Below are 223573 nucleotides of genomic sequence, written 5' to 3'. Positions count from 1 at the left end.
CGGTCGACCGCGCGTTGCAGCGCCCGCCGCAACGGCTGGAAGAACGCGCCCGTGAGCAGCGCGGAGGCGAGCCCGGCGACCTGGTGGTACCCCGACACCAGCAGGCTCGACAGCGTGGCCACCCCGAAGTAGACCCCGCCGACCACGGCCAGCAGCCCGGCGGCGACGAACGTCCGGCTGACGACGGTGTCGATGCCGTAGAGCCGGTAGCGGGTCACCGAGATCACCATCGACACGGGGATGACCGCCGCCCACCCGATCGACAACCAGTACAGCTCCGGCACGACGACGCCGGCGAGCATGAAGACGATGTACCCGCCGAAGGAGAACAGCGGCCAGCCGATCTGCCGCCGCACGACCGGGTCGGCGCGGCGGAAGCGCAGCACCATCGACCACGCCGCCAGCGGCAGCGTCGAGAGGATCCCGGTCCAGGCCACCACCGTGACCACCGGCCAGATCGGCGCCAGCTCCGGGACCTGTAACGGGTTGGGGATGACCGCGGGCAGCGGATAGCCCTCGGCCGGCGGGTCGGGACGCAGGAACATGTGGGCCAGCTCCACCGCGGTCGACACCGCGCCGAGCAGCACCACCAGACGCCAGCGCCGCGACGGCAGCCTGCCGTCGGGGGAGTACAGCGGCAGCAACATCTCCAGCAGCAGCCCGGACACCGCCCAGCCGACCTGCGCGGGGAACCTCAGCAACCCCGCCAGCGGGAGATCCCCGCCCGCCGCGGCGGCCAGCATCGCCGACTGGCAGAACGTGTTGACCGCACCGCCGAGACCGCCCGCGCACATCAGCCACGCCAGCCTGAGCCGCGGCCGGTGCACGATGAGGAACGCGCTGAAGGCCGGAAACGTGACCCCAGCCGCGGCCAGCGGGCTGAAGATCTCCGGCAGCCGCCACTCCGGCGGCAGCGCCGCATACATCAGGACCGCCGCGAGCACCAGCACCGGCGAGACCACGGCCAGGACGACGGCGACCACCCGGGCTGCCCACGCCATCCGTCCCCGCCTTCCGGCTGCCGTTCCCGCCCGACCCTAGCGTGCCCGCGGAACGGTCCGCCATGAGCGGGCCGGCCGGCCGGATCGACCGGCGGGTCAGCGCAGCGACCGCAGCAGGGCTTCGCGGTCGAGGGCGTCCACGGGCCACGTGCGGGAGCGCAGGGTGCCCCGGTCGCGGTAGGCGCGCATGATGGCGACGTGTTCCGGCAACCGGACGAACCCCCGCAGGTCCTCCTCGCTCCGCCACACCGACAGCGAGCCGACCCGGCGGCCGGTGAGGTCCGCCCAGAGCCACATGCCCACCGCGCCCGGCAGGCCGGGCCAGTGGCGGCTCAGGGACCGGCCGTGCCGGGCGATGCCGGGCAGGTCGAGCAGCCGCCGCGGGCGGAAGTCCGTCAGGGCGGCGACCAGCGGCCCCGGCCGGTCGTTCTCGGGGCCGGGGATCCAGCGTGAGGTCAGCATGCGGCGCACCGGCCGGACTCGGAGGTCATGCCGTCAAACTATATTAACGACCGATCGTTTGCATATCTGAGGGGTGGCGGTCAGTCGCGGCCGGGCGAGAGAGCGGCGGCCAGCTCGCGCCAGTGGGGCATCGCCGTCCGGCCCGGCTCGATCCCGATCACCTGCACGGCGACGTGGTCGGCGCCGGCGTCCACGTGGGCGCGCAGCTTGCCGACGACGGTGTCCAGATCGCCCCAGAAGACGAAGTCGTCCACCAGGCGGTCGCTGCCGCCGCCGGTGATCTCGTCCTCCGCGTACCCGAGCCGCCGGAACTTCGCCACGTTGTACGGCGTGCTCAGGTAGGGGCGCAGGTGCTCGCGGGCGGCGGCGCGGGCCTTGGCGGGGTCGGTCTCGAACAGCACCGGATGCTCGACGGCCAGGAACGCGTCCGGGCCGAGGAGCTGCCGTGACTCGGCGGTGTGCGCGACGTTGACGTGGTAGGTCTGGGCGCCCGCCGCGCGGTCGCGGGCCAGTTCGAGCATCTTGGGCCCGTACGCGGCCAGCAGGCGGCGCACGCCTGACTTCGGAGCCGGGTTGACGGTCTCCAGCTCGTCCAGCTCGTCAAGGTAGGCCCGCATGGCGGTCAGCGGGGTCGTGCCGGGGCGGGGGGCGCCGCCGAAACCCAGGCCGAGGACGTGCCGGTCGGGGTAGGCGTCGGCCAGCAGCAGGGCGGCGCCGTACGTCCACCTGGCCTCGCGGGCCCAGATCTGGGCGATGCCGTTCACGATGTGCATCCGCCGCGTGCACGACAGCAGGAAGCCGGCGTGCGTGAGCGCCTCGCGCCCGAGCAGCTCGGGCATCCAGAACGCCCGCCACCCCTGCTCCTCCAGCTCCTGGATCGACTCGCGCATCTGCGCGGCCGGCACGTGCTCGAAGTCGAAGGTGTAGATCCCGAACGTGCCGAGATCCAGGCCGTCGATGCTGCCCATGGGACGTCCCCTCATCGTGTGTCGATCCTCAGGAACATAGACATATCGCAAAATGTCGATATATGGAAACCGGTCGACCTCTCGCGGGAGGTGCCGCCTCTGCGGCGTGCTGTCTCTACAGCGTGCGGCCGAGGGTGGCGACGAGCTGGGCGATGCGCCGCTCGTCGCGCTTGTAGTGCGTCCACTTGCCCACGCGCGTGGCGCGTACCAGCCCCGCGCGCTGCAGCTCGCTCAGGTACGCCGACACCGTGGACTGCGCCAGCCCGACCCTGGCCTGGATGTGCGTCACGCACACCCCCACCTCCACCGGGTCGGCGATCGCCCCCTCCAGCGAGAAGTGGCGCTCCGGCTCCCGCAACCAGGTCAGCAGTTGCAGCCGGGTCGGGTTCGCCAGCGCCCGCAACGCGTCGGACAGCTCGGAATCGGTCATCAGTGGAGCTTCCGCCATGGATGCCAGCATAGTGAGCCATCGTCGTATCCGGGTATTTCGATGCGTGCCAGCTCGGCGCCCGCGCGGGTCCCCAAGGGGAGGCAACGCCTCGGTAGATTTCTCCCACTCGAAGTAATCCATCCAGTCAAGACGATTGCCTCAAATAAGTCGATCGCCTTATATTCCGAAGTGTCGGGCTTTCAAGCTGGAGGACGCATGACCGCTGACGCGATCCCCGATTTCCCCTTCGACCGCCCCACGGCGCTGGAACCGCCGCCACAACTCGCCGACCTGCGGGAGAAATGCCCCGTGGCCCACGTGCGCCTGCCCAGCGGCGACGTGGCGGCCCTGGTGACCAGGTACGACGACGCCCGCGCCGTCATGGCCGACCCCCGCTTCAGCCGCAACCTCGCCCGCGAGGGCGCCGCCCGGCTGTCCACCACCGAGGACGGCGGCCTGTTCAACCGCCGCAAGGACGGCGCCGGCGACATCGGCGAGGGCGAGGGCCACATGCGGTGGCGACGCCTGCTGAGCCGCTGGTTCACGGCCCGCAAGATGGAGGTCTGGCGCCCCCGCGTCCAGGCCATGGCCGAGGAGCTCCTCGACTCCATGCTGGCCAAGGGCTCCCCGGGCAACCTGTCGTCCGGCCTGGCCCTGCCGCTGCCGGTACGGGTCATCTGCGCGCTGGTCGGCGCGCCGAGCTCGGACCAGGACAAGTTCGCGCACTGGTCGCGCACGATGCTGACCCTGACGCGCAACACGCAGGAGGAGGTGGACACGGCCTACCGGGAGTTCAACGCGTACGTGTCGGACCTGATCGACCGCAACCGCGCCGACCCCGGCGACGACCTGCTCAGCGAGCTGACCCAGATCACCGACGCCGAGGACGGCAGGCTCAGCCAGGACGAGCTCATCGCCACCGTGCGCGGGCTGCTGCTGGCCGGCCACGAGACCACGTCCAACATGATCGCCATTATGACGGCGATGCTGCTGTCCGACCGCCAGCGCTACGAGGCCGTGATCGACGACCCCGACCTGATCCCGGGCACCGTGGAGGAGGTCCTGCGGCTGGACAGCACGTTGTCGGCCATCGGCGGCGTGCCCCGGTTCATCACCGAGGACGTCGAGCTGAGCGAGATCACCGTGCCCGCCGGCAGCACGCTGATCCCCAACATCCCGGCGGCCAACCGCGACCCGGCCAAGTTCGCCGACCCCGACCGGTTCGACCCGCGCCGGGAGAACAGCGGCCAGCACCTCACCTTCGGCGCCGGCCGCCACTACTGCCTCGGCCAGCCGCTGGCCAGGGTGGAGCTGCAGGTCGTCCTGGGCCTGCTGGCACGGCGGCTGCCCGGCCTGCGGCTCCGCGACGACCCCCGCGAGCTGCGGCTGCGCACGGGCGGCCTGTCCGGCGGCCTCCAGGACGTGTGGGTCACCTGGTGACCCGCTGACCTCAGCCGGCGGCATGGGATAGCGTTCGGGGACGGTGGTGGAAACGAGATCGAGGACCGGTCATGGACGTCAGTACGGCGGTCGCCGCGCCGTCTCCCCGCTCGATCCGGGCCAAGGACAGGATCATGCAGACCGCGGAGCGGCTCTACGCCGAGCACGGCTTCGCGCACGTGTCGATCAGGATGATCCGCGAGGCCGCGGGCCAGCGGAACAAGTCCGCCGTCCAATACCACTTCAGCACCCGTGACGAGCTGATCCACGCGATCCTGTCCCGTCACGCGGCCGCCATCGACCGGCACCGCCTGCCGATGGTGGCCGCGCTGGAGACCTCGGGCGAGGTGTCGCTGCGCGACTGGATCACGTGCGCGATCGCGCCGAGCATCGAGCACCACATCGAGCTGGGCACCCCGTCCTGGTACGGGCGGTTCCTGGCCCAGGCCGTCGTGGAGCCGTCCCTGCGCGAGTACGCGGCGCGGGCGACGTTGAGCACGCCCTCGTTCCGCCGGCTGGAGCTGCTGCGCCCGCCGTCGATGCGCGACCGGGAGCACGAGCTGTCCGAGCGGCAGGCGGCGATGGTCCGGCTGCTCGTCGTGCACATGAGCGCCGAGCTGGAGGCCGACCTGGCGGCCGGCCACGCCGCCGCCGGTTCAGTCGAAGAATCCTGGCGGGCTCTGGGCGAACATCTTGTCACCGCCGTCTGCGGACTCAGCGGCGCCCTGCTGTCTTAGAGAGTCCCTGTCCGGTACGCGCACGATCTCCCCGCCGGTGCCGCGAGGGGCGCCGTAGTGGCGGACCGCCTGGTAGTACAGCTTGGCCAGCGCGTTGCAGCTCGGCTGACGGAAGAGCGAGTACTGGGTGCACACCTGCTTGAGGTCGAAGAAGAACGCCTTGTCGATGCGCTCCTTGTTCGCCGGGAAGTCGCCGACGGCCTGGTAGTTCCGGTAGCCGAAGTCGTGCCGCCGGCACGGGATCGAGAAGTCGAAGCCGAGCGGCTGGTCGGGGCTGCTCGTACAGCCGTCGCTCGACCAGTCGAAGTCGAAGTCGGACCACGACCCCCGGTCGGCCCAGGCGTCCCGCCAGGCCGCGGCGCTGGACGCGGTGGGTTGCGTGAACCCCGAGAGCGTGGCGAGCTTCTCCTCCAGCGTCACCGCCTGGGCCGGCGGCGCGACCGCGAGAACGGCGACCAGCGAGAGAGCGAGCGGGACCGGCGCCCCGAGAGCCCGTCTGACCATGGGAACCTGCCTGTTTCGACCGGGACGGGAACATGTCATGGTCAGGTTCGCCCGCCGGCCCGCCGCGACCTGGGAATTCCGGGAAAACCCGTGGCAAAGGTCGTGTCCGGTTTCCGACGGGAGACGCCGCCGGCGGCCCGTCCGGCGCTCAGGCGCGGGCGTCAGCCCAGGCCGTCGGCGTGGTTCATCTCCTCGGCCTGGGCCAGCGCCTCGGCCAGGGGCGGGACGTCCCAGACCGTGCGTTCGGCGTCCGTGGTGACGGGGTCGACGCGGTAGAGGGACCAGCGGCCGCCGATGTCGACGTACTGGGTGCCGTACCGCTGGGGCAGGCCCATCTGCAGCAGCCACCGGTCGAGGGCCGAGGCCGCCAGCCTGCGGGCGGGCCGGCAACCGGCGTCGGCCGCCCGCCGCGCCAGCTCGAAGGCCAGGTGGTAGTGCTCGGCCAGCCCGCCGTGCTGCATCACCGCGGCCAGGTGGTAGTAGTCGCCCGGCGAGCGCACCTCTCCGGCCGCGAACTTCTCCATGCAGCGCGCCCGCCGGGCCAGGCCGCGCTCGCCGCCGTCGCCGCGCTCGCCGCCGTCGCCGGGCACGCCGTCGCGCCGGTCGTCCTGGTCGCGGTCGAACAAGTCACGCAGCTCCGGATCGCCGGGCGCCTCGCGGTCGGGGTCGGCGAGCTTGGCGAGGATTTCCGGAAGGCTGAACATTTGGCTGCGCGGCGCGGCCGACCATCTGCGCGCCGCTCGCGCGCGGCCCTTTCCAGTACGGTTATCCGCCACGTCTGCCAGCGTGCCGGGACAACCCGGGGCGCGCAAGACGGCGCCACGCCGCAATATAGGGAAAATGTAGGGCCGCCGCCCGTTGACGCTTTATTGGGCCGGGGCGATGATGGCCGCGAAAGGGGCGCCCGCGCCTCCGCCGGAAATGAGGGAATGCGTGACCCTGCTTAAGGATGCGAATACTCGACACCCCGGGGCGCCTGCCGGCGTGCCCGCGGAGCGCCGGAACGCGGCCTTGAGCTGCGGGTTCTTGGCGGGTGATGGCAGGGGCTGAGCAGATGGAGCCCGCACCCGGCGCCATGGCGCTCCTGTGCGCCGGCCGGCCCGAGTTCGCCGCCGATTTCCGGGCGCATGAATTCATGCCCTTCGGCCCGGAGGTCCGGTCCATTGACTCGGGGTGGTGCAGAATTCTAGAACGGTCATCGCCGGGAAGCGTTTCCGACGCGGCCGGTGATAACGCGCGGCGGATGCGGATCGCGATATTACGCACAAGCCCCGAGTGCAAATGGCCCGGCCGCGCCGAGTGGGCGTACGAGGAAGCGCGTGGCATTCCGGGCCCGCCGCTCATCGGCGGCGCGGCATGAGCGATCTCGTCGCCTCCGCCGCGGACGCCCTGCGCGCGCTCGACGAGGCGCTGCTCGGCCTGCTGAAGGCGCTCCCGCCCGAGGACCCCGGCGCGCGGGCGGAGCTCCGGGCCGAACTCGAACGGGCGGGCGTCACGGACGAGGTCGCCGGCCGCTGCCTGCGCGTCCTGCGGATGGTGTTGTCCGGCGAGCACGCGCGCCCGAGCGACTGGATCGGGGTGACGGCGGTGTTCCAGTGCGGTTTCTGCGGCTCGGCGCCCGACCCCGCCGATCTCGTCGTCGGCAAGTCGGTCTCGATCTGCCTGGGATGCGCGCTGCTGGCGACGGCCGGGGCGGTGCGGGGCGAGCGGGAGCCGGTGGAGCGGCCGTGCGCGTTCTGCGGCGCGCGGGCCGTGCCCGCCCACCTGGGCGCCGACGGCGACAGGACGGTCTGCCGCGCCTGCGGCGAGCTGGTGCTCTACATCATCGCCAGCAAGAAGCGCGCCGATTGACGCCCGGGGCCGGCGGGACGGGCGTCAGCCGCCCTGGGTGTAGATCGTCCGCCACCGCGAGCACCGGCCGACGGGCCGCGCGCCGTTGCCGCGGCACACCTGCGCCCGGATCTGCAGCGCGCCGCCGACGTTCTTGCGGAAGGAGCCGGTGCCCGGCAGGCAGTTGTAGACGCCGTGCGTGCGCCAGCGGCCGTTGCTCGCGCTCTGGTACCTGATCAGGAGCCACGAGCAGCCCTTGCCGCGGTCGTCGTCGAGGGTGCCGGTCACGGCCAGCCCCGACTGGCCGGCCACGACCTTGCCGCGGGCGGTCGCCAGGCCGTCGGTCGAGTGCAGGGCGCCCCACCTCCAGCTCGCCGGGTCGGCGGCGGTGTCGGCGGCGGCCGCCGTGCTCAGCGCGGTCAGCGTGAGGACGGCGGCGCCCAGGGCGGTCAGGACGCGGGTCGGAAGATGGTTCGTCACCGGTCCAGGACTACCGGCCGGTACTTGTGGCCGACTTGGAAGCGGGCTGCGGCGTCAGAGTGCGGGGCAGCGGGCGGGGGCGGCGCCGTAGGCGTACCGGAGGAAGTCGACCAGGTAGGCCGACCAGGCGTTCCAGTCGTGGCCGCCCCTGCTGTAGCAGTAGCGGTGGCCGACGCCGAGGCCGGTCAGCGTGGCGTCGAACTCGCTCGCGTACGCCCCGAGGATCGGCTCGCTGACGCTCGCGGTGTCGTCGCTCGCCCTGGTGTCGTAGCCGCACGCGGCGGGGGCGGGCCCGGCGCCGTCCGGGACGCTCGGGAGGCTCGCGCAGCCGCCGGCGTACAGCGCCAGCCGTCCGTCATAGGGGGCGTACCTGCCCTGGGTGACCAGGTCGGCGGGGTTGGCGGCGGGCCAGTCGTCGACGGTGCGGCCGTGGAAGACCGTGGTGGTGTGCGGGCCGAACAGGGTGTCCAGGCGGTAGCGGCGCTGCACCTCCTGGTCGAGGACGGGCAGCGGGCTGCCGCTGTCGTACTTGTTGACCCGGAACTCGCCCAGATCGGTCAGCTCGATCGCCGCGCCCGACTGCCACATGGAGTCGGAGATCGTGCGCTGGGCGGGCCTGGCGCGCAGGTCGATGCCGGGCGAGAACGCGCCGATCACCGAGAAGACGCCGGGGTGCGCGGCCGCGTACCGCAGGGTGCCGTAGCCGCCCATGGACAGGCCCGCCAGACCGCGTCCTGACCGGTCGGCGACGGTGTTGAAGTTGCTGTCGATCCACGGGATGAGCTGCTCGATGTGGTACGTCTCCCACTTCGGTGCGAAATATCCGTCCGTACGGCCGGCCCAGTCCGCGTACCAGCCGGTCATCCCGCCGGTCGGCATCACCACGATGCCGTCGAAGGAGCCCGCGGTTCGGACGAGGGAGACGAGGTCGGCCTTGACGGTCCACGAGTCGTAGTTGTCGCCGCCGCCGTTGAGCAGGTAGAGCGCCCGATAGGGGGTGGCCCGCGAGGGGTCGTAGTCCTTCGGCAGGTAGACGCGGACGGTGATCGGGCGCGTCAGCGGGTCGATGACCGGGGCGCCGCCGGACGCCTGGAAGATCGCCGTCGAGGTCATCGTGACGTCCCGCAGCTCCGAGCCGTCGCTCTGCGGACGACGTCGTACGTCGACGCAGGTGATGCCATGACCGTCGGGGCGGGGCAGCACGGCCGCGCACCCGGACTCCTGTGTGGGCGCCGCCTGCGCCACCCCCGGGCCTGCGAACGTGCCTGCGACCATCAGTAATCCGGCAAGGGCTGAGGTGAACCGCATCGCTCTCCTTCGGTTCGGGCTCCCGACCGCCCCAACTTACGGGGGGACCGGCGGCCGGCGCGTCAACCGCCGGACCGAAGGAGGTCAACTTCTGCCGTACGCCTCGGCTTCTGCCGTATGCCTCCGCTTCTTCCGTACGAGTCAGTGCAGGTGCGCGGCCGTCCAGCAGTCGGGCGCGCCGGGCTTTCCGCACGTCGTCAGCTCGCGCAGCACCCCGGCCAGGGACGCCGTCCGGGCGTTGCCGGGGTCGTTGGACTCCTGGCGGGGGTCGGTGACGGTGTTGTAGTACTCGGGCTTCGGGTCGTTCTCGTACTCGACGTACAGCTCTCCCGCGGTCCGCACGGCGTTGTAGGTGGGCGGCTGCGCGTTGCCCTGCCTCAGCCGGTCGGCGTCGGGGTCGGGCCTGCCGGGCGTCCGCGGGTCGGGCTTGACGTGCTCGACCAGCGCCGCCTGCCGCCAGTCCGCGACCTGCCGGCCCTGGACGAGGGGGAGCAGGCTGCGGCCGTCCCGGCTGTCGCGGATCGCCGGGGCGACGCCGGCCATGTCGAGGAAGGTCGCGAACAGGTCCACGTTCTGGGCGATGGCGCCGGTCACCAGCCGGTCGCGCTCTCCGGTGACCGGCCGCCTGACCAGCAGCGGAACCCGGACGTCGTGGTCGTAGGCAGTGGACTTGCCGCGGACCAGGCGGTGCTGGCCGAGGTGGAAGCCGTTGTCGCTGGCGAACACCACGTAGGTGTTGCGGCGCTCCGGCTCGGTGAGCGTGGACAGCACCCGTCCCACCATGTCGTCGACCGACTGGACCATGCGGATCCGGTCACGGAAGTCCTCGCGCAGCTCCTCGGCGCGCTTCGCCTCGATCGGGGCCCGGCGCACCCAGGACGGCTTGTCGGCGGTGTCCTCGTCGTAGGAGGGCAGGGTGGTCACGTCGATGCCGGTGCAGTCGGGGCCGCCGCAGTCGCCGTGCGGGAACTCGCCGTCCGGGAAGCGGTCCTTCGGACGGTCGCGCGGCGCGGGCGGGAAACGCGGCTCGGTGTCGCCGGGCCGGACGTCCACCCGGTTGTGCGGGGAGAAGGGCGAGACCTGGAGGAAGAACGGCCGGCCGGGGGCGTGCTCGCGGGAGCGCTCGATGAAGCCGGTCGCCCGCTGGGCCAGCTCGTCCACCAGGTAGTCGCCCTTGGAGGGGGCGATCGGTCGCCGGTCGCCCGACTCCTCCCTGATGTAGCGGGTGAGCTGGTACCTGAACTCGTTGTAGCCGCCGCCCGCTGAGACGTGCCATTCGTCCCAGCCGTCCGGCACCTGGTAGCCGGGGCGGGCGGGGTACTCGTTGATGTATTTGCCCAGGTAGCCCGTGCGGTATCCGGCCTGGTGGAGCGGGACGGCGTAGGTGCGGCCCTCGTGCCGGGCGAACGCCTCGTAGCCGCCGCGGTCGTAGCCCTGGTTGGTCCGTACGCCGGTGTTGTGGGGGAACTGGCCGGTGAACATCGAGGCGCGGGAGGGGCAGCAGAGCGAGTCGGACACGTAGTAGTCGGTGAACGTGGTGCCGCCCTCGGCGAGCCCGCGGACCGTGTCCATGTAGGGCAGCAGGTCGGCGGACAGGTCGTCCACCAGGAAGAAGATGATGTTCGGCCGGGTGGGGGTGGCGGCGGACGCCGGGGGCGCGGGGGAGGCGATGAGCAGAGCGAGGATCGCGGCCACCGCCGCAGCCAAGCTTCTCCTGATATTTCGGGACAACGACATGACTGCCTCGTAAGCGGTGGTAGGGGAGCAACGGCGCTGCCCACTAATACCAGACAAACTACCCACAAAGCACAAAACCTCCCACACCCACCCCACCCATCACCGCAGCTCAGCAGCCTCGGGCCCGGAGAGCGAAGGGGTGGAGAGCGCCAAGGGCGCGAAGGGGTGAAGAGAGGAAGGCCCGAAGGGTGCGGAGGGCGGGAAGGGGCGAAAAGGGGAAGGCCGCAATGTGCGGGGAGGGTACGGAAGCCGAGGGTCGTCGAAAGCGAAGGGGCGCGTCTGTGGTCGCCGTTCCGGGGGTGGGGTGGGTCAGGGGGTGAGGACGCGGGTCAGGGTTTCCTGGACGGTGGCGCGGACGGTGGCCGGGTCGTCCAGGTCGAAGCCCACCACCAGGCCGTCCCTGATCAGGAGGAGGATGTCGGCGGTGCGTTCGGCGTCGGCGTGGCCGTCGGCGGCCAGCAGGTCGCGGTACAGGTCGCGGTGCCAGCGCCGGTGCTCGGCGATGGCCTGCCGTACGGGATGCGCCGGATCCGGGTACTCGGCCGCCGTGTTGACGAACGGGCAACCGCGGTAACCGGAGCCGGACCCGAACTCGCACATGAACGCGAAGACGGCCGCCAGCGTCTGCCGGGGTGAGTCCGCGCGCAGCGTGTCCACCATGGCCCGCTGCGCCGCGCCCTGCTCGGCGATGTACGCCCGGACCAGCTCGTCCTTGCTCGGGAAGTGGTGGTAGAAGGTCGCCTTCGCGACGCCCGCCGCCGTGATGATCCGGTCGATCCCCACCGAGTGCACGCCCTCGGCGTAGAACAGCCGCGCCGCCGTCTCCAGGATCCGGGTGCGGGCCGGGCTCGGGCGGGGCTCCTTCACCGTCTCTGCGCTCACCCCTTGACGCTACCAGACAGACCTGTCTAGTCTCAGGCTCAACGAACCAGACAGACAGGTCTGTCTGGTGAAGACGAACGAAGGGCAACCGGTCATGAGCATGTACACCGCCATCGCCACCTCGGCCGGCCGCGACGGGCGCGCGGTCTCCTCCGACGGCAGGCTGGACGTCAAGCTGGCCCTGCAGAAGGAGCTGGGCGGCGACGGCGAGGGCACCAACCCCGAGCAGCTCTTCGCCGCCGGCTACGCGGCCTGCTTCGCCTCGGCCATGCGGCTGGTGGCCGGGCAGAAGCAGATCGACGTCTCCGACGCCTCCGTCACGGCGGAGATCGGCCTGTCGCCCAATGGCGCGGGCGGCTTCCGGCTCGACGCCACGCTCCGCGTCGAGCTGCCCGACGAGATCGCCCCCGAGGTCGCCCGCGAGCTGGTCGAGGCCACCCACCAGGTCTGCCCCTACTCCAACGCCACCCGCGGCAACATCCCGGTCAACCTGATCGTCGAGTGACGGGATCCGCGTCCCGGAAGATCGGCCGGAGGTAGAGACGGGAGACTTGGAGTGTGACATGTTACATGCCATGCGAATCACTCTCTCCGCGGCGGCCGCCCTCCTGGCGATCGCCGCGCTCGGCGTCCCTTCCGTCTCCGCCGCGGCGGCGGAGACCGCGGCGCCGCCCGCGAAGAAGGTGAGCAGGGAGATCTCCCCGCTCAGCCCGCAGCAACGCGAGCAGGCGGCGCTGCGCAGGCAGGCCGTCGAAGGCGTCTTATCCCCGGACGCGGCGGCGGCCAAGGCGCGGCCCGGCCGCTCGGTCAAGGTCGGCCACCGCTACGTCGAGCTCGCCCAGGAGCGCAAGGACCAGGTCTTCGTCGTCCTGGCCGAGTTCGGCGACAAGGTGGACAACGAGACGAAGATCGACGGCCAGATCAAGTACGGCGGCCAGCCGGGCCCCCGCCACAACGCCATCCCCGACCCGCGCGGCACCGACGACAACCACACCCTCTGGCGCCCCGACTTCGACCGCGCCTCCTACGCGAAGTCCTACTTCGCGACCGGCGGCAACTCCCTGCGCGACTACTACCGCCTCCAGTCCTCCGGCCGCTACGACCTCGACGGCTACGTCAGCGACTGGGTACGCGTGCCGTACAACGAGGCCCGCTACGGCAGCGACCGGTGCGCCCCCGAGGAGGGCGGCATCTGCTGGAACAACTGGGACCTGGTGCGCGACTCGGCCAACGCCTGGTACGAGGCCGAGAAGGCCAAGGGCAGGACGGTGGAGCAGATCCGCGCCGAACTGGCCAAGTACGACGTCTGGGACCGCTACGACCACGACAACGACGGCGACTTCGACGAGCCCGACGGCTACCTGGACCACTACCAGGTCGTGCACGCCGGCGTGGACGAGACCTGGGGCGGCGGCGCGCAGGGCGCGGACGCCGTCTGGGCCCACCGCTACTTCGCCTACTGGCCCGAGCGCGGCCAGGCCGGTCCCGAGGGCAACCGCAACGGCGGCACCCAGATCGGCGACACCGGCATCTGGGTCAGCGACTACCTGACGGTCGGCGAGAACAGCGGCGTCGGCCTGACCGCCCACGAGTTCGGCCACGACCTCGGCCTGCCGGACCTGTACGCGGGCGGCGGGGACAACTCGGTCAACTTCTGGTCGCTGATGTCGTCCGGCTCCTACCTGAGCTCGCGGACCGGCCCGCTCGGCGAGTACGCCGGCGACCTGGACGCCTGGAGCAAGCTCCAGCTCGGCTGGCTGGCCTACGACCGGGCCCGCGCGGCCACCCCCTCCACGCACACCCTCGGCGTCGGCTCCTACAACACCCGCGATCCGCAGGCGCTCGTGGTGGATCTGCCGGCGCGCGAGATCAGCACTCCGCTGGGCAGGCCGTACCAGGGGGAGTGGCAGTGGTGGAGCGGCAAGGGCGACAACCTTGAGCAGACGCTCACCCGGCAGATCGACCTCTCCCGGGCCGCGGAGCCGACGCTCAAGGCGCACGCGGCCTACGCGATCGAGCAGGGCTACGACTTCCTGTACGCCGAGGTCTCCCGCGACGGCGCGGCCTGGACGCCGGTCGGGCAGCCGCTCACCGGAAGCTCGGACTGGCGGGAGATCGCCTACGACCTGAGCCCGTACGCGGGCGGCAGGATCTGGTTCCGCTTCCGCTACTCGACCGACTCCAACACCTCCGAGCCCGGCTTCCGGCTGGACGACGTCCAGGTGCCCGGCGTGTTCGCCGACGACGTCGAGCAGGGCGAGGGCGAGTGGACGGCGGTGGGCTTCGCCCGCAGCGGCGAGGTGGGCGTGCAGCGCTTCTCCCGGGCCTACCTCGCCGAGAACCGGCGCTACACCGGGTACAACGCCTACCTGCGGACCGGGCCGTACAACTTCGGGTGGACCGGCAGCCAGCGGGTCGAGCACTACCCGTACCAGCAGGGCGTGCTCATCTGGCTCTGGGACGCCTGGTACGGCGACAACACCACCCGCGACCACCCCGGCGAGGGCATGATCCTGCCCGTCGACGCCCGGCCCGAGCCGCTGCGCTGGGCCAGTGGGGCGGCGGCCGGGGCACGGCTGCAGGTGTTCGACGCGCCGTTCGGCAACGCGCGCACGGACCGGCTGCGGCTGCACTCGGCGGGCGTGCCCGCCGTGTTCCCGGCGCGTCCGGGCGTTCCGGTGTTCGACGACCACCGTGGCGTCTACTGGCACCCCGATCTGCCGCAGCTCGGCGTGAAGGTGCCGGACACCGGCACCCGGATCGCCGTCCTGCGTGACGGGGACCGCGCGCTGGTTCGCGTCTCCGCCTCCTAACGGCGGCTGCGGCCCGCGCGCGGGAGCGCGGGCCGCAGGTCGATGGGCGTTTACGACCGTTTTAGGTGGTTCTGGGCAGGGTTGTGGTGTTGTCTCCCATGGAGAGGAAAGATCATGACCTCTGGGCCTGACGGATTCGGCAAGGCGGAGACCCTGGAGAACGAACCGCCCAGGCGCCGATTCCCCCGCTCCGTACTGCTCGCCGCGACCACCGCGGTCGTCCTGGCCACCGGCGCCGGCGTGGCCGCCGCCTCGGCGCTCTCGCCGGCGCCGTCGCCCACCGGGACGCCCCCGTCCGCCGCGAGCCCGTCGGCCGTCCCGTCGGGCTCGCCGTCCGGCAAGCCGTCCGACAAGGGACGCGGCTGGGGGCGCGGGTTCGGTGGCCCGCCCGTCCACGGCGAGTTCGTCGTCCCCGACGGGCAGGGCGCGTACGTGACGGTGGCCACCCAGTACGGCGAGGTCACCGCCGTCGGCCAGGACTCCGTCACGGTCAAGAGCGAGGACGGCTACACCAAGCAGTACGCCGTCAACGCCGACACCCGGGTCAACCGCGACCAGGGCATCGACGCCATCAAGACCGGCCAGAAGGTCATGGTCAGCGCCAAGGTCACCGGCGGCACGGCCACCGCCGTCACCGTCCACGACGTGACCGCCCGCGACGGCCGCGGGCGGCACCCCCACGGCGACGACCACTGGGGCGACAGGAACGGCGACATGGGCGGCCCCCGACACGGGGGCCACCAGCCGACGCCGTCACCCAGCGCCACCTCCTGAGGGACGCCGGCCCAATTCACGCGGTTATGCCCCCCGTATATACCCTCGGTATATAGTGCGGGGGCATGAGCGTTCCTCTTGCGCTGCTCGGCCTCCTTGAGCGGGAGCCGAGCCACGGCTACGACCTGAAGCGCGACTACGACACCTACTTCGGCCGCGGCAAGTCGCTGCCCTTCGGCCAGGTGTACTCCACCCTCGGCCGGCTGGCCAGGGACGGCAAGGTCACCGCCGGGGAGAGCGAGCCCGGCGACGGCCCCGAGCGCAAGCGCTACGCCATCACCCCCGTCGGCGCGCGTGAGGTCGAGGCGTGGCTGAGCGAGCCGGTCGCGGCCGAGCCGTACCTGCAGACCGTGCTGTTCACCAAGGTCGTGCTGGCGCTGATGCTGGGCCGCGACGCGGCGGCCTACCTCGACCTCCAGCGCGCCACCCACCTGCGGCGCATGCGCGAGTTCGCGCAGATCAAGCGCGGGGACTCGCTGGCCGACGCGCTGCTGGCCGACCACGGCATGTTCCACCTGGAAGCCGACCTGCGCTGGATCGACGTCACCCAGGCGCGGCTGGACGCGCTGGCCGAGCTGGTGCGGGGGTCGTCGTGATCCTGGAGGCCCGCGGGGTCAGCCGCTCCTTCGGCCGCACCCCGGCGCTGCGCGAGGCGAGCCTGGAGGTGGCGGCCGGGGAGATCGTGGCGGTCATGGGCCCCAGCGGCTCGGGCAAGTCGACGCTGCTGCACTGCCTGGCCGGGATCTTCACCCCCGACAGCGGCGAGGTGTGGTTCGACGGCAGCCGCCTGGACACCATGAGCGACGACCGGCGCACCCGGCTGCGGCGCACCGCGTTCGGCTTCGTGTTCCAGTTCGGGCAGCTCGTGCCGGAGCTCACCGTCGCCGACAACGTCGCCCTGCCGCTGCTGCTCGCGCGTACCGGGCGCAAGGAGGCGTACCGGCGGGCGGCGGGCTGGCTGGAGCGGCTGGAGCTGGCCGAGCTGGGCGGGCGGCGCATCGGCGAGCTGTCCGGCGGGCAGGCGCAGCGGGTGGCGATCGCCAGGGCGCTGGTGACCGGGCCGCGGGTGCTGTTCGCCGACGAGCCGACCGGCTCGCTCGACTCGCTGACCGGCGAGCACGTCATGGAACTGCTGGTCGGCCTGGCGCGCGAGGAGGGCACGACCGTGCTCGTGGTGACCCACGACGCCCGCGTCGCCTCCTGCGCCGACCGGGAGGTCATCGTCCGCGACGGGCGGCTCACCGACCCCTTCGCCGGTCAGGTCGCCCGGTGATCGCCCTCGGCCTGCGGCTGTCGCTGGCCGGAGGCAGGGAGGCGGCCGCCCGGCTCGCGCTGATCGTCGCCGGCGTGGCGGTCGGCGTGGCGGTGCTGTTGGCCACGCTCTCCCTGTTCAACGCCTTCCAGACGGCCGGCGAGCGCACCTGCTGGGAGTGCACCCGCGGCACCGCCCCCAGCGGCTGGGCCCTCGACGCCACCGCCACCGCCACCGGCGCCCTGTGGAACTACCACGAGGACTACTACGCCGGACGCCCGATCAGGCGGCTCGACGCCGCCGCGCTCGGCGGCCGGGCTCCCGTCGTCCCCGGGCTGTCCCGCATGCCCGCGCCCGGCCAGTACTACGTCTCCCCGGCGCTGGCCGAACTGCTGGACTCGGCGCCGCGCGCGCAGCTCGCCGACCGTTTCCCCGGCACGAGGGCCGGGACGATCGGCCGCGCCGCGCTCACCGGCCCCGACGACCTGACCATCGTGATCGGCCGCACGCCCGAGCAGGTCGCCGCACTGCTCGGCACCCGGCAGGTCGACACGACGGCCGACGAGCCCGCCGTCGACGGCGACGCCGACATCTACCACTTCGGGTTCGCGATCGCGGCCGTCGGGCTGCTGCTGCCGCTGCTGGTGCTGGTCAACACCGCCACCCGGCTGGCCGCCGCCCGCCGCGAGGCCCGCTTCGCCGCGATCCGGCTGGTGGGCGGCACGTCCCGGCAGGTCAACCTGTTCGCCGCGGTGGACTCCGCGCTCGGCGCGCTGACCGGCACGCTCGCCGGGACCGTGCTCTTCCTCCTGGTACGTCCGGCCGTCGCCGCCGTCCGCGTCACCGGCTCCCGGTTCTTCCCCGACACGGTGACCCCGGCCGCCTGGCAGTACGCGGCCGTGCTCGCCGGCGTCCCGCTGCTGGCCGGGGCGAGCGCGCTGTGGTCGCTGCGCCGGGTCCGGATCTCGCCGCTGGGCGCGCTCAGGAAGGGCGCCCCACGGCCGCCGCGGGTCTGGCGGGCGATCCCGCTGCTGGCCGGGCTGGCGCTGTTCGCGGTGCCGATGTTCCAGACCGACGACCGCAAACCGAACGCCGGGCCGGCCTCGGCGGGCCTGGCGCTGATCATGATCGGGCTGATCCTGGCCGGCCCCTGGCTGACGATGCTGGCCGCCCGCCTGGCCGCCCGGCTGACCGGCGGAGCGGCGACGCTGCTGGCCGCCCGGCGGCTGGCCGCCGACCCGAAGGCCGCCTTCAGGTCGGTGAGCGGGCTCGTCCTCGCGGTGTTCATCGGGACGGCGATCGCCGGGATCGTGCCCGCCGTGGTGGACGGCCAGCGGGCGGTGGCCGGCGGCACGCTGTCCGGCGTGCTGCGCGCCCCGCTCGGCGACCTCGGCGGCGGCGGGTTGTCGCCGAGGGCCGGGGCCGAGCTGGTGGCCCGGCTGCGCGCCTACCCGGGCGTCGGCGTGCTGCCGATCCACGCCGCGAAGGAGGAGGAGAACCGGGTGATCGACCCCGAGCGGCCGCCGCCGCCCCGGGCGGTCGTCGAGTGCGCCGACCTGGCCCGCTTCCCGGCGCTCGGACAGTGCCCGCCGGGCGCGCGGGCGGTCGCCGGACGGTTCGACCGGGTGGTGGAGGCCGACAATCCGCTCACCATCGACAAGCTGATCCCCCTCGCCGGGCCGGACAGCGAACCCGTCTCCGCCGACGGGCTCAACCTGTCCTCCGTGCTGGTCACCATGGCCGACCCGGCGACCCTGGAGGAGATCCGCACCCTGCTGGCCGGACAGAGCACCGGCCCGCCGATGACGTTCGACGAGGTCGCCCAGGTCCGGGCGGCGCTCTACACGCAGGCCGAGAACATCGCGCTGGCCATGGTCGCGCTGACCCTGCTCGCCGGCGGCTGCAGCCTGCTGGTGGCGGTCGGCGGCGGGCTGGTGGAACGCCGGCAGCCGTTCACGCTGCTGCGGCTGGCCGGCACGCCCGGCCGCACCCTGGGCGCGGTCGTGCTGCTGGAGTCGGCGTTGCCGCTCGTCCTGGCGGCCGTCGTGGCGGCCGGGGCCGGGTTCGGGGTGGCGGCGCCGTTCATCGACGCCCTCGCCATGAAGGGGGCCTCCCTGGCGATGCCGGGGCCCGCCTGGTTCGCCGGCGTCGGTGGCGGGCTGGTCGCCTCCCTGCTGGTGATCTCGACCGTCCTGCCGCTGCTGCGGCGCATGACCTCGCCCGACAACGCGCGTTTCGAATAGGAGCCACATGAAGCTGCGAAAGCCCTGCGCGGCGATCGTGCTCGCGCTGGTCGCCGGCCTGCTCACGGCCCCGCCGGCCGTGGCCGCCGACGGCCGCTACTCGGCCGAGATCCGGCGCACCGAGTACGGCATCCCGCACGTGTCCGCCAAGGACCACGGCGGCCTCGGCTTCGGCTACGGGTACGCCTTCGCCCAGGACAACCTGTGCGTGCTGGCCTCGTGGGTGGTGACGTTGCGCGGCGAACGATCCCGCCACTTCGGCCCGCAGGCCCGGTCCGACGACCCGGTGCGCCCGGTCGCCAACCTCACCAGCGACCTCTACCACCGCAGCGTCGCCGACTCCGGCGTCGTCCGGCGGCTGCTGGCCCGGCCTGCCCCCATCGGGCCGAGCGCCGAGCTGCGCGAGCTGGTCGACGGGTACGTGGCCGGCTACAACCGCTACCTCGACGACACCGGCGTGGCCAACCTGCCCGACCCCACCTGCCGCGGCAAGTCGTGGGTCGGCCCGATCACCGCCGAGGACGTCTGGGCCAACCTCCTCGACCTCGGCCGCATGTCGGGCAGCTCCGCGCTCAAGGAGGCCATCGTCGGCGGCGACGACGGGGACGACGGCCCGCGCCGCGCCCCCGGCAGCAACGGCTGGGCGCTGGGCCGCGAGGCCACCCGCGACGGCCACGGCATGCTGCTGGCCGACCCACACTTCCCGTGGAACGGCGTCCGCCGCTTCTACCAGGTGCAGCTCACCATCCCCGGCGTGCTGGACGTCGCCGGCGGCAGCCTGTACGGCACCCCCGTCGTGCAGATCGGCCACAACAGGACCGTCGCCTGGACCCACACCGTCTCCCACGCCCAGCGGTTCACCCTCTACCGGCTCGAACTGGCCCAGGGGGACCCCACCACCTACCTGGTGGACGGCCAGCCCGAGCCGATGGGCCGCCAGGAGGTCGTGGTACCGCTCCAGGACGGCACCCTCGTCTCGCGCACCCTGTTCACCTCCCGCTACGGCCCGGTGCTGGCCGCCGGGCGCGGCGACGGGTACGCGTACGCGCTGGCCGACGTCAACGCCGCCAACCTGCGGGCGGCCGACGAGTGGCTGGCGATGGCCAAGGCCGGCGACCTGCGCGGGCTGCGCGCCGCCCAGGACGCCCACCAGGGCCTGCCGTTCGTCTACACGCTGGCCACGGACGTCGGAGGGACGGCGTCCTTCGCCGACGCCTCCGTCGTCCCGCACGTCACCGACGCCCAGGCCCGCCGGTGCGCCAAGCCGTCGCCCGACCCGTCGATCGACGCGTTCGTCCTGGACGGCTCGACCTCGGCGTGCCTGTGGGGCAAGGACGCCGACGCGGTCGTGCCGGGCATCTTCGGCCCCCGCAACCAGCCCCGCCTGACCCGCGCCGACTACGTCGCCAACTCCAACAACAGCCCGTGGATGACGAACCCGGCCGTGCCGCTGACCGGCTACGACCAGGTCTGGGGCGCCGTACGGACCGACGTGGAGCTGCGGCCCCGGGTCGGCCTGGACATGATCGACCGGCGGCTCAAGGGCGCCGACGGGCTCGGCGCACCCGGCTTCACCCTGGACACGCTCCAGGCCACCGCGCGGAGCAAGCGCAATCACGGCTTCGAGCTCATGCGTCCGGACCTGAAGGCGTTGTGCCGGGAGCATCGCGAGCTGCGGGCCTCCTCGGGGGAGCGGGTCGACGTACGGGACGCCTGCCGGACCCTGACCCGCTGGGACGGGCGCGCCACCCTGGACGGCGAGGGGGCCGTGCTGTGGCGGCGGTTCTTCGACGGGCTCCAGGCCCCGGTCAAGCCCGGGGAGCCGCCGCAGAGCTGGTGGCGGGTGCCGTTCGACCCGGCTCAGCCCCTCACCACGCCGCGCGGCCTCAGGCGGGACGACCCCGGCGTGCGGCGCGCCCTGGCCGACGCCGTGCTGTTCTTCCGCGACAACCGCCTGCCCCTGACCCTGACCACCGGCCAGGCCCAGCACTACGCGTCGGTCCCGATCCCCGGCTGTACCGAGGGGGAGGGCTGCTTCGACCGCGTCCGCAACTCCGGCCCGCTCGGCAAGGACGGGCGCTACCCCGACGTGAACACCGGCTCCAGCTTCATGATGGCCGTCGAGCTCACCCCGGACGGGCCGCGCACCCGCACCGTCCTGACCTACTCCCTGTCCGCCAACCCGAACTCCCCCCACCACACCGACCAGACCGCCCTGTTCTCCCGGGGAGGCTGGGTCACGGAACGCTTCACCGACGCCGAGATCCGCAGCGCCCCGCAACCGGACGTCACCACCGTGAGCGGCTGACGCCCAGCCCGCCGAGGCGCGTTGAGCCGTCTCCCGCAGTGCCCGTGACCAGGTGTCATGCCGGTGGCCCGGGGCATGACCTGGGCGAGGGCATCTCGGGGGGTGGGGTGGGCGGACAGCGGTCGGAGGGCGGCGCGTACGGCGGGGACCTGGGGCCGTTCGGCGCCGAGAAGCTCCGGCGGCTGCAGGCGAGCCTGACGCAGATCGAGGATCTGCACGGCCGGATGGCGCGCCTGCTGGAGGCGGTCCTCGCGATCAGTTCCGAGCTGGAGCTGAACGCCGCCCTCCGCACGATCGTGGAGGTCTCGGCCGACCTGGTGGACGCCCAGTACGGCGCCCTCGGCGTGCTCAACGACGAGGGCGAGTTCGCCGACCTGTTCACCTACGGCGTCTCGGAAGACGTGCACGAGGCCATCGGCCGACTGCCGACCAGCCACGGCCTGCTCCAGGAGCTGATGGCCCAGCCGAGGCCGCTGCGCGTGGACGACGTGCTCGCCCACCCCAGCTTCCGCGAATATCCTGCCGGCCATCCGGTGATGCGCACCCTGCTGGGCACGCCGATCCTGGTCCGCGGCACCGTGTACGGCAACCTGTACTTCGCCGACAAACGGTCGGGCCTGCCGTTCACCGGCGACGACGAGCGGATCGTCGCGGCGCTGGCCAGCGCGGCCGGCGTCGCCATCGAGAACGCCCGCCTCTACGAGCGCATCCGCCGCAACACCGAGGAGTTCCAGCGCAGCCTGCTCCCGTCGCTGCCCGACCTGAACGGCCTGTGGGCCTGCGCCCGCTACCTGCCCTCCAGCACCGTCCCGCGCATCGGCGGCGACTGGTACGACGCGATCGTCCTGCCCGACGGCGTGCCCTGCCTGATGGTCGGCGACGTGATGGGCCACGACCTGCGCTCGGCCACCGTCATGAGCCAGATCAGCAACATGCTGCGGGTGCTCGCCTACGAGCACTGCGAGCCGCCGTCCCGCATCCTGCGCCGCCTCGACGAGATCCTGCACGCCCTGCACGGCGGCCCGATGGCGACGGTGCTGCTGGCCCGCCTGGAGGAGTACGGCGGCACCGACTGGCGGCTGAGGTGGGCCACCGCCGGGCACCTGCCCCCGCTGCTGCTCCCCGTCGACGGCCCCGCCCGCTACCTGCGGGCCGAGGGCGGCCACCCGCTCGGCGTCACCCCCGACCTGCCCCGGCCCGACCACGAGCAGGTCATCCCGGCCGGGTCCACGCTGCTGCTCTACACCGACGGGCTCGTCGAGGACCCCGCGCACGGCCTCGACCGGGGCATGGAGAGCCTGATCCGCACCGCCTCCCGGCTGCGCCACCTGCCCCTGGAGGAGATGTGCGAGCTGCTGCTCGTCCACCGGGGGGACCGCTTCACCGACGACGTCGCGCTGCTGGCCCTGCGGCTCGGCGAACCGGCCGGCCTGCACGCCGGCTGACCGGCCCCGTCGCCTGCTCGATGGCCAGATGTGCCAGATAACTGTCGTTGCGGACATTCCGCCAGGTCGGTGAGAATCGGGTCATGCCCGCTGCCCACCGCGTCGTCATCGCGCTCTTCCCGGACGTCGACCTGCTCGACGTCACCGGCCCGGCCGAGGTGTTCGCCCTGGCCAACCGGGTCGCCGGTCGCGCCCTGTACGACGTGCGGCTGGCCGGGCCCCAGGGCGGCCAGGTCACCACGTCCGCCGGGGTGCGGCTGGTCGCCGATCTCACGTTCGACCAGGTCGGCGACCAGGTGGACACCCTGGTGGTGCCCGGCGCGGTGACCGTCACGCCCGACGGGCCCCGCGCCCTGACGGACGCCGAGGTGGTCGCCTGGGTACGGCGGACCGCTCCGGGCGCCCGCCGGGTGGCCTCGGTGTGCGTCGGCGCGCACATCCTGGCCGAGGCCGGCCTCCTGGACGGCCTGACCGCCACCACCCACTGGTCCACGGCCGGGCAACTGGCCGCAGACCACCCCAGGGTCACCGTCGACCCCGACCCGATCTTCCTGCGCTCCAGCGGCCGGATCTGGACGGGCGCGGGCATCAGCGCCTGCCTCGACCTGACCCTCGCGCTGGTGGCCGAGGACCACGGCGAGGAGACCGCCCTCGCGGTGGCCCGCGAACTGGTCGTCTACCTCAAGCGTCAGGGCGGCCAGAGCCAGTTCAGCGTCCCGCTGACCCGGGCCGCCTCGGGCCGCCGCGACATCGACGACCTGCGCCTGTGGATCGCCGAGCACCTCGCCGAGGAGCTGACCGCGGTCGAGCTGGCGGCGCGGATGGGGCTGAGTCAGCGTCAGTTCACCCGGGTGTTCCGGCAGCAGACCGGCTTCACCCCGGCCGCGTACGTCGAGTCGGCGCGCGTCGAGGTGGCGCGCCGGCTGCTGGAGACCACCGACCTGCCGCTGCCCCGGGTGGCCGCCGACAGCGGGCTCGGCTCGGTGGAGACCCTGCACCGGGCCTTCCGCCGCCGTCTGGGCACCGGCCCCGGCACCTACCGCCGCCGTTTCCGCACGGTGGCCTGATCCCCTCTCTCCGCGCGTACGCCGTCCGAGCCGGGCGGCGGCGCGAGCCTGCCCGAAAGGAAACCCCTGCCATGAGCAGCACCGTCTCGCCCACCCTGCGCCAGGTCGTCGGCCTGCCGGCCGAGCCCGCCCGGCTGGCCGACTCGACCCTCGTGCTGATCGACTACCAGAACACCTACAGCACCGGCGTCATGGCACTGCCGGACGCCGGACAGGCCCTCGCGGCCGGCGCCCGCCTGCTGGAGCGCGCCCGCGCCGCCGGGGCCCGCGTCGTGCACGTCGTCAACGACGGCGGCCCCGGCAGCCCGTACGACGTCCGCGCCGAGATCGGGGCGATCAGCGCGCCGGTCGCGCCGCGCGAGGGGGAGCCGGTGGTGGTCAAGACGTTCCCCGACGCCTTCCACCAGACCGAGCTCCAGGACGTCCTGGCGGGCATGGAGGCCGGGCCCGACCTGGTCCTGGCGGGGTTCATGACCCACATGTGCGTCACCTTCACCGCCCAGGGGGCCTTCCGGCTGGGCTACCGGCCCACGGTCGTCGCCGACGCCTGCGCCACCCGCGCACTGGCCGGCCCCGGCGGCGCGCCGCTGCCCGCCGACGTGCTGCACGAGGCCGCCCTGACGACCATCGGCGACCTGTTCGGCCTGGTGGTCCCCACGACCGACGCCCTGCCCGCCTGACCTGAGTCCAGCCGTCCGGGGCCGGGGGTCAGCCGGTGGCCGGGCGGCGGCGGCCGGCGACCAGGCGGTCGGCCGGCGTCCGGTGCCGCGCGGCGGGGGCGTCGGGCTGCCGGTCGGCGGTGCGCCCGGTGGCCACCAGACGGTCGGCGGGCCGGTCCGCCGTGCGGCGCTCGTCCTGGTCGGTGGTGGGCTGGTCGGTGGCGGGCTGGTCGTCGGTGCGCCCGGCCAGCAGGCGGCGCAGCTCGCGGCGGCGGGCCAGCCTGCGGCCCGTCCCGGCGGCGATCAGGAAGGCGCCGAAGATGAACGCGGCCGCGGTGGCGGCTCCCGCGGCGAACAGCTCCAGGTCACCCACCCGGAAGGTGACGCCCATCAGCGTCAGCGCGGCGGTGGCGGTGGTCGTCGTCTGGGTGAACAGGACGACCACGGCGGCCGACCCGGCGACCATGAGCAGCAGGCCGAGCAGGACCATGGTTCTCACTCTCCTCGAACGTCGGCGATCACGTTTCATTGCCGCTGCCCAGCATTTCTTTACTTATGTACGGGCATGCGCCCGGCGTCGAGGAAATGGCCGCGCATTCGCATCGGGAATGGCCGCGCTGAGCACCGCTAATTGCTTCGCGAAAAAATCCGCATTGAGCAGCGGCGCTGCGTCCGGCGGGCAGGTCACGGGGTTTGTCGGCCGATGACCAGGGGAGAGCGGAGCAAGGAGGGAAGTGATAGCAGTGAAAGTGGACACTTTCCGGCTCCTGGCCAACTCCGCAGGAGAAACGGTCGTGCTGCATCCGGCCGGGGACCTTGACCTGCACACCGCCGGCGCCATCGAGGATTGGGCGACCGGCTATCTCGACGGCACGCCGGCCGCCGTCACCTTGATCGACCTGTCCGACGTCGGCTTCATGGATTCGGCCGGACTCGGCGCGCTGATCGGCGCGTGGAAACGCATCACCGCCACGGGACGGACGGTGATGGTCGCCGCGCCGACCCCGCAACCGGCCAGACTGATGCGCATCACCGGCCTGGAAGGACGTCTCGGCGTACGCGCCACCGTCGCCGAGGCGCTGGAGGAGATCATTCCCAGACGGACGCACGCGCCCGCCTAGCGGCGCCCGTCCGGAGCGCGCGCGGCGTCAGCCGTTCCTCGCCTTGGCGTAGTCGGCGGCGCCGCCCGCGAAGTCGTACAGGACGACCTGTTCGTCCCCGACCACCCAGGCGTCGTGTCCGGGCGGGCAGACGAAGACCTCGCCCGGCCCCGCCTCGGCCTCGGTGCCGTCGTCCATGCGCAGGCGCATCCGGCCCGAGACCACGAACCCGTTGTGATGCACCTGGCAGGACGACGTGCCGGCGATCGGCCTGACGGACTCCGACCAACGCCATCCCGGCTCGAACGTGGCGACCCCGAAGGTCAGGCCGCTCAGCTCGCAGATCTCCAGGTGGCCCTTGGGAAAGTCGCGCCGTTCGTCGGGCTTGTCGATGCTCTTGACCTCAATCATGGCTCACCCCCTCGTCAGCTACCTTCTTACGCTGAATTGTCCATACCGAGGGGTTGGCCAGGGCAAATATCCCTTTGTGGGGACGGGTACGGCCCGCGGTGGGGCCGTACCCGTGCCGTGCGGACTATCCGGCCCAGGGCAGCGAGTCGGACGGCCACGCCCGCTTCGTCTGCTTCTTGAGCGTCTCCTCAGGCGTGCCCACCGCGCAGCGGGTGCCCTGCGGCGGCACCTTCAGGTCGATGAGGTACTGGTCGATGATGTCGGTCTGGCACTTGTCCTTGCCGTAGATGCGGTGACCCCAGCCCTCGTACGTGAGCAGCACGGCCTTCGGGCCGAGCTGACGGGTGGCGTTGGCCGCCCAGATCCACGGCGTGGCCGGGTCGTGGATCGAGTTGCCGAGCAGCAGCGGGGCCTGGCCGGTGTACCGCAGCGAGTGCGGCGGGTTGGCGGGGGCGCCCGAGTTGAGGCAGATGGGCAGGTCGTCGGTCGGGTACGGGTGGTACTTCGTGTCCGGCGCCAGGAGGCCGGCGGTACGCATGAGGTCGGCGTACTCGGCGTAGCTGTTCACCTTGAGGTTGTAGTCCTGGCAGAGGATCCGGGTCGGCAGTTCGGCGACGTCGCCCTCCACCGGGCCCCGGCCGGGCAGCGGCGGCACCCACTCGGGGGCCGGGCCGCCGTTCAGCCAGTTGATCACTTCGCTCAGCGTGCGCCAGTCGGGTCCCTCGTTGCCCAGCGCGGCGTTGTAGATGACCTGCAGCTCGGTCATCCGCTGACCGGTGCTGGGGTAGACCAGCTCGCCGCGGCGGGCCTTGTCCAGCAGGCTCTTCCAGATCGCGCGGATGTCGCGGCCGTTCAGCACGCAACTGGTGTCCTGCTCGCACCAGCCGACGAACTGGTCGAAGCCGTCCTCGACGGCCAGGGCCTCGGTGGCGAAGAAGCCCTTCACGCCGAGGCTGTGGTCCATGTTGCTGTCGAGGGCGAGCGCCCGGATGCGGCCGGGGAACAGCTCGGCGTACATCTGGCCGATCAGGGTGCCGTACGAGATGCCGTAGTAGGTGAGCTTCTCCTCGCCGAGGGCGGCGCGGAGGGCGTCCATGTCACGGGCCACGGAGACGGAGTCCACGTGGTCGTAGAGCGGGCCGGTACGAGCCCGGCAGTCCGGGTGCAGCTTCTTGGTGAAGGCGTTCCAGGCGTCGAAGTCGGCCTGGCTGCGCATGACGGTCGGCGGCATCTGGTTGTAGACCGACGCCGAGCAGATGACCGGGTGGCTGCGGCCCACGCCGCGCGGGTCGAAACCGACGATGTCGAACCGCTGCTGCAGTTCCTCGGTGTAGGACCCGGGAGCGCCGTAGACGGCCTCCACGCCGGACCCGCCCGGACCGCCGGGGTTGATCACCAGCGAGCCGACCCTGGCGGCCGGGTCGGTGGCCTTGCGCCGCGCGACCGCGAGGTCGATCGAGGGCCCGCTCGGCTGCGCCCAGTCGATGGGCACGGTCAGCTTGCCGCACTCGGCGCTGGGCTCCTCCTCGCAGGGCGCCCAGGTGATGGCGTTCGTCGTGGTGGTGGCGGGTGTCGCGGTCGTCGCCGCGTTCGCCGCCGGAACCGGGATCAACGCCGCCAGCGCCACGAAGGCGGTGGCGAACAGTGGGAGTCTTCTCCGCAAAATGGGGCTCCAATCAACGGCCGGTGCGCCCCCCGTGGGCATCCGGCCGACCTAGATCATCGCGGTTTGGGGTTGGAAATGACGGCAAAATCGGAAATTTCCCCAGAGTCACCCAAGCGCTCCACGCGCCCCGCGCCCTTCACCGGCCGGCGGGTCACCCGATCCGGTAGGCGCGGATCACCGTCTGCTCCACGGTGTTGCCTCCGGTGTCGGCGGCGCGGGCGCGCAGGGAGACGAAGCCCGCCCCGGCCGGATGGCGCAGCCGTACGGCGCCGCCCGCGACCTTCGCCGCCCGCCAGGTGCGGCCGTCGTCGTAGGAGACCTCCACGGCCGGCTCCCGCGCCGCCCCCGCCTGCCCGCGCACGGACACCGGCACCGCGAACGCCCGGCCGGCGGGCGCGCCGCTCGCCGGGTCCAGCGGGGGCGAGAAGACCACGACCGGCAGCGGCAGCGCGCCGTCCCGGCCACCGGCCGAGCGGAACGTCCAGGCGACCGCCGTACGGGTGGAGAGCAGCTCCGGGCCGCGCTCGGCCGTCACCTCCAGCCGGTAGGCCGCCTCCCCGGCCGGCACGCCGAACCGCGCCCCCGGAGCGGGCTCCTCCGCCACCAGCTCGCCGTCCCGGTAGAGGGCGATCCGCGCCCCGGACACGCTCGACATCCCCGGATGACCGGCCCCGTCGGCGTACAGCAAGGGGAACGCGGAGATCACGTCGCCCGCGCGGGAGACGGGAGGAGCGCCCTCCTCGGTGACCGGCGCGGGACCGAAGACGCCGCGGTTCCAGGTCTCGTCGTAGGCGTGTCCCGCCTCGTACCTGCGGGCGGTCGAGATCAGGTCGGCTCCCCAGGTCGGGCCCGTCTCCGTGTACATGTTCCGCCAGCGGAGACCGCCGCCGGTGTTGACGTACTCGGTGTGCGTGAAGGGGGGCCGGAAGTCGGTCACGAACATGACGCTGAAGAACCGTCCCTCCGCGGGCCAGGCGGCGCTCGCGGCGCTCGCGTCCGCGCCGGCCGCCGGCGCGCCGTAGTCCCTGCGGATCGTGGCCAGGTCCGCGCGCCCGACCCGGCGGCTGAAGCCGGTCGGCACCTGGCCCTGGACGAACCACGCCAGCCGGTACGCCTGAGCGCTGCCCGCCAGGTCGCCGTCCGGGCCCGGCACCGCCCACTGGCCGGCGACCTTGGTCAGCAGGTCGTACCGGCCGGCCCCGACCTGCGCGGTGCGGATGCCCGGCGCGGCGTCAAACATGGTGGCCTCCGCGCCCAGGTAGTAGGGGGAACCGTCCCGCGTGCGCCCGCTGTAGGTCACCTCGGTCATCAGGTGCCTGGCCGCCGGGTCGGGCGGCGCGATGGACACCGGCCGCGCCTGAGCCGGGTCCAGCCGCAGGGACTGATCCCGGTCCAGGCGCAGGCCGGGATGGACGAGCATGGTCAGACCCTCGCCGTCCGTGGACCGGCTGTCGACGACGTAGGTGCCCTTGGCCAGCCGCAGCGTGACCCTGCCGCCAGGCTGGACGGTGACCGGGTTCCAGTCCTTCCGGTCGACGTCGGTCCGGTAGAGGGTGGTCAGCGCGTCCGCGGCGCCCGGCCGGTCGAGGGTCAGGTCGTAGCTCTCGACCTCCTTGACCACGGCGAGCGGCGTGCTCACGGTCGTGCCGTCCTCGGCGGTGGCCTCCAGGTAGCCGCCGAGCGGCCCGTCGGCCACGTCGCCCCGGGTGTCGGCGGTGACGGTCGCCTCCGCCCGGCCGCCCGCGGGGACGGTCAGCGTGCCGGGCGACACCTCGAACACGTCCGCGCCGGCCCGCGCCGACAGGCGCAGCGTCACCGGCTCAGGACCGTCGTTGCGGTAGGCCAGCTTCCTGGTGACCGGCTCGTCGTCGTCGTGCGGCCAGGCGAGCACGCCGAAGCTGACCGACGCGGGGGAGGCGGTCACCGTCTGGCCGATCGCGCGGCCCACGTCGAGGCGGCCCGCGCCCTGGGCGTAGATCCCCGTGCCGGGCTGCGGCCGGGCAGTGGCCATGAGGGCGGCCTTGAGCTGCTCGGGCGTCCAGTCCGGGCGCAGCCCGGCCAGGATCGCGGCCGACCCGGCGGCGTGCGGGGCCGCCATGGAGGTGCCCGACATCTCGACGTACGGGCCGTCGCCGGGGGAGTCCTTGCCACGCGCGGCGCGGATGGCGACGCCCGGCGCGGTGATGTCGGGCTTCAACGCCGAGTCGCCCACGCGGGGACCGGCGCTGGAGAAGACGGCCAGGCGGTCGGCACGGTCCACCGCGCCGACCGACAGGGCCGCGTCCGCGGTGGAGGGCGAGGCGACGGTGCCCGGCTTGCCGTAGTTGCCGGCGGCCACGACGAACAGCACGCCGTACCGCTCGGTCAGCGTCCGGACGGCCTCCTCCAGCGGGTCCAGGCCGGGGGCGTCCGGCGAGCCGAGGCTGAGGTTGGCCACCTTGGCCCCCTGCTCGGCGGCCCACTGCATGCCGGCCAGGATCGCCGACTCCGCGCACCAGCGGTCGGCGCACACCTTGGCGTCCAGCAGGGCGGCGCCCGGCGCGACACCGCGGTAACGCTCGCCGGTCCCGGCGATGGTCGAGGCCACATGGGTGCCGTGCCCGGTGAGGTCGGCCGCGGTGTCCGTGCCGGTGAAGTTCCGGCGGGCCGCCACCTTGCCGGCCAGGTCGGGGTGGGTGTCGTCGATGCCGGAGTCCAGGACGGCGACCTTCACCCCGGCGCCCGTGTAGCCCTTCTCCCAGGCGGAGGGGGCGCCGATCTGCTTGGCGCTGGCGTCCAGCGACAGGGTCGCCCGGCCGTCGAGCCAGATCTTTCCCGTGCCGGAGGCGAGCGAGGCCCTGAGGTCCGGCCAGGAGCCGGCGGCGGCGTCGAACCGTACGGCGGCGCCGTTCACGGCGGGCAGGTCGCGGGTCACCGCCATGCCATGGGCGGCCAGGCCTGGCCGGCGGGCGGCGTCCGGGCCCGCGACGATGAGGGGCAGGGCGCCGGGGGCGTACTCCAGCAGGGTCGTCACGTCGAACAGGCGGGGGTCGAGCCGACCGGCGGCCAGCAGGGGGACGGCGTCGCCGGGCACGACGCGGAGCCGGTCGCCGATCTTCTCCGTGCTGAAGACGACGCCCGTACGGCCCTTGCCCGGCGCGACGCGCACGCCGTCGGCGACGAGACTCACCCGGTCTCCCGTGATCAGCGTCACGGTACGGGCGGGGCCGCCCGGCGGGGCCGGCAGGCCGGAAGGGACGGCTCCGAGGAGCGCGATGGTCACTGAGACCGCTGTCGTTCTGAGGATCACATGTCTTCTTGGCGGAATGCCCGCCCCCTCTTCACGGGCTGAGGGGGCGTGAAGAAGGACGGGCGCTCCCGCCAAGTAGGGGTGTGACACAAACCATGACGGTCGAGGACGAGCAGGCGATCGCCGAGTCCCTGCGCCTCCCCGAGCGGTTCGGGGTGCTCTACGACCGCTACTTTCCCGAGATCCACCGGTACGTCGCCGGCCGCCTCGGCACCCAGGCCGCCGACGACCTCACCGCGGAGATCTTCCTGGCCGCCTTCCACGGCCGGGCCGGTTTCGACTCCGGCCGTGGCGTGGTCCGCGGCTGGTTGTACGGCATCGCCACCAACGTCGTCGCCCAGCACCGCCGGAGCGAGCTGCGCCGGTTGCAGGCGATGCAACGGGCGCCGGAAGGGACGCTCACCGGCGAACAGGCCGAGGACGGGCACGAGGACCTGGTCGCCGGGCGGCTGGCGGCGGCGGGCGTCAAGGACGACCTGGTGGCGGCCCTGCAGGCGATGCCGGACGCCGACCGCGACGTCCTGCTGCTCCTGGCGCTGGCCGACCTCAGCTACCAGGAGATCGGCCAGGCCCTCGACATCCCGTCGGGAACGGTCGGTTCCCGGCTGAACCGCATCAGAAGGAAGCTTCGCGCCGCCCTGGGCGGCGTCAATCCCCTGCTTGGAGACTCTCGTGGATGACCTGAACCAGGACCTGACCCTGATCCGCGACCTTTACGCGGCCCCGCCCCCCACCCCCGAGGTGCTGGCCGACGGCCGCGCCCGCCTCGCCGACGCCTACGCCTCCCCCATGGACGCCGGCGTCCGCGGGGAGGAGCGGCGTCCGGCGCTGCGGGCGCTGCCGGACGGCGGGAGGGGCCGGCGGCGCTGGCCGCTCGTGGGGGCGAGCCTGGCCGGGGCGGCCGCCGTCACCGTGGCCGCCACCTTCCTCACCGCCCCCTCGACGCCTTCGACACCCGCGGCATCCGCGGCATCCGCGGCGCCCGCCCGGCTCTCGGCCGGTGACATCCTGCTGGCCGCCGCCGGCTCGGTCACCCCCGTCGCGGGCGACGGCGCGTACTGGAGGCGCGACGGCGTCGTCGGCCGGTACGAACGCGCGCCCGGCGGCCACTACACCCTCAAGACCACCCGCTCGATCGAGCTCTGGCTCCCCAAGGCGGCCGACCGCCCCACCTGGGTGATCCGCCAGGACCTCGGCGCCGAGCCGGCGACGCCCGAGGACGAGACGGCCTGGCGCGCCGCCGGCTCCCCCCGGACCTGGACCCTGAGCGGGGGCACGCCCCCGGTGAAGCTGCAGACCGGCCCCGGCGAGCGCGACGCCGTACGCGACGACAGCGGCAAGACGCTCACCCTGCTGGGCACACCCATGACGCCCGCCACCCTGAACGCCCTGCCGACCACCCCGGAAGGGCTGCGCGACACCCTCGAACGCGTCGTGTCCAAGGGGTACGGCAAGGAGCGGGTGGACATGAACGCCCAGCTCTTCGAGACCGGCGTGCGGCTCGTCATGAACTTCCCGACCTCGCCGGAGGTGCGGGCGGCGACGTACCGCATGCTGGCCGCGCTCCCGGGGGCGAGCGCGGAGAGCGAGGCCACCGACCCGCTCGGCCGCAAGGGCCAGGCGGTCAGCCGGCCGGCCGGGCCGGGTGAGCGATACCGGTTCGTCGTGGACACCGCCACCGGCCTGCCGCTGGCCCTGGAGTCGACGATCGGCCAGGACCGCTCGTACGAGGCGATCAGGACGGCCGCCTGGACCGACGACGAGCCCCGGCTCCCGGCCCTGCGCCGCGACATGAACCGCTGACCCACGTCGCGACGGGGGCGGCGGCACGTTCCCGAAGGGGGCGGGCTACCGTGGGCCCGGCTGGTCGCCGATCCAGTGCTGAGCCGGCGGTCCGCCTAGCCGGCGCGCGGGGCCGGTCAGCGGGTGCACAGGGCGGTGTCGAAGGCGGCGATCAGGAGATCGCGGGCCTTGCCGCCGTTGGCCGAGCCCGTGGCGTAGACGGTGACCGTGCGGCCGTCGCGGTCGCGGCCGCTGAAGGTGGACACGCCCGGGACGTCGCCGCCGTGCCCCCACAACTTGCCGCCGCAGCTCAGCGGGATCTCCATGACGCCGTAGCCGTAGCGGGCGCCCTTGGGCCAGCCGGGCCGGTCGACGTCGACGTACGAACCGGATTTGACGGACTGCGCCCGCCAGAACGCGCTCAGGTCGCGCGGCGTCGAGACCAGCCCGCCGCTGGCGCCGAACGCGTGGCCGGGCAGCCGGGTCACGTCGACGACGCCGTCCTTCGGGTGCAGCGGGTGCACGCCGTAGGTGTGCGCGTGCGGGCCGCGGATGCCGGTCTCGCCCTCGGCCGGCCAGTACGTGTCCCGCATGCCCAGCGGCTTCAGCACCAGGTCGCGGCTGACCACGCGGAAGTCGCGCCCGGTCACCGCCTGCGCGACCAGGCCGAGGACCATGTAGTTGGTGTTGGAGTAGGCGAACCGGCCGCGCGGCGTCGGTTCGAGGGAGAGGGCCAGCTTGAGCAGGTCCTGCTTGCCGATCTTCGACCAGTCGGCGACGGGGGTGAAGTCCGGCAGGCCGCTGGTCTGCTGCAGGAGCATCTTCACGGTGATGTCCCGTCCGTCGATGCCCTTGCCGCGGATGACCCCCGGCAGGTACGTCTCGACCGGCTCGTCCAGGTTCACCTTGCCCTGGTCGGCCAGCTTCAGCACAGTGGCCGCGATGATCGACTTGCTCACGCTGGCGATCCTGAACCGGCCGTCGGCGCCGGGCATGGGCTGCTTCGTGCCGCGCCGCGCGGTGCCGGAGACGACCGTCGTGGTCCGGCCGTCCGGGTGGCGGATGTAGGCCACGGCGCCGGGCACGTCGGGGGAGGCGGTGAGGGCGTCCAGCCGCGACTGCACCGACGGCGCCCGCTCGGCGGCGAACGCCGGAGCCATCGGTGCGAGCGCCAGCGGGACGATCACGAGCAGGGCGAGTGCGCGCCGGGCGGCGGAGGAAGGCATCGGGACTCCTTGTCGCGTCGATCAAGCCATGTCCCGACTGTGGCGAATCGGCGGCTTCGCCACAGTCACGGCACCACCCACCCTCATGCGGGGGCTGTCCCTACCGCCCGGCGCGCCGCCTTCTACCCGCCGGGGCGGGCGATGGCCAGGACGTGGCCGACGAGGGCGGCGTTGTCCTCGGCCGGGCCGCCGTCCGGGTCGAGCAGCGTGTCCTCCAGGCCGATCCGGGTGGCGAGGCCCCGCCGTACGGCCTCCGCCACGAGCGGCCACGTCGCCGGCCCCTCGCCGTGCAGCAGGCGGGGGGCGGGCGACCCGTCCAGGCGGTCCAGAATGGCCGCAGCCCGGGGGACGGCCTCCTCGGACGGCGCGTCGATCACCTCGACGAGGATGCGCGTCATGCGTCCGGCCAGGCCCGAGGCGGTCAGCGTCGCGGCGTCGGCCGGCGTCCACACCCCCGCCTCGACCCCGATCCCGGCCGCCAGCAACGTCCGCGCCAGCTCGCCGAACCCCGGCTCCGACAGGTTCACCGAGGCGAAGTCCGGACGGGCGCCGGCGGGCAGCTGCGCCCAGGCGGTCACCGCGTCCAGGCGGGCCGCGGCGTCGCCGCCCGTGATCCACAGGCCGGTGGACACGCCCACGGGCAGCCCAGGCGTCGCCGCCCTGACGGCCGACGTCGCCGCCCCGACGTCGGCGGCGGCCAGCGACTCGTGCCCCGCCGCGTCCCGCGGATGGACGTGCACCGCCCCCGCCCCCGCCCGCCGCACGGCCACGGCGTCGGCGGCCAGCTCGGCGGGCGTCAGGGGCAGCCGGGGGTGCTCGCCCGCCGCCCGGCTTCCGTTCAGACACGCTTTGATGAACATGAGCCCCATCCTTACCCGGGCGAATCGGGCTCAGGCGCGGCGTCCCGGCCGCTGCCCCGAGCCCTCCGCGGCATCGGGCGGGCGGGGTTTCAGTGGGCGGCGTCCAGGCGGGCGCGCTGGTCGTCGGTCAGCTCCAGGTCCACGGCGGCCAGGCTCTCCTCAAGCTGGGCCACCGACGACGCCCCGACCAGCGGGATCACCGGGAACGCCGAGCCGATCTGCCAGGCCAGCACCACCTGGTTCAGGCTCGCCCCGCACTCCTTCGCGACCTCGCGCAGCACCGCCATGCGGGCCGGGGTGCCGGGGTGGTCGTAGTCCGGCGGCACCTGCTTGTCCTGCCGGGTGTAGGCCCCGCCGAGCAGCGGCGAGTAGGCGACCAGGGTGAGGGCGGGCTCGGCGCGCAGGTAGCTCAGCAGCTCGGCTCCGGCGTGGCCGAGGCTGCCGTCCTGGAAGATCGACTCCGGCACGTCGAAGCGCGGGCGCAGCAGGCTGTGCTGGTACTGCAGCACCTCGTACCCGGCCACCCCCGAGGCGGCGGCCAGGGCGCGGGCCCGCTCCACCCGCCAGATCGCGTGGTTGCTCGCCCCGAGCAGGCCGACCGTGCCCTCGGCCACCAGGGCGCCGAAGCCCTCGACGGTCTCGGCCACCTCCACCGTGCGGTCCTCGATGTGGGCGTAGAGCAGGTCGATGCGGTCCACGCCGAGACGTTCGCGGCTGCGCTCGGCCGACTCCCTGATGATCCTGGCGGACAGACCCTCGGCGTTGTCGACGTAGCTGGTGCCCGGCGCGAGCGGCCGCGCACCCAGCTTGGTGGCGATCACGATCTCGTCCCCGGCGCCGCTGCTGCGCCGCCAGCGGCCGAGCAGCTCCTCGCTCTGCCCGCCCTGGCCGCCGTCCACCCAGAAGGCGTAGTTGTCGGACGTGTCGATGAACGTCCCGCCGGCCTCGGCGTAGCGGTCGAGGATGGCGAACGACGTCTTCTCGTCGGTCACCGAGCCGAACAACATCGCCCCGAGGGCGAGCGCGCTCACCTCGCGGCGGGTGTCCGGGTTCGTGCCGATCGTCCGGTACTTCATGCTGTCTCCCCAGTTCGTCACGTTCTGTACGAGGCCCCGGAACGGGAGTCTGGGGGCTGGAGCGAACTCCAGGTCAAGCCGGACCGGCCATCTTCTTGAAATTAGATCATTTCTCTAGAAAAATGCTCTGATATGTCGATCATGGTGGTGACCGGCGGCAACCGGGGCATCGGGTACGCGGTGTGCGAACGGCTGGCCGGCGACGGGCACACGGTGCTGCTGGTCGCGCGGGACGCGGATCGGGGCCGGCAGGCCGCCGCGCGGATCGGGGGCGACGTCCAGGCCGTGGCGGGCGACCTCACCACGGCCGAGTCGGTCCGGCGGCTGGCCGGCGACCTGCTGGACCGCTGCCCGCGCATTGACGTGCTCGTCCACAACGCCGGCCTCTGGCCCGCCCGCCGCGTCCTGACCGAGGACGGGCTGGAGGAGTCGTTCGCGGTCAACCACCTGGCGCCGTTCCTGCTCAACCACCTGCTGGAGGACCGGCTCGGACGCGTGGTGCAGGTCACCGCCGGCCTGTACGTCAAGGGCTGGGCCGAACCCGGACGCACGGCCGTGGGCGCCGCCTTCTCGCCGATGCGCACGTACGCCGACACCAAGCTGTGCAACCTGCTGACCGTGCCACTGTTCGCCGAACGCTGGCGGACGGCCGGGATCACGATCGACGCCGTGCACCCCGGCGTCATCCGCACCGGGCTCGGCGACCGCCGCGGCCCGCTCGGCTGGCTGCTCAAGGCCGCCAAGCGCAGCTGGGCCGCGCCCGAGGAAGGCGCGCGGCACGTCGTCTCCCTGGCCGAGGCCGCCGGCACCGGCCGGTACTTCGACCAGGACCGCCAGGTCCCGTTGCAGGGCCCGGCGCTGGACGCCGACCTGGCCCGGCGCGTCTGGGACGAGGCCGAGGCGCTGGCCGCGGTGCGATGACCCGGCACCGGCGCAGCGAGGAGACCGTGCGCAGGCTCCTGGACACCGCCCTGGAGGTCTACCCATCCGACTTCACCCTCCGGGCGGTGACCACGCGCAGCGGCGTCAGCATGGGCAGCGTCTACCACCACTTCGGCAGCCTGGAAGGGCTGGCCGCCGCGCTGTACAGCCGGTGCATGGACGAGCTGCTCGACACGCTGGTCGCCGTCACCGAGCAGACCGCCGACGCCCGTGACGGCGTGCGCCGCGCCGTGACGGCCTACCTCGGCTTCACCGCTTCGCACCCGGACAAGGCCCGCTTCATCCATGCGGCGCCGTACGCGCTGGACCTCGGCCCGTACGCCGAGCGCATCGCCGCGGCCAAGGCGTCCCGGCTGGGCAGGCTGAACGCCTGGATCGGCGCGCGCATGGCGGAGGGGACGGTGGCGCGGCTGCCGGCGGCGCAGGTGGAGATGCTGCTGATCGGGCCGGTGGCCGAGGTGAGCAGACGGTGGCTGGCGGGCGCGCCGGACATCGACCTGGACGAGGCGGCCCGCGTCCTGCCCGACCGCGTCTGGTTGTCGCTCAGCGGTTGACGCCGGGGGCGGGTTGCCCGTGGGGGACACCTCTCGGCGGTGGGGTGTGGGGTGGTCGCCGGTATGATGGGGGCGGCTTCCCGCGCCGGGAGCCGCGGCGGTGGGGCCCGCCGCCTCCCGCCCGTCCGGGGGTAACCGCGGTGTCGCCGCCAACGGTCCCTGCCAGAGATGTGCCACGCTCATGTGCTGGTAGGAGATGCCTCATGACCCAAGCTCGTCCCCCCGAACCCGAACCCGGCCGCGCGCACGCCGCCGCCGAAGGGGCCGAGACCGGATCCCCGCACGCCGCCGAAGGGGTGGAGGTCGGTGGCGCGCATGCCGCCGGAGGCGCCGGCGCGCAGGTCGATCCGCGGGCCGCGGTCGATCCCGACGTCGACCTCCACGTGCCCGCCCAGCGCGGCGAGCTGGCCCGCGCCCCGGTCGCCACGCTGGCCGTCATCGCGGCCGGCGGCGTGCTGGGCGCGCTCGCCCGCTACGCCGTCCTGACCGCCTTCCCGGTGCCGCCCGGCGGGTTCGCCTGGCCGACGCTGGCCGTCAACGTCACCGGCTGCCTGCTGATCGGGCTGCTGATGGTGGCCATCACCGAGGTCTGGCAGGCTCACCCGCTGACCCGGCCGTTCCTGGGGGTGGGGGTGCTGGGCGGGTTCACCACGTTCTCCACCTCCATCGCCGACGCCCACGGGGCGCTGGCCGCGGGGCAGCCGCGCACGGCGCTCGCCTACCTGGCGGTCACGCTGGTCATGGCGCTGGCCGCGGTCTTCCTGGGCCAGGTGCTCGGCCGCGGGCTGTTCGGCCGGTTCGCCACTCCCGCCGAGACCGGTCCCGTGGAAACCATTCCCGCCGAGACCGTGCCCGACCGGGCCGCGCGGGCTCCGCGCGGCGGGAGGCGTCCGTGACGTCGTTGCTGCTGGTGGTGCTGGGGGCCGCCGTGGGCGCGCCCGCCCGCTACCTGATCGACCGCGCCGTCCAGGCCCGGCACGACAGCCTGTTCCCGTGGGGCACCTTCACCGTGAACGTGACGGGCTCGGCGCTGCTCGGCTTCCTGCTGGCGCTGCCCGCCACCGGCGCGGCGCAGGCCCTGCTGGGCACGGGCCTGTGCGGGGCGCTGACCACGTACTCCACCTTCGGTTACGAGACCCTGCGGCTGCTGCAGAACGGCGCCCGCACCTACGCCGCGCTCAACGCCGTGGCCGGCATCGCGGCCGGCCTGGGAGCGGCCTGGTGCGGCATCGCCCTCGCCCAGGCCGTCATCCCGTGAGCCGTCCCGGGAGCTCGACGGCGAGCGGCCGGCGCGTTTGACGATCGCTCGACGGGAAAGCTGAAAGGGGCCGGCGTACCCCTTCCCGACCTCCGACAGACGAGACGATCATGCTTGTGGAGTTCGAGCTGCGCTGTCCCATCAGCGCCGATCTGGCGTTCATCCGCGACCTGGTGCGCATCCACGGCCACCACAGCGGACTGTCCGGCGAGCGGCTGGAGGACCTGGTGCTCGCGGTGAACGAGGCCGTCACCAACGTCCTCGACCACGGCGGCTCGGCCGGCCTGGTCACCGCGACCCGGGACCCGATCGGCGTCTGCGTGGAGATCCTGGACACCGCGGGCCGCCTGACCGCCGACCACCTCGACACCGCGGGCGTCGACCCGACCGCGTCCCACGGCTTCGGCCTGTGGGTGATCCAGCAGCTGTGCGACTCGGTCGCGCTGGAGCGGACCGGCCTCGGCTCGCGGCTGCGGCTGCGCATGCTGGTGCCCTCGGAGACCCCCGGCGCCGCCGATCGCCGCCTCAGCAGCACCATGGCCGGCGGCGCCTTCCCCTGGTCCTAGCCCGGCCGGCACCGGCCCGGCACGTTCCGGGGTACACGAGGTCGGCATGTCAGTAATCATCCGATAACGTAGTGTGATGATGGCTGATGGGGGCGACGCCGAACACCGGCCGGACGGCTCCGGTTCCGGCGCCCAGCCGGCGGAGTGGCTGCTGCGGGCGGCCTTCGACGGCACGGGCATGGGCATCTACCTCACCGATCTCGCCGGCCGCATCACGTGGGTCAACCCGGGGGCGACGGCCCTGCTCGGCTTTCCCGCCGACGAGCTGCGCGGCGCCGACGCGCACCAGAAGCTGCACCGCCGCCTCGACGGCAGCCTCCCGCCCCGCTCCGGCTGCGAGCTGGTGACGGTGTGCCGGCAGGACCGGTCCGTACGCAGCGAGTTCGCCACCTTCGCCACCGCCGGCGGCCGGCTGCTCCCGGTCGCCTGGCTGGCCTCGCCCATCCATCACGACGGCGAGCCGGCCGGCGTCGTCGTGGTCTTCATCGACGTCGTCGAACGCCTCGACGCGGCCGGCCGGCAGGCCGAAGAGCTCGTCCGCGCCCAGAAGCTGACCGAGCAGTTCCGCCTGCTGACCGAGATCAGCACCGTCCTCACCCAGACGCTGGACGTGCGCGAGGCGATGACGCGGCTCGGCCGGCTGCTGGTGCCGCGCCTGGCCGACTGGGCGGCGGTGGACATGTTCCTCGGGCCGCGCGAGCTGCGCCGCCTGGCCATGGCCTGCGCCGGGGTCACGCCGGTGGACCCCTCGTGGTTCGCCGAGCTGCCGTCGTTGCCGAAGGGCCCCTCGCGGTCGGCGCTGGTTCGGGTGCTGCGCGGGGAGCAGGCCCTGCTGCTGGGGCCCGAGCAGATCGCCGCGCCGCCCGACGGGCCGCTGGCCGCCGCCCACGACTCCCTGTTCAACGTGCTGGGCGGCTCGTCGGCGATCGTGGCGCCGCTGCGCACGCCGCGCCGCGTGCTGGGCGCGCTGACGGTGGCGCGCACCGACCCGGCGCGGCCGTACACGGAGGCCGACGTGGAGCTGGTGGCCGACATCGCCCGCACCGCGGCGCTGGCCGCCGACAACGCCTGCCTGTTCGGCCAGCAGCGCGACATCGTCGACACCATGCAGCGCCACCTGCTGACCGCGCTGCCCCAGGTCGATCACCTGCAGCTCGCCGCCCGCTACCTGGCGGCCCCGGCCGGCTCCCAGGTGGGCGGCGACTGGTACGACGCGTTCGTGCTCCCCGACGGCGTCACCGCGCTGGCCATCGGCGACGTCGCCGGCCACGACCTGGAGGCCGCCGGGCAGATGGCCCAGCTCCGCAACATGCTGCGCGCCCTGGCCTGCGACCACAAGGAGTCGCCCAGCCTGATCCTCGACCGGCTCAACAAGGTCATGGCCGTGGCCAGCGACGCCCACACGGCCTCGGCCATCCTGGCCAGGATCGAGCCGCCCCAGCCGGAGAGCGACCCCGACACGCGGATCCTGCGCTGGACCAGCGCCGGCCACCTGCCGCCGCTGCTGGTCACCGCGCACGGGCAGGCCCGCTACCTGGAGGAGGGCCAGTCGCTGCTGCTGGGCGTGCATCTCGACGACGTGACCCGCCACGACGCCCTGGCGCCGCTGCCGCCGGGCAGCACGCTGCTGCTCTACACCGACGGGCTGGTCGAGGTGCCCGGCGTCAACCTGGACAACAGCCTGGCCCGGCTGCGCCGGCACGCCGCGACGCTGGCCCGGCGCCCGCTCCAGGACTTCTGCGAGCAGGTGCTCGCGCTGGCGCCGTCGCCGCGTACCGACGACATCGCGCTGCTCGCCCTGCGCCTGCCGCCGCCCGGGCAGTAGGCGGACGCCGCCTCCGGGGCAGGGGCGGTCAGGGGGCGGTGAGCGCGGCGTCGATCGCCGGGCCGTGGCGCTCCAGCCACGCCTCGCGCCGCTTGATCAGGTCGCCGACGCCCTCCTCCCACATCCGGGCCCAGCCGCCGCCCTGCTCCTCGGCGATCTGCCGCATCGAGAACCACGACCGCCGGGTACGCAGCACGGCCACCTCGACCAGGCGCGAACGGTCGACGCCGGACATCCCGTACGCGTCGGCGAGCAGGCGGCAGCGGCGCGGCACGTCCAGCCCGCGCAGGGGCGGGTCGGCGTCGGCCGGGTCGGCCAGCGGCGCCCAGTACAACATCGCGCTCATCAGCTCCTCGACCCGGGTGGCCGGCCTGGCGATGTCGAAGTCGATCAGCCCGGCCGCCACGCCGTCGCGGAACACGATGTTGTCCGGCGTGTAGTCCAGGTGCCCGACCAGCTCCGTCGGGTACGGCGGTGCGGGCGGCATGCCCGGCGGCTCGGTGAACCCGAAGTCCGCCCGCACGCCGTCGGGCGGGACGAACCCCGCCACCGCCTCGTGGTAGGCCCGGATCAGCCGGCCCACGGAGGCCAGCCGCTCCTCGTCGGCCAGCCACGCGGGCCGCGGCTGGCCGGCGACCTCACCGGGCACGAAGGTCAGCACCTCGCGGCCGGCGGCGTCGATGCCGAGGAACCGCGGCGCGCCCGCGAACCCGGCCTCCTCCAGGTGCCCCAGCAGCGCGTGGACCAGCGGGGAGTTGGGCCCGACGGGGCGGCGTACGGTGTCGCCGACGCGTACGACGCCTTCGGTGACGTCGCCGCCGACGAGCGGGATCTCGGGTTGGGGCTCGGCGGGCTCGGTGTAGGTGACGGAGCTCATGATTCCCTGAGGTGGTGAGGAAGTGGGCCGGTCATGGTCTCAGGCGTGGACGGCGGAGGGCAATCGTCCACGACAGGCCGGAGGAGGACCTGGCGCACGATCTCCGCGACGGCGGCCGGGTGGGTGAGGTGCGGGTGGTGCCCGGCCCCCGGGATGACCGTCACTGGGACGGGGCTGTCGGTCAGCGGGTCCAGCTCGCCGGCCACGAGATGCACGGGGACGGGGCCGCCGAGCAGCCTGCGGAGGTCGGCGCGTTCGGCGGGGCGGTGCGCGGCGCGCAGTGCGCGGGCAGTGCGCCCGGCGACCCCGGGACGGCGGAGCCCCGCCGCGGCGCTGGTGACCGCCCGCCGCGCGTCCTCGGACGGGGACGCCGGGCCGAGGAGGGTGGACGCGAGCCGGTCGGGGCCCATCCTGCCGAGGGCAGGGGCCGCGAGCAGCAGGGTGAGCGCGGACGGCCGGCGCTGGAGGAAGTACGGCGACAGCAGGATCAGGGCGGCGATCCGGCCAGGATGGGCGGCGGCGTACCGGAGCGCCGGGGCGGCGGCGGCCGAGTGCGCGACGATCACCGGACGGGTGCGCACGGGCTCCAGCAACTCGGCCAGCCAGTCCGCCGCCGCGCCCCCGGCCGGCGAGGAACGCCCCAGCCCCGGCAGATCGGCGACAAGCGCGGGAAACCGGCCTGGAGCGGGGGAGTCGGTGGCAAGCGCGGGAAACCGGCCCGGAGCAGGGGAGTCGGTGGCAAGCGCGGGAAACCGGCCCGGAGCGGGGGAGTCGGTGGCAAGCGGGGCAAACCGGTCCGCGGCGGTTTCGGGGCGGGTCGCGGACGGGGTGCTGTCGAGATCGTCGAGCACGCCGTGCCAGGAGTCGCCGTCGAGCGGAAGCCCGTGCAGCAGGACCAGCCGCGGCGACGTACGCTCACCCGCCACGTACGTACGCGACCCCGCCACGCTGTGGAAACCACCGGGACGTGCGGCCGGAGCGGCCCCGAAGCGGTCGGCGACCAGCCGGTCGGCCCAGCGGCGCAACGCGTCCTCCACGGGTGGCCGCCGGAGCCCCGCGGACGCGGCGACCCGGTCGGCCGAGCCCGTGTCGTACCGGTCCTCGGTCAGGAAGCCCAGCGTCTCGGGCTCGGCGCCGGTCAGCGCGGACGGCAGGCGGCGGATCACGCCCGCCGGCACGCGAATGCGCGGCGCGGGTACGCCGAGGTGGTCCGCGAGCAGCCGGATCAGGTCGGGCAGGTCGGGCGTGGCGGGATCGAGCAACCAGTGCAGGCCGCCGGGCTCGGGGTCGTGCTCGGGCACGGCGGCCATGAACCGGGCGAAATGGTCCACCGTCACCACCGGGACGAACGTACGGGCGCCGCCCGGCAGTGCGGGCAGCCGCCCCGCCCACAGGTCGCGGACCAGCGAGGCCAGCCCGAGGTACTGGCCGGCCTCGCCGGTCAGCGAATGGCCGATGACGCTGCTCGGGTTCACCACGGTCAGCGGCACGCCGAGCCGCGCCGCGGCGACCCGTACGGCGGCGTCCCCCTCGGCCTTGGAGCCCTCGTACGCCCCTTTGTCCCGGTACAGAGCCGCCAGCTCGGCCTCGGGGAGCGGATGGCGCGGCCGCGGGTCCAGCCCGACGCGGTAGCCCGACACGTGCACCAGCCGGCGCAGCGCGGGACGGGCAGCGGCCCAGTTCAGCACGTTGAGCGCGCCTTCGACGTTGACCGCCCTGGCCTCCTCGCGTCCCATGCCGAAGCGGTAGACGCCGGCGGCGTTGAACACGTCCCGCACGCCCGCCGCCCCTTCGACGGCCGCGCTCAGCCCCAGGCCGGGCCCGGCGGTGACGTCGCCCTCGACGACCGTGAGCCGCGTGCCGGGCACGCCGCGCTCGCGCAGCCAGCGGCCCAGCCCGTCGTCCGCGCGGCGGACGACGGCCGTCACGGCGCGGCCCTGTTCCAGCAGGTGCAGGACCGTCCATCTGCCGATGAAGCCGGTCGCGCCGAACACCACGGCGTCTTCCATGACAATTCCTCTCTAGACCGATCTGCATATTTTGTGGGCACGAAAAACCGCCGGCTCAGGCCAGCAGCCTGACCACCTGGCGGCGGACCCGTTCGACCGGCAGCCGGGAACGGCTGGCGCGGGCCAGCAGCAGCGCGCCCTCGATCATCGCGAGCACGGTCGCCGCCAGCTCGTCGGCTGTGTCGTTGCCCGTGTCGTCGGCCGCGTCGTGGTTCTCTGCGTGCAGGACGTCGGCCGCGGCATGCCCGTCGGCGCGCAGGGCGTCGGCCAGCCTGCGCTGCCAGCCTTCGTAGATGCCGGCGCAGACGCGCCGCAGTTGCTCGTTGGAGGAGGCGACCTCCAGGGCCACGGTCGCCACCGGGCAGCCCTTGGCGTACCCGGCCGCCACCATCCTGTCGGCCAGCGCGTCGAGGACGGCCGGCACGAGGTCCCGGGCGGCCGGCAGCGTGCCGGCCAGATCGTCGATCATGGCGTCGACCTCGCGCCCGGCGGCGGCGAGCGCCTCGCCCACCAGTTGGTCCTTGCCGCCGGGGAAGTGGTGGTACAGCGACCCGCGAGGCGCGCCGGCCACCGCCAGCACCTCGTTGAGGCCGGTGCCGTGACTGCCCTGCGCCTCCACCAGCGCGCGGGCCGCCGCGATGATGCGCGCCCGCGTCTCGTCCCCCTTGACCGCCATGCGGCACACACTAGACCGGTCTGCATATTCCTGTCCACACGGCCGCCGGCGGTGGACCGGCCGCCCGACGTCGTGAGGGGCGGCCGGTCCCGGAGGTCAGGCGGCTTCGTGCTGGCGCTGGCAGTTGATGCAGAATCGGGCCAGCGGCCGGATCTTGAGCCGTTCGAACGGGATGCCCGCCTCGCAGTGCGCGCAGCGGCCGTACGAGCCGGCCGTCAGCCGGTCGCGGGCCTGGGTGAGCTCGGCGATGGCCCGGTCGGCGGTGGCGAGAGAGGCCAGCAGCTCCTGCCAGGTGTCGTCCGCGCCGTTGCCGTCCTGGGCCGCGGCCTGCAGGCCCAGCAGGTGGCGGCTGCGCCGCTCCAGCTGCTCGTCGATGTCCTGGCGCAGGGACTGGAGCTGCACGGTGCTGAGATGGTCGGTCATGATGGTTTCCTTTCCGCTGTGATTGCGGGGGTTCAGAGGGCGATGACGGGCGTCGCGGGGCGCAGGCACAGGCGCAGCAGGCCGCGGACGGTGGCGTGCTGCGGCTCCGGTGCGGCGTTGATCCGCGCGCGAAGGGCGGTGTGCAGGCGGTCCAGCAGCCGCGTCTGGAGCGCGCCCCCGCCGGTGACGGTCAGGCCGTTGTCGCGGACGGCCGGACGGAGGTGGGCCGGCTGGCGGCGCAGCAGGCCGGCGGTCATCTCCACGACGCCGTCCAGCGCGTCCGGCAGCAGGCCCGTGCTCGTCGTGGCGCTGAGCTGGAGCGCCGCCGCGTCGCTGACCGCGCCGCCGCTGACGACGACGGCCTCGACGATGCCCGCCCCCACGTCCAGCAGCAGGTACGGTCCCGGCCCCGCGACGTCCAGACCGGCGCCCGCGGCGGCGGCCAGCGGCGCCTCGACCAGCGTCACCTGGCAGCCGGCCGCCTCGGCGACGGCCGCGCGCACCGCCTGACGGTCGCTGCCCGTCGCGGCCCTCGGCACCGCGGCCATCACGTGCTCCAGCGGCCGGCCGCCGGCCAGCCAGGCGTCCTGCAGCACGAGATGCACCAGCCGCAGGCAGGCGCCCGGGTCGACGACCATGCCCCGGCGGATCGGGCGGACCGGGATCCCGGCCGCGCTCTCCGGCGACGGGACGACGACCGCCGAGGGACGGTCGGCGATGGCGAACCCGTCCAGGGACAGCGAACGGGTGCGTGAGGTGCCCAGGTCGAGCACCACGTGGGCGCGGTGCACCGCGGATGTTCGCGGTGAGTGTTGGTGGACTGATCCGGCGTCGGACATGACGATGATCGGCTCCTTGCTCTGACGCGGAGAACTCGTACGCGAAAGACGAGAGAAAAGGGCGCGTCCCGCACGCGGGCACGCCACGACGGCGACCTCCGGCCGTACGGAACGCGCGGAACCCGCGGGCGACCGGGCAACGCGTGGACCCGGCCGTGCGAAGGCCGGGCGCGACGACCGGCCCCGCGGCGCGCTCGGCGGGCCGGGAGGCGGCGACTCGTGAAGAGGGAGGGAGCTAGATCAGCGGCGGGCTGCGCGAGCCCGCGGTGCGGTGCCCGACCTGCTGCGGGTCGCGGATCGCGGCCGCGTCGGAACCGGGCGCCGGGAGCAGCGCGAGGTGGGCGGCCTCGGCGTGCCGCGCGCCGCGCAGCGGCGGCCACAACGACAGCACGTGGTGCTCACGGCCGCTGGACGCCTGGGGCGGCAGGCTGGGCATCCGGTCGCCGCTCTTGTCCGGGGTCCATTCGTGGCCGGCGGACAGGGGGCGCGGGGTCGTCTGGTCGTCGGCGTAGGAAGGGCCGGCGACCAGCAGGGACAGCAGAACCAGGCCCACCACGCAACACAGCGCGATGGGGCCTCGTGGCGCTCTGCACGGTCCCGTCATAAGGCCGACCATAGCCCAGCCGGTGAGAAAAGGCATTACCGTCCGGTTTCCCGTTCCGGCGGTATGGCGCGCGGTCGGCGGGGAGGCGGGGCAGGGGCGTCCGGAGGGGCTTCCGGTGCTGGTGGGGGCGGGGGCAGCAGGGCGGGGTTCGCCGGGACATGGGCGCGTGGCCGGTCGCCGGACCGGGAGCCGGTCTACGTCCGGACGGCCGGTGTGCGCATGTCGCCGGGAACCCCGCCGTTCAGCGTGCTGGTGTGTCAGCGGGAACTTCGCCGCGGGTCATTTAGAACCCGTCGAAGTTCTCGCCCCACTCGCCCCAGTCGTCGTCCTCGTTGTGGTCGTCGTCGTGGCCATGGTCCTCGCGGCCGTGGTCGTCGTCGTCGTGGCGGTCCGGCTTGTGGACCGACCGGCCGGGAAGGCCTTCCGGACCACGCGGGCCCTGGGGACCACGCGGGCCTACGCGGTGGTGGTGGTCATGGTCGTGGTCGTGGTGGTGACCGCCGCCCCACCAGCCGCCCCAGCGCGGGCCCCACCAGCGAGGACCGCAGTGACGCCAGCCGCAGCCGCCCCGGAGGACCGGCTTCTCATCGGCTGGGCTCTGATACGACGCCGTGCCGGCCGTGCTGGCCTGGGCGGCCGGCATCTGGCCGCCACCCAGCAGCAGGCACGCGCTCGTGGCGAGCACGGCCGCCGGCTTCTTCATCATTGATTTCATCGCGCTTTCCGTTCAGAAGTTTCCAGAACCGCCGCGGGACTTCTCGACTGCCGTCGGTCTCCGGCATGAGCAGTCTTACCCGCGCATTGAGTTCGGAGTTCTGACAAGACAGGCATGAGCTCCTAAAGGTTGACCAGATTTACCAGGCCCTTACAGCCGACTTGTCCAGTTTTATTGCGACAAGGAGCGGTGGTGTCGCTTTACTGTGACTCGATCATTCCCTAGCACTGTCGCCCCGAAAATGCGGCCCTGCCGGGAACATGCGCTCCGGGCGGCCGGCGCCGCGGGCGCGGGGGTGCCGGTTTGGCCGGACGTCCGCTATCGTCACTGTCGTACCACGACTAGACAGTGAGGTTGAGGGTGACGGAACGTACCGACGTCCGGCTGGAACTGCTCACCGGCGAGCAGGCGCTCGCGTGCCGGGCGGAGCTGATCGACCTCTATCGCGAGGTGTTCACCGGGCCGCCGTGGAACGAGGGGGAGGGCGAGGTCGCCGAGTTCGGCGTCCGGTTCGCCGCCGACGCGGCCCGGCCCGGCTTCCGCGTGGTGCTGGCCGTCGATGACGCGGGTCCGTGCGGGTTCGGGACGGCCTGGCCGACCGCGACCCCGCTGCCGCGCACCCGCAGCTACGGCAAGGTGCTCGCGGCGCTCGGCCCGGACGGGGTGTCCCGGATGCTGGCCGGCGCGCTCCAGGTGGACGAACTGGCGGTCGCTCCGCGCGCCCGCGGCCGGGGTCTGGCCGGGCGCATTCTGAACCTTCTGCGCGGCGAAAACCGAAGCTGGCTGCTGACCTCCGTGAACGCCCCCGACGCCATTCGCCTGTACGAACGCCTGGGGTGGCGACGCGCGGGCGAGAACGAGGGAATTGTAGTATTCATCAACCCCGAATAACCACGAACTTTCACGCAATCTCTAGACTAGTACCGATATCCAGAACAAAGCCCCACGAATATCGAATAAGCCAGACATTACCCCCAAGAAACCCCAGACAACTCCCCCAAACCAAAGACATAACCCCCAAACACCCCCGCGCCGCCGCCCCCGCGCTGCGTTTCCCGCGCTACGCCCAGCGTGCTGCACCCTGACCCCACGCCTCCGTCGCGCCGCCCCTTCCGTGTCCTCCGCGCCACGCTCTCGCGCTGCTCTCTCCGCGCCGCGCTGCGCCCCAGCGGGCTGGGCCCCCGCGCTGCGCTCCCGTGCTGCCCCTCATCGCGCTGCGCGCCCGCCCCTCGCTGCCCCGCCGTCGCGTCCGTCGGGGCGCGCGTCTCGTCGTCGCTGTGAGGGGGATTTGCGTTTGAGTGCGCTCGAAGTTCTACCGTTTCGGACATGACGAACATTGCTGAAGGATCCGACCGTGAACAGCGCTACGAGCATGGCCTGGAGGTGCTGCGGAAGGTCGACGGCGAGGCCGGGCAGCGGGTTGTGGACGCCCTTGCCGACATCTCGCCCGAACTGGCCCACCAGGTGGTCGCCTGGGCCTTCGGTGAGATCTACGACCGTCCCGGCCTGGCCCCCCGCGACCGCCAGTTGGTGACCCTGGGCGCGCTCACCGCGCTCGGCGGCTGCGAACCCCAGCTCGACGTGCACATCAACGCCGCCCTGAATGTCGGCCTGACGCCCGATGAGATCACGGAGTCCCTGTTGCACTCGGCCGTCTATTGCGGCATGCCACGTGCGCTCAACGCGACGTTCGTCGCCAAGAAGGTCTTCGCCGAACGCGGCCTGCTCCCCGTGCCGGACGGCACGGTCTGACCCCAGGCTCCCGCTCGCTCGGTCCGGCCCGATCCGGCCGTGGTAGGGGCTGCCTCCCGAGCGCTCGGTCTGTCATGATCGACGGGGATGAGCGTGCAGGCGTTACAGGCGACGGACCCACCCGAGATCGGCGGCCACCGGCTGCTCGGGCGCCTCGGCGCGGGCGGCATGGGCGTGGTGTACCTGGCCAGGAGCCGCCGCCTGGGCCTGGTGGCCATCAAGGTCATCAAGCACGACCCGGCCGACCCCGAGGCCATGGAACGCTTCCGCCGTGAGGCGGCCACCCTGCGCGGCCTGCGCACCCCGTACGTGGCGCCGCTGGTGGACGCCCGGGTGACGGCGCCGCCGTACTGGCTGGCGACGGCGTACGTGCGGGGACCGACGCTGTTGCGGGCGGTGGCGGAACGGGGGCAGTTGCCGCCGGAGCTGTGCCGGCGGCTGCTCGCCGGGCTGGCCGCCGCCCTGGCCGACGTGCACCGGCACGGCGTCCAGCACCGCGACCTCAAGCCGCACAACGTCATCCTGTCGCCGCAGGGCCCGCGGCTGATCGACTTCGGCATCGCGCGGGCCCCCGGCCAGAGCACGATCACGACGTCGGGGGAGATCGTCGGCACCCCCGGCTACATCGCCCCAGAAGCCGTACGTCAGGAGCCGGTCACGGCGGCGGCGGACGTCTTCGCGCTGGCCGGCACGATCGCCTACGCCGCCACCGGCCGTCCGCCGTTCGGGCGCGGCGAGCCGATGGCGGTGCTCTACAGCAGCCTGAACGCCGACATCGACGTGGACGGCGTCGAGCCCGCGCTCGCCGAGCTGATCCGCTCGTGCGCCGCGCGCGACCCGGCGGAGCGGATCACGTCCGACCGCGCGGCGGCCCTCGCCGAGAGCGCCGCCGGCCCGCTGTCCTGGGCCTCGGACGCGGAGTACCAGGCACTCATCGCCGAGACCGGCCCCACCGAGGGCGACCCGGTCGAAGGCAACCCCGCCGAGGGTGTCCCCGCCAAGGACGACCCAGCCGACGACGGTCCCACCGGGACGACCCGGCCCGCGCGGACGTCCTGGCCGGGCCGGGCGCTGGCGGCCGGAGCCGTCCTGCTGGCCCTGGGCGCGACGGCCGCCGTCCTGTTCCCCCGGCTCACCACGCCCACGACGGGCCCCGCGACGGGCCCCACGACGGGCCCCGCGACGGGCCCCACGACGGGCGGCCCGGTGGCCGTCCGGGCGACCGTGGCGGACGATCCCGGGATCGTGGTGGTCACCCAGCCGCCGCCCGGCCCCGCCCCCACGGGCCCCGTCCGGTGGCAGGCCGTGCACGGCCCCCGGTGCGCGGCCGAGTGGTTCTACGCCGACCCCGCCTGGCGTCCCATCACCGGCGGGGGCGGGTGGAAGGACGACGGCTGCGCGGGCGCGGCGCTGGCGCTGCGCGTCGGCAACGAGCCGGCCCACTTCAACCAGGCGGTCAACTGGTACTTCGACACCCGCGGCGGCGCACGCTGCACGATCGACGTGCACATCCCCGACGACCCCCGCTCGACCGGCCTCGCCTTCTACTACCTGGACGACAACGACACGAACCCGCCGCACCTCGGCCCGCCGGTGACCGTGGACCAGCGCGCCTTCCGGGGACGCTGGGCCCCGCTCGGCACCTGGCGGGTGCCCGCCCCGGGCCGGCTCACCGTCCTGGTCGGCAACCAGCCCGTCACGGCCGACGACACCCACGAGGTGACGGTCTCCGCCGCCCGCGCCCGTTGCCGCTGGTGACCCGGCGGCGCGGCCTGAGGGGTCAGCGCAGGGTTCTGCCCAGGGTGCCCTGCTCGGGGTAGGAGTACCGGACGCGCAGCACGAGCTTGGCCTTGCGCGGCTGGCTGCCGGCGTAGGCCAGCAGGCCCGAGAAGAAGTCGAGGCCGTCGGCGTTCACCCCGACCTCGACGCAGCCGTGGCTGTACCCCTTGTGCGAGTTGTGCAGGTAGAAGCCGCCACGCCCGTACATGTTCCCCTGGATCGGGGTGAGCCGGACGCGGAAGGTGCCCCAGTCGGGGAAGACCGGGCCGTTGCCGCCCACGGGGAGGAACTGGATGCCCTCCCCGGGGTTGGAGACGGCCTTGTCGCCCCGCTGGTTCGCCGCCTCGACGGAGTTCTGCCGGGGGTCGACGTGGGTGAGGAACGTGTACAGGCCCTCCGGCAGCGGGCCGTGGTCCTTGCTGTTCTGCATGGCGCCGATCTGGTGTCCCACCAGGCCGGACGTGGCCGCGTACAGCAGCGTGCCGGAGCCCTGGAGTGAGGCGGGCATGGATCTGCGCCAGTACAGGAACTTGCCGGTGTAGACCAGGTCGGCCTGGTCGTCGGTGGCGTCGCGGACGTCGAGGTCGAACCGGCCGAGCGTGCGCAGGGCGCCCGTCCGGGGTACCTCTATGGCCTCGAACCGGCCCGATCCGGGCGTCCTGCCGGTCAGCGCGAACACCCGGTAGGAGCCCTGCGGGCCGTAGGAGGCCCGGGTCTCCTCCAGGAACACCAGGCCGGCGGTGTGGTGGAAGAGCACGGCGTGCACGTTGTCGTCGGGCTGCTCGCCCTTCCACATCATCGGCTGGGTCTCCTCGCCGACGGTGAGGGAGATCCGGGAGACCCGGTCGTTCTGGCTTCTCTGGAAGCAGAAGTACGTCATCGGGCCGTCCGCCGCCTTACGAGATCGTCGCGAGGTTGGACGTGAGCGCGATGTCGGTGCCGGACGACGGCGTGTACTCGTGCCACTCGGCGATGAGCGCCCCCTTCTCGCCCGGTTGCAGGATCGGCACGGGAGCCTGCGTGCCGCGGTGGGCGAAGCTCAGGCGCTCGACCGTGAGGTGGGTGGCGTCCGGGACGGCGACGACGAGCTGGGCCTCCTGGACGCGGCGGTCGTCCTCGGCGTCCAGCACGACCGGCAGCCCGACGACGAACGCCGAGCTGTTGCCGACCTTGATGTTCACCGGGTTCGGGCTCGGCGCCAGGTCCGACGAGGACGTGGTGAAGGCGGCGTCCTGGAGCCGGGCGGCCGCCCGTTCGGGGTTGGCGGGCGGGATGCCGGGATAGTTGCGGTCGTCGTAGGCCGCGATCTCCTGCGCGATCGTCAGGTACGGCGCCGGGATCGGCGCGCCGACCGCGCCTCCCTCGGCGAAGCGCATCCACTCCTCCTCCCAGCCCTTGCGCACGGTCAGGACGATCCGCGCGCTGCCGGCCCGCAGGAACGCCTGCCTGGTCGGGTCCGGGTGCCGCAACTGCCGGATGAACGGCCAGCTCGGCGGGACGTCCCAGAAGTAGGAGTAGAGGAACGTCACCACGTTCTCCCACTCGATCGCCTGGTTGATGAAACGCACCAGGTCCTCGTGCCGGCGCAGCAGCGTCCACTGCTCGGCGCTGAGCCCGAGGCTGGGCCCGTCGAAGCCGATGCCGTGCTGGAGGTCGACGCGCGCGGCCAGGAAGGCGGCCAGGACGTCGGCGGGCATGAAGTCGAAGTCGGTGCCGAGGACGAACCGCAGGACGCACTTCATGATCTCGTCGCTCTCCTCCCGCCTCAGCGTCAGGGTGTCGACGTTCGCCAGCTTGTCCTCGATGGCCGCGATGCGCGCGGCGATGTCCTCCTGCTCGGCGAAGTACCTGGTCTGGGCGGCGTTGTACAGCGTGTTCCAGACGTCGGTGCGCCACTGCTCGACGGCCTCGTCCGTGAGGTCGAGCCGCACGCCGAGCCCGACGAACACCCGCTCGGAGTGGTGGAAGAAGAACGTGATCTTGTGGCGGCCGGTGAAGCCGCGCATGTAGGGCGTGGCGCCGTCGAAGGACATGATCCGGTGGTCGCGGATGATGAGCGCGTCCGACAGGTTGCGCCACGTCGGCTCCGAACGGGCCCCGATGACGTCGAAGTTCATCTTGTCGTCGGAGTCGTCCTTGCCGACCTGGGCGTCCAGCAAGATCTCCCGGATGTGCGTGCCGCCGGGCACGTCGAACTCCAGGTCCAGGAACCACCAGTTCCCGTCGGTGTTGACGTGCGAGCTGACGGTCAGCGGCGTCGGCTCCTCGGGGTGCGGCCGGACGGTCACGCCGTGCCGGTCGGCCAGCCACTGGTACTTCGGGACGCCGGTCGGCGACGGGTGGCCGTCCTGGTCGACCAGTTCCGTGGTGATGTCGGCGTGCTTGACCGGGAACTCGAAGGGGCCCTGCTGCGAGCGCAGCAGTTCCAGCTCCGCGTACGCCCGCCGCATCGACGCCCCCGGCTCGGGCACCGCGATGTCGTACGTCAGGCGCAGCCCGTACCGGTAGAGCCGGACCCGCCACTTGCGCATCAGGCTGAAGTAGTCGATCCGGACGGGGTCGTTGCCGGCGTTCCTCAGCACCCGGGTCGAGGTCTCCTCCGACCCGGTCACGGTGGTGGTGGAGATGGTCACCTTGTGCTCGCGGCGGGAGCGCGAGGACGCCTTCTGCGTGGTGGCGCGGGCGTGCTTGATGCTCTCGGCGGCCGAGGCCGACTCCGAGCCCTGCGCGGTGAACCCGGTCGTGCTCGAACCGGAGATGATCGGGATGCCGCCCTGGACCGTCCCGGTGATGTTGAACTGGTTGGAGTGCTGGCTCTGCGACGCCGTCGACTGCGACAGGTCGGTGTTGTCGGTCACGCCCGTCTCGCTGACCTCCTCCAGCGAGTCGGTGACGATGGTGGTGAACTCCTTCGAGGTGACCGACCACTCCTTGTGCGTGACCGCGGTCACCTCGCCGGGCGCGAGCGGGATGGTCGAGACGAGCTCGCCGCGCTGGATCCCGACCGGCACCATCTCGATGCGTTCCAGGTTCAGCATGCCGATGGGCGGCGCCGCGGTGTTGACCGCCAGGCCGCGCAGGGCCACCGCGGCGGTGTTGAGCGCCTGCGCGGCCCGGCCGGCCGCCTCCCGGGCGCCCGCGCCCTCCGCCTCGCGCAGCCGTTCGGCGCGCAGCTCGACGAGCGTCCCGGCGAACAGCGCCAGCTCGGCGGCCGGCACCCGCGCCAGCGCGGCGGGGTCGGGGCGCAGCGCCGCGACGGGCTGCTCCTCGAAGCGCCTGAGCAGGTCGAACGCCTCGCCGGAGACGCCTTCCGGGGCGTTCCCGGCCCGGAGGCGGTCACGGACCGCGTCGGTGTCGCCGGGGGCCAGCGCGAGCTGCCGGACCGCCCCCAGCTTGACGATGCCGCCGCCCGCGCCGTCGGGTGCGTCGTCGTGCGCGCTGGGCACCCGCAGCGGAACGAGCGTGCCCTTCAGCACCTCCCGCGCCGAGTTGTCCAGCACCGGCGCGGCCGGCGGGGACGGCGGCCCCGCGGCCGCCGCGCTGTGGATGTCTGCCATGGTCGTCCCCCCTCGTGGATGAGCAGCTGTGCCGCCATGGTGCGGGCGGGCGGTGGGGGAGGGCATGAGTAGGGGCTACTCAGAAAAAGGCGGCCCGCGCCTCCGCCGAGATGGCCGTCGGAGGCGCGGGCCGTGCACCGGATCTTGTCAGGTGCGGCGCGCGCGCAGCAGGCGAATGGTGATCGCCGCGCCGAGCAGGACCACGGCGCCCACGACCCAGGGCAAGGGGGTGCTCCCCGGGCCGGGGACGCCGTAGCCGCCCGCGTAGCCGTCCCTGGCGTAGGAGCTGCCGGGGAGCTTGGCGGCGTAGCGCTGTTGCGCCAGCCGCCGGTAGTCGGCCACGGGGACGCCCGCCCGGCCCACCGACTGCGCCGCCTCGTCGTTGAGCGGCACGACCGTGCCGTCGCGCAGGGCGTACCAGGCGTTGAGCTGCGGCTCGCGGAACACGGTGCCGGTCTGGCCCGCGTACCGCTGTTCGTCGCCGCCGCTGGCGATGTTGCTGACCACCCACGTCCCCCGGCGGTCGCGGGTGGTCCAGACGGAGGCGGTCTGCCCGTCCGGCGCGGTGGCGCCGGTGGCGAGGAAGGCGAAGCGGGCGATCTCCGCCGACCGTCCGGCGACGAAGTCGGGGTTCAGGTCGTTGACGGCGACCGTGGGGCCGTCGACCCGCGCCGCCACCGGCGCCAGGCTGGTCTTCCTGCCCTGGCCGGCGAAGAAGCGGCCGACCGTGTCGCCGGCGCCCGCGGCGGCGGCCCTGGCGGCGTCGACGTCGGCCTGGGTGGGCGCGCCGGGGTCGGCCAGCGCCGGGCTCGGGACCCACAGGAACAGCGCGGTCAGGGCCGCGACCGCTGCGAAGAGCTTCATGTCGATGGCCTCCTTCACGCGCCGATGTAGTCGAGCGAGTGGGTCCAGAAGAACGAGGAGTTCGAGACGTAGTAGTTGTAGGTGGACCAGTTGTAGCGGGTGCTGGACGGCCACGGGTTGCTCCAGTACACGTACGACGAGCTCTGGTCGTAGCCGTAGATGACCTCCATGTGGCCGCCGCCGCTGGTCCACTGGATGCGGGCCATGATCGGGCGGTTGGCGTCGATCTCGCGGACGATGGCGGCGTAGGTCAGGTAGTCGTAGACGTACACGCCGGGGTTGATGCCGATCTGGCGGAAGGCGGTCTGGTCGTTGCCGAGGGTGGCCTGGTTGTTCGGGCAGCTGGTGTTGACGCCGCGGTTGAAGGCCAGGTTGCAGAACTGGTTCTGGCTGTAGGAGTACCCGTAGTAGGCGGCGACGGAGTTGCCCGTCGCGGCCCAGCACCAGTTGGAGTACTGCTGCGACTGCTGGGTGAAGTTCAGCTTGTACCAGGTCGCGGCCTCGGCCGGGGGGCTGCTCGCGATCCAGGTGGCCGCCGCTAGGGCGAGGGCCACGGCCAGGCGGAACATAGGCGCTCCTTCTGCTGGGGGGTGCTGCGAAGGATGTTCGACCTGCGGAGATGGCCGTACAAGGGGGAGCGGATTTCCCTGACAGATCACTGTGGAAGGTGACATTTCATGACGTTCATGAAGTGATGACGAATCTGTGGAAATCTGTGAACATTCACAACGTGGCGGATGAGCTCCAGGCCGCGCTGCGCGCCGGCCCCTTTCACGTCGCCCTGCGGGCCGCGGTCGGAGCGCGGGGGCTGACCCTCGAACGGCTGCGCCACCGCCTGGCGCAGCGCGGCCTGCACGTCGGGGTGAGCACGCTGAGCTACTGGCAGCAGGGCCTGCGCCGGCCGGAGCGCGAGGAGTCGTTGCGGGCCGTGGGAGCCCTGGAGGAGATCCTCGACCTGCCGCCGCGCTCGCTGATCGGGCTGCTCGGGCCGCCGAGGCCGCGTGGCCGCGCGCCCGGGGTGGCGTACTCGACCCTGTTCCGGCCCGCCCAGGTGGTCTCCGCCATGCTGGACGAGCTGGACGCGGTGGCCGACGACCGCCGCCTGCACATCGCCGTGATGTACGAGTCGCTGCGCATCGGCCCCGACCGCAGCCTCACCAGCCGCGAGACCACGCAGGTGGTGCAGGCCCACGAGGAGGGCGCCGACCGCTACATCATGATCTACCGCGGCGACGCCGGCTGCGACGTGGACCGGGTCACCGTCGCCGCCCTGGAGGACTGCCGCGTCGGCCGCGTCACCAGGGACGGCGAGACCGCCACGGTGGTCGCCGAGCTGCTGTTCGACCGGTCGCTGCGGGTCGGCGACACCCACGTGCTGCGGTACGAGATCGCCGACCTCAGCGGCGCCGAGTCCTGCTTCTACGAGCGCGGCTTCCGCTTCCCGGCCGGCCAGTACGTGCTGCGCGTCGCCTTCGACCCGGTCGAGCTGCCGGTGCGCATCCACCGCTTCGCCCGCCGGGGTCCGGGCGGCGGCGAGCTGACCGCCTCGGAGCTGACGCTGAACGCCCAGCACGCCGTCCACCTGATGGCCGCCGCCCTCCAGCCGGGCCTGGTCGGCATCCGGTGGGCCTGGCCCTGACCGGCGCGTCGCTGTCACACTCCGGGCCGCCGTCCCGTCCTGTCGCCGACAATGACGATGAACGGAGAGGCGATGACCATGAGAGCGATACGCGTCCACCGGCCCGGCGGCGACCTGGTCCTGGAGGAGGTGCCCGTGCCGCGCCCGGCCACCGGCGACGTGGTGGTGCGCGTGCACGCGGCCGGTTTCGTCCCCGACGAGCTGGACTGGCCGGGCACCTGGACCGACCGGGCCGGACGGGACCGGGCGCCGTCCGTGCCCGCCCACGAGGTGGCCGGCGTGGTGTCCGAGGTCGCCTACGGCACCACCGGCCTGTCCGTGGGCGACCGCGTCTTCGGCCTGACCGACTGGCACCGCGACGGCGGCGCGGCGGAGTACGTCGCGGTCGAGGCGCGCGACCTGGCCCCGATCCCCGCGAACGTCACCTTCACCGAGGCGGCGGCGCTGCCCCTCGCCGGGCTGACCGCCTGGCAGGGGCTGTTCACGCACGGCGGCCTGGAGGCGGGCCGGACGGTCGTGATCCACGGCGCGGGCGGCGGCACGGGCACGCTCGCCGTCCAGCTCGCCCGCCGGGCCGGCGCGCACGTCATCGCCACCGGGCGGGGACGGGTCGCGGGCCTGGCGGTGGAGCTGGGGGCGCACGAGTTCGTCGACCTGGAGCGGCAGCCGTTCGAGGAGGCGGTCGAGCCGGTGGACCTGATCTTCGACACGATCGGCGGCGACCTGCTCGCCCGCTCGGCGGCCAAGGTCAGGCCGGGCGGCTCGCTGGTCTCGATCACCGCGCCGCCGCCGGTCGTGCCGGAGGGCGGGCGGGCGGTGTTCTTCATCGTCGAGCCCGACCGCGGCCAGCTCGCCGAGCTGGCCGCGCGGGCCGGGGCGGGGCTGCTGCGCGCCCACGTCGGCGCGGTGTACCCGCTGGCCGAGACCGGTCGGGCGTTCCGTGACAAGCGCGGCGGCGTGCCGGGGAAGGCCGTGATCGAGATCTGACGACCGGCGGCACATGTATGGATATTTCGGCCTATTGAGGAAAGCTTGACCGGCCTGCCGTATGACCGTCCGGGCCACGGGCACGCGCAGTTACGGAGCCAAGCGACCCGCTGACTCCGCGTATCGAAGAAAGGAACCGTCATGGCGCAGAGCAAGGCCCGCAAGACGAAGACGGGCGACAAGGACAAGGACAAGAGCCGGAGCTCCTCGACCCAGAGCCGCACCGGCGCCGACAAGAAGTCCTCCGGCAACAAGCCCCAGGACGGAAAGAACCTCCCGGGGCACCAGAGCTGAGCCTGACCGGCACGACGGCGTGACACCCGGCCTTCGGGCCGCGGGTCACGCCGTCTCTCTTGTCGGGGTTGTTCCTGTCTGTGGACAGATGACCAGAATGAGGAGACAGTTCCCCGCCCCTTCAGCCTCTCCATGCACAACGTTCACCCGTGCGCTCCAACGTGTCCGCTCGAAGGGCACGCCGCCTCATCGGCTGCCCCGTGAACGTCATGGAAGGACCCGATGCAGCCGATGGCAGCACGACAGTTATCAGGCGGTTCGAGGAGCAAGGGACGGCTCGCCGTCACCACCGCGCTCGCGGCGGTGCTGGTGGGCGGCTTCGTGACGGCGGCGTACGCCGACCCGGGTGAGCAGGGCCGCGGACGGCCGACCCCCACCCCCACGAGCACCCCCGTCCCGCCCGCCCTCACCCCCGCCACCGGCTCCTACCTGGAGGGCACCGCGAAGGTCGCCGCCGTCCCGGTCACGGCCGGCGACAGCGTCACGAAGCTCGACCTCGACGGCAACCCCGTCACCGCCACCGCGACGGTGGGCGTCTCCAAGCTGGCCTTCGACGTCGGCTCGAACTCCACCGAGGCGCAGTACCACAGCTACGTGCAGGTCAACGGCGCTTACAAGGCCGAGATCGGCAACTTCGCCAGCCAGCGGGCCATCATCGAGATCCCGAACGAGCACCTGGTCAAGGGCGAGAACACGGTCCAGATCGTGGTCGGCACGATCCAGTCGTCCTGCGGGCAGAACTACGACGACTTCGTGCTCTCGGACGTGGGCCTCGAACTGCTCGGCGAGGTGGCCGACGGCGAGGACAACCCGTACACGCTCAACTTCGGCGACGGCAACTGCGGCAGCAACAGCACGCTGCTCAAGCGCGCCACGCTCAAGTTCTTCACCCAGTCCGACCCGCGCGGCACGACCGGCCTCGCCGCCGACCTGGACACCACCGGGCTGGCCAACGGCGAGCACGTCCTCAGCGCCGCCACCGCGGCGGGGGCGACCGTCCGGAACACCGTGACGGTGAACAACGCCCCGGCCGGCGCGCCGCGGCTGCTGCCCACCGACGGCACCCTCGTGGCCGGCGTCAAGACGGTGAACGCGACCGTCCCGGAGGCCGGCGCGGGCGGCGTCGAGTCGCTGACCGTGGACGGCGGCAAGCCGGTCACCAGGGCCACGCTCGGCAACGGCGCCGCCATGCTCGCCTTCGACGTCGGCGCGGACTCGATCGACGACAAGTACGACGACTTCCTGCTGGTCAACGGCAAGCGCATCGACCTGGGCGGCACCTATGCGAGCCGGCGCGTGACCGTCGCGGTCCCGGCCAGGTTCCTGACGCCGGGCGAGAACACGATCAAGGTCGTCACCGGCGACTACAAGGACGCCTGCGGCGTCAACCGCGACGACTTCACGATCGCGAACCTCGCCCTGACCCTCGACGGCGCCACGGTGACCGGGACGGACGTCAAGCCCTCGTACGCGCTGGGCGACGGCGACTGCGGCAGCGACCAGGCCCTCCCGCGCGAGGCCGAGCTGCGCTACACGATCGACGCCCCCGCCGTGCACGTCGTCGAGACGCTCGGCGCGGGCCAGGCGACGCTCGGGTTCACCGTGGGCAGCAACTCGATCGAGGCCCGCTACCAGAACTTCGTGCTGGTCAACGGCCAGAAGGTGGTGCTCGACGGCGACTTCGCAAGCCGCCGGGTGGACCTGCCCATCCCGAACGAGTACCTCGTGCCCGGCTGGAACACGATCGACTTCGTGGCCGGCACGTATCCCACGTCCTGCGGCGCCAACCGGGACGACTTCGCGATCTCGAACATCGTCCTCACCCCGGCGCAGGGCACCGCGGCCGGTCAGATGATCAAGCCGTCCTACGGCATGGGCGACGGCAACTGCGGCGACACGGCGAACCCGCTGACCGAGATCGACCTGGAGTTCCTGGTGGACGCCCCGGCTCGCGGCCTGCGCGCCGACCTGGACACCACCGCGATCAAGGACGGCCGGCACACCCTGGCGGCCAGGTCCACCTCCGGCCAGACCGCCGAACGCGTCCTGATCACCGACAACTCCGCGCCGAAGGTCGCCCGGAGCGTGCCCGCCGCGGACGAGAAGATCACCGCGACGGTCGTCCTGGACGTCAAGCTCGAAGACGCCTCCGGCGTGGTGTCCGGGCCGGACGTCAAGCTCGACGGCCAGGCCGTGGAGCTGGGCGCCCGGATCGGCCCCGGGCTCAAGGCGGGCCGGCACACGCTGTCGGTCACCGGCGCCGACGGGCTCGGCAACACCGCGGCCCGGGAGATCGTCTTCGAGTCGGCCGGCATCCCGGACGCCCCCGCCGAGCTCACCCCGGCCTCCGGGACGGCCGACGTGACCGACCCCGTCACGCTGTCGGCCAAGGTCGGCGAGCCCGGCGGCGGCCCGGTGACGGCCACGTTCTCAGAGGCCAGGATCCTCACCCCGGACGAGGCGTACCAGGGCACGGCCACGACGCTGCCCACGACGCTCAAGGTGCGGGGCGAGCAGCGGATCACGGCTGACGGGCTCGAACCCGGCGACGGCCGCACGCTCGACGCCCCCACCGGCCGCGACCTCGTCTACCAGCGCTTCGACGTCAAGGTGCAGGGCCACGTGGACGCGCCCGTGCTGCGCTGGGAGGGCGTCGTCGACCCCGAGCGGCTGGCCTCGCTGCGGGCCTGGAACACCGAGGCCAAGGCGTGGGACCTGCTGACCAGCGCCCGCGGCGGGGCCGACGGCAGGACCGTCCTGACCGCCGTCGTCGGCCCCGAGTACGTGGACCGGCAGCAGGTGCACGTCATGGTGACCGGCGAGGACCCGTTCGCCGACGACATCGACCCCGGCGACCCGAACGGCTTCGCCGACCCCGCCACGTACGACTTCTCGATCGTGCACTTCACCGACACCCAGTACATCTCCGAGGGCGCGGTGGAGCAGGAGACCCCGCAGGAGCGCGCGGTGTGGGAGTCGGCCTACGCCGGCATCGTCAACTGGATCACCGCCAACAAGGACCAGCGCAAGATCTCCTACGTCGCCCACACCGGCGACATCATCGAGAACAACATCCGCAAGCCCGCCGACGAGGCCACGCAGCGCGAGGTCGTCGGCGAGTTCGAGGTGTCGTCGAAGCAGCAGCGCGTGCTGGACCAGGCGAACATCCCGAACGGCGTCATCGCCGGCAACCACGACAACCAGTCGGGCACCGAGGAGGGCCCCGGCGCGATCTACAACAAGTACTACGGCCCGTCCCGCTACCAGGACGCCTCCCAGGGCTGGCGGCACGCGAAGTACGGCGGCCCGTGGAAGGAGGGCGACAACCAGAACCACTACGACCTGTTCTCCGCGGGCGGCCTGGACTTCGTGGTCGTCGGTCTGTCGTACGGCGTGACCAGGGAGGAGGCCGAGTGGGCCGACTCGGTCTTCAAGAAGTTCCCGGGCCGCAACGGCATCCTGCTCTCGCACGACTACCTCGTGCCGAGCGCCAACCCCGACGGCCGCGGCGCCGCCTTCTCCGCCCCCGACGGCTCGATGCTCTACAAGACGGTGGTGGAGAAGAACCCGAACGTCTTCCTCATCCTGGCCGGTCACGAGCACGGCGTGGGCACCAACGTGAAGCCGAAGGTCGGCCAGGTCGGCAACGGCGTGGTCGAGCTGCTGGCCGACTACCAGTTCTACACGGTCTCGGCCGACCGGCTCGGGCTCACCGAGGTCGGCGGCTACAAGCCGGAGGACCAGCTCCAGTTCGGGGCCAGCTACTTCCGGCTGCTGCAGTTCGACGTCAAGCGGGCCGAGCTGAGCGTGGACACCTACTCGCCGCTGCTCGGCGACTTCGGCGCCGGCGAGTTCGACCCGCTGCGCCGCTACGACGGGCGCGAGGACAACATGGTCCTGCCCGTCGACCTCACCACCCGCACGACGAGCTTCAGGACCGACTCCCTGGCGCTCTACAAGCCGACGAAGATCATCGGCACGAGCACCGCGGCCTCCGGCCAGGTCGCCTCGGTGACGTGGCAGCACCTCAAGGACGACACGGCCTACGCCTGGTTCGTCACGGCCCGTTCCGCGGGCGGCGGCGTCACCGCGTCCGAGCCCAGTGTCTTCGTCACCAAGGACGAGCACGGCCGTCCCGGCAAGTGGGACAAGGACTCGCCCATGTACCGCTGGTTCACCCGCTGATCCGCCCCCCTCGCCGCCCCGGGCCCGCGCCCGGGGCGGCGCCCTTCCCCCTGACATGGAGACCCGAGACATGCCTCGCTGGCGCTGGCCGTACGCCGTCGTCCTGGCCGTCATCCTCTGCGCGGCGCTGGCCGACCTGCTGCATCCCGCCCCCGCGGCGGCGCACGACGCGACCACGAAGGCCCACGCCGAGGTGACCGGCACGGCCACCGACGTCAGGGTCGTGCTCGACCTGGAGTACGACCTGCTGATGAAGTCCGCCTGGCTCTACGCCGAGGCGTACGAGGCCAAGGAGCGGGCCGAGCAGTTGCGGCAGCTCGCGGTCAACCGCGACGCCGTGTTCGGCTACGTCACCCGCCGCTTCGCCGTCGCCCGCGCCGGCCGGCCGTGCGTCCCCCGGCAGGTGGGCGGGGCGGACGTGCACCCGCGCGGCAAGGCCGCCTTCGCGACGCTGACCCTCGCCTACGCCTGCCCGGCGGTGGACGGGGGCGAGCACACGATCTCCAGCGCCCTGTTCCCCGACGCCGAGACGTTCGTCCACAGCACCCAGACGCTCCTGCGCTACGACCTCGCCGGCGAGCGGGGCTCGGCCGTCCTGACCGCCGCGAGCCCGACCCTGCGCCTGGCCGAACGCGCGGCGGCCGGCCAGATCGGGGAGTTCTTCCTGCTCGGCGTCGAGCACCTCGTGCTCGGGCTGGACCACGTCTTCTTCCTGCTCACCCTGATCATCGGCGCCCGCGGCGCGCGTGACGTCGTGGTCACCGCCTCGGCCTTCACGGTCGCCCACAGCATCACGTTCCTGCTGGCCGCCATGGGCGTGGTGGCGGTGCCGGCGGCGGTGGTCGAGCCGGTGATCGCCGCCTCGATCGTCGTCGTCGCGCTGGCGAACCTGCTGGGCCGCGACCGGCCGGGCGCCTGGCGGCTGCCCGTCGTCTTCGCCTTCGGCCTGATGCACGGGCTGGGGTTCGCGGGCGCGCTCGACATCCGCGAGAGCGGGTCGTGGGAGCTGCTGCTGTCGCTGCTGAGCTTCAACGTCGGGATCGAGGTGACCCAGCTCGCGATCATCGCCGTGCTCTTCCCGCTGCTGGTGCTGCTGCGGCGGACGGCCGCGGCCCGCTGGACGGTGGCCGCGGTGTCGCTGTCCATCGTGGCGGTCAGCCTTTACTGGTTCCTCGACCGGATCCCGCTCCCGCTCTGAGCGCCCACAGGCGGCCGGCTCCCCAGGCGAGCAGGGCCAGCACGCCGACCAGCAGGTATTCGATGGCCGGGATCCTGATCGCCTCGTTCGTGCCGGCCAGGTCGCCGCGCAGGGCGTACACGGCGAGCAGGGCCGCCGCGTAGCAGCCGGTCAGCGCCCAGCGGGCGGCGCGGGACAGGCCCAGGCCGTGCATCTGGGTGATCACGAAGACGCCGAGGAAGCCGAACAGGAACATCGGCCACAATCCGTCCGGGCCCGAGGTCATGACGGCCACCAGGGTGCCGTGGACCACGACGGCCAGCTCCAGCGTCACCGTCCAGTAGCGGTTGGTGTGCGCCCTGGTGAGGAAGAGGCTGCCCTGGAGCAGCAGCAGGAACATGTAGAAGAAGCCGATCAGGTGGCCGGGCGTGGACTCGGCCGGGTGGTACCAGAAGGTGTAGACCGCCGCCCAGCTGAACAGGTAGCCGTGGTACCGGCGGGCGAAGTCGACGATCTCCCGCCTGATGGGCGCGGGCCGGCCGAGGAACAGGCCGCGCCGCCGGTTCTCCATGATCAGGACGACCACCAGCAGGAGGACGACCGAGCCCTGGGAGCTGTAGATCGACACGTCCTGGGCCAGGCCGTCGTAGAACAGGTGGGTCTGCACGGTGTGCAGGGCGACGAACCCGGCGTTCACCGCCAGCGCGACGACGTTGACCGGGTGGAGGCCGGCGGAGTAGCGGCGGACCCGGGTCTGGGCGTGGTGGATGAGCCACCAGAACACGAGCTGGTGGGCGGCGTATCCGGCCCAGGCCGACAGCCTGGTCCACGCGGTGGGCTCGGGCAGCTTCCAGTAGTACCAGGACGCGCCCTGGTCGGGCAGCAGCACGACGTCGTCCAGCCACCGGCCCAGGAACCAGATCAGCCCGGTCAGGACGGCGCTCGCGACCACCCCGGCGACGAGTACCGTCTCAGGACGGATCGCGGCTAACGTTTTCTTTCCACGATGGAATACTTCCACGATAGAAATATAAGGGGTGACATGACGGCCTATGACCTGATGGTCCTCATCCGCCGGCTCAACGTGGAGAGCGACCGGTTCGTGGAGGGCTTCGCGGTCGGGCACCGGCTGCACAGGACCGACATGAACGCCCTGGTGGTCATCCTCGACGCCCACCTCGCCGGCCGGCCGCTCTCGCCCGGCGGGCTGGGGGCCGCGCTGAACCTCTCCGCCCCCGCCACGACCGCCCTCCTCGGCCGGCTGGAGCAGGCCGGCCACGTCGTGCGGCGGCGCGACGAGGGCGACCGCCGCAAGGTCGAGGTCGTTCTGAACGAGCAGGCCGTCGAGCTGGCGGGCGCCTTCTTCGCGCCGCTGGTCCGGCGGCTCACCGCGGCGATCGACGCGTTCACGCCTGCGGAGCGCGAGGTCGTCGGCAGGTTCCTCGCGGACGCGATCGAGGCGACCGTGGCGGCCAGGAAGGAGCACGAGGCGTGAGCGCGTCCCGGTCGATCGTGATCACCGGCGGCACCCGCGGCCTCGGGTTCGGCCTCGCCCGCTCGCTGACGGCCCGCGGCCACCGGGTCACCGTGTGCGGCACCGACCCGGACCGCGTGGCCGCGGCGGGGGCCGAGCTCGGCGTGCCGGCCGTCGTGGCCGACGTCGCCGACCGCGCCCGCCTCCAGGAGCTGTGGGACGAGGCCGTGCGGCGGCACGGCCGGGTGGACATCTGGGTCAACAACGCCGGGATCTCCCATGACCGCCTCCCGCTGTGGCGGCTGCCGGCCGCCGAGGCCCGCGCGGTGACCGAGGTCAACCTGCTGGGCACGGTCAACGGCTGCGCGGTGGCCGTGGCGGGCATGGCGGCGCAGGACGGCGGCGGCCACGTCTGGAACATGGAGGGGCTGGGCGGCGACGGCCGGACGGTGCCCGGACTCGCCGTCTACGGCGCCACCAAGCGGGCTGTGACGTACCTGACCAGGGCGCTGGCCAAGGAGGCCCCCGGCGGGGTGACGGCGGGCCTGCTCAGCCCCGGCATGGTGGTCACCGACCTGCTGACGCACGGCTACTCGGCGGCCGAGCGGGAACGGTCGGCCCGCGTCTTCGCGATCCTGGCCGACCCGGTGGAGACGGTGGCGCCGTGGCTGGCCGAGCGGCTGGTCAGCCGGGCGCGGAACGGCGCCCACGTACGCTGGCTGACCCCCGCCAAGATCGCCTACCGCTTCGCCACCCGCCGCCCCTGACGCGGCCTCGGTTCAGCCGTCCTGCCTGCGGACGAGGAAGCCGCCGCGGCCGTCGAACTCCACCGCGTACACCGCGTCGAAGCCGTCGGAGGCGCGTGGCCGGCGCAGCCGTCTGAGGGTGGCGAAGACACCCACCTCGGGGACCCGGGCCCGGCCCGTGCGTTCGGCGTTGCGCTGGAGGGAGGCCTTGACGTTGGGCGGGAACCAGTAGGCCACCACCCGCGCGCCGTGCTCGCGGCCGGCCACGATGAGCGGCTGCCACTCCTCGGGCGAGGCGTTGGTGTCGTCCACGGCCACGTTCCGGTCCTCCTCCAGCGCCTCGCGGATCAGCCGGAGCTGGCGGTGCTGACGGCGGCGCGCGTTGGGGAAGTCGTCCTTGCTCACGTGCGCGTGCGTGGTGGCCAGGCAGCGCCGGTAGAAGGTGGACTTGCCGGAGGCCTGCAGGCCGATGAGCACGGCCACCTCCCGATCGATCATGGTTCCACCCTATTTGCTCCTGGACAGGCTAACGTCGTTAGCCTAGAGTTCTGGCTAACAGCGTTAGCTTCTGAGGAGGACATCATGACCGCGGTGACCGTCAGGCGGGTGGCCGGCCGTTCCGGGTGGGCCGTGCTCGCCGCCTTCTGCCTGGCGTTCCTCGTCTTCGAGGTGGTCAAGCACGGGGGCGCCACGCCGGTCAGCGCGGCGTTGTTCGTGCTGGCGCCCTATGCGACCAGGTTCGGCGGGCCTGCGGTGGTGCACGACCTCGCCCACCGTCCGTGGATCCCGCTGGCCGTGCTGGTCGGTTACTCGGTCTCGCCGCTGGGCTGGGTGCCGGTCTTCACGGCGGGGCTGGCCTGGCTGACGTACGTCGCCGTCGCCCGTCTCCTGGGCCACGGTCCGAGGAGCGCGCGTGGCTGAGCTGTCGCCGCGCGCGGGGCAGATCGTCGCGGCGGCGCGGGAGCTGGTCGAGGCGGGCGGGGCGGACGCGCTGACCATGCGCGCGCTGGCCGCGCGGCTGGGGATCCGCGCGCCGTCGCTCTACAAGCACTTTCCCGACAAGTCCGCCGTGGAGGCCGAACTCATCGCCATCGCCCTCGCCGAACTGGCCGCCGTCCTGGAACGCGCCGAGCACGACGGCGGCGGGGAGGGGCTGGCGGCGCTCGGGCGGGCCTACCGGGCGTACGCGCTGGGCCATCCGCATCTGTACCGGCTGATGAGCGCGGGGCCGCTGCCGCGTGACCTGCTGCCCGCCGGGGTGGAGGAGCGGGCGGCGCTGCCGCTGGTCCGGATCGTGCGGGGCGAGGCCGCCGCCCGCGCGGTCTGGGGGCTGGCCCACGGCCTGGTCATGCTCGAACTCGACGGCCGTTTCCCGCCCGGCGCCGACATCGAGGCCGCCTGGACCGCCGGGATGTCGGCGTTCACGACGGCGGCCCGCTGAGGGTCCGCATGGGGTTCAGGGGCGGGGGCGGAGGCCGTCCAGGGTGAGGGTGAGGAGGCGGTCGGCGCGGGCCGGGTCGGGGGTGGCCTGGGCGATGCCCGCCGCCAGCTCGACCAGGTCGGCGACCTCGACGTCCGCGCGCACGGCCCCCGCCTCCTGGGCGGGCAGCAGCAGCCGGGTGGCGGCGGCGCGCAACATCGCCCAGCAGTCGACCCCGGCCCCGTCCTGCGTGAGCATCATCCGCGCCCCGAGCCCCCGGTCGGTCATGGCGTGCGCGACCAGCGACCGCAGCCAGGCCACCAGGGCCTCGCCGGGCGGCAGCGTCTCGCCTGCCTCCTCCGCCCGCGCGCACAGCCGGGTCAGCCGCCCCTCGAACACGGCCGCGAGCAGCGCCTCGCGGGTGGGGAAGTGCCGGTAGAGCGTGCCCGCCCCGACGCCGGCCCGTCTGGCGATCTCGTTGAGCGAGGCGTCAGGCCCCTCCTCGGCGACCACGGCGATGGCCGACGCCACCAGTTGCTCGTAGTTGCGGCGCGCGTCGGCGCGCATGGCCCGTGCCGGCACTGGACACTCCCGCGGGTTGAATCGGAGAACGTCTCCGATTATAGTCCCCGACGTAACCGGAGAAGCTCTCCGCATAGATGGGACGGTGACCCATGACCGACGACGGACCCCGCCTGGGCAAGGTGGGCCTGTGGACGTTCGCCCTCGAGGCCCACCCCGCCGGGGTGGCGCAAGAGGCCGCCGCCGAGATCGAGGAGCTGGGGTACGGCGCCCTGTGGTTCGGCGAGGGGTTCGGCCGCGACTCGGTGAGCCAGTCGTGGCTGCTGCTCTCGGCGACCAGGCGGATCACGGTGGCCGCCGGCATCGCCAACATCGCCCTGCGCGACCCGATCGCCATGGCCGCCGCCGAACGGGCGCTCAACGAGGCCCACCCCGGCCGGTACCTCCTCGGCCTCGGCGGCCACCGCATCAGCGACGAGCCGATCCAGATGGACGGCTACAAGATCCCCAGCCTGGGCCGGGCGGTGACCACGATGGGCGGCTACCTCGACGCCATGGACGCCGTCCCGCTGGAATCGGCGGCCCCTGCGCACGCGCCGCGCCGCATGCTGGCCGCGCTCGGCCCGAAGATGCTGGGCCTGGCGGCCCGGCGTACGCTCGGCGCCCACACGTACTTCGTGCCCGTCGAGCACACCGCGCGGGCCAGGGAGGCGATGGGGCCCGGCGCGTTGCTGGCCGTCGAGCAGGCCGTCGTGCTGCACCGCGACCCGGCCAGGGCCCGCGAGGTGGCCGCGGAGCACGTCTCCTTCTACCGGACGGCGGCGCCCCACCAGGCCGCCAGCCTGCGCAGGCTCGGCTTCGGCGAGGACGAGATCGAGCACGGCAGCGACAGGCTGGTGGACGCGATCGTGGCCCACGGCGACGCGGCGGCGATCGAGAAGCGCGTACGGGCCCACCTCGACGCGGGCGCCGACCACGTGTGCCTCCAGGTCCTCACCGACCGCCCCGGCGACGTGCCCCTCCCGGAGTGGCGCGAACTCGCCGCCCTGACCTCCCTGTGACGACGTGACGACCATGCCCCGGCACGGGCGGCGGCCCGCCGTCGGTGCGGCGGGGACGGGTGCGTGGGCTGCGGCGAGCGCCGCGGGCCTCCGGCACGCATGACGGCGGCGGCCCGAGGGGGTTCCCGAAAAGACCGGACGGCGGGAGAGCCTGTTCAGACGGGGGCGGGCCGTGAGGTGATCAACGGGAAGTGATCGGACATCAAGCCGTGGATCGGTAGCGGATCCAGATGTCGCCTTGGCTGTGGCCGGAGAGGCGGAGCACGACCGCGTCGGCGGCGGGCGGTTCGACCGGTTTGTTGTGGACCCGGCCGAGCCCCGGGGAGACCACCTCGTCGGCGCGCACCCGCCAGCCGTGCGGCACCTTCAGATGCAGGTCGCCGAACCACGAGGTGATCGTCACCTGGACCAGCACCTCGGGGTGGGGACACTCGGCGGCGAGGAAGTCGAGCTTCGCGGTCCCCCAGACCCCCAGCCGGACGTCGATCCGCGGCGGCACCACCCACCGCCCGGCCCGGCTCACCCGCCAGTGCGCGGTGTGCATCCTCAGCACGTCGGAGGGAGAGGCGGGGACGGGGGAGAGGGCGGGCAGGTCGGCGACGAGGGCACTGAGCTCGCCTACGGTCCTCGCGGCGTACGTGCGGTCGATGCGTTCGCGTAACTCGTCGAGGCTGATGCGGCCTTCGGCGACCGCCTGCCGCAGCCTGTCGGCCACCTGGTCGCGGTCGTGGTCGCCGGCCCGGATGTCGGCGTCGTCCGTCATGGCGACCACTCTAAGGATCATCGGGCGCGCGGGCCATGCGCGGGCTCGGTCAGTCTGCGGCGGCCCGGTAGCCGGTGGCGCGGAACAGGAACGACGCCCACGACCGGTAGGGCCGCCACGACTCGGCGAGCTTGCGGTAGGCGCCCGCGGGGGCGTCCTCGGGCAGCCCGTACGCCTCGCGCAGGATGCCGAACAGCCGGGGTTCGTCGCCGGGGAACGCGTCGGGCGCGCCGGCTCCGCGGATCAGGATCAGCCCGGCCGAGAACGGCCCCACGCCGGGCAGCGCGCGCAGTTCGGCCAGGGCGTCCTCGGGGGTGAGCGAGCGCAGGTGCTCGGTGGTGAGCACGCCGTCGAGCGCCGCCCGCGCCAGGCCGCGCAGCCACTCCTCCTTCTGCGCGGGCAGGCCGAGACCGCCCGCGTCCACCAGGCTCACGGGCGGCGGGAACGCCTGGTACGCCTGCCCGTCCACGGTGACGTCGGCGCCGTACCGGTCGGCGATGCGCTGCTTGACGCGCGAGGCAATCAGCATCGACGAGCGCTGCACGATCACCGCCCAGCAGGCCGCCTCCCACGGGCTCCAGAAGCACACCGGGCGCAGCCCCGGGCGGTCCCGCTGCACGTCGCCGAGGACCGGGTCGGCCGCGCCGAGCTCGGCGAAGCCGGTGGCGTCCACGTCGAGGGAGAGGATGCGCGCGATCTCGCCGCGGATCGCCGGGCCGGGGGCGCGGGTGGTGGTGACGGCGACGCCGCCGGGGGCGGCGGTGACGCTCACCCCGATCGGCAGCCAGTCGGACTCGGCGCAGTAGGCGAAGCGCAGCGTCCGGCCGTCGGAGGGCAGCGCGCTGGTGGCCGGCCAGTCCTCGACGAAGCGCAGCGCGGCGCCGAAGTCGAACGGGCCCCTCGCGGTGAGCGTGAATCCGTGCGTGGTCATGGGCCGTATGGTAGGCGCCGCGGCGGCATGGTCCCTGGTGGGGCCGGGCCTGCGCATCACGGGGCCCGGCGCGGGCAGCGGGCGGGCATGAGGAAGTTCATGAAGATCTTCGTGGCGCGCTGGCTGGCCCGTACCCCCTGGGGGCTGGCGATCATGGCCGCCGCCTACCTGCTCGGCCGGCGGAGGAGGCAGGCAGGGCGGCCCGCCGGACGGCCGACCGGCCGCCGGCGGGCGCGCCGCGGGCCCGCCCACCACCGCCGCTAGTCCCGCACGGAGGCGGGACGCCGGCGGTCGCCCTCCGCGGCCGCCGGCCGTCTGTCCCAGGTGCGGTAGAGGACGGACCGCGCGGCCACCACCACGCAGAACACTCCGAGCAGCAGCCCCCACGTCACGTCCGAGAAGAAGTGCATGCCGCGGTAGAGCCGGGAGAAGGCGACGATCAGCGGGGCGGCGATCCCGATCGTCCAGATCACCACCTGCAGCGCCCGGTTGCGCACGTGCGTCGTCAGCACCAGCGCCAGCCCGCAGTAGAACGCGACGGCGGCGCTGACGTGCCCCGAGGGGAAGCTGGAGGTGGGCGGCGCGGGGTCGAGGTGGGGCACCGGCGGACGGCTGCGGCCGACGGGCTCGGTGGTGGCCAGGAAGACCAGCGACTGGCCCCAGACCGCCGCGATCATGAAGATCGACTCCCGCCAGCGCTTGTAGACCAGCCGGAACAGGATCACCGCCACCGCCGTGAACGCCACGACGTAGGGCGTGTCCGACAGGCTGGTGCCGTAGTCGGTGAGCGTGTTCCACAGCGACGTGCGGATGGAGGCGAAGTCCTTGCTCACCGCCACGTCGCCGGGCTGGGGGACGCCGACGATGAGCAGCCCCATGCCGTACGTGACGGCGCCCATCAGCACCAGAGGTAACACCAGCGACAGCGCGTAGTACCGGACATGCTCAGCTCTGCTCATCGGGCACCTTCACCGGTTCGGGTTCCATACCTTCGGTCAGCGGCGCGGTGGGCCGTCGGCCCGTGTCGCGCCGCCACGTCTCGAACGCCGCCGCGGTCGCGGCGATCACCGCCACGCCCAGCACGACCCCCGCCACGACGTCGCTCACCCAGTGCACGCCGAGGGCGATCCTGGTGAAGCCCACCGAGACCACCACGAAACAGGCCAGCACCCAGGCGAGCCGGCGCCCCCACCGGGGCAGCATCGGCAGCAGGAGCAGGGTGACGACCCCGGCCCCGAGCGTCACGTTGACCGCGTGGCCGGAGGGAAAGGAGTCGCCGGGCGCCAGCGCGACGGGGTCGGGCAGGTGCGGCCGCACCCGCGCGACGAGGATCTTCAGGCCGAGCCCGATCAGGCCGCCCGCGGTCACGGTCGTGATCGCCCACAGGGCCAGCCGGCGCCTGCCGTGCACCAGCAGCCAGACGGTGAACGCCGCCACCGCGACGCGCCACGGCCACGGCCCGAACAGGTCGGTCCAGACGATGAGCACCCGGGTCACGCCGGGATGGGCGAGCGCGTACTCGTGCAGTTCATGGGCCACCCCGGCGTCCAGCCGGTTGAGCGGCATCTTGGCCACGACGAGCAGCAGGGAGAACGGGATCATGATGAGCGCGACGGCGAACGCCGCGACCGTCATCCGTGGTCCCAGCCTGTCGAGCAGGAATGTCTTCATCAGAACCTCCGCGATCTCCGCAGCTCCGGCGGCCGGCCGTCGGGGTCGACGGCGAACCGGTAGAGCGGCATGGCCATCGCCCTGCGCACCCGGGACAGCGTGGGGGCCGGGTGCGGGCGTAACCGGCCGGCCGGGCGCGGGCCCCGGCAGCCGGCCGAGTGCCAACCCTCCAGCCGGGCCGCCGACTCGGCGAACGCGTCGAACGCGGCGACCGGATCGCACAGCTCGTCCCGGCCGGACTCCGACTCCTCGTCCAGGTGCTCGGCCATGAGCGCCAGCCGCAGGTCGCGGGCGAACCGCAGGGCGCCGTGCGGCGGCCTCGGGTCCTCCCGCTCGTCCAGGACGGCGCAGCTCAGCTCCGAGTCGTAGGTCCACGAGCGCAGGTTGACGTTGTCCGACCCGACCGACGCCCACACGTCGTCCACCACGCACACCTTGGCGTGCACGTAGACGGGGGTGCCCTGGTGGTTCTCCAGGTCGTAGATCGCGACCCGGTCGCCGCCGGCCCGCATCAGCCGGTCCAGCGCCTCGACCCGGCCGATCAGGCTCGCCGGGCCGGCCAGCCAGCCGTCCTGGTCGGGGTGGCGCGGCACCACGATGATCATGCGCAGCTCCGGCTCGCGCTCCAGCGCCTGGGCGAACGGCTCGATCACATCCGTGGACCACAGGTACTGGTCCTCCAGGTACACCAGCGACCGGGCCCTGCCGAGCACCTTGTGGTAGGCGTGCGCGATGCTGCGCTCGCCGTCCGGCGCGAACGGGTACGCGCTGTGCCGGGCGGGGTAGGTGCGCAGGAGCTGGACGTGGTGCGTGCCCGCGGGCGGGGGCGGCGGGCCCGGGTCGGGCAGCGGGGGAGCGTCGTCCAGCCTGCTGAAGTGGTCGCGCAGGCGGCGCAGCGGGTCCCTGGTCTCGGGGGCCGGGTCCTCCCAGCGTTCGCAGAAGGTCTTCTCCACCTCGGCGACCGCCGGTCCGTGGATGGCGAGCTGGATGTCGTGCCAGGGCGGGCGGGGGCCGTACACGTCGGGCATCGGGCAGGACTGCGGGTCGCCCAGGTGTTCGGCGTCGTCGCGGCGGCTGTGGCACAGGTCGATGCCGCCGACGAAGGCCACGTCCGCCGAGGGGTCGCGGTCGTGGCGGAGGATGACGAACTTCTGGTGGTGCGAGCCGCCCGGCTTGGTCCGGGTGTCCAGCAGCGCCTGCCCGTGCGCGTTCTCGATCTTCTCGCCCAGGTGGCGGTTCTCGGCCGCGCTGAACCGCAGGCGGTCCAGGTGGGAGCGCCAGATGAGGCCCCTGACGACGGCGCCGCGCTCGGCCGCTGCCCCGAGGGCGGCGCTCACCGTGGGGCCGTCGTCGGTCAGCCGCTCGTCGGGGTCGCCCCGCCAGTCGGCGAACAGCAGCAGGTCGTCCTTGCGCAGCGCTTCCAGACAGCTCTTCAGCTCGGCGAAGTACGTGGCGCCGTGGATCAGCGGCCGTACGTAGTTGCCGCTGGACCACGCGTCGAGGCCGGTCGCCCGGTTGTCGCGTTCCTCCTCGGTGAGGAACCAGTCCTGGATGCGCATTCGGCCACCGCTACCCGCACAAAAGCCATTAATAACCCGGCAAAGCCCGGGTAGTGCGGGAGGAGTGTCCCCCACTATCGCGGTTGTCGCACATCAGAAGAAGATCCTCGGGGCCGGCCTGGACCGGCTGCGCGTGCTGCTCACCGAGCGGGACGTCGGCGAGCTGATCTGGCACGAGGTGCCCAAGAGCAAGAAGGCGCCCAAGAAGGTGCGCAAGGCGCTCAAGGCGGGCGCGGAGCTGGTGTTCGTCTGGGGCGGTGACGGCATGGTGCAACGCTGCGCCGACGCCATGGCCGGCTCCGGCGTGCCGATGGCGATCCTGCCCGCCGGGACGGCCAACCTGTTCGCCGGCAACCTGGGCATCCCCACCGACCTGGAGGAGTCCGTACGGATCGGCTTCGAGGGCCGCCGTGCCGAGCTGGACCTCGGGGTGCTCAACGGCGAGCACTTCGCGGTCATGGCCGGGGCCGGGTTCGAGGCCGAGATGATCGCCGAGGCCGACGGCAAGGCCAAGCGGAAGTTCGGCAAGCTGAGCTACGTCAAGGCCGCCGTCCGGCACGTCGGCGGGCCCCTGGTGCCGATGACGGTCAAGGTCGACGGGTCCACCTGGTTCGAGGGGGAGGCGAGCTGCCTGCTGCTCGGCAACGTGGGCACGATCGCCGGCGGGGTCGAGGCGTTCGACGACGCCCGGCCCGACGACGGCTGGCTGGAGGTCGGGCTGTCCACGGCCAAGGGGCCGATCCAGTGGGCCCGGGTGATGGGCAAGATGGCCGCCGGACGGTCGGAGGACTCGCCGTTCGTGCGCATCACCCGGGCGCGCAAGGTGTCGGCCCGGTTCGGCTCGCCGATGACGTACGAGCTGGACGGCGGCGACCGCGAGGCCACCACCAAGATCAAGGCGAAGGTGGCCCCGGGCGCGCTGACCGTCTGCCTGCCGTCCTAGCCGGCGCGGGCGGCGTCCATGACCCGGCCGGCGTCGCGCTCGAAGGAGGCGCGGGCGCCGAGCGTCAGGAGGCCGCCCACGATCATGGGGACGACCAGCAGGTACATGCCGCCGATCAGCGAGCCGAACCGGTCGGAGGCGATGCCGACGACGAGCGAGCCGAACGCCCCGGCCGCCGTGATGAGCAGCTGCAGGACGGCGAAGCCGAGACCGCGCGCGGCGGCCGGGACGACGTCGGCCAGGCAGGCCGTCATGTTCGGGATCGCGATCGACATGAGCGAGCAGGCGAGCAGGACCAGCGCGGTCATCGGGCCGATCGAGTCCATGGCCAGCGCGCCGGCCAGGACGGCCGCGCCCGCCGTGATGCCGCCGCCGCCGGCCAGCAGCCTGCCGCCCTTGCGGGTGCCGTGCCACCTGCGGCCCAGCCAGGAGCCGACCAGCGTGCCGGCCAGCGTCCCGGCGATGGTGATCAGGCCGCTCAGCGAGCCGGCGGCGCCGACGCCGACGCCGTACTCGCGGACCATGAGCGTGGGCAGCCAGTAGAAGATCCCGGCCAGGCCGAGGGTCAGCAGGCCCAGCCCGACGCAGACGAACAGCAGCGTCGGGATGCGGATGACCTGCCCGAACTGCTGCCAGAAAGGCGCCTTGGGCGACGCGGTGCTCTCAGGCGATCCTGCGGTTTCCGCGGGGGCTCCGGCGACCATCCGGTCCAGGTCGCCGCGGCCCGGCTCGCGCAGGAACCACACGAGCACCGCCGTGAGCACGCCGGGCACCACCATCACCAGGAACGCGGTGCGCCAGGAGAACACCTCGGCCAGCACGCCGCCCAGCAGCGTGCCGATGCCGCCGAGGTAGGTCGTGACGCGGGTCAGCCCGTACGCCTTGGCCCGGCTGACCGGCGGGTAGTAGTCGGCGAGCAGGCTGCCGGCCGCCGGGTTGTCGATGTTCTCGGCCGCCGCCAGCAGCACCCGCATCAGGTAGAACATCACGAAGCCGGTGGCCAGGCCCGAGCCGAGCGTGGCGACGGCCCACAGCAGCACGACCACCGCGATGATCCGCGTCCGGCTGAACCGGTCGGCCAGGAAGCCCGCGGGCAGGGAGACGATCGCGGCGGCCAGCGCCGCGGCGGTCGGGATCGAGCCCGCGGCGGTGTCGCTGAAGCCCCACTCCTTCTGGACGAGCGGCAGCACCCCCGACAGCAGGTTGTACTCCATGCGGTCCACGAGCCCGACGATGAAGAGCACGACCAGCGGCGCCCAGCCGAACGGCGCCCTGGTCCGCGCGTCGATGACGCCGGCACGCGGCGAACCCAACGTCCTGACCATGCCCACCCTTCCCGTAGGAAAATCTAGAATGCTGTTCTAGGCGAACGTTCTAGCCAGAGTGGCAGAAGTCACACGATTCGTAAATGGGCGATTTCTGGGAAATTTCGCAGTTTGGGGCTCATGTACGGTGATCGCATGAATCCTGGGCAGGTCACGGGCGCGATGCTGGTCGCCGGCACCACCTCCGACGCGGGCAAGAGCGTGGTCACCGCCGGGATCTGCCGCTGGCTGGCCCGCCAGGGCGTGCGCGTGGCGCCCTTCAAGGCCCAGAACATGTCGCTCAACTCCTACGTCACCGCCGGCGGCGCCGAGATCGGCCGCGCCCAGGCCATGCAGGCCCAGGCCGCCGGGCTGGAACCGGTCGCCGACATGAACCCCGTCCTGCTCAAACCGGGCAGCGACCGCCGCAGCCAGGTCGTGCTCCTGGGCGAGCCCGTCGCGGACGTGGACGCCATGGAGTACGGCGCGCTCAAGGACCTCCTGCGGACCACCGCCCTGGCCTCCCTGGACCGGCTGCGCGCCCAGTACGACGTGGTGATCTGCGAGGGCGCCGGCAGCCCCGCGGAGATCAACCTGCGCCGCGGCGACATCGCGAACATGGGCCTGGCCAGGGCCGCCGGGCTGCCCGTCGTCGTGGTCGGCGACATCGACAGGGGCGGCGTGTTCGCCGCCTTCCACGGCACGGTCGCGCTCCTGGACGCGGCCGACCAGGCCCTCGTCTCAGGGTTCGTGGTGAACAAGTTCCGGGGCGCCCGCGAGCTGCTCGAACCCGGCCTCGACATGATCAGGAAGCTCACCGGCCGATCGGTGTACGGCGTGCTGCCCTGGCTCGACGGCCTCTGGCTGGACGTCGAGGACTCCCTCGCGCTGGACAACCGCCGGGTCGCGACCGGCCGGCCGCTGGGCAGGCAGACGTTGCGCGTGGCGGTCGTCCGGCTGCCCCGGATCTCCAACTTCACCGACCTGGACGCCCTGGCCGCCGAGCCCGGCGTGCTGGTGCGCTTCGTGACCGACCCGGTCGAGCTGGACGACGCCGACCTGGTGGTGCTGCCGGGCTCGCGGGCCACGGTCGAGGACCTGGCCTGGCTGCGGCGCACCGGCCTGGCCGACGCCCTGCTCGCCCGGCGCGGGCCCGTCCTCGGGATCTGCGGCGGGTTCCAGATGCTCGGCCGGGAGATCGTGGACGAGGTCGAGTCGCGGGCGGGCCTGGTGGACGGGCTCGGACTGCTGCCGGTGCGCGTCGAGTTCGCACCGGACAAGCGGCTCGCCCGGCCGGTCGGGCAGGCCTACGGGCAGCCGGTCAGCGCGTACGAGATCCACCACGGGCGGGCGACCGTCGAGGGCGGCGAGCCCTTCCTGGACGGCTGCCGCGCCGGCGACGTTTGGGGCACCACCTGGCACGGCGCCCTGGAGAACGACGCCTTCCGCCGGGCCTTCCTGGCCGACGTGGCCGAACGGGCCGGGCGCGCCTTCGTCCCCGCCCCGGACACCGACTTCGGCCGCCTGCGCGAGGCCCGCCTGGACGCCCTGGGCGACCTCGTCGAGCAGCACCTGGACACCGACGCCCTGCTCGGCCTGCTGCGCGACGGCCCGGCCCCCGTGCCCTACCTGCCGCCAGGCGCCCCCTCGGCCTGATCCCGCCGGGAACGCTCGCCCTGGGCGGTGATCCAGGCGTCGATCTCCTCCCAGTGGGAGTACAGCCAGCGGACCTGGCTCTCCCGGTCGTCCCTGGGCACCTCGGCCGCCGGCACCCGCCACCACCTGGCCGTGATCCGCGCCGCGTACGGCAGCCTGCGCCACACGTCGCCGATGGTGACGAGGTCGTCCAGGCCGGTGTGCGCGACGAAGACCACGTCGGCCTCCGGGCAGGCGGTGATCGCGGCGATGGCCCCGTTCGGCCGGGGCGGCAGCAGGTGGGTCATGCCGCGTGCCCGCTCCGCCTCCTCGGCCAGCCCCTTGTCCTCCAGCCGGCGGATCGCCAGCCGCCGCCGGCGCGGAGTGAAGTTGCCGCCCTCGGGGAAGATCACCAGGGCGTCGCGGTCGTCCATGGTCGCCGACAGCCGCCGGATCTCCTCGATCACCCGCTCGCGTCCGGACCGCCGCGGCACGAAGGCGTTCGGCAGGCGGTTGACCACGACGTCGAGCGACGGGTCGTACTGGAGTGCGGCCTTCATGACGATCCGCGGGTGCCGCCCGTACACCGCCAGCAGGTGATAGATCAGCAGAAAGGAGTCGCCCGGCCCGGCGTGCCGGGAGAGCACCACGACCGGGCGGCTCAGCCGGGCGGCGCGCTCCTGCGCGGTCGGCGCGGGCTCCTCGACGTCCACGGTCAGCCGGAAGATCCGCACCGCCGCCGCGTACACCTTGGCCAGGAACCAGCGGATCAGCGCGTAGTGCCGCTCCTGGCGCCGGGCCCGCCCGAACGCCCCCGACAGCCACAGCCCGAGGCACGCGATGAGCACCGCCGACTCCAGCGTCAGCCAGGCCGCGCCGAACCAGACGAACCGCAACCCCCTGCGCTGCGGCGGCGGCAGCCGCAAGGACGCCCCGAACGTGACCAGCAGCCACAGCGGCAACGTCACCAGCACCACCACGGTGACCACGATGACGAGCGGAGCCAGCACGATCCGGCGGACGATACGCGGTGGGATCAACGGCGCCTCCCTGAGGTCTGCCTGCCCTGAGGCCCTACCTTCATCCTCCTCTTGTCCGCAGATAGTGCGAAGAAGCCTGGTACGCCCGCTCGATGTAGGTGGAGATCTGGGACAGGTCGCGGTAGCGCAGGGTGGACAGCGGCGCGGCGACCCCGGCGGGCAGCACGTGCACCTCCACCCCCGGCGGCAACGAGGCCATCTCCTCGGCGAACCGGTAGCGCCGCGCGATCTCGAACGCCACCATCCCCACCTCCCAGAACCGCCGGGGCGCGGTCAGCGGGCGCTCGATCCGGCCGACGTGCAGCACGTAGACCCGCCTGGCCCCGAGCTGCACGGCCCGCCCGACGGGGATGCTGTGCACCAGCCCGCCGTCGAAGAAGTGCTCCCCGCCGATCTTCACAGGCGGCAGCAGCCCCGGCACCGCGCACGACGCCAGCACCGCCTCCACCAGCGGCCCGCTGGCGAACCAGTGGGCCGCGGCCCGCTCCACCGAGGCCGCCACGCACTGGAACGGCACCGCCAGCTCCTCGATCAGCTCCGTGCGCACCGTCCCGGCCAGCACCTCCCGGAGGGGACCGTTGGGATGCAGGTGGGTGCCGGTCCTGGCCAGCGTGGACAGCCGCGTCACCCACGACCCGGCGAACGCCGTGCGCACGACGTCGGACCGCCACAACGAGGTCAGCCGGTCGACCGCCCGCGCGGGGTCGGCGGCGATGAGCGCGCCGTTGAGCGCGCCCACCGACGTGCCGACGACCACGTCGGGCCGGATGCCGAAGTCGTCGAGCGCCTGGAGCATGCCCACCTCGTGAGCCCCCAGCACGCCACCGCCACCGAGCACGAACGCCGTCTCCACGCTCTTCACCCTGCCCATTCTTGTTGCCGTGTCCCGGAAGGGAACCGGCCGGGACGCTGCCGACTTCGGCCAGTGACCCCACCGCCGCCCCGGCGGGACGATTCCGGCATGACAGCAGTGGTACAGGCCGAAGGGCTGACCAAGTACTACGGCGGGCGGCGCGGCCTCGAAGACCTCACGCTGGAGATCCGGCCCGGCGAGATCTTCGGCTACCTCGGGCCCAACGGCGCCGGCAAGACCACCACGATCAGGTTGCTGCTCGACGTGATCAGGCCCACCCGCGGCACGGTCCGCGTGTTCGGCCACGACCCGCGCGCCGCCGCCACCCGCGCCCGCATCGGCTACCTGCCCGGCGAGCTGGCGCTCGAAGGCCGCGACCGGGCCCGCGACTACCTCGGCTTCCTCGGCCGCGTGCGCGGCGGGGTGCCGGGCAGCCGCATCGAGGAGCTGGCCGAACGGTTCGACGCCGACCTGTCGGTGCCGATGCGCAAGCTCTCCAAGGGCAACAGGCAGAAGGTCGGGCTGATCCAGGCGTTCATGCACGAGCCGGAGTTCCTCATCCTCGACGAGCCGACCAGCGGGCTGGACCCGCTCGTCCAGCAGGAGTTCCTGGCCATGGTCCGGGAGGTGCGGGCGGCCGGCCGGACCGTGCTCATGTCCTCGCACGTGCTGGCCGAGGTGGAGAGCGTCTCCGACCGGGTCGGCATCGTCCGCGCGGGCCGCCTGGTGACCGTGGAGAACGTGGCCGCGCTGCGCGAGAAGGCCGTCCGCCGGATGGAGCTGCACTTCGACGCCCCGGTGCCGGCGTCGGCGTTCGAGGGCCTGCCGGGGGTGCGCGACCTGCGGGTGGAGGGCGCCAGCGTCCGGTGCACGATCGACGGCCGCCCGGACGCCCTGGTCAAGGCCGCCGCCCGGTTCACCGTCGTCCACCTGGTCAGCGCCGAGCCCGACCTGGAAGAGATCTTCCTGACCTACTACAGCGAGGAGGACCGGCACCATGATCGCCAAGAGTCTGCGTGACCACCGCCGGGCCCTGATCTGGTGGACCGTCGGCATCAGCGCGTTCATGGCCCTCTACATCAGCATCTTCCGCAGCGTCAGCCAGGACCCGAGAACGTTCAACCAGCAGGCCCTGGCCAAGTACCCCGGCCCGCTCAGGGACCTCATGGGCGGCATGCCCGACCTGGCGCTCGGCGTCAACTTCCTGCAGACGGTCGTCTACCAGCTCTTCGTCCCGATGTTGTTCGTCGTGCTCGCCACCATGCTGGCCAACCGGGCGATCGCCCAGCCGGAGGAGGCCGGGACGCTGGAGCTCGTCGTCACGCTGCCGGTGGACCGCAAGCGGCTGGTGCTCCAGCGGTTCTGCGCGCTGGCGCTGGCGCTGCTGGCGGTGTTCGCCGTGACGCTGGCCGTGGCGTGGGCGGCCGGGGACGCCGCGGAGCTCGGGGTGCCGTTCGACCGCGTCCTGGCCGCGCACGTCGGGGTGCTGCTGCTCGCGCTGTTCTTCGGCACCGTGGCCCTGACCGTGGGCGCGGTGACCGGCCGCAGGATGATCGCCTCGTCCGTCGTCGGCGTGTGGGTGGCGGCCGGGTACATCGTCGTCACGCTCGGCCGCGGCGTGGCGGCCATCGCCTGGCTGAAGTGGCTCTCGCCGTTCCACTACTACGCCGAGGGCCGGCCGCTCTATGAGGGCCTGCCGGTCGGGGACTACCTTGTGCTGGCGGGAGCGACGGCAGTGCTCGCGCTCACCGCGATCCTGTCCTTCGACAGGCGTGACGTAGGAGTGTGATGGTGCTCTCCAGGATGCCCGCCGACCTGCTCGGCGGGCATCGCCAGGTGCTGGCCGGGGCGGCCGCCGGGCGTCCGCCCTCGCGGGCGGCGCTCGACGCCTGCCGCGCCGACGGCACGCGCGCCGCCGAGCAGGGCGTCCCGCTGCGGACGCTGGTCGACGGCGCGCTCGCCGCCGCCGAGGGGCTGCCGGACGTGCTGCCCGCGCTGCGCAGGGCCGTCTCGGCGCTCATGGAGGGGTACGAGCTGGCCCAGCTCGCCGCCCTCAGAGGCGAGGAGACGGCCCGCAGGGAGTTCGTGGACGACCTGCTCCAGGGACGGGCCGAGCGGCTGGCCGAGCGGGCCGAGCACTTCGGCCTCCGGCTGGCCGAGTCGTACGTGGTGGCCGCCGCCCGCGGGCTGCGCGACGGGGACCAGGACCGCATCGAGCGCGACCTGATCGCCCGGTTCGGCTCGCACAACGTGCTGGTGGCGGTGCGCGAAGGGCTGCTGGTGTGCGTCGTGCCCGCCACGCTGCCCGCCGCCGTGGGGGAGTTCACCCATCACGTACGCGCCCGCTTCCCGGCCGGATGGCGGGTCGGCGTCGGACGGCCGCACCGCGGGCCGGGCGGCGTCGTGACCTCCTTCAGGGAGGCGGCCGGGGCGCTGGAGCTGGCCGACGCGCTGCGGCTCACGCTCGACGTGGTCAAGGCCGCCGACCTGCTGGTCTTCCCCGTGCTGCTGCGCGACCGCGGCGCGATCGAGGACCTGGTGACCAGCGTGCTGAGCCCGCTGCTGCACGCCAGGGGCGGGCACGAGCCGCTGGTCGAGACGCTGGAGGCGGTCTTCGCCGCGCACGGCAACCAGGCGGCGGCCGCCCGCAGGCTGCGGATCAGTCCGCGGGCGGTGACGTACCGGCTGGAACGCATCCGCCGGCTGACCGGCTTCTCGCCCGACGACCCCACCCAGCGCTTCACCCTGGAGACCGCGGTCCTGGGCGCGCGGCTGCTGGACTGGCCGTGGGATCAGTCGTGAAGGGCGAGCCGGAGCCCGAACCCGACGATGACCACGCCGGTCACCCGGTCGAGGATCCGCCGTACGCGGGCCGACCGCAGGACGTCGCTCATCAGCGAGGCGAACCCGATCAGCACCGCGCTCCACGCCAGCCCCTCGGCCACGTGCACCCCGGCCAGCAGCAGCCCCATCGCCGCGTGCGGCGCGCCGGCCGGGATGAAGTGCGGCAACATCGCCACGTAGAACGCCCCCACCTTGGGGTTGAGCAGGTTCGTGAGCAGGCCGCGCCGGAACCCCTTGCCGAACCCGAACGCCCGCTGCCCGTCCTCCTCCTCGCCCGCCCGCGCCTTGGCGAGGAGCATGCGCACCCCCATCCACACCAGGTACGCCGCCCCCGCCCAGCGCAGGACGTCGTAGGCGAACCGCGAGGCCGCCAGCAGCGCCGACAGCCCCGCCGCGGTGAGCACGCCCCAGACCAGCGTGCCGAGCTGGATGCCCAGCACCACCCCCCAGGCCGCCCGCCTGCCGGTGAGCAGCGACGTGCGCAGGGTGAGAGCCGTGTCGAGCCCCGGCGTGATCGTCAGGAGCGCGACGACGGCAGCGAACGACCAGACTGCCGCATTGATGTCCACAAGGGGCGAGCGTAGCGCTAGGGAATCAACAGCAACTTTCCGGTCGTACGCCGGGCGGCCAGGTCCTCGTGGGCCCGTCGTGCCTCGGCCAGCGGGTAGCGCTCGGACACGTTGATCCTGAGCTGCCCCGAGGCGATCCAGCCGAACAGGTCGGCGGCCCGCCAGAGCAGCTCCTCGCGCTCGGCGACGTAATGGACGAGTGTGGGCCTGGTCAGGAAGAGCGAGCCGGCGCGGTTGAGCACCTGCGGATCGAGCGGCGGGACCGGGCCGCTGGCCGCGCCGTAGAGGGCCATGAGCCCGCGCGGGCGCAGCGCCTCCAGGCCGCCGTCGAACGTCGTCCTGCCGACGCCGTCGTAGACGACGTGGATCCGGCCGCGCAACGCGTCGGCGAACTCGTCGTAGCCCAGCACCTCGTCGGCCCCGGCCGCGCGGGCCAGCTTCTCCTTCTCCGGCGTGGAGACCGTGCTGTAGACCTTGGCGCCGCGCAGCTTGGCGACCTGGATCAGCAGCTGGCCCATGCCGCCGGCGCCGGCGTGCACCAGCACCTGGTCGCCCTCCTTGACGTCGTACGTCGAGTGGGTGAGGTAGTGGGCCGTCATGCCCTGGAGCATCGCCGCCGCGGCCAGCTCGGCGGACACGCCGTCGGGCACCGGCACCAGCCGGTCGGCCGGCACCACGGCCTTCTCCGCGTAGCTGCCCAGCACGCCGGCCCAGGCCACGGTGTCGCCGACGGCCGGCCCGTCGACCCCCGGCCCGACGGCCGAGACCACGCCGGCCCCCTCGGACCCGATCGGGGTCGGCACCGGGAGCGGGTAGGCGCCGGAACGGTGGTAGATGTCGATGAAGTTGACCCCGCTGGCCGCGACGTCGACCACGACCTCCCCGTCACCCGGCGCCGGATCGGGACGCTCGACGTATTCGAGAACCTCTGGACCGCCCTGGGCGGAGACGATGATGGCATGCATCCCCCCAGTCAACTCCGCCCCAGCCCCCCACCGCCACCCCAGCCCCAGCGCGCCGCCAAGGGGATCCGGAGGATTGTCAGCACCCGCCACGGTCGTCTGGGCCACGCCCCCCGCGGCTCACCGGTCGGGCGCAACCGTCACTGGTCGGGGGTGGGGGAGGGGGGCAGGATGCGGGCCAGGGCGCCGGCTTCCAGGGCTACCCAGATCGCTCCGTCGGCACCGACCGTCAGCCCGTGCGGCTCGCCGCTGCCGGCGGCGCCCGGCTCGCCCTGCCCGGCGGTCGCGGACGGCGGCACCGGCACCGTGGGCAGCGGGTGCTCCTCGATCGCGCCGTCGACCGTGATGCGGCCGAGACGCCCGGCGGCCCACTCGGTGAACCAGAGCGCGCCGTCGGGACCGGCCACGATGGCGTGCGGACGGCAGGCCCGATCGGGCAGCGGGAACTCGGTGATCTTCCCGGCCGGATCGATCCGGCCGACCTGCCCCGCGCCGATCTCCACGAACCACACGGCCCCGTCGGGCCCGAGCGTGATACCCACGGGGGCGGCGCCCTCGGTGGGCAGCGCATGCACGGTGACCTCCCCGGACAGCGAGATCCGGCCGACGGCGTGGCCCTGGTTGATCGAGAACCAGAGCGCGTCGTCGCCGCCCACCGTGATGAAGGCGGGCATGCCGCCCTCCACCGGCACGTCGAAGTCGGAGCGCTCGCCGTCGGCGCCGATGCGCCCGATGCGCCCGCTGCCCATCTGGGTGAACCACATCGCCCCGTCGGGCCCGGCGACGATCCCGTACGGCGAGTCGGCCGGGTATGCGGTGACCTGGCCGTCGCCGGTGATCCGGCAGACCCGGCCGCCCTTGCCCTCGGTGAACCACATCGCGCCGTCGTGGCCGGGCACGATCACGCCGGGCTGCCCGTCGGCCGGGTCGAGCTGATGGATCACCGGCTCGTGGCCCGGCACCAGCCTGCCGACACAGCCCTGGTGGACGAGCGTGAACCAGAGCGCGCCGTCGGCGGCGGTGGCCACGCCGTAGGGCGAGCCCGCGGAAATCATGGTCAACATATGTGTCCCCCTGTCAGTCGGATCTCGGTGCCCGTGAAACGGCGCCTCAGCGCCCGGTCGTGCGTGACCATGACCACCGCCCCCGGGTAGGCGGCGAGCGCGTGGTCGAGCTCGTCGGCCAGGACGGGCGACAGATGGTTGGTCGGTTCGTCGAGCAGCAGCAGGTCGTGCTCCCTGATGAGCAGCCTGGCCAGCGACAGCCGGCGCCGCTGGCCGACCGAGAGCTCGCCCACCCGCCGGTCGAGGGCGTGCGCGGGGAGGAGGCCGGTGTCCAGCAGGGCCGCGCGCCGCTCGTCGGCGTAGCCGTCGTGCCCGAACGCGGCGAGCACGGCCAGGCCGGGGTCGAGGTCGTCGTCCTGGGGGAGGTGGCCGGCCCGGCACCCGGCGCGCTCGGCCAGGACTCGCAGCAACGTGGACTTGCCCGCCCCGTTGGGCCCGCTCACCAGCACCCGCTCGCCCGGCCGGACGGTCAGCGACCCGACGTGGAGCCGGTCACCGACGTGCACGTCACGCAGCTCCACCAGGGGCGCGGCCGCGGCCGGACCCTTGCTCACCGGACCGTTGCCCGCCGGACCGTTGCCCGCCGGACCGTCGCTCACCGGAGCGTTGCCCGCTGGGGCGGGAGCGCGGAAGGCGGCCCGGAAGCGGAGCGGGGCCGGCGGGCGGGGGACCGGGTCGTCCTCCAGGCGGCGCAGCCGCTCGTGGGCGTTGCGCACGCGGGTGGCCACCGAGCTCTGGACGCGGCCCGCGTTGCGGTCGTAGGCCATTTTGTTGTTGTCCCTCATGGCCCGCCCGGCCGCCACGCGGTGGGCGGTGGTGGCGGCGTGTTCGCGCACCTGCCGGACCTCCTCGCACCAGGCCGCGTACGCCTGCTCCCACCGCGCCCGCGCCGCCGCCTTGGCCGCCAGGTAGCCGCTGTAGCCGCCGCCGAACCGGGTGACGGCCCCCTCCTCGACCTCCAGGACGGCGGTGGCCACCCGGTCGAGGAAGACCCGGTCGTGGGAGACCACGACCACGGGCCCCCGGTGACCGCGCAGCCGCTCTTCGAGCCAGGTCAGCGCCGGCTCGTCGAGGTGGTTGGTCGGCTCGTCGAGCAGCAGCGTGGCGGGGTCGGCGGCCAGCACGCAGGCCAGGCCCAGCCGGGCGCGCTCGCCGCCCGACAGGCTCGACAGCACCCGGTCACGGGCGACGTGCGCCAGGCCGAGGCCGTGGAGGGCCTTGTCGATGCGCGCGTCGGCCGTGTAGCCGCCGCGGGCCTCGTAGGCGGTCAGCAGCTCGCCGTACTCGTCCATGACGTCGTCGGTGAGCGCCGACTCCAGCTCGCGCAGCCTCCGCTCCATGGCCCGCAGACCGGCGAGCGCGTGGTCGACCGCCTGCTGGACGGTGTGACCGGGCGGCAGGCCGAGCGTCTGGCCGAGATGGCCGACATCGCCGGTGACTCCCGTGACGCCGGTGATGGTGATCTCGCCGTCGTCGGGCTGTTCGACGCCGGCCAGCAGCCGGAGCAGGGTGGACTTGCCTGAGCCGTTCTCGCCGACGACGGCCAGGCGCTCGCCGGGGCCCACGGACAGGGACACATCGGCGAGCACGACGCGGTCGCCGTACGACTTGCCGAGCCTTCGGACGTTGATCAGGATGGAACTCCAATCGCAACTGTTGTAGCTTTAGTTTGGCACAGGCGAAGCCGCAAACGCAACTGGAGTAGGTTTTGGAACCGAGCAGACGTCCTGGAGGGCGCAGCGCGCGAGTTCGCGACGCCGTGCGCCAGGCGACCCTGGCCGAGCTGGCGGCCCATGGCTTCCGCGGCCTGACGGTCGAGAACGTGGCCGAGCGGTCGGGCGTGCACAAGACCACCGTCTACCGGCGGTGGGGCAACGTGGAGGGCCTGATCTCCGACGCCCTGGAGCTGGCCAAGGACGAGCCGTGGCCGATCCCCGACACCGGCTGCGTCGAGGGCGACCTGCGGGCGGTCGTCCAGCTCGTCCGCGGCGGGTTCGCCGACCCGGAGCTGGGGCCGGTGTCGTCGGCGTTCGTGGCGGCGGCCGTCCAGAGCCCGGAGGCGGCGCGGGCCCTGCACGCGTTCTTCGCCGCCCGGCACGACCAGTCGGCCGAGGTGGTGCGGCGCGCGATCGCCCGTGGCGAGCTGCCCGACGTCGTCGACGTCCGGGAGGTGATCAGGGTGGCCGTCGCCCCGGTCTACTACCGGCTGTTCGTCGCGCACGAGCCGGTGAGCGAGCGGGACGCCGACCGCGCCGCCGACGCCGCCCTGGCCGCCGCCCGCGCCGGGATCCTCTGAGAACCCCGATCAGAGCGGCAGCCGCAAGAAGCGACCGACGGAAGCGACCGACGGAAGCGGCACCGCGAAGAGGCCGCCGCGAAGAGGCCGCCGCGAACAGGCAGCCGACGCAAGCGGCCGCGGAGAGGCCGCCCGTGCGGGCGGCCGCCCGGGAGAGGCGGCCGCGGGCTGGTCAGTGGCGGCGGGGGCGGAGCCGGTCGAGGAAACGCCGGGCCTTCTCCTGGTTCTGCGGGTCTCGGGCCATGCGCTTGGCCTTCTCGACGGTCTGCCTGCCTTCAGGGCTGCGCAGGTACGCGCGCACCCGGTCCATGAGCTTCGCCATGCACACCCCCTACCCCGATGGCCGCCGGGAACGCGGGCCGCCCGTCTAGGGCTCCTCCTTCTGCCCCCGCAGCTCGAAGTCGTCGAACGTCATCTTCAGCGACGACTCGCTGTCCTTGGGCGTACGCGCGAAGAGCCCGACGTACCCGTTGCCGAGCCCGTTGGGGTCGTCGGCCTGCTGCACCCGTTTGTCGTTCACCCACATCGTCAGCCGCACCCCGGTGCCGCGCTGCTCGCACGAGGCCACGATGCGCACCCGGCCCTCCGGCTTGGCCACCTTGGCGGGCTGGGTCAGCGTGCCGCCCGCGCCGTCGTACACGCGGCGGATCCGCGCGTTCCCCTCGGTGTCGAGGCCGAACTCGTAGTAGGTGTCGTCGTCGTCGGAGTTGTGGCAGTAGATGCCGTACTCGCCGCTGCCGGCGTACTCCCGGATCTCGGCGGTGACGCCGACGACCACCGACGACGGCAACATCGGCGTGGGCGTGGCGGAGGGGTCGGGGGTGTTCGTGGGCGTGGCGACGAGGAAGGGGATCGGGGCCTTCGCCCACTGCTCCTCGCGGCCGTCCTCCACGTCGAGGCCGTACGTGCCGTCCGTGCGGTAGCCCTTGCTGCCCGTGGTGTCGGGGTCGTAGGTGCCGAGCCAGCCGCCGGAGGTCTGCGTGAAGTCCTCGCGGTACAGGACGCCCAGGTCGTCGGGCGGCCCGCTCGGAGTGAGCACCGCCCAGGCCGTCGCCGCGGCGGCCACCAGCACCGCCGCGGCGGCCGCGCCGATCCCGAGCAGCCTGCCGCGCCGCTTCGCCGCCGTGTTGGCCGCCGTGTCGGCAGCAGTGGGCGCGGCCTCGGTGAACGGGGTGGTGGCGTGCTGCCAGGCCACCTGCACGGTGTGCGCCGCCTGCTCGGGCGCCGCCGAGCGGCCCACGAGGTGGTCGAGGAGCTGCTGCGCGGTGGGCCGCACGGCGGGGTCCTTGCGCAGCGCGGCCCCGACCAGCTCGCGCAGGCCGGGATCGACGTCGTCGAGGCGGGGCTCGGTGTTGAGCACCTGGTAGACGATGGAGGGCAGCGTGTCGCCGCCGAACGGCGCCCGTCCGCTCGCCGCGTACGCGATCAGGCAGCCCCACGAGAACACGTCGCAGGCGGGCGAGACCGGCTCGCCGCGCAGCACCTCGGGGGCCATGTACCGGGGCGTGCCGACCAGCTCGCCGGTGCCGGTGACGCCGCCCAGCGTGTCGAGCGCCCGCGCGATGCCGAAGTCGATCACGCGCGGCCCGACGGGGGACAGCAGCACGTTCGACGGCTTGAGGTCACGGTGGACCACCCCGGCGCCGTGGATGGCGGTCAGCGCCGTGGCCACGCTGACGGCCAGCGCGTCGAGGCTGGAGCCGCGCAGCGGCCCCGACTGGCGTACGGCCTCCTCCAGATTGGGGCCCGGCACGTACTCGGTGACCACGTAGAGCAGGTCGCCGTCGAGCGCGGCCTCGATCACCGCGGCGGTGCAGAACCTGCGGACGCGGCGAGCGGCGTCCGCCTCCCGGCGGAAGCGCATCCGGAACTGCTCGTGCTGACTGAGCTCCGGATTGATCACCTTGATGGCGACCCGCTGCCCAGTGGGATCCTCGGCGAGGTGGACCGTGCCCATGCCGCCCCGCCCGAGCACGCTCAGCAGCCGGTAGCGCCCGATCTGGGATATATCACCGCTCACGGCGGCCCAGCTTACCGATCGCGGCTATCCGCCGCAGGACGCGCACGCGATGCGCGTACGCCGCGCGTACGACCAGGCCGCCACGGCCATCCCGGCGCCCCACACCACGTACCCGGGCACGGCCACCCAGAAGAACGCCTCGGGCAGATCGCCCCCGGAGAACGGCACGCCCCCGCTGAGCCGTTCGGCGGCCATCTGCCCCAGCGCCACCCCGAAGTAGGCCAGCAGCCCGCCGGACACCCCCACCCCCGGCCACAACACCAGCCGGCGCGGCACCGGGCGCCCGGCCAGCCACGGCACCCATCCCGGCCACACCCGCCCGAACCGGTGGACGAGCGCCAGCGGCAGCAGCGTCCCGGCGAGCAGGAACTCGATCTCGAACGCCACCGCTCCGGCACGGTACGGCACGACGTCGAACCCGACGGCCGCCTGCGCCGCGATCCGCGCCAGGCAGCCGGCCACGGAGACGTAGGCCGCCGCGAAGGCCCACCCCGGCGTACGCGCGAGCACCCGGGACGAACGCCGCCCGCACGCCGCGCAGGCCCCCGCGGCCCGCCGCCGGTAGGCCGCGGCGGACCGCCAGAGCAGCACCCCCGAGCCCACGCAGCCCGCCTTGCTGAGCGCCCCCGCCCACGAGAACGGCATGCCGAGCCCCGGGACGACCACCGACACCACGTCGAGCAGCAGCAGCGCCCCCGACACGATGAGCGCGCCGCCCACCGCCCAGGCCAGCGCCGGCGGCGCCCATCCCAGCGGGCCGTCCGGGCGCGCGGCCATCAGGACGACCAGCGCCGCCGCGGCCGCCGCGCACAGGCCCACCGCGGCCCAGCCGGTGAACACGATCAGGTCGGACCCGATCGGCGACATCCGCTCCGGCATGTGGCCGAGCTCCCAGTAGACGCGCAGGCCGCCGTAGAGGACGACCAGCGCCAGCGCGACGGCGGGCGTCCTGACAATTCTCACCTCGGGGCTCATGCACGAGATCCTGCCGACGCCCGCGGGCCCGTCCCTCCCCTGCGGGAGGCGGGTTCATCCCCCGTGCGGGGGAGCGCCGCGCAGCCCGGCCCGCACCTGGGCCAGCCCGCGCGCGGGGTCCACCACCAGCACGCGGCAGCCCGCGGCGGTGGCCGCGGCCACGCCCGCCGGGCTGTCCTCGACGGCCACGCACCGCGCCGGGGCCACCCGCAGCCTGCGGGCCGCCTCCAGGTACGGGTCCGGGTGCGGCTTGCCCCGGGCGGTGTCCTCGTCGGCGATCACCAGGTCGAACGCGTGCCCGAGCCGGGGCAGCACCAGCTCCACGATGCTGCGGGGGGAGGCGGTCACCAGTGCGGTCGGGACGTCCGCCGCGGCCAGCTCGGCCAGCAGCTCCGGCGCCCCCGGCACGACCGTCAGCCCGGTCCTGACGCGCTCGGCGAACGCCTCGGTGAGCGCGCCCGCGACCCCCTCCACGCTCGCCCCGCCGCTCATCCCGCCGACCCCGGCCACCAGGTACGCGGCCGTGTCGCCCACCGTGCGGCCCGTCACGTGCGGCGCGTCGGCGGCCGTCAGCGCCCGGCCGAGCGACCGGGCCACCGACGCCGCGGCCTGCCACCAGAGCCCTTCGGTGTCCACCAGCGTGCCGTCCATGTCGAACAGGACCGCGTCCGGCATGCCGTCCAAGGAGGACGGGACCGCGTCCGGCATGCCGTCCGAAGAGGACGGGACCGCGCCGGACACGATCGCGTCGGCCGGCCTGTCAGGCATCGGCCGACAACACCGGCGCGGGCGCCGTCACCGTACGGGCGGCCACCAGCACCGGACGCTCCACCAGCCGGACCGTGACGCGGGCCCCCGCCCCCAGCCGGGCCGCCTCGTGCCCCGGCACGTCGGCCAGCACCTCGCCGCCCTCCAGCGACAGCCGCAGCCGCACCGAGGCCCCCCGGAAGGACGCGGCCAGCACCTCGGCGCGGCCGTCCGGGTCGGGCGTGACCCGGACGGCCTCGGGCCGGATCAGCACGTCCACGTCGGGCTCGGCGGGCGCCGGGCCGTCCACGGGAAGGAGCTGGCCGAGCACGGTGACGCCGTCCCCGGACAGCCGCCCGGCCAGGTGGTTCATGGCCCCGACGAACTCGGCGACGAACGGCGTGGCGGGCCGGTCGTAGACCTCGGCGGGCGGCCCGCACTGCTCCAGCCGTCCCTCGCGCAGCACCGCGACCCGGTCGGCGATCGACAGGGCCTCCTCCTGGTCGTGGGTGACGAAGACGGTGGTGATGCCGAGGTCGAGCTGCAACCGGCGGATCTCCTCGCGCAACGTCACCCGCACCTTGGCGTCGAGCGCCGACAGCGGCTCGTCGAGCAGCAGCACGCGCGGTTCGAGCGCGAGCGCGCGGGCCAGGGCGACGCGCTGCTGCTGGCCGCCGGAGAGCTGGTGCGGGAAACGGTCGGCGTGCGCGGGGAGACCGACGAGTTCGAGCAGCTCGGCGGCCCTGGCGTGCCGGACGGCCGCGGGCGCCTTGCGCACGCGCAGGCCGAAGGCCACGTTGTCGCGGGCGTTGAGGTTGGGGAAGAGCGAGTAGGACTGGAAGACCATCCCGGCGTCGCGCTTGTTGGCGGGCACGTTCGTGATGTCCTTGCCGTCCAGCAGCACCGCGCCGGAGTCGGGCCGCTCGAACCCGGCCACGCAGCGCAGCGCCGTCGTCTTGCCGCAGCCCGACGGCCCCAGCAGGGCGACGAACTCGCCGGGGGCGATGGTCAGGTCGAACCCGTCGAGCGCGACCGTCCTGCCGAACACCCGGCGCAGCCCGCGGAACTCCACCGCAGCGGTCATGATTTCTTCCTTCCACTGAAGACGGTGGAGACGGCGAGCAGCAACGCCCAGATCAGCAGCAGGCTGAGGATGGAGACCGCGACGGACAGCTGACCCTTGGAGCCGGAGACGGTCACGATCCAGACCGCGAACGGCTCGTAGCCGAGCAGGCTGGCCACCGTGTACTCGCCCAGCACCAGCGCGAGCGTCAGGAACGACGCGCTGGCCAGGGCCGAGCGCAGGTTCGGCACCACGACCCGCAGCAGCACGTGCGGCCAGGACGCGCCCAGGTTCCGGGCGGCCTCGACCAGCGTGCGCACGTCCATGGTGCGCAGCCCGGCGTCCAGCGAGCGGTAGACGAACGGCAGCACCAGCACGACGTAGGCGAGCACGAGCACGACGGGGAACCCCGGGTCCTGGATCGCGATCAGCGTGCCCCAGAACGGCGTCGGCGCCAGGATGTCGGCCCCGTCACGCAACGACGTCGTCAGCCCGGCCACGAACGTGATCGGCGGCACCACCAGCGGCAGCGTGCACAGCACCTCCATCACCGGCCGCAGCCGCGGCGCGAACAGCCGTACGGCCAGCATCGCGGGCAGCGCCAGCAGCAGGACCAGCACGATCGTCGCGGCGGCCAGCGACAGCGACAGCAGCAGCGAGCGCGCGAAGCCCTCGGCCGTCAGCAGCTCGCCGTAGGCGGAGAACGACACCCCGGTGGCCGGGTTGTGCACCGTGTACCAGAGCGAGGCGCCGAGCGGGATCAGGAAGTAGGCCGCGGCCAGGGCGAACACCAGGCCGCGCCACCAGCGGGGCCGGGCGGGCGGTTTCGCCGCCGCCGCGGCGACGGGCTCCAGCCCGGTCAGCGCAGCCATCGGGAGCTCCTCCTCTGCAGCGGCAGGTAGATCGCCATCACCAGCCCGGCCACCACGATCATGTCCAGGCTGAGCGCCAGCGCGATGTTCTCGTAGCCGACCAGCACGTCACCGGTCAGCGCGCTGGCGATCTTCAGGGTGACCAGCGGCACGACGGTGCCCACCATGGCGTTGGCGGTCGCGTACGCCGAGAACGCCGACCCGAACAGCAGCACCACCCCGCCCAGCATCGCGGGCGCGAGCACCGGCAGCGCGACGAAGCGCCAGTAGTGCCAGGCGGTCGCGCCGCTGCTGGCGGCGGCCTCGCGCCACTGGGGCTTCAGCCCGTCCAGCGCGGGCGCCATGACCAGCACCATCAGCGGGATCGCGAAGTACAGGTAGACGATCACCAGCCCCCAGAACGTGTACAACGACCCCGAGGGCAGCCCCACCAGGCCGCTGATCACGCCCGAGTTGCCCAGCGTGGCGATCCAGAAGAACGCCAGCGGCACCCCGCCGAAGTTGGCCAGCACGCCCGAAGCGGTCAGCACGGCCTCGCGCAGCAGCGTGAAGCGCGAGGTCACCACGGCGTAGGCGAGGAACGTGCCGAGGACGGCCCCGGCCAGCGCCACCACGGCCGACAGCTTGACGCTCCCGGCCATGGCGACGAGGTAACCGCCCTGCAGGCTCTGCGCGAGGTTGGCCAGGCTCGGCCGTCCCTGGACGGTGAAGGCCCCCGCGACCAGCGCGACCGCCGGGACCCCGAAGACGAGGGCGAAGAAGGCCAGCAGGGGCAGGGCGCCGGCCCAGCCCCTGGAACGCGGGCGGGTCATCCCGAGATCGCGGCGTCCCAGCCGCTGGCCAGCTTGGCCTTGGCCGCGTCGACCTGCTCGGGCGTGGGGAACTCGGGCGTGCCCTCGACCTGGGGCAGCTTCGCGGCCAGCGCCTTGTCCACCGTGCCGTCGGAGGTCATGGACGGCAGCAGCACCGGACGGGCGAAGCCCTTGAGGTAGAGGTTCTGGCCCTCGGCGCTGTAGAGGTACTCCTGCCACAGCCTGGCCGCCGCCGGGTGCGGGGCGTCCTTGTTGACGGCCTGGGCGTACATCTGGAAGTACTTGCCGTCGGTCGGCACGTTCACCTTCCAGTCGAGGCCCTTGGCGGCCATCTGGGGGGCGTAGGCGGCGTTGTTGTAGTCCCAGTCGATGCTGATCTGGGTCTCGCCCTTCTCGATGGTCGCCGGGGTCGTCTCGACCGGGTTGTAGTTGCCGGCGTCCTTGAGCTTCTTGAAGAAGTCGATGCCGGGCTGGATGTCGTCGAAGGAGCCGCCGCTGGCGATCGCGGCGGCGTACACGCCGGCGAAGGCCGAGCCGGACTTGGTCGGGTTGCCGTTCATCGCGACCTTGCCCTTGTACTCGGGCTTGAGCAGGTCGGCGTAGCTGGTCGGGCAGTTGGCGATCTTCTTGGCGTCGCAGCCGATCGAGACGTAGCCGCCGTAGTCGTTGGTCCAGAGCCCGGTCGGCTCCTTCTGACCCTCGGGGATCTTGTCGAACGACTGCACCTTGTACGGCGCGAACAGCCCTTCCTTGGCGCCGCTGATCGCGAACGACTGGCCGAGGTCGAGCACGTCGGGGGCGCGGTCCTGGCCCTTGCGGGTCTTGACGGCGTTGATCTCGTCCGCGCTGGCCGCGTCGGGCGTCTCGCTCTCGATCTTGATGCCGTACTTGGCCTCGAACGACTTGATGATCTCGCCGTAGTTGGCCCAGTCGGGCGGGAGCGCGATGACGTGGAGGTTGCCCTCCTTCTTGGCGGCCTCGACGAGCTTGTCGAAGCCGCCGAAGTCGGCGGCGGAGGCGGCGGTCGCCGCGTTCGCCCCGCCTTCGGCCGTCTTGGTGGTCTGCTGGCTGCTCGGGGCGGCGCCACACGCCGCGGTGACAACGGTAAGGGCCGCGATGACGCCGGCCGTACGGGCGCGAGGTGTGAACACGTCGCCTCCACTCTCCGGGGGGTGTGGAAAGAACCTAAGGGAACTTGTACAAACAAGCGAGCACCAGTAAGTCGCATAAACATTGCTCTTTCGTGAATGGAGAAGGTCGCGAATGGTTGCGCGCTATGAACGGATAGCCGCTGAGCTGCGAGATGACATCCTGGCGGGCGCGTACCCGGTCGGCTCCCAGCTCCCGAGCGAGGCCGAGCTGGCCACCCGGCACCGGGCGGCGCGCGGGACCGTGCGGCAGGCGGTGGCCGTGCTGGTCGCCGAGGGGCTGGTGGGGTCGAGGCAGGGCGCCAGGCGGATCGTGCTCGGCAACGCGCGCAGCCAGAGCTTCGCCGAGCTGCACAGCTTCGCCCAGTGGGCCAGGGCCAACGGCTACCGCATCGGCGGCCAGGTGATCTCCCAGCGCCGCCGGGCCGCCACCGCGCCCGAGTCCGCCAGGTTCGGCGGGGGCGAGGTGCTGGAGGTGCTGCGCCTGCGCTCGCTGGAGGGCGAGCCCGTCCTGGTCGAGCGGACCGTCTACGCCGAGTGGGTGGCCCCCGCCGTCGAGGCGCTGGCCGCCGACTGCGCGTCCGTCACCGAGGCCCTGTACGAGTCCGTCGGCCTGATCTTCGCCTACGGCGAGCACCTCATCGACGCCGTGCCCGCCGGCGCCGGGGACGCCCGGCTGCTGGGCGTGCGGCGTGGCAGCCCGCTCCTGCGCCAGCGCCGCGTCACCACCACGCACGAGGGCCGCCCGGTGGAGTCCTCCGACGACCGCTACCGGGCGGGCAGCGTCACCTTCAGCATCCGCAACTCGATCGGCGCCAACCCCCTGACGCGGCGGGCGGGCGACTTGCGCTTCGGGCCGTAAGAACATATGTTCGATACATAAGCGCCCGTCTTCCCCCGGGTGGCTCAGCAAAGGAACCAGAGCCGCGGGGAGAAGCGTCTTGAGCAGACTCTATGGCGATCCGATAGAGGTGTGGACCAGAGACGGCGAGCCGACCCAGTTCGTCTGGCGCGACCGGCTCTACCTCGTCCGCAACGTGCTCGACCACTGGGTCGTGGCGCGCGAGTGGTGGAAGACCGGCGAGGGCGACCCCGGCGAGCGCCGCTTCTGGCGGGTGGAGGCGAGCCCGGGGCGCGAGGTCGGCTCGTACGAGCTGCGCTACGACACCGCCGGCGACGGCTGGCTGCTGCTGCGGGCGTGGGACTGATGGCGCCCCCGTTCCCGCACCTCGACGTGGCCTCGGCCTACTCCATGAGGTACGGCACCGCCTTCCCGCACGCCCTGGTGGAACGGGCCGTCGAACACGGCATGGACATCCTCGCGCTGACCGACCGCGACGGGCTCTACGGCGTGGTCAAGCACGTCCAGGCGTGCGCGGACGCCGGGATCGCCCCCGTGGTCGGCGTGAACCTGGCGCTCGACGTCCCGGCGCGCACGCCCGCGCCGGGCCTGCGCGCGCCGCGGCCCGCGACCGGGCCCGGCGCGGAGGACCGGGTCACCGTGCTGGCCCGCTCCGGCGGCTGGTCGCGGCTGTGCCGCCTGGTCACCGCCGCGCACGCCGCCGGCGAGCGCGGCGCGCCCAAGGTGACCCGCGAGCTGGTCGGCGCCTGGGCCGGGCCGGCGGGCGGCGACCACGGGTTCGGCGCCGAGGACGGGCTCGTGGTGCTGCTCGGGCCGCGCTCCGACGTCGGCCGGGCGATCGCCGAACGCCGCGACGAGCAGGCCAGGACGCTGCTCGGCCGGTGGCGCGCCGCCGTCCCCGGCGTGGTGATCGAACTGGTCGACCAGTACGGCTTCCGCGACGCCATCACGGCCGTCCGCATGCTCGGCCTGGCCGAGTCCGCCGGCGTGCCGGCCGTGCTGACCAACGCCGCCCGCTACCTCGACCCGGCCGACCACCAGGTCGGCGACGTGCTCGACGCGGCCCGCCGGCTCGTCCCGCTGCACCCGCGGCACCTGGAGAGCACCACCTCGCACGCCTACCTCAAGAGCACCAAGGAGATGTGGCAGGTGGCGGCCAAGGTCTGCGGCGCCGACCGGGAGCGGGTGGCCCGGCTGCTGTCCACCACCAGGCGCCTGGCCGAGGCGTGCTCGATGGACCCGCTGCGGCTGCTCGCGCTCAGGAACGACCCGCCCGACCTCAACCTGCCCGAGGTCGGCCGCGACCCGGTGCCGCTGCTGCGCAACCGCGTCGAGGACGGCCTGGTCAGGCGCGGCCTCGACCGTTCGGGGGAGGCCAGGGAACGCCTGCGGGCCGAGCTGGACGTCATCGAGCGCAAGCGCCTGTCGGGGTACTTCATCGCCGTGGCCGGCATCACCGACATGATCCGCGGCATGGACATCCGCTGCGCCATCCGCGGCTCGGGCGCCGGCAGCCTGGTCAACTACCTCATCGGCATCGGCGAGGTGAACCCGCTCGAACACGGCCTGCTCATGGAGCGTTTCCTGTCGGAGGGCCGCGTCGGCCTGCCCGACATCGACGTGGACGTGGAGTCGGCCCGCCGGCTCGACTGCTACAAGGCCATCTTCGAACGCTACGGCGAGGCCCGCGTGGCCTGCGTGTCCATGATGGAGACCTACCGCGCGCGCAGCGCCATCAGGGACGTCGCCGGCGCGATGGGCCTGCCGCCGCACGAGATCGACGCCATCGCCAAGGCGTTCCCGCACATCAGGGCCAGGCAGATCACCGCGTCCCTGGCCGACCTGCCCGAGCTGCGCGAGAGCCGGCTCGGCGAGGCCGGGCTCGACCGGGTGTTCCGGCTGGCCGAGAAGCTCGACGGCCTGCCCAGGCACATCGCGCTGCACCCGTGCGGCGTGCTGGTCGGCAACTCGGGCCTGCGCGACAGGACGCCGGTGGAACGCAGCCTGCTGGAGTTCCCGATGTCCCAGTTCGACAAGGACGACGTGGAGGAGGCCGGCCTGCTCAAGCTGGACGTGCTGGGCGTGCGGATGCAGTCGGCCATGGCGTACACGCTGAGCGAGATCAAACGCGTGGACGACATCGAGGTCAGGCTGGACGAGCAGGCCGGCGACGACCCCGGCGTCGAGTACGTCCCGCACGACGACCAGGAGACCTACGACATGATCTGCGCCAGCCGCACGCTCGGCTGCTTCCAGATCGAGTCGCCGGGCCAGCGGGAGCTGGTGGCCAAGCTGGAGCCGCGCCGGATGCACGACCTGATCGTGGACATCTCCCTGTTCCGGCCGGGGCCGGTCAACTCCGACATGGTCACCCCCTACCTGGAGGCCAGGCACGGGTGGCGGCAGCCGTACTACCCGCACGCCCGGCTGCGCGAGGCGCTGAAGGAGACGCACGGCGTGGTCGTCTTCCACGAGCAGGTACTGAAGATCATCTCGGTGATGACGGGACGCGACCTGTCCTTCGCCGAGACCCTGCGGCGCACCCTCGGCACGCCGGAGGGCCGGGAGCGGGTGCGCAAGGCGTTCGTGCCGCTGGCCAGGGCCAACGGGTTCGGCGACGCGGCGGTGGAGCGGGCCTGGAAGGTGCTCGACGCGTTCGGCGCCTTCGGGTTCTGCAAGGCGCACGCGGCGGCGTTCGCGCTGCCCACCTACCAGTCGGCCTGGCTCAAGCGGCACCACGCGGCGGCGTTCTTCGCCGGGGTGCTCACCCACGAGCCCGGCATGTACCCGCCGCGCGTCATCATCGACGAGGCCCGGCAGTGCGGGGTCGAGATCCTGCCGCTCGACGTCAACGGGTCCGGCAAGGACTGGCGGGTGGAACGGCTCGGCCCGCGCCCGCCGCTGCGGCTCAGGGTGAGCCCGTCGGAGCTGGGGGAGGAGCGGCGTCCGGTGCGGCAGGAGTTCAGGATCGGGGAGATCGGCCGCGGTTACGCGCTGCGGGTGCCGTTCTCGGCGATCAAGGGGGTGAGCGAGGCCGAGGTCGAACGCATGGTGGCCGGGCAGCCGTACACGTCGCTGGCCGACTTCTGGGACCGGGCCAGGCCCTCGCGCCCGACCATCGAGCGCATCGTCCAGGTCGGCGGCCTCGACGCGCTGCACGGCCTGCGTCCAGGCGGCCCCCGCTGGCGTCCGGGCGAGCTGACCCGGCGCGACCTGATCGCCCAGGTGGGGGCGCTGGAGCGGGCGTCGTCGATCGGCGTGCGCTCGGCCGCGCCCCGGTCCAGGCGCTACACCGCGGCGCCGCCGCGCCCCCGGGCCGAGCCGCCGTCCACACAGCTGCCGCTCGGCTTCGGCGAGCACCTGCCGCCCGGCGAGCTGCCCGAGATGACGGAGACGGAGATGGTCGAGGCCGAGCTGGAGATCCTCGGCATCGACGTCAGCCGGCACGTCATCAGCTTCCACGACGAGCTGCTCGACGCGCTCGGGGTGGTGCGCTCCAAGGACCTGCTCGCCCAGCGCAACGGCGCGGAGGTGCTGGTCGCGGGGGTGAAGGTGGCCACCCAGACGCCCGCCGTGCGCTCGGGGCAGCGGGTCATCTTCACCACCCTCGACGACTCGACGGGGCCGGTCGACCTGACCTTCTTCGAGTCGGTGCAGGGCAGGTGTGCGGCGACGGTGTTCGGCTCGTGGCTCATGCTGGCCAGGGGGGTGGTCCGCCGTACGGGGGCCCGCGCGGTCTCCATGCGCGCCGTCGACTGCTGGAACCTGGCCGACCTGGACGCGCTGTGGCGGGCGGAGGGCGTGGAGGCCGTCCGCGCGCTGCTCGACCGGGCCCCCGAAGAGCGGCCCGGCGTCGGCGGACGCAGGATCGAGTACGCCAACGGCTTCCGGCTCTCGCCCTACTCCGACCTCGGCCCCGCCATCGCCGCCCCGCCCCGGCAGCTCTGGCACGCCAGCCCCGGCAGCTCCGGCCCGACGGCGGCCTGACCCCGTACCGGGCCGGCGGTCGTCAGCCGGTGTGGCCGAACGGGGCCGAGCCGTGGGCGGGCCGGGTGGTCAGCCGGGTCACGACCTCGGGGCCGGGCGCGGACTCGGCGACCGCATCGCGCAGCCGTCCGGCCACGTCGAGCCGCTGGACGCGGGTGACCTCGCGGACGGTGGCGGCGCACAGCAGGGCCGCCACCACCGCGCCGCCCAGCTCCAGCAACCCCACCCCGGTCAGCCCGTCGGAGGCGGACTCCAGCGGGAGGCGGACCGTGACCAGCGTCAGCATGCCCAGCCAGCTCAGCCACCACGCCGTCAGCAGCACCAGCCACCGCCCGCGCCGCCCGGACGGCGGCTTGGCCCGCCGCCAGATGTCGTCGACCAGCAACGCGGGCGCGACCAGGTTGACGACGGGGATCAGCCACGCGGCCGCGACCGGCCCGGTGGGGCTGGAACGGTCCTTCACCTGACGGGCGCGCACCAGCCAGGTCACGTAGGCGGCCCCGGCGGCGACGGAGGTGCCCGCGACCAGCATCATCAGCACCGCGAACGTCGTCACCGCCCCCACGACCGCCTCCGCCTGCGCCCCGTGGGGACGGCCGCCGAACGCGGCGAGCTGGACGGCGAGATGACGGCCGCGGGACCGCTCGAAGACCACGAGGGCGCCCAGGGAGAGGACCTGCGCGGCAAGCGTCACATATACGGCGGAAGCAGCTTTGGTTGGCGGTGCCTGGGCGTAGCGCACGATGTTCTCCCCCCGGGCCATGCGCTGAGGTTCTGACTCACTTGTATCCCGTGAGCACCGCTGTTAATCAGCTCACCACGCCGGATTCCCACGCCCAAGCTGCGATTCCCACCCGATTGCGGACACCGAGTTTCGCCTGGATGCTGCCCAGGTGCGTCTTCACCGTCGACAGCGACACGAACAGCTCGGCGGCCACCTCCTGGTTGGTGCGTCCCCTGGCCACCAGGCGCACGACGTCGAGCTCGCGCTCGGTCAGCGGGCCGTTCGGCGGCTCGGCCGCCCGCCTGGGCTGGGTCAGGTGCTGCAGCAGCCGTACGGTGACCGACGGCGACACCAGCGCGTCGCCTCCGGCGGCGGCCCTGACCGCCTCGATGAGCAGCGTGGGGCCGCTGTCCTTGAGCAGGAAGCCGGTGGCCCCGGCGCGCAGCGCGCCGTAGACGTACTCGTCGAGGTCGAAGGTGGTGACGATGACCACCCGCATCGGGTTCTCCACGCCCGGCCCGGCCAGCACGCGGGTCACCTCCAGCCCGTCGAGCTTGGGCATCCTGATGTCGAGCAGGCACACGTCCGGCCGCAGCCGCCTGGCCTCGGCCACGGCCTCGGCGCCGTCGGCCACGGCGGCCACGACCTCCATGTCCGGTTGAGCGTCCAAGATCATTTGGAAGCCGGTGCGCACCAGCTGCTGGTCGTCGGCGATGAGAACCCGAATAGTCACGCCTCAACTCTAAGGATCAGCCGTTCGGCCGAGGCCGAAATGGACGCACGGCCGATCCGCCGCCACCGCCCGCCACGGAAGGGTTGGGGCCATGAACGACGTGCTTGTTGGACGAGCCCTGGCCAAGCGGTTCGGGCAGACGGTCGCCCTGGGCGGCGTGGACATCACGGTACGGGCGGGAGAGGCCGTGGCCATCATGGGCCCGAGCGGTTCCGGCAAGTCGACCCTCCTCCACTGCCTGGCCGGGATCATGAAGCCGGACGACGGCGAGGTCCACCTGCTGGGCCAGCGCATCGACGCCATGGGCGAGCGCCAGCGCAGCGCCCTGCGCCGCACCCGCTTCGGCTTCGTCTTCCAGTTCGGCCAGCTCCTGCCGGAGCTGCCCGCCGAGGAGAACGTGGCGCTCCCGCTCATGCTGGGCGGCGTGCCGCGCGCCCAGGCCGTACGGCAGGCCCGCGAGTGGTTCCCGCTGCTCGGCCTGCACCAGATGGAGACCCGGCGGCCCGGCGAGCTGTCCGGCGGCCAGGCCCAGCGCGTGGCCATCGCCAGGGCGCTGGTGAGCAAGCCCGCCGTGGTCTTCGCCGACGAGCCGACCGGCGCGCTCGACCAGCAGACCGGCCAGGACACCATGCGCCTGCTCACCGAGGCGACCAGGCACAACGGGGCCTGCCTGATCGTCGTCACGCACGACCCCAACGTGGCCGCCTGGTGCGACCGCACGGTCGAGGTCCGCGACGGCCGCCTGCTCGCCCACGGGGTGACCGCGTGAACCTCGACCTGACCTGGCGGCTGCTCAAGGGCGGCGGCCGCAGGGGCATGCTGGGCACCTGGCTCACCTTCGGCGCGGTCGCGGTGGCCACGGCGCTGCTGCTGTTCGCCGTCGCCGCGAACGTCGCCTTCGGCGCCAGGGCCGACCGCAGCGCCTGGCGCAACCCCGTGGCGGCGGCCCAGAAGGACGCGGTGGCCGTCGAGGCCTCCCGCTTCGACTACGTGGACGGCAGGACGATCACCGTCGTCGACCTGGCCGCGCTCAAGCCGGGGGCGCCCGCCCCGCCCGGCATGCCGCGCTTCCCGGCCCCCGGCGAGGTGTGGCTGTCGCCCGCCCTGTCCGAGCTGGCCGCCGAGTTGCCCGCCGACCGGCTGGCCAAGCGCTACCCGGCGCCGAAGGGCGTGCTCGGCGACGAGGCGCTGGTCCAGCCCGAGGAGCTGGTCGCGGTGGTCGGCCACGCGCCGGACGCGCCCGCGATGACCGCCGAGCGCAGCGACGACTGGATCCTCGGCAAGCCGCCGGTCAAGGTCGCGACCCTGGCGGGCACGCCCAGCGAGGACGCCGAGGCGTACCAGGTGCTGGCGCTGATCGCCAGCGTGCTCATGGTGGTGCCGCTGCTGGTGTTCGGCGGCGCGGCGGCCAGGCTCACCGTCGCCCGGCGCGACCAGCGGCTGGCCGCGCTCAGGCTGATCGGCGCGACGCCGGGCCAGGTGGTCGGCATGACCGTGGCCGAGGCCGTGCTGGTCGCCTTCGCCGGGGCCCTGGCCGGGGCCGTCGCGTTCGGGGCGGCCGTGCCGCTGCTGGCGCGCATCCCGATCCAGGGCGGCACCTGGTTCGTCGCCGACCTGTTCCCGAACCTGCTGATCCTGGCCGGCGTGCTGGTCGCGGTGCCGCTGCTGGTGGGGCTGTCGGCGGTGGTCGGGCTGCGCCGGGTCGTGGTCAGCCCGCTCGGCGTGGCCAAGCGGGAGACGCCGCCCGGCATGCGGTTCGTCCGCGTGCTCGCGCTGCTCGCGGTGCTGGCCGTCTTCCCGCTGCTCACCAGGGGGACCAGCGTGGCGCTCGTGGCCGTGGCGCTCGGGCTGGCGTTCCTGTGCCTGAACCTGGCCGGACCGTGGGTGGTCGGCCTCATCGGCAAGGTCGCGGCCGGGACCGCGCGCCGGCCCGCGCGGCTGCTGGCGGCCCGCAGGCTGGTGGACGATCCGCGCTCGGCCTGGCGGACCGTCAGCGGCGTGGCCCTGACCGGCTTCGTGGCCGGGTTCCTCGGCCTGCTCAGCCCGGGCGCGTTCGGCGGGGACGCCGGGCCCGCCCAGCTCAGCGTCGTGGCGCCTGTGGGGGAGACGGCGAAGGTGGCCGACCAGGCCCGCGACCGGCTCGCGCGGGCGGGCATCACGGCCACGGTGAAGACCGTCAAGCACACCGTGGTCGCGGCGCTCGGCAGCGGCGCCGACGACGTCGTGGTGGACCGGGCGCGCACCGCGCTGAGCGACCTCGTGCCGGGGCGCACCCCGACGACGAAGGCCGACGACCAGCGCTTCGGCCTGCAGATCCTGGCCGACGTGCGGGTGGGCACGATCGTGGTGCTGTCGGTGTCGTTCCTGGTGGCGATCGCCAGCGCGGGCATCACCGCGGCCTCGTCGGTGCTGGACCGGCGGCAGACGTACGCGCTGCTGCGGCTGGCGGGCACGCCCCTGGAGGTCCTGGACCGGGCCCGGCGGGCCGAGACGCTGATCCCGATGGCCGTGATGGGCGGCGGCGCGATCCTGGTGGGCGCGTTCTGCGCGATGCCGTTCATGATCGGCGCAGTGAGCACGAGCGGCGTGGTCACGCTGCTGGCCTGCGTGGGCGCCGGCTTCGCGGGGGTGATCGGCGCGGGCGCGCTGAGCAGGCCGCTGCTGCGCTCGGTGACCGAAGACCCGGCGCCCCGGCCGGACTGACTCCCTGGCCCGGCGCGGATCAGCCGAGCACGAGGTCGCGGACCGTGCGCAGCGACTGCTCGTCGCGCGGTCCCATCACCAGCAGGCTGGTGACCGGGCTCTTGTGCCACAGTTCGAGCCGTTCCCTGATCCGGCCGGGCGGGCCGACGAGCGAGATGCCGTCGGCCAGCTCGTCGGGGATCGCCCGGAACGCCTCGTCCTTGCGGCCGGCCAGGTAGAGCGCCTGGATGTGCTCGGCCGCCGCGGCGAAGCCCATGCGGCCGATGATGTCGGCGTGGAAGTTGCGCTGCTTGGCACCCATGCCGCCGATGTAGAGCGTGAGCATCATCTTGACGCCGTCGAGGGCGGCCCTGACGTCGTCGGAGATGACGACCATCACCATGGCGGCGATCTCGAAGCCGGGGTCGCGGCCCGCCAGCGCGTCGCCGTACATCTCCTCGATCTTGCCGGGGAAGGCGAACAGCGGCAGCCAGCCCTGCGCGACCTCGGCGGCCAGGGCGACGTTCTTCGGGCCCTCCGCGCCGAGGTAGACGGGGATGTCGCGGCGCAGCGGGTGGGTGATGAGCTTGAGCGGCTTGCCCAGGCCGCCCGGCAGGGGCAGCGGGTAGTGGGCGCCGTCGCTGGTCACGGGCTCCTCGCGGCGCCACACGCGGCGCATGATCTCGACGTACTCGCGGGTCCTGGCCAGGGGCCTGGCGAACGGCTGCCCGTACCAGCCCTCCACGACCTGCGGGCCGGAGGCGCCGATGCCGAGCAGCAGCCGGCCGCCGGTCAGGTGGTCGAGCGTCATCGCGGTCATCGCGGTCGTGACCGGCGGGCGGGCCGAGATCTGCGCCACCGACGTGCCCAGCTTGATCCGGCTCGTACGCGCCCCGTACCAGGCCAGCGGGGTGAACACGTCGCTGCCGTACGCCTCGGCGGTCCACACCGAGTCGTAGCCGAGTCGTTCGGCGGCGAGGACGGTCTCCGTGGCGTCGTCGGCGTCGCGCTGCCAGTAACCGAGGTTCAGGCCGAGCTTCATACGCACCTCCGGAATAAAGTTCCATTACCGAGGCCGCAGTGTCAATGCGTGATCTCCCGGGGAGATCAGACATTGTGCTCAAGAGTCTCTGCCGTCTCTTCTGCCTGCTGCTCCTGCTGTCGCCGGCGGCCGAGCCGACGATGGCCGTGAGCGCCTCGCGGCCGAACATCGTGTTCGTGATGGCCGACGACCTGGAGAGCGGCACGCTGCCCTACTTCCCTGCCATCAACTCGGAGCTGGTGGCGAAGGGCACCTCCTTCAGCCGGTTCTTCGTGACGAACTCCTGGTGCTGCCCATCGCGCACGTCAATCCTGCGCTCCCAGTACGTCCACAGCCATGGCGTCCTGACCAACACCGCCCCCGAAGGGGGGTTCGACCGCTTCCACTCCCTCGATCTGGAACGTTCCACGATCGGCACCTGGATGCAGCAGGCCGGCTACCGCACCGCGTTGATGGGCAAGTTCCTCAACCACTATCCCGGCGCCACCGCCGACGCCGCCTACGTCCCGCCCGGCTGGGACGAATGGGACGTCCCGGTCCGTAAGCTCTACGAGGAGTACGGCTACCGCCTCAACGAGAACGGCGACCTGTACGACTACGGCTGGTCGGAGGAGGACTACCTGTCCGACGTGCTGGCCGACAAGGCCCGCGACTTCATCACCGGCGCCGACGAGCCGTTCTTCCTCTACCTGACGCCCATCGGCCCGCACAACCCGGCCAACCCGGCGGTCCGGCACGTCGCCGACCTCCCCGAGGTCACGGCGCCGCGCACGCCGTCGTTCAACCAGGCCGACGTGAGCAAGGAGCCGCTGTGGCTGCGCTCCCTGCCCTCGCTGACGCAGGAGGACATCGACCGGGTCGACGAGCGCCACCGCAGGCGGCTGCGGTCGATGCTCGGCGTCGACGACCTGGTCCGCTCGGTGATCGAGGCGCTGCAGGCGTCCGGCAAGCTCGACAACACCTACATCATCTTCACCTCCGACAACGGCTTCCATCTCGGCACACATCGGCTTCCCCAGGGCAAGACGACGCCGTTCGAGGAGGCGATCAAGGTTCCGTTCGTGGTGCGCGGGCCGGGGATCCGGGCGGGGGCCACGATCGGGCAGCTCGGCGCGACCGTCGACATCGCGCCGACGATCGCCGAGCTGGGCGGGGCCGCCGTGCCGGCGTTCAGCGAGGGGCGCTCGCTGGTGCCGCTGCTGCGCGGCAGTCCGCCCGCCCAGTGGCGCAAGAACGTGCTGGTCGAGTTCAACAGGCCGGTCAACCGGTCGTCGGCGGCCCAGACCCCGGTGCCCTCCTACCAGGCGCTGCGCACCGAGCGTTACACTTACGTCAGGTACGACACGGGGGAGCGGCAGCTCTACGACCTGGCCGCCGACCCGTACCAGCTCGACAACCTCGCGGCCACCGCCGAGCCGGCGCTGCTGGCCGGCCTCGACGCCCGGCTCCAGGCGATGCGGGCCTGCTCGGGGGCGGGGTGCCGGGAGGCCGACGCGCGTCAGTGACCGGGGAACAGGGCGGGGTAGGCGTGCGCCAGGTGATCGGTCACCGCCCGCTGGGCCTCCTCCGGGTCGCCCGCCGCGATGGCCGCGCGGATGCGCTCGTGGTCGGCGCGCAGCACGGACGGGTCGCCGAGGCGTTCGACCGCTTCGATGGCGTTCCTGCGCATCGCGTCCCGGAGTGAGCGCATGATGGCGGCGATGAGCCGGTTGCCCGAGGCGTCCGCGATCGCGCAGTGGAAGGCGGTGTCGTGCTCCACGAACTCCTCGGCCGTGGCCGCCCGGTCCATGCCCTCGATCGCGGTGGCCAGCTCCGCCGTGCCGGCTCGGGTCGCCGCCGCGTGCGCGGCCGACCAGCGTTCGATCATCAGCCGGGCGTCCACGACCTCGCGCTGCTCCAGGGTGGCCAGGCCGAGGTTGAGCCGGAGCAGGTCGGTGAGCGCCGTGTCGGGCCGCGAGGTCAGCACGGCTCCCGCGTCCGGGCCCCGTCCCACCTGCGAGGACACCACGCCCAGGGTCTCCAGGACGCGCAGCGCCTCCCGCACGGACGAGCGGCCGACGCCCAGTTGCTCGGCGAGCTGGCGTTCGCCGGGCAGTCGGTCGCCCACGGTCAGGCCGTCCTCGGCGATGCGTCGTTCGATCTGGGCGAGCACGTCCTCGAACGCCCGTGTGCGTTTCACCGATGCCTCCCCGGTGCTGGCCCGGAACTGTGGGGTTAGGTATGGTCTGACCATACAGTGGTCGGACCATTCGTTGGGAGAGTCGTGCGAGTCGCCCTGTTCATCACGTGCGTGAACGACACGCTCTTCCCGGGCACCGGCAAGGCCGTCGTGTCGCTGCTGCGCAGGCTGGGCTGCGACGTGGACTTCCCCGTCGCCCAGACGTGCTGCGGCCAGATGCACGTCAACACCGGTTACCGGGCGGAGGGCGTGCGGCTGGTCAGGAAGTTCACCGAGGTGTTCGCCGGGTACGACGCCGTGGTGGCGCCGTCCGGGTCGTGCGCGGCCATGGTGCGCGAGCAGTACCCGAAGCTGGTGCGGCCGGGCAGCAGGGGCGCGGCGGCCGTGGCCGAGGTCGTGCCCAAGGTGTACGAGCTGAGCGAGTTCCTGCTGGACGTCCTGAAAGTAGACGACGTTGGAGCATATTTCCCGCACCGGGTGACATATCACCCGACGTGCCATTCGCTGCGCGGGCTGCACCTGGGCGACCGGCCCACCCGGCTGCTGCGGAAGGTCCGAGGTCTGGAGCTCGTGCCGCTGCCCGGCGCGGAGGAGTGCTGCGGCTTCGGCGGCACGTTCGCGGTCAAGAACCCGGCGGTGTCGGCCGCCATGGGGGCCGACAAGGTGCGCGGCATCCTCGACACGGGCGCCGAGGTCATCTGCGCGGCCGACAACTCGTGCCTGATGCACATCGGCGGCACCCTGAGCCGTCAGAAGACGGGGGTCAGGACGATGCACCTGGCGGAGATCCTCGCAGCCACGGAGGAGACCCGATGAGCGCGACATTCCTCGGCATGCCCGGAAATTTCCCGAAAAATGCGGCGAAAGCCGTGGAGGACTCGCAACTGCGGTTCAACCTCCGGAAAGCCACTCACACCATTCGCGGCAAGCGCGCCGGCGTCGTCGGCGAGCTGCCCGACTGGGCCGAGCTGCGCGCGGCCGGCAAGGCCGTCAAGGACCACACGCTCCGCCACCTCGACCGCTACCTGCTCCAGCTGGAGGAGGCCGTCCGGCGGGCGGGCGGCACCGTCCACTGGGCCAGGGACGCCGAGGAGGCCAACCGCATCGTCGGCGACCTGGTCGCGGCCACCGGCGAGACCGAGGTGGTCAAGGTCAAGTCGATGGCCACCCAGGAGATCGGGCTCAACGAGGCGCTGGCCCGGCGCGGCATCACCGCGTACGAGACGGACCTGGCCGAGCTGATCGTGCAGCTCGGGGACGACTTCCCCAGCCACATCCTGGTCCCCGCGATCCACCGCAACCGCTCGGAGATCCGCGAGATCTTCCTCGACCGCATGCCCGGCGTGCCCGACGGCCTCACCGACGAGCCGCCCGCCCTGGCCGAGGCCGCCCGGCTCCACCTGCGCGAACGTTTCCTCCGGAGCAAGGTCGCCGTCTCCGGGGCGAACTTCATGATCGCCGAGACCGGCACGCTGGTCGTGCTGGAGTCGGAGGGCAACGGCCGCATGTGCCTGACCCTCCCCGAGACGCTCATCAGCGTCGTCGGCATCGAGAAGCTGCTGCCGACCTGGCGGGATCTGGAGGTCTTCCTCCAGCTTCTTCCGCGCAGCTCCACAGGTGAGCGGATGAATCCGTACACCAGCACGTGGACCGGCGCCACCGAGGGCCAGGACTTCCACCTGGTGCTGCTCGACAACGGCCGCACCGACGTGCTCGCCGACGAGGTGGGCCGCCAGGCGCTGCGCTGCATCCGCTGCTCGGCCTGCCTGAACGTGTGCCCGGTCTACGAACGCGCGGGCGGCCACGCGTACGGCTCGGTCTACCCCGGGCCGATCGGGGCCATCCTCACCCCGCAGCTCAGGGGCATGTCCTCGGACCTGGACGCCTCGCTGCCGTTCGCCTCCAGCCTGTGCGGAGCCTGCCTGGAGGTCTGCCCGGTGGCCATCGACATCCCCGAGGTGCTGGTGGACCTGCGGGCCAGGGCGCCGCACGCGGCGGCCGAGCGCGCGGGCATGAAGGCCGCCGGCTGGGTGCTGGACGACCAGACCCGGCTGGCCAGGGCGCAGCGGCTGGCCGCCCGGCTGCGCAAGCTGGTGCCCAAGCGGCGGCTGCCCGGCCCGCTGGCGGCCTGGACCGACACCCGGGACGTGCCCGACATCCCGGAAGAATCCTTCAGAGACTGGTGGGAGCGGAACGATGGGCGCGCGTGAGGAGATCCTGGCCAAAGTCAGGAAGGCGGTCGCGGACGCGCCCGAGACGGAGGTCGCCCGGCACTACCGCACCCGCCCGGACGTGGACGACGTGGTGGGCCTGTTCGCCGAGCGGGTGCGCGACTACCGGGCCGTCGTGCACGTGTTGCCCGACGCGGACGTGCCCGGCAAGCTGGCCGAGCTGGCCGCCGGCCGCCGCATGATCGTCCCGGACGGCTTCGCCTGGGCGGCCCCGAGCAGCCCGGACGCCGGGACCGACCGGCGCTGGGACACCCTCGACGCCGCCGACGGCGTGATCACCGGCTGCGCGGTGGCCATAGCCGAGACCGGGACCATCGTCCTGGACCACGGGCCCGGCCAGGGCGCCAGGGCGCAGACGCTGATCCCCGACCACCACGTCTGCGTGGTGCGCGCCGACCAGATCGTGGCGGGCGTGCCCGAGGCGGTGGCCAGGCTCGACCCGGCCCGCCCGCTCACCTGGATCAGCGGCCCGTCGGCGACCAGCGACATCGAGCTGAACCGGGTCGAGGGCGTGCACGGCCCCCGGACCCTCGAAGTGATCATCAGCACCTGAGCGCCGGCGCCGCGCGGCGGATCGTCGGCACCTGACACCGCGGCGACGGCGCGGGCCGTCAGCACCTCTCACCGCGGCGACGGCGCGGGCCGTCAGTACCTGAGCACGGCGGCCACGTCCTGCACGTCGTCGGTGAACCACAGTTCGGCGTCCGTCATGGCGGCGGCCCTGACCACGGCCGAGTCCGCGCGCTCCTCGACCGGCTGCTCGACGCCCCAGCGCCGCAGCTCGCCCTGGTCGGTGGAGAGCTGGGTGCCGCCCTCGCCGGTCCACACGGTCCGGTCGAGCTGGGCGGGCATGAGCACCGCGTGCACCCTGCCCTCGCGCAGGGCGTGCGCCACCTGGGACAGACCGGCCGGGCCCGAGGACTCGCGGTGGCGGTCGAGCAGCTCGGCGCGGCGGCGTTCGAGCCAGTCGTCCAGCGCGCGCTCGACGTCGGCCTCGAACTGGCCGTGGTCGGAGCGGCTGCCGTGCTCGACCATCATCACCCGGTCGGCGGACTTGGTGCTGAGGTGTTGCAGCAGGTAGGAGCGTGACTTCGGCTCGCCGGCCACGATGATCAGCTCGGCGCCGATCCTGCGCACCTGCTCGTCGATCTCGCGGGCGACGGCGACCGCGTTCTTCTCCCACGTCTCCTCGGCGCCCCGTTCGTACCGCTTCTGCGACCAGCCGCCCTGGGCGGTCTTCTGCAGCGGCCAGTCGGCCGCCTCCACGGTGGTCGTGCGCGGCGCGCCGCCGCCGAACACCGACAGCTCGGCCCCGGCGTGGTCCACGATGACGCGCAGGTGCGGCACGTTCTCGCCGCGCTGCCTCAGCATCGGCGTGACGTGCGGCAGCGGCGACACGGTCGCCATCTCGTACGGCGCCCGCGCCAGCGGCTCGGCCAGCACCACCGCGCCGTGCGTGGCGAACAGCGCCTGGCCGGGTGACGGCCGGTTGGCGGCCACCTCCAGGGCGTCGATGGTCTCGGGGTCGGTCCCGTCGAGCTGGTCACGGACGCTGTGCCAGTGCGTCTCCCGCTGCGGCTCGGTGAGCGCGCCCAGATAGACCGACGCGTACGGGCCCCGCCGCTCGTACAGCGGCCTGATGAAGTCGAGACGCACAGGTCACCACCTCCGCTCTTCGATGCCGAGGCCGAGCGCCTTGGCCACGTCGGCGATGTTCACAAAACGGCGGTCGGGAAGGGATCGCACCATGTCGGCCACCTGGTCGGGGGCGTCCACGTTCTCGGCGTGCTGGAGCAGGTCGTCCTTGGAGGCGGGCCAACGGGTGTCGCTGAGCCATCTGGCCAGGTCGCTGCGGATGTCGGCGCCGCGCCGGGTGATGCCTTGGGGGGTGCCGGGCTCGTGTCCCGGGGGGTACGACTGCCCTGACTCCTCGCCGGGCCCGGGCATGGACTCGGTCTCCTTCCACTCCTCGGCGTGCGTGCTGCCGCCGCCGCGGACCATGCCCTCGGTCTCGTGCTTCTGCTGATCGTCCAGGCGCGGACCGTGTTTGTCGCTCCCACGTTCCATAGTTCCCTCACTCCTCTCGAATCGGCCCCTACCCCCGCTTTCGTGGGCAAACATCGTGAGTGTGTAGGGTGCGCACGTGTTCGATCCCGATGCGCGCATCGCCGCCGGACGGCTCGTGCTCCGGCCGTTCGACCCCCGTGACGCCGCCCGCGTGCGGTCGGTGGTGGAGACGGTGGATCCCGGCGACCGCTTCCTCCCGCCGGGCGCGCCCGTCCACGCCTCCGGCGTCGGCCAGTGGCTCGCGCACGGCGTGCACGAGCTGTACCGCTCGCAGCAGGGCCTGCACCTGGCCATGACCGAGGCCGACGACCGCATCGTGGGCGCCATCAGCCTGTTCAGGACGTCGTGGACGGCGGGCACCACCGAGGTCGGCTACGGCGTCCACCCGACGTACCGGGGCCGCGGCTACGCCACCGAGGCCGTGCGCGCCCTGACCGCCTGGGTGTTCGCCACCACCGCCCTGCGCAGGGTGGACCTCACCGCGAACCTGGACAACCCGGCCTCCCTGCGCGTCGCGCTGAAAGCCGGCTTCACCTGGGAAGGCGTGCTGCGCGCCGCCGTGCTGGAGGAGGACGGCCCGCACGACTTGGTCGTCCTCGGCCTGCTGCGCGAGGACTCCGGCGAGCCCGCGCCCGCCCTGCCGAAGACCGAGCTGCGCACGCCCCGGCTGCTGCTGCGGCAGCCCGTCCTCGCCGACGTGCCCGGCCTGGCCGCCACCGGCGCCGACCCGCTCACCCAGGCCAGGACCGGCGTCCCCCGCGACTACAGCGAGGAGCACGCCCGCGCGTTCGTCGACGTCTGCGAACGGATGCGGATGAGGGGCGCGGGCATCGCGTTCACCGTGGAGGAGTTCACCACCACCCGTTTCGTGGCCAACGTGGACCTCAGGGACCTCGACTGGCGCAACCGTACGGCCGAGGTCGGCTACATGACCGCGCCCTGGGCCCGCGGCCGGGGCTACGCGGGCGAGGCCGTGACCGCGATCGCCCGCTGGCTGTTCGAGCGCCACGGCTTCCGCCGGCTGCAACTGCGGGCCGCGTTGTCGAACCCGGCCTCCCAACGCGTGGCGGAGAAGGCCGGCTTCACCCGCGAGGGCGTGGCCCGCGCCGCGCTCGACGGCGAGGACCTGGTCGTCTACAGCCTGGTCCCGTCCGACCTGGCCTGAGGGCACAGCGGACTGGCCTGGCCGGCCCATGGTGAAACCCGGCCGGAACCGTCACCCTGGGGATGAGGACGGTGAGGCTGAATGATCACGGTTGTCGGCTGGGACGGGATCGAGCTGCCGGCCGGGGCCGCGGGCAGGCTGCGTGAGGCGGAGCTCGTCGTGGGCCCCGCCGACATTCTCGGCCGGCTCGGGGTCGACGGACGCGCCGCGGACGACGGCGACGTGCTCCAGGCCCTCGACGGCCATCTCGGGCAGGACCGAGGCCCGGCCGTCGTGGTCGCCGAGGGCGATCCCGGCTTCTTCGGAGTCGTCCGCACCCTACGGGCGCACGGCCTGCGGCCGGACGTCCTGCCGGCCACCTCGCTGATCAGCCGCGCCTTCGCCTGCGCCGGGCTCAACTGGGAGGACGCCCTCGTCGTCGCCCCCTCCGGCCCCGGCCGGCTGGCCCGCGTGGTGAACGCCTGCCGCGCCCATCCCAAGGTCGCGCTGCTCGTCGCGCCCGGCGTCGGCCCCGCCGAGATCGCCAGGGAGCTGGCGCCGACCACGCCGCGCGCCCTGATCGTCTGCGAGGACCTGGGCGGCCCGGGACAGCGCGTCACGCACAGCCGCATGGGGGAGGCCACCACCCGGCCGTGGAAGGACCCCGACGTGGTCCTCGTCATCGACCCGCTGCACCGGCCCGGGCAGCCGGGCTGGGTGGCCGGGGCGCAACCCGGCCCGGCGGAGTGGGCGCTGCCGTGGGAGAGCGGGCTGCCCGCCGAGGCGCGGGCGTTCGTCCTGGCCAAGCTGGGTCCCCGGCTCGGCGACCTGGTCTGGGACGTCGGCGCGGGCGAGGGCGAGCTCGCCGTCGAGTGCGCCAGGCTGGGCGCGGCCGTCGTGGCGGTCGAACGCGACCAGTCCGCCTGCGCGCGGCTGCGTGCCAACGTGCTGGCCCACGGCGTCAAGGTCGCCCTGACCAGGGGGCACGCGCCCGCCGCGCTCGAACCGCTGCCCGACCCCGACGCCGTCTTCGTCGGCGGGGGCGGCGACGACGTGGTCGCGGCGTGCGCCGCCCGCGGCCCCCGCGCGCTGGTGTGCGCGCTCGGCACGGCCGAGCGGGCGGTGGCCGTGCTGGAGCTGCTGCGCGAGCTCGGCTACCGTGGCGAGGGCACGCGGATCCAGGCGTCCGCGCTGACGCCCGGCGCCGGCGGTTCCCACCGTCTGACCGCGGCGGATGCCGTCTTCGTCGTGCACGCCAGGCCCGCGCACGCAGCGTGACCTGTCCCCCACGGGCACGTATCGGTTATCCTCGCGTGACTTTGTCTACGCACCGGAGATCCCTCAATGAAGCCGCCGCTCCTGCTGATCGGGCAGGGCTCGAACGATGACGCCTACGCCGCGGAGTTCGGCAGGTTCGTCCACCGGCTGCGCTGCCGCCTCGACCACACGGCCGTCGACGTCTCCGGCGGCTATCTGGAACGCGCCACGCCGCGCCTGAGCGACTCCGTGGCGTCCCTGATGGCGCGCGGCCACCACCGTCTCGTCGCGCTGCCGCTCAGTCTCAGCAAGGTGGATGCGGAGTTCCCCGCCGCGATGGCGCTCGAACAGCAGCGCCACCCCACCCTCATGTACGACTACGGCCGCCCCCTCGGCCCCGACCCGCGCGTGCTGGCGCTGCTGGCCGACCGGCTCGGCGAGGCCGCCGCCGAGATGGCCAGGCCGCGCCCCCTGGAGCTGGTCGGCGCCCGGCCCCGGCTGCGCGCCGTCGACACCCCGGCCCTCGACGACGTCCCCGGCCAGGTCGAGCCGGGTGAGACGGCGGTCGTGCTGGTCGGCGAGGGCTCGACCGACGCCGCCGCCAACGCCGAGGTCCACCGGGTGTCGCGGCTGTTCTGGGAGACGCACGCCTACGACTACATGACCGTCGAGACCGCGTTCGTCTCGGTGACGCCGCCCGGCGTGCCCGGCGGGCTCGAACGCTGCCGCCGGCTGGGCGCCAAGCGGGTGATCGTGGTGCCGTACCTGCTGTTCGCGGGCGGCCTGCTGGAGCGCGTGTGGGCGCAGGCCCTGGCGTACGGCGCGGGCCACCCCGACCTCGACATCCGCTGCGCCGAGGTGATCGGCGACTGCGAGACGCTGGCCGACGTCGTGATCGACCGGTACGAGGAAGCGCTCCAGCTCGTCCACTGACGCTCCACCTCGTCCGCCAACGCTCCAGCTCGTTCACTAACTGTCACTACGTGGAGGTGTCCGTGCTCGCCGAGACCCTGGCGGCCATCCGTCCCGCCGACCCCGAGGCGCTCGCCGAGGCCCGCGCCCACCAGGACCGGCTCACCAAGCCGCGCGGCGCGCTCGGGGCTCTGGAGGAGGTGGCCGTACGGCTGGCGGGCGCGTCCGGCGTCTGCCCGCCGCCCATGCCCGAGCCGGCCGCCCTGGCCATCTTCGCGGCCGACCACGGCGTGCACGCGCGCGGCGTCAGCCCGTGGCCGCAGGAGGTCACGACGCAGATGGTCGCCAACTTCCTGGCCGGCGGCGCGGTCGCCAACGCCTTCGCCGCCCAGGTGGGCGCGTCCGTGACGGTGGTGGACGTCGGCGTCGCCACCGACCTGCCCGACGCCCCCGACCTGGTCAAGCGCAAGGTCGCGTACGGCACCGCCGACCTGTCGCGCGGCCCCGCCATGAGCGTCGACCAGGCCGTCAGGGCGCTGGAGGCGGGCATCGCCGTGGCGCAGGAGCTGATCGACGGGGGCGCCCGCTGCCTGATCACCGGCGACATGGGCATCGCCAACACCACCGCCTCGGCCGCGCTGATCTCCGCGTTCACCGGCAAGGACCCGGCCGAGGTGACCGGCAGGGGCACCGGGATCGACGACGCGACCTACGACCACAAGGTGGAGATCGTCCGGGCGGCGCTGCGGGTGAACGGCCTGCCCGGCGGCACCGGGCCGAGCGACGCCCTGCGCGCGCTGGCCGCCGTGGGCGGCTTCGAGCACGCGGCCATCGCGGGCTTCGTGCTGTGCGGCGCGGCGAACCGGGTGCCGGTGATCCTCGACGGCGTCATCGCCGGCTCGGCCGCCCTGGTCGCCGCCGCCCTCGACCCCCACGTCAGCGGTCACTGCGTGGCCGGCCACCGCTCGGCCGAGCCCGGCCACGCCGCCGCGCTCGACCATCTCGGGCTGCGCCCGCTGGTGGACCTGGAGCTGCGGCTCGGCGAGGGCACCGGCGGCCTGCTCGCGCACCCGCTGGTGTGCGCGGCCGTACGGGTGATGCACGAGGTGGCGACGTTCGACTCGGCGGGGGTCACGGAAAAGCCCGTGTGATGATGGGGGACACTCGAAACAGCACGTGAGGTGAGCAGTGTCCCGGTACGGTCCCATGTTCGGCCCTGACATCACGTTCCTCGGCGTGGACCGCTGCGACGTCGCGGACCCGGCCAGCTACGCCGGAGCCGACGTGGTGATCATCGGTGCGCCCTTCGACGGGGGCACCTCCAACCGGCCGGGCGCCAGGTTCGGGCCGATGGCGCTGCGCCAGACCTGCTACCTGCCGCACAACGGGTCCCGTCCGAGCCTGGCCCTGCGCGTCGACGCCCTCCGCGACCTGCGGGTGCTCGACGCGGGCGACGTCGAGTGCTACTCCGGCGACGTCGAGGGCTCGCTGGCCGCCATCGAGGACGCGGTGCACCGGATCGCCTCCTCCGGGGCGGTGCCGGTGGTGCTCGGCGGCGACCACACCGTCGCGCTGCCGGACGCGCGGGGCACCGCCAGGGCGTACGAGCCGGGCCGCACCTCGATGATCCACTTCGACGCGCACGCCGACACCGGCGACATCGAGTTCGGCCACCTGCACGGGCACGGCCAGCCGATGCGGCGGCTCATCGAGTCCGGCGCCATCCGGGGCGACCGGTTCCTGCAGATCGGGCTGCGCGGCTACTGGCCCGAGCCCGAGACGCTCGACTGGATGGCGGCGCAGCGCATGCGCTCGTACGAGATGACCGAGATCGTGACGCGCGGGCTGGAGGAGTGCCTGACGGAGTCGTTCGGGATCGCGCTCGACGAGTGCGACCAGGTCTTCCTGTCGGTGGACATCGACGTCTGCGACCCCGGGCACGCCCCCGGCACCGGCACGCCCGAGCCCGGCGGCCTGTCGGCCAGGCAGCTCCTCGACGCCGTGCGCCGGATCTGCTACGAACTGCCCGTGGCCGGGATGGAGGTGGTCGAGGTCTCGCCGCCGTACGACCACGCCGACATCACCGCGTTCCTCGGGAACCGCGTTATTCTTGAGGCACTCTCGGCCATGGCCAGACGCCGCAAAGACGCTCAGGGCGGGCCACGCTGGGACCCGTCGCAGCCTCTTCTTGACGGCCGTTGAGCCATGCGCAGCGAACGACGCACGGTGAGCCGGTAGGTTTACCTCCAAACACAACCTTCGCGAACGGGAGAATCCCCCCATGGGTCCCTACCTCCTCGGCCTGCGGCTTTCCGGCCGCCGGGTGCTCGTCGTGGGCGGCGGCCGCGTCGCGCAGCGGCGCGTTCCCGCGCTGCTCGAGGCCGGTGCGGAGGTCACCGTGGTGTCCCCGGCCGTCACCCCGGCCCTCGACGACCTGATCGCGACGGGCCGGGTCACCTGGCACGCGCGGCCGTACGAGGTGGGCGACTGCGACGGCGCCTGGCTCGTGCAGGCGTGCACCGACGTCAGGTCCGTCAACGCCGCGGTCGCGGCCGAGGCCGAGGCCAAGCGGGTGTGGTGCGTGCGCGCCGACGACCGCGACGCCTCCGCCGCCTGGACCCCGGCCGCCGGCCGGGTCGACGAGATCAGCGTGGCCGTCACCGCGGGCGGCGACCCGCGCCGGGCCGCGGGCATCCGCGACGCGGTCGTCGGCGCGCTGCGCGACGGCACGGTCGACGCCCGCCGCAACCGCACCAAGCCCGTCGGCGTGGCCCTGGTCGGCGGCGGCCCCGGCGACCCCGGCCTGATCACCGTGCGCGGGCGGCAGCTCCTCGCCCAGGCCGACGTCGTGGTGGCCGACCGGCTCGCGCCCCGGGCGCTGCTCGACGAGCTCGCCCCCGACGTCGAGCTGATCGACGCCGCCAAGGTGCCCTACGGCAGGTCGCTGTCCCAGGAGAAGATCAACGAGCTGCTGGTCGACCGGGCCAGGCAGGGCAAGTTCGTCGTCCGGCTCAAGGGCGGCGACCCGTTCGTGTTCGGGCGCGGCGGCGAGGAGATGATCGCCTGCGCCCAGGCCGGCATCCCCGTGCTCGTCGTCCCCGGCATCACCAGCGCCGTCGCGGTCCCGGCCGCGGCCGGGGTGCCGGTGACGCATCGCGGGGTGAGCCAGGAGTTCCACGTCGTCTCCGTGCACGTCGCGCCCGACCATCCGGCCTCCACGGTCGACTGGCCCGCCCTGGCCCGATCCCAGGGCACGCTGGTGCTCATGATGGCCGTGGAACGGCTGCCGAAGGTGGCCGAGGCGCTGCTTCGAGACGGACGTGCGCCGGAGACTCCCGTAATGGTGGTACAGGACGGTACCCTTCCGACCCAGCGGGCGGTAATCGCACCGCTTTCCACCGTGGCCGACCGCGTGTCCGCGGCTGGGATACGGCCTCCGGCGATCGTCATCGTCGGCGACGTCGTGCGGGTCGGCCAGGAGGTCGAGATGGTTCGAGCGGAGCGCTTGCCGTGAACACCGCCATGGATGACGGGCGGCACGAGTCGCTGGGGGAGCAGACGTTGAGCTTCCGCCCGGTGACGGACGACGACCTGCCCGATTCCCGGCCACCCGCGCCTTCGCCACCCGCCGCTCCCTCAGGCCCGCCGTCCGCCTCTCCTGCGGGCCCGTCGTCTGCGGCTGCCGCGGGCTCGCCGCCTTCGGCTTCCGGGGGGCCGTCGGCCTCGGGGGAGCCGTCGTCCTCCGCTGCCCGGCCGTCGCTCTTCCAGCCGTCGGCGCGCGCCGACGAGCCCGTCCTCCCTCGGCGGCCCACCGCCCCGCGGCTCCCGGCCGCTTCGCAGGAGCCCTCCGCCGGTACGGACGAGCCCGGCCCGTCCACGGGGCCCAGCCTCTTCACGCCGTCCCGTCCGGCCGACCGTCCGAGCCTGTTCACCCCGGCCCGTGCCGCCGACCCGCGTGAGGGGAACGAGACGCGTCCGAGGCCCGCCGCCTTCTGGGAACGAGCCCCCCAGGAACCGGACACCGCCCCGTCCCCGGAGACCGAGCCGACGCCCGCGACCCCGAACGCCACCGCCACCGACAGCGAAGAGGCGTCTTCCGACGCCGAACAGGCGCCGCCCCCGGCGGCCGCCGCCCCTGACGCCGACGCCGACGCCGGGAACTCTGCTCATGCCGATGGCGGCTCGGAGGGCGACGACGTTCCCCGGCCCGATGACGATCCCGCTTCTGAAGCCGAAGCGGCGCCCTCTGCGGAAGGCGACGGCGACCCCAGCGAGGCGATGGACGCTGACGACAGCCGCGCCGACGCCGTCGCCGTCGCCGACCCCAGCGACGCCGCCACCTCCGTGGCCACAGAAGACGCCACCGGCTTCGACGCCTTCTCTCCGGCCTCCGATGTCCTCGCCGGCGCTGACTACCCCACCGACCCGGGAGACCCGGCGGAGGAGGAACCCGGATCCGAGGCCGACGCCGAGGAGGTCGCGTCCACCGTAGAGACCGATGACGCCGAAGCGGCCGCCGACGACCGCTCCGACGCCGTAGGCAACAGCGGCGAGACCGTCCCCAACGCCGACCCGAACACCGAGGCGGACACCGACACGGGTGCCACCCCCCAGATCGACGCCGAATCCAGCGACCCCACCGACACCACCCCGGACACCGACGCTGGCCCGGACACCGACGCGGATGCCCTCGTCCGGGCGAACGCCGAAACCGACGCCAACGCCGATGCTGACACCGACGACCACTCCGACGCGAACGCCGACACCGACGGCGACGCCGACGCCGACGCGGAGACCGACGCGGATGGCGACGCCGTAGCGGAGCCGGAAAGCGCGCCCGAGGAGGGGCCGCGGGTCGAGGAGTTGCCGGCCGAGGTCGTCGAGGCGATGACGTCGGCGCTGAGCGCGTTGCGCGAAAGCGTGTCCGACCTGCGCTTCAGCCTCGACCTGCCGGGAGCCGAGGAGGCCAGGCAGGCGCGGGCCGACCTGCTGGCCCAGCTGGAGAACTACGTCCTGCCCAGGGTGCGCACCAACACGGCCCCCGCGCTGATCGTGATCGCGGGCTCCACCGGGGCGGGCAAGTCCACCCTGGTCAACTCCCTGGCCGAGCGGAACGTCTCCCGCACCGGAGTGCGCCGCCCGACCACCGGCACGCCCATCCTGGCCTGTCACCCCGACGACAGGAAGTGGTTCGCGGAGGGCGAGCTGCTCAGCGGCCTCGAACGGCTGGACCGGCCCTCGCCCGACAGCGAGACGAGCGGCCTGGTCGTCGTGACGACCGAGAAGCTTCCGCAGGGCGTCGCGCTGCTGGACACCCCCGACATCGACTCGGTCGTCGAGGAGCACCACGAGATCGCTCACCGCATGCTCGACGCCGCCGACCTGTGGATCTTCGTGACCACCGCCGCCCGCTACGCCGACGCGCCCGCCTGGAGCCTCCTGCGCCTGGCCAAGGAGCGCGGCGCCCGCCTGGCCATCGTGTTGTCGCGGGTGCAGCCCCGCTCGGCCGACGTCGTGCTCAAGCATTTCGTCCGCATGCTGACCGAATACGGCCTGGGTGACATCGACCGGTTCGTGATCCACGAGGCGACGGTGACCGACGGCAGGCTGCCCGACAGCGAGGTCACCGACCTGCGCATGTGGCTGGCCGAGCTCTCGGTCGACGAGGCGCGCCGGGCGCAGGCCGTGCAGGAGACCCTGAACGGGGTGCTCAACAGCTTCCGCACCCGCGTGCCCGCGCTGGCCAGGCATCTGGAGGGCCAGGCGGCGTTCCGCGCCGAGCTGCGCAGCGACGTCGAGGCCGCCTACCTGGGCGCGCTGGCCGAGATCGACAAGGCGTCCAAGAACGGCTCGCTGCTGCACGGCGAGGTGCTGGCCCGCTGGCAGGACTTCGCGGGCTCCGGCGACCTGATGCGCTCGTTGCAGTTCGGCAAGAGCGGCAAGGCGGGCAGGCAGACGCCCGAGCGGGTGACGGCGTTCAAGGCGGCGATCCGGGCCGGGCTGGAGTCGGTGATCGTCGCCGCGGCCAACCGCGCCGCCGAGGAGGTGGTCGCGCGCTGGCGGCACCGTTCGGAGCTGGGCGCCAAGCTCGCCGACGGGCTCGACCGCCCGTCGGACAACCTGCTGCGGCACGCCGGGCGCGCCATCGCGTCCTGGCAGGACCACCTGAACGAGCTCGTACGCACCGAGGGCGTGACCAAGCGCTCGGTGTCCAAGCTCGTCTCGTTCGATCCCGACGCGCTCTCCCTGATCTTCACGGTCGCCATGTTCAGCGGCGGCGACGGGTCGGGCGTGCCGCACCGGCTCGTCAACGCGCTGCTCGGCGCGGAGTCGCTGCGCGGCATCGGCGCCAAGGCGCTCAGTGACCTGCGAGCCAGGATCGGCATGCTGTTCGACGAGGAATCCATGCGTTACGTACACGCTCTCGACTCGGCGGGCATCCCGGACGAGTCCGTCGCAACCCGCCTCTACCAGGCGACGTACAACCTTGAGGTCGCCCGATGACGACGACCACGCCCCCGAGGGCGGGCCTCGCGCCGAGGTTGTCCGCGCTCAACAAGGTGGTGGAGCTCGGTCCGGGGCGGCTCGACCAGAAACTGCTCACCGAGGCCGGCGCGCTGCTGACGCGGGCCGGCGACCGGCTCAAGCTGTCGTCCGAGCACACCGTGGTCGCCCTCGCGGGCGGCACCGGCAGCGGCAAGTCGTCCCTGTTCAACGCCATTTCGGGGCTTGAGCTGTCGCCCACCGGCGTACGCCGTCCGACGACCGCCCGTACCCACGCCTGCGTGTGGGGGCTGGAGGGCTCGGCGCCGCTGCTCGACTGGCTGCAGATCCAGCCGCGCCACCGCTTCTCCCGGACCAGCGCGCTCGACAAGGGCGACAGTCAGCTCCACGGGCTGATCCTGCTCGACCTGCCCGACCACGACTCGATCCGGGCGCTCAGCGACAACGAGGCCGACCGGCTCATCGGGCTGGCCGACCTGGTGGTGTGGGTGCTCGACCCGCAGAAGTACGCCGACGCCTCCACCCACCGGCGCTACGTGACCGAGTTGGCCGGGCACGACGCGGTGACCGTGTTCGCGCTCAACCAGGCCGACAGGCTCTCCGCGGCGGAGCTGGCCGAGCTGGTCATCGACCTCAACGACCTGCTGCGCCGGGAAGGCGTCGAGCATCCCAGCGTCGTACCGACCTCGGCCGTCACCGGGCGCGGCGTCGAGAGCCTCAAGAGCGTGATCGCGACCGCCGTCGGCCGCCGCCGCGCCGCCGTCCAGAAGCTGGAGGCCGACCTCCAGCGGATGGAGCAGCGGCTCGCCGAGGCCATGCCGCTCGGCGACGCGCTGCTCGTGCCGTCGTCGGTCGACGAGGCGCGCAGGATGGGGCTCACCGATGCGCTCTGCGACGCGATCGGCGTCCCCGCCGTCGGCGAGGCCATGGAGAACGTCTACGCCGAGCGTTCCAGCCAGTGGGTCGGCTGGCCGTATCCGCGGTGGTTCGCCAAGTTCCGTCCGGATCCGTTGAAGAGCCTGCGTCTCGAAGACGTCGGCGACGAGATCCGGGGTATCACGACCGGCTCGGTGAGCGCGCATTCCGCCGAGGTGGCCAACGCCGTGCAGGCGCTCACCGACGGGCTGTCGGCCGGGATGGACCCGGTGTGGCGGACCGCGGTGCAACAGGCCGCGCGCTCGCACGCGTCCCGGCTGCCGAAGGCGCTGACCGAGGAGCTCACCGAGGTGGCGCCGCGCCTCGACCGGGTGCCCGGCTGGTGGCGGCTGCTCAAGGTCTGGCAGTACCTGCTGGTGGTGGCGTTCGTGGCCGGGGTGGTGTGGCTGGTGGCCGGGCTGACCGTGCCCGCGCAACTGCCCGCGACCCTGCAACTGGTCGGCGACGGCGCGGCGCTGCCGTGGGTGGCGCTCATGATGGCCTCCGTCCTGGGGCTGGGCGCGTTGTCGGGCATCGCCTCGCGCAACTTCGTGGAGCTGGGGGCCTCGCGGGAGCGGGAACGTCTGGAGCGGGAGATGCGCCGCAGGGTGTCGACGGTGTCGGCGAAGATGGTGGTGGAGCCGGTCGAACGCGAGCTCGGCCGCCACCACGCCTTCTACACGGCCCTGCGCGACCTCTCGGGCTGATCCCCCTCTTCTCGTACGCTTCCTGCACGACCGGCCTTCATCCACAGCCCTCCTCCGTCGCCGTCCCCTCATCCACAGAACGGCGTTCGCCCCCGCCCCACCCGGCCTGCTTCAGGCACCGTGTTCCCAGGTCGCGGGCAGTCCGCCCGCCGCATGGGAGGCACGGATGAACGACATCTACATCACGCTCACCGGAAACGTCGCAGCAGAGCCACGGCAGTACAGCTTCGACGACGGCACCAGGGTCACGTCGCTGAAGGTGTTCACCTCGCACCGCTACTTCGACAGGAAGACCGGGCAATGGACCGACGGTGAGCGCGTCTGCTTCACGGTCCGCTGCTGGCGTGCGCTGGGCGACAACGTCGCCGACTGCGTACGGGCGGGGCAGCCCGTCGTCGTGTCCGGCAAGCTCCGCATCCGCGAGTTCGGCGCGGAAGGCGACCGCCGGTTCATGCCGGAGATCGAGGCCAGCGCGGTCGGGCACGACCTGCGCTGGGGCACCGGCGTCTTCACCAAGCCGGAGCGCGGGGGCGGCCTGGGCTCGATGACCAAGGAGATGCGCGAACGCCTCGACGAGGAGACCCAGGACTGGGCGATGGGCACCAAGCCCGTCCGTCCGTCTTCCCTCCACCCGACCGCCGACCCGTCGGTCCCCGCTACCGCCGACGCCCTCCGAAGCGCACCCGCGCAGCCTCACGACGACGACGCCGGGCCGGACGCCGACCTCACGACGCTGGCCATAGCCGCCACCGACCCCGACGCCGCCACCCCGCAACCCAGCGCACGTCCCGAGCCCCGGCCTGACACCGCCGTGGATGACGACACCACTCCTGGCACGGTCACACCAGAGCAGCCGGGCCGCGGTTCGTCAGCCAAGGCCGCCACGGTCCGCGTCCTGGGCGCGTCCAGCAAGCCCCGGACGAAGACACAGACACCGGAGAAAGCCGCAGCCTGACACCATCGCCACCTGACGGCTGAGCACCTGCACCAGTGGATGCTTCCGCCGCGACGGACACGTGGCCGCTGCCCACGAGGGCGGGTGTCTTCATGCCGACCTACGCAACCCGCCATGAAGACACCTGCCCAAACCCGCCCAGCCCGCTCGCCTCGCCCCCCCACAACCACACCGCCAGGTGCGCCCACAATGAGGACGCAGTGGGCGGCCGATCAAGCGAAAGCGCGCCCCCGGCACAGCGCCCAACCCGCCGACTGCGCACCCACCTGCACGGACCACTCGCGGGCTGCGCAACGTACCCACCTGTCTGGACGGGGTTGCCCGTTGTCTGTATGGGCTCCTTAACCGCCTGACCGGGGCACCCACGCAACTGTCAATCCACCCAAGGGGGCGCATGCATGCGGAGGCGCACTGGCCCGGTTCGTCTCACGGTGATCCCCCACAGGGGTAACTACGCCCGGAGGCACGCTGCCCAGGTGAGGGTTGGTGCCGCTTGCCTCCTGGCGGTGCTCGGGTTCGGGGACGCGCAGGCGTCGAGGCGGACGGCATCGCGTGAAGGACATTCAGCGTCCTCAGGCGGTGACGCGACGCGCGTGCGGGCAACGGCGGGCAAGCGCGACGTGACGGAGTCGTTTGTGTGATGCACTCCTTGATTGCGTAGGCCCAGACGCGCTGGTCATCGAGTTCCTCGACGGACCGGATGAAGGAGTGGTACGACCGATGGTTCACCGGCCATCGGTCAGGGGGAAAGCGATCGGGGCGGAGGGCAGCAGCCGATGGGCCGGCGCCCCGCGCAGGGGACGGCCAAGGGGAGGGGGAGGGGCATCGGCTGATGGCCCCGATGTCACCCCGAAGGGGGGCCGATGGGGTGTTTGTCCGTGTCAGATACCTAGAGCATGGGTCATGTCCAGGTCACGCCCCGCACCATGGTTGCTCCTTTCCGGCACTGCCCGCTCGCGGAGTGAGCGGGCGTGGTCGTTTCAACGTAGCGGTTCCCATCGCATAACGCACACTCCGCAATTATTGTGTTACACATCGTTAGTCAGGGAGGAGACGAGATGGCGGCGACCAGTCACGCCACGATCAAGTCTCGCGACGGTGTGTCAAGAATGGCCGGTCGTTGGCCATTGCTCGGGCAACGGCGCCCGCTTGTGGCGTATCTGTGCGCCATTGTCGCCCTAGATGCCGTCGCGATCACCTTGTTCACGAGGTCTACCGAGTTCCACTGGCCGGATTTGCTGACCTTTGCCGCTCTCATGGCGTGCGGCGCGGTCTGCATCGAGGCCAGCAGGCGTCTGGGCATGCCCGCCGGAGTCTCGCGTGACCTGTTGTCGGCCTGGTGGCTGCCGGTCGCCCTGCTCCTGCCGCCGGTCTACGCCCTCTTTGCGCCGATCGTGCTGCAGATCCTTCTCCAGGTGCGCGTGCGCGCCACAGTTCTCTACCGTCGGGTGTTCAGCTCGGCGGCCATCGGTCTGGCCGGCTGCACGGCATCGGTCGCCTTCCACTGGGTCGTCCCCGACCCCTGGGTGCTGACGCGGGGGAGTGGGCCGCCGATCGCTTACGCGGTTGCGGCCGCTGTGCTGTTCTCCCTGCTCAACATTGGTCTCATCGCGGTCGCGGCGCACACGTCCGATCCTGAGGGGTCGTGGCAGGAGGTGTTGTGGAACCGGGAGAGCGTCCTGCTGGACGTCGTCGAGCTGTGTCTCGGGGTCACGGTCTCGATCGGGTGCGGGCTCAACCTGGCTCTGCTGGTGCTCGCGTTGCCGCCGGTCGTCCTGCTGCAACGCAGTCTGTTGCATGCGCAGTTGCAGGCCGCCGCCCGTACCGACTCGAAGACCGGGCTGCTCAACGCGGCCGCCTGGCAGCGGGAGGCCGACACCGAGATCCTGCGGGCGCGTCGCAGCGGTGACACGCTGGCGCTGCTGATCATCGACATCGACCACTTCAAGCGGGTGAACGACGCCCACGGACATCTGGTCGGCGACGAGGTGCTGGCCGGGGTGGCGGCCATGTTGCGCAGGGAACTGCGGGAGTCCGACGTGGTGGGGCGGTTCGGGGGCGAGGAGTTCGTCGTCCTGCTGCCGGGGGCGGACGTCGACGAGGCGCGGCAGGTCGCCGAGCGACTTCGTACGCACATCGGGCACATGGCCATCCCGGTGGACGACGCTCTGATCCGGATCACGATCTCGGTCGGGGTCGCGTTGATGTGCGTGCACGGTGACGATCTGATCGACCTGCTGGCCGCCGCCGACCTGGCTCTCTATCGGGCCAAGGAACTGGGCCGGGACCGCGTCTGCATCCCCGTCGTCCAGCCGCCGCAACCGCCGTCGCCCGAGGAGCAAGCCGTGTGACGTGCCTTCGCGCACGCCGTGTGGTGCGCGGTGGGATGTGCGGCGAATGCGGGCAGGCGCCTGAGGGACGGATGGGTCAGGGGCCTGCCCTCGGGTTGTGGCCTGACAGTCAGGGCGTGGTGACGCCGTCGCAGGTGACGAGGCGGACGGCGGGAGCCGAGACGATCTGGATGTGGGGTACGCCGGGGACCTCGACGTTGAGATACCCGCCCTCGATGGCGAACCGCACTCCTTCCACGGCCGACACCCGGCGGCCCTCGGAGTTCGTCAGCGTGTAGCCGTCGAGGAGTTCGACGGTGCCGTTTCTCCAGGTGGGGTTCATGCCTGCACCTCCGGGAAGTCCAGCTCGGGCTGGGCGAGGTGGTTGAAGTAGTTGGACAAGGTGTTCAGGGCGATGTGGCCCACGATCTCGGCGAGTTCCGCGTCCGAGACGCCGGCGGCCCGTGCGGCGTCCAGGTCCGCGTCGCTCACCGCGCCGCCCGTGTGCATGATCGCCTGAGTGATCGCCAGGACGGCGGCCGCGTGCGGCTCGTCGTCCGCGCCCTGCCGGGTCTGGAGAAGTTCCTCGTCGGACATGCCCATACGGCGTCCGCGCATGGTGTGGGCGCTCACGCAGTACGTGCAGTGGTTCTCCTGGGCGACCAGCAGGGCGATCTGCTCCCGCAGTCTCGGGGTGAGGGCGCCCGAGCCGAGGTGTTCGCGCATCGCGAGGTAGCCGGCCAGGGCGGCTGGGCCGTTGGCGAGGGCGGCGTACAGGTTGGGGACCTTGCCGAGCTGGCGGCGGGTCTGGTCGAGCAGACCGTCATTGTCTTCTGTCAGTTGTGGAAGGCGGGGCATGAGGTCTCCAAAACGGTACTGGTCGGTTCCATCTGAGCAAGACGATACCGAACGGTTCCGTTTTAGGGAAGTTCGGGATAGCTTGGCGGTATGCCCACACGTGCACGTGAACGACTGCTCGACGCCGCCGAGGACCTTTTCTACGCGGAGGGGATCAGAGCGGTGGGCGTCGAGCGGATCCTGAGTGTCTCGGGGGTGGGCCGCGCCTCCTTCTACCGGCATTTCCCGAGCAAGGACGACCTGGTCGTGGCCGTACTGCGGCGACGGGACGAGCGGTGGAGGGCCTGGCTGGCCGAACGCGTGGAGGCTCTGGGCGGCCATTCGCTGGACGTCTTCGACGCCCTGGCCGAACGGTTCGCGCGGGCGGATTTCCGTGGGTGCGCCTTCATCAACACCATGATCGAGACGGCGGATCCGGACAGTGCGGCACATCGGGTGGCGGCCGAGCACAAGGAGCGCGTGCGGGCGTACGTCTCGGGGTTGATCGAGCGCGACGGTCGCGCCGATGCCGCCGAGCTGGCGCACCTGTTCGTCCTGCTGGTGGACGGGGCCATCGTCACGGCGGTACGTGAGCGCTCGACCCACCCGGCGCAACGGGCACGAGCCGCAGCCGCCGCCCTCCTCGCCCCGGCGCGGACCACCACGGGGACCACCGCAGGGGCCGAGACTTCAGGGGCCGCGACCTAGGAAGCCGTGGCGGACGCGGCCGTGGCGGAGGGGGCCATGGTGAGGGGGGCCGTGGCTGAGGGCGGGCGGTGAACGGTGTCCCTGCCCGAGGTGGGTTCGGGGCCTGGGGTGTCATGGGTGATTCAGCGTGCGAGGGCGGCAAGGGAGGCGGCCCCGGGACGTCACGGCGTTCGGGGGAGGTGGGGTTGGAGGGGTGGGGGTGCAGGGGCGAGCGGGGACGGGCGGAGGTGAAAGGGGCTGGGCGGCGGAAGCCTGCGTGTGCAGCCTCTAAGCTAGGGAGCATGCCGGAGTACATCTACACGCTGCAGCGCGTGCGCAAGGCGCACGGCGACAAGGTTGTCCTTGACGACGTCACGCTGTCGTTCCTGCCCGGAGCCAAGATCGGTGTCCTGGGGCCGAACGGCACCGGGAAGTCGACGCTGCTCCGGATGATGGCCGGCCTGGAGCAGCCGTCCAATGGCGACGCCAAGCTGATGCCGGGCTTCACGGTCGGCATGCTCCAGCAGGAGCCGCCGCTCAACGAGGAAAAGACCGTTCTGGGCAACGTGCAGGAGGGTGTCGCCGAGACGATGGCGATGCTCGAGCGCTACAACCAGATCGCCGAGCAGATGGCCACCGACTACAGCGACGAGCTGCTGGAGGAGATGGGCAAGCTCCAGGACCAGCTGGAGCACCGCAACGCTTGGGACCTCGACAGCCAGCTGGAGCAGGCGATGGACGCCCTGCGCTGCCCGCCGCCCGACGCCGAGGTGAGCAAGCTGTCCGGTGGTGAGCGCCGCCGCGTGGCGCTGTGCAAGCTGCTGCTTGAGGCCCCCGACCTGCTGCTGCTCGACGAGCCCACCAACCACCTCGACGCCGAGAGCGTGCAGTGGCTGGAGTCGCACCTGGAGAAGTACGCCGGCACGGTGCTGGCCGTCACCCACGACCGGTACTTCCTGGACAACGTGGCCAACTGGATCCTGGAGCTCGACCGCGGTCGCTGCTACCCCTACGAGGGCAACTACTCCACCTACCTCGACATGAAGGCCCAGCGCCTCAAGGTCGAGGGCCAGAAGGACGCCAAGCGCAAGAAGCGCCTGGAGGACGAGCTGGAGTGGGTGCGCTCCAACCCCAAGGCCCGCCAGACCAAGAGCAAGGCCCGTCTCCAGCGGTACGAGGAGATGGCCGCCGAGGCCGACAAGTTCCGCAAGCTGGACTTCGAGGAGATCCAGATCCCGCCGGGCCCGCGTCTGGGCACCACGGTGATCAAGTCCGACCAGCTCACCAAGGGCTTCGGCGACCGCCTGCTGATGGAGAGCCTGACGTTCGACCTGCCGCGTAACGGCATCGTCGGCGTCATCGGCCCCAACGGCGTCGGCAAGACCACGCTGTTCCGCATGATCACGGGTGGGGAGACGCCGGACGCGGGGTCGATCACGGTCGGCGACACCGTGAAGATCTCCTACGCCGACCAGAGCCGGGGCGGCATCGACCCGAACAAGAACGTCTGGGAGGTCGTCTCCGACGGGCTCGACCACATCAAGGTCGGCAACGTCGAGATGCCGTCGCGGGCCTACATCGCGGCGTTCGGGTTCAAGGGGCCCGACCAGCAGAAGAAGGCGGGGGTGCTGTCGGGCGGCGAGCGTAACCGGCTCAACCTGGCGCTCACCCTCAAGCAGGGCGGCAACGTGCTGCTGCTCGACGAGCCGACCAACGACCTCGACACCGAGACGCTGTCGTCGCTGGAGAACGCGCTGCTCGACTTCCCGGGCTGCGCCGTGATCACCTCGCACGACCGGTGGTTCCTCGACCGCATCGCCACCCACATCCTCGCGTGGGAGGAAGGCTCGAACTGGTTCTGGTTCGAGGGCAACTTCGCCGACTACGAGAAGAACAAGATCGAGCGTCTCGGCGCCGACGCGGCCCGTCCCCACCGGGTGACGTACCGGAAGCTGCACCGGGACTGACATCTCATCCCGGCACCGGGACTGACGAACACGTCTTGTCTTGGCACTGGGACGGACGGACACGTCTCGTCCCGGCATCGGGACGAGCGTCTCATTCCTGCGACGAGCGGCGGGCCCCTTCGGGGGCGCGCCGCTTTCGCGTGTTCCGGCAGGGCCGATCAGTGTTCGGGCTCGGTTGGGACGGTTCAGTGTGTGGGCTCGGGTGGGATGGGTCAGCTTTCGGCCTCGGTGAGGGCGACCTGGACGGGGGTGGGGGCGGGGCGTCGCCATGGACCGTTGAACAGCAGGATCGCGGGGACGAACAGCACGAGGCAGCCCAGGGCCACGAACAGCCACGTCTGCCAGCTCGTGGCCGCCACGACGTGCGGGATGACCAGCAGTCCGACCACCGCGATCGCCTTGCTCAGGAAGCCGAACAGCCCCCAGGCCGTGCCCTGCAGGCGCGGGTCGGCGTCCTCGGCGTCCTCGGAGTAGTTGGCCATCCAGGGGGCGTAGGCGACGCCGAGTGAGCCGCCGAGCAGGGCGCCGACCACCATGAGCGTGCCGGTGGAGACGCCTTCCTGGCCGAGCGCGACGGCGAGGTAGGCGGTGACCAGCACCGCGGCGATCGTCCCGGCGAGCGAGAACGGCTTGCGCAGTTGCAGGCGGTCCGACAGGCGGCCGGTGACGATCAGCGTGACCAGGTTCAGGCTCCAGAACGCGGCCATGATCGTGGACGCCTGCGCGCTGCTGATGCCGAGCGCGCCCACCAGCATCGTCTGGCCGAACAGCGACAGCGTGATGTAGAGGACCAGCCAGAGCGAGATGCCGACGACGTGGGCCCAGATGTTGCGCCGGGCGAACAACGACCGGACGGTGGGCGGACGCCGCAGGTCGACGACCTCCTCGGCGGCCCGTTCGGTGTGCTGGATCCTGGCCCGCAGCTCGGGGGACAGGTCGGCGATGTTGAACGCGATGACCACGGAGATCACCAGCGAGAAGCAGCCCATGATGACGAACTGCGACCGCCACGACTCGTCGAAGATCGGCAGCGTCCAGCCGGCGACGGCGGCGGCCAGGAAGTTCGCGCCCACCGGGCCCCACGTCCAGAACCCGAACGCCTGCGCCCGTCCGAGCCGTGGCGAGAAGTCGCGGATCAGCGGCGCGGTGGAGGCCATGGCGACGCCGTCCACGAAGGCCAGCAGGATGCGGGCGATCAGCAGGTCGCGCGGGCTGTGCACGAGCGTCATGGCGAAGCAGCACACGGCGGTGAGGGCCATGAGCGGGATGAGCAGGCGGACCCGGCCGACCCGGTCGGTGAGCCGCCCGCCCAGGATGGAGGCCACGGCGCCGGCCACCGCGGCCGCCCCCGACACCGCGCCGTACGTGGCCAGGGACATGTTCAGGTCTTTGAGCAGCAGGGGTACGACGGGCGCGATCTGCCCTTCGTAGGAGCCGATGAGGATGGCCAGGACGGCCATGGTGAGGATCTTCATCCGGCGGGCGCCGGTCGGGTACTCGTCGAGCTCGCGGACGTAGGACAGCCTCATGACAAGCCTTTCTGTCGAGCCTAGGCCCCCCGTCATGAATTCTAGAAGCTAGCTCTAGAATCCATTTCTGAGATGCTGCTCCTCGCATCGGCCGGCGTCAAGAGTGCGTACCCGGTATCAGATGATTAGAATCAAATTCTAGGATTCGTTCGTAGTGAGGAGCCGGGCGTGGACCTGGAACTTGACGGCCTCGACGTGACCTTCGACCACACGGCCGTGGCCGCTCCCCGGATCAGGGACCTGCTGCCGATCTATCGCGACCTGCTCGGCGGTCGCCATCTGGGCGGCGGCGGGGACAACCGGATCAGCGGGTACCGCACGCTGCAGCTCACCTACTCCAACGGGAGCAAGGTCGAGCTCATGGAGCCGCTGACCGGGTCCACGTTCTTCGACAGCTTCTTCGAGCTGACGCGGGGGCGGGGCGGCGTCCATCATCTGAACTTCCACGTCGGGGACATGGACGCGGCGGTCGCCCGGCTCACCGGGCGCGGCTACCGGCTGCACGGGCTCAACCGGGCCGACGTGCGCTGGCAGGAGGTGTTCCTGCACCCCAAGGAGGCGCACGGCGTGCTCATCCAGCTCGCCTGCCCGGGGTTCCGTGACCCGGGCGAGGCCCGCCCGACGCTGGAGGAGGTGCTGGCGGGACGCGGCCGCAACGGCGACGGCATCCCCAGCCCCTGAGTCGCGGAGGCTTCCCCGGAACCGAACCTAGCTCTAGAGTGCAATTCTAGAACTAGAGTGGGGAGGCCCATGAAACCGGCACCGAAGCCAACGCCCGAGACCCAGCCGTTCTGGGACGGCACGGCCGCGGGGGAGCTCAGGATCCAGCGCTGCCAGACGTGCGCGCGGCACTACTTCTACCCCCGGCCGAGCTGCCCCCACTGCGGTGGCGGAGACGTGGAGTGGGTGCGCGCGACGGGCCGCGCGACCCTGTACTCGTACGTGATCAACCATCGTCCCGCGCCCGGTTTCGAGGCCGGCGGGCCCTACGCCATCGCCGTCGTGGAGCTGGAGGAGGGCGTGCGGATGATGACCAACATCGTCGGCGTGCCCAACACCCCCGAGAACCTGCCGCTGGACATGGAGCTGCGGGTGGTGTTCGAGCGGCGTGGCGACGTGCACGTGCCGCTCTTCGAGCCCGCGGAGGGCGCCCGATGAACATCGTGATCGCCGGGGCGGCCGAGACCGACGAGATCGGCCGCCTGCCGGACCGCTCCACCTTCCAGCTCCACCTGGAGGCCGCGCGCAACGCCCTCGCCGACGCGGGCATGACGAAACACGACATCGACGGCATCGCCACGGTCGGCACGCCCGGCCCGATCCAGGTCGCCCACGCCCTCGGCATCACGCCCTCCTGGCTCGACGGCACGGGCGTGGGCGGGTCGTCGTTCCTGTTCCACGTACGGCACGCGGCCGCCGCCATCCGGGCCGGGCTGTGCCGTACCGTGCTGATCACGCACGGCGAGTCGGGACGGTCGCGCGTCGGCGCCGGCCGGTGGGGGCTGGGCGCGGACTCGCTGCTCGGGCAGTTCGAGCTGCCGTACGGGGTGGTCGGGCCGCCGACGTCGTTCACCGTCACGGCGCTGCGCCACATGAAGGAGACCGGCCTCACCCACGAGCAGCTGGCCGAGGTGGCGGTCGCGCAGCGCCGCTGGGCCTCCAGGAACCCGCGCGCCATGTACCGCGACCTGATCACGGTCGAGGACGTGCTCGCGTCCAAGCTCGTCGCCTACCCCTTCCACCTGCTGGAATGCTGCCTGGTGACGGACGGCGGCGGCGCGCTGGTCGTCACCTCCGAGGAGCTGTCGCGCCGCCCGCCGGTGTACCTGCTCGGCTCCGGCGAGGCCATGGACGCGCCGATGGTCTCGCAGATGGAGGACTTCACCACCTCCAAGGGCTTCCGCCTGTCCGGCCGGGCCGCCTTCGCCGAGGCCGGGATCTCCCACGACGACGTCGACCACCTGATGGTGTACGACGCCTTCGCCCACGTGCCCGTCTACGGCCTGGAAGACCTGGGCTTCGTCGGCCGGGGCGAGGCTGGGGCGTTCATCGCCGAGGGGCACACCTCGCCCGGCGGCCGGCTGCCGATGAACACCAACGGCGGCGGCCTGTCCTACACGCACACCGGCATGTACGGCATGTTCGCCATCCAGGAGTCGGTGCGGCAGCTCCGGGGCGAGGCCGCGGCCCAGGTGCCGGACGTGGAGGTGAGCGTGGTGCTGGGCAACGGCGGCATGTTCGCCTCCGCCGCCACCCTCGTCCTGGCTTCCCGGTTGCCCTAGGTTCCGCGCACGGCCCTCCGGGCAGGCGAGCCCGGACGGGCCGATGGAACGGGATGGAACGGAATGGAACGCCTCTCCATCGGAAGCGGAAGATCCTGAGAAGAGGAGACGGCGATGCCGAAGTTCATGGACGTGCACAGTGGTTTCGTCGGCGTCACCGAGGAGCAGTTGCGCGAGGCCCACGAGCGGGACCTGGCGGTCGAGGGGGCCGAGGGTGTGCACTTCGAGCGGGCCTGGCTCGATCCGGACTCGGGCAAGGTGTTCTGCCTGTCGTCGGGGCCGTCGAAGGAGGCGGTGATGCGGGTGCACGAGAAGGCCGGCCATCCCACGACGGAGATCTACGAGCTGCCCATCGAGGTCGAGTAGCCACGACCCGGCCACCGGACCGGTGACGGCCGCCCGCGCTGCTGCGGACGCGGGCGGCCGCCACCGAGACGCCCCGACCCACGAGGCCCCGGGCGCGCGAGGTCGCGAAAACTGCCCAGACGGGCGAGGTCGCAAAAGACCGCCCAGGCGGGCGAGGGCGGGAAAAACCGTCCGGGCGGGCGCGTCGGGCGTCGGGCCGCGCGCGAGGGCCGTACTAGATTCGTCGGGTGAGCACGGGAGCCGCGCGCGGGGTGGGGCGGTTCGTCAACGGCGAGTCGGTCTACGGGACCATCCTGACGGCCGGCGTCGTCTCCGGGCTCTCGCACTGGATCGCCGACCCGGCCGAGCTGCTGGCCACCGCGATCGGCACGGTCATCGTGTTCTGGATCGCGCACGCGTTCGCCGAGATCGTCGGCGACCGGTCGCCGGACGTGCGCAAGGCGGTGCGGGGCGCGGTGACGCGGTCCACGGGCATGTTGTGGGGGCTGGTCCCGCTCACGGTGATCCTGTGCGTGGCGATGACCGGCGTGATGTCCGTGGACGCGTCGGTGTACCTGGAGATCGGCGTGTCGGTCGTCCTGCTCACCGTGCTCGGCTTCTTCGCGGCGGCGCCCAAGACCGACCGGCTCTGGATCCGGCTGCTCTGCGGAGCCGGCTCGGGCGCCCTGGGAGCCGTGATGATCCTGCTGAAGAGCCTTGACCATTGAGCAAGGGCGTCCGAGCCGACAGGTCAGGAGGGCGGCGGGCGCCAGGTGATCAGCGCGTCCAGGGCCTCGACGCGGGAGCCGGTGACCAGGAGCGGGTTGATCTCCAGGGACTCCAGGTCGTCGCCCAGGCTCTCGGCGAACGCGGCGATCCCGGCCACCACGTCGGCCACCGCGTCCAGGTCGGCGGGCTCGGTGCCCCTGGCGCCGTCCAGCAGGGCCGCGCCGCGCAGCTCGGACAGGGCCCGGCGGACCTCGCCGGCGTCCACCGGCAGTACGCGCAGGGCCGCGTCCCGCAGCACCTCCACCCAGACGCCGCCGAGCCCGACCGCCAGGGTGAGCCCCCAGGCCGGGTCGCGCACCACGCCCGCCAGCAGCTCGATCCCGCCGCCGCGCTGCGGCTGGACCAGGACGCCCGCGTCGGGGGCGTGCGCCCGCGCCGCGGCCACCACCTCCCGGTACGCCTGCCGCACCTCCTCCGGGCCGGACAACCCGAGCCGCACCCCGCCGATGTCGCTCTTGTGCCCGAGCCCTTCGGCGGCGGCCTTGAGCACCACCGGGTAGCCGAACCGCTCGGCCGCGGCCACCGCCGCCGCCTCGTCCGCCGCGGTCTCGGACGGCACCACAGGCAGCCCCGCGGCGGCGAGCAGGGCGGCTGCCCGGTGCTCGGCCCACACGCCGTGCGCCCCCTCGGGCGCGCCCCCCGATGCGCCCCCGGATGCGCCGGTGACCGCCGCCCGCCCGGCCGGGCCGCCGCCGGTCAGGGCCCTGCGGTGGGCCTCCGACCAGCGCACCGCCGCGCCGAGCGCGGTCAGGCCGTGCTCGATCCCGCCCATGACGTACGGGAAGCCGGTCTCCCGCTGCACCTGGCGTCCGAACTCCGTGACGTCGGTCAGCACGTTGCTCACCACCACGACCGGCACCGGCGACTCGGCGATGCGCCGCGCGCTGGCCTGGTACATGGCCAGGACGGGCGCGGGGTCCGCAGGGGCGATCCTGGGCGGTTCGGACAGCAGCATGACCAGGTCGATGCCGGGATCGGCGGTCACCGTCTCCAGCGCGCGGCCGAGCAGGGTGCGGTCGACGAGGACGTAGCCGGTGACGTCGAGCGGGTTCTGCACGGTGCCGAACGACGGCACGATCCCGGCCAGCTTCTCGACCGTCGCCGCGGCGAAGGGCGGCAGCTCCAGGCCCTCGTCCTCGGCCCGGTCCGCGATGATCTCGGACGCGCCGCCGGACGGGGTGACGACGCCCACCCGGCGGCCGGGCAGCGGTCCGGTGGCGGCCAGCAGCCCGGAGGTGATGATGAGGTCCTCCAGCGAGCGCACCCTGATCACGCCGAGCTGGCGCATGGCGGCGTCGATGACGTCGTCGTCGCCCACGAGCGCGCCCGTGTGGGCCTGCGCGGTGTGCGAGGCGAGCCGGCTGCGGCCGATCTTGAGCGCGACGATCGGCTTGCCCGCCGCCAGTGCCCGGCGGGCGACCCGGGAGAACTCGGCCGGGTTCCTGATCGTCTCCAGGAACAGGGCGATGACCCGGGTCGCCGGGTCGTCCACGAGGTAGTCGACGACGTCGGTGACCGTGACGACCGACTCGTTGCCCATCGAGGTCAGCAGGCTGACGCCGACGTTGCGGGCCTGGGCGAAGCCGAGCACCGAGCTGGCCAGCGCGCCGCTCTGCAGCACCACGCCGACCGACCCGCGCAGCAGCGGCTCGGGGATGGGCAGCCCGTACGGGGTCACGTCGGCGGCGGCGTTGATGTAGCCGTTGCCGTTCGGCCCGAGGATGGTCAGGCCGTTCTCGCGGGCGAACCCGGCGATCTCCGCCTCCAGCCGCGCGCCCTCCGCGCCGGCCTCCCCGAACCCCGCCGTGAGGACGACGTAACAGCCGATGCCCAGCTTGGCGCCCTCCTTCAGCACGCCGAGCACGGCGGCCGTCGGCACCATGACGTAGGCCAGGTCGACGGGGGAGGGGATCTCGGTCAGGCTGCGGAAGGCCGGCGACCCGTGCACCACCCCGCCCCTGGGGTTGACCAGGTGGACGGGCCCGGAGAAGCCGTGGGTGCGCAGGTTCAGCAGCGTGCTGACCGACCAGCCCGACTTGTCCGTGGCCCCCACCAGGGCGATCGAGCGCGGGTTGAACAGTGCCTCGACCGACATGGACTACTCTCCGATCAGGCCGAGCCTGGCGTGGCCCTTGATGAGGTTGCGGGCGATCGTGCGGCGCTGGATCTCGTCGGTGCCCTCGAAGATGCGCAGCAGGCGCAGCTCCCGGTACCACCGCTCGACCGGCAGCTCCTTGGTGTATCCCATGCCGCCGTGGATCTGCAGCACCCGGTCCACGACCTGGTTGGCCATCACGGCGCCGTTGAGCTTGGCGATGGAGGAGGCGTGCCGGGCGTCCATGCCCTGCTGCACCTGCCAGGCCGCGTGGAGGGTGAGCCACTTGGCCGCCTCGATCTCCACCTGGGAGTCGGCGATCATCCACTGGATGGCCTGGTACTCCGAGATCGTCCGGCCCATCGACTTGCGGATCTTGGCGTAGTCGATGGCTATCTGGAGCATGCGCTCGGCGGAGCCGATGGCACGGGCCGGGATCATGTACCGTCCTTGCCCGATCCACTGCATGGCAAGCTCGAAGCCCTTGCCGAGCTCGCCCAGGATGTTCTCCTCGGGCACCCGCACGTCCTGGAACACCAGCGCGGCCGGCCCCCACTCGCCCATGGTCGGGATGGGCTCGGACGTCCAGCCCATGTCCCGGTCGACCAGGAAGCACGTCACGCCGTGGCCCTCGGCCACCGCGAACACCATGACGAAGTCGGCCTCGCTGCCGCCGGTGATGAACGTCTTCTCGCCGTTGATCACCCACTCGGCGCCGTCGCGGGTGGCGCGGGTGCGGATGTTGCGGGCGTCGGAGCCGGCGCCCGGCTCGGTGATCGCGAAGCAGGACCGCCGTTCGCCCTCGATGGTGGGGACGAGGTAGCGCTGCTTCTGCTCGTCGGTGCCGGCGTAGAGGATGTTGTCGGCGCTGCCGCCGAAGGAGAAGGGCACGAACGTGCGGCCCATCTCCATGGCGATGATCGCCGACATGATCGGGCCGAGCGCCGCGCCGCCGTACTCCTCGGGGGTGTTGATGCCCCAGAAGCCCGACTTCCTGGCCTTGGCGCGCAGGTCGCGCACGACCTCCGGGTCGAGCCCCGGACGCCCTTCGCGCTCGTTGCGCAGGACCTCCGGCTCCAGCGGCATGATCTCTTTCTCGATGAAGGCACGCACGGTGTCGCGGATCTGCCGTTCCTCCGGGCTGAGCGAGAAGTCCACGGCCGCCTCCTGAATTTCTAGAATCATTCTCTAGTACGCGATTCTAACCCCCGCGCGGCACTGGTCAAGAATCAGATTCTAGAATTCGGCGGGATAGAATGCCTGGCATGGCACGCAAGTCCTCGTGGGAGTGGAGCCGTACGGCTCAGACGCGCAAGAGCATGTTGCAGGCGGCCCGTGAGGTCTTCAGCGAGCACGGCTTCGCCGACTCCAACGTCTCGGAGGTCGTGGCCCGCGCCGGCTCCAGCGTCGGCAGCCTCTACCACCACTTCGGCGGCAAGACCGAGCTGTTCCTCGCCCTCTACGAGGACCACCAGGCGGCCCACGAGCAGGCGTCGGCCGCCAGCGTCGCCAAGGCCAAGAAGGAGGGCGTCAGCGACCCCGTCGAGCTGCTGATCGCCGGGGCCCGCGCCTACCTCGACGGCGCCTGGGACCGGCGCGACCTGGTCCGGCTCTTCATCGACGGCGACGGCCCGCCCGGCTTCGAGCTGATCCGCCGCACCCGCGGGCGCGAGTGGGTGCGCCAGAACGCCGTCCTGCTCGGCGCCGGGGGAGACCCCCTCGACCGGTTCACGGTCGCGGTGCTGACCAGCATCATCGGCGAGGCCGCCCGCGAGGTCGCCACCTCCGACACCGAGGAGGAGGCCAGGGAGATCATCGAGGCGGCGATGAAGCTCATCCACCGCCTCGATCCCCTCAGGGGGCTCAGCGACGACTGATCGTCGCCCGGCCGCGGTCGATCACCACCGTCCCGTCGTCCTTGGCGGTGCGGAACAGCACGTCGTCGCCGTCGGCCCAGATGGAGACGGTCAGCGGCTCGCCGGGGAACACCGGGCTGCTGAACCGGCCGGACATCGCCCGGAACCGCGACGGGTCCGACCCGGCGAGCGTGTGCAGCAACGCCCGCCCGGTCACCCCGTACGTGCACAGCCCGTGCAGGATCGGCCGGTCGAACCCGGCCCTGGCGGCGAACTCCGGATCGCTGTGCAGCGGGTTGCGGTCGCCGGACAGCCGGTAGAGCAGCGCCTGGTCCGGCCGGGTCGGGTAGGTCACCTTGTGGTCGGGCGCCCGGTCCGGGACCGCCCACTCGTCGCGGGGCCCCCGGTCGCCGCCGAAGCCGCCCTCGCCCCGGATGAACACCGAGCTGCGCGAGGAGATCACCAGCTCGCCGGTCTCCAGGTCCACGGCCCTGGCCTCGGTGGTCACCAGCGCGCCCGAGCCCTTGTCGTAGATGCCGGTCACCTTCGACGTCGTCCGTACGCCGCCCGCCGGCGGCAGCTCGCGGTGCAGCTCGAAGCCCTGCTCGGCGTGGACCAGCAGGGCCGGGTCGAAGTCGCCCAGCCGCCGCCCCGGCGACTGCGCCGCCAGCACCGCGAACGTCGGCAGCACCCGCTGCCCCTTCTCGGTGGCGAACTCCAGCTCGTCGAGGCCCGAGCCGACGCCGAGCGCGTACAGCATGGTGTCCTGGGCGGTCCAGGCGCGCTCGCGGGCCGGGCCCTCGACGCCGATCAGCGAGTGGTCGAGCGGCATGTCAGTCCTCCCGCCCGGGGACGCGGCCGTTGGTCAGGGCGTTGGGGGCGGCCTTGTCCACCAGGGCGGGGATGACCGCGCCCAGCTCGGCCGGGTCCCAGCGGCCGCCCTTGTCCACCCCGGGGCCGGCGTGCCAGCCCTCGGCCACGCTGATCATGCCGCCGCGCACGTTGAACACCCGTCCGGTGACCCCGCGCGCCTCGGCGCCGGCCAGCCAGACCACCAGCGGCGCGATGTCGTCGGGGTCGGCGCCCGTCGCCCCGGCCGGGATCAGGTTCTCCGTCATGCGGGTGAGCGCGGCGGGCGCGATGGCGTTGACCGTCACGCCGTAGCGCTCCAGCTCCCTGGCGGCGATCACGGTCAGCCCGGCGATGCCCGCCTTGGCCGCGCCGTAGTTCCCCTGGCCCGGATTGCCGTAGATGCCGGAGGACGACGTCGTGTTGATGATCCGGGCGTCGACCCGCTCGCCTGACTTGGCCCTGGACCGCCAGTAGGCGGCGGCGTGCCGCAGGGGCGCGAACGTGCCGCGCAGGTGCACCCTGATCACCGCGTCCCACTCGTCGGCGGTCATGTTGACCAGCATCCGGTCGCGCAGGATCCCGGCGTTGTTGACCAGCACGTGCAGGTCGCCGAAACGCTCGACGGCCGCCCCGATCAGGCGCTCGGCGCCGTCGAAGTCGGAGACGTCCTCGCCGTTGACGATCGCCTGGCCGCCCATGGCCTCGATCTCGGCCACCACCTCGGCGGCGGCCCCGGACGAGCCGGTGCCGTCCACCTCCGCGCCCAGGTCGTTGACCACCACCTTCGCGCCCTGTCTGGCGAACTCCAGGGCGTGCCCGCGCCCGATGCCCCTGGCCGCACCCGTGACGATCACCACGCGACCTTCGACGATCCCGCTCATCCGACACCTCGATCCTTGACCGGCCGATGACTTGAACTGGATTCTAGTATCAAAATCTAGAAAGGACAGGCCCTTGGTGACGACGACCACCGCTCCCGTCGGCCACGCCTGGCGCACGCTCTCGGTCGTGAGCCTGGCCAGCGTGCTGACCGGGCTGGGCGGCAGCGCGATCAACGTCGCGCTGCCCGAGATCGCCCGGCACACCGGGGCCGACGCCACGGCCGCGGGCTGGATCCTGCTGGGCTTCCAGTTGACCACGACCGTCCTCATGGTGGTGTTCGGCCGGTTGGCGGACATGTTCGGCAGGCGCAGGATGTACCTGATCGGGTTGGCCGTCTACACCGGGGCCGCCCTGCTCGCCGGACTGGCTCCCGGCGCGTGGGTCATCGTGGCCATGCGGGTCGTGCAGGCCGCCGGCGCCGCGATGTTGCTCACCAACAGCGCCGCCCTGGTCAGCGACGCCTTCCCGCGCGAGCGGCTGGGCGAGGGCATGGGCGTCTACGTGGCCTCCTTCTCCATCGCCGGGCTGATCGGCCCGACGCTCGGCGGCGTGCTCGCCTCGAACCTGGGCTGGCGCTGGGTGTTCTGGTTCAACGTGCCCATCGGGGTGGTCTGCCTGGTGTGGGGCGCGCTCACGTTGCGGCGGGTCGAACCGGCCGGGCGCGAACGCGGGCTCGACCTGCCGGGCAGCGTGCTCGTGCTGGTCACGCTCGGCGGGCTGCTGCTGGCGTTGTCGGAGTTCGGCAGGCTGGGGTGGGGGCATCCGGTGGTGGCCGCCGGGCTCGCCGCGTTCGCCGTGGGGTTGCCGCTGTTCGCAGCCAGGGAGCGGCGGGCCGCCCATCCCGTGGTGGACCTGCGGCTGTTCCACGACCGGGCCTTCGCCTTCGGCACGCTCGCCTCCTTCCTCAACGCCGTCGCGCGGATGGGCATGGTCTTCCTCGTCGCGCTCTACTTCCAGGCCGTGCGGGGGGACGATCCCGTACAGGCCGGGCTCAAGGTGCTGCCGCTGGCGGTGGCGGCCATGGTCGCGTCGGTGACGTCGGGCTTCCTCCAGCGGCTGACCAGCGCGCGCACCCTCGCGGTGGCCGGGGCCGCCACCACGACCTGCGGCCTGCTGGCGCTGCTCGGCACGATGTCGGCGACCACCCCGTACCCGGCGGTGGCCGCCGGGCTCGTGCTCATCGGGCTCGGCTCGGGCGTCTTCCTGCCCTCCAACACCACCGCCATCCTGGACGGCCTGCCGTCCGAACGTCTCGGCATCGTCAACGCCATGCGCCTCATGCTCCAGAACACCGGCAACGTGGTCGGCACCGGCCTGGTGCTGTCGATCATCACCGCGCCGCTGCCCGCCGCGCTGCACCGGCGCGTCTTCGCCGGGACGCTGTCGCAGCTCTCCGGCGACGCGGTCGGCCTGCTCGTGACCGGTTACCGCTGGGCGCTCACCTGCATGGCCGCGATCTCGGTGCTGACCGTGCTGGCCTGCCTGGCCCGCCGCAAGGCCCGGTGACCAGCGGGCCGGACGGTACGGGTACCGTGGCGGACGTGGCAGAACCCTCCGCGGCGCACCGGCACGTCTTCCTCCGCATGGTCAGATTCGCCGACATCGACTCCCAGGGGCATGTGAACAACGTGCGCTTCCTCGACTACCTGGAGGACGCCCGCTTCGGCATGTTCGCGATCGATCCGGTCAGAGCGGGCGAGGCGCCCTTCGGAGGGCTCGTGGTCACCCGCCACGAGATCGACTACCGCCGCCCGCTGGGCCTGCGCCCCGAGCCGGTCAGGGTCGAGACCTGGGTCACCCAGCTCAGGCCGGTCCGCTTCACCCTGGCCTACGAGATCCGCGACGACGACGAGGTCTACGCGACCGCCACCTCGGTGATCGTGGCCTACGACGTCGAGCGGGCCGCGCCGCGCCGGCTCAGCGAGGACGAGCTCGTCCTGCTCAAGCGTTACGCGGCCCAGGGCTGACCGCCCTGGAACCGCAGCCGCCCTCCGGTCCGGGCAGGAAGCGCTGGCTGATGCTCGCACTGGGGGTCAACGCCCATGCGAGCGTCACCTTAGGACTGTTCGGCCTGCCTCTCGTCATGCCGGAAATTGAGCGACATTTCGGTGTTCCGCTGGCAGTGGCCGGAGTCATTGGAAATGCCCCGGGAATCGGCGTTCTGGTGGCGCTCGTCGCCTGGGGCGCGCTGGCCGACCGGCACGGCGAGCGCCTGGTGCTCGGCATCGGCGTGAGCCTGGCGGCCGTGCTGCTCGCCGCCGTCGCCTTCGCCGGGCCAGCCTGGGCGGTCATCGCGCTGCTCGCGCTGGCGGGCGCGGCCGGGTCGGCGGCCATGGTCGGCGGCGGCCGGATCGTCCTGCGCTGGTTCCAGCCGCCCGAGCGCGGGGTCGCCATGGGCCTGCGCCAGGTGTCCTACACCCTCGGCATGGCCGTCGCGGCGTTCGTGCTGCCGCCGGTCGCGCGGGCGCACGGGCTGCCCGGCGTGCTGCTGGTCTGCTCCGCCGTGAGCCTGCTGGCCGCCGTCCTGGCGGCGCTGTTCCTGGCCGAGCCGCCGCACTCGATCGCCGGGGGGAGCGCGGGGCCGGCGCGGTCGCCGTACCGGCAGCCGGCGCTGTGGCGGGTGCACGCGACCAGCGGGCTGCACGCGGTGCCGCAGATCGTGGTCAGCACGTACGGCGTCACCTGCCTGGTCGGCCTGTACGGCTGGGACGCCGTGGCCGCCGGCCAGCTCTTCGGCCTGTCGGCCGTCGCCGGGGCCGTGGTCCGGGTTGCCGTCGGACGCTGGTCCGACCGGGTCGGCCTGCGGATGCGTCCCCTGCTGCTGCTCACCTGCGCCTGCCTGGCCGTGCTCGCCCTGCTGGTCGTGGGCACGGCGACGGACAGCCTGCTCGGCCCGGTGGCGCTGGCCACGGCCTCGGTGCTGACCGTGTCCGGCAACGGGCTGGCCTACCTGAGGGCGGGCGAGCTGGCCGGCCCCGCCTGGGCGGGCAAGGTGCTCGGCACCCACAACACCGTCCAGAACGTCGTCGCCCTGGGCGTGACGCCGCTGGCCGGGGCGCTGATCACCGGGGCGGGGTACTGGGCGGCGTACGCGGCCGGCCTGGCCTGCGCGCTGGTGTCGCTGCCCGTCATCCCCGTCCGCGGCGAGCAGCGGGCCGGTTCTCGGTCATGACTCCCGGCGCAGCCACACGGCGGTGTCCGGCGGCAGCGTCCCGGCCTGGACGGGGCCGCTGGACAGCAGCACCGCGTCGTGCGCCGGCAGCCGTACGGGCTCCATCCCGCAGTTGATCGCGCAGATCAGCGGACCCCGGGAGAAGAAAAGCGCTCCTTCGGGGGAGTCCAGCCACTCCAGGGTGTAAGGAATCGCACCCGCCACCTCGCGGCGGCAGGCCAGGGCCCGGCGGTAGAACTCCAGCGTCGAGTCCGCGTCGCCCTCCTGCTTCTCGGCCGTCAGCTCGGCGAAGGCGGCCGGCTGCGGCAGCCAGGGCCGCACGCCGGGCGGCGAGAACCCGTAGGAGGGCGACTCCGCCGACCACGGCAGCGGCACCCGGCAGCCGTCGCGGCCCGGCAGCTTGCCCTCCGACTGGAAGAACACCGGGTCCTGCCTGGCCTCGGCCGGCAGGTCGGTCACCTCCGGCAGGCCCAGCTCCTCGCCCTGGTAGAGGTAGGCCGAGCCGGGCAGCGCCAGCATCGTGAGCAGCGCCGCCCTGGCCCGCGCCAGGCCCGTGCCGGGATCGGCGGTCTCGTAGCGGGTGCGATGGCGTACGACGTCGTGGTTGGACAGCACCCAGGTCGCGTACGGGACCGAGGCCAGGGTGTCGTCGATCACCTTCTTGAACGCGGTCGGCGACCACGGCGCCTGCAGCCAGGCGAAGTTGAAGCTCTGGTGCAGCTCGTCCGGGCGTACGTAGAGGGCGAGGTCCTCGGCGCTGTCGGTCCAGACCTCGCCGACGGCCATGCGCTCACCGGGGTAGGCGTCCAGCACCTTGCGCCAGTCGCGGTAGACGCCGTGCACCTCCGGCTGCCCCCAGACCGGCGAGACCGACGTGAACGACTGGTCGCCGACGTCGGGCAGCCCCTCGGCCTTGTACAGGCCCATCGCCACGTCGATGCGGAACCCGTCCACGCCCTTGTCCAGCCAGAAGCGCAGGACGTCGAGGAACTCCGCGTGCACCTCGGGGTTGCGCCAGTTGAAGTCGGGCTGTTCGGGGGCGAACAGGTGCAGGTACCACTGCCCGTCGGGGACCTGGGTCCACGCCGGGCCGCTGAACGTGGACTGCCAGTTGTTGGTCGTGTCGCGGAAGATGTACCGGTCGCGTTTCTCGCCCCGCAGCGCGGCCTGGAACCAGGGGTGCTGGGCGGAGCTGTGGTTGGGGACGATGTCCACCAGCACCTTCAGCCCGTGCCCGTGGGCCTCGGCCACCAGCGCGTCGAAGTCGGCCAGCGTGCCGAACAGCGGGTCGACGCCGCGGTAGTCCGCCACGTCGTAACCGCCGTCGGCCATCGGAGAGGGGTAGAACGGCGTCAGCCAGATGGCGTCGACCCCCAGCCTCCTCAGGTACGGAATCCGCTCCCGCACCCCGGCCAGGTCGCCGACGCCGTCTCCGGAGGCGTCGGCGAAGCTGCGAACGTAGATCTCGTAGACGACGGCATCACGCCACCAGGGGATATCCATGTGGGCGTCATGCCCGTTATGTCGGCGAGTTCACCAAGCTGTGGGCCGCGTAGACCAGATAGTCCCAGAGCCTGCTCGCCTGATCGTCGGGCAGGCCGAGCGAGTCGACCGCGTCACGCATGTGCCGCAGCCAGGCGTCGCGCTCGGCCTCCCCGATCACGAACGGCACGTGCCGCATGCGCAGCCGGGGATGGCCGCGCTCCTGGCTGTAGGTGTTGGGGCCGCCCCAGTACTGGATCAGGAATCCGCGCAGCCGGTCCTCGGCGCCCGTCAGGTCGGGCTCGGGGTAGAGCGGCCGCAGCAGGGGGTCTTCCGCGACACCTTCGTAGAAACGGTGGACGAGGCGGCGGAAGGTCTCCTCGCCGCCTACGGCGTCGTAGAAGGAGGTCTCTGTCACGTTCTCACCTTATGCAATGGCGACCATGGGGATTCCGGCGGAGTCCAGGGCGGCCTTCACCCTGAGCCGGATCTCCCGGGCGACCTCGGCCTGGCGGGAGGGCAGCGTCTTGGCGGTGATGCGGAACACCAGCGCGCTGTCGGACAGCTGCTCCACGCCGTACACCTGGGGCTCCTCCACGATCACGCTCTCGCGGAACTCGGGATCGGCCCAGATCTCCTCGGCCACGATCTCCAGCGCCGCGCGTACGGCGGTGATGTCGGCGTCGTAGGCCACCGGGACGTCGAAGTAGGCCCGCGACCAGCCCTGCGACTCGTTGCCGACGCGGGTGATCGTGCCGTTGCGCACGTACCAGACGCGGCCGTCGGCGTCGCGCAGCCGGGTGACCCGCAGGGTGACCGCCTCGACGGTGCCGACGGCGGCGCCCGCGTCGATCACGTCGCCCACGCCGTACTGGTCCTCCAGCAGCATGAACATGCCGGCGATGAAGTCCTTCACCAGCTCCTGCGCGCCGAAGCCGATCGCCACGCCCAGGATGCCGACGCTGGTCAGCAGGGGGGCGATGGGGATCGTCAGCCGGTCGAGCACGGTGAGGATCGCGGTGCCGAGGACGACGATGGAGGCGATGTGCTTGAGCACCGATCCCATGGTCTCGGCCCGCTGCTTGCGGCGCTCGTGCAGCAGCGCGTCGATGCCGTCGGTGGCCGCGTTGCGGCGGAACCTGTTGGCGAGCGAGCCGCCGGTGGCCGCCCGGTTCACCACCTTGGTGATCACCCGGTGCGAGATGTTCCGCACGACGAACCCGAGCACCAGGATCAGGACGATGGTGATGAAGCTGGCCAGCAACGGCGCCCAGGAGGCGTTGTCGAGCCAGTCGACCAGGGGACCACAGAACACCGTGTCACCTTGACAGGCTTGCGCCATCTGCGAGCTCACTTTGTCCAAGTCCTGCACGAGCGACGAATCTGCCGGCGTGGGCGTAGGCGATGGCCCTGGTGTCACCAACAGGAACACTGGGTGGATTCCCCCTCAGGAAGCGGTTCGGTCAGCGGCAAATCAGTCCAATTGGATCTAAAAATACCGCTGACCGAACCGGCCGCCGTCACATCACGCCGGGGAAGACGGGGTCGCCCGGTCTCTGGGCCGCGGAGGGAGAGACCGGACGCTCCGATGACGGTCGGCTCGGACGGGCCACACACCCGGAAGCATGGCCCGTGCCGGTTCCAAGGGGGGAGGTGATCCCCCCGGCACCCGGCGGGCGCACCCGCCGGGCTGATCTGCGCGCACGGGCGTACGCCCGCGCGAAGGGGCCGGAACCGGCGGGACGATCAGGGGCCCGGCAACCCGGACGCCCTCCGCACCGATCGTCCCGCCGGCCCCGCGGGGCCGCCGTGGGGGCGGTGACCCGTGGTGGCTGCGCTCCACCCGGATCACCGCGTGGTCACTCTCCCACCGCGGCGAGCACGCGTGCGACCTTGGTCGCGGCACCGGCCGGGTCGTCGGCCGTGTGCATGGGTTCGCCCCAGGACCAGCAGTACCACCAGTCGGGAAGGTCCGAGGCGTTCGCCGGGCGGCAGGTGACGTTCTCGGACAGGCTCGTCGCCTTCGGGTTGATGACGCGTACGAACTGCCGGCCGCTCTGGGTCTGCACCACTCGTGCGAGCAGACCGCGAGCGCCGAGCTCGGATACGAGGCGCTGCAGATGTCCGATCTTGTCGTCCGTCACCTTCTCGTCCTCCTTGGGAATCGTTGCTGGTGGGCCAAACATGGCTCAAGTCAACAGCACACGCAACGCCACTCTGCTGATCACAGGGAGTGGCTATTCCCTCATGGGTTGTAAGAAACAGTCCCTCGGAGGACGATCCTTAACCGTAGGCTTGATGAGCACGTTTCCAAACAGCTCTCACTGCTTCATAGTCATCTCTAGGCGAAGAGCTACCTGAGGGCTACGCTGAGTCACCAGTCTTGACGGGTCGAGACATCGGGAGAGGGGCCGGGATGTCCGGCAGGCAGCACAGGGAAACGGAGATCGCCCGGCGGATCAGGGCCAAGGGCCTTGCCACCGGGCGCACCTCCGCCCAGATAGCTGAAGAGATCCACGAGGCGTGCTCGCCGCAGTTCAGCACGACCCGCATCAAAGCGCACCGCCTGTCCTACGGCATCGCGCTGGCGGACGTGATCGAGCAGGTGCGCGCGTTGTTCGAGCGCGACGCCAAGGCGCCGCCGGGCATCGGCGAGACGTTGCTGTCGGCGTACGAGAGCGGGCTCAAGCGGCCGGGCCCCGAATACCTCCACTACCTGTGCTCGGTCTACCGGGTCGAGCCCATCGAGCTCGGCTTCGACGGGCCCTGCATCTGCGGCCACGGCCACCGGATGCCCGGCGTGCTCAGCGAGCCCGTCGGTCGTGTGCCGGGGTCGGCGTCGCTCCCGCGCGACCTGGTGATCCATCCGATGACCGTCGAGGCCGACGCCCAGGAGGACGAGAACATCCTGCGGCGCACGTTGTTAAACCTGCTCGACACCGACGTCTCGTTCAAGCAGCAGTTCGACGGGCCGGTGCTGGGGGCGTGCGAGGGCATCCGGCGGCGGATGGACGAGACGCTGGTCTCGGCCACCGTGTCGGGCGGCATGCTCGACCAGTGGGAGGAGGCGACGCTGGCCTTCGGCCGCCAGTACACCACGACGCCCCCGCTGCGGCTGTTGTGCGACGTGCTGCTGGAGCTGAGCGCGGTCCGCACGGCGTTGTCCAGGCGTCAGCCGATCGACCTCCAGGACCGGTTGTGCCGCATGGCCGCGCAGCTGGCCGGCCTGAGCGGCATGGTGATGATCAACCTGGGCGACCACCGGCTGGCGCGGTCGTTCTTCCGCACCGGCCGCATCGCCGCCGACGAGACCGGCGACCGCGCGCTGCGGGCCTGGATCACGGCCAGGGAGTCGCTCGTCCCCCTCTACTACGGCGACGCCCGTGAGGCGCTCAACCTGGCCAAGAAGAGCCGCGACCTGGCGGGCGCCACGCCGTGCGTGGCCCAGGCCATGGCGCCGGTCGTCGAGGCGCGGGCCCTGGCCATGCTCTCGGGCACCGACAGCAAGAAGGAGGTCGTCGACCAGGCCAAGCGCGCGCTGGCCCGGGCCAGGAGCGCCTTCTCGCACATGAAGAGCGAGGAGCAGGAGGACATGGCCTTCGGCTACACCGAGAAGCAGCTCTACTTCTACCAGGGCGACGTGCTCACCAAGCTCGGCCAGACCATCGAGGCCGAGGTGGTGCTCGACCAGGCGCTCGGCAAGTACGAGGACCACGTCCTCGATCAGACCCTGATCAGGCTCGACCAGGCCCAGTGCCGCCTCCTGGAGGGTGACATCGACGAAGCCCTACAAATTGGTACGAACGCCTTGCGCAATCTGGGGGATGAATACCTTACGGACCTCATCATCCGCCCAGCGCTCGCGTTGGAGCAGCAGATCATGAAGAAGGACGACAAACATCAGATGCTGGCTGAATTCAGCGCCCAGCTGCGGCGTCGGAAGTTGGCCCAGAAGGAAGGGAGCGGTGGATGACGTTGAAGATCCGGCGGTACCGCTGGTCCGATCTCGACACCATCCTCGCGCTGCACCGGATCTGCCTCGCCGAGGTGGGTCTCCAACCCGGCGACGGCGTCTACTACGACGACGACTTCCCCCGCATCCAGGAGATCTACCTGGCCTGCGGCGGTGACTTCATCGTGGGCGAGACCGGCTCGCGGGTGGTCGCCATGGGCGGCCTGAAGCCCGTCGACCGGGAGACCGCCGAGGTGTGCAGGCTCAGGGTCCATCCCGAGTTCCAGCGGCGCGGCTACGGCGGCGTCATGCTCTCGGCCCTCGAAGACCGCGCCCTGGAGCTCGGCTTCAGCAGCCTGCGCGGCGACACCACGCTCAACCAGGGCGCGGCCCTCGCGCTGTACGCCCGTCAGGGCTGGCGTGAGCTGTCGCGCCGCCAGGTGGGCGACCTCGTCGTCATCTACGGCGAGAAACGGCTGGCGCGCACGCCGGCCATGGAGCTCTAGCTCCGGCGACGACGCCGCGGTCCGACGCTTCCGGATCCGGCGGCCACGCCCCATCCCCTCCTGGGGCCATGGCTTGTTTCCCCTTTCCGCCCCCGCGGCGTTCCTGCGACCTCTACGCTCAGGCGTGACCACACCGCCGCGCGATGATCGCAGAGAGTGACGGTCTCCGGGGCGAGGCATCGGCCCGTTCGCACGGTACGCGCACGCGTCCGTACGCAGTGCGAATGTGGAGAGCTCGGCCGTACCGGGCAGTAACCGCAGGAAAGAGCTGTTTTCGCCGCCGCCGGTATGGATGTTTCGGGCCTGGAGTGAGGGTCTTAACTCCGAGTGGAACAGTAACCTCACCGGCTTCGCCGCGTGCTCTGGCGAATGCATTTAGTAGTGGCATGCTCTGCTCCATGGCAGGCATGCCCGCTCCCCGACCCCTCCTGGGAGCCGTGCTTCTGTTGTTCGTCAGCGCCGCTTGGGGGTCGGCGTTCCCGCTGATGAAGGATCTCATTCTCCGGTTACCGGTCGAGGATCTGCTCGCCGAGCGGTATCTCATCGCCGCGGTGACGCTGCTCGTCATCCGGCCGGGCTCGCTGCGGGGGCTGTCGCGCCGGACGTGGGTCAACGGGCTCGTGCTGGGGCTGCTGTTCGGCGTCGGGCAGACCGCCCAGGCGCTGGCGCTGCACAGCCTGCCCTCGGCGGTGTCGGGGTTCGCCGTCGGGTGCAGCGTGGTGATCACTCCGGTCCTGGCCCTGGTGATGTTCAGGAGCCGGGCGCCGCGGCGGGTGTGGGCCGGGGTGGTGCTCGCCATGGCGGGGATGACCGTGTTCACGCTGCTGCGCGGGATCGAGGACCACGAGGTCTCGCTGCTCGCGCTCGGCGTCACGCTCACGGCCGCGGCGCTCTACTCGGCCCACACGCTCATGCTCGCCGAGCTGTCCAAGAAGGGCGAACGCTTCCACGCGTACGCGCTGACCACGATCCAGCTGTTCACGATCGGCATCCTCACCGGGGGCTTCGCGCTGCGCGGCGGGATCACGCTGCCGTCCAGCCTGCCCGACTGGGCGATCCTGGCGCACCTGGCCGTGGTGTCGTGCGCGCTGGGGTTCCTGGCCCGCTCGTACGGGCAGAAACATGTGCCGGCCGTGCCCAGCGCGATCATGATGTCCTCGCAGCCCCTCTGGGTGGCCGCCATCGCGGTGATCTGGTTCCACGAGCAGGTGGGCTGGAGCATGGTGATGGGCGGCGGGCTGATGGCCGCGGCGATGCTGCTGGCCCTGCCCGAACGGGCGGCCGGGGGAAAGGAGAGCCGGCCGGGCAGGCGCGACCTGCTGGAGGTCTCCCGCCGTGCCGCGCTGGTGCTGGCCGACCTGCGGATCAAGCGTGAGGACCGGCTGCGGTTCGAGCCGGGGCCGGCGCCGTTCATCGCCAAGAGCGCGTGCAAGGACGTCGAGGCGTGCCCGTGGAACGCCCACGCGCTCAAGGGCGGCGGTGAGCCGAGCCTGGAGCGGCTGATCGAGCGGGCGACCGCGATCGTGCGCGCCAAGAAACTGCCCGGGCCGGGCTGCTGCCAGTCCGTCACGCTGGTCGGTCGGTGCCTGTGCACGTTGATGGAGGAATCGGAACAGGCGCGGGTCGCGGCGGTCGATCATTGGTTTCGGTCTCAATAGGCTGCGGGACGCACCCAAATGCCAGGTGCTTCTTATTCGTTAAACCGCCACTTATTCACCATAAATCTTGATATCCGGTTGGGTGTCCGAATAATGGATAGTCACACCCATCGGAGAGGCACGTCATGAAGCGCATCGTCGTCCGTAAGCCAGGCACCGCGAGGCTCGCAGGGACCGCAGGCGTCATTCACAAGGGGTGACCGAGGACAGGTCCCACCTCAGCGTCCAGGGCGGCCCACCCGCCCGATGGGGGGCCGTGCGGCTGCTGATGCCGGTCATCGACGCGCATCGCCGGCCGCGCGGCCCCTACACCGTGGGCGCCGCGCTGCTGCGGCGCCTGGTGCCGGACGCACCGCGCGAGCTGGTCGCGGCGCACGACATCGAGATCCGGGCGGTCGCGCCCGAGCTGGCCGGGCAGGTGCCCGTCCGGCGGACGACCATCGACGCCGGGCTGCCGGACGAGGAGCGCATCCTGGTGCCGGCGCCGCGCCGTACGCTGAGGCTGGCCAACGGGATCGCCGAGTTCGTCGGCGCAGCCGTGCGGCCGGGCGCGAGGCTCGCGGTGTGCAACGGCGCGCACGCCGACCCCACCGACACCGAGCTTCTCGACGTCCTGACCCGGCGGGTCCCGGCCGGCACGCTGGCCGTCACGGTCTACGCCGAGGGCCCCGAGCCGCCTGCCGACGAGCGCGGCGCCGACGAGCTGTGGGCCCTGGTGGACCGCTGCATGCGCGAGGGCTTCCTGCACGCCGCGGCCGAGCTGGGGCAGCTCGGCCTGGCCCGGACTGAACCGGGGGAGCCTGCGTGGTGGCGCTTCGCCCAGCGCACCGCCACCGCGCTCGGCGGGCTCGGCCGCGTCCAGGAGGCGCGGGAGCTGTGGGACCGGGCCCGCGCGGCCAGCCAGGACCCGGTCGTGCACGCCGCCGCCGCGTACGGGACGGCCATGCTCGACGCCCGCCACCCCGACCCGGCGCAGCGCGACCTGGGCCGGGCCCGCCGCTGGCTCAACGAGGCCATCGCCATCTCCGGGCTGCTGCCCGACCCCCTGGAACGGGCCTTCAAACTCGGCTTCGACCGCAACGGCCTGGCCCTGGTCGAGCTGCGGCACGGACGGCTGGAAGCCGCGCTGTCGCTGGTGGAGTCGGCCGTCGAGCTGGCCGGCGAGCTGGGCGACCGGCACCCGCTGCACCGGATGGTGCTGCTGACCAACCGCGCCCAGCTGCTCGGCGCGCTCGGCCACACCAAGGAGGCCCTGGAGGACTACACCGCCGCCATCTCCCTCGACCCCGGCTTCCCCGACACCTACCTGGAACGCGGCAACCTGCTGTTCCGCCTGGGGCGGCCGGAGGAGGCGCTGGCCGACTACGAACGGGCCATGGAGGCCGGGCCGCCGCTGCCCGAGGCGTACTACAACCGGGCGGAGCTGCGTACCGTGCGGGGCGACGTGGAGGGGGCGCTCGCCGACCTCGGCACGGTGATCGAGCTGGACCCCGGCTACCTGGACGCCTACGTCAACCGCGCCGGGCTGCTGGCGGCGGCGGAGCGGGACGAGGAGGCCAGGGCCGACGTCACGGCCGGGCTCGCCCGCGCGCCGGAGAACCCGCACCTGCTCACCGTGCTCGGCCAGCTGGAGACGGCGGCGGGCCGCTTCGACGAGGCCGCGGCGGCCCTCGACCTGGCCCTGGAGCACGCCCCCGAGCTGGCCGCCGCCTGGGGCAACCGGGGCGTGCTGCGTTACGCCACGGGCGACGCCGAAGGCGCGCTCGCCGACCTGACCCGGGCCGTCGAGCTGGACCGGCAGCCCGACCTGTACGCCAACCGCGCCGTCGCCCTGCGCGCCCTGGGCAGGACCGCCGAGGCGGAGGCCGACGAGCTCCGCGCGGTCGCCTCCTCCTGACAGTGGGACGATTAATGCATGACGGGGCGTATTGGGCGAGCCGCGGGGGTGTGCGGGGCACTGGGGGTCTTGTGGTGGGCCACCGCCCGGCTGGCGTGGGCGGGTGTCGGCTGCGCCGACTGGGACTGCCTGGCCCCGGCCCTCGGCACGCTCCTGGCGATCAGCCTGGTCATGCTCGCCGGAGCCGCGTACGTGCTGGAGCGCGTGGACGTGCGGCCCGCGCGGGGCGCCGCCCTGGTGGCCGCCGGGGCGGCGGTGGCGTTCTGGGCGGCCGGGAAGCTGCTGCCGTCGATGCCGTACACCGCCGCGCAGGCCGTGGGCGCCGCGGTCGTGTTCGCCGGGGCGGGGGCCGTCGCGGCGTTCGTGACCGGGCCGGGGCTCGCGTTGCGGTGGCGGGTGCTGATCGCGCTGGCGCTGGCCGGCGTGCCGTGCGGGGTGTTCGCCGTGCTCTGGTTCGGGCTCGGCGGCTGACGCCCCGGGACCGGCGGCCCCGGGCCGGGTCAGGCGGGGAACACCTGGACGTGGTCGGCGGCGACCCGCAGGCGCACCTCGTCTCCTGGCGACAGGCCGGCGGCGGCCCTGGACGGCACGTCGGCGAAGATCACCGAGGGGCCCGCCTGGGCGTACACGCGGGTGGTGGCGCCGAGGAACACCGTCACGTCGACGACCGCCCGCGCGCCGGGGCCGTCCGCGGCCAGCTCGACGTCCTCGGGGCGGAACATGCACAGGACGCGCGGCGCGGGCGCCTTGACGTCGAACGCGCCGCCCGCGGTGACCCGGCCGCCGACCGCGTCGAGTTCGAGGGTGTTGCGGTTGCCGACGAAGCCGGCGGCGAAGCGGGTGGAGGGCGAGGTGTAGATCTCCGCGGGCGGCCCGCACTGCTCGATGTCGCCGGCGTTCATCACCGCGACCCGGTCGGAGATGGCCAGGGCCTCGGCCTGGTCGTGGGTGACGAAGACGGTGGTGATGCCGACCTGGTGCTGGATGCGGCGCACCTCGTCGCGCAGGCGGTGGCGTACCTGGGCGTCCAGGGCGGACAGGGGCTCGTCCAGCAGCAGCACCTCGGGGCGGGGGGAGAGCGCGCGGGCCAGCGCGACGCGCTGCTGCTGGCCGCCGGAGAGCTGGTTCGGCAGGCGGTCGGCGAGGTGGTCGAGGCCGACGAGGTCGAGCATCTCGGCCACGCGGTCCCTGACCTCCTCCTTCGGCCGCTTCCTGACGGTCAGCGGGAAGGCGACGTTGCCGCCCACGGTGAGGTTCGGGAACAGCGCGTAGGACTGGAAGACCATGCCGATGGGCCGCTTGCGCACCGGCACGCCGGCCATGTCGGCTCCGCCGATCGTCAGCCGCCCGCCGTCGAACCCGGTCAGGCCCGCGATGCAGCGCAGCAGCGTGGTCTTGCCGCAGCCCGACGGGCCGAGCAGGGCCAGCAGCTCACCCTGCTCGACGCTGACGCTCACGCCGTTCAGCGCGGTGTGCCCGGCGTAGCGCTTGGTGATGCGGTCGAGTACGACGTGGCTCATGGAGTGGTGCCCTTCTGGACCGGAGCGGTGGCCATGGACGCGCTCACCCGGCCGCGGCCGAGCCAGACGACCAGCGCGGACAGCGCGAACAGCAGGCCGAAGGTGAAGATGGTGACGACGGCCAGCGCGTTGGGGTCGCCGAGCGTCCGGGAGACGAACTGCCTGGCCGACCAGAGCGGCAGCGTCTCGTAGCTGACGCCGGTGAGGATCTTGGCGAGCGCGAACTCGTTCATGGCGGTCGCGATGACCAGCAGCGCGCCGGAGACGACGCCGCCGCGGATCGCCGGCAGGATCACGCCGACCAGCGTGCGGGCGGGCCCGGCGCCGCACGTGGCGGCGGCCTCGCTGAGCTGGACGGCCCCCGCCGCCAGCAGCGAGCTCTCCACCGCCCGGTACATGAACGGGAACGCGATCGCCGCGGTGGCCGCGGCCAGCAGCCAGAACGTGCCGAACAGCTCGGGCGCGACCGACTTGGTGACGAGCTGGAGCCCCGCCCCGACGACCACCCACGGGACGGCGAACGGGATCACCGCGATCGTCTGGACGATCGACCCGATGCGCGGGTTGTGCACGACCGACCAGTACGCGGCCGGCACCACCAGCACGATCTCGATCACCACGACGACCGCCGAGAGCACGAGCGAGCGGCCGAGCGCGGCCATGACGTCCGGCTCGGCGAACACGCCGGCCCAGTGGGCCAGGGTGTAGCCGTCGGGCAGCGGGGTGTCGGTCCAGCGGGTGGCCACCGAGTACAGCAGGGCGGCCAGCAGCGGCAGCCCGAAGTAGACCGCCAGCAGGCCGAGGAAGACGCGCCGTCTCACAGCCACCTCGCAGCGCGCCTGAGCGAGAGCCGGTAGAGCAGCGTCGCCCCGATGGCCAGGATCATCAGCAGCACCGACAGCACGGCGGCCCGGCCGAGGCCGAACACCGAGGACTCCAGCGTGCTGCCGATCTGCAGGGTGATGAGCTTGGTCGCGCTGGGGGAGGAGCCGATGGCGTACGCGACGGCGTAGACGCCGATCGTCCAGGTGAAGACCAGCAGCCAGCCCGCGATGACGAACGGCGCGAGCACCGGCAGGCCGACGTACCGCCAGAACTGCCACCGGGTGGCGTGGCAGACCGCGGCGGCCTCCTGCCAGTCGTCCTTGAGCACGCTGAGCGCGGGCAGCGTGAGCAGCACGAACATCGGGACGTTGAAGTACAGGTAGACGACGTTCATGCCGTTGAAGGAGCCGAGCGAGGGGAACGGGTTGTCCTCGATCCCGAACAGGCCCTTGAGCACGAGCGTCAGCATGCCGGTCGAGCCGATCAGCGCGACGAAGCCGAACGCCAGGCCGATGCCGGCGAAGTTCGAGGCGACGTTCATCAGCGACAGCCAGAAGGCCCGGCCGCCGAGGCGCATCCGGGTGATCAGCCAGGCGGCGGGCGCGCCGAGCGCGGTGGCCAGGGTGGCCTGGGTCAGGCCGAGCGCGAGCGAGCCGCCGATCGCCTGGCGGTCCACCGGGTTCCGCGCCACCTTGACGATGTGGTCGAAGCCGTAGCCGCCGTCCGGCAGGGCGAAGGTGTCGTGCAGCAGCCGCAGCGCCGGCAGCACCAGCGTGGCCAGCGTGAACAGCAGCAGCGGCAGGGCCGGGCCCCAGGCGGTGAACAGCCTGCCCGGGGCCCTGCGGCGCGCGGCGGCCGGGGGAGCCGCCACGGACTCCGTGATGTGGGACGTCACGCGAGGACCTTCGCCTCCCAGTCGGCGACGATCTGCTCGGGATTGACCTTCGTGATCTCGATCTCCTTGACCGGCGCGTACGACTCCTCGGGCAGCCAGTTGGCCTTGGCGTCGGCCGGGAGCTGCAGGTCGCCGTTGAGCGCGCGGACCGGCCGGGCGCCGAACTTGGCGAACAGCGTCTGGGCCTCGTCGGAGAGCACGTAGTCGAGCAGGCCCTTGAGGAAGTCGCCCTTGGCCGTGTTGTACTTGTTGATCATCATTCCGGACGGCGACCAGACCGAGCCGTCGGAGGGGATGATCACCTCCACGTTGACGTTCTTGGCCTTCAGCGCGGCCTTCTGGGCCAGGCCGTTGAAGTCGTAGTTGATCTGGATCGGGGCCTCGCCCTTCTCCAGGGTCTCCTCGCTCATCTTGACGTCGCTGAGGTTGCCGGCGTCCTTGAGCTTCTTGAAGTAGGTGTAGGCGGGGGTCAGGTCGTCCACCGAGCCGCCGCCCGCGACCGCGGCGGCGACGACCATGGCCTGGCCGGTGCCGGAGGAGGCCGGGTTCTTGATGGCGATCTGGCCCTTGTACTCGGGCTTGAGCAGGTCCTGCCAGCTCTTGGGCGGGTTGCTCACCTTGTCGGTGTTGACGACGAACGCGGGCGCGCCGACGAACGTGGCGACCCAGCCGCCCTTGCCCTTCTGCCAGTCCTTCAGCTTGGCCGCCGACGGCGGCAGGTACGCCGGCACCACGCCCTTGGCCTCGGCCACCGGCCCCCACATGAGGCCGATGTCGCTGGCCGTGCCGATCGGGTTGTCCTTCTCGGCGTCGAACTTGACGATCTCCTCCGAGGAGGACATGTCGGTGTCCTTGTGGGCGCAGGTGCCCTGGTACTTGGCGCAGAACGTCTTGACGACCTCGCCGTAGTTGGCCCAGTCGGGGGCCAGGCCGTAGGTCGGCAGGTCCTTGCCCTGGGCGGCGATCTTGCCGGTGTCCGGGGCGGCGGACCAGTCGTATTCACCGGCGCCGGCCGAACTGCCGCACGCGGTGAGGGCGAAAAGGGATGAGGCGGCAATTACCGCCCATGTGCGATGCTTCATATGGACCCTCGGTTAATTCCGGGTGAATTCAACAAGTGCCGTGAGCAGGTCTTTTCCCCGGCATGTCTAGTGCAGCGGAACGGTCCGGCCAATGCGTGATTTGCCTATCGCCGCTATAGGCGGAGGCATATAACGGCTGCCTATCGGGGGCATCGGTCTAATCCCCCTTGTCCGGAACATCCCAGGCCGTGAGGCTTTGCGGTATCAGAAGTTGACCGGAAAGGAACCCGATGGCGACGATCCCGAGTCGCTACCTGCTCAACCACATCGGCGGCGAATGGCGTGCCCCCGAGAGCGGGCAGACCCGGCCGAACATCAACCCCGGCGACCTCTCCGACCACATCGGGGACTTCGCCGAGTCCGGTGGCGCGGACGTCGAGCTGGCCGTGGAGGCCGCCGCGGCGGCGATGCCGGAGTGGAAGGGACTCGGGCCGATCAAGCGCGCCGAGTACCTGCGCGCCGCCGAGCGCCTGATCGAGGAGCGGGCCGAGGACTTCGCCCAGGCGATCACGCGTGAGCAGGGCAAGCTCATCAAGGAGGCGCGCGGCGAGGTCAGGCGGGCCCTGGCCATCCTCGACTTCACCGCGGGCGAGGGGCGCAGGCTGAAGGGCGAGACGCTGCCCGCCGAGGAGCCGCGCACGTTCTCCTACACCTTCCGCGCGCCCATCGGCGTGGTCGGCCTGGTGACGCCGTGGAACTTCCCGCTCGCCATCCCCATGTGGAAGGTCGCCCCGGCGCTGCTGGCCGGGTGCGGGGCGGTGCTCAAGCCGTCGCCGTTCACGCCGCTGACCTCCGCGCTGCTGGTGGAGGCGTTCGTGGACGCGGGCGTCCCGGCCGGGGTGCTCAACCTCGTGCAGGGCGACATCGCGGCGGGCGAGGCACTGGTGACGCACCCGCGCGTGGCCGGGATCAGCTTCACCGGCTCGCTGCCCGTGGGCCTGGCCATCCACCAGGCCGGCGCGCCGCGGCTGCTGCGCACCCAGCTCGAACTGGGCGGCAAGAACGCGGTCCTGGTGCTCGCGGACGCCGACCTGGACAAGGCGGTCAAGGCCACCGTGTTCGGCGCGTTCGGGCAGTCGGGGCAGCGGTGCAGCGCCACCTCCCGGGTGATCGTCGACCGGGCCGTCAAGGAGGAGTTCCTGTCGCGGCTGGTCGCCGAGGTGGCCCGGCTCAAGGTGGGGCCGGGCCTGTCGGAGGAGGCCACGATCGGCCCGGTCGTGAACGAGACCCGCATGCGCGCCTGCCTGGACGCGGTCAAGGCCGCGCAGGAGGCGGGGGCCAAGATCGCCGTCGGCGGCGAGCGGCACACCGACGGCGTGCCCGAGGGCTGCTACGTGCAGCCGACCGTGCTGCGCGACGTGCCCTGGGACAGCGAGATCGCCCAGGAGGAGATCTTCGGCCCGGTGTTGTCCGTGGTGGACTGCGACGGCTTCGACGACGCCATGCGCATCTCCAACTCGGTCAAGTACGGCATGAGCGGCACGATCTTCACCCAGGACCCGGCGACCATCTTCGAGGCCCTGGACCGCTTCGAGGCGGGCATGCTGCACGTCAACCGGCCCGGCGTCGGCGCGTACGCGCACCTGCCGCACATGGGCGCCAAGCTCTCGCAGTTCGGCCCGCCCGAGTGCTCGCCGCAGGTCTGGGACTTCTACACCGAGTGGCGGTCGGCGTGCATAAGTTACTGACGGCCGCCGAGGCCGTCGCCCGGCACGTCCCCGCCGGGGCCGTTGTCGGGATGGGCGGCCAGAACATCAACCGGTGCCCGATGGCGCTGGTGCACGAGGTGATCAGGCAGGGGATCGGCGGGCTGACCGTGGTCGGCTGCAACCTGTCGCTGCCGCTCGACATGCTGGTGGCCGCGGGCCTGGTGGCCCGCACCGAGCAGGGCACCGGCAACCTGGAACGTTACGGCACGCTGTTCGCCTGGCGCCGGGCCGTCGAGCGCGGCGAGGTCGGTGTCGGCGACCACTCGCACCTGGCGATGGCCACCCGCTTCGCGGCCGGGGCCGTCGGGGTGCCCTTCCTGCCGACGCGCAGCCTGCTCGGCACCGACCTGCTGGCCGACCTGGTCTCGGACGGGGTGGCGGTGGAGTCGGCCGATCCGTGGACGGGGCAGCCGGTCGTGCTGCTGCGGGCGATGACGCCGGACGTGGCCATCGTCCACGCGAACCGCGCCGACCTGGCCGGGAACGTCGTGATCGAGGGGGTCACCTCCCACGAGGTGGACATGGTCAGGGCCGCCCGCGCCACGATCGTGTCGGCCGAGGAGGTGCTGCCCGCCGGGGCGTTCGCCGACCGGCCCGAGCGGGTCACCATCCCGGAGGCGTACGTGACGGCGGTCGTCCACCAGCCCTTCGGCGCCTTCCCGACCTCCGTCTACCGCGCGTACGACTTCGCCGAGCCGGAGATCAAGGAGTACCAGGCGCTGGGCCGGGCCGGGGACGACGAACTGCGCGAGTGGATCGGGGCCAACCTGGGCGCGTCCTTCGACGACCACCTCAGGGCCCGCGACCCGGCGGGCACGCTCAGAGCCGGGCTGACCGAGCAGATGGGGAGGCTGGTGTGAGCGCGGAGCGGACCGCCCTGCCGAGGGAACTGCTGGTCGTCGAGGGCGCCCGGCAGATCCGCGACGGCGACCTGGTGATCGTCGGCACCGGCCTGCCGCTGCTGGCCGCCACGCTCGCCCAGCGCACCCACGCGCCGGAGGCCAAGCTCGTCATCGAGTCGGGGGTGATGTTCCCGAAGGTCGTGCCGACGCCGGTGTCGGTGGTCGATCCGCGGCTGATGCGCGGCGCCGCGCGGCACGGGTCGCTGTTCGAGGCGCTGGGCGGGCTGGTGCAGCGCGGGCTGGTCCGTACGGGGTTCCTCGGCGGGGCCCAGGTGGACGAGTACGCCAACATCAACTCCACCTGGGTCCCCAGACCGGACGGCTCGCGGGTGCGGCTGCCCGGCAGCGGCGGCGCCAACGACATCGCCAGCCACTGCCGGCAGGTGGTGATCCTGACCGACCACGAGAAGCGGCGCTTCCCCGCCCGCTGTGACTACGTCACCAGCCCGGGGTTCCTGGGCGGGCCGGGGGAGCGGGCCAAGGCCGGGCTCGGGCCGTTGCGCGTCAAGGTCGTCACCGACCTGTGCGTGATGGAGGCCGAGGACTCGGCGCTGACCGTGACGGCGCTCATGCCGGGGGCGAGCGTCACGGACGTACTGGACAACACCGGCTTTACCCCGAAATTTCGGGATTCGTTGGAAATTGTGGTGCCGCCGGACCCCGAGGACCTCCGCCTGCTGCGCGAGGAGATCGACCCGGCGTGCGTGTACTTCCCTGAAAGGAAAGCCCGTTGACCGACAAGAAGCCGTTCGCCTGGGAGACGGCGATCGCCTGGAAGAACAAGGACCGGATCGTCGTACGCGGGTACGACGTGAACGAGCTGACCGGCAACATCTCCTTCGCCGAGCACTTCCACCTGGTGCTGCGCGGCGAGCTGCCGACCCCCGAGGTGGGCCGGATGACCGAGGCGATCCTGGTGAACATGGCCGAGCACGCCATGTCGCCCTCCTCGGCCACCGTGCGCTTCGCCACCTCCGGCGGCGCCGAGCTGAACGCGGCCGTCGCGGCGGGCGTCGCCGGCATCGGCCGCCTGCACGGCACCGCCGACCGGCCCGCCGAGATGTTCCTCGCGGTCGGTGAGCGGGCCGAGCGCGACGGGCTGAGCGACGAGGAGGCCGCCGCCAAGGTCGTGGCCGAGATGCGCGAACGCCGCGAGCGCATGCCCGGGTTCCACCACGCCCAGCACATCCGCGACCCGCGCACCGCCCGCCTGCTGGAGCTCTCGGACGAGCTGGGCGTCACCGGCCGGTACGTCCGCATCGCCCGCGCGATGGAGGACGCCACCGAGGGCGTCTTCGGCCGCCGCATCTGGCTCAACGGCCCCGGTTCGATGGGCTGCGTCGGACTCGACATGGGGTACGAGCCGCTCCAGCTCAAGGCCATGTTCATCGTGTGCCGGTCGTTGTCGCTGTGCGCGCACTCGATCGAGGAGATGACCAGGGAGAAGGGCTGGCGGGCCTCCGCCAACTCCGACATGGTCCAGCCGCTGGACCTGTCGATGCAGGGGCCGGACCACTACGACGGCCCGGCCGACCGCACCCTGACCTGACCCGACCGACCGCACCCTGACCTGACCCGGCCTGGGCCGCCACTGGCCGACCGGGTCGGCGACGGCGCATCCGTGCCGCCCCTTGACACCCGCGTCCCCACTGGAGGAGCGTGGGTGCCCCAAGGTGTTCCATATACGGAACGATGCATGGAGGTGCGGTCATGCGGCCCAATTCCCGGTTCGCGCAGGTGCAGCCGTTCGACATCGACAAGGTGGCCGCGGCCGCCGGGGCGGACGCCGACGTCCTGCGCCTGGAGAACCTCGACACCGACGTCCCGCCGCCGCCGTCCGCCGTGGCCGCGACCAGGCGGTCACTGGAGGAGGGGACGGGCAACAGCTGGCTGCCGTTCACCGGGCTGCCGGTGTTGTGCCAGGCGGTCGCCGCCGAGCTGCGGGCGCGTACCGGGCTCGACTACGACCCCCTGCGGCAGGTGTGCATCACCTCCGGCGGGACGTCGGCGGTGATGCCCGTGCTGCTGGCCACGACCGAGCCGGGCGAGCCCGTGCTGCTCACCGACCCCACCTACGCCGGCCTGCTGCAGCGGGTGCGGCTGTCGGGCGCGCGTCCGCACCTGGTGCCGCTGCTGGTGCAGGACGGGCGCTGGCGGCTGGACCGCGAGGCGCTCGCCCGGGTGCCCGCCGCGGCGGCGCTGCTGCTGATGAGCCCGTCGATGCCGTCGGGCGTGGTCTTCGACCGGGAGGACTGGCAGGCGGTCGCGCGGGTGTGCGAGCGCACGGGCGCGTACCTGATCTACGACGCCGCCATGGAGCGCATCGTCTTCGACGGCCACCCGCGGATCAACCCCTGCCAGGTGGACGGCCTGGCCGAGCGCACGATCATCATCGGGTCGATGTCCAAGGAGTACCGGATGATCGGCTGGCGGATCGGCTGGGTCGCCGGCCCGGCCGACATCATGTCCCGGATCATGGTCGCGACCATCTACAACACCACCGTGGCCAGCGGATACCACCAGTACGGCGCCGCCGCCGCGCTCACCGACCCGGCGGGCGCGGGGGTGGCGGAGGCGGCGGCCGAGTACCAGGCCCGCCACGACACCGTGCTCGCCCAGCTCGACGGGCTGCCGGTGGTCCGGGCCGGCGGCGGCTGGTCCGTCCTGGTGGACGCCGAAGCCATGGGGCTGACCGCCGAGGACCTGTCGGCCCGCCTGCTGGACCGCGGACGCGTGGCGGCCACCCCCATGACGGCCTGGGGCGAGAGCGTGGCCCCCCGGTACGTCCGCCTCGTCTACAGCGCCGAGCCGGTCGGCCGCCTGGCGGAGCTGCGGGCCCGCTTCGAGGCGGCGCTGTCCTGACCCGGGGTCAGCGGGGAAGCCGGTCGCGCAGGAAGGACTCGAACGTGCGCAGGCCGGGGTGGCGGGCGCGGAGCGCGGCGATGTCGGCCTGGTAGCCGCTCTCCAGGAACCACTCGTACATGCGCTCCCCGCCGGGCGCGGTCTGCTCGAACCGGGTGGGCGTGCCGGTGACCCGCTGGTAGACCTCGGCGATCTCGGCGCCGGTGAGCTCCTCGCTCGCGATCTCCAGCGCCCGGCCCGCGTACTCCGCCGGACGCTCGAACGCCTCCGCCGCGAAGTGGGCGATGTCCTCGGGCGCGACGAGCTGCATGCGCCGGAACGGCAGCGCGATGACCCGCTCGTCCCCGGCGGGCTCGGCGTAGTACAGCAGGTTCGTCATGAAGAACGCCGGGCGCAGCACCGTCGCCCGCAGGCCCAGCCCGGCGACGTGCCGCTCGATCGCCCACTTGCTCGCGAAGTGCTCGATGCCGGTGTCGCGCTCGGCGCCGCCGACCGAGCTGTAGACCAGGTGCGCCAGGCCCAGCCCGGCGGCCAGGTCGGCGACCGCGACGCCCTGGCGCACCTCGCGGGCCAGCTCCTCCTCCGTCACGGCCAGGGCCTGCACGCTGAACACGCCGTGCACGCCGGTCATGGCCGTCCGGAGCGAGGCGGGGTCGTCCAGGTCGCCCTTGGCCAGGGTGGCGCCGAGCGCGGCCAGGGCCTGGGCGGCGTCCGAGGCGGGGTCCCTGACCAGGGCGCGGACCGTCCAGCCGCGGGCCAGCAGGGTCCGGGCCACCGCGCCGCCCTGGTTGCCGGTGGCGCCGGTGACCAGGACCGTCCTGGCCCGCGCGGGCAGCAGCAGGGTCTTCCCGGTGACCGCGCGGGCCTCGACGGCGGCGTGCGCCTCGGCCGCCGACTCCAGGGGGAGCACGTTGCCGACCGTGGGACTCAGGCGGCCGGCCGCAGCCAGCTCCAGGGCCTCGCGGGCCAGCTCGCGCGGGTCGGCCGCGGGCCAGGCAACGGCGGTCACCCGGGGCTCGGGGGTGGTCATGGGGCCGCCGGCCATGCCGTACGCGCTGAGCCGGCCGCCGTCCTTCAGCAGGTCCTGCGCCTGGGCGCCGATGTCGCCGCCCACGCCGTCGAAGACGACGTCCAGGCCGCCGGTCGCGGCGCGCACCTCCTCGGCCCAGCCCGGGGCGGTGTAGTCGACCGTCAGCTCGGCGCCGAGGCGCGCGGCCAGGTCGCGCTTGGCGGCGCTGCCGGCCGCGCCGACCACCCGCGCCTCCGCGGCGCGGGCGAGCTGCACCAGCAGGCTGCCCACCCCGCCGCCGGCCGCCTCCACCAGCACCCACTCGCCGGGCCGCGGCGCGGCGGCGCGGACCAGCCCCACGGCGGTGCGCCCGTCGGCCAGCAACGCCACGGCCTCGCGCGGCGACAGCCCGGCGGGCACCGGGATCAGGTCCTCGGCGGCGGCCACCGCCAGCTCGGCGTAGCCGCCGTACCCGCCGAGCGTGGTGACCACCAGGGAGCCGGTCAGCGCCGCGGGCACGCCCTCGCCCACCGCCAGGACGGTGCCTGCCACCCCGTTGCCCAGGACTGCGGGCAGCTCGGCTGTGCGCGGCCCGCGTCCGGCGCGCACCTGCGTCTCGACGAACGTGACGCCCGCGACGGCCACCTCGACCAGCACCTGACCCGGCCCCGGGACGGGGTCGGGCACCTCCTCCACCACGAGCGATCCCGGGCCGCCGAGCTCCCGCAACACCACCGCACGCATGACAGACCTCCTCAATCGGAGCGATCCGCTCCGGAAAGAACCGTATATCGGAGCGCAACGCTCCGCAATATCCTGTACGGCATGGCAGGACGCGGCAGGCAGGCCGAGGCGGCGCGGAACGATCTGCGGCTGCTCCAGGCGGCCCACGAGGTGTTCACGACCCAGGGGTTCGACGCGCCGGTCTCGGCCATCGCCAGGCAGGCGGGCGTCGGCATGGGCAGCCTCTACCGGCGCTACCGCACCAAGGAGGAGCTGCTCCAGCGGCTGTGCCTGATCGCCATGGAACGCGTGGTCGACAACCTGGAGTCGGCCCTGGCCGAGCCCGACCCATGGACCGGTCTGGAGGCGTACGTGCGCGCCTGCGTCGCCGGCCGCTCCGGCGCGCTGGCCCCGGTGGCGGGCACGATCGAGGTCACCGACGAGATGTGGCGCACCTCCCGCCGGGCCACCGAGCTGGCCGGCACCCTCGTCGCCAGGGCCCGCGAGGCCGGCGCGCTGCGGCCCGACGTGACCACGCTCGACGTCTCGCTGCTCATCGAGCAGTTCAGCAGGCCCGCCCCCGGCCCGCCCAGCGAGGAGCACCAGCGGGTCAAGGAGCGCCTGCTGGCCATCGCGCTCGACGGCCTGCGCGCCCCCGGCGCGACCCCGCTGCCCGGCGAGCCACCGAGCGCCGAGTGGTACGAAGGACGCTGGCGGACCTCCCCGTAGGTCTACGGTGGGACGGTGGCCTTCAATGACCTGCTGAAAGACCTCCAAGACAGCGCCGGAGCACAGGCCGCGGGCATCAGGCGCGGCTACGGCGGCCCGCCCGCCCGGACGATGAGCGTGCGCTCCGGCCCGGCCCGGTTGCGCTGCGCCTCGCTGCTCAAGCCGCTCTACGCCTGGGTGGCCGCCGACCACATCGACGACGCCGACCGCTGGCGCCGCCACGCCGAGCCCGCCGTGGTCGTCTCCTCCAACGCCGACACGCTCAGCCTCTGGCTGTCCATCGGCCCCCGCGTGCTGCTGGACGACCTCTACCGGCGCACCGGCGTCCGGTGGGCCCAGCCCGGCGGCGACCCGTCGCGCTTCGGCTCGGTGGAGGTCTCGGCCGAGGAGGTCGCCGCCGCCTACGCCGTGTTCGCGCAGGCCGCGGCGGCGGGCGACCCGGTGGCGGCCACCGTCCTGGCGTGGATGCGGCAGGTGGCGGGCGAGCAGACGTTCGGCGCCCGCGAGGCGCTCGGCTCGCCCGAGGCCGGCGTCAAGTGCGGCTGGTACGGCGCCCCCGACGAGACCTGCCTGCGCACCCACGCCGTCGCCGTCCTGCCGCGCGGCGGCACCCGGGCCACCGTGGTCGTGGCGATGACCGCGCTGCCCTACACCGGCGAGCGCGACCGCGAGTCCTACCACGCCCGCATCGCCCAGGGGCTGCCGGTCGAGTCCGTGCACGAGGGCCTGGCCGGGCCGCTGCTGCGGGGTCTGATGTCCACCACGCTGGCCGAGCTGGGGCACAAGCCCCGATAAGGTCGTGATCGTGCTGATCACAGTGCTGGGCGGATGCGGGGCTTGGCCGGCGGCGGGCCAGGCGTGCAGCGGTTATCTCATCGAGCACGACGGGTTCCGCGTGCTCGTCGATCCCGGCTACGCCACGCTGCCGCGGCTGCTCGAAACGACGCCGGCCGAGCGGATCGACGCCGTCCTGGTCAGCCACGGCCATCCCGACCACTGCTCCGACCTCAACCCGCTGCTGCGCGCCCGCGCCCTGGGCGACGCCCCGCCGGCCGCGCTGCCCGTGCACGCGCCGCCCGGCGCGCTCGACGCCGTGCTCGCGCTCGACCGGCGCGGCATGCTGGCCGGCAGCTTCGAGCTGCACGACCTGGAGCCGGGCGCGCCGCGCGAGATCGGCCCCTTCCGGCTCGACGCCTTCTCGCTGCCGCACCACGTGCCCAACGCCGGGCTGCGGCTGAGCGCGGGCGGCCGGGTGATCGCCTACACCGGCGACACCGGCCCGTCCGCCGACCTCGTCACGCTGGCCGCGGGCGCCGACCTGCTGGTGGCCGAGGCGACCTATCCCGAGCAGGTGCCCGGCGAGGACGCCCCCTACCTGTCCAGCGCCGCCGACGCGGGCCGCACCGCCGCGGCGGCCGGGGCCGCCCGGCTGCTGCTCACCCACCTGTGGCCCGGCACCCGGCCCGAGCCGGCGCTGGCGGCGGCGGCCAGGTCCTACCCGGGCGACCTCGCGGTGGCCACGGCGGGCCGCACGATCGAGGTGTAGCGGCGGGTTCAGCGGCGCGCGGCGGCGGTTCAGCGGCGGTTCAGCGGCGGGCGGCGGCGCGCAGGGCGGCCACCACGTCGGCCAGTTCCGGCGGCTCGACGCCGTACGGCATCTCCTCGGCCCAGGTGTGACCGCGGTAGACGCCGAGCTCCTCCTCGGTGAGCGCGGCGGGGGTCACCCGCGGGCGCGCCTCGTCGAAGGTGGCCAGGAAGAACGGCTCGGTCTTCACGTAACGCACGCCCAGCCAGGAGAAGTCGCGCTCGACGTCGACCCGGTGCTGGCCGACGGCCGAGCCGGGCAGCCCGGTCTCCTCGGCCAGCTCGCGCCGGGCGGCCTCCAGCGGCGTCTCGCCCGGGTCGAGGCCGCCGCCCGGGGGTTCCCACACGTCCGTGCCGCTGACCGGGTCGTACCAGTGCATGAGCAGGACGCGCCCGTCGCGGTCGAGGCAGACGACGCGGGCGGCGGGACGTTGGCTACTGCCCATTTGGGCCCCCTTTTCCCTCTATGGCGTCCATCGGAAAGACGCTATTCACGCACCCGCCTGACGCTGGAGATCCTTCAGCCGGATCACCCCAGCACTCAGCGAGGAGTACGTCCATGCAACGATGGCGCATCCTGCCCGCTCTCGTGGCCGCGGCCGTGTCGGTCCCCGCGCCGCCAGCCCTGGCGCATCAGGCGGCCGATCCCGCACCCGCTCCCGAGGGCAAGGTCCTCAACGGCGCGACCGCCCTGGCCGCGCCCGTGCCCGTGCCCGACGTCCCGAACGGCATCAGCAGCGACAAGGTCCTGGTCATCGGCCTCGACGGGTTACGCCACGACCGCATCGCCCCCGCCGACGCCCCCAACCTCGACGCCCTGATCAGCGGCGGCACGTTCGGCACGAGCCTGCTCTACACCAGCCCGATGGCCGCCACCTCCAGCGGCCCCGGCTGGTCCACGATCGCCACCGGCGTCTGGCCCGACCTGCACGGCGTCAAGGACAACACCTTCGCCGGCAAGCACTACGACCGCTATCCCGACTTCCTGACCCGGCTGGAGAACACCGGCGCCGGCCACTCCACCTACGCCGCCCTCGACTGGAAGCCGCTCGCCGACCAGGGCACCTTCGGCCCCCGGATCGACGCCAGGGTGGTCCTGGACGGCGACGCCGACGGCTACCCGGCCGAGGACGAGCGCCTCACCCAGGTCAGCGAGACCGTCCTGCGCACGAAGAACCCGGACGCCGCCTTCGTCTACCTGGGCGCGATCGACATCGCCGGGCACGGCAGCGGCGCCGCCTCGGCCGCCTACCTGGCCGCCATCCACGACGCCGACGCCCGGATCGGCCGGCTGCTGGCCGCGGTCAGGGCCAGACCGACGTACGCGAGCGAGCGCTGGACGGTGATCGTGGCCACCGACCACGGGCACACCGACGCGGGCGGGCACGGCGGGTCCTCGATCGAGGAGCGCCGCACGTTCGTCCTGGCGTCCGGGCCGGGCATCGCCGCCGGGGCGCGGCCGGCCGACACGCGCCTGGTGGACGTGACGGCCGCGGTCTTCACCGGGCTGGGGCTGGCCGTGCCGGGCGGGATCGACGGCCGGCGGGTCGACACCAGGACCGGCGACCCGTTCGAGGGCGTCGCGCTGTCCGGCAGGACCGACGAGACCGGCATCCCGGCCGGCGTGCTCGGCTACTCGCACACGCCGCCCGCGGGCTGGTCGGCGGACGCGTCCAGGATGCCGTCAGGGGGCGTTCAGGAGTGGCGCGGCTGGGCGTTCACCACGGACGAGTTCTGGTCGCGGGCGGCCCGTGACCAGCAGCGGGAGCTGAACGTCCGGTCCAGGGGCACCTTCGCGGTGGCCGACTCCGACGAGTGGGACGACAAGGCGCACGGGACCGGGACGTTCGACTCGACGCTCGTCTCGCCCGCCTACACCGTGACCGGCCGGACGTCCGTCACCCTCGCCTACGCCACCCACTACCGCGTGGACGGCGCGCAGAAGGCGCAGGTGCTCGTGTCGTTCGACGGCGGCGCGGACACGCTGGTGAAGAACTACACGGCCGACGCGGTCGCCAGGAACGAGTCGCTCGCGGTGGCCGTGCCGGCCGGGGCCAGGTCGATGAGGGTCAAGTTCCACTACTTCGACGCGACCAACAACTGGTACTGGGCGGTGGACGACCTGCGCGTCTCCTGACCGCGCGGGCGGAACCCCGCCTTCGGGCGGGGTTCCGGTCAGGGGTTGCGGGCGGCGATGGAGGCGTTGAGCGCGGTGGCGAAGGCCGTCCAGCCGACGTAGGGCAGCAGGGCCAGCCCGGCGCGGCGGTCGGCGCGCAGGAAGCGGCGCAGCAGCACGAGGTTGGCCGCGTCGAGCGCGACGATGTCGGCCAGCGCCAGGCGCGGGGAGCGGGCGCCGAAGAACAGCGGGGTCCAGGCGGCGTTGAGCGCGAGGTTGGCGCCCAGGGCGCGGGCCAGGCCGGCCCGGTCGTCGCCGCTGGTCAGGGCGCGCGCGCCGGCGTAGGCGATGAGGGCGTAGACCGGCGTCCAGACCAGGCCGAACGCCTGGCTGGGCGGCTGCCAGCGGGGCTTGCGCAGCCGGCGGTACCAGGCCGAGCCGGAGGAGGTGGCCAGGCTGCCGAGCGTGGCCGTGACGGTGACCGCGGCCGTGGTGGCGAGGAGGTTACGGGCGAACGGGCGCATCTGCATGGGCCTGCCTCTACCCGCCCGGGCCGCCGCATGCCCTAGGCGCCCTCCGGCTCCTCGACGACGAGGGCGAGCAGGCCGGGGAAACGTTCGTCGAACTCCGCGCGGCGCAGCCGGTTGAGCCGGCGGGCGCCTTCGTCGCGCTGCTCCAGCAGGCCGACCTGGCGCAGCACCCCGAAGTGGTGGCTGAGCGTGGACTTGGCCACCGGCAGGTGGGCGAACGTGCCGCAGGCGCGCGCCCAGTCGGGCTCCCCGGCCAGCTCGCGGACGATGCGGCGGCGGACCGGGTCGCCGAGCGCGTCGAGGGCGGCCTGCAGCGACACCTCGACGGGCGAGGTGTGGGTCAGGCCGCGCGCTCTGTTCGATGGCGGTCGAACATTGGTGTAGTGTTCCATCTCGATCGAACATTCTAGTCGAGGGAGCGGCCATGGAGACCGGGCACTTCGGGGTGTGGCATCCGCTGATCGGCAAGGCCCCCGCCGAGCAGGCGCGGCGCGCGGCGGCCGAGATCGAGCGGCTGGGCTACGGCTCCGTGTGGATCAACGAGGGCCGGCAGAGCAAGGAGCCGCTCACCACCGCGGCCGTCCTGCTGGCGGCCACCACCCGCGTCGCGGTCGCGACCGGCATCGCCAGCATCTGGGGCCGCGACGCGACGGGCATGACGGCGGGCGCGAAGACGCTGGCCGACGCCTTCCCCGGCCGTTTCGTGCTGGGCATCGGGGTCAGCCACGGCCCGCTGGTCGGCAGCCGCGGCCACGCCTACGACAAGCCGCTGAGCGCGATGCGCGCCTACCTCGACGGCATGGACGCCGCCGAGGAGGGCCTGCCCGCGGCGCGGGCGCCCCGGCTGCTGGCGGCGCTGCGGCCCCGGATGCTGGAGCTGTCCAGAGACCGGGCCGACGGCGCCCACACCTACTTCGTGCCGCCCGAGCACACCGAGCAGGCCCGCCGCGTCCTCGGCGCGAACCGGCTGCTGGTGCCCGAGCAGGCCGTGGTGCTGGAGACCGACCCGGCAAGGGCCCGTGAGATCGCCCGCGCCCACCTGGCCTACTACCTGACCCTGCCCAACTACCTGGGCAACCTGCGCGCCCTGGGCTTCACCGACGCCGACTTCGCGGGCGGCGGCAGCGACCGGCTGGCCGACGCCATCGTGGCCTGGGGCGACGAAGGGCAGGTCGCCGCGCGGTTGCGGGCCCACCTCGACGCCGGGGCCGACCACGTGGCCGTCCAGCCGCTGTCGCCGGGCGTCCCCGACCTCGACGACGCCCTGAGTCAGCTCCAGCGCCTGGCCCCGGCCCTCGGCCTCTGATCCGGGCGGGCGGCCCGGCGGGTCGGTTTGACTTAGAGCGCACTTCAATTCGTAACGTCGGTCCCATGACAACGCCTCAGCACAGGATCGGTTCGGGTTTCGGCGCGAGAAGCACCGCGGACGAGGTGCTCAAGGGCATCGACCTCACCGGCAGGGTCGCGCTCGTCACCGGCGGCTACTCCGGCCTCGGCCTGCAGACCACCCGCGCGCTCAGCGACGCCGGAGCCCAGGTCGTCGTCCCGGCCCGGCGTCGCGGCGCGGCCGAGGAGGCCCTGGCCGGCATCGACCGCGTCGAGGTGGGCGAGCTCGACCTGGGCGACCTCGACAGCGTGCGGCGCTTCGCCGAGGAGTTCCTGGCCTCCGGCCGCGACCTGCACCTCCTGATCAACAACGCCGGCATCATGGCCTGTCCCGAGACGCGGGTCGGCCCCGGCTGGGAGGCCCAGTTCGCCACCAACCACCTCGGCCACTACGCGCTGGTCAACCGCCTGTGGCCGGCCGTCGAGCGCGGCGGCGGCCGGGTCGTGGCCGTCTCCTCCGCCGGCCACCGGCGCTCCGGCATGCGCTGGGACGACGTGATGTTCGAACGCGGCTACGACAAGTGGCAGGCCTACGGCCAGGCGAAGACGGCCAACGTGCTGTTCGCCGTGCACCTCGACGCCCTGGCCAAGGACGCGGGGGTGCGGGCGTTCGCGGTGCACCCCGGCGGCATCCTGACCCCGCTCCAGCGCCACCTGACCAAGCAGGAGATGGTCGAGGCGGGCTGGATCGACGAGCAGGGCAACCTGCTCAATCCCGGCTTCAAGAGCCCTGAGCAGGGCGCGGCCACCCAGCTGTGGGCGGCCACCTCGCCGCAGCTCGACGGCATGGGCGGCGTCTACTGCGAAGACTGCGACATCGCCGAGCCGGCCGACGGCTCCGGCGGCGGGGTGCATCCCCATGCCACCGACCCCGAGCAGGCCGCCCGCCTGTGGCGGTTGTCGGCCGAGCTGACCGGCGTCGACGCCTTCGCCGGGCGGGCGGCCTGACGGTCAGCGTTTCATGGCGCCGTCGGCGATGGCGTCCGCCGCCTCGCCGATGGCCATGCCCACGATCTCCAGGCGGCGCACCAGCTCGCGCTGCTTGAGCGCGTCCGAGGTGACCTCGCCGGAGAAGATCCGGGAGATCTCGTACTGGTACATGCGCCGGATCGCGCCGCCGGCCTTCTTGGCCTCCAGGGCGTCCTGCACCACCGCCGAGGGCCGGGCGGCCAGGCCGCGCACGGCGCTCTCCAGGGCGTCGATGCCCACGATGACCTGGTCGAGCAGCGGCGTGAAGCGGATCTGGTCGGGCACCCGGTACAGGTGCGACTCGCGCACGAAGTCCCGCAGCGAGTCCAGCACGTCGTCGATCGAGCGCGACAGGCGGAACAGGTCCTCGGGGTCGATGGGCGTGACCAGCGCGGTCTTGAGCTCCTCGACCAGGCGGGCGCGCTCCTCGTCGCCGAGGTGCTCGATCGCGCGCATCCGCTCGTGCGCGCCGGTCCTGCCGACCTCGCCGCCGATCATGGCCATCGCCAGCCACGCGCCCTGCTTGGTGGCCTTGAGCTGGCCGAGCAGGGCGCCGGTGAGCGCGCCGTCCATGCGGCCGGTCATGAGGTCACGGATCCGGCGCCATCGCTTCACCACGTCCCCCTCAGCCCCTTCAGGACGAACGCCGCCGTCGCGGCCAGCAGGCCGCTCAGCGGGAGCGTCAGCAGCCAGGCCACGACGATCTTGACGGCGGCGTACCAGCGGACCCGGCCGCCGCCCTGCGCGACCCCGGCGCCGACCAGCCCGCCGGCCACGGCCTGCGTCATGCTCACGGGCATACCCAGCCCGGCGCAGGCGAGCACGGCGGTGCCCGCGGCCAGTTCGGCTGCGACGCCGTGCGCGGGCCGGGAGACGATGATCTCGCGGCTCAGCGTACGGCCCGCCCTGGGCAGCCCGTAGAGCGCGCCGAGCCCGAACAGCACCGCCACCAGCGAGGTGCAGGCCAGGGGCGCGCCCTGGAAGCCGAGCGCGATCATGAAGACGGCCAGCATCTTCTGCCCGTCGTTGGCCGCGTAGGCGAGCGTCTGGAGCAGGAACCCGGCCCAGTGCCAGCGGGTCAGGCCGGGCGCGTCGGTCACCCGGACGAGCAGCCGGATGAGCAGCCACGACAGCAGCGCCCCCACGAACGGCGCCGCCAGCCCGAAGACCAGCACGAGCGCCACCGAGCCGCCCGACACCGGCAGCCCCCACCCCAGCCCGGCCCCGGTGAGCCCGCCCACCACGGCCAGCGTGAGGCTGGTCGGCCGGCCCTTCGCGCTGAGCGTGAACACCACCGCCAGCGCGCAGAGCACGCCCACGGTCATCGCGGCCTGGCCGCCGGGGGCGTGGAAGCCCGCCAGCCGGTTCACGAACGTCAGCGCCACCTGGTGGGTGACCAGCGGGACCACCGTGACGAGCAGCACGAGCGCGAGGATGCCGACGGCCGGCCTGATCACCGGCAGCTTGAGCCCGGTCGCCAGCAGCGTCCCGCCGTCGTTGATCCCGGACACGACGGCGAACAGCCCCGCGACCCCGATCAGTACGACGGTCTCCAACGGCACGTGTCCCATCCCAGTCGGCGCTGCTCGGCACGGACAAGCCCGATTCCCTTATGGCCCTCATAGGTGAAAGGCGGCTGTCCCGTGCGGCGCCACCCCGGATAGCGTCCGTAATGCCGGATAACTACCCAAGATCGAGTGGATTGATGGACGAAGAACTCATTCTGTTGAATCCCGGGCCCGCATGTACGTCGAAGCGGGTCAAGGACGCCCTGCTTCGCGGCGACCTCTGCCACCGCGAGCCCGAGTTCACGGAGTTGCTGTTCAGGATCCGCGAGGCCCTGCCCCGGTGCCTGAACCTCGGCGGCACGCACGAGGCGCTGCTGGTCACCGGGTCGGGAACCGCGGCCATGGAGATGGCGGTCATCAGCTCCGTCCGCGCGGGACGCGGCGTGCTCGTCGTGAACAACGGCGTCTACGGCGACCGGATGATCAAGATCGCGAAGGCGCACGGCATCCCGTTCCACGAGGTCAGGAGCGACTGGACGGTCCCGGCCGACCCCGAGGCCGTCCGGGCGGCGCTGGCCGGGCGCGACGACGTGGACGCCGTGGTCTGCGTGCACCACGAGACCACGACCGGCCTGATCAACCCGATCAAGGAGATCGGCGAGGTCGTGGCCGAGCACGGCGCGCTGTTCGTGATCGACGCGATCAGCGGCACCGCGATCGAGGACCAGGACCTGGCGCAGGTCAGGGCGGACGTCGTCTGCGGCACCGCCAACAAGGGCCTGCACGGGCTGCCCGGCATGTCGTTCATCCTGTGCAGCGAGGCCGCGATCGAGCGGATCCAGGAGGCGCCCGCGCGCAGCCTCTACCTCAACGCCGCCAGCTACCTGGCCGGTCAGCGCAAGGGCGACGTGCCGTTCACCCCGGCCGTGCAGGTCTGCTACTCCCTCGACGAGGCGATCAAGGAGTACGAGGAGGCGGGCGGCTTCGCGGCGCGGACCCGGCTGTACCGCGAGCGGGCGGCCCTCGTCCGCGGCCAGTTCGCGCGGCTCGGCCTGGAAATCCTCGTTGATGAACAATTCAGGTCAAACACCGTAACAATGCTTCATCTCCCCGAAAACGTAACTTATGCGGCGCTTCATGATGAGCTCAAAAAGCGCGGTTACGTTATCTACGCCGGTCAGGGGCAACTTTCCGCGGACTTCTTCAGGATCTGCACGATGGGTGAGATCCCCTGGCACCGGCTGGAACAGCTTGAGGACGCGCTCCGAGAGTCGATCGAGGCAGCTAGGGGTTAACGACGACATGCAGCTCAACCTGCACCGGCTCTGGATCTTCATGACGGTCGTGGAGTGCGGCGGCTTCTCGGCCGCCGCGCAGAAGCTCTACCTCAGCCAGCCGTCCGTGTCACACCAGGTCAGGCAGCTTGAGCAGGCGCTGCGCGCCACACTGATCGACCGCAGCGGCGCCCGCATCAGGCTCACCCCCGAGGGCGAGGTGATGCTGGAGTACGCCAGGCGGGTGTTCCTGCTGGCCGACGAGGCCGTGGCCGCCATCCGGCAGGTCTCCGGGCTGCAGACCGGCAAGCTGGTCGCGGGAGGCACCACCACCGTCGGCACGTACCTCCTGCCGCCGTTGCTGGCCGCCTTCCGCGACCGTCATCCGGGCATCGAGCTCGGCATCCAGGTCGGCAACGGCCAGCGGGTCGAGCGCGGCCTGGTGGACGGCGAGATCGGCGTCGCGGTGCTGGCCGGCGAGCCCGGCGCGGCGCAGCTCGTCAGCGAGCCGATCCTGGAGGACCGGCTCGTCGTCATCACCCAGCCGGGCCACCGGCTGTCCAGCAAGGGCCGCGCCGAGCCCGCCGACCTGACGGGCGAGTTCTTCCTCATCCGCGAGCCCGGCTCCTCCACCCGCGAGCTGCAGGAGCAGGCGCTGGAGGCGTGGGGGCTCGAAGAGGCCGGCCGCAGCGAGATCTGGGGCCCGGAGACGATCAAGCAGGCGGTCGCCGCGGGGCTCGGCGTCTCGCTGGTGTCCGAGCACTGCGTCGAGCAGGAGCTCGCCGACGGGCGGCTGGCGGCCCTGGAGGTGCTGCCCGCGCCCAAGCCCCGCCCCATCGTGCTGGCCCACCGCCGCGACCGGCTGCTGGGGCCCGCCGAGCAGGCGTTCATCGCCATGCTGCGCAACGTCCGCAGCTGGCCGGGGATCAATCGCTTGAGGAGCATCTCTTGACATCCCTGCCCTCCCGGGCACAGGTCGTGATCATCGGCGGCGGCATCGCGGGCTGCAGCGTGGCCTACCACCTGGCCCAGCTGGGCTGGACCGACGTCGTGCTGCTCGAACAGGGGCAGCTCTCCTGCGGCACCACCTGGCACGCCGCCGGGCTCGTCGGCCAGCTCCGCAGCACCGAGAGCATGACCAGGCTGATCAAGTACAGCACCGACCTGTACGCCCGCCTGGAGGCCGAGACCGGCTTCGGCACCGGCTGGAAGCAGTGCGGCAGCGTCAGCGTGGCCCGCACCCCCGAGCGCATGACCCAGTTGCGGCGCACCGCGGCCGCCGCCCGGAACTACGGCATCCAGGCCGAGGTCGTCAGCGCGCGCGAGGCGGGCGAGCTGTGGCCGGTCATGCGCACCGACGACCTGGTGGGCGGCGTCTGGCTGCCCGGCGACGGCAAGGCCAACCCGGCGGACCTCACGCAGGCGCTGGCCAGGGGAGCCCAGCGGCACGGCGTCCAGGTGATCGAGCGGGTCCGGGTCACCGGCGTCACCGTGCGCGACGGCGCCGTGCGCGGCGTGCACACCTCCGAGGGGCACATCGAGACCGAGGTGCTGGTCAACTGCGCCGGACAGTGGGCCAAGGAGGTCGGCAGGATGGCCGGCGCGACCGTCCCGCTGCACTCGGCCGAGCATTACTACGTGGTCACCGAACGCATCCCCGGCGTGCGCCCCGACCTGCCCGTGCTGCGCGACCCCGACGGCTACGCCTACCTGAAGGAGGAGGTCGGCGGCCTGGTCGTGGGCGGCTTCGAGCCGGACGCCAAGCCCTGGGGCATGGACGGCATCCCCCACCCCTTCGAGTTCCAGCTCCTGGAGGCGGACTGGGACCAGTTCGCGATCATCATGGAGAACGCGATCCAGCGCGTCCCGGCGCTGGAGAGCGCCGGGATCAGGATGTTCTACAACGGGCCGGAGAGCTTCACGCCCGACAACATGTTCCTGCTCGGCGAGACCCCCGAGGTGCGCGGCCTGTTCGTCGGCGCGGGGTTCAACTCGGCCGGCATCGCCTCGGCGGGCGGCGCCGGCCGCGCGCTGGCCGAGTGGATCGTGAACGGCGAGCCGACCGGCGACCTGTGGCCCGCCGACATCCGGCGCTTCGCCCGCTGGGCCGGCAACGACACCTGGCTGCGCGACCGGGTCACCGAGACGCTGGGGCTGCACTACGCGATGTCCTGGCCGGACCGGGAGCCGGAGACCGCCCGGCCGCTGCGCCGCTCGCCGGTCCACCACCTGCTGGCGCAGGCCGGGGCGCGCTTCGGGTCGAAGATGGGCTGGGAGCGGGTCAACTACTTCGGGCCCGCCACGCCGTCCACGTTCGGGCGGCCGGGATGGCAGCCGTACGTGGACGCCGAGGTGGCGGCCTGCCGGAACGCGGCGGCGCTGTTCGACCAGACGGCCTTCTCCAAGTTCGTCCTCAAGGGCCCCGAGGCCATGGAGGCGTTGCAGTGGCTGTGCACCGCCGACGTGGACGTCGAGCCCGGCCGGGTCGTCTACACCGGCCTGCTCAACGACCGGGGCGGCTACGAGTCGGACGTGACGGTGACGCGCGTGGCCCGCGACGAGTACCTGATCGTGACCGGCTCGGCCCAGACCACCAGGGACTTCGACCACATCTCCAAGGGCCTCGGCGACCGGCGGGCGGTCCTGGTGGACGTCACCGGCGCGTACGCGGTCTTCGGCGTGATGGGCCCCTCGTCCAGGACGATCCTGCAGTCGGTGTCGAAGTCCGACTTCTCCGCCTTCGACTTCGGCACGTCCCGGCTGGTCGACCTCGGTCACGCCACCGTGCGCGCCACCCGCGTCACGTACGTGGGCGAGCTGGGCTGGGAGTTGTACGTGCCCGCCGAGTTCGCCGTCACCGTGCACGAGACGCTCATGGGCGCCGGCGGGCTGACCCAGGCCGGTCACTACGCCATCGAGGCCATGCGCATCGAGAAGGGCTACCGCGCCTGGGGCCGCGAGCTGGGCCCCGAGATCACCCCCGCCGCCGCCGGGTTGCGTTTCACCTGCAAGAAGAGCGGCGGCTACCGGGGAGCGCGGCACGCTCTGGAGACGCCGTCGCGCAGGGTAGTCTCGATCGTGCTGGACGACCCCGCCGCACACCTGTGGGGCGGCGAGTCCCTGCTGTCCGACGGCGTCCCGGTGGGCTACGTCACCTCGGCGGCCCACAGCCCCACGCTCGGCAGGTCCGTGGCGCTGGGCTTCGTCACCGAGGTCTCTCAGGAAGGCGGCGTCACGCTGGAGAAGGTGGAGGTCGACGTGGCCGGCGACCTGTACTCTGCCCAGATCAGCCTCAAGGCGCCCTACGATCCCACGTCCGCGAGAGTGAAGGCATGAGCAGCCACGCCGAGTACATCCTGACCCTGTCCTGCCCCGACCGCCCCGGCGTGGTGGCCGCCGTCTCCGGCCTGCTGGCGGCGCACGGGTGCAACATCATCGAGAGCCAGCAGTTCGGCGACCGGGTCGCCCAGCGGTTCTTCATGCGCGTGCAGTTCTCCGGCCCGCTCGGCGAGGACGAGCTGGGCGCCGCCTTCGCCGCCCTGGCCCCCGACTTCGCCATGGAGTTCAGGCTGCGCGACGTGGCCAGGAAGCCGCGCGTGCTGATCATGGTCAGCCGGTTCGACCACTGCCTCAACGACCTGCTCTACCGGGTCAGGTCGAAGACGCTCGGCATCGAGGTCGTCGCGGTCGCCTCCAACCACCCCGACCTGCGCCCGCTCACCCAGTCGTACGGCATCGACTACCACCACCTGCCGATCACGCCCGAGACCAAGCCGAGGCAGGAGGCCGAGGTGCTGGCGCTGGTCGAGCACTACCAGGTCGACCTGGTGGTGCTGGCCCGCTACATGCAGGTGCTGTCGGAGGACCTGTGCGAGAAGCTGGCCGGGCGGGCGATCAACATCCACCACTCGTTCCTGCCGTCGTTCAAGGGCGCCAAGCCCTACCACCAGGCCCACAACCGGGGCGTCAAGCTCATCGGCGCCACGGCCCACTACGTGACCTCCGACCTTGACGAGGGGCCGATCATCGAGCAGGAGGTCGCCCGGGTCAACCACAGCCACTCGCCGGACGACCTCGTGCGCATCGGGCGCGACGTGGAGTGCGTGGCGCTGGCCCGCGCGGTCCAGTGGCACGCCGAGCAGCGCGTCCTGCTCGACGGACACAAGACCGTCGTCTTCCCCCGCTGACCCCTTTCCGAGGGGGTTACGGGCGGTACGTCCCGAAGAACCAGGAGTTGCCTTCGGGGTCCTCGCAGGCGTACTCGCGCGAGCCGTACGGCTGGTCGGTGAGCTCCATGGTGATCACGGCCCCCGCGGCCCTGGCGTGGTCGTGGTGGGCGTCGACGTCGTCGACCGCGATGTAGACGCCGGGCCCGCCCGGCTTCCCCCGGCCGATCATGATCAGGTCGTCCTCGACGAACAGTTCGGCGTGCTGGACGACCCCGGACTCGTCCTTCGACGACTCGTGCACCCGGAACCCGAACGCCGCGGTCAGGAAGTCGAGCGCCGCCTGCGGGTGCTGGTAGCGGGCCAGTGCGTAGACAGTGCGTTTCATGGCTCCAGCATGTCCGCCGGCCCGCCCGCGGGTCTTGGACGAATCTGACCGGGCGTGGTGCCGCCGAGCGCCCGGAACTCCCGGTTGAGATGGGCCTGGTCGTAGAAGCCGCACTCGGCCGCGACCGCGGCGATCGGCCTGCCGGAGCGCAGCAGCCGCGCCGCCCGGCCGAACCTGATCACCCGGGCCGCCGTCTTGGGGGCCAGCCCGACCTGGTCGTGGAAGCGGGCCACCAGATGCCGATGACTCCAGCCCAGCGACGCGGCCAGCGACGACACGCCGAGCCGCCCGCCCGACTCCAGCAGCCGCGCCCACGCCCACGGCAGTTCGGGGCCCACCTGCGGCCCGGCCAGGATGCGCGCGGTCAGCAGCCGGTCGGTCAGGGCCAGCCGCTCCCGCCACGACGGCGTCGCGGCCAGCCGGTCGAGCAGCTCCCCGGCCCACGGCCCGAGCACCGCCTCCACCGGGACCACCCGGCTCGTCAGGTGACGCATCGGCAGCCCGTACAGCCGCCGCGCCCCGAACGGCGTGAGCACCACCTCCACGCCCTCGCACGGCCCCTCGACGCGGGTGACCGCGAACCGGTCGGCGAGCCCGCCCGCGAACGCCCTGACCCGCTCCCCGTACGCCTCCATCGGCGCGCCGACGCCCAGGATGAGCACCGCCCCGGGAAGGGCGGCCTCGGCGCGCGTGACGGGCGCGGGATAGTGCTCGCTGTAGGCGCAGAGCCGGGTGACGTACGGCCGCAGCGCAGCGCTGGGGACGGCCTCGACGACGGCCGGCCCCAGGCTGCTCATGCCTGCGACACTACAGACCGGTGTGCTGGGCGAGGAAGGTCAGCGTGTCGGCCGACAGGTCGACCGTCCGGCTCACCGAGCGGGCGCCGTGGCCCACCTCGGCCTCGTTGCGCAGCAGCACCGGCCGCCCGGCCGTGGAGGCGTGCTGCAACGCCGCGCACATCTTCCAGGCGTGCAGCGGGTGCACCCGCGTGTCGGACTGGAAGACGGTGAACAACGTCGCCGGGTAGGCCACCGACTCCTCGACCCGGTGGTAGGGCGAATACCCCCACAACCAGCCGAACTGCTCGGGGTCGTCGGCACTGCCGTACTCGACGTTCCAGGTCGCGCCGAGGCCGAACTTCTCGTACCTGATCATGTCGAGCAGCGGAGCCGAGCAGACCACGGCCGCGTACAGGTCGGGACGCTGCGTCAGCGCGGCGCCCACCAGCAGGCCGCCGTTGGAGCCGCCGGAGATGCCGAGCTGCTCGCGGGTGGTGACGCCGGTCTCGATGAGGTGCTCGGCCGCGGCGTGGAAGTCGTCGAACACGTTCTGCTTGTTGGCCAGCATGCCCGCGCGGTGCCAGTCCTCGCCCTCCTCGCCGCCGCCGCGCAGGTTGGCGATGGCGTAGACGCCGCCCGCCTCGACCCAGGCCAGGATCGAGGCCGAGTAGCCGGGGGTCATGGACAGGCCGAAGCCGCCGTAGCCGTACAGGATCGTGGGCCGGGGGCCGGGCCGCTCGTCGGCGGGGGAGATGATCAGCATCCGGACGGCGGTGCCGTCCTTGGACCGGTACACCACCTGCGACGTGCGCACCGGCGGCACCTCGACCGCGCCCGGCGAGGCGGCCCACAGCGTGGTCTCGCCCGTGCGGGCGTCGTAGCGCTGGATCGTCGGCGGCGTGGTGTTGTCGGTGTAGCCGAACCACGCCTCGAAGCCGCCCTCGGGACGCTCGGAGATGCCGCCGATCGTGCCCAGCCCCGGCGTCGGCACCGAGCCGACCCGCTCGCCGGTCGCCAGGTCGTGGACGGTGATCTCGCTGATCGCGTGGCGGGTCCAGCCCACCAGCATGACCGGGCGCTCCAGGTCGTCGAGGATGGCGAAGTCGGACAGCACCGCCTCGGGGTCCTCGGGGATCAGGTCGCGCCAGGTCTCGTAGCCGGGGTCGGCCGGGTCGGTCACGCACACCCGGCCGCGGGAGGCGTCCCTGTCGGTGTGGACGTAGAGCCGGCCGTCGCGGCCGAACACCAGGGCGGTCTGCGCGTCGACGCCCTCCTGCACGACCTTCAGGTCGGGGGAGTCGGCGGGCGAGGCGGTCAGGTCGGCCACCCACAGGTCGTTGCGCGGCGCGGTGCCCTCGTGCGCCGAGACCTGGAGCCAGTGGCCGTCGCGCGAGACGGAGACGCCGTAGTAGTTGGTCATCTTCAGCCCCTGGCCGAAGATCATCACGTCGTCCTCGGTCGAGGTGCCGACGCGGTGGAGGTAGACGCGGCGGTGGAACTGCGCCTCGTTCTCCGGCACCTCGGTGCGCGGCAGCCTGCGCACGTAGTAGAACGCCTCGCCGCCGGGCAGCCAGGCGATGGGGGAGTAGCGGCAGCGGTCGATCGGGCCCTCGACGCGCATCCCGGTCGCGACGTCCATGACGTAGAGGACCGACTCCTCGTCGCCGCCCACCGAGATCTGGTACGCCAGCAGCCGCCCTTCCTTGTCGGGCTGCACGGCGTCGAGCGTGGTGAGACCGGACGGGTCGATCTCCATCGGGTCGATCAGCGCCCGCTCGGTGCCGTCGGCCTCGACCACGTAGTAGACCGCGTGCTCCTGGTCGGGCGTGCGGCGGGAGAAGAACCGGCGCTCCCCGCGCCAGGCCGGAACCCCCACCGAGCCGGACCGCAGCAGCTCGGCGATGCGGTCCTTGAACCGCTGCTCGCCCCGGCTGGCGTTGAACAGCTCGGCCTGCGCGAGCAGCCACTCCTTGGTGTCCGGGCTGTCAGGGTCCTCCAGCCACCGGTACGGGTCGGGGACGGGCGTTTCGTGCAGGATGTCGACGACGTCTTCGCGGCGTGCCGTCGGATAAGGCTCTCGCGTCATGCCAGGAACCCTACTGCCAAGGTGGGGGCGTAAAGCGCTGGTGAAGCGGGCATAAAACGTAACGTGTGTCCCTCTGGTCATTCCGGCTTGAAGATTATGGGGTGGCGGGGACGCTACGGCTAACGCCAGACTTGGTGACAGGACGGTGCCGTGGTGACCATCCGCTGGACCGTCCGGCGGAGGTCCATGTGACGGAAGCACCAGTGCCCCAGGAGGGGCCGACAGGCGGGACATGCCACGGCATGTCCCCTTTGATACGCGCGCGGCAGGGAGAGGCCCGATGACGCGCCAGGTCCTGCTGCTCAACGCCACCTACGAGCCGCTCACCACGCTCTCGCTCCACCGGGCCATCGTCCTGGTGCTGCGGGAGAAGGCCGACGTCGTGCACCGCGACGGGCGGGGCGCCCAGCTCCGCTCGGCGAGCTGCACCCTCGACGTGCCTTCGGTGATCAGGCTCCGCAGATACGTCCGCATCCCCTACCGGTCCCGAATCCCGCTGACCAGGGCCGCCCTCATGCGGCGCGACGACTACCGCTGCGCCTACTGCGGGCAGCGGGCCGAGACCATCGACCACGTGATCCCGAGATCGCGCGGCGGCACCCACACGTGGGAGAACTGCGTCGCCTCGTGCACGACCTGCAACCACCGCAAGGCCGACAAATACCTGGAGGAGCTGGGATGGACGCTGCGCGTCCTCCCGGCGGTGCCGAGGGGCGCCCACTGGCGGCTCATCGGCGCCTCGCTCGTCGGCGATCCACAATGGGCGCCCTACCTGGAGGCGGCGGCCTAGCAATCCCTTTGAAGCCGGAGGCCACCGCCTGCCACCATGACGGGCATGTGGACCTTCACCTCCGATCCGGAGGAATTCGCCGCGGTCGCCGAGCCGTTCCTGCTCGGCGACCCGGTCGGCAACACGGTTCCGCTGACCGTCCTGGCCAACCTGCGCGCCGGCCATCCCGCCGACGCCGCCTTCTTCGCCTGGTGGACCGCCGGGGGCCAGGTGCGCGCCGCCGCCTTCCGCACGCCGCCCGCCCCCCTGAGCCTCACGCGCATGCCCGCCGAGGCCGTCGCCCCGCTGGTCGAGGCGCTCGGCGGCGACGTGCCCATGGTCGTGGGGCCGGTCGAGGTGACGGCCGAGGTGGTCCGGCTGCTCGGCGAGCCCGACCGGACGGTGTCCGAACGGCTCTACCGGCTCGGCGCGCTCGCCGTCCCGTCCGTGCCCGGCCGCGGCCGGCTCGCCGGGCCCGGCGACTTCCCGCTGATGGTGAGCTGGTACCAGGCGTTCGGCGCCGAGGTCGGGCTCGGGGAGGCGCACGACGTCGCCGAGCGCGTCGCCCAGCGGGTGGCCGGGCGCGAGCTGTTCGTGTGGGAGGCCGAGGGCGTGCCGGTCTCGGTGGCCGGGCTCGGCCGGGCGGCCGGCGGCGTGTGCCGCGTCGGACCGGTCTACACGCCGCCGTCGTGCCGCAGGAGGGGCTACGGGGCCGCGGTCACCGCGTACGCCAGCGAAGTGGCGCTGGCCGAACGGTGCGAGCAGGTCGTGCTCTTCACCGACCTGGACAACCCGACCAGCAACGCGATCTACCGGTCGATCGGCTACGAGCCCGTCTCCGACCATGCGCACCTGACCTACGCCGGCTCCCGCTCACCGGCCACAGCGGGTTAGGCTTACCGCATGCCGCGTTACGACTTCCGCTGCCGCGCCTGCGGCTCCACGTTCGAGGTCTCCCGTCCCATGTCGGCCTCAGACGAGCCGGCGACCTGCCCGGAGGGCCACGGCGACACGGTCAAGCTGCTGTCCACCGTGTCCATGACCGGTGGCGCGGCCGCTCCCCGTCCGGCCGGCGGTGGCGGCGGCTGCTGCGGCGGAGGTTGCTGCTCCTCCTGAGCGGCGGGCCCGGGTGAACGCCTCCACGGCCAGCCGGGCCGCCCGCTCCACGGTCGCCACGCCCGTCGCCATGTCCGGGCTGCGCTCCGACAGCACGGCGATGAGTAGTTCGTGCCCGTTCAGCACGATCCGGCCCACGCTGTTGACCGTCCACCGCCCGTCGTGCGCGTCCACCGGCAGCCAGCCGTTCTTGAGCGCCACCTCGCCGCCGGCGGCGCTGACGCCCCACGCCTGCGACCGGTCCACCGACGACATGAGCCCCAGCGCCCAGCGGCGGCTCGCGGCCGGCACCGGCCCGGCGGGGTCGGTGAGCTGCTCCAGCACCCGCACCTGGTCCGACGGGTGGCTGAGGGTCATGCCCCACGACAGGCCCGCGCCCGGCCTGGTGTCGCGCACCTCCAGCGCCCCCAGGACCCGGCTGAGCCCCTCCTGGCCGCCGACCGTCATGTACAGCTCGTGCGCGCTCTCGTTGTGGCTCTGGCGGATCATCCGGGAGGCGAGCCTGCGTTCGTACGCGCCGAGCCGCCGGTGCTCGCTCTGCCTGAGCAGCAGCAGGGCGAGCAGGATGTCCACTTTGGCCACGCTGGCCAGCACGAACGGCCTGCCCTCGGCGTAGGAGTACCGCACGCCAGTCGCGCGGTCGTACACCGACAGCGCCACCCGCCCCGGACGGCCCCGCAGCTGACGTTCCAGCGCCCGGTCGAGCGCCCGCCGCGTGGCCGGCGGCAGCAGGCGCTCCACGGCCACCGCCTGGCGGTGCGCCACGATCGGGAGCGGGGCCGGACGCGGGCCCGCCGCGCAGGCGGACACGGCGACGGGCACGACGACGGGCAGCAGGGCGGCGATGAGCGAGATCCCCCGGACGCGCATGTGCGCGAGCCTGTCACGCCCCGCACCAACGCCCGGGGGCCCGAGGGTCAAGCTTGCGGCAGGTTACGCCGCGATGATCTGCTTGCGGCAGGTCATGCCGCGGTGGTGCGCCGGCGGCGGCGCTGGAAGGGCAGGAACCGGTCGGCCAGGTGCGGCCGCGACGGGGTCAGGGTGGGCTCGACCGCGATGATGCGGTCGAACCGGAACGCCCTGATGGCCCGCCGCATCCGGCACACGCCGACCAGGTACCAGTATTCGCGGTGGACCAGGCAGGTCACCGGCTCGACGTCGCGGGAGGTGACGGCCCCCGAGGCGTCGCGGTAGTGGAGGCGGATCATGAGGCGGCTGGTGATGGCGTCGGCGATGAGCCTGGCCCGGGAGGCGGTCTCCACGGGCAGCGGCTCGGTCAGGGTCGCGAGCGTGGTCGCGATGACGTCGTCGTCGAGCTCCAGGTGTTCGAGCGCGTGTTGCAGGCCGCGTCGTGCGGCGACGGCCTGCGGGCCCGCTCCGAGGTGAGCGAGGGAGAGGGCGATGGCGGCGATCTCGGCGGTCGTCAGCGGGCGAGTCTCGTCCTTCACGACTGTCGTCATACCCCAAGAATAGGGACGACCACCGACAATTTTCGAAAATCTGTGCGGTGGACCGGGGGTCCACCGCACCCTAACTATCGGGACAGCTGCGACAGATCACGCGAGGCGCCGGTCGAGGCGGACGTGGTCATCGCCGCGTACGCCTGCAGCGCCACGCTCACCGGACGGTTGCGGTCGCGCGGCCGGTAGCCGCCCAGGTCGGCCAGCAGCCGCTCGCGCCGCGCGGCCAGCTCGGCCTCGGGCACCCGCAGCTCCATCGACCGGCCGGGGATGTCGATGTCGATGATGTCGCCGTCCTCGACCAGCGCGATCGCGCCGCCCTCGGCCGCCTCCGGCGAGGCGTGCCCGATCGACAGCCCGGACGTGCCGCCGGAGAAGCGGCCGTCGGTGACCAGCGCGCACGCCTTGCCCAGGCCCTTGCCCTTGAGGAAGGAGGTCGGGTAGAGCATCTCCTGCATGCCGGGGCCGCCCTTGGGGCCCTCGTAGCGGATGACCACCACGTCGCCCTCCTTGACCCGCCCGCCGAGGATGCCCTCGACGGCCTGCTCCTGCGACTCGAACACCACCGCGGGCCCGCTGAACTTCCAGATCGACTCGTCGACCCCCGCGGTCTTCACCACCGCGCCGTCGAGCGAGATGTTGCCGTAGAGCACGGCCAGGCCGCCGTCGGCGCTGTAGGCGTGCTCCAAGTCGCGGATGCACCCCTGCGCCCGGTCGAGGTCGAGGGAGTCCCAGCGGTTGTCCTGCGAGTATGCCTTCACCGTGCGCACGTTGCCCGGCGCCGCGTGCCACAGCTCGACGGCCTCGGGCAGCACGGTCGGCGACTTGACGTCCCAGGCGGCCAGCGTGTCGCCCAGCGTGCCCCCGTTGACCGTGGGCACGTCGCTGTGCAGCAGCCCCGCCCGGTCGAGCTCGCCCAGGATGGCCGGGATGCCGCCGGCGCGGTGGACGTCCTCGACGTGGTACTTGCTGGTGGCCGGGGCGACCTTGCACAGGCACGGCACCCGCAGCGAGATCTCGTTGATCTCCTTGAGGCCGAAGTCGACCTCGGCCTCGCGGGCCGCGGCCAGGATGTGCAGGATCGTGTTGGTGGAGCCGCCCATCGCCACGTCGAGCGCCATGGCGTTCTCGAACGCCGCGCGGCTGGCGACCGAGCGCGGCAGCACCGACTCGTCGCCGTCCTCGTAGTAGCGGCGGGTGATCTCGACGAGCTGGCGGCCGGCGTCCTCGAAGAGCTGCTTGCGCCGCTTGTGGGTGGCCAGGATCGTGCCGTTGCCGGGCAGGGCCAGGCCCATGGCCTCGGTCAGGCAGTTCATGGAGTTGGCGGTGAACATGCCCGAGCAGGAGCCGCAGGTGGGACAGGCGTTCTCCTCCATCTCCAGCAGCTCGGCGTCGGTCACCGACTCGTCGGCGGCGGCGACCATCGGGTCGACGAGGTCGAGCTTGCGGCCCGGCGTCTTGCCGGCCTCCATGGGGCCGCCGGAGACGAAGATCGTGGGGATGTTCAGCCGGAACGCGGCCAGCAGCATGCCCGGCGTGATCTTGTCGCAGTTGGAGACGCAGATCAGCGCGTCGGCGCAGTGGGCGTTGACCATGTACTCGACGGCGTCGGCGATCAGCTCGCGGGACGGCAGCGAGTAGAGCATGCCGCCGTGGCCCATCGCGATGCCGTCGTCGACGGCGATCGTGTTGAACTCGCGCGGGATCGCCCCCGCCTCGCGGATCGCGGCCGAGACGACGTCGCCGACCTCGCGCAGGTGCACGTGGCCCGGGACGAACTGGGTGAAGCTGTTGGCCACCGCGATGATGGGTTTGCCGAAGTCGCTCCCGGCTACGCCGGTCGCCCGGAGCAGGGCCCGGGCGCCGACCATGTTCCTGCCGTGGGTGACCGTACGTGACCTGAGGGCCGGCATTGTGCTTCTCCCATCATGAGGCGAGTCTTCACATGTTACGGCCACCCGCCCGGCACCTGAGACGCGTGTCCACTACCCGGACGGCTCAGTCCGGCAACCGTACGGCCGCGAGCTGGGTCGCCTGGGCCACCAGCCGGCCCTTGGAGTCCCACACGTGGGCCACCTCGTCCATGCGGTCGCCGCCGACGTCCGTGGCCGACAGGCGGACCCTGATCGGGCCGGGGGCGGGCAGCCGGCGGATGTAGGCCGAGAGCTGAATCGTCGGCACCCAGCCGGACAGCCCGAGGTCGAACGAGACCGGCGGCACCGGGTCGAGCGCCACCAGCAGGCTGAGCGGGTCCCAGTCGGAGCCGTCGGCCAGGCGCTGCCAGCTCGCGATCTCGCCCTTCCTGGTCGGCGTCCCGAACGCGAACGCCAGATGCGCCGGATCGACGCGCTCCTCGACCACGGCCATCAGCGGCACGGCGAAGTCCGCGCCGGGCGGGTCGGTGGGCGCGAGGAAGCAGTCCTCCTCGGCCGGCAGCTCGACCGGGGGGAGCGAGGTCCACCAGGGGTCGCCGTCGTCCAGGACGCCGAGCGTGACGTGCGACTCGACGCGCACCCTGCCCTCCTGGGCCAGCGAGACCCGGACCTGGGCCAGGCTCCGGCCGATCCGCAGCGGCTCCACGCGCACGTCCGCCGGGCCGGGCGCGGGCGGCTCGACGAAGGCGCCGCTCACGGCGGTCACGTGCGGGTGCCGCTCGCCGGCGCCGCTCTGGCAGGCGGCGCGGGCCAGCACCGCCAGCAGGTAGCCGCCGTGCAGCTTGGTGCCCACGCTCCACTGGGCGTCCAGCGTGGCGCCGAACTCGTCCGCGCCGCGGGCGACCAGCGCGGTCGCCTTCCCGAAAGTCCCCATTTTTCGCGATATCCCTTCAGATATCCGTTCAGCAGAAGGTCAGATTGACACCGTCAACCTGACGGCGTCAATCTGAGATCCATGACCGCTGCGAGACGTGTGCGCGCCCGGCGCGGAGAAGGCGGCCTGCTGCGGGAGGAGATCCTGCGCGCGGCCGAGGACCTGCTGACCGAGTCCGGCAGCGAGGACGCCCTCACCCTGCGCGCCGTCGCCCAGCGCGCCGGGGTGTCCACGCCCTCGGTCTACCTGCACTTCGCCGACAGGGAGGCGCTGCTGGAGGCCGTCTGCCTGCGCGTGTGGGACGAGTTCGGCCGGATGTTCAGCGAGAACCTGACGGGCGACCCGTTCCTCGCGCTCGGCCGCTGCGGACGGGCCTACGCGCGCTTCGCCCTCGACCATCCCGTGCAGTACCGGGTGCTGATGATGCGGCCCTCGGCCGTGCAGGGCGTGCCGCCGGCCGCCGCCGCGTGCTTCCGCCACATGGTGGACGCCGTCGCCGCCTGCGTGGCGGCCCGCGTGCTCGAAGGCGATCCCGAGGAGCTGGCGCTCGGCCTCTGGTCGGCCGTGCACGGCTGCGTCTCGCTGCTCATCGCCCAGCCGTCCTTCCCCTGGCCCGAGGACCGGGAGGCACTGATCGACCACATCGTCCGCATCGCCGGGGTGGGCACGGCCCTGCTGTCCCGCCTGCCGGACGCGCTGCCGCCCAGCGGCGTGCTGGCCGCCGAGCTGGACGACTTCGGCGCCCGGCTGTCGGCGGGCACGTCGGCGGGCGTGAAAAAACCCCGCGGAGGGTGACTCCGCGGGGTCGGCCGGCCTGTCCTAGCCCTCGCCGTACCGGGCGGGCAGGACCTGGGCGGCGATGTCGTAGAGCCGGTCGATCTCGGCCGGGGTCAGCGCCCGCTCGCGCTTGGTGATCCACTTGCGCGCCCGGTCGCCCTGGTAGACGTCCACGCCGCGGATGGTCATGATCTTCCACGGCACGGGCGGCCCGTAGATGGCCAGGGACGGCACGACGACGACCTCGCGGCCGAACGCCTTGCTGATCAGCTCGCTGGCCTGGGACGCCTCCCATTTGGCCTCGGTCAGCCTCGGCTTCATGTCGAAGGGGCCGTGGAAGAGCTTCTTGCCCGACTGGACGCGGACGGGAAGCCGTTTGTCCCACTTCTCGGAGTCCACGGCGTAGACGCCGGTCGGACCCACCACGAGGTGGTCGATCTGGGCCTCGCTGCCGGGGATCGCCCTGGCGTGCAGGGTGCGGTAGCCGCTGCGCTCCAGCCTGCGGAGCTGCCCCTCGGTACGCCGCTCGGCCACGGACGCGCGCCGCCACGCCGGCACCGTGGAGTGGGACCGCGCGCGGTAGACCGCTTCGAAAATGGCCGCGACCACCCCGGCGGTAACGCCCAGACGCCAGTCGCGCAGCAGGAAACCCACCACGATCGCCACGCCGATCGCCACGAGCGCGCGATTGCGCATGCGGCGGAACCGCGGCTCCTGGAGCAGGTCACGCACGGACGCGCGTTCCACGGGCGCGTAGGTGGTGGTGGGCGCCGATGGTGTCGCGGCGGCGGTGCGCTCGCCCTCTGGCCGGTCGCTCACCCAGATGGGTGACGCGTTGTGACCGTCTTCTCGCTGGTTGTCGGAGTCCACGTAACTCACCGTAGCTCGGAGATCGGAATGATTCCTAGTGTTGACCTGTCCATAGTTTTATGGCCCAGCTCATCGTGTTCCACTCATGTTTTCGGGGTATGTCTTACGTTCTTCTCTAGAGATGCCTAGTGTGCCGATCGTGCGAGAAATACACGAGCTATCCGCGCTCGAGCAGGCCCGGGCCGTCCGCGACCGTGACGTCTCACCGGTCGAGCTCGCCCAGCACTATCTCGACCGGATCGAGCGGATCGATCCCTCGGTCGGCGCGTACGTCACCGTGACCGCCGAACAGGCGCTCGACCAGGCGCGCCGCCTGGAGAAGGACCTGCCTGACGGGCCGCTGGCCGGGGTGCCGATCCCGGTCAAGGACCTCAATCTGGTCAAGGACGTGCCGATCACTTTCGGCTCGGCGGTCTACCGGGGGTTCGTCGCGCCGGTGGACGACACCGTCGTGACGCGGCTGCGCGAGGCCGGCACGGTCATGCTGGGCAAGACCGCCACCCCCGAGTTCGGGCTGCCCTGCTACACCGAGACCGACGTCTCGCCGCCCGCCCGCTCGCCCTGGGACCTCGGCACGTCGGCCGGCGGGTCCAGCGGGGGAGCGGCCGCCGCCGTGGCCGCCGGGCTGGCGCCGGCCGCCCAGGGCAGCGACGGCGCGGGCTCGATCCGCATCCCGGCCTCCGCATGCGGCCTGTACGGCATCAAGCCCACCCGCGGCCGGATCAGCTTCGCCCCGATCATCCCCGACCTGGCCGGCATGTCCACGAACGGCCCGATCGCCCGTACCGTCGCCGACGCCGCGGCCCTGCTCGACGTCATGGCGCACAACGAGCCCGGCGACCTCTACCTCGCGCCCCGGCACGAGGGCACGTACCTCGCCTGCGCCGGCCGCGACCCCGGACGGCTGCGCATCGCCCGCTACGCCGACCCCGTCGTGCCGGGGGCCGAGGTCGATCCCGAGGTGCTGGCCGCGTACGAGGGCGCCGCCGCGATCCTCGCCGGCCTCGGGCACGAGGTCGTGGAGATCCCCAGGCCGTTCGGCGCGGACCTCGTGCCGCAGTTCGTCACCCTCTGGTACACCTTCGCCTGCATGCACCCGGTCGCCGACGACCAGGGGCACCTGCTCAGGCCGCTCACCCGGTGGCTGCGCGAGCGCGGCCTGGCCACCACCGCCCCCGCCTTCCTCCAGGCCCAGGCCGCCCTCCAGCTCGCCACCCGGGGCGCGCTCACGATCACGAACGCCTACGACGCGGTGCTCACCCCGACCCTCACCCAGCCGCCCAGGCCGGTCGGCTGGTTCGAGGACGTGGACGACGTCGAGGAGACCTTCGAACGCATGAAGCGCTTCGCCGCCTTCCCGGCGATCTACAACGTCAGCGGCCAGCCCGCGGTCAACCTGCCGCTGCACTGGAACGCCGAGGGCCTGCCGATCGGCGTCATGCTGGCCGGGCGGATCGGCGGCGAGGGCACCCTGATCTCGCTGTCGGCCCAGGTCGAGGCGGCTGTGGGCGGGTTCTGGGGCGAGCGGCGGCCGTCCGTCTGGTAGGAGGGTCCCGTACGGGTCTGGCCGGGCACCCGCCGGAGGATTACGTTCGTCGTGTGAACAGCGCGGCGGAAAGTCTGCTCTTTCTCATCGGGGTGTCCTTGGGGCTGTTCGTACTGATCAGCCTGCTGGTCATGGTGCCGGGGCGGGGCTCGTCCCGGGTGGCGGAGCCGGGCCCGGTGTGGCTGGGCGGGCCGTCCGGGAGCGAGCACGGCGTGAGCACGTCGACCCGGGTGCTGGCCGACGGCGCCGCCCCCTGGGCACGGACCCCCGAACCCAACTGGGCGGCCGCGGCCATGGCCGTCGAGCCGGACGAACACCTCGGCGGCGCCTCGGCAGGCTGGTGACACAGCGATGCACCCCTCAGAACACCCCTCGAACCAGCCCTCTGAGCAGCCCTGCGAGCAGGCACCGACACAGGCTTCGGCGCAGACACCGATGCGCACGCGCACCCGTGCGCCCAGGCGGGCACTGACGACGGCTCAGGTCGACGATCTCAGGAGGGCCGTCCAGAGGGCCGAGCGGCGCAGCGGGTTGCGCTTCGGCGTGTTCCTGGGCGAGCCGGTCGGCGCGCGACGGCACTTCGCCGAGCGCCTGCACACCGCCCTGGGCGCCGAGTCGGCCGACGCCGTGGTCGTGTTCGTCGATCCGGCGGGACACGCCCTGGAGATCGTCACCGGCGCGAACGCGAGGCGGCGGCTGAGCGACGGCGCCTGCCGGCTCACCGCCCTGTCGATGGCCACCGCCTTCAGCGCGGGCGACCTGATCGGCGGCCTCCTGTACGGCATCACCGCCCTCGCCGACCAAGCCACCCCCTACCACTGACCCGCCCTCCCACCCCGGCGTGCCGACCTGGCGGGCGCGGCCACGCAGGTGCCCTCCATGTGCAGGCACGGCACCCATGGCTCCAAGGAGCACCGCATCTTCGGCTCAATCACGCCTCGCACGGGCACCCCGCGGCCCGAAGGCACCGCACCCTACGGCCCAGCCACGCTGCCGCGGCACTCTTCCGCCCAGCCACGCTGCCGCGAGTCACCCTTCGGGCCAGTCACGCTGTCGCGAGGCACCTTTCGGGTCGGCCACGCTCTCACGCGGCCCCCTTCCGCGCCGGGCACACCACCGCCGCCGTCGGGTCAGGTGTGCTGTGTCTGCGTCAGCTCAGGCGTGCGGCCCATTTCGGGACTGGATGTGCCTCGGCCCGGATGCGTTGCGCTTGGCGGCGGGCAGGCGTGCCGTCCCCCCGCACCCGAGGGGGACGTGCCCGTCGGCTCAGGTGTGTTCGGGGGTGTGTGGTCAGGCGCGTTGCAGCAGGGTGACGACGTGGTCGCTGACACCGGCGAGCAGCCTGGACGGTTCGATCGGCGCTCCGGCCACGGCCGAGAACAGGGCGGGCAGCCCCGTCAGCGGAAAACCGTCGTCCTTGGCGGCCGCGGCGCCCACCGCGTTCTTGTCCAGCGCCGTCCGGCTGCGCTCCCAGGCGTCGAGCACCTCCTCCGGCGACGGCACCCCGAACCCGTGCCCGACGGGCGCGGCGTGCCGCAGCCGGACGAGCGGCGTCTCGGCGAAGGTCAGCGCGGTACGGGCGCGTACTTGCAGGTCGGCGCGGGGCTCGGGGTCGATCCAGTCCATGGCCGTGCAGGGGTTGCGGCAGGTCGCGACGCAGACCGCGAGCGCGCCCGCCAGCTGGCTGTGCTGCCGGTCGAAGTAGGCCCGCCAGCCCTCGCCGGGTTCGACCGACACCCGCAGCGTGCGGTTCGTGGCCGACTGCTCGGACTTGGTGTGGTCGCACTCACGGTCGCCGATCACGCCGAACCTGCTCCCGGGCGCGCTCAGCCCGGCGGGCCAGCGGGCCGGATCGCCGGCGTGACCGAGCTGCGGCTCGAACGCCAGCAGCGGCAGGTATTCGCTGGCGATGTGCACGGCCGCGATCATGGGGCTCAGCTCCCGCCGGTGCCAGCGGACGGCGATCACCTCGAGCAGCAGGCCGTAGGCGGGCTTGAGCGACTCCAGGGCTCCGCGCGGCTGCTCCCGCGGCGTCTGCGGCATGTGGCAGGCGCGGGCGAGCCGGCGCAGGTCTGCCGGTACGGACCTGGCCTCGGCGGCGAAGTCCTCGGCGTCGAGCGAGAGCAGCCGCTGCCCGAACTCGCACACGTCGGAGATCTCGGCCGTGGGGGCGAGCGCTCCCAGATCGGCGAAGGCGTACCGGCGGGCGAGGGCGATCAGCAGCTCACGAGTCGAATCCACGCGAAGACTTTCTCACGATCTTGCAGCAGTCACGGACATGGGGCACGCACGCACCAGACGTCCCGAAGCGGTGAGACGTAGGGCGCGTTCACGCACCGGACGGCCCGGGGTGGTTACGGGCATGGGGCGCGTACGCATTGCACGTCTTCCGGCGGGCTGGTGACCGTGGGCTCGTCCGTGGGCTCCTCAGGGGGCTGGGTGGGCTCCTGTGTCGGCTCGGGCTCGGAGGTGGTCACGGTCGGCGTGGGCTTCGGCGAGACGGTGGGCGTGGCGCTCGGGGTGGTGGGGGCCACGGTCGGGCCGGGGGTAGCGCTGGTGGTGCCGCTCGGCTTGGCGCTCGGCACGGCCTTGGTCGGCGGCGCGGGCTCCTTGGTGGTGTGCTCGGGGCTGCTCGGGCTGTGGACCTGCGTGGTCTCGTCGGCGGGCGGCAGCACCTGGCCCGTGCTGGCGGGCTCGGCCGGACGCAGCCACACCGACCCCGCCACCGCGGCCGACACCACGACGGCGGCCGCCATCGTGGCCAGGGCCGTCAGCGTGCGACGACGGCGGGAGCTGCCGCCGGCGGGGGTCGACGGCATGGTGAGCGGCGAGCCGGGGTCGGCCACGGGCATGACGCCCGTCGGCTGAAGGCCCGGGTGGGACCCCGTGGGAAGGCCCGGGTGGGACCCCGTGGGAAGACCTGTGTAGGAGCCGGTGGGGAGACCCGTGTGGGAGCCCGTCGTGGGCGGGGTCGCCGGAGCGGCGGTGAGCGGCGGGCCGGGCAGGGCCGCGCCGGTGACCGACGCGCGGGCCGCCCGCGCCATGTCGGACGCCGACGACCAGCGCTGCGCCGGATCCTTCTGCAGCGCCCGCGTCACCACCTGGCGCACGGCCGGCGGCAGGTCGGCCGGCGGCTCGGGCACGGGCGCGTTGAGATGCTTGAAGATGATCTGCACAGGGGTGTCCCCCTGGTACGGCAGCCGCCCGGTCAGGCATTCGTAGGCCACCACGCCCAGCGCGTAGACGTCGACCGCCGGGGTGACCTCGTTGCCCGCGGCCATCTCCGGCGCGCAGTAGGCGGCCGAGCCGAGCATGGTGCCCGTGGCCGTGAGGTGGCCGGCCGAGGCGGAGTGGGCGACCCCGAAGTCGGTCAGCGCGACCTGCCCGTCGGGCCGGACCATGAGGTTGGCCGGCTTGACGTCGCGGTGGACGATGCCCTGGGCGTGGGCCGCGGCCAGCGCGTCGCCCACCTCGGCGACCAGGCGCATGGCCTCCTCCGCGCCGAGCGGGCCGCGTCGCAGGACCCGGTCGAGCGACTCGCCCCGGACGTATTCCATCACCAGGTAGCTGACCCGGCGCCCGTCGGCCTCGTGGACGCCGTAGTCGTAGACGCCGACCACGCCGCGGTGCCTGAGCGTGGCCATGGCTCTGGCCTCGTTCTGGAAGCGCTGGGTGAAGGTGGGGTTCTCCGACAGGGCGGGCATCATCACCTTGACCGCGACGGCCCGGCCCAGCACGAGGTCGTCGGCACGCCAGACCTCGCCCATGCCGCCACCGCCGAGGCGGTCGGCCAGCATGTAGCGGTCGTTGAGCGTGGTACCGGCGCCTAGCACGTACTTGAGGCTAACACCCGGTCTCCGTGCTCAGGCCGTATTCGCCGCAGCGCGAAGCCGGGTCCCCGCCGGGTGTGGCGGGGACCCGGACGGATCAGGCCGACGCGGCGTCGGTCTCGCGGTTGCGCAGGGCGCGGCTGACGCCGTCGGCGCCCTCCAGGATCAGCCTGCGCAGGGCCTGCGGCGGCTGCTCGGCGGCCAGGAAGTCCTGGGCCGCCTTGACCGTGGCGGGCTCGATGAGCAGCGCGGGGAAGCAGTTCATGGCGAACGTCGAGGCCTTCTCGAACGTCCACTCGCGGTAGACGCGTCCGACCTCGGCGAAGTACTTCTCCCGGTACGGCTCCAGCAGCTCGGCGTGGTGGGCGTCCTGGAAGCCGGCGATGGTGTTGCGGGCGATGTGGTTGGCCAGGTCGCCGCCCACGATCCGGTCCCAGGCCGCCGCCTTGGCCTCGGCCGTCGGGATCGCGGCCCGGCACAGCGCGGCCGACCGCTCACCCGTCGCCGTAGGGTCGCGCTCCAGCTCGGCGGCGATGTCGGGCTCGCCCAGGCGGCCGCCGGAGACCAGCGCGGCCACCAGCGTCCAGCGCAGGTCGGCGTCGACGGTCAGGCCCTCGGGCACGCCGGTGCCGTCGAGGATGGCCTGCAGCAGGTCGAGGTCGGCGCCGGCGACCGCCACCGGGGCGAACGCCTGGAGGAAGGCGAGCTGGTGGTCGGAGCCGGGCGCGGCCGAGCCGAGCAGCGAGCGCAGCTCGGCGGCCAGCAGCGCCTCGCCCTCGGCCCGCCAGGCCGGGGCGGCGTACTGCTGGACGGCCTGGCGCGCCTGGCGCAGCACCGCCTGCAGGACCGTGATGTCGGAGACCGTGCCCGCGCCGGAGATGACCAGCCTGACGTAGTCGCGGGTGGACATCTCGCCGTCGCGGGTCATGTCCCAGGCCGCCGACCAGCACAGGGCGCGCGGCAGCGACTCGGTGAAGGCCGCGATGCCGCCCTCGACGAGCGTGCGCAGGGAACGCTCGTCCAGCCTGATCTTGGCGTAGGTCAGGTCGTCGTCGTTGAGCAGCACCAGGTCGGGCTGCTCGGCGCCGACCAGCTCGGCCACGCTGGTACGGGCGCCCACCACGTCGAGCTCGACCCGCTTGGTGCGGGTGAGCACGCCGTCGGCCAGCGAGTACAGGCCGATGGCGATGCGGTGCGAGCGCAGCGTCGGGTAGTCGGCCGGGGCCTCCTGGAGCACCTCGAAGGAGGTGAAGCGGCCGTCGGACACCTCGAAGGAGGGCCGCAGCGTGTTGACCCACGCGGTCTCCAGCCACTCCTTCGACCACGACGACAGGTCGCGGCCCGAGGTGCGCTCAAGGGCGGCGAGCAGGTCCTTCAGCTCGGTGTTGCCCCAGGCGTGCTCGGCGAAGTAGTCGCGCACGCCGGCCAGGAAGTTGTCCAGGCCGACGTAGGCGACGAGCTGCTTGAGCACCGAGGCGCCCTTGGCGTACGTGATGCCGTCGAAGTTGACCTCGACCGCCTGCATGTCGGGGATGTCGGCGGCGATCGGGTGGGTGGAGGGAAGCTGGTCCTGGCGGTAGGCCCAGGACTTCTCCACGTTGGCGAACGTGGTCCAGGCGCCGTTGCCCCAGCGGGTGGCCTCGGCCTGGGCCAGCACGGACACGTACGTGGCGAAGGACTCGTTCAGCCACAGGTCGTCCCACCAGCGCATGGTGACCAGGTCGCCGAACCACATGTGGGCCATCTCGTGCAGGATCGTCTCGGCGCGCCGCTCGACGACCGCGTCGGTCACGCGGGAGCGGAAGACGTAGTCCTCCAGGAACGTCACGCAACCGGCGTTCTCCATCGCCCCGGCGTTGAACTCGGGCACGAAGAGCTGGTCGTACTTGGTGAAGGGGTAGCGGACGCCGAACACCCGGTGGAAGAAGTCGAAGCCCTGCCTGGTGACCTCGAAGAGGTTGTCGGCGTCGAGGTGCTCGCCGAGCGAGGCGCGGCAGTAGAGCCCGAGGGGGATGCCGTCGTGCTCGGAGGTGACCTTGTGGTACGGCCCGGCCACCAGCGCGGTGATGTACGTCGAGATCACCGGCGTCGGCTCGAACTCCCAGCGCCTGGCCGCCTGGACGCCGCCGTGGCGCCCCGACTGGCCTTCGAGGTCCTCGACCTTGGCCGCGGCGCCGTTGGAGACGACCTCCCAGTCGGCGGGGGCCAGCACGGTGAGCTGGAAGACGGCCTTGAGGTCGGGCTGGTCGAAGCAGGCGTACATGCGGTGGGCGTCGGCCGTCTCGAACTGGCTGTGCAGGTAGACCTTCTGGTCGACCGGGTCCACGAAGCGGTGGAGACCCTCGCCCGTGCGCATGTAGCTGCAGTCGGCGTCGACCAGCAGCTCGTTGGACTCCGCCAGCGAGGGGAGCGGGAAGCGGCCCTTTTCGGCGTCGTAGGAGGAGACGTCGAGGTCGGCGCCGTTGAGGGTGACCTTGCGCACGTTGGCGCCGTGCAGGTCGATGAAGGTGGAGGCGCCCGGGCTGGTGCTGGTGAAGCGCACAGTCGTGACGCTCTCGAAGCGCTCGTCCCCCTCCGTCAGGTCGAGTGCGACCTCGTACGACTCGACCTTCAACAGCCGGGCGCGCTCGCGAGCCTCGTCCCGGGTCAGGTTGCCTGCCAAGTTGCGCTCCTTTTCACCACTTCGTTGTAGTTTGTCGGTATCCTGCCACGCCGGGAATAGGACCTCGACACCCTCAGGTTATGGCCCCACGTGACTGAGAAGATTCCCGTGGACCTGTGGTTCGATCCTTTCTGCCCTTTTGCCTGGGCGACGTCACGATGGCTTCTCGAAGTGGAGAAGGTACGCGCCATCGAGCCGCGCTGGCACGTCATGAGCCTCAACGTCCTCAACGAGGGCAAGGACGTGCCCGACTCCTACCGTGAGGCCATCGTCAGGGCCATCGAACCCGTCCGCGTGGTGGCCGCCGCGCGGGCCGCGCACGGCGACGAGGTCGTCGGCCCGCTCTACACCGAGCTCGGCACGCGCCTGCACAACGAGCGCGGGATGAAGGACCTCAGCCGCCTCGGCGAGCTGATCGAGGACTCCCTGGAGGCGATCGGCCTCAGCCGCGACCTCGCCGCCGCCGCCCACTCCACCGAATGGGACGACGCCGTACGCGCCTCCCACCAGGAGGGCATCACGCTGGTCGGCCAGGACGTCGGCACCCCGGTCATCCGCGTCGGCGCCAACGCCTTCTTCGGCCCCGTGATCACGTCCATCCCGAAGGGCGAGGACGCGGGCAGGCTGTGGGACGGCGTGCTTCTCGTCACCGAGTTCGAGGACTTCTTCGAGCTCAAGCGCACTCGTACCAGACAGCCCACCTTCGACTAGATATGTCGCCACCGCCGGGGTAAGACTCATATCCCGGCGGTAGGTTCTCGGGCGCGCGGAGGATGAGGAATCCCCCTCTGCTCGATCCGTGGTCTCGCCAGCCCCACGACGTGCACGCGAGGATGGCCCCATGCGCCAGCTGTATATCGGCGGTTCCTGGAACGCCTCTACGTCAGACGAGTCCATCGAGGTCGCCAACCCGGCCACGGAGGAGATCATCGACCGGGTGCCCGCGGGCACCCCCGACGACGTCGAGGCGGCGGTGACGGCGGCGCGGGAGGCGTTCCCCGCCTGGTCCGACACCTCGGCGGCCCAGCGCGGGAAGCTCCTCGGCCACGCGGCCGAGCTGCTCAAACAGCGCGCCGAGAGCGTCGCGGCGACGATCGCCACCGACATGGGCGCGCCCCTCGGCTTCGCGCTCAAGGTGCAGACGCTGATGCCCGCCGCCGTCCTGTCCTCCTACGCGCAGCTGGCCGAGAGCTACCCGCGCGAGTCCCGCATCGGCAACTCGCTGCTGGTCAAGGAGCCGGTCGGGGTCGTCGCGGCGATCACGCCCTGGAACTACCCGCTGCACCAGATCATCTGCAAGGTCGGCCCCGCACTGGCCGCCGGCTGCACGGTGGTGCTCAAGCCCAGCGAGGTGGCGCCGCTGGCGGCGTACGCGCTGGCCGAGATCCTCGACGAGGTGGGCCTGCCGCCCGGGGTGTTCAACCTGGTCAGCGGGCGCGGCCCGGTCGTCGGCGAGGCGATGGCCGCCCATCCCGACGTGGACATGGTCTCCTTCACCGGCTCCACCGTGGCCGGCCGCCGGGTCGCCGCGCTCGCCGCCGAGACCGTCAAGCGGGTGGCGCTGGAGCTCGGCGGCAAGTCGGCCAACATCATCCTGCCCGACGCCGACCTGGCCACGGCCGTCAAGGTCGGCGTGGCCAACTGCTTCATCAACGCCGGCCAGACCTGCTCGGCCTGGACCCGCATGATCGTCCACCGCGACCAGTACGACGACGCCGTCCGCCTGGCCGTCGAGGCGACCCGCAAGTACACCGTCGGCGATCCCTTCGACGAGGCCACCAGGGTCGGGCCCCTGGTGTCGGCGGCCCAGCGCGACCGGGTGGTCCGCTACATCAACCGGGGCCAGGAGGAGGGCGCCAGGCTCGTCGCCGGCGGCACCGAGCGCCCGCGCGAGCGCGGCTTCTACGTCGAGCCCACGGTCTTCGCCGCGGTCGAGCCGGGCATGACGATCGAGCAGGAGGAGATCTTCGGGCCCGTGCTGGCGCTGATCCCGTACACGAGCGAGGGCCAGGCCGTGGAGATCGCCAACGCCACCAGGTACGGCCTGGCCGGCGCGGTCTGGTCGGGCAGCCAGGAGCGCGCGGTCGCCGTCGCCCGCAGGCTGCGCACCGGCCAGGTCGTCGTCAACGGCGGCCAGTTCAACCCGCTGGCCCCCTTCGGCGGCTACAAGCAGTCGGGCGTGGGCCGCGAGATGGGCGAGTTCGGCCTGGAGGAGTACCTGGAGATCAAGTCGCTGCAGCTGTAGACCCCGGCCCGCCGCGGCCTACGCGCGCAGCATGATCCTGCGGGCCTCGTCCTTCGGCAGGCGGTCGACGTACAGCCTGCCGTCGAGGTGCTCGGTCTCGTGCTGGAAGCAGCGCGCCAGCGAGCCGCGGGCCTTGATGCGCACGGGCCGCTGGAGCCGGTCGACGCCCTCGACGGTGACGCCCGCGGCCCGCGCGACGGGGGCGTAGATCGGCGTGCGGGTGCGGCGGTCGGGCACCGACAGGCAGCCCTCCTCGTCGGAGACCTCCTCGGCGTCGTCGACGGTCAGCACGGGGTTGGCGACATGGCCCTTGCGCCCGGCGATGTCGTAGACGAACAGCCGCCGCGACACGCCGATCTGCGGACCGGCCAGGCCCACGCCGTTGACCGCGTACATCGCCTGGAACATCTCCTCGATCAGGCGGCGCAGCTCGCGGTCGAAGTCGGTGACGGGCTCGGCGGGCGTGCGCAGCACCGGATCGCCGATGACGCGGATCTCACGCATGCGTCTCCACTTTCGTAAGGACTGGGGAACGGTAGGGGTCCTTACTCTAGCCAGCGAGTGGGATCGGCGGGGCTGTGGAAGACTGGACGGGTGCGTGTCTACATCGGTGCCGACCATGCCGGCTATGAGCTCAAGAACCACCTCGTGTCCTGGCTCAAGGACCACGGCCACGAGGTGACCGACTGCGGTCCCTTCGTCTACGACGCCGAGGACGACTATCCGGCGTTCGTCCTGCGCGCCGCCGAGGGCGTCGGCGGCGACCCCGGCAGCCTGGGGGTGGTGATCGGCGGCTCGGGCAACGGCGAGCAGATCGCGGCCAACAAGGTGCGCGGCATCCGCGCGGCCCTGGCCTGGAGCGAGGAGACCGCCTCGCTGGCCCGCGAGCACAACAACGCGAACGTCGTCAGCATCGGCGCGCGCATGCACACGACCGAGGAGGCGACCAGGTTCGTCGAGGTCTTCCTGACCACCTCCTTCTCCGGCAGCGAGCGCCACAGCAGGCGCATCGCGCAGCTGACCACCTACGAGACGATCGGCCAGCTGCCCTCGCTGCCCTAGGTCTTGCGCCTGGCCTCGCGCCGGGGCGTCTCGTCGCGCAGGGGCCGCCGGTCGGCGGCCTCCTGCTGCTCCTTCGACGGCCTGGACACGTCGCGGGCCCGCATGGCGATGGTCGCGGTGATCTGCAGACTTTGCAGGGCCATGCTCAAGAGCCTACGTCGTGCGTCTCAGAACACCAGCCCGGCCAGCGGCTTGGGGCTCCACGCCATGGCCGCGGCCAGCGCCCGCACCGCGCCCGGCGTGTGCTCGCGCAGCAGGCCCGCGTCGAGCTGCGCGCCGAGCAGGCCGTCGCCCATGTACGCCGAGCCGAGCGCGGACACCGGCACCGTCAGGTGCGGCTCGTCGTCCACCGGCTTGCACTCCGCGCCGGTGGTGTCGGCGGTGAGCCGCCGGCGGCCGGCGTTCCACGGGCACACGTCGTCCTCGATCTCGATCACCAGGTCCACGGGGGCCGCGTAGGCGCGGGCGGTCAGGGCCCGGTCGACGTCCACCAGGCGTACCCACAGCTCGTCGGACCAGGTCGCGCGCAGCTGGCGGGAGTCGGCGAGCAGCGCGATCAGGGCGTCGTCCACCGGCCGGGCGTACGCCTCCAGCCTGGTGATCAGGTCACGGTCCAGCATGTCGCGCCACAGCAGGGCGTAGGCCGCCGGATCGGTCGCCTCCAGCTCGAACACCCGCAGCTCGCCGCTGGGCACGCCGTTGGCGTCCCATGCCGACTTGGTGCGGAACAGCGCGTAACCGCGCACCTCCTGGTCGTCCTCGGCGAGCACCGCGCGCAGCGAGCCCCAGCCGCCCCTGTCATGCTCCTCGTCGGCCAGGAAGGCGTCCCAGACGTGCCGGGTGCGCTCGTACCGGCCCGGACGCCGGGTCACGACCGCGGCGAACACCTTCTCGAAATCGGCCCTGGCCTCGGTGGGGGAGACCACCCTGAGCCGGAGCGCCGGGTCGGTGGGGGCGTCCCGCACGAAGGCCGAGCGGTGCTTGTCAATCTTGTACGACAGTTCGCTGGCCGCCCGTCCGTACCCGAACCTGCCGTAGATCAGCGACTCGGAGGCGTAGAGGGCGGCCACCGACTCGCCGCGGTCGCGGATGTCGGACAGCTGCCGGCGCATCAGCGCGGACAGCACGCCGCGGCGGCGGTGCGAGGGAAGCACGCTGACCGCGGTCACCCCGCCCACGGGGATCTGGCGTCCGCCGGGGACGGTCATCGTGAGGCTGAAGACGGACGTGACGCCCGCCATGGTGGTGCCGTCGAAGGCGACCAGGGTGCGGTCGAACTCCGTGGCGGCCTTGTACCGCTCGTCCTGGGTGGGATGCGGCGTCCAGCCGAACCCCTCTGCGAGCACGCCGGCGAAGCCCGGCCACTCGGATTCGTCAATGGGACGGATCGGATAGGTCATCCGTCCACGGTAGGAGCGGGCAAAGGGGGACGGCCACCCAATATCCGTGCTTAATGATCAAGGCCTTGGTCAAGTGGGCTGCCCAAACAGGGGTCAGACCGATACAGTCACACGCATCATGAGTTCCCGTCCGGCGCCGTTGATTCCGCCACGGGTCCGTGCGGTCCTGGTGCGGGTGCCGTTCCTGGTGTCCGCCGTCCGGTTCGTCCGGAGAGGGCCGCTGGCCCGTGACCGCAACCTGCTCATCACCTTGACCGTGCTCTCGCTCGTCATCGGGCTGCTGGCGGCGAAGGTGTCCACCGAGTGGTTCTCGCCGTCGCTGCTCATCCTGGTCACCCTGATCGGCGGGCTGCAGCTGCGGCTGCGCAGCCTGGTCAAGCTGCTGGTGGCGGTGGGCGTCGCGCTGACCTACGTCGCGGCCACGCTCGGGGTGGCGCGGGTGGGGCTGGGGCTCACGGTGACGATCGTGTTCACCACCGTGCTCGCCGTGCTCATGGCCCGTACCCGGGGCAAGCTCGGCGTGCAGGGGCTGCGCGGCGACGCGATGCTGCTGGAGCTGCGCGACCGGCTCAGGAGCCAGGGCGAGCTGCCCCCGCTGCCGAAGGACTGGGGCGGCAAGGTGGTGCTCAAGCAGGCCGGGGGCTCCTCGTTCGGCGGCGACTTCCTGGTCTCCATGCGCGACGGCGACTCCGTGGAGATCGCCCTGGTCGACGTCTCCGGCAAGGGCGTCGACGCCGGCACCCGCGCGCTGCTGCTGTCGGGCACCTTCGGCGGGCTGCTCGGCTCGGTCGACGACTTCCTGCCCGCGTGCAACGCCTACCTCCACCGCCAGCGCGGCGACGAGGGCTTCGTGACGGCCGTGCACGTACGCCTCGACCTCGCCACCGGCGACTACACGATCACCTCGGCCGGCCATCCGCCGGTGGTGAAGCTCGACTCGGGCACCGGCAACTGGCAGGTCGCCTCGGCCAAGGGCGTGGTGCTCGGCGTGGTGCCCGACCTCCACTGCGAGCCCGACAGCGGCACCCTGCGCAAGGGCGACGCGCTGCTGCTCTACACCGACGGCCTGATCGAGCAGCCGGGGCGCGACATCGACGCCGGCCTCGACCGGCTGCTCGGCGAGGCCGAACGGCTGCTGCCCTCCGGCTTCCGCGACGGCGCCAGGGCGCTGGTCAACGCGATGTCCTCAGGCCACAACGACGACTGCGCGCTGGTGTTGATCTGGCGTCCGTAGTGACGTTTCACATGGGTCAGGTCGTGATGGCGGTCACTGGCAACGGGTTCGGCGGGCTGAGATCATTCGACTGTTCGGGTCCCGGCGGAGCGGCGCGGCTCCACCGGGCCCGTCATCTCGTCCGGTCCCCGCACAACGAGCCGCTACAACCAGCCGCTGTCGCTGGCGATGCGCACGGCGTCCAGCCGGTTGCGGGCGCCCGTCTTGCACATGATCCGCGACAGATGGTTGCGCACGGTGCCGACCGACAGGAACAACTGGTCGGCGATCTCGGTCGATCTCGCCCCGCCCGCCGCGATGCGCAGCACGTCGAGCTCGCGCCGGGTGAGCGGGTTGGCGGCCGACTGCAGGGCCGCAACCGCCAGCTCCGCCTCCACCGCCCGCCCGCCCGCGGCGACCTGGCGCACCCCCTCGGCCAGCCGCTCGGGCGCCACCCGCAGGCTCATGAACCCCAGCACGCTGCCGTTGAACGCCCTGCGCACCTGGCCGGGGCTCGGCCGGGCGGAGAGGATCAGCACCGAGCAGCGGGGGACCTGCTCGGTCAGCTGCGTGGCGACCGGCAGGCCCGGCAGGTCGAGATCGACGATCGCGACGTCGGGCGCGCTCGACCGCGCGGCCGGCAGCACACCGTCGGGGCTGCCCGTCTCGGCGACCACCCGCAGGTCGGGCTCGGCTTCGAGCGTGGCCTGCAGACCGCGTCGCACCAAGGGCAGGTGTTCGGCGATGAGTATGCGGATCAAGACGTCCCCCTCCATCGTCTCCCAGGGTGATCGGCTGATCGCTCACTGTCAATGCGGTCCGTTGATTCACCAAAGTGCGGGCAAGCCCGAGGGATGTGCTGAGTTCGACTAGTCTGGGAACGTCGAGACCGTCTGTCTGCCTGGAGCGCGCGTAGATGAACTGGCTCTTTGTCGCCGGGATCCTTCTGTTCCTGGTGGGGTTGATGGTCTCCGTCGGCCTGCACGAGGTGGGCCATCTCGTGCCGGCCAAGATCTTCGGCGTCAGGGTCACCCAGTACATGGTCGGCTTCGGCTCGACGGCCTGGTCCATCCGCAGGGGCGAGACCGAGTACGGCATCAAGTGGCTGCCGCTCGGGGGCTACATCCGCATGATCGGCATGCTGCCGCCGCGTCCCGGCGACGCCCCCGGCAGGCTGCGCAGCGCGTCGACCGGGCCGTGGCAGGGCCTGATCGAGACCGCCCGCGAGGCCGCCATGGAGGAGGTGCGGCCCGGCGACGAGGACCGCGTCTTCTACCGCAAGAAGTGGTGGCAGAAGATCATCATCATGTCGGGCGGCCCGGCGATGAACTTCGTGCTCGCCTTCATCTTCTTCAGCATTCTGCTGGTCGGCATCGGCCTGCCCAAGACCGCCCCGATCGTGTCGCCCGACACCAACACGTGCGTGATCCCCACCACCGAGGTGCGCAAGACGTGCGCCCCCACCGACGAGCGCACCCCGGCCGCCAAGGCGGGCGTCAAGGTCGGCGACCACATCGTCTCCCTCGACGGCCAGAAGATCGCGACCTGGCAGGACGCCACCCGCCTGATCCGCGGCCACGGCGCCGGCCCCGTCAAGCTGGGCATCGTCCGCGACGGCAGGCCGATGACGCTCGACGTCACCCTCATCGCCCGCGACATGGCGAACCCGACCGACGAGACCAAGATCGACAAGGGCGTCGGGTTCCTCGGCGTCGTGCCCTCCCAGGTCTTCGAGCAGCAGAGCATCGGGCAGGTTCCGGGCTACATGAGCGACCTGACCGGCCGCGTCGTGGGCTCGATGGTCAACCTGCCGGCGAAGATGGTCGGCGTCTGGAACGCCGCCTTCTCCGGCGACAAGCGCGACCCCGAGGGCCCGGTCGGCGTGGTGGGCGCGGGCCGGCTCGGCGGCGAGATCCTGGCCTCCGACATGTCCAACAAGAGCAAGCTGTTCACCTTCGTCAGCCTGCTGGCCGGGTTCAACCTGGCGATCGGCCTGTTCAACCTGATCCCGCTGCTGCCCCTCGACGGCGGCCACATCGCGGGCGGCCTGTGGGAGGGGATCAAGCGCGGCTACGCCAAGATCCTGCGCCGCCCCGAGCCCCGCTACGTCGACATCGCCAAGGTGCTGCCGCTCACGTACGCGATGGCGTTCGTGCTGATCATCATGGCCGGTCTGCTGGTCTACGCCGACCTGGTCAACCCCCTCACGCTCGGCTGACCCGGCCGGCGCGTCACGGGCCGGGGCTACCGCGCCTGGCGCACCCCGCGACGCCAGACCTCGGCGATGTCGCTGACGGCGGTGACGTCGCGGGTGGCGTCGCCCTCGACCAGCACCAGATCCGCGCGCAGACCAGGGGCGATCCGGCCGCGGTCGGCGGTCTCGACGTGCTGAGCCGTGATCGCCTCGAAGTAGGCCAGCGTGGTCACCACGAAGACCCCCTGGTCGCGCACCCGTCCGGCCAGGCGCGGCGAGGCCGGGTCGTCCGGCGTCAGGTCGGTCCACACGTGAGCCAGGCCGTCGACGCCGGCGTCGAGCGCGATCCCCACCTCGGCGGCGGTGATCGCGTGCGCGATGACCAGCAGGTCCGCCTCGTGCGCCGCCGCGGCCAGGGCGGCGGCGACCTCCGCCGTCATGACGGGGAGGTCGGCCCCGTGCACGGCGCCGTCGTCAATGACGATCTTGAGGTAGTCGGCCCCCTCGGCCAGCCTGGCCCGGACGAACGCCGGCGCCTGCGCCGGGTCGGAGACGAAGTCGATCGCCGTGACGTCGAGCCCGTCCAGGACGGTGCCCGCCAGGGCCGTCAGCAACTGGGTCGGGTGCCCGCCCGGAGCGGTGGCCAGCGTGCCGGCGCTGCGCAGGTCTGCCACGTCGTCGTTCTCGGCGGCCAGCCGCCGCTGCCGGGCGAGGATCCGCGGCAGGCAGAACATGTCGAGCTCGGTGGTGACCCCATACCGCAGGGCCTGGGCCAGGCTGCCGTCGAACACGTGGGTGTGCGCGTCGATCAGGCCGGGCAGCAGCGTCCTGCCCGTGCCGTCCACCTCGGCGTCGGCCGGGTGGCCGGCGCCGCTGCCGACAGCGGCGATCAGGCCGTCCTCGATCACCACGTCGGCCGTCGCGATGGTCTGCTCGCCGTCGAACACCCTGACGTCGCGGATCAATGTACGCATCGAAGCTCTCCCTTGTGAGTCGTGACGCCACCACAGAGGGGCAACCGGCCGGGAACTGTGACATGAGTGGCATAGATCACGCTTGATGTCTTCATGTCACAATCGCCACGCGTCGGGACTCTTCGGTTGCGACAGACGAGGAGGCGCGCCATGACACCGACCCCGCGGCACCCCGCCGACGCCGCCACCGAGCAGTTCCTCGGCTACCGGGAACTGCTGTTCTCCGTGGTCTACAACATGCTCGGCAGCGTCGCCGACACCGAGGACGTGCTGCAGGAGGCATGGCTGGCCTGGTCCGCCCGGCACCGCAGGCCGGACGCCGGACCGGTGGAGAACGTCCGGGCCTACCTGGTGCGGATCGCGGTGAACCAGGCGCTCGCCCGGCGGGCGGACCTGAGCCGCCGCCAGGAGACCTACGTCGGCCCCTGGCTGCCGGAACCGCTGGTCACGGCCCCGGACGCCGAGGTGACCGAGCGGTTCGCCGCGGCCGCCGCTCGGCGGTGACCTGCGGGCCCTGCTGGAGGTGCTGGCGCCGGAGGTGACCCTGTGGACCGACGGCGGCGGCAAGGGACCGGCCACCAGCCTGCACCCGGTCCACGGCCGGGACCAGGTGGCGGCGCTGTTCATGTCCGTCGCCGCGACGCTGACCCCGGGCGCGGTGGACCTGCGCTACCGGCGGGTGGCCGGCGACCCGTGCGCGCTCGTCTTCTCCGGTGACGGGCCGCTGGCCGTGGTCGTCGTCGATCTCACGCCCGAGGGCGACCGAATCGCCGCCGTCTACTCCGTCACCAACCCCGACAAGCTCACCGGCATCCGCTGAGCCGCCGGTCCGTGGCTAGTTCATCGAGATGTGCACGTGGTCGTAGTGGTTCTCGGTGATGCTGCCGCGGTCGGACATCGAGCGCCAGCCCGAGCCCTGGTTGATGCGCTGCTTCCAGATCACGTACTTGACGCCCAGCTTGGCCTTGTTCTTCAGCGCCCAGTCGGCCAGCCGGTCGCCGAGGGCGTTGTTGACGGCGCTCGGCATGGTGCCGCCCGTGCTCATCATGAAGTCGCAGGCCCGGCCGAGCGGGTGCTCGCCGCTGGAGCCGGACCGGAAGCAGCCCACCTCGTACGGCAGCGAGAAGTTCTTCTGCACCTGCGCGCGCATCAGCCGGGTGCGCGGCGTGATGTTGTCCGAGCCGGCCGGCAGCTCGGGCGCCCAGCTCCCGTCGGACTTCTTGCCCGGCCCGAACGGCACCAGGTCCTGGAGCTTCTTCTTGATGTCGTCGATGACGTCCTGGGCGTCGTCGCGCTGCTCGGCCACCTCCGCCGTGCCCGCCTTCAGCTCCGTCGCGAGCGCGGCGGCGGCCGTGGCGGCCTTCTTCTGGTCGTCGCGGGCCTTGGCCACGCTGTCCACGACCGCCTGCTGCTCGGCGGTGAGCTGTTCGAGCACGGCCGCGCCGCCGCCGTCCGGGGTCATCATGAACGCCGGCAGGGAGGTGTCGCCGTTCTGGTAGCGCAGCCGGGCGATCTCGGCGACCCGCTGCTCGGCCGTGGCCAGCGCCTGCTCGGCGGCGGTGAGCCGCTGCTGGGCCGCGGTGGCGGCCTGCTGGGCCTTGGCCAGCTCGACCCGCTTGAGGTTGTACGTCTCGATGAGCTTGTCGACCTTGCGGTTGAGCTCCTTGAGCTGGGCCCGCAGCTGCGCCTCGGACGGCTTGGGCGCGGCCGCCACGGCGGCTGCCCCAGAGACCGAGGCGGCGGCCGGATGCACGAGCAGGGCGGTGGCGGTGATGAGACCGACGGCAAGACTCGCGGGGGACGAAGCCGCCACGTGGTTGTTCCTCTCCCTCTGCCGGCCGGGTTAGCTGACGGGTTCGGGCACGGGAGCAGTCCCTACCACTGGCGCGGATTCACCCCGGATGCGATGGGTCCCCGGCTCCCGGGCAACACGCCCGGGATTAGGCGTACAACGACCGTTATGGCCGATGTCTAACGGGATATTAGTGGTAGATCACGAGTCATGCGACTTTAATGAGAAACCAATTAGTGATCAATTCGTGATCGCAACATGCGTGCCGCCTCCTCCGGCAGCACGTCGTTGACGAAGGCCCCCATGGCCGACTCCGAGCCCGCCAGGTACTTCAGCTTCCCGGGCGCCCGCCTGATGCTGAACAGCTCCAGGTGCAGGTAGGCCAGCTCGCGGCCGTACCGCACCGGCGCCTGGTGCCAGGCCGAGATGTACGGCATCGCGACCCCGAACAGCGCGTCGAGCGCCCGCAGCACCGAGGTGTACAGCGGCGCGAACGCGGCCCGCTCCTCCTCCGACAGCGCCGCCAGGTCGGGCACCTGCCGGTGCGGATACACGTGCACCTCGAACGGCCAGCGCGCGGCGGCCGGCACGAACGCCGTCCAGAGCTCGTTGGCGGCCACCACCCGCGTGCCGGCGGCCTGCTCGGCGGCCAGCACGTCGGCGAACAGGTTGCCGCCCGTGTGCCGCGAGGCGGCCCCCAGCTGGAGCTTGGTGCGCGGGGTCACGTAGGGATAGGCGTAGATCTGCCCGTGCGGGTGGGGGAGCGTGATGCCGATCTCCTCGCCCCGGTTCTCGAAGCAGAACACCTGCTCGACGCCCTCGATGCCGGACAGCTCGGCGGTGCGGTCGGCCCACGCCTCCATGACCAGCCTGACCTGGGCGTTGGAGAGCCTGGAGAAGGAGGAGGAGTGGTCGGAGGTGAAGCACACCACCTCACAACGCCCGACACCCGGCCGCACCTCACTCAGGCCGCCGACATCCCCGTAAGTCCCAAAATTTCCGGAGAAAGAGGGGAAGCGGTTCTCGAACACCACCACGTCATAGTCATGGGCCGGGATCTCCGACGCCCGCGTGGCGGACGACGGGCACAACGGGCACTCGTCGGCCGGCGGCAGGAACGTCCGCGTCTGCCGGTGGCCGGCGATCGCGATCCACTCCTCGGTCAGCGGGTCGTAGCGCAGCTCGGAGGCCACCGGCCGCGGATCGAGCGGCCGCCGGTCGATCGCGCTCCGGTCGGCGTCGTCGCGCCGGTCGAAGTAGATCAGCTCTCGGCCGTCTGCCAGGTGGGTGATGGTGCGCTTCAAGGCGTGCCCTCCGCGATGATCAGTTCTCCGGCCCGTTCGGCCAGCTCGGTGCGTGCTTCCTCGGGCAGCCCCGCGTCGCTGATGACCACGTCGGCCTCGGTCAGCTCGGCGATCGTGCTGATGCCGACCGTGTTCCACTTGGTGTGGTCGGCGGGGACCACCAGGCGGTGCGCCGCGGCCACCAGCTCCCTGTCGGTCTCGGACTCCAGCAGGTTGGGCGTGGTGAACCCGGCGCGCAGGCTCATGCCGTGCACCCCGAGGAAGAGCGTGTCCACGTGCAGGCGGCGGATGGCCGCCACCGCCACGGGGCCGACGAGCGCGTCGGAGGGCGTGCGCACGCCGCCGGTCAGCACGACCGTGCGGTCGGCGCGCGGGTTGCGGTGGAAGACCTCGGCGACGGGGATCGAGTTGGTGATCACGGTCAGCTCGGGCACCGCGACGAGGTGGTGGGCCAGCGCCCACGTGGTGGTGCCGGCGGAGAGGGCCACGGCGGTTCCCGGCCGTACGAGGGTGGCCGCGTGCCGCGCGATGGCCTCCTTCTCCTGCTGCTGGCGGGCGGACTTGGCGGTGAAGCCGGGCTCCTCGGTCGAGCCGGGGCCGAGGGCCGTCGCGCCGCCGTGGACCTTCTCCAGCAGCCCGCGCTCGGCCAGCACCTCAAGGTCGCGGCGTATCGTCATGTCGGAGACGCCGAGCTCGCGCACGAGGTCGGCCACCCGGACGCCGCCGCTGCTGCGTACGCGTTCGAGGATCGTCTGCTGACGCTGCTGTGCGAGCACGCCCACCCCTTCCAACAGATTCCACCAAATTATGACACGAGTTTGTTGAGGAATGTTAGGTCACGGCGTATCGCTTGTGCGGCCCGCGGGCAGGGGAGACCTTGAAGGTCACGATCCCGACCGCTGGAGGTGAGCCCATGGCGAAGCGTGCACGCAAGGGCAGGGGGCGCAAGAAGAAGAAGGCGAACCACAGGAAGCGCCCGAACGCGAACTGAACACGGGTGGCCGCGGGTCTCGCGGCCACCCGTGTCATCTCAGCCGGGCAACTCGGTGAGCGCCTGGTCGAGACGCTCCTGCGGAAGCGAGTAGTCCTCCAGTTCGCCGGCCAGGTGGCGGTCGTAGGCGGCCAGGTCGAAGTGGCCGTGCCCGCACAGCGCGGTGAGGATCACCTTCTCCTCGCCGCTCTCCTTGCAGCGCAGGGCCTCGGCGATGGTCTCGGCCAGCGCGTGCGTGGGCTCGGGGGCCGGGACGATGCCCTCGGTCCGCGCGAAGCGCACACCCGCCTCGAAGCACTCGCTTTGGGTACGGGTCACCGCCTCGAACAGCCCCAGCTCGTACATGTGGGACAGCAGCGGCGCCATGCCGTGATAGCGCAGCCCGCCGGCGTGGATCGGGTCGGGGACGAAGGAGTGCCCGAGGGTGTGCATCTTCAGCAGCGGCGTCAGCCCGGCGGTGTCGCCGAAGTCGTAGGCGTACACGCCCCGGGTGAACGACGGGCAGGCGGCCGGCTCGACCGCCCTGAATCGGGTGCCGATGCGTCCGGCCAGCTTCTCCCGCAGGAAGGGGAAGGCGAGACCGGCGAAGTTGGAGCCGCCGCCGGTGCAGCCGATGACCAGGTCCGGCAGCTCGGGCAGCTGAGCCAGGGCCTCCTCGCCGATCACCGTCTGGTGCATGAGGACGTGGTTGAGCACCGAGCCGAGCGCGTACCGGGCCTCGGGGTTCGCGGCGGCCACCTCGACCGCCTCGCTGATCGCCAGCCCCAGGCTGCCGGGGGAGGCGGGGTCGTCGGCCAGCGCCTTGCTGCCCGCGCCGGTGAGGGGGGAGGGGCTGGGGTGGACGGTGGCGCCGTACACGCGCATGAGCGAGCGCCGGTACGGCTTCTGGTCGTAGGACGCCCGAACCATCCAGATCCGGCATTCGACGTCGAACTGGGCGCAGGCGAACGCCAGGGCCGACCCCCACTGTCCCGCGCCGGTCTCCGTGGTCAGCAGCCGCACGCCCTCCTTGGCGTTGTAGTACGCCTGCGGCACGGCGGTGTTCGCCTTGTGCGACCCGGCCGGTGAGACGCCCTCGTACTTGTAGTAGATGCGGGCCGGCGTGTCGAGGGCCTTCTCCAGCCGGTGCGCCCTGATCAGCGGCGTGGGCCGCCACAGCCGGTAGACGTCGATGACCTCCTTGGGGATGGGCACGTAGCGGTCGCCGCTGACCTCCTGCGCGATGAGCTCCATGGGGAACAGCGGCGCGAGGTCGTCCGGCCCGACGGGGCGGCGGGTGCCGGGATGCAGCGGCGGCGGAGGCGGCACGGGAAGATCGGGAACGATGTTGTACCAGTTGCCAGGGATCACCGTTTCAGTTTGAGCCGCCCCTGTGGGTCGTCAAGAGTCTGGACACGGACACGTTCCTTCTTTACCTTGGTTGAATGAGTTCACAGGAGGAGCATATGAAAATCGATGCGGTCGTGTTCGACATCGGCGGGGTGCTGGAGCTGACGCCGGCCCTGGGCGTGACGGCCAGGTGGGAGGAGAAGCTCGGCCTGCCCGCCGGGCACATCGACGCCCAGCTGGAGCCGACCTGGCTGGCCGGGGCGGTCGGCGAGATGACGGAGGAGCAGGCCGGCGCCGAGGTGGCCAAGGTGCTCGGCGCGCACGCCGGGGCGTTCATGGCCGACGTCTGGACGGAGTACCTCGGCACGCCCAACACCGAGCTCATGGCGTACCTGGGCGCCCTGCGTCCGCGCTACCGCACGGGCCTGGTGAGCAACAGCTTCGTCGGCGCCAGGGAACGCGAGCAGGCCGCGTACGGCTACGCCGGCCTGGTGGACCACATCGTCTACTCGCACGAGGCGGGAGTGGGGAAACCGGATCCGCGCATCTACCTGACGGCCTGCGACGCCCTCGGCGCCGACCCCGCCGCCACGGTGTTCCTCGACGACCACGAGCCGTACGTCGAGGGCGCCCGCGCGGCCGGCCTGCACGCCGTGCGCTTCACCTCGAACGCCCAGGCGATCGCCGAGCTGGACGCGCTGCTCGGGCTCAGCCGTCCGTCAGCACCGCCGGCCGGTCCGGATGGTCGGCCCTGACCACCACGTCGGCGGCCCGCTGCGGGCGCGCCTCGCGTTCGTACCGCTCGTAGGCCGGCAGCCGCCACCGCTCGTCCTGCGGCGTGCGCCGCGCCAGCGCCCCCGCCGACAGCCACACGTGCACGCTCACCTCGAACGGCAGCCCCCGCCCCAGCAGCAGCGTGCCGTCCACGAGCACCACCCCGCCCGGCGCCAGCTCCCGGTACGGCAGCCGGTACGCGCGATCGATCCCGCTGTCCCACAACGCCGGCAGCACCCGCCCCGAGCCGCCCGGCTCCAAGGGTTCGAGCACCTCGCGCAGCAGGCCCTTGACGTCGAGCCAGTCCTCGTAGAAGACGTCGGGATCGGTCCGGCCGTGCTCCAGCCGGAGCGAGGCCGGCCGCAGGAAGTCGCCGGCCGACACCCGCAGCACGGGCCGGCCGCGCAACCGCAGCGGCGCGACCAGCTCGTCGGCCAGCGCGTCGGGCCCCGCCGCGGGCGCCCCGTCGACCGCCACCCGCACCCAGGCGTCCTTGGGCCGCGCGGCGACGAGCTCGGCCAGCTCCTCGACGAGCGCCTCGCGGGAGATCGGACGTGCACGCATCGACGCCAGCCTACGCCCCCGAAGATCACAAAAGGCCAGGCCCCCCGAACCGGGGATGACCTGGCCTTTCGCCTGCGAGAGCGGACGACGGGAATCGAACCCGCGTAGCTAGTTTGGAAGACTAGGGCTCTACCATTGAGCTACGTCCGCGCGAACCGGTCGAACTCTGGTCTAGACTTCATCCGGTCGTCAGGGCGTAAGCGTACCGGAGTCACGGACCGCATGCGCACCCGGCGAGGCGGGGCGTGGCGCAGCTTGGCAGCGCGCTTGCTTTGGGAGCAAGAAGTCGCAGGTTCAAATCCTGTCGCCCCGACCAGGTCATCGGCCCCCTCCGACGCGGAGGGGGCTTCTTGGTTCGCGGACCCGGACGAAGCGCCCATTAAGGTCGAGGCGTGACAGACAATCGTGTGCCCCCACCCCTCACCGGCGACGAACGGACCGTGCTCGGCAACTGGCTCGAATGGCATCGCGGCACGCTGGCCGTCAAATGCGCCGGCCTGACCGACGAGCAGCTCAGGCTCCGCTCCGCCGAGCCGTCCGCCATGTCGCTGCTCGGCCTGGTCCGGCACCTGGCGCACGTGGAGCGCGTCTGGTTCCGCCGCGTGCTGAACGGCGAGGACATCCCCCGCCTGTGGAACAAGGACGTCGACAACGACGCCGACTTCAACGACGTGGACGACGCCTCGGTGGAGGAGGCGTTCGCCACCTGGCAGGACGAGATCGAGCGCGCCCGCGCCATCTCGGCCGCCAAGCCCCTCGACGCCGTGGGCGACCGGAACGGCCAGGACTGCACCCACCGCTGGATCCTCGTCCACATGATCGAGGAGTACGCGCGCCACAACGGCCACGCCGACCTGCTGCGCGAGCGCATCGACGGCGCCACCGGCGAGTAGCGGCCAGGTCGAGGGGTCAGCCCTCTTCGGAAGCCTCTTCGGCGCGGAACAACGCCCACACGGCCTTGCCGCCGCGGTCGAGCGGGTCCCAGCCCCAGCACTGGCTGTAGGTCTCGACGATGTAGAGGCCGCGCCCGTTCTCGGAGATGAAGTCCGGCTCCTTGCGGCGCGGCACCTCGTCGCTCGGGTCCGCCACCGCCAGCAGCACGTGCGGCGACACGCGCATCAGCAAGAGCTCGATCTCCCGCCGGCCGGCCGCGTACATCGCGTACCGCACGGCGTTCGTCACCAGCTCGGACACCACGAGCGCGGCGTCGTCGCTCAGCTCGTGCAGGCCCCATCCCCGCAGCGTGGAGCGGGTCACGTCCCTGGCGGTCTTCACCGAGTCGGCCTGGAAGGGCAGCGGGCACGCGGTCGTGTTCGGCTTCCCGCCCTTGAGCAGGTGGTCGAACCCCACCTCACGGGTGATCTGCAGGCAATCGGCAGTGGCCAGAGGATCCTCCACCATGCCGCCGATACCTCCCCGTAGCCCTCGGTTTAGTGCATGTTTGGCCCACAATGCACTAAGCCATCATGGGTCACGAACGCGGCGGCTGCAAGACCCAAATGCACGTGCAGCTGCAATGTGCAACAGCATGCGCCTTTTGGGGCAAATCTCTCCTAATCGGACACGAGGTTGAGACCTTGTCATACCCGGCAATGTGGTGTCACTGTGTGTGCGGACCTTGATAGGAGGCAAAGTGACGCAGAACCAGCCGGGTTCCGGGCCGACGGCGCTGCGCATCCTCCTGGGCTCCCAGCTGCGAAAGCTCAGGGAGGCGAAGAACGTCACCCGCGAGGAGGCGGGGCACCTCATCAGGGGCTCCGAATCCAAGATCAGCCGCATGGAGCTGGGCCGGGTGGGGTTCAAGGAACGTGACGTCTCCGACCTGCTCACCCTGTACGGCGTCGTGGACCCGCAGGCGCGAGCCGCCGTCCTCGACCTGGTGGCCACCGCGAACGAACCCGGCTGGTGGCACCGGTTCAACGACGTCCTGCCCACGTGGTTCCAGGCGTACGTCGGCCTTGAGGAGGCCGCCGCCCGGATCAGGACCTACGAGGTCCAGTTCGTGCCGGGACTGCTGCAGACCAAGGAGTACGCCCGGGCGGTCGTCACCGCCGGAGCGGCGGGCATCGCGGCGGAGGAGATCGCCAGGAGGGTCGACCTCAGGCTCGAACGCCAGCGCATCTTCGACCGGCCGGACGGTCCGATCTTCTGGGCCGTGATCGACGAGGCGGCGCTGCGCCGGCCCATCGGCGGCGTGGAGGTCATGCGCGCCCAGCTCGAACACCTCATCGACCTCATGCGGCAGCCCAGCATCACCATCCAGATCATGCCGTTCAGCTTCGGCGGCCACAGCGCCGAGGGCGGCGCCTTCAGCATCCTGCGCTTCCCCGACCGCGACCTGCCCGACGTCGTCTACGTCGAGCAACTGGCCAGCGCCCTGTACCTGGACAAGCGTGAGGACGTGGACCGATACACGGAGGTCATGGAGCGGCTGTGCGCCGTGAGCACCACTCCTGATGAGACGATCGATCTGCTGCGGACGATCGCCGAGGAGTTCTGACGGCGACGGCGTCGTTGTTCGGTACGCATCTGCCCTAGACTGGCCATCGGCGTTGGATCCCGCCGTGGCGGAGCATGCCCAACGCCGCTCATGTGGGCGCGGCGCGTGAGCCGTACCGAATGGACGCGCCCGCGATCACTCGTAGCTTGATCAAGGAGACCATTCCGTGAAGACCGCTGTCGAGGAGCTCAGCCCGACCCGGGTCAAGCTCACCGTCGAGGTGCCGTTCGAAGAGCTGCGCCCGAGCATGGATGCGGCGTACAAGAAGGTCGCGCAGCAGGTGCGCGTCCCCGGGTTCCGGCCTGGCAAGGTTCCGGCCCGCATCATCGAGCAGCGCTTCGGCCGGGCGGTAGTGCTGGAGGAGACCCTCAACGACGCGGTGCCCAAGCTCTACGGCCAGGCCGTCGACGAGGTCGACGTGTTCCCGGTGAGCCAGCCCGACATCGAGGTCACGAAGATCGACGACGGTGAGCAGATCGAGTTCACCGCCGAGGTCGACATCCGGCCCAACTTCGAGGTGCCCGACTACCAGGGCGCCGAGATCACCGTCGACTCCGCCGAGGTCTCCGACGAAGACGTCGACGCCCAGCTCGACTCGCTGCGCCAGCGCTTCGCGACGCTGACCGGCGTCGAGCGCGCGGCCGCCAACGGCGACTTCGTGGTGATGGACCTGCGCGCCGAGATCAACGGCGAGAACATCGAGGAGCAGCAGGCCAGCGAGGTCTCCTACGAGGTCGGCGCCGGCTCGGTGCTCCAGGGCCTCGACGACGCCCTCGTGGGCATGTCCGCGGGCGAGGAGAAGAGCTTCAAGACCGAGCTCGTCGGCGGCGAGAACGCCGGCGAGGAGGCCGACGTGATCATCAACGTCAAGTCGGTCAAGGAGAAGGTCCTGCCCGAGCTCGACGACGAGTTCGCCCAGCTCGCCAGCGAGTTCGACACGCTCGACGAGCTCAAGGCCAGCATCCGCGAGCAGGCCCGCCGCAACAAGCTCATCGACCAGGTCGTCCAGGCCCGCGAGAAGGCCCTCGACGCCCTGCTCGAGAAGATCGACATCCCGCTGCCCGAGAGCGCGCTCAAGGCCGAGGTCGACGCCCGCAAGCACAACCTCGACCACCAGATCGCCGAGAGCGGCCTCAGCCGCGACGCCTTCTTCCGTCTGTACCAGACGACGGAGGAGGAGCGTTTCGCCGAGTTCGACAGCAACTCCGCCAAGGCGCTCAAGGTCGGCTTCGTGCTCGACAAGATCGTCAAGGCCGAGGAGCTGGGCGTCAACGAGCAGGAGCTGACCAACTTCGTGGTGCGCCGCGCCATGGAGATGGGCGTCCAGCCCAACGAGCTGGCCAAGCACCTGGCCGACAACGACCAGCTCACGCTGGCCATGGTCGAGATCGTCCGCGACAAGGCCAAGTCCGTGCTGGGCGACGCCGCCAAGGTCGTCGACAGCGAGGGCAACGAGGTTGACCTCAAGGCCATCTACGCCGAGATCAACGGCGCCCCGGTCGAGGAGGAGGCCGACGAGGCCGCCGAGTCCGAGGAGAAGGCCGAAGCCTGACCTTCCCTGAAGCCCCCGAACCCCATGGGTTCGGGGGCTTCGTGTTGTCCGGCCGCGGCGGCGCGCCTCGCGCGTCCGTGAGCACGGCCGAGTGCGTGTACGCGCCCACAAGGCACCTGACGATCCCGCGGGGCGCGAACGGCCCCTCAGGCGCGCGGCCCGCCCTTCGACGGCTCGACAGCCCCTCACCGCCACCGCCCGCGCGACCGCCTCCCCGCCGCCGGACGGCATCCACCGGTACGCAGCCCCACAAGCTCCACGAGCCCCACCAGCACGGCACCATCCCTGCCGAAACGCCCACAGAGCCGGACCATGAGCTGGACGTGGAGGAACGGCGTAGGCTGACAGAAGACCGGCCACCCAGACCTGCGCCGTCAGCGAACAGTACGGGGGACCGGGCATGACCTGTGGGCGTCGCGCGTTAAGGTCACAAGCAAAGCCAATCACTTACGACGCATCGGAAGGTGACGCTGTGACCAGCCCGCCGACCTTCTATCAGCCTGAGTCGCGAGGCCGTGAGAACGGCTCGTCCTTCCGGCTTGAGGACCAGCTTTACCAGCGCCTGCTGCGTGAGCGCATCATCGTGCTCGGTCAGGAGGTCAACGACGAGATCGCCAACCGGATCTGCGCCGAGCTGCTGCTGCTCGCGGCCGACGACCCCGAGCGCGACATCACGCTGTACATCAACTCGCCGGGGGGCTCGGTGAGTGCCGGTATGGCGATTTACGACATGATGGAATATGTGCCTAACGACGTGTCCACGGTGGTGATGGGCATGGCCGCCTCCATGGGGCAGTTCCTGCTCACCGCCGGCGCCCGCGGCAAGCGCTACGGCCTGCCGCACGCCCGCGTCATGATGCACCAGCCGTCCGGCGGCATCGGCGGCACCGCGGCCGACATCGCCATCCAGGCGGAGCAGATGCTCTACGTGAAGAAGACGCTCGCCGAGCGGATCGCCTTCCACACCGGGCAGCCGCTGGACCAGATCGAGTCCGACTCCGACCGTGACCGCTGGTTCACGGCCGAGGAGGCGAAGGATTACGGCTTCATCGATCACGTGGTGCGCAGCGCGCGGCAGGTGCCCTCCGTGGGCCCGGTCTCCTAGGGGGAGCTGACATGAACATCCAGAGCCGTTACGTTCTCCCCTCCTTCGTCGAGCGCACGTCCTACGGCGTGAAGGAGATGAACCCGTACAACAAGCTCTTCGAGGACCGCATCATCTTCCTCGGAGTGCAGATCGACGACGCGTCGGCCAACGACGTGATGGCCCAGCTGCTGACGCTGGAGTCGCTCGACCCCGACCGTGACATCAGCATCTACATCAACTCGCCCGGCGGCTCGTTCACGGCCATGACGGCGATCTACGACACGATGCAGTTCGTCCGGCCGGAGATCCAGACCGTCTGCCTCGGCCAGGCCGCGTCCGCCGCGGCCGTGCTGCTGGCCGGCGGCACCCCGGGCAAGCGCTTCGCGCTGCCCAACGCCCGGGTGCTGATCCACCAGCCCTCCACCGAGGGCGGTGGCCAGGGAAGCGACATCGAGATCCAGGCCCGCGAGATCCTTCGCATGCGATCCCTCCTCGAGGACATCGTGGCGAAGCACACGGGCAAGGCCTCCGCCGACATCCGCAAGGACATCGAACGCGACAAAATTCTCAACGCGGACGAGGCAAAGGCGTATGGTCTGATCGACGACATCATCCCGACCAGGAAGAAACGAGCTCAGGCCGTCGCTTCCTAGTTGAGATGTGACGCACCGGAGCGCTGCCCAATAGGGCACGTTCCGGTGCGACTCGCCGCTAGGGGGCTCACTGAGGGCCCAGAAGACGGTAACGTCGAAACCTGAGCGGTTCGGCCTAGTCCGGAGGATGTCCGGAGACACTGCTCGCGTGAGCAGGGCGGTCCCACGCAAAGGAGTATCTGGGGTGGCACGCATCGGCGACGGGGGAGACCTGCTGAAGTGCTCTTTCTGCGGGAAGAGTCAGAAGCAAGTCAAGAAGCTCATTGCCGGTCCAGGCGTCTACATCTGCGATGAGTGCATCGATCTCTGCAACGAGATCATCGAGGAGGAGCTCTCCGAGTCCTCCGAGCTCAAGTGGGACAACCTGCCCAAGCCGAGGGAAATCTACGAGTTCCTCGACGCCTACGTCATCGGACAGGACAAGGCGAAGAAGGCGCTCTCGGTGGCGGTCTACAACCACTACAAGCGGGTGCAGTCCGGTGACCGGGGTAGAGACGACGGCCTTGAGCTGGCCAAGAGCAACATCTTGCTGCTCGGGCCGACCGGGTCGGGAAAGACTCTCCTCGCACAGACTCTGGCGAAGATGCTCAACGTGCCCTTCGCCATCGCCGACGCGACGGCCCTCACCGAGGCCGGCTACGTCGGCGAGGATGTCGAGAACATCCTGCTCAAGCTCATCCAGGCCGCCGACTACGACGTCAAGAAGGCCGAGACGGGCATCATCTACATCGACGAGGTCGACAAGATCGCCCGCAAGAGCGAGAACCCGTCGATCACCCGCGACGTCTCCGGCGAGGGCGTGCAGCAGGCGCTGCTGAAGATCCTCGAAGGCACGACGGCCTCGGTGCCGCCGCAGGGCGGGCGCAAGCACCCGCACCAGGAGTTCATCCAGATCGACACCACCAACGTGCTGTTCATCTGCGGTGGCGCCTTCGCCGGCCTCGAAAAGATCATCGAGTCGCGCATCGGCAAGAAGGGCATCGGCTTCAACGCCATCATCCGCTCGAAGGAAGAGGTCGACACGGCCGACATCTTCGGCGACGTGATGCCCGAAGACCTGCTGAAGTTCGGCATGATCCCCGAGTTCGTCGGCCGCCTGCCGGTCATCACCTCGGTGCACAACCTCGACCGCGAGGCCCTCATCCAGATCCTCACCGAGCCCCGCAACGCGCTGGTCAAGCAGTACCGCAAGCTGCTGGAGCTCGACGGCGTGGAGCTGGAGTTCACCGACGGCGCCCTGGAGGCCATCGCCGACCAGGCCATCCTGCGCGGCACCGGCGCCCGCGGATTGCGCGCGATCCTGGAGGAGGTGCTCCAGTCCGTCATGTACGAGGTGCCCTCCCGCCAGGACGTCGCCCGCGTGGTCATCACCCGCGAGTCGGTGCTGGAACACGCGATCCCGACGCTCGTCCCGCGCGACCAGCTCGCCGCCAAGCAGCAGCGCACGCCGCGCGAGAAGTCGGCCTGACCGTCCTCGAAAACGCCCCCGGGATCATCCCGGGGGCGTTTCGCTTGTCCGGCTCCCTAGAATTGGTGCTTGTGACAACGCAAGAGCTGCCCACCCAATACACGCCGGCCGACGTCGAGACCCGTAGCTACGAGCGCTGGGTGTCCGAAGGCTACTTCCACGCCGACCCGGGCAGCTCGCGCGTGCCGTACAGCATCGTCCTCCCGCCGCCCAACGTGACGGGCGTCCTGCACATCGGTCACGCGCTCGACCACTCCATCCAGGACGCGCTGACCCGCCGCGCCCGCATGCAGGGCCGCGAGACGTTGTGGCTGCCCGGCATGGACCACGCCGGCATCGCCACCCAGAACGTCGTGGAGCGCGAGCTGGCCAAGCAGGGCCTGTCCCGCCACGACCTGGGCCGCGAGGCGTTCGTCGAGCGCGTCTGGGAGTGGAAGGAGGAGTCCGGCGGCCGGATCCTCGGCCAGATGCGCAAGCTCGGCGACGGCGTCGACTGGGAGCGCGAGCGTTTCACCATGGACCCGGGGCTGTCACGGGCCGTCCAGACCATCTTCAAGAAGCTCTTCGACGACGGGCTCATCTACCGCGCCGAGCGCATCATCAACTGGTGCCCGCGCTGCCTGACCGCGCTGTCCGACATCGAGGTCGAGCACAGCGAGGACGAGGGCGAGCTGGTCTCGATCCGCTACTCCGACGAGATCGTCGTGGCCACCACCCGCGCCGAGACCATGCTCGGCGACACCGCCGTGGCCGTCCATCCCTCCGACGAGCGCTACGCCCACCTGGTCGGCACGATGGTCGAGGTGCCGCTGACCGGCCGCATGATCCCCGTGGTCGCCGACGAGCACGTCGATCCCGCCTTCGGCACCGGCGCGGTCAAGGTCACCCCGGCCCACGACCCCAACGACTTCGAGATCGGCCGCCGCCATTCGCTGCCGTCCCTCACCGTCATGGACGAACGCGGCGTCATCACCGCCCACGGCCCCTTCCAGGGGCTCGACCGCTTCGAGGCGCGCCCGGCCGTGGTCGCCGCGCTGCGCGCCGAGGGCCGCATCGTCGCCGAGAAGCGTCCCTACCTGCACTCGGTCGGCCACTGCTCGCGCTGCAAGACCGTGGTGGAGCCGCGGCTGTCGCTGCAGTGGTTCGTCAACGTCTCGCCGCTGGCCAAGGCCGCCGGCGACGCCGTGCGTGACGGCCGCACCCGCATCCACCCGCCGGAGCTGGCCAAGCGCTACTTCGACTGGGTCGACGACATGCACGACTGGTGCATCTCCCGTCAGCTGTGGTGGGGCCACCGCATCCCGGTCTGGTACGGCCCGGGCGGCGAGGTCGTCTGCGTCGGCCCCGACGAGGAGCCGCCGGCCGGCTACACCCAGGACTCCGACGTCCTCGACACCTGGTTCTCCTCCGGACTGTGGCCGTTCTCCACGCTCGGCTGGCCCGACTCCACCCCGGAGCTGGAGAAGTTCTATCCGACCTCCGTGCTCGTCACCGGCTACGACATCCTGTTCTTCTGGGTGGCCAGGATGATGATGTTCGGCCTCTACGCCATGGACGGCCGTCCGCCGTTCCAGACCGTGGCCCTGCACGGCATGGTCCGCGACCAGTACGGCAAGAAGATGTCGAAGTCGTTCGGCAACGTGGTCGACCCGCTCGACTGGATCGAGCGCTTCGGCGCCGACGCCACCCGCTTCACGCTGCTGCGCGGCGCCAACCCCGGCGCCGACGTGGCGGTGAGCGAGGAATGGGCGGCCGGCTCGCGCAACTTCTGCAACAAGATCTGGAACGCCACCAGGTTCGCGCTGATGAACGGCGCGGCGGTCGGCTCGCTCGACGGGCTCGACCTCACCGCGGCCGACCGCTGGATCCTGTCCCGCCTACAGACCGTGGTGAGCGCCGCCGACGCGGCCTTCGACGAGTACGAGTTCGCCAAGGCCTCCGATCTGCTCTACCACTTCGCCTGGGACGAGGTCTGCGACTGGTACCTGGAGCTGGCCAAGATCCAGCTCGGGGAGGGGCTCGAACACACCCGGCTCGTGCTCGGGCACGTGCTCGACGCGTTGCTGCGGTTGATGCACCCGCTGGTGCCGTTCGTCACCGAGGAGTTGTGGCGGGCGGTGACGGGTGGCGAGTCGATCGTCGTGGCTCCCTGGCCGCAGACCGACGCCCGCTACGCCGACCCGGCGGCCGAGGCCGAGATCGACGCGCTGCAGGAGCTCGTCACCGAGGTCCGCAGGTTCCGTTCCGACCAGGGGCTCAAGCCCGGCCAGAAGGTGGCCGCCCGTCTGGGGTTGTCCGGAACGCCGCTGGAGGCCCAGGAGAGGGCGATCCGTGCGTTGCTGCGGCTGACCGAGCCTGCGGAGACGTTCAACGCCACAGCGCGCCTCAGCGTGGGCGCGGTGACCGTGGAGATCGACACCGCGGGCGCCATCGACGTCGTGGCCGAGCGCAAGCGCCTGGAGAAGGATCTGGCCGCAGCGCGGAAGGAAGCCGCGCAGGCGGCCGGCAAGCTGGGCAACGAGCAGTTCATGTCCAAGGCGCCCGACGACGTGGTCGCCAAGGTCCGGGGCCGGGCCGAGCAGGCCGCCGCGGACATCGCGCGCCTTGAGGCACAGCTGTCCGGGCTCGGGGTTTAGAGCATACGAACGCGGGGAAGGTCCATTCGTTACCGAAGATGGACCTTCGACGTCCTCAGGGCTGCTAGAGTTTTCAACGCGGGGCCGATCAGCCCCGACACCCCTGCTGATCAACTTCGACTTTCGGGCTGTCTGACCTGGCGGTTGGACAAAGGCCGGAAGTTAGAGTAAGTTAGCAGGGTTGCTCCGAAACGGAGCAGGTCCGGAAGCTCCCGGATCGGGCGGTTTGACAAGAATCGTCCGGATCTGGTAGACTGAAGGAAATGAAATATGAGCGCCTCTGAGCGGGGATCCGGGAACGGGTTCTGGTGAGGAAGTACGCGTCCGTTTCTTGAGAACTCAACAGTGTGTTAAAAGCCAGTGCATGAAA

The 223573-nt window shown here is 72.3% G+C and carries 215 protein-coding genes, 2 tRNA genes and 1 riboswitch (1 of these 218 cut by a window edge); of the genes, 117 read left to right on the top strand and 100 right to left on the bottom strand.

What is annotated here, in order from left to right:
• The 4 genes from ACIBK9_RS27610 to ACIBK9_RS27595 form a co-directional block, all read right to left on the bottom strand.
• Positions 1-1001, bottom strand: partial view of a sensor histidine kinase gene (locus ACIBK9_RS27610; RefSeq protein WP_397161854.1) — the 5' portion only. The gene continues 1000 nt to the left of window position 1, outside the view; 1001 of the gene's 2001 nt are visible here — the first part of the coding sequence; its start codon is at positions 999-1001; the stop codon falls past the left edge of the window.
• 96 nt (positions 1002-1097) lie between these two features.
• Positions 1098-1463 (bottom strand): antibiotic biosynthesis monooxygenase family protein, encoded by a 366-nt coding sequence (locus ACIBK9_RS27605; RefSeq protein ID WP_397161853.1) that lies wholly within the window; start codon positions 1461-1463, stop codon positions 1098-1100.
• 80 nt (positions 1464-1543) lie between these two features.
• Positions 1544-2446 (bottom strand): TIGR03620 family F420-dependent LLM class oxidoreductase, encoded by a 903-nt coding sequence (locus ACIBK9_RS27600; protein ID WP_397161852.1) that lies wholly within the window; start codon positions 2444-2446, stop codon positions 1544-1546.
• Between the two features lie 100 nt (positions 2447-2546).
• Positions 2547-2861 carry a metalloregulator ArsR/SmtB family transcription factor gene (locus ACIBK9_RS27595; RefSeq protein WP_364336525.1) on the bottom strand — a complete coding sequence of 105 codons (315 nt, stop codon included), beginning with the start codon at positions 2859-2861 and terminating at the stop codon, positions 2547-2549.
• A gap of 216 nt (positions 2862-3077) precedes the next feature.
• Here ACIBK9_RS27595 and ACIBK9_RS27590 point away from each other — a divergent pair, with 216 nt between their 5' ends.
• Together ACIBK9_RS27590 and ACIBK9_RS27585 are read left to right on the top strand one after the other, a co-directional pair.
• Complete coding sequence (locus tag ACIBK9_RS27590; RefSeq protein WP_397161851.1) at positions 3078-4301, top strand: cytochrome P450; 1224 nt, start codon at positions 3078-3080, stop codon at positions 4299-4301.
• Positions 4302-4372: 71 nt separating this feature from the next.
• Complete coding sequence (locus tag ACIBK9_RS27585) at positions 4373-5038, top strand: TetR/AcrR family transcriptional regulator (RefSeq protein ID WP_397161850.1); 666 nt, start codon at positions 4373-4375, stop codon at positions 5036-5038.
• On the opposite strand, the gene ACIBK9_RS27580 is transcribed toward ACIBK9_RS27585, so the two are convergent.
• Together ACIBK9_RS27580 and ACIBK9_RS27575 are read right to left on the bottom strand one after the other, a co-directional pair.
• The gene (locus tag ACIBK9_RS27580; RefSeq protein WP_397161849.1) at positions 4958-5542 is read right to left on the bottom strand and encodes a phospholipase; all 585 of its coding nucleotides are present in this window, start codon (positions 5540-5542) and stop codon (positions 4958-4960) included. The genes ACIBK9_RS27585 and ACIBK9_RS27580 overlap by 81 nt on opposite strands.
• Before the next feature lie 161 nt (positions 5543-5703).
• Positions 5704-6246, bottom strand: a complete 543-nt coding sequence (locus tag ACIBK9_RS27575) for a hypothetical protein (protein WP_397161848.1) — start codon at positions 6244-6246, stop codon at positions 5704-5706.
• Positions 6247-6596: 350 nt separating this feature from the next.
• Between ACIBK9_RS27575 and ACIBK9_RS27570 the strand changes: the two genes are divergently transcribed.
• Both ACIBK9_RS27570 and ACIBK9_RS27565 read left to right on the top strand, forming a co-directional pair.
• The gene (locus ACIBK9_RS27570) at positions 6597-6902 is read left to right on the top strand and encodes a hypothetical protein (protein WP_397161847.1); all 306 of its coding nucleotides are present in this window, start codon (positions 6597-6599) and stop codon (positions 6900-6902) included.
• Positions 6899-7393, top strand: coding sequence for a hypothetical protein (locus ACIBK9_RS27565; RefSeq protein ID WP_397161846.1), 495 nt, complete (start codon positions 6899-6901; stop codon positions 7391-7393). The genes ACIBK9_RS27570 and ACIBK9_RS27565 overlap by 4 nt, the downstream gene beginning before the upstream one ends.
• A 24-nt stretch (positions 7394-7417) precedes the next feature.
• Here ACIBK9_RS27565 and ACIBK9_RS27560 read toward each other — a convergent pair whose 3' ends face one another.
• The 4 genes from ACIBK9_RS27560 to ACIBK9_RS27545 all read right to left on the bottom strand — a co-directional run bounded on the left by ACIBK9_RS27560 (position 7418) and on the right by ACIBK9_RS27545 (position 11779).
• The gene (locus tag ACIBK9_RS27560; protein ID WP_397161845.1) at positions 7418-7852 is read right to left on the bottom strand and encodes a hypothetical protein; all 435 of its coding nucleotides are present in this window, start codon (positions 7850-7852) and stop codon (positions 7418-7420) included.
• 54 nt (positions 7853-7906) lie between these two features.
• Entirely contained in the window at positions 7907-9160 is a 1254-nt protein-coding gene (locus tag ACIBK9_RS27555) for an alpha/beta hydrolase (protein ID WP_397161844.1), read from the bottom strand.
• A gap of 141 nt (positions 9161-9301) precedes the next feature.
• Entirely contained in the window at positions 9302-10867 is a 1566-nt protein-coding gene (locus ACIBK9_RS27550) for a sulfatase (protein WP_397161843.1), read from the bottom strand.
• A 339-nt stretch (positions 10868-11206) separates the two neighbouring features.
• A complete protein-coding gene (locus tag ACIBK9_RS27545; protein ID WP_397161842.1) occupies positions 11207-11779 on the bottom strand; it encodes a TetR/AcrR family transcriptional regulator in 573 nt (190 codons plus the stop codon).
• 94 nt (positions 11780-11873) lie between these two features.
• Here ACIBK9_RS27545 and ACIBK9_RS27540 point away from each other — a divergent pair, with 94 nt between their 5' ends.
• The 10 genes from ACIBK9_RS27540 (at position 11874) to ACIBK9_RS27495 (ending at position 24361) form a co-directional block, all read left to right on the top strand.
• The gene (locus tag ACIBK9_RS27540; protein ID WP_397161841.1) at positions 11874-12284 is read left to right on the top strand and encodes an organic hydroperoxide resistance protein; all 411 of its coding nucleotides are present in this window, start codon (positions 11874-11876) and stop codon (positions 12282-12284) included.
• A gap of 70 nt (positions 12285-12354) precedes the next feature.
• Positions 12355-14592: an immune inhibitor A domain-containing protein gene (locus ACIBK9_RS27535; protein WP_397161840.1), complete on the top strand. Its 2238-nt coding sequence runs from the start codon at positions 12355-12357 to the stop codon at positions 14590-14592.
• Between the two features lie 114 nt (positions 14593-14706).
• Positions 14707-15366, top strand: a complete 660-nt coding sequence (locus ACIBK9_RS27530; RefSeq protein ID WP_397161839.1) for a hypothetical protein — start codon at positions 14707-14709, stop codon at positions 15364-15366.
• Positions 15367-15431: 65 nt separating this feature from the next.
• Positions 15432-15962, top strand: a complete 531-nt coding sequence (locus ACIBK9_RS27525; RefSeq protein ID WP_352328448.1) for a PadR family transcriptional regulator — start codon at positions 15432-15434, stop codon at positions 15960-15962.
• On the top strand, positions 15959-16639 hold the full coding sequence (locus tag ACIBK9_RS27520; protein WP_397161838.1) for an ABC transporter ATP-binding protein: 681 nt from the start codon (positions 15959-15961) through the stop codon (positions 16637-16639). The genes ACIBK9_RS27525 and ACIBK9_RS27520 overlap by 4 nt, the downstream gene beginning before the upstream one ends.
• Positions 16636-18861, top strand: a complete 2226-nt coding sequence (locus ACIBK9_RS27515) for an FtsX-like permease family protein (RefSeq protein WP_397161837.1) — start codon at positions 16636-16638, stop codon at positions 18859-18861. The genes ACIBK9_RS27520 and ACIBK9_RS27515 overlap by 4 nt, the downstream gene beginning before the upstream one ends.
• Positions 18862-18868: 7 nt before the next feature.
• Positions 18869-21169, top strand: a complete 2301-nt coding sequence (locus ACIBK9_RS27510; RefSeq protein ID WP_397161836.1) for a penicillin acylase family protein — start codon at positions 18869-18871, stop codon at positions 21167-21169.
• A gap of 107 nt (positions 21170-21276) precedes the next feature.
• Positions 21277-22614: a PP2C family protein-serine/threonine phosphatase gene (locus ACIBK9_RS27505; protein ID WP_397161835.1), complete on the top strand. Its 1338-nt coding sequence runs from the start codon at positions 21277-21279 to the stop codon at positions 22612-22614.
• Between the two features lie 83 nt (positions 22615-22697).
• The gene (locus tag ACIBK9_RS27500) at positions 22698-23681 is read left to right on the top strand and encodes a GlxA family transcriptional regulator (RefSeq protein WP_397161834.1); all 984 of its coding nucleotides are present in this window, start codon (positions 22698-22700) and stop codon (positions 23679-23681) included.
• A 71-nt stretch (positions 23682-23752) separates the two neighbouring features.
• Positions 23753-24361 carry a cysteine hydrolase family protein gene (locus tag ACIBK9_RS27495; protein ID WP_397161833.1) on the top strand — a complete coding sequence of 203 codons (609 nt, stop codon included), beginning with the start codon at positions 23753-23755 and terminating at the stop codon, positions 24359-24361.
• 28 nt (positions 24362-24389) lie between these two features.
• Here ACIBK9_RS27495 and ACIBK9_RS27490 read toward each other — a convergent pair whose 3' ends face one another.
• Positions 24390-24839, bottom strand: a complete 450-nt coding sequence (locus ACIBK9_RS27490; RefSeq protein WP_397161832.1) for a hypothetical protein — start codon at positions 24837-24839, stop codon at positions 24390-24392.
• 235 nt (positions 24840-25074) lie between these two features.
• Between ACIBK9_RS27490 and ACIBK9_RS27485 the strand changes: the two genes are divergently transcribed.
• Entirely contained in the window at positions 25075-25461 is a 387-nt protein-coding gene (locus ACIBK9_RS27485) for an STAS domain-containing protein (protein ID WP_397161831.1), read from the top strand.
• Positions 25462-25488: 27 nt separating this feature from the next.
• Here the strand turns inward: ACIBK9_RS27485 and ACIBK9_RS27480 are convergent, their stop codons facing one another.
• The 3 genes from ACIBK9_RS27480 to ACIBK9_RS27470 form a co-directional block, all read right to left on the bottom strand.
• The gene (locus tag ACIBK9_RS27480) at positions 25489-25851 is read right to left on the bottom strand and encodes a cupin domain-containing protein (RefSeq protein ID WP_352360762.1); all 363 of its coding nucleotides are present in this window, start codon (positions 25849-25851) and stop codon (positions 25489-25491) included.
• A 124-nt stretch (positions 25852-25975) separates the two neighbouring features.
• Positions 25976-27514, bottom strand: coding sequence for an alpha/beta fold hydrolase (locus ACIBK9_RS27475; RefSeq protein ID WP_397161830.1), 1539 nt, complete (start codon positions 27512-27514; stop codon positions 25976-25978).
• Positions 27515-27668: 154 nt separating this feature from the next.
• The gene (locus tag ACIBK9_RS27470) at positions 27669-30779 is read right to left on the bottom strand and encodes a S8 family serine peptidase (RefSeq protein ID WP_397161829.1); all 3111 of its coding nucleotides are present in this window, start codon (positions 30777-30779) and stop codon (positions 27669-27671) included.
• A gap of 122 nt (positions 30780-30901) precedes the next feature.
• Between ACIBK9_RS27470 and ACIBK9_RS27465 the strand changes: the two genes are divergently transcribed.
• Together ACIBK9_RS27465 and ACIBK9_RS27460 are read left to right on the top strand one after the other, a co-directional pair.
• Positions 30902-31486 carry an RNA polymerase sigma factor gene (locus tag ACIBK9_RS27465; RefSeq protein WP_397161828.1) on the top strand — a complete coding sequence of 195 codons (585 nt, stop codon included), beginning with the start codon at positions 30902-30904 and terminating at the stop codon, positions 31484-31486.
• A complete protein-coding gene (locus ACIBK9_RS27460) occupies positions 31479-32609 on the top strand; it encodes a CU044_5270 family protein (protein WP_397161827.1) in 1131 nt (376 codons plus the stop codon). Before ACIBK9_RS27465 ends, ACIBK9_RS27460 begins: the two co-directional genes overlap by 8 nt.
• 116 nt (positions 32610-32725) lie before the next feature.
• Here the strand turns inward: ACIBK9_RS27460 and ACIBK9_RS27455 are convergent, their stop codons facing one another.
• The 3 genes from ACIBK9_RS27455 to ACIBK9_RS27445 all read right to left on the bottom strand — a co-directional run bounded on the left by ACIBK9_RS27455 (position 32726) and on the right by ACIBK9_RS27445 (position 35750).
• Positions 32726-33814 carry a serine hydrolase domain-containing protein gene (locus ACIBK9_RS27455; protein ID WP_397161826.1) on the bottom strand — a complete coding sequence of 363 codons (1089 nt, stop codon included), beginning with the start codon at positions 33812-33814 and terminating at the stop codon, positions 32726-32728.
• Positions 33815-33936: 122 nt separating this feature from the next.
• Positions 33937-34674 (bottom strand): 3-keto-5-aminohexanoate cleavage protein, encoded by a 738-nt coding sequence (locus ACIBK9_RS27450; protein ID WP_397161825.1) that lies wholly within the window; start codon positions 34672-34674, stop codon positions 33937-33939.
• Between the two features lie 89 nt (positions 34675-34763).
• The gene (locus tag ACIBK9_RS27445; protein WP_397161824.1) at positions 34764-35750 is read right to left on the bottom strand and encodes an aldo/keto reductase; all 987 of its coding nucleotides are present in this window, start codon (positions 35748-35750) and stop codon (positions 34764-34766) included.
• Positions 35751-35882: 132 nt separating this feature from the next.
• On the opposite strand from ACIBK9_RS27445, the gene ACIBK9_RS27440 reads away from it, so the two are divergent.
• From ACIBK9_RS27440 to ACIBK9_RS27415, 6 genes are all read left to right on the top strand, one after another.
• Positions 35883-36671 (top strand): SDR family NAD(P)-dependent oxidoreductase, encoded by a 789-nt coding sequence (locus ACIBK9_RS27440; protein ID WP_397161823.1) that lies wholly within the window; start codon positions 35883-35885, stop codon positions 36669-36671.
• Positions 36668-37246 carry a TetR/AcrR family transcriptional regulator gene (locus ACIBK9_RS27435; RefSeq protein WP_397161822.1) on the top strand — a complete coding sequence of 193 codons (579 nt, stop codon included), beginning with the start codon at positions 36668-36670 and terminating at the stop codon, positions 37244-37246. The genes ACIBK9_RS27440 and ACIBK9_RS27435 overlap by 4 nt, the downstream gene beginning before the upstream one ends.
• Before the next feature lie 203 nt (positions 37247-37449).
• Positions 37450-38142: a fluoride efflux transporter FluC gene (locus tag ACIBK9_RS27430; RefSeq protein ID WP_397161821.1), complete on the top strand. Its 693-nt coding sequence runs from the start codon at positions 37450-37452 to the stop codon at positions 38140-38142.
• Positions 38139-38504 (top strand): fluoride efflux transporter CrcB, encoded by a 366-nt coding sequence (gene crcB / locus ACIBK9_RS27425; protein ID WP_397161820.1) that lies wholly within the window; start codon positions 38139-38141, stop codon positions 38502-38504. The genes ACIBK9_RS27430 and crcB overlap by 4 nt, the downstream gene beginning before the upstream one ends.
• 110 nt (positions 38505-38614) lie before the next feature.
• On the top strand, positions 38615-39070 hold the full coding sequence (locus tag ACIBK9_RS27420) for an ATP-binding protein (protein WP_397161819.1): 456 nt from the start codon (positions 38615-38617) through the stop codon (positions 39068-39070).
• A gap of 76 nt (positions 39071-39146) precedes the next feature.
• On the top strand, positions 39147-40895 hold the full coding sequence (locus ACIBK9_RS27415) for a SpoIIE family protein phosphatase (protein ID WP_397161818.1): 1749 nt from the start codon (positions 39147-39149) through the stop codon (positions 40893-40895).
• Positions 40896-40923: 28 nt separating this feature from the next.
• Here the strand turns inward: ACIBK9_RS27415 and ACIBK9_RS27410 are convergent, their stop codons facing one another.
• The 7 genes from ACIBK9_RS27410 to ACIBK9_RS27380 form a co-directional block, all read right to left on the bottom strand.
• Complete coding sequence (locus tag ACIBK9_RS27410) at positions 40924-41772, bottom strand: phosphotransferase (RefSeq protein ID WP_358294916.1); 849 nt, start codon at positions 41770-41772, stop codon at positions 40924-40926.
• On the bottom strand, positions 41769-43781 hold the full coding sequence (locus ACIBK9_RS27405) for an alpha/beta fold hydrolase (protein ID WP_397161817.1): 2013 nt from the start codon (positions 43779-43781) through the stop codon (positions 41769-41771). Before ACIBK9_RS27405 ends, ACIBK9_RS27410 begins: the two co-directional genes overlap by 4 nt.
• A 55-nt stretch (positions 43782-43836) precedes the next feature.
• A complete protein-coding gene (locus tag ACIBK9_RS27400; protein WP_397161816.1) occupies positions 43837-44457 on the bottom strand; it encodes a TetR family transcriptional regulator in 621 nt (206 codons plus the stop codon).
• 96 nt (positions 44458-44553) lie between these two features.
• Complete coding sequence (locus ACIBK9_RS27395; protein ID WP_358294910.1) at positions 44554-44880, bottom strand: TraR/DksA C4-type zinc finger protein; 327 nt, start codon at positions 44878-44880, stop codon at positions 44554-44556.
• A gap of 32 nt (positions 44881-44912) precedes the next feature.
• The gene (locus ACIBK9_RS27390; protein WP_397161815.1) at positions 44913-45671 is read right to left on the bottom strand and encodes a rod shape-determining protein; all 759 of its coding nucleotides are present in this window, start codon (positions 45669-45671) and stop codon (positions 44913-44915) included.
• A gap of 283 nt (positions 45672-45954) precedes the next feature.
• Complete coding sequence (locus ACIBK9_RS27385; protein WP_352325705.1) at positions 45955-46275, bottom strand: hypothetical protein; 321 nt, start codon at positions 46273-46275, stop codon at positions 45955-45957.
• Positions 46276-46606: 331 nt separating this feature from the next.
• Positions 46607-47038, bottom strand: a complete 432-nt coding sequence (locus ACIBK9_RS27380) for a hypothetical protein (RefSeq protein WP_397161814.1) — start codon at positions 47036-47038, stop codon at positions 46607-46609.
• A gap of 360 nt (positions 47039-47398) precedes the next feature.
• Between ACIBK9_RS27380 and ACIBK9_RS27375 the strand changes: the two genes are divergently transcribed.
• The 3 genes from ACIBK9_RS27375 (at position 47399) to ACIBK9_RS27365 (ending at position 50548) form a co-directional block, all read left to right on the top strand.
• Positions 47399-47929 carry a GNAT family N-acetyltransferase gene (locus ACIBK9_RS27375; protein WP_397161813.1) on the top strand — a complete coding sequence of 177 codons (531 nt, stop codon included), beginning with the start codon at positions 47399-47401 and terminating at the stop codon, positions 47927-47929.
• A 435-nt stretch (positions 47930-48364) separates the two neighbouring features.
• Positions 48365-48790, top strand: coding sequence for a carboxymuconolactone decarboxylase family protein (locus ACIBK9_RS27370; protein WP_358294901.1), 426 nt, complete (start codon positions 48365-48367; stop codon positions 48788-48790).
• An 87-nt stretch (positions 48791-48877) separates the two neighbouring features.
• Positions 48878-50548 (top strand): serine/threonine-protein kinase, encoded by a 1671-nt coding sequence (locus ACIBK9_RS27365; RefSeq protein ID WP_397161812.1) that lies wholly within the window; start codon positions 48878-48880, stop codon positions 50546-50548.
• Between the two features lie 22 nt (positions 50549-50570).
• On the opposite strand, the gene ACIBK9_RS27360 is transcribed toward ACIBK9_RS27365, so the two are convergent.
• From ACIBK9_RS27360 to ACIBK9_RS27345, 4 genes are all read right to left on the bottom strand, one after another.
• Complete coding sequence (locus tag ACIBK9_RS27360) at positions 50571-51449, bottom strand: hypothetical protein (protein ID WP_397161811.1); 879 nt, start codon at positions 51447-51449, stop codon at positions 50571-50573.
• Positions 51450-51465: 16 nt separating this feature from the next.
• Positions 51466-54126: a hypothetical protein gene (locus ACIBK9_RS27355; RefSeq protein ID WP_397161810.1), complete on the bottom strand. Its 2661-nt coding sequence runs from the start codon at positions 54124-54126 to the stop codon at positions 51466-51468.
• Between the two features lie 147 nt (positions 54127-54273).
• Entirely contained in the window at positions 54274-54990 is a 717-nt protein-coding gene (locus ACIBK9_RS27350; RefSeq protein WP_397161809.1) for a hypothetical protein, read from the bottom strand.
• Between the two features lie 14 nt (positions 54991-55004).
• A complete protein-coding gene (locus ACIBK9_RS27345; protein ID WP_352360710.1) occupies positions 55005-55559 on the bottom strand; it encodes a papain-like cysteine protease family protein in 555 nt (184 codons plus the stop codon).
• Positions 55560-55720: 161 nt separating this feature from the next.
• On the opposite strand from ACIBK9_RS27345, the gene ACIBK9_RS27340 reads away from it, so the two are divergent.
• From ACIBK9_RS27340 to ACIBK9_RS27320, 5 genes are all read left to right on the top strand, one after another.
• The gene (locus ACIBK9_RS27340) at positions 55721-56629 is read left to right on the top strand and encodes a hypothetical protein (protein ID WP_397161808.1); all 909 of its coding nucleotides are present in this window, start codon (positions 55721-55723) and stop codon (positions 56627-56629) included.
• A gap of 78 nt (positions 56630-56707) precedes the next feature.
• Positions 56708-57616, top strand: a complete 909-nt coding sequence (locus ACIBK9_RS27335; RefSeq protein WP_397161807.1) for an NADP-dependent oxidoreductase — start codon at positions 56708-56710, stop codon at positions 57614-57616.
• A gap of 141 nt (positions 57617-57757) precedes the next feature.
• Complete coding sequence (locus ACIBK9_RS27330; protein ID WP_358294886.1) at positions 57758-57910, top strand: hypothetical protein; 153 nt, start codon at positions 57758-57760, stop codon at positions 57908-57910.
• A gap of 231 nt (positions 57911-58141) precedes the next feature.
• Positions 58142-62095: a metallophosphoesterase gene (locus ACIBK9_RS27325; RefSeq protein WP_397161806.1), complete on the top strand. Its 3954-nt coding sequence runs from the start codon at positions 58142-58144 to the stop codon at positions 62093-62095.
• A gap of 70 nt (positions 62096-62165) precedes the next feature.
• Positions 62166-63293: a HupE/UreJ family protein gene (locus ACIBK9_RS27320; protein WP_397161805.1), complete on the top strand. Its 1128-nt coding sequence runs from the start codon at positions 62166-62168 to the stop codon at positions 63291-63293.
• Here the strand turns inward: ACIBK9_RS27320 and ACIBK9_RS27315 are convergent.
• Positions 63250-64224: a hypothetical protein gene (locus tag ACIBK9_RS27315; protein ID WP_397161804.1), complete on the bottom strand. Its 975-nt coding sequence runs from the start codon at positions 64222-64224 to the stop codon at positions 63250-63252. The two genes, ACIBK9_RS27320 and ACIBK9_RS27315, sit on opposite strands and share 44 nt — an antisense overlap.
• Positions 64225-64314: 90 nt before the next feature.
• On the opposite strand from ACIBK9_RS27315, the gene ACIBK9_RS27310 reads away from it, so the two are divergent.
• Complete coding sequence (locus ACIBK9_RS27310) at positions 64315-64767, top strand: MarR family transcriptional regulator (RefSeq protein WP_358294878.1); 453 nt, start codon at positions 64315-64317, stop codon at positions 64765-64767.
• Entirely contained in the window at positions 64764-65513 is a 750-nt protein-coding gene (locus ACIBK9_RS27305) for an SDR family oxidoreductase (RefSeq protein WP_397161803.1), read from the top strand. Before ACIBK9_RS27310 ends, ACIBK9_RS27305 begins: the two co-directional genes overlap by 4 nt.
• Positions 65514-65525: 12 nt before the next feature.
• Here the strand turns inward: ACIBK9_RS27305 and ACIBK9_RS27300 are convergent, their stop codons facing one another.
• Entirely contained in the window at positions 65526-65990 is a 465-nt protein-coding gene (locus ACIBK9_RS27300; protein ID WP_397161802.1) for an AAA family ATPase, read from the bottom strand.
• Positions 65991-66074: 84 nt separating this feature from the next.
• On the opposite strand from ACIBK9_RS27300, the gene ACIBK9_RS27295 reads away from it, so the two are divergent.
• Positions 66075-66413, top strand: coding sequence for a hypothetical protein (locus ACIBK9_RS27295; protein WP_397161801.1), 339 nt, complete (start codon positions 66075-66077; stop codon positions 66411-66413).
• Positions 66406-66933, top strand: a complete 528-nt coding sequence (locus ACIBK9_RS27290; protein WP_397161800.1) for a TetR/AcrR family transcriptional regulator — start codon at positions 66406-66408, stop codon at positions 66931-66933. Before ACIBK9_RS27295 ends, ACIBK9_RS27290 begins: the two co-directional genes overlap by 8 nt.
• Before the next feature lie 15 nt (positions 66934-66948).
• Here the strand turns inward: ACIBK9_RS27290 and ACIBK9_RS27285 are convergent, their stop codons facing one another.
• On the bottom strand, positions 66949-67494 hold the full coding sequence (locus ACIBK9_RS27285; protein ID WP_397161799.1) for a TetR/AcrR family transcriptional regulator: 546 nt from the start codon (positions 67492-67494) through the stop codon (positions 66949-66951).
• A 92-nt stretch (positions 67495-67586) separates the two neighbouring features.
• On the opposite strand from ACIBK9_RS27285, the gene ACIBK9_RS27280 reads away from it, so the two are divergent.
• The gene (locus tag ACIBK9_RS27280) at positions 67587-68495 is read left to right on the top strand and encodes a TIGR03620 family F420-dependent LLM class oxidoreductase (protein WP_397161798.1); all 909 of its coding nucleotides are present in this window, start codon (positions 67587-67589) and stop codon (positions 68493-68495) included.
• 202 nt (positions 68496-68697) lie between these two features.
• Here ACIBK9_RS27280 and ACIBK9_RS27275 read toward each other — a convergent pair whose 3' ends face one another.
• Positions 68698-69258 (bottom strand): DUF1707 domain-containing protein, encoded by a 561-nt coding sequence (locus tag ACIBK9_RS27275; protein WP_397161797.1) that lies wholly within the window; start codon positions 69256-69258, stop codon positions 68698-68700.
• A 49-nt stretch (positions 69259-69307) separates the two neighbouring features.
• On the bottom strand, positions 69308-70189 hold the full coding sequence (locus ACIBK9_RS27270) for a DNA-3-methyladenine glycosylase family protein (RefSeq protein WP_397161796.1): 882 nt from the start codon (positions 70187-70189) through the stop codon (positions 69308-69310).
• A gap of 99 nt (positions 70190-70288) precedes the next feature.
• On the opposite strand from ACIBK9_RS27270, the gene ACIBK9_RS27265 reads away from it, so the two are divergent.
• Positions 70289-70453 carry a DUF6203 family protein gene (locus ACIBK9_RS27265; protein ID WP_397161795.1) on the top strand — a complete coding sequence of 55 codons (165 nt, stop codon included), beginning with the start codon at positions 70289-70291 and terminating at the stop codon, positions 70451-70453.
• On the opposite strand, the gene ACIBK9_RS27260 is transcribed toward ACIBK9_RS27265, so the two are convergent.
• From ACIBK9_RS27260 to ACIBK9_RS27250, 3 genes are read right to left on the bottom strand one after another with little or no spacing between them, the layout of a single operon-like run.
• Positions 70450-71148: a phosphatase PAP2 family protein gene (locus tag ACIBK9_RS27260; RefSeq protein ID WP_397161794.1), complete on the bottom strand. Its 699-nt coding sequence runs from the start codon at positions 71146-71148 to the stop codon at positions 70450-70452. The two genes, ACIBK9_RS27265 and ACIBK9_RS27260, sit on opposite strands and share 4 nt — an antisense overlap.
• Positions 71135-71860, bottom strand: a complete 726-nt coding sequence (locus ACIBK9_RS27255; RefSeq protein ID WP_397161793.1) for a phosphatase PAP2 family protein — start codon at positions 71858-71860, stop codon at positions 71135-71137. The genes ACIBK9_RS27260 and ACIBK9_RS27255 overlap by 14 nt, the downstream gene beginning before the upstream one ends.
• Positions 71860-73419, bottom strand: coding sequence for a phospholipase D family protein (locus ACIBK9_RS27250; protein WP_397161792.1), 1560 nt, complete (start codon positions 73417-73419; stop codon positions 71860-71862). Before ACIBK9_RS27250 ends, ACIBK9_RS27255 begins: the two co-directional genes overlap by 1 nt.
• Before the next feature lie 64 nt (positions 73420-73483).
• Between ACIBK9_RS27250 and ACIBK9_RS27245 the strand changes: the two genes are divergently transcribed.
• Complete coding sequence (locus ACIBK9_RS27245) at positions 73484-74362, top strand: diacylglycerol kinase family protein (protein WP_352323514.1); 879 nt, start codon at positions 73484-73486, stop codon at positions 74360-74362.
• Here the strand turns inward: ACIBK9_RS27245 and ACIBK9_RS27240 are convergent.
• Positions 74359-75687 carry an MFS transporter gene (locus tag ACIBK9_RS27240; RefSeq protein ID WP_397161791.1) on the bottom strand — a complete coding sequence of 443 codons (1329 nt, stop codon included), beginning with the start codon at positions 75685-75687 and terminating at the stop codon, positions 74359-74361. The two genes, ACIBK9_RS27245 and ACIBK9_RS27240, sit on opposite strands and share 4 nt — an antisense overlap.
• 135 nt (positions 75688-75822) lie before the next feature.
• Here ACIBK9_RS27240 and ACIBK9_RS27235 point away from each other — a divergent pair, with 135 nt between their 5' ends.
• On the top strand, positions 75823-77322 hold the full coding sequence (locus tag ACIBK9_RS27235; protein WP_397161790.1) for a cobyric acid synthase: 1500 nt from the start codon (positions 75823-75825) through the stop codon (positions 77320-77322).
• Here the strand turns inward: ACIBK9_RS27235 and ACIBK9_RS27230 are convergent.
• Both ACIBK9_RS27230 and ACIBK9_RS27225 read right to left on the bottom strand, forming a co-directional pair.
• Positions 77292-78341: a 1-acyl-sn-glycerol-3-phosphate acyltransferase gene (locus tag ACIBK9_RS27230; protein ID WP_397161789.1), complete on the bottom strand. Its 1050-nt coding sequence runs from the start codon at positions 78339-78341 to the stop codon at positions 77292-77294. The genes ACIBK9_RS27235 and ACIBK9_RS27230 overlap by 31 nt on opposite strands.
• 40 nt (positions 78342-78381) lie before the next feature.
• A complete protein-coding gene (locus ACIBK9_RS27225; protein WP_397161788.1) occupies positions 78382-79212 on the bottom strand; it encodes a patatin-like phospholipase family protein in 831 nt (276 codons plus the stop codon).
• Between the two features lie 90 nt (positions 79213-79302).
• On the opposite strand from ACIBK9_RS27225, the gene ACIBK9_RS27220 reads away from it, so the two are divergent.
• Genes ACIBK9_RS27220 through ACIBK9_RS27210 form a run of 3 tightly spaced genes read left to right on the top strand, consistent with a single transcriptional unit; the run spans position 79303 to position 81996 of the window.
• Positions 79303-80214, top strand: coding sequence for an ABC transporter ATP-binding protein (locus ACIBK9_RS27220; protein ID WP_352360661.1), 912 nt, complete (start codon positions 79303-79305; stop codon positions 80212-80214).
• Entirely contained in the window at positions 80192-80983 is a 792-nt protein-coding gene (locus ACIBK9_RS27215) for an ABC transporter permease subunit (protein ID WP_364336390.1), read from the top strand. The genes ACIBK9_RS27220 and ACIBK9_RS27215 overlap by 23 nt, the downstream gene beginning before the upstream one ends.
• Entirely contained in the window at positions 80983-81996 is a 1014-nt protein-coding gene (locus tag ACIBK9_RS27210) for a helix-turn-helix domain-containing protein (protein ID WP_352323507.1), read from the top strand. Before ACIBK9_RS27215 ends, ACIBK9_RS27210 begins: the two co-directional genes overlap by 1 nt.
• On the opposite strand, the gene ACIBK9_RS27205 is transcribed toward ACIBK9_RS27210, so the two are convergent.
• From ACIBK9_RS27205 to ACIBK9_RS27190, 4 genes are all read right to left on the bottom strand, one after another.
• A complete protein-coding gene (locus tag ACIBK9_RS27205) occupies positions 81987-82607 on the bottom strand; it encodes a LysE family translocator (protein ID WP_364336386.1) in 621 nt (206 codons plus the stop codon). The genes ACIBK9_RS27210 and ACIBK9_RS27205 overlap by 10 nt on opposite strands.
• 17 nt (positions 82608-82624) lie before the next feature.
• Positions 82625-83572 carry a quinone oxidoreductase family protein gene (locus ACIBK9_RS27200; RefSeq protein WP_397161787.1) on the bottom strand — a complete coding sequence of 316 codons (948 nt, stop codon included), beginning with the start codon at positions 83570-83572 and terminating at the stop codon, positions 82625-82627.
• Between the two features lie 137 nt (positions 83573-83709).
• Positions 83710-84633: a virginiamycin B lyase gene (locus tag ACIBK9_RS27195; protein WP_397161786.1), complete on the bottom strand. Its 924-nt coding sequence runs from the start codon at positions 84631-84633 to the stop codon at positions 83710-83712.
• The gene (locus tag ACIBK9_RS27190; RefSeq protein ID WP_397162087.1) at positions 84627-86270 is read right to left on the bottom strand and encodes an ABC-F family ATP-binding cassette domain-containing protein; all 1644 of its coding nucleotides are present in this window, start codon (positions 86268-86270) and stop codon (positions 84627-84629) included. Before ACIBK9_RS27190 ends, ACIBK9_RS27195 begins: the two co-directional genes overlap by 7 nt.
• 122 nt (positions 86271-86392) lie before the next feature.
• Between ACIBK9_RS27190 and ACIBK9_RS27185 the strand changes: the two genes are divergently transcribed.
• Entirely contained in the window at positions 86393-86929 is a 537-nt protein-coding gene (locus tag ACIBK9_RS27185) for a TetR/AcrR family transcriptional regulator (RefSeq protein ID WP_387678887.1), read from the top strand.
• A gap of 172 nt (positions 86930-87101) precedes the next feature.
• On the opposite strand, the gene ACIBK9_RS27180 is transcribed toward ACIBK9_RS27185, so the two are convergent.
• From ACIBK9_RS27180 to ACIBK9_RS27145, 8 genes are read right to left on the bottom strand one after another with little or no spacing between them, the layout of a single operon-like run.
• Entirely contained in the window at positions 87102-87251 is a 150-nt protein-coding gene (locus ACIBK9_RS27180; RefSeq protein ID WP_358294834.1) for a hypothetical protein, read from the bottom strand.
• A gap of 45 nt (positions 87252-87296) precedes the next feature.
• Complete coding sequence (locus ACIBK9_RS27175; protein WP_397161785.1) at positions 87297-88949, bottom strand: serine/threonine-protein kinase; 1653 nt, start codon at positions 88947-88949, stop codon at positions 87297-87299.
• A 24-nt stretch (positions 88950-88973) separates the two neighbouring features.
• Entirely contained in the window at positions 88974-89924 is a 951-nt protein-coding gene (locus ACIBK9_RS27170) for a hypothetical protein (protein ID WP_397161784.1), read from the bottom strand.
• A gap of 54 nt (positions 89925-89978) precedes the next feature.
• Positions 89979-90692 (bottom strand): HAD family hydrolase, encoded by a 714-nt coding sequence (locus tag ACIBK9_RS27165; protein ID WP_397161783.1) that lies wholly within the window; start codon positions 90690-90692, stop codon positions 89979-89981.
• Positions 90685-91755: an ABC transporter ATP-binding protein gene (locus ACIBK9_RS27160; protein ID WP_387678899.1), complete on the bottom strand. Its 1071-nt coding sequence runs from the start codon at positions 91753-91755 to the stop codon at positions 90685-90687. Before ACIBK9_RS27160 ends, ACIBK9_RS27165 begins: the two co-directional genes overlap by 8 nt.
• Positions 91752-92606: an ABC transporter permease subunit gene (locus ACIBK9_RS27155; RefSeq protein ID WP_364336370.1), complete on the bottom strand. Its 855-nt coding sequence runs from the start codon at positions 92604-92606 to the stop codon at positions 91752-91754. The genes ACIBK9_RS27160 and ACIBK9_RS27155 overlap by 4 nt, the downstream gene beginning before the upstream one ends.
• Positions 92594-93418: an ABC transporter permease gene (locus tag ACIBK9_RS27150; RefSeq protein WP_397161782.1), complete on the bottom strand. Its 825-nt coding sequence runs from the start codon at positions 93416-93418 to the stop codon at positions 92594-92596. Before ACIBK9_RS27150 ends, ACIBK9_RS27155 begins: the two co-directional genes overlap by 13 nt.
• A complete protein-coding gene (locus ACIBK9_RS27145) occupies positions 93415-94569 on the bottom strand; it encodes an ABC transporter substrate-binding protein (protein ID WP_358007763.1) in 1155 nt (384 codons plus the stop codon). Before ACIBK9_RS27145 ends, ACIBK9_RS27150 begins: the two co-directional genes overlap by 4 nt.
• A gap of 112 nt (positions 94570-94681) precedes the next feature.
• On the opposite strand from ACIBK9_RS27145, the gene ACIBK9_RS27140 reads away from it, so the two are divergent.
• The 3 genes from ACIBK9_RS27140 to ACIBK9_RS27130 all read left to right on the top strand — a co-directional run bounded on the left by ACIBK9_RS27140 (position 94682) and on the right by ACIBK9_RS27130 (position 99415).
• Positions 94682-95428 (top strand): GntR family transcriptional regulator, encoded by a 747-nt coding sequence (locus tag ACIBK9_RS27140; RefSeq protein ID WP_352360631.1) that lies wholly within the window; start codon positions 94682-94684, stop codon positions 95426-95428.
• Between the two features lie 79 nt (positions 95429-95507).
• Entirely contained in the window at positions 95508-95774 is a 267-nt protein-coding gene (locus tag ACIBK9_RS27135; RefSeq protein WP_352323492.1) for a DUF6504 family protein, read from the top strand.
• Entirely contained in the window at positions 95774-99415 is a 3642-nt protein-coding gene (locus tag ACIBK9_RS27130; protein WP_397161781.1) for a DNA polymerase III subunit alpha, read from the top strand. Before ACIBK9_RS27135 ends, ACIBK9_RS27130 begins: the two co-directional genes overlap by 1 nt.
• Before the next feature lie 22 nt (positions 99416-99437).
• Here the strand turns inward: ACIBK9_RS27130 and ACIBK9_RS27125 are convergent, their stop codons facing one another.
• Both ACIBK9_RS27125 and ACIBK9_RS27120 read right to left on the bottom strand, forming a co-directional pair.
• Positions 99438-100109: a DUF4328 domain-containing protein gene (locus ACIBK9_RS27125; protein ID WP_397161780.1), complete on the bottom strand. Its 672-nt coding sequence runs from the start codon at positions 100107-100109 to the stop codon at positions 99438-99440.
• Positions 100110-100224: 115 nt separating this feature from the next.
• A complete protein-coding gene (locus ACIBK9_RS27120) occupies positions 100225-100872 on the bottom strand; it encodes a response regulator (RefSeq protein ID WP_387678912.1) in 648 nt (215 codons plus the stop codon).
• A gap of 91 nt (positions 100873-100963) precedes the next feature.
• Here ACIBK9_RS27120 and ACIBK9_RS27115 point away from each other — a divergent pair, with 91 nt between their 5' ends.
• Positions 100964-101641 (top strand): ABC transporter ATP-binding protein, encoded by a 678-nt coding sequence (locus ACIBK9_RS27115; RefSeq protein ID WP_352323488.1) that lies wholly within the window; start codon positions 100964-100966, stop codon positions 101639-101641.
• Positions 101638-103575, top strand: coding sequence for an FtsX-like permease family protein (locus tag ACIBK9_RS27110; RefSeq protein ID WP_397161779.1), 1938 nt, complete (start codon positions 101638-101640; stop codon positions 103573-103575). Before ACIBK9_RS27115 ends, ACIBK9_RS27110 begins: the two co-directional genes overlap by 4 nt.
• 19 nt (positions 103576-103594) lie before the next feature.
• Here the strand turns inward: ACIBK9_RS27110 and ACIBK9_RS27105 are convergent, their stop codons facing one another.
• On the bottom strand, positions 103595-104596 hold the full coding sequence (locus tag ACIBK9_RS27105) for an LLM class F420-dependent oxidoreductase (RefSeq protein WP_397161778.1): 1002 nt from the start codon (positions 104594-104596) through the stop codon (positions 103595-103597).
• 74 nt (positions 104597-104670) lie between these two features.
• Here ACIBK9_RS27105 and ACIBK9_RS27100 point away from each other — a divergent pair, with 74 nt between their 5' ends.
• Complete coding sequence (locus tag ACIBK9_RS27100) at positions 104671-106101, top strand: sulfatase (RefSeq protein WP_358294810.1); 1431 nt, start codon at positions 104671-104673, stop codon at positions 106099-106101.
• Here the strand turns inward: ACIBK9_RS27100 and ACIBK9_RS27095 are convergent.
• The gene (locus ACIBK9_RS27095; protein ID WP_397161777.1) at positions 106095-106775 is read right to left on the bottom strand and encodes a FadR/GntR family transcriptional regulator; all 681 of its coding nucleotides are present in this window, start codon (positions 106773-106775) and stop codon (positions 106095-106097) included. The two genes, ACIBK9_RS27100 and ACIBK9_RS27095, sit on opposite strands and share 7 nt — an antisense overlap.
• An 84-nt stretch (positions 106776-106859) precedes the next feature.
• On the opposite strand from ACIBK9_RS27095, the gene ACIBK9_RS27090 reads away from it, so the two are divergent.
• Genes ACIBK9_RS27090 through ACIBK9_RS27080 form a run of 3 tightly spaced genes read left to right on the top strand, consistent with a single transcriptional unit; the run spans position 106860 to position 109559 of the window.
• Positions 106860-107591 carry a (Fe-S)-binding protein gene (locus ACIBK9_RS27090; RefSeq protein WP_397161776.1) on the top strand — a complete coding sequence of 244 codons (732 nt, stop codon included), beginning with the start codon at positions 106860-106862 and terminating at the stop codon, positions 107589-107591.
• Positions 107588-108985 (top strand): lactate utilization protein B, encoded by a 1398-nt coding sequence (locus ACIBK9_RS27085; protein ID WP_397161775.1) that lies wholly within the window; start codon positions 107588-107590, stop codon positions 108983-108985. Before ACIBK9_RS27090 ends, ACIBK9_RS27085 begins: the two co-directional genes overlap by 4 nt.
• Positions 108972-109559, top strand: coding sequence for a lactate utilization protein C (locus ACIBK9_RS27080; protein WP_397161774.1), 588 nt, complete (start codon positions 108972-108974; stop codon positions 109557-109559). Before ACIBK9_RS27085 ends, ACIBK9_RS27080 begins: the two co-directional genes overlap by 14 nt.
• Positions 109560-109651: 92 nt before the next feature.
• Here ACIBK9_RS27080 and ACIBK9_RS27075 read toward each other — a convergent pair whose 3' ends face one another.
• On the bottom strand, positions 109652-110662 hold the full coding sequence (locus tag ACIBK9_RS27075) for a Vms1/Ankzf1 family peptidyl-tRNA hydrolase (protein WP_352360607.1): 1011 nt from the start codon (positions 110660-110662) through the stop codon (positions 109652-109654).
• Positions 110663-110665: 3 nt separating this feature from the next.
• A complete protein-coding gene (locus ACIBK9_RS27070; RefSeq protein WP_387678930.1) occupies positions 110666-111073 on the bottom strand; it encodes a DUF2795 domain-containing protein in 408 nt (135 codons plus the stop codon).
• A gap of 76 nt (positions 111074-111149) precedes the next feature.
• On the opposite strand from ACIBK9_RS27070, the gene ACIBK9_RS27065 reads away from it, so the two are divergent.
• From ACIBK9_RS27065 to ACIBK9_RS27020, 10 genes are all read left to right on the top strand, one after another.
• On the top strand, positions 111150-112238 hold the full coding sequence (locus tag ACIBK9_RS27065) for a GNAT family N-acetyltransferase (RefSeq protein ID WP_397161773.1): 1089 nt from the start codon (positions 111150-111152) through the stop codon (positions 112236-112238).
• Between the two features lie 81 nt (positions 112239-112319).
• Complete coding sequence (locus tag ACIBK9_RS27060) at positions 112320-113495, top strand: precorrin-6Y C5,15-methyltransferase (decarboxylating) subunit CbiT (protein ID WP_397161772.1); 1176 nt, start codon at positions 112320-112322, stop codon at positions 113493-113495.
• A gap of 66 nt (positions 113496-113561) precedes the next feature.
• The gene (locus ACIBK9_RS27055) at positions 113562-114407 is read left to right on the top strand and encodes a sirohydrochlorin chelatase (RefSeq protein ID WP_387678939.1); all 846 of its coding nucleotides are present in this window, start codon (positions 113562-113564) and stop codon (positions 114405-114407) included.
• A gap of 62 nt (positions 114408-114469) precedes the next feature.
• A complete protein-coding gene (gene cobT, locus ACIBK9_RS27050; RefSeq protein WP_397161771.1) occupies positions 114470-115537 on the top strand; it encodes a nicotinate-nucleotide--dimethylbenzimidazole phosphoribosyltransferase in 1068 nt (355 codons plus the stop codon).
• Between the two features lie 55 nt (positions 115538-115592).
• A complete protein-coding gene (speB, locus tag ACIBK9_RS27045) occupies positions 115593-116588 on the top strand; it encodes an agmatinase (RefSeq protein WP_358294793.1) in 996 nt (331 codons plus the stop codon).
• A gap of 79 nt (positions 116589-116667) precedes the next feature.
• Positions 116668-117900: a uroporphyrinogen-III C-methyltransferase gene (cobA, locus tag ACIBK9_RS27040; RefSeq protein WP_387678946.1), complete on the top strand. Its 1233-nt coding sequence runs from the start codon at positions 116668-116670 to the stop codon at positions 117898-117900.
• A gap of 764 nt (positions 117901-118664) precedes the next feature.
• The gene (locus tag ACIBK9_RS27035) at positions 118665-120890 is read left to right on the top strand and encodes a dynamin family protein (RefSeq protein WP_397161770.1); all 2226 of its coding nucleotides are present in this window, start codon (positions 118665-118667) and stop codon (positions 120888-120890) included.
• Complete coding sequence (locus ACIBK9_RS27030) at positions 120887-122512, top strand: YfjP family GTPase (RefSeq protein WP_397161769.1); 1626 nt, start codon at positions 120887-120889, stop codon at positions 122510-122512. The genes ACIBK9_RS27035 and ACIBK9_RS27030 overlap by 4 nt, the downstream gene beginning before the upstream one ends.
• Before the next feature lie 166 nt (positions 122513-122678).
• The gene (locus ACIBK9_RS27025; protein ID WP_397161768.1) at positions 122679-123467 is read left to right on the top strand and encodes a single-stranded DNA-binding protein; all 789 of its coding nucleotides are present in this window, start codon (positions 122679-122681) and stop codon (positions 123465-123467) included.
• Between the two features lie 1058 nt (positions 123468-124525).
• The gene (locus tag ACIBK9_RS27020) at positions 124526-125818 is read left to right on the top strand and encodes a GGDEF domain-containing protein (protein WP_397161767.1); all 1293 of its coding nucleotides are present in this window, start codon (positions 124526-124528) and stop codon (positions 125816-125818) included.
• Positions 125819-125927: 109 nt separating this feature from the next.
• On the opposite strand, the gene ACIBK9_RS27015 is transcribed toward ACIBK9_RS27020, so the two are convergent.
• Complete coding sequence (locus ACIBK9_RS27015) at positions 125928-126140, bottom strand: hypothetical protein (protein WP_397161766.1); 213 nt, start codon at positions 126138-126140, stop codon at positions 125928-125930.
• Positions 126137-126655 carry a carboxymuconolactone decarboxylase family protein gene (locus ACIBK9_RS27010; protein WP_397161765.1) on the bottom strand — a complete coding sequence of 173 codons (519 nt, stop codon included), beginning with the start codon at positions 126653-126655 and terminating at the stop codon, positions 126137-126139. Before ACIBK9_RS27010 ends, ACIBK9_RS27015 begins: the two co-directional genes overlap by 4 nt.
• A 90-nt stretch (positions 126656-126745) precedes the next feature.
• On the opposite strand from ACIBK9_RS27010, the gene ACIBK9_RS27005 reads away from it, so the two are divergent.
• Positions 126746-127342 (top strand): TetR/AcrR family transcriptional regulator, encoded by a 597-nt coding sequence (locus tag ACIBK9_RS27005; RefSeq protein WP_397161764.1) that lies wholly within the window; start codon positions 126746-126748, stop codon positions 127340-127342.
• Between the two features lie 281 nt (positions 127343-127623).
• Positions 127624-129288: an energy-dependent translational throttle protein EttA gene (gene ettA / locus ACIBK9_RS27000; protein WP_358294775.1), complete on the top strand. Its 1665-nt coding sequence runs from the start codon at positions 127624-127626 to the stop codon at positions 129286-129288.
• A gap of 212 nt (positions 129289-129500) precedes the next feature.
• Here ettA and ACIBK9_RS26995 read toward each other — a convergent pair whose 3' ends face one another.
• Complete coding sequence (locus ACIBK9_RS26995) at positions 129501-130817, bottom strand: MFS transporter (protein ID WP_397161763.1); 1317 nt, start codon at positions 130815-130817, stop codon at positions 129501-129503.
• 168 nt (positions 130818-130985) lie between these two features.
• Here ACIBK9_RS26995 and ACIBK9_RS26990 point away from each other — a divergent pair, with 168 nt between their 5' ends.
• From ACIBK9_RS26990 to ACIBK9_RS26970, 5 genes are all read left to right on the top strand, one after another.
• Positions 130986-131498, top strand: a complete 513-nt coding sequence (locus ACIBK9_RS26990; protein ID WP_397161762.1) for a VOC family protein — start codon at positions 130986-130988, stop codon at positions 131496-131498.
• A gap of 69 nt (positions 131499-131567) precedes the next feature.
• Positions 131568-131975, top strand: a complete 408-nt coding sequence (locus ACIBK9_RS26985; RefSeq protein WP_358294769.1) for a Zn-ribbon domain-containing OB-fold protein — start codon at positions 131568-131570, stop codon at positions 131973-131975.
• On the top strand, positions 131972-133099 hold the full coding sequence (locus ACIBK9_RS26980) for a thiolase C-terminal domain-containing protein (RefSeq protein WP_358294767.1): 1128 nt from the start codon (positions 131972-131974) through the stop codon (positions 133097-133099). Before ACIBK9_RS26985 ends, ACIBK9_RS26980 begins: the two co-directional genes overlap by 4 nt.
• A gap of 114 nt (positions 133100-133213) precedes the next feature.
• Positions 133214-133465, top strand: coding sequence for an SCO4226 family nickel-binding protein (locus ACIBK9_RS26975; RefSeq protein WP_358294765.1), 252 nt, complete (start codon positions 133214-133216; stop codon positions 133463-133465).
• A 227-nt stretch (positions 133466-133692) separates the two neighbouring features.
• Positions 133693-134172, top strand: a complete 480-nt coding sequence (locus ACIBK9_RS26970) for a hypothetical protein (protein WP_387678979.1) — start codon at positions 133693-133695, stop codon at positions 134170-134172.
• Positions 134173-134195: 23 nt separating this feature from the next.
• Here ACIBK9_RS26970 and ACIBK9_RS26965 read toward each other — a convergent pair whose 3' ends face one another.
• On the bottom strand, positions 134196-136328 hold the full coding sequence (locus ACIBK9_RS26965) for an acetate--CoA ligase family protein (protein WP_397161761.1): 2133 nt from the start codon (positions 136326-136328) through the stop codon (positions 134196-134198).
• Between the two features lie 3 nt (positions 136329-136331).
• Entirely contained in the window at positions 136332-137513 is a 1182-nt protein-coding gene (locus ACIBK9_RS26960) for an acyl-CoA dehydrogenase family protein (protein ID WP_397161760.1), read from the bottom strand.
• Between the two features lie 80 nt (positions 137514-137593).
• Here ACIBK9_RS26960 and ACIBK9_RS26955 point away from each other — a divergent pair, with 80 nt between their 5' ends.
• Positions 137594-138205, top strand: a complete 612-nt coding sequence (locus ACIBK9_RS26955) for a TetR/AcrR family transcriptional regulator (RefSeq protein ID WP_352322431.1) — start codon at positions 137594-137596, stop codon at positions 138203-138205.
• Here the strand turns inward: ACIBK9_RS26955 and ACIBK9_RS26950 are convergent.
• Entirely contained in the window at positions 138192-139016 is an 825-nt protein-coding gene (locus tag ACIBK9_RS26950) for a MaoC/PaaZ C-terminal domain-containing protein (protein WP_397161759.1), read from the bottom strand. The two genes, ACIBK9_RS26955 and ACIBK9_RS26950, sit on opposite strands and share 14 nt — an antisense overlap.
• Position 139017: 1 nt before the next feature.
• On the bottom strand, positions 139018-139917 hold the full coding sequence (locus ACIBK9_RS26945) for an SDR family oxidoreductase (RefSeq protein ID WP_397161758.1): 900 nt from the start codon (positions 139915-139917) through the stop codon (positions 139018-139020).
• 76 nt (positions 139918-139993) lie between these two features.
• Here ACIBK9_RS26945 and ACIBK9_RS26940 point away from each other — a divergent pair, with 76 nt between their 5' ends.
• The 3 genes from ACIBK9_RS26940 (at position 139994) to ACIBK9_RS26930 (ending at position 143090) form a co-directional block, all read left to right on the top strand.
• Complete coding sequence (locus ACIBK9_RS26940) at positions 139994-141424, top strand: MFS transporter (protein WP_358294751.1); 1431 nt, start codon at positions 139994-139996, stop codon at positions 141422-141424.
• A 77-nt stretch (positions 141425-141501) separates the two neighbouring features.
• Positions 141502-141885 carry an acyl-CoA thioesterase gene (locus ACIBK9_RS26935; RefSeq protein ID WP_397162086.1) on the top strand — a complete coding sequence of 128 codons (384 nt, stop codon included), beginning with the start codon at positions 141502-141504 and terminating at the stop codon, positions 141883-141885.
• A gap of 50 nt (positions 141886-141935) precedes the next feature.
• Positions 141936-143090: an MFS transporter gene (locus ACIBK9_RS26930; protein WP_397161757.1), complete on the top strand. Its 1155-nt coding sequence runs from the start codon at positions 141936-141938 to the stop codon at positions 143088-143090.
• On the opposite strand, the gene ACIBK9_RS26925 is transcribed toward ACIBK9_RS26930, so the two are convergent.
• The 4 genes from ACIBK9_RS26925 to ACIBK9_RS26910 form a co-directional block, all read right to left on the bottom strand.
• Entirely contained in the window at positions 143085-144593 is a 1509-nt protein-coding gene (locus tag ACIBK9_RS26925; protein ID WP_397161756.1) for an alpha-amylase family glycosyl hydrolase, read from the bottom strand. The genes ACIBK9_RS26930 and ACIBK9_RS26925 overlap by 6 nt on opposite strands.
• Before the next feature lie 16 nt (positions 144594-144609).
• Positions 144610-144990 (bottom strand): globin, encoded by a 381-nt coding sequence (locus tag ACIBK9_RS26920; RefSeq protein ID WP_352360551.1) that lies wholly within the window; start codon positions 144988-144990, stop codon positions 144610-144612.
• Between the two features lie 9 nt (positions 144991-144999).
• Complete coding sequence (locus tag ACIBK9_RS26915; RefSeq protein ID WP_352360549.1) at positions 145000-145887, bottom strand: mechanosensitive ion channel family protein; 888 nt, start codon at positions 145885-145887, stop codon at positions 145000-145002.
• A 544-nt stretch (positions 145888-146431) separates the two neighbouring features.
• Positions 146432-146716: a hypothetical protein gene (locus ACIBK9_RS26910; protein WP_352360547.1), complete on the bottom strand. Its 285-nt coding sequence runs from the start codon at positions 146714-146716 to the stop codon at positions 146432-146434.
• A 272-nt stretch (positions 146717-146988) separates the two neighbouring features.
• On the opposite strand from ACIBK9_RS26910, the gene ACIBK9_RS26905 reads away from it, so the two are divergent.
• From ACIBK9_RS26905 to ACIBK9_RS26885, 5 genes are all read left to right on the top strand, one after another.
• Positions 146989-148545 (top strand): XRE family transcriptional regulator, encoded by a 1557-nt coding sequence (locus tag ACIBK9_RS26905; RefSeq protein ID WP_397161755.1) that lies wholly within the window; start codon positions 146989-146991, stop codon positions 148543-148545.
• Positions 148542-149030 carry a GNAT family N-acetyltransferase gene (locus ACIBK9_RS26900; RefSeq protein ID WP_358294741.1) on the top strand — a complete coding sequence of 163 codons (489 nt, stop codon included), beginning with the start codon at positions 148542-148544 and terminating at the stop codon, positions 149028-149030. The genes ACIBK9_RS26905 and ACIBK9_RS26900 overlap by 4 nt, the downstream gene beginning before the upstream one ends.
• A 437-nt stretch (positions 149031-149467) precedes the next feature.
• Entirely contained in the window at positions 149468-150688 is a 1221-nt protein-coding gene (locus tag ACIBK9_RS26895; RefSeq protein ID WP_397161754.1) for a DMT family transporter, read from the top strand.
• Positions 150689-150884: 196 nt separating this feature from the next.
• Positions 150885-152585 carry a tetratricopeptide repeat protein gene (locus ACIBK9_RS26890; RefSeq protein WP_397161753.1) on the top strand — a complete coding sequence of 567 codons (1701 nt, stop codon included), beginning with the start codon at positions 150885-150887 and terminating at the stop codon, positions 152583-152585.
• An 18-nt stretch (positions 152586-152603) separates the two neighbouring features.
• On the top strand, positions 152604-153056 hold the full coding sequence (locus tag ACIBK9_RS26885; RefSeq protein WP_397161752.1) for a hypothetical protein: 453 nt from the start codon (positions 152604-152606) through the stop codon (positions 153054-153056).
• Between the two features lie 29 nt (positions 153057-153085).
• Here the strand turns inward: ACIBK9_RS26885 and ACIBK9_RS26880 are convergent, their stop codons facing one another.
• The 4 genes from ACIBK9_RS26880 to ACIBK9_RS26865 form a co-directional block, all read right to left on the bottom strand.
• Entirely contained in the window at positions 153086-154105 is a 1020-nt protein-coding gene (locus ACIBK9_RS26880) for an ABC transporter ATP-binding protein (protein WP_397161751.1), read from the bottom strand.
• Positions 154102-154767: an ABC transporter permease gene (locus tag ACIBK9_RS26875; RefSeq protein ID WP_397162085.1), complete on the bottom strand. Its 666-nt coding sequence runs from the start codon at positions 154765-154767 to the stop codon at positions 154102-154104. The genes ACIBK9_RS26880 and ACIBK9_RS26875 overlap by 4 nt, the downstream gene beginning before the upstream one ends.
• 155 nt (positions 154768-154922) lie before the next feature.
• The gene (locus ACIBK9_RS26870; RefSeq protein WP_397162084.1) at positions 154923-155324 is read right to left on the bottom strand and encodes an ABC transporter permease subunit; all 402 of its coding nucleotides are present in this window, start codon (positions 155322-155324) and stop codon (positions 154923-154925) included.
• Positions 155325-155821: 497 nt separating this feature from the next.
• Positions 155822-156907: an extracellular solute-binding protein gene (locus tag ACIBK9_RS26865; RefSeq protein WP_364336283.1), complete on the bottom strand. Its 1086-nt coding sequence runs from the start codon at positions 156905-156907 to the stop codon at positions 155822-155824.
• Positions 156908-157137: 230 nt separating this feature from the next.
• On the opposite strand from ACIBK9_RS26865, the gene ACIBK9_RS26860 reads away from it, so the two are divergent.
• The 5 genes from ACIBK9_RS26860 (at position 157138) to ACIBK9_RS26840 (ending at position 162380) form a co-directional block, all read left to right on the top strand.
• The gene (locus tag ACIBK9_RS26860) at positions 157138-158595 is read left to right on the top strand and encodes an aldehyde dehydrogenase family protein (RefSeq protein ID WP_397161750.1); all 1458 of its coding nucleotides are present in this window, start codon (positions 157138-157140) and stop codon (positions 158593-158595) included.
• On the top strand, positions 158580-159476 hold the full coding sequence (locus tag ACIBK9_RS26855; protein WP_397161749.1) for a CoA transferase subunit A: 897 nt from the start codon (positions 158580-158582) through the stop codon (positions 159474-159476). Before ACIBK9_RS26860 ends, ACIBK9_RS26855 begins: the two co-directional genes overlap by 16 nt.
• Positions 159473-160252, top strand: coding sequence for a CoA-transferase subunit beta (locus tag ACIBK9_RS26850; protein WP_397161748.1), 780 nt, complete (start codon positions 159473-159475; stop codon positions 160250-160252). The genes ACIBK9_RS26855 and ACIBK9_RS26850 overlap by 4 nt, the downstream gene beginning before the upstream one ends.
• Positions 160249-161067: a citrate/2-methylcitrate synthase gene (locus ACIBK9_RS26845; RefSeq protein ID WP_397161747.1), complete on the top strand. Its 819-nt coding sequence runs from the start codon at positions 160249-160251 to the stop codon at positions 161065-161067. Before ACIBK9_RS26850 ends, ACIBK9_RS26845 begins: the two co-directional genes overlap by 4 nt.
• Positions 161068-161228: 161 nt before the next feature.
• The gene (locus tag ACIBK9_RS26840) at positions 161229-162380 is read left to right on the top strand and encodes a pyridoxal phosphate-dependent aminotransferase (protein ID WP_397161746.1); all 1152 of its coding nucleotides are present in this window, start codon (positions 161229-161231) and stop codon (positions 162378-162380) included.
• Positions 162381-162387: 7 nt separating this feature from the next.
• On the opposite strand, the gene ACIBK9_RS26835 is transcribed toward ACIBK9_RS26840, so the two are convergent.
• Positions 162388-164133, bottom strand: coding sequence for an NmrA family NAD(P)-binding protein (locus ACIBK9_RS26835; RefSeq protein WP_397161745.1), 1746 nt, complete (start codon positions 164131-164133; stop codon positions 162388-162390).
• An 81-nt stretch (positions 164134-164214) separates the two neighbouring features.
• On the opposite strand from ACIBK9_RS26835, the gene ACIBK9_RS26830 reads away from it, so the two are divergent.
• From ACIBK9_RS26830 to ACIBK9_RS26820, 3 genes are read left to right on the top strand one after another with little or no spacing between them, the layout of a single operon-like run.
• Positions 164215-164841 carry a TetR/AcrR family transcriptional regulator gene (locus tag ACIBK9_RS26830; protein WP_397161744.1) on the top strand — a complete coding sequence of 209 codons (627 nt, stop codon included), beginning with the start codon at positions 164215-164217 and terminating at the stop codon, positions 164839-164841.
• Between the two features lie 15 nt (positions 164842-164856).
• Positions 164857-165636: a hypothetical protein gene (locus ACIBK9_RS26825; RefSeq protein ID WP_358294714.1), complete on the top strand. Its 780-nt coding sequence runs from the start codon at positions 164857-164859 to the stop codon at positions 165634-165636.
• A 10-nt stretch (positions 165637-165646) separates the two neighbouring features.
• A complete protein-coding gene (locus ACIBK9_RS26820) occupies positions 165647-166387 on the top strand; it encodes an MBL fold metallo-hydrolase (protein WP_397161743.1) in 741 nt (246 codons plus the stop codon).
• A 40-nt stretch (positions 166388-166427) separates the two neighbouring features.
• Here the strand turns inward: ACIBK9_RS26820 and ACIBK9_RS26815 are convergent, their stop codons facing one another.
• A complete protein-coding gene (locus ACIBK9_RS26815) occupies positions 166428-166871 on the bottom strand; it encodes an NUDIX hydrolase (RefSeq protein WP_397161742.1) in 444 nt (147 codons plus the stop codon).
• Positions 166872-166984: 113 nt separating this feature from the next.
• Here ACIBK9_RS26815 and ACIBK9_RS26810 point away from each other — a divergent pair, with 113 nt between their 5' ends.
• Positions 166985-168562 carry an alkaline phosphatase family protein gene (locus tag ACIBK9_RS26810; RefSeq protein ID WP_397161741.1) on the top strand — a complete coding sequence of 526 codons (1578 nt, stop codon included), beginning with the start codon at positions 166985-166987 and terminating at the stop codon, positions 168560-168562.
• Between the two features lie 38 nt (positions 168563-168600).
• On the opposite strand, the gene ACIBK9_RS26805 is transcribed toward ACIBK9_RS26810, so the two are convergent.
• Entirely contained in the window at positions 168601-169071 is a 471-nt protein-coding gene (locus ACIBK9_RS26805) for a TspO/MBR family protein (protein WP_358294706.1), read from the bottom strand.
• Positions 169072-169106: 35 nt separating this feature from the next.
• Positions 169107-169463, bottom strand: a complete 357-nt coding sequence (locus ACIBK9_RS26800; RefSeq protein ID WP_352360503.1) for a helix-turn-helix domain-containing protein — start codon at positions 169461-169463, stop codon at positions 169107-169109.
• Between the two features lie 32 nt (positions 169464-169495).
• Between ACIBK9_RS26800 and ACIBK9_RS26795 the strand changes: the two genes are divergently transcribed.
• Positions 169496-170377 carry a TIGR03620 family F420-dependent LLM class oxidoreductase gene (locus ACIBK9_RS26795; RefSeq protein ID WP_397161740.1) on the top strand — a complete coding sequence of 294 codons (882 nt, stop codon included), beginning with the start codon at positions 169496-169498 and terminating at the stop codon, positions 170375-170377.
• A gap of 65 nt (positions 170378-170442) precedes the next feature.
• Positions 170443-171405 carry an SDR family NAD(P)-dependent oxidoreductase gene (locus ACIBK9_RS26790; RefSeq protein ID WP_397161739.1) on the top strand — a complete coding sequence of 321 codons (963 nt, stop codon included), beginning with the start codon at positions 170443-170445 and terminating at the stop codon, positions 171403-171405.
• Between the two features lie 3 nt (positions 171406-171408).
• On the opposite strand, the gene ACIBK9_RS26785 is transcribed toward ACIBK9_RS26790, so the two are convergent.
• The gene (locus ACIBK9_RS26785; protein ID WP_352360497.1) at positions 171409-172041 is read right to left on the bottom strand and encodes a DUF47 family protein; all 633 of its coding nucleotides are present in this window, start codon (positions 172039-172041) and stop codon (positions 171409-171411) included.
• On the bottom strand, positions 172038-172988 hold the full coding sequence (locus ACIBK9_RS26780; protein ID WP_397161738.1) for an inorganic phosphate transporter: 951 nt from the start codon (positions 172986-172988) through the stop codon (positions 172038-172040). Before ACIBK9_RS26780 ends, ACIBK9_RS26785 begins: the two co-directional genes overlap by 4 nt.
• Before the next feature lie 143 nt (positions 172989-173131).
• On the opposite strand from ACIBK9_RS26780, the gene ACIBK9_RS26775 reads away from it, so the two are divergent.
• The 4 genes from ACIBK9_RS26775 to purU are packed head-to-tail and all read left to right on the top strand — an operon-like array spanning position 173132 to position 178395.
• Entirely contained in the window at positions 173132-174229 is a 1098-nt protein-coding gene (locus tag ACIBK9_RS26775) for an aminotransferase class V-fold PLP-dependent enzyme (RefSeq protein ID WP_364336252.1), read from the top strand.
• Between the two features lie 7 nt (positions 174230-174236).
• A complete protein-coding gene (locus ACIBK9_RS26770; RefSeq protein ID WP_397161737.1) occupies positions 174237-175160 on the top strand; it encodes a LysR family transcriptional regulator in 924 nt (307 codons plus the stop codon).
• Entirely contained in the window at positions 175157-177544 is a 2388-nt protein-coding gene (locus ACIBK9_RS26765; RefSeq protein WP_397161736.1) for an FAD-dependent oxidoreductase, read from the top strand. The genes ACIBK9_RS26770 and ACIBK9_RS26765 overlap by 4 nt, the downstream gene beginning before the upstream one ends.
• Complete coding sequence (gene purU, locus ACIBK9_RS26760; protein ID WP_352322831.1) at positions 177541-178395, top strand: formyltetrahydrofolate deformylase; 855 nt, start codon at positions 177541-177543, stop codon at positions 178393-178395. The genes ACIBK9_RS26765 and purU overlap by 4 nt, the downstream gene beginning before the upstream one ends.
• A 16-nt stretch (positions 178396-178411) precedes the next feature.
• Here the strand turns inward: purU and ACIBK9_RS26755 are convergent, their stop codons facing one another.
• From ACIBK9_RS26755 to ACIBK9_RS26745, 3 genes are read right to left on the bottom strand one after another with little or no spacing between them, the layout of a single operon-like run.
• Positions 178412-178762, bottom strand: a complete 351-nt coding sequence (locus ACIBK9_RS26755; protein WP_397161735.1) for a VOC family protein — start codon at positions 178760-178762, stop codon at positions 178412-178414.
• On the bottom strand, positions 178759-179559 hold the full coding sequence (locus tag ACIBK9_RS26750; RefSeq protein WP_397161734.1) for a helix-turn-helix domain-containing protein: 801 nt from the start codon (positions 179557-179559) through the stop codon (positions 178759-178761). The genes ACIBK9_RS26755 and ACIBK9_RS26750 overlap by 4 nt, the downstream gene beginning before the upstream one ends.
• Positions 179560-179569: 10 nt before the next feature.
• A complete protein-coding gene (locus tag ACIBK9_RS26745; RefSeq protein ID WP_397161733.1) occupies positions 179570-181627 on the bottom strand; it encodes a prolyl oligopeptidase family protein in 2058 nt (685 codons plus the stop codon).
• A 280-nt stretch (positions 181628-181907) separates the two neighbouring features.
• Here ACIBK9_RS26745 and ACIBK9_RS26740 point away from each other — a divergent pair, with 280 nt between their 5' ends.
• From ACIBK9_RS26740 to ACIBK9_RS26730, 3 genes are read left to right on the top strand one after another with little or no spacing between them, the layout of a single operon-like run.
• A complete protein-coding gene (locus ACIBK9_RS26740) occupies positions 181908-182417 on the top strand; it encodes an HNH endonuclease (RefSeq protein WP_352322827.1) in 510 nt (169 codons plus the stop codon).
• Positions 182418-182462: 45 nt separating this feature from the next.
• Positions 182463-183290 carry a GNAT family N-acetyltransferase gene (locus ACIBK9_RS26735; protein ID WP_397161732.1) on the top strand — a complete coding sequence of 276 codons (828 nt, stop codon included), beginning with the start codon at positions 182463-182465 and terminating at the stop codon, positions 183288-183290.
• A 9-nt stretch (positions 183291-183299) separates the two neighbouring features.
• Positions 183300-183512, top strand: coding sequence for a zinc ribbon domain-containing protein (locus ACIBK9_RS26730; RefSeq protein ID WP_358294681.1), 213 nt, complete (start codon positions 183300-183302; stop codon positions 183510-183512).
• A 962-nt stretch (positions 183513-184474) separates the two neighbouring features.
• Here the strand turns inward: ACIBK9_RS26730 and ACIBK9_RS26725 are convergent.
• The 3 genes from ACIBK9_RS26725 to ACIBK9_RS26715 form a co-directional block, all read right to left on the bottom strand.
• Positions 184475-184972, bottom strand: coding sequence for a WYL domain-containing protein (locus ACIBK9_RS26725; RefSeq protein WP_357980526.1), 498 nt, complete (start codon positions 184970-184972; stop codon positions 184475-184477).
• Positions 184973-185046: 74 nt separating this feature from the next.
• Positions 185047-186885: a dihydroxy-acid dehydratase gene (ilvD, locus tag ACIBK9_RS26720; RefSeq protein WP_397161731.1), complete on the bottom strand. Its 1839-nt coding sequence runs from the start codon at positions 186883-186885 to the stop codon at positions 185047-185049.
• An 85-nt stretch (positions 186886-186970) separates the two neighbouring features.
• Positions 186971-187780: a thioesterase family protein gene (locus ACIBK9_RS26715; protein ID WP_397161730.1), complete on the bottom strand. Its 810-nt coding sequence runs from the start codon at positions 187778-187780 to the stop codon at positions 186971-186973.
• Between the two features lie 81 nt (positions 187781-187861).
• On the opposite strand from ACIBK9_RS26715, the gene ACIBK9_RS26710 reads away from it, so the two are divergent.
• Positions 187862-188575, top strand: a complete 714-nt coding sequence (locus tag ACIBK9_RS26710; protein WP_397161729.1) for a TetR/AcrR family transcriptional regulator — start codon at positions 187862-187864, stop codon at positions 188573-188575.
• Between the two features lie 24 nt (positions 188576-188599).
• Here the strand turns inward: ACIBK9_RS26710 and ACIBK9_RS26705 are convergent, their stop codons facing one another.
• On the bottom strand, positions 188600-189427 hold the full coding sequence (locus tag ACIBK9_RS26705) for a nuclease-related domain-containing protein (RefSeq protein ID WP_364336232.1): 828 nt from the start codon (positions 189425-189427) through the stop codon (positions 188600-188602).
• Positions 189428-189566: 139 nt separating this feature from the next.
• On the opposite strand from ACIBK9_RS26705, the gene ACIBK9_RS26700 reads away from it, so the two are divergent.
• The 3 genes from ACIBK9_RS26700 to ACIBK9_RS26690 all read left to right on the top strand — a co-directional run bounded on the left by ACIBK9_RS26700 (position 189567) and on the right by ACIBK9_RS26690 (position 191795).
• Positions 189567-190973 (top strand): amidase, encoded by a 1407-nt coding sequence (locus ACIBK9_RS26700; protein WP_397161728.1) that lies wholly within the window; start codon positions 189567-189569, stop codon positions 190971-190973.
• A gap of 53 nt (positions 190974-191026) precedes the next feature.
• A complete protein-coding gene (locus tag ACIBK9_RS26695) occupies positions 191027-191317 on the top strand; it encodes a hypothetical protein (protein ID WP_397161727.1) in 291 nt (96 codons plus the stop codon).
• A 91-nt stretch (positions 191318-191408) separates the two neighbouring features.
• Positions 191409-191795, top strand: coding sequence for a DUF5130 family protein (locus ACIBK9_RS26690; RefSeq protein WP_397161726.1), 387 nt, complete (start codon positions 191409-191411; stop codon positions 191793-191795).
• A 468-nt stretch (positions 191796-192263) separates the two neighbouring features.
• Here ACIBK9_RS26690 and ACIBK9_RS26685 read toward each other — a convergent pair whose 3' ends face one another.
• The 3 genes from ACIBK9_RS26685 to pepN all read right to left on the bottom strand — a co-directional run bounded on the left by ACIBK9_RS26685 (position 192264) and on the right by pepN (position 197465).
• Positions 192264-193214 (bottom strand): hypothetical protein, encoded by a 951-nt coding sequence (locus ACIBK9_RS26685; RefSeq protein ID WP_397161725.1) that lies wholly within the window; start codon positions 193212-193214, stop codon positions 192264-192266.
• A gap of 113 nt (positions 193215-193327) precedes the next feature.
• Positions 193328-194806 carry a protein kinase gene (locus ACIBK9_RS26680; protein ID WP_397161724.1) on the bottom strand — a complete coding sequence of 493 codons (1479 nt, stop codon included), beginning with the start codon at positions 194804-194806 and terminating at the stop codon, positions 193328-193330.
• A gap of 94 nt (positions 194807-194900) precedes the next feature.
• On the bottom strand, positions 194901-197465 hold the full coding sequence (gene pepN, locus ACIBK9_RS26675; RefSeq protein WP_397161723.1) for an aminopeptidase N: 2565 nt from the start codon (positions 197463-197465) through the stop codon (positions 194901-194903).
• Positions 197466-197555: 90 nt separating this feature from the next.
• On the opposite strand from pepN, the gene ACIBK9_RS26670 reads away from it, so the two are divergent.
• Together ACIBK9_RS26670 and ACIBK9_RS26665 are read left to right on the top strand one after the other, a co-directional pair.
• Positions 197556-198176, top strand: a complete 621-nt coding sequence (locus ACIBK9_RS26670; RefSeq protein ID WP_387679107.1) for a disulfide bond formation protein DsbA — start codon at positions 197556-197558, stop codon at positions 198174-198176.
• Between the two features lie 130 nt (positions 198177-198306).
• On the top strand, positions 198307-199710 hold the full coding sequence (locus ACIBK9_RS26665; protein WP_397161722.1) for an aldehyde dehydrogenase family protein: 1404 nt from the start codon (positions 198307-198309) through the stop codon (positions 199708-199710).
• 18 nt (positions 199711-199728) lie between these two features.
• Here ACIBK9_RS26665 and def read toward each other — a convergent pair whose 3' ends face one another.
• A complete protein-coding gene (gene def, locus ACIBK9_RS26660) occupies positions 199729-200214 on the bottom strand; it encodes a peptide deformylase (protein ID WP_352360448.1) in 486 nt (161 codons plus the stop codon).
• Positions 200215-200304: 90 nt separating this feature from the next.
• On the opposite strand from def, the gene ACIBK9_RS26655 reads away from it, so the two are divergent.
• A complete protein-coding gene (locus ACIBK9_RS26655) occupies positions 200305-200772 on the top strand; it encodes a ribose-5-phosphate isomerase (RefSeq protein WP_352323623.1) in 468 nt (155 codons plus the stop codon).
• On the opposite strand, the gene ACIBK9_RS26650 is transcribed toward ACIBK9_RS26655, so the two are convergent.
• Together ACIBK9_RS26650 and ACIBK9_RS26645 are read right to left on the bottom strand one after the other, a co-directional pair.
• Positions 200769-200915, bottom strand: coding sequence for a hypothetical protein (locus ACIBK9_RS26650; protein WP_352360444.1), 147 nt, complete (start codon positions 200913-200915; stop codon positions 200769-200771). The genes ACIBK9_RS26655 and ACIBK9_RS26650 overlap by 4 nt on opposite strands.
• 24 nt (positions 200916-200939) lie before the next feature.
• Positions 200940-202172 carry a GNAT family N-acetyltransferase gene (locus tag ACIBK9_RS26645; protein ID WP_397161721.1) on the bottom strand — a complete coding sequence of 411 codons (1233 nt, stop codon included), beginning with the start codon at positions 202170-202172 and terminating at the stop codon, positions 200940-200942.
• A 118-nt stretch (positions 202173-202290) separates the two neighbouring features.
• Here ACIBK9_RS26645 and ACIBK9_RS26640 point away from each other — a divergent pair, with 118 nt between their 5' ends.
• Complete coding sequence (locus ACIBK9_RS26640; RefSeq protein WP_352323620.1) at positions 202291-203406, top strand: PP2C family protein-serine/threonine phosphatase; 1116 nt, start codon at positions 202291-202293, stop codon at positions 203404-203406.
• Between the two features lie 143 nt (positions 203407-203549).
• Here ACIBK9_RS26640 and ACIBK9_RS26635 read toward each other — a convergent pair whose 3' ends face one another.
• Entirely contained in the window at positions 203550-204146 is a 597-nt protein-coding gene (locus ACIBK9_RS26635) for a response regulator transcription factor (RefSeq protein ID WP_352360440.1), read from the bottom strand.
• A gap of 155 nt (positions 204147-204301) precedes the next feature.
• On the opposite strand from ACIBK9_RS26635, the gene ACIBK9_RS26630 reads away from it, so the two are divergent.
• Entirely contained in the window at positions 204302-205603 is a 1302-nt protein-coding gene (locus ACIBK9_RS26630; protein ID WP_364336208.1) for a M50 family metallopeptidase, read from the top strand.
• A gap of 26 nt (positions 205604-205629) precedes the next feature.
• Here the strand turns inward: ACIBK9_RS26630 and ACIBK9_RS26625 are convergent, their stop codons facing one another.
• Positions 205630-206553 (bottom strand): amidohydrolase, encoded by a 924-nt coding sequence (locus tag ACIBK9_RS26625; protein WP_397161720.1) that lies wholly within the window; start codon positions 206551-206553, stop codon positions 205630-205632.
• A gap of 150 nt (positions 206554-206703) precedes the next feature.
• Between ACIBK9_RS26625 and ACIBK9_RS26620 the strand changes: the two genes are divergently transcribed.
• Both ACIBK9_RS26620 and ACIBK9_RS26615 read left to right on the top strand, forming a co-directional pair.
• Positions 206704-207057, top strand: coding sequence for a sigma factor (locus ACIBK9_RS26620; protein ID WP_397161719.1), 354 nt, complete (start codon positions 206704-206706; stop codon positions 207055-207057).
• A gap of 34 nt (positions 207058-207091) precedes the next feature.
• Positions 207092-207373 (top strand): hypothetical protein, encoded by a 282-nt coding sequence (locus ACIBK9_RS26615; RefSeq protein ID WP_397161718.1) that lies wholly within the window; start codon positions 207092-207094, stop codon positions 207371-207373.
• A 15-nt stretch (positions 207374-207388) separates the two neighbouring features.
• On the opposite strand, the gene ACIBK9_RS26610 is transcribed toward ACIBK9_RS26615, so the two are convergent.
• The 3 genes from ACIBK9_RS26610 to ACIBK9_RS26600 all read right to left on the bottom strand — a co-directional run bounded on the left by ACIBK9_RS26610 (position 207389) and on the right by ACIBK9_RS26600 (position 210425).
• Entirely contained in the window at positions 207389-208366 is a 978-nt protein-coding gene (locus ACIBK9_RS26610; protein ID WP_397161717.1) for a hypothetical protein, read from the bottom strand.
• Positions 208367-208371: 5 nt separating this feature from the next.
• Positions 208372-208510: riboswitch (cyclic di-AMP (ydaO/yuaA leader) on the bottom strand.
• Positions 208511-208578: 68 nt separating this feature from the next.
• Positions 208579-209649, bottom strand: a complete 1071-nt coding sequence (gene galT, locus ACIBK9_RS26605; RefSeq protein ID WP_364336200.1) for a galactose-1-phosphate uridylyltransferase — start codon at positions 209647-209649, stop codon at positions 208579-208581.
• The gene (locus ACIBK9_RS26600; RefSeq protein ID WP_125636437.1) at positions 209646-210425 is read right to left on the bottom strand and encodes a DeoR/GlpR family DNA-binding transcription regulator; all 780 of its coding nucleotides are present in this window, start codon (positions 210423-210425) and stop codon (positions 209646-209648) included. The genes galT and ACIBK9_RS26600 overlap by 4 nt, the downstream gene beginning before the upstream one ends.
• Before the next feature lie 137 nt (positions 210426-210562).
• Between ACIBK9_RS26600 and ACIBK9_RS26595 the strand changes: the two genes are divergently transcribed.
• The gene (locus ACIBK9_RS26595; RefSeq protein ID WP_387679150.1) at positions 210563-210640 is read left to right on the top strand and encodes a 50S ribosomal protein bL37; all 78 of its coding nucleotides are present in this window, start codon (positions 210563-210565) and stop codon (positions 210638-210640) included.
• 39 nt (positions 210641-210679) lie between these two features.
• Here the strand turns inward: ACIBK9_RS26595 and ACIBK9_RS26590 are convergent, their stop codons facing one another.
• Complete coding sequence (locus ACIBK9_RS26590) at positions 210680-211990, bottom strand: TrpB-like pyridoxal phosphate-dependent enzyme (RefSeq protein WP_397161716.1); 1311 nt, start codon at positions 211988-211990, stop codon at positions 210680-210682.
• A 95-nt stretch (positions 211991-212085) separates the two neighbouring features.
• On the opposite strand from ACIBK9_RS26590, the gene ACIBK9_RS26585 reads away from it, so the two are divergent.
• Positions 212086-212724 carry an HAD family hydrolase gene (locus ACIBK9_RS26585; RefSeq protein WP_397161715.1) on the top strand — a complete coding sequence of 213 codons (639 nt, stop codon included), beginning with the start codon at positions 212086-212088 and terminating at the stop codon, positions 212722-212724.
• Here the strand turns inward: ACIBK9_RS26585 and ACIBK9_RS26580 are convergent.
• On the bottom strand, positions 212678-213307 hold the full coding sequence (locus tag ACIBK9_RS26580) for a uridine kinase (RefSeq protein WP_397161714.1): 630 nt from the start codon (positions 213305-213307) through the stop codon (positions 212678-212680). The two genes, ACIBK9_RS26585 and ACIBK9_RS26580, sit on opposite strands and share 47 nt — an antisense overlap.
• Before the next feature lie 79 nt (positions 213308-213386).
• Positions 213387-213457 (bottom strand) — tRNA-Gly (locus ACIBK9_RS26575).
• Between the two features lie 89 nt (positions 213458-213546).
• Here ACIBK9_RS26575 and ACIBK9_RS26570 point away from each other — a divergent pair.
• A tRNA-Pro gene (locus tag ACIBK9_RS26570) sits at positions 213547-213623 on the top strand.
• 76 nt (positions 213624-213699) lie between these two features.
• On the top strand, positions 213700-214200 hold the full coding sequence (locus ACIBK9_RS26565) for a DinB family protein (protein WP_358294638.1): 501 nt from the start codon (positions 213700-213702) through the stop codon (positions 214198-214200).
• A gap of 16 nt (positions 214201-214216) precedes the next feature.
• On the opposite strand, the gene ACIBK9_RS26560 is transcribed toward ACIBK9_RS26565, so the two are convergent.
• Positions 214217-214708 (bottom strand): ATP-binding protein, encoded by a 492-nt coding sequence (locus tag ACIBK9_RS26560; RefSeq protein WP_397161713.1) that lies wholly within the window; start codon positions 214706-214708, stop codon positions 214217-214219.
• A gap of 232 nt (positions 214709-214940) precedes the next feature.
• Between ACIBK9_RS26560 and ACIBK9_RS26555 the strand changes: the two genes are divergently transcribed.
• From ACIBK9_RS26555 to ACIBK9_RS26530, 6 genes are all read left to right on the top strand, one after another.
• A complete protein-coding gene (locus tag ACIBK9_RS26555; protein ID WP_387679141.1) occupies positions 214941-215807 on the top strand; it encodes a helix-turn-helix domain-containing protein in 867 nt (288 codons plus the stop codon).
• Between the two features lie 166 nt (positions 215808-215973).
• Positions 215974-217359 carry a trigger factor gene (gene tig / locus ACIBK9_RS26550; RefSeq protein WP_352360392.1) on the top strand — a complete coding sequence of 462 codons (1386 nt, stop codon included), beginning with the start codon at positions 215974-215976 and terminating at the stop codon, positions 217357-217359.
• 472 nt (positions 217360-217831) lie between these two features.
• Positions 217832-218464, top strand: coding sequence for an ATP-dependent Clp protease proteolytic subunit (locus tag ACIBK9_RS26545; protein ID WP_352323605.1), 633 nt, complete (start codon positions 217832-217834; stop codon positions 218462-218464).
• A gap of 11 nt (positions 218465-218475) precedes the next feature.
• The gene (locus ACIBK9_RS26540; protein ID WP_352323604.1) at positions 218476-219099 is read left to right on the top strand and encodes an ATP-dependent Clp protease proteolytic subunit; all 624 of its coding nucleotides are present in this window, start codon (positions 218476-218478) and stop codon (positions 219097-219099) included.
• A gap of 184 nt (positions 219100-219283) precedes the next feature.
• The gene (clpX, locus tag ACIBK9_RS26535; protein WP_185067261.1) at positions 219284-220567 is read left to right on the top strand and encodes an ATP-dependent Clp protease ATP-binding subunit ClpX; all 1284 of its coding nucleotides are present in this window, start codon (positions 219284-219286) and stop codon (positions 220565-220567) included.
• A gap of 62 nt (positions 220568-220629) precedes the next feature.
• Positions 220630-223203: a valine--tRNA ligase gene (locus ACIBK9_RS26530; RefSeq protein ID WP_397161712.1), complete on the top strand. Its 2574-nt coding sequence runs from the start codon at positions 220630-220632 to the stop codon at positions 223201-223203.
• Positions 223204-223573: the final 370 nt, after the last annotated feature.

The organism is Nonomuraea sp. NPDC050227, from assembly GCF_044459705.1.
Classification (GTDB): domain Bacteria; phylum Actinomycetota; class Actinomycetes; order Streptosporangiales; family Streptosporangiaceae; genus Nonomuraea.
Note: the sequence above shows the minus strand (reverse complement) of the source record. Positions and strands in the feature narration are given on the sequence as shown.

Excerpts from the sequence above, each read along its gene's own strand:
- ACIBK9_RS26865 (WP_364336283.1), bottom strand. The coding sequence starts at position 156,907 with ATGAAGCATCGCACATGGGCGGTAATTGCCGCCTCATCCCTTTTCGCC.
- ACIBK9_RS26805 (WP_358294706.1), bottom strand. The coding sequence starts at position 169,071 with ATGCAGATGCGCCCGTTCGCCCGTAACCTCCTCGCCACCACGGCCGCG.
- ilvD (WP_397161731.1), bottom strand. The coding sequence starts at position 186,885 with ATGCCGGCCCTCAGGTCACGTACGGTCACCCACGGCAGGAACATGGTC.
- ACIBK9_RS27180 (WP_358294834.1), bottom strand. The coding sequence starts at position 87,251 with ATGGCGAAGCTCATGGACCGGGTGCGCGCGTACCTGCGCAGCCCTGAA.
- ACIBK9_RS27300 (WP_397161802.1), bottom strand. The coding sequence starts at position 65,990 with ATGATCGATCGGGAGGTGGCCGTGCTCATCGGCCTGCAGGCCTCCGGC.
- ACIBK9_RS27400 (WP_397161816.1), bottom strand. The coding sequence starts at position 44,457 with ATGGCGGTCAAGGGGGACGAGACGCGGGCGCGCATCATCGCGGCGGCC.
- ACIBK9_RS26830 (WP_397161744.1), top strand. The coding sequence starts at position 164,215 with ATGGCAGGACGCGGCAGGCAGGCCGAGGCGGCGCGGAACGATCTGCGG.
- ACIBK9_RS26985 (WP_358294769.1), top strand. The coding sequence starts at position 131,568 with ATGAAACCGGCACCGAAGCCAACGCCCGAGACCCAGCCGTTCTGGGAC.
- ACIBK9_RS27555 (WP_397161844.1), bottom strand. The coding sequence starts at position 9,160 with ATGCGGTTCACCTCAGCCCTTGCCGGATTACTGATGGTCGCAGGCACG.
- def (WP_352360448.1), bottom strand. The coding sequence starts at position 200,214 with ATGCGTGAGATCCGCGTCATCGGCGATCCGGTGCTGCGCACGCCCGCC.
- ACIBK9_RS26870 (WP_397162084.1), bottom strand. The coding sequence starts at position 155,324 with ATGAACGTCGTCTACCTGTACTTCAACGTCCCGATGTTCGTGCTGCTC.
- ACIBK9_RS26750 (WP_397161734.1), bottom strand. The coding sequence starts at position 179,559 with ATGAGCAGCCTGGGGCCGGCCGTCGTCGAGGCCGTCCCCAGCGCTGCG.
- ACIBK9_RS26755 (WP_397161735.1), bottom strand. The coding sequence starts at position 178,762 with ATGAAACGCACTGTCTACGCACTGGCCCGCTACCAGCACCCGCAGGCG.
- ACIBK9_RS27530 (WP_397161839.1), top strand. The coding sequence starts at position 14,707 with ATGACCTCTGGGCCTGACGGATTCGGCAAGGCGGAGACCCTGGAGAAC.
- ACIBK9_RS26905 (WP_397161755.1), top strand. The coding sequence starts at position 146,989 with ATGTCCGGCAGGCAGCACAGGGAAACGGAGATCGCCCGGCGGATCAGG.
- ACIBK9_RS27275 (WP_397161797.1), bottom strand. The coding sequence starts at position 69,258 with ATGACGGACGACGCCGACATCCGGGCCGGCGACCACGACCGCGACCAG.
- ACIBK9_RS27430 (WP_397161821.1), top strand. The coding sequence starts at position 37,450 with ATGACCCAAGCTCGTCCCCCCGAACCCGAACCCGGCCGCGCGCACGCC.
- ACIBK9_RS27280 (WP_397161798.1), top strand. The coding sequence starts at position 67,587 with ATGACCGACGACGGACCCCGCCTGGGCAAGGTGGGCCTGTGGACGTTC.
- ACIBK9_RS27415 (WP_397161818.1), top strand. The coding sequence starts at position 39,147 with ATGATGGCTGATGGGGGCGACGCCGAACACCGGCCGGACGGCTCCGGT.
- ACIBK9_RS26860 (WP_397161750.1), top strand. The coding sequence starts at position 157,138 with ATGGCGACGATCCCGAGTCGCTACCTGCTCAACCACATCGGCGGCGAA.
- ACIBK9_RS27450 (WP_397161825.1), bottom strand. The coding sequence starts at position 34,674 with ATGTTCATCAAAGCGTGTCTGAACGGAAGCCGGGCGGCGGGCGAGCAC.
- ACIBK9_RS27580 (WP_397161849.1), bottom strand. The coding sequence starts at position 5,542 with ATGGTCAGACGGGCTCTCGGGGCGCCGGTCCCGCTCGCTCTCTCGCTG.
- ACIBK9_RS27365 (WP_397161812.1), top strand. The coding sequence starts at position 48,878 with ATGAGCGTGCAGGCGTTACAGGCGACGGACCCACCCGAGATCGGCGGC.
- ACIBK9_RS26580 (WP_397161714.1), bottom strand. The coding sequence starts at position 213,307 with ATGCGTGCACGTCCGATCTCCCGCGAGGCGCTCGTCGAGGAGCTGGCC.
- ACIBK9_RS27525 (WP_352328448.1), top strand. The coding sequence starts at position 15,432 with ATGAGCGTTCCTCTTGCGCTGCTCGGCCTCCTTGAGCGGGAGCCGAGC.
- ACIBK9_RS27355 (WP_397161810.1), bottom strand. The coding sequence starts at position 54,126 with ATGGCAGACATCCACAGCGCGGCGGCCGCGGGGCCGCCGTCCCCGCCG.
- ACIBK9_RS27080 (WP_397161774.1), top strand. The coding sequence starts at position 108,972 with ATGGGCGCGCGTGAGGAGATCCTGGCCAAAGTCAGGAAGGCGGTCGCG.
- ACIBK9_RS27540 (WP_397161841.1), top strand. The coding sequence starts at position 11,874 with ATGAGCATGTACACCGCCATCGCCACCTCGGCCGGCCGCGACGGGCGC.
- ACIBK9_RS26930 (WP_397161757.1), top strand. The coding sequence starts at position 141,936 with ATGCTCGCACTGGGGGTCAACGCCCATGCGAGCGTCACCTTAGGACTG.
- ACIBK9_RS26815 (WP_397161742.1), bottom strand. The coding sequence starts at position 166,871 with ATGGGCAGTAGCCAACGTCCCGCCGCCCGCGTCGTCTGCCTCGACCGC.
- ACIBK9_RS26790 (WP_397161739.1), top strand. The coding sequence starts at position 170,443 with ATGACAACGCCTCAGCACAGGATCGGTTCGGGTTTCGGCGCGAGAAGC.
- ACIBK9_RS26800 (WP_352360503.1), bottom strand. The coding sequence starts at position 169,463 with ATGGAACACTACACCAATGTTCGACCGCCATCGAACAGAGCGCGCGGC.
- ACIBK9_RS27330 (WP_358294886.1), top strand. The coding sequence starts at position 57,758 with ATGGCGCAGAGCAAGGCCCGCAAGACGAAGACGGGCGACAAGGACAAG.
- ACIBK9_RS26945 (WP_397161758.1), bottom strand. The coding sequence starts at position 139,917 with ATGAGCGGGATCGTCGAAGGTCGCGTGGTGATCGTCACGGGTGCGGCC.
- ACIBK9_RS27585 (WP_397161850.1), top strand. The coding sequence starts at position 4,373 with ATGGACGTCAGTACGGCGGTCGCCGCGCCGTCTCCCCGCTCGATCCGG.
- ACIBK9_RS27575 (WP_397161848.1), bottom strand. The coding sequence starts at position 6,246 with ATGTTCAGCCTTCCGGAAATCCTCGCCAAGCTCGCCGACCCCGACCGC.
- ACIBK9_RS27565 (WP_397161846.1), top strand. The coding sequence starts at position 6,899 with ATGAGCGATCTCGTCGCCTCCGCCGCGGACGCCCTGCGCGCGCTCGAC.
- ACIBK9_RS27200 (WP_397161787.1), bottom strand. The coding sequence starts at position 83,572 with ATGCATGCCATCATCGTCTCCGCCCAGGGCGGTCCAGAGGTTCTCGAA.
- ACIBK9_RS26975 (WP_358294765.1), top strand. The coding sequence starts at position 133,214 with ATGCCGAAGTTCATGGACGTGCACAGTGGTTTCGTCGGCGTCACCGAG.
- ACIBK9_RS26725 (WP_357980526.1), bottom strand. The coding sequence starts at position 184,972 with ATGACGACAGTCGTGAAGGACGAGACTCGCCCGCTGACGACCGCCGAG.
- ACIBK9_RS27570 (WP_397161847.1), top strand. The coding sequence starts at position 6,597 with ATGGAGCCCGCACCCGGCGCCATGGCGCTCCTGTGCGCCGGCCGGCCC.
- ACIBK9_RS26835 (WP_397161745.1), bottom strand. The coding sequence starts at position 164,133 with ATGCGTGCGGTGGTGTTGCGGGAGCTCGGCGGCCCGGGATCGCTCGTG.
- ACIBK9_RS27405 (WP_397161817.1), bottom strand. The coding sequence starts at position 43,781 with ATGGAAGACGCCGTGGTGTTCGGCGCGACCGGCTTCATCGGCAGATGG.
- ACIBK9_RS26715 (WP_397161730.1), bottom strand. The coding sequence starts at position 187,780 with ATGGGGACTTTCGGGAAGGCGACCGCGCTGGTCGCCCGCGGCGCGGAC.
- ACIBK9_RS27020 (WP_397161767.1), top strand. The coding sequence starts at position 124,526 with ATGGCGGCGACCAGTCACGCCACGATCAAGTCTCGCGACGGTGTGTCA.
- ACIBK9_RS27605 (WP_397161853.1), bottom strand. The coding sequence starts at position 1,463 with ATGCTGACCTCACGCTGGATCCCCGGCCCCGAGAACGACCGGCCGGGG.
- ACIBK9_RS27420 (WP_397161819.1), top strand. The coding sequence starts at position 38,615 with ATGCTTGTGGAGTTCGAGCTGCGCTGTCCCATCAGCGCCGATCTGGCG.
- ACIBK9_RS26630 (WP_364336208.1), top strand. The coding sequence starts at position 204,302 with ATGAACTGGCTCTTTGTCGCCGGGATCCTTCTGTTCCTGGTGGGGTTG.
- ACIBK9_RS27445 (WP_397161824.1), bottom strand. The coding sequence starts at position 35,750 with ATGAAGTACCGGACGATCGGCACGAACCCGGACACCCGCCGCGAGGTG.
- ACIBK9_RS26925 (WP_397161756.1), bottom strand. The coding sequence starts at position 144,593 with ATGGATATCCCCTGGTGGCGTGATGCCGTCGTCTACGAGATCTACGTT.
- ACIBK9_RS27370 (WP_358294901.1), top strand. The coding sequence starts at position 48,365 with ATGACGAACATTGCTGAAGGATCCGACCGTGAACAGCGCTACGAGCAT.
- ACIBK9_RS26795 (WP_397161740.1), top strand. The coding sequence starts at position 169,496 with ATGGAGACCGGGCACTTCGGGGTGTGGCATCCGCTGATCGGCAAGGCC.
- ACIBK9_RS26640 (WP_352323620.1), top strand. The coding sequence starts at position 202,291 with ATGAGTTCCCGTCCGGCGCCGTTGATTCCGCCACGGGTCCGTGCGGTC.
- ACIBK9_RS27435 (WP_397161822.1), top strand. The coding sequence starts at position 36,668 with ATGACCCGGCACCGGCGCAGCGAGGAGACCGTGCGCAGGCTCCTGGAC.
- ACIBK9_RS26770 (WP_397161737.1), top strand. The coding sequence starts at position 174,237 with ATGCAGCTCAACCTGCACCGGCTCTGGATCTTCATGACGGTCGTGGAG.
- ACIBK9_RS27060 (WP_397161772.1), top strand. The coding sequence starts at position 112,320 with ATGATCACGGTTGTCGGCTGGGACGGGATCGAGCTGCCGGCCGGGGCC.
- ACIBK9_RS26900 (WP_358294741.1), top strand. The coding sequence starts at position 148,542 with ATGACGTTGAAGATCCGGCGGTACCGCTGGTCCGATCTCGACACCATC.
- ACIBK9_RS27510 (WP_397161836.1), top strand. The coding sequence starts at position 18,869 with ATGAAGCTGCGAAAGCCCTGCGCGGCGATCGTGCTCGCGCTGGTCGCC.
- ACIBK9_RS27085 (WP_397161775.1), top strand. The coding sequence starts at position 107,588 with ATGAGCGCGACATTCCTCGGCATGCCCGGAAATTTCCCGAAAAATGCG.
- ACIBK9_RS26980 (WP_358294767.1), top strand. The coding sequence starts at position 131,972 with ATGAACATCGTGATCGCCGGGGCGGCCGAGACCGACGAGATCGGCCGC.
- ACIBK9_RS26560 (WP_397161713.1), bottom strand. The coding sequence starts at position 214,708 with ATGGTGGAGGATCCTCTGGCCACTGCCGATTGCCTGCAGATCACCCGT.
- ACIBK9_RS27380 (WP_397161814.1), bottom strand. The coding sequence starts at position 47,038 with ATGAAATCAATGATGAAGAAGCCGGCGGCCGTGCTCGCCACGAGCGCG.
- ACIBK9_RS27410 (WP_358294916.1), bottom strand. The coding sequence starts at position 41,772 with ATGAGCTCCGTCACCTACACCGAGCCCGCCGAGCCCCAACCCGAGATC.
- ACIBK9_RS26540 (WP_352323604.1), top strand. The coding sequence starts at position 218,476 with ATGAACATCCAGAGCCGTTACGTTCTCCCCTCCTTCGTCGAGCGCACG.
- ACIBK9_RS27590 (WP_397161851.1), top strand. The coding sequence starts at position 3,078 with ATGACCGCTGACGCGATCCCCGATTTCCCCTTCGACCGCCCCACGGCG.
- ACIBK9_RS27025 (WP_397161768.1), top strand. The coding sequence starts at position 122,679 with ATGAACGACATCTACATCACGCTCACCGGAAACGTCGCAGCAGAGCCA.
- ACIBK9_RS27055 (WP_387678939.1), top strand. The coding sequence starts at position 113,562 with ATGAAGCCGCCGCTCCTGCTGATCGGGCAGGGCTCGAACGATGACGCC.
- ACIBK9_RS26960 (WP_397161760.1), bottom strand. The coding sequence starts at position 137,513 with ATGATTCTAGAAATTCAGGAGGCGGCCGTGGACTTCTCGCTCAGCCCG.
- ACIBK9_RS26955 (WP_352322431.1), top strand. The coding sequence starts at position 137,594 with ATGGCACGCAAGTCCTCGTGGGAGTGGAGCCGTACGGCTCAGACGCGC.
- speB (WP_358294793.1), top strand. The coding sequence starts at position 115,593 with ATGTTCGGCCCTGACATCACGTTCCTCGGCGTGGACCGCTGCGACGTC.
- ACIBK9_RS27265 (WP_397161795.1), top strand. The coding sequence starts at position 70,289 with ATGAAGATCTTCGTGGCGCGCTGGCTGGCCCGTACCCCCTGGGGGCTG.
- purU (WP_352322831.1), top strand. The coding sequence starts at position 177,541 with ATGAGCAGCCACGCCGAGTACATCCTGACCCTGTCCTGCCCCGACCGC.
- ACIBK9_RS26885 (WP_397161752.1), top strand. The coding sequence starts at position 152,604 with ATGACGGGGCGTATTGGGCGAGCCGCGGGGGTGTGCGGGGCACTGGGG.
- ACIBK9_RS26625 (WP_397161720.1), bottom strand. The coding sequence starts at position 206,553 with ATGCGTACATTGATCCGCGACGTCAGGGTGTTCGACGGCGAGCAGACC.
- ACIBK9_RS27035 (WP_397161770.1), top strand. The coding sequence starts at position 118,665 with ATGGACGCTGACGACAGCCGCGCCGACGCCGTCGCCGTCGCCGACCCC.
- ACIBK9_RS27240 (WP_397161791.1), bottom strand. The coding sequence starts at position 75,687 with ATGGTCAGGACGTTGGGTTCGCCGCGTGCCGGCGTCATCGACGCGCGG.
- ACIBK9_RS27395 (WP_358294910.1), bottom strand. The coding sequence starts at position 44,880 with ATGACCGACCATCTCAGCACCGTGCAGCTCCAGTCCCTGCGCCAGGAC.
- ACIBK9_RS27115 (WP_352323488.1), top strand. The coding sequence starts at position 100,964 with ATGAACGACGTGCTTGTTGGACGAGCCCTGGCCAAGCGGTTCGGGCAG.
- ACIBK9_RS26880 (WP_397161751.1), bottom strand. The coding sequence starts at position 154,105 with ATGAGCCACGTCGTACTCGACCGCATCACCAAGCGCTACGCCGGGCAC.
- ACIBK9_RS27130 (WP_397161781.1), top strand. The coding sequence starts at position 95,774 with ATGGCGCCCCCGTTCCCGCACCTCGACGTGGCCTCGGCCTACTCCATG.
- cobA (WP_387678946.1), top strand. The coding sequence starts at position 116,668 with ATGGGTCCCTACCTCCTCGGCCTGCGGCTTTCCGGCCGCCGGGTGCTC.
- ACIBK9_RS27220 (WP_352360661.1), top strand. The coding sequence starts at position 79,303 with ATGACAGCAGTGGTACAGGCCGAAGGGCTGACCAAGTACTACGGCGGG.
- ACIBK9_RS27270 (WP_397161796.1), bottom strand. The coding sequence starts at position 70,189 with ATGACCACGCACGGATTCACGCTCACCGCGAGGGGCCCGTTCGACTTC.
- ACIBK9_RS27160 (WP_387678899.1), bottom strand. The coding sequence starts at position 91,755 with ATGACCGCTGCGGTGGAGTTCCGCGGGCTGCGCCGGGTGTTCGGCAGG.
- ACIBK9_RS26650 (WP_352360444.1), bottom strand. The coding sequence starts at position 200,915 with ATGGCCCTGCAAAGTCTGCAGATCACCGCGACCATCGCCATGCGGGCC.
- ACIBK9_RS27140 (WP_352360631.1), top strand. The coding sequence starts at position 94,682 with ATGGTTGCGCGCTATGAACGGATAGCCGCTGAGCTGCGAGATGACATC.
- ACIBK9_RS27495 (WP_397161833.1), top strand. The coding sequence starts at position 23,753 with ATGAGCAGCACCGTCTCGCCCACCCTGCGCCAGGTCGTCGGCCTGCCG.
- ACIBK9_RS27455 (WP_397161826.1), bottom strand. The coding sequence starts at position 33,814 with ATGCCTTCCTCCGCCGCCCGGCGCGCACTCGCCCTGCTCGTGATCGTC.
- ACIBK9_RS27250 (WP_397161792.1), bottom strand. The coding sequence starts at position 73,419 with ATGCGCATCCAGGACTGGTTCCTCACCGAGGAGGAACGCGACAACCGG.
- ACIBK9_RS27170 (WP_397161784.1), bottom strand. The coding sequence starts at position 89,924 with ATGAGCCCCGAGGTGAGAATTGTCAGGACGCCCGCCGTCGCGCTGGCG.
- ACIBK9_RS27155 (WP_364336370.1), bottom strand. The coding sequence starts at position 92,606 with ATGGCTGCGCTGACCGGGCTGGAGCCCGTCGCCGCGGCGGCGGCGAAA.
- ACIBK9_RS26810 (WP_397161741.1), top strand. The coding sequence starts at position 166,985 with ATGCAACGATGGCGCATCCTGCCCGCTCTCGTGGCCGCGGCCGTGTCG.
- ACIBK9_RS27235 (WP_397161790.1), top strand. The coding sequence starts at position 75,823 with ATGAATCCTGGGCAGGTCACGGGCGCGATGCTGGTCGCCGGCACCACC.
- ACIBK9_RS27030 (WP_397161769.1), top strand. The coding sequence starts at position 120,887 with ATGACGACGACCACGCCCCCGAGGGCGGGCCTCGCGCCGAGGTTGTCC.
- ACIBK9_RS26840 (WP_397161746.1), top strand. The coding sequence starts at position 161,229 with ATGCGGCCCAATTCCCGGTTCGCGCAGGTGCAGCCGTTCGACATCGAC.
- ACIBK9_RS27255 (WP_397161793.1), bottom strand. The coding sequence starts at position 71,860 with ATGAAGACATTCCTGCTCGACAGGCTGGGACCACGGATGACGGTCGCG.
- ACIBK9_RS27360 (WP_397161811.1), bottom strand. The coding sequence starts at position 51,449 with ATGACGTACTTCTGCTTCCAGAGAAGCCAGAACGACCGGGTCTCCCGG.
- ACIBK9_RS27215 (WP_364336390.1), top strand. The coding sequence starts at position 80,192 with ATGATCGCCAAGAGTCTGCGTGACCACCGCCGGGCCCTGATCTGGTGG.
- ACIBK9_RS27310 (WP_358294878.1), top strand. The coding sequence starts at position 64,315 with ATGACGGCCTATGACCTGATGGTCCTCATCCGCCGGCTCAACGTGGAG.
- ACIBK9_RS26730 (WP_358294681.1), top strand. The coding sequence starts at position 183,300 with ATGCCGCGTTACGACTTCCGCTGCCGCGCCTGCGGCTCCACGTTCGAG.
- ACIBK9_RS26995 (WP_397161763.1), bottom strand. The coding sequence starts at position 130,817 with ATGAGGCTGTCCTACGTCCGCGAGCTCGACGAGTACCCGACCGGCGCC.
- ACIBK9_RS26595 (WP_387679150.1), top strand. The coding sequence starts at position 210,563 with ATGGCGAAGCGTGCACGCAAGGGCAGGGGGCGCAAGAAGAAGAAGGCG.
- ACIBK9_RS27535 (WP_397161840.1), top strand. The coding sequence starts at position 12,355 with ATGCGAATCACTCTCTCCGCGGCGGCCGCCCTCCTGGCGATCGCCGCG.
- ACIBK9_RS27105 (WP_397161778.1), bottom strand. The coding sequence starts at position 104,596 with ATGAAGCTCGGCCTGAACCTCGGTTACTGGCAGCGCGACGCCGACGAC.
- ACIBK9_RS27320 (WP_397161805.1), top strand. The coding sequence starts at position 62,166 with ATGCCTCGCTGGCGCTGGCCGTACGCCGTCGTCCTGGCCGTCATCCTC.
- ACIBK9_RS26775 (WP_364336252.1), top strand. The coding sequence starts at position 173,132 with ATGGACGAAGAACTCATTCTGTTGAATCCCGGGCCCGCATGTACGTCG.
- ACIBK9_RS27210 (WP_352323507.1), top strand. The coding sequence starts at position 80,983 with ATGGTGCTCTCCAGGATGCCCGCCGACCTGCTCGGCGGGCATCGCCAG.
- ACIBK9_RS26645 (WP_397161721.1), bottom strand. The coding sequence starts at position 202,172 with ATGACCTATCCGATCCGTCCCATTGACGAATCCGAGTGGCCGGGCTTC.
- ACIBK9_RS27195 (WP_397161786.1), bottom strand. The coding sequence starts at position 84,633 with ATGTTGACCATGATTTCCGCGGGCTCGCCCTACGGCGTGGCCACCGCC.
- ACIBK9_RS27325 (WP_397161806.1), top strand. The coding sequence starts at position 58,142 with ATGGCAGCACGACAGTTATCAGGCGGTTCGAGGAGCAAGGGACGGCTC.
- ACIBK9_RS27465 (WP_397161828.1), top strand. The coding sequence starts at position 30,902 with ATGACGGTCGAGGACGAGCAGGCGATCGCCGAGTCCCTGCGCCTCCCC.
- ACIBK9_RS27005 (WP_397161764.1), top strand. The coding sequence starts at position 126,746 with ATGCCCACACGTGCACGTGAACGACTGCTCGACGCCGCCGAGGACCTT.
- ettA (WP_358294775.1), top strand. The coding sequence starts at position 127,624 with ATGCCGGAGTACATCTACACGCTGCAGCGCGTGCGCAAGGCGCACGGC.
- ACIBK9_RS27500 (WP_397161834.1), top strand. The coding sequence starts at position 22,698 with ATGCCCGCTGCCCACCGCGTCGTCATCGCGCTCTTCCCGGACGTCGAC.
- ACIBK9_RS26665 (WP_397161722.1), top strand. The coding sequence starts at position 198,307 with ATGCGCCAGCTGTATATCGGCGGTTCCTGGAACGCCTCTACGTCAGAC.
- ACIBK9_RS27010 (WP_397161765.1), bottom strand. The coding sequence starts at position 126,655 with ATGCCCCGCCTTCCACAACTGACAGAAGACAATGACGGTCTGCTCGAC.
- ACIBK9_RS26690 (WP_397161726.1), top strand. The coding sequence starts at position 191,409 with ATGCGCACGCGCACCCGTGCGCCCAGGCGGGCACTGACGACGGCTCAG.
- ACIBK9_RS27350 (WP_397161809.1), bottom strand. The coding sequence starts at position 54,990 with ATGAAGCTCTTCGCAGCGGTCGCGGCCCTGACCGCGCTGTTCCTGTGG.
- ACIBK9_RS27150 (WP_397161782.1), bottom strand. The coding sequence starts at position 93,418 with ATGACCCGCCCGCGTTCCAGGGGCTGGGCCGGCGCCCTGCCCCTGCTG.
- ACIBK9_RS27600 (WP_397161852.1), bottom strand. The coding sequence starts at position 2,446 with ATGAGGGGACGTCCCATGGGCAGCATCGACGGCCTGGATCTCGGCACG.
- ACIBK9_RS27480 (WP_352360762.1), bottom strand. The coding sequence starts at position 25,851 with ATGATTGAGGTCAAGAGCATCGACAAGCCCGACGAACGGCGCGACTTT.
- ACIBK9_RS27595 (WP_364336525.1), bottom strand. The coding sequence starts at position 2,861 with ATGACCGATTCCGAGCTGTCCGACGCGTTGCGGGCGCTGGCGAACCCG.
- ACIBK9_RS26875 (WP_397162085.1), bottom strand. The coding sequence starts at position 154,767 with ATGGCCGCGCTCGGCCGCTCGCTCGTGCTCTCGGCGGTCGTCGTGGTG.
- ACIBK9_RS26935 (WP_397162086.1), top strand. The coding sequence starts at position 141,502 with ATGGTCAGATTCGCCGACATCGACTCCCAGGGGCATGTGAACAACGTG.
- ACIBK9_RS26950 (WP_397161759.1), bottom strand. The coding sequence starts at position 139,016 with ATGCCGCTCGACCACTCGCTGATCGGCGTCGAGGGCCCGGCCCGCGAG.
- ACIBK9_RS26735 (WP_397161732.1), top strand. The coding sequence starts at position 182,463 with ATGTGGACCTTCACCTCCGATCCGGAGGAATTCGCCGCGGTCGCCGAG.
- ACIBK9_RS27225 (WP_397161788.1), bottom strand. The coding sequence starts at position 79,212 with ATGGGCAGGGTGAAGAGCGTGGAGACGGCGTTCGTGCTCGGTGGCGGT.
- ACIBK9_RS26965 (WP_397161761.1), bottom strand. The coding sequence starts at position 136,328 with ATGTCGGTCGAGGCACTGTTCAACCCGCGCTCGATCGCCCTGGTGGGG.
- ACIBK9_RS27015 (WP_397161766.1), bottom strand. The coding sequence starts at position 126,140 with ATGAACCCCACCTGGAGAAACGGCACCGTCGAACTCCTCGACGGCTAC.
- ACIBK9_RS27345 (WP_352360710.1), bottom strand. The coding sequence starts at position 55,559 with ATGTTCCGCCTGGCCGTGGCCCTCGCCCTAGCGGCGGCCACCTGGATC.
- ACIBK9_RS27295 (WP_397161801.1), top strand. The coding sequence starts at position 66,075 with ATGACCGCGGTGACCGTCAGGCGGGTGGCCGGCCGTTCCGGGTGGGCC.
- ACIBK9_RS27070 (WP_387678930.1), bottom strand. The coding sequence starts at position 111,073 with ATGGAACGTGGGAGCGACAAACACGGTCCGCGCCTGGACGATCAGCAG.
- ACIBK9_RS26745 (WP_397161733.1), bottom strand. The coding sequence starts at position 181,627 with ATGACGCGAGAGCCTTATCCGACGGCACGCCGCGAAGACGTCGTCGAC.
- ACIBK9_RS27440 (WP_397161823.1), top strand. The coding sequence starts at position 35,883 with ATGTCGATCATGGTGGTGACCGGCGGCAACCGGGGCATCGGGTACGCG.
- ACIBK9_RS27260 (WP_397161794.1), bottom strand. The coding sequence starts at position 71,148 with ATGAGCAGAGCTGAGCATGTCCGGTACTACGCGCTGTCGCTGGTGTTA.
- ACIBK9_RS27165 (WP_397161783.1), bottom strand. The coding sequence starts at position 90,692 with ATGCCTGACAGGCCGGCCGACGCGATCGTGTCCGGCGCGGTCCCGTCC.
- ACIBK9_RS27335 (WP_397161807.1), top strand. The coding sequence starts at position 56,708 with ATGAGAGCGATACGCGTCCACCGGCCCGGCGGCGACCTGGTCCTGGAG.
- ACIBK9_RS26620 (WP_397161719.1), top strand. The coding sequence starts at position 206,704 with ATGACACCGACCCCGCGGCACCCCGCCGACGCCGCCACCGAGCAGTTC.
- ACIBK9_RS26740 (WP_352322827.1), top strand. The coding sequence starts at position 181,908 with ATGACGCGCCAGGTCCTGCTGCTCAACGCCACCTACGAGCCGCTCACC.
- ACIBK9_RS26710 (WP_397161729.1), top strand. The coding sequence starts at position 187,862 with ATGACCGCTGCGAGACGTGTGCGCGCCCGGCGCGGAGAAGGCGGCCTG.
- ACIBK9_RS26585 (WP_397161715.1), top strand. The coding sequence starts at position 212,086 with ATGAAAATCGATGCGGTCGTGTTCGACATCGGCGGGGTGCTGGAGCTG.